This window comes from Pseudomonas sp. MWU15-20650, assembly GCF_023242475.1.
Lineage (GTDB): Bacteria > Pseudomonadota > Gammaproteobacteria > Pseudomonadales > Pseudomonadaceae > Aquipseudomonas.
Genome location: NZ_JALJFG010000004.1, coordinates 115,344 through 324,086, shown reverse-complemented (window position 1 = coordinate 324,086; position 208,743 = coordinate 115,344). Strand labels below are relative to the sequence as shown.

183 protein-coding genes, 9 tRNA genes, 2 pseudogenes and 1 riboswitch (1 of these 195 cut by a window edge) are annotated in these 208,743 nt (G+C 59.6%); of the genes and pseudogenes, 125 read left to right on the top strand and 69 right to left on the bottom strand.

The window, feature by feature from the left end:
- Positions 1 to 136: 136 nt before the first annotated feature.
- Positions 137 to 289: a DUF3309 family protein gene (locus M5B43_RS06660; protein WP_015885095.1), complete on the bottom strand. Its 153-nt coding sequence runs from the start codon at positions 287 to 289 to the stop codon at positions 137 to 139.
- Positions 290 to 633: 344 nt separating this feature from the next.
- Here M5B43_RS06660 and M5B43_RS06655 point away from each other — a divergent pair, with 344 nt between their 5' ends.
- Positions 634 to 1,449 carry an SDR family oxidoreductase gene (locus M5B43_RS06655; RefSeq protein WP_248749339.1) on the top strand — a complete coding sequence of 272 codons (816 nt, stop codon included), beginning with the start codon at positions 634 to 636 and terminating at the stop codon, positions 1,447 to 1,449.
- Between the two features lie 127 nt (positions 1,450 to 1,576).
- Positions 1,577 to 1,780: a carbon storage regulator CsrA gene (gene csrA / locus M5B43_RS06650; RefSeq protein WP_248749338.1), complete on the top strand. Its 204-nt coding sequence runs from the start codon at positions 1,577 to 1,579 to the stop codon at positions 1,778 to 1,780.
- Between the two features lie 9 nt (positions 1,781 to 1,789).
- Here the strand turns inward: csrA (M5B43_RS06650) and M5B43_RS06645 are convergent, their stop codons facing one another.
- The 5 genes from M5B43_RS06645 to mnmC all read right to left on the bottom strand — a co-directional run bounded on the left by M5B43_RS06645 (position 1,790) and on the right by mnmC (position 9,000).
- Positions 1,790 to 2,017, bottom strand: a complete 228-nt coding sequence (locus M5B43_RS06645) for a YheU family protein (RefSeq protein ID WP_003192759.1) — start codon at positions 2,015 to 2,017, stop codon at positions 1,790 to 1,792.
- Between the two features lie 75 nt (positions 2,018 to 2,092).
- The gene (locus M5B43_RS06640) at positions 2,093 to 3,277 is read right to left on the bottom strand and encodes an osmoprotectant NAGGN system M42 family peptidase (protein WP_248749337.1); all 1,185 of its coding nucleotides are present in this window, start codon (positions 3,275 to 3,277) and stop codon (positions 2,093 to 2,095) included.
- Between the two features lie 62 nt (positions 3,278 to 3,339).
- A complete protein-coding gene (ngg, locus tag M5B43_RS06635; protein ID WP_248749336.1) occupies positions 3,340 to 5,088 on the bottom strand; it encodes an N-acetylglutaminylglutamine synthetase in 1,749 nt (582 codons plus the stop codon).
- A gap of 3 nt (positions 5,089 to 5,091) precedes the next feature.
- The gene (locus tag M5B43_RS06630) at positions 5,092 to 6,864 is read right to left on the bottom strand and encodes an N-acetylglutaminylglutamine amidotransferase (RefSeq protein ID WP_248749335.1); all 1,773 of its coding nucleotides are present in this window, start codon (positions 6,862 to 6,864) and stop codon (positions 5,092 to 5,094) included.
- Between the two features lie 135 nt (positions 6,865 to 6,999).
- The gene (gene mnmC, locus M5B43_RS06625; protein ID WP_248749334.1) at positions 7,000 to 9,000 is read right to left on the bottom strand and encodes a bifunctional tRNA (5-methylaminomethyl-2-thiouridine)(34)-methyltransferase MnmD/FAD-dependent 5-carboxymethylaminomethyl-2-thiouridine(34) oxidoreductase MnmC; all 2,001 of its coding nucleotides are present in this window, start codon (positions 8,998 to 9,000) and stop codon (positions 7,000 to 7,002) included.
- 198 nt (positions 9,001 to 9,198) lie between these two features.
- Between mnmC and M5B43_RS06620 the strand changes: the two genes are divergently transcribed.
- From M5B43_RS06620 to M5B43_RS06560, 13 genes are all read left to right on the top strand, one after another.
- Entirely contained in the window at positions 9,199 to 14,034 is a 4,836-nt protein-coding gene (locus tag M5B43_RS06620; RefSeq protein WP_248749333.1) for an NEL-type E3 ubiquitin ligase domain-containing protein, read from the top strand.
- A gap of 102 nt (positions 14,035 to 14,136) precedes the next feature.
- A complete protein-coding gene (gene pap, locus M5B43_RS06615) occupies positions 14,137 to 15,651 on the top strand; it encodes a polyphosphate:AMP phosphotransferase (protein ID WP_248749332.1) in 1,515 nt (504 codons plus the stop codon).
- 228 nt (positions 15,652 to 15,879) lie between these two features.
- On the top strand, positions 15,880 to 17,064 hold the full coding sequence (locus M5B43_RS06610) for a thiolase family protein (protein WP_248749331.1): 1,185 nt from the start codon (positions 15,880 to 15,882) through the stop codon (positions 17,062 to 17,064).
- Between the two features lie 610 nt (positions 17,065 to 17,674).
- Positions 17,675 to 18,184: a fimbrial protein gene (locus tag M5B43_RS06605; RefSeq protein ID WP_248749330.1), complete on the top strand. Its 510-nt coding sequence runs from the start codon at positions 17,675 to 17,677 to the stop codon at positions 18,182 to 18,184.
- Positions 18,185 to 18,234: 50 nt separating this feature from the next.
- Complete coding sequence (locus M5B43_RS06600) at positions 18,235 to 18,795, top strand: fimbrial protein (protein ID WP_248749329.1); 561 nt, start codon at positions 18,235 to 18,237, stop codon at positions 18,793 to 18,795.
- 20 nt (positions 18,796 to 18,815) lie between these two features.
- Positions 18,816 to 21,419 carry an outer membrane usher protein gene (locus M5B43_RS06595; RefSeq protein ID WP_248749328.1) on the top strand — a complete coding sequence of 868 codons (2,604 nt, stop codon included), beginning with the start codon at positions 18,816 to 18,818 and terminating at the stop codon, positions 21,417 to 21,419.
- A complete protein-coding gene (locus tag M5B43_RS06590; RefSeq protein ID WP_248749327.1) occupies positions 21,416 to 22,177 on the top strand; it encodes a fimbria/pilus periplasmic chaperone in 762 nt (253 codons plus the stop codon). Before M5B43_RS06595 ends, M5B43_RS06590 begins: the two co-directional genes overlap by 4 nt.
- A gap of 17 nt (positions 22,178 to 22,194) precedes the next feature.
- On the top strand, positions 22,195 to 22,776 hold the full coding sequence (locus M5B43_RS06585) for a fimbrial protein (RefSeq protein ID WP_248749326.1): 582 nt from the start codon (positions 22,195 to 22,197) through the stop codon (positions 22,774 to 22,776).
- A 10-nt stretch (positions 22,777 to 22,786) separates the two neighbouring features.
- Complete coding sequence (locus M5B43_RS06580) at positions 22,787 to 23,269, top strand: fimbrial protein (RefSeq protein WP_248749325.1); 483 nt, start codon at positions 22,787 to 22,789, stop codon at positions 23,267 to 23,269.
- A 28-nt stretch (positions 23,270 to 23,297) separates the two neighbouring features.
- On the top strand, positions 23,298 to 23,777 hold the full coding sequence (locus tag M5B43_RS06575) for a fimbrial protein (protein ID WP_248749324.1): 480 nt from the start codon (positions 23,298 to 23,300) through the stop codon (positions 23,775 to 23,777).
- 11 nt (positions 23,778 to 23,788) lie between these two features.
- Positions 23,789 to 24,325, top strand: a complete 537-nt coding sequence (locus M5B43_RS06570; protein WP_248749323.1) for a fimbrial protein — start codon at positions 23,789 to 23,791, stop codon at positions 24,323 to 24,325.
- A gap of 37 nt (positions 24,326 to 24,362) precedes the next feature.
- Entirely contained in the window at positions 24,363 to 25,319 is a 957-nt protein-coding gene (locus M5B43_RS06565) for a fimbrial protein (protein ID WP_248749322.1), read from the top strand.
- A 75-nt stretch (positions 25,320 to 25,394) separates the two neighbouring features.
- On the top strand, positions 25,395 to 26,348 hold the full coding sequence (locus M5B43_RS06560; protein ID WP_248749321.1) for a DMT family transporter: 954 nt from the start codon (positions 25,395 to 25,397) through the stop codon (positions 26,346 to 26,348).
- 301 nt (positions 26,349 to 26,649) lie between these two features.
- Here the strand turns inward: M5B43_RS06560 and M5B43_RS06555 are convergent, their stop codons facing one another.
- Positions 26,650 to 28,038, bottom strand: a complete 1,389-nt coding sequence (locus M5B43_RS06555) for a class II fumarate hydratase (protein WP_248749320.1) — start codon at positions 28,036 to 28,038, stop codon at positions 26,650 to 26,652.
- Between the two features lie 196 nt (positions 28,039 to 28,234).
- Here M5B43_RS06555 and M5B43_RS06550 point away from each other — a divergent pair, with 196 nt between their 5' ends.
- From M5B43_RS06550 to M5B43_RS06535, 4 genes are all read left to right on the top strand, one after another.
- Complete coding sequence (locus tag M5B43_RS06550) at positions 28,235 to 28,753, top strand: DUF2059 domain-containing protein (RefSeq protein ID WP_058424992.1); 519 nt, start codon at positions 28,235 to 28,237, stop codon at positions 28,751 to 28,753.
- 6 nt (positions 28,754 to 28,759) lie between these two features.
- Positions 28,760 to 29,053 carry a BolA family protein gene (locus tag M5B43_RS06545; protein WP_248749319.1) on the top strand — a complete coding sequence of 98 codons (294 nt, stop codon included), beginning with the start codon at positions 28,760 to 28,762 and terminating at the stop codon, positions 29,051 to 29,053.
- 147 nt (positions 29,054 to 29,200) lie between these two features.
- Positions 29,201 to 31,951, top strand: coding sequence for an RHS repeat-associated core domain-containing protein (locus tag M5B43_RS06540; RefSeq protein WP_248749318.1), 2,751 nt, complete (start codon positions 29,201 to 29,203; stop codon positions 31,949 to 31,951).
- A 134-nt stretch (positions 31,952 to 32,085) separates the two neighbouring features.
- Entirely contained in the window at positions 32,086 to 35,073 is a 2,988-nt protein-coding gene (locus M5B43_RS06535) for an RHS repeat-associated core domain-containing protein (RefSeq protein ID WP_248749317.1), read from the top strand.
- Positions 35,074 to 35,112: 39 nt separating this feature from the next.
- Here the strand turns inward: M5B43_RS06535 and M5B43_RS06530 are convergent, their stop codons facing one another.
- From M5B43_RS06530 to M5B43_RS06520, 3 genes are read right to left on the bottom strand one after another with little or no spacing between them, the layout of a single operon-like run.
- Complete coding sequence (locus M5B43_RS06530; RefSeq protein WP_248749316.1) at positions 35,113 to 39,687, bottom strand: SpvB/TcaC N-terminal domain-containing protein; 4,575 nt, start codon at positions 39,685 to 39,687, stop codon at positions 35,113 to 35,115.
- Complete coding sequence (locus tag M5B43_RS06525; protein ID WP_248749315.1) at positions 39,684 to 44,507, bottom strand: neuraminidase-like domain-containing protein; 4,824 nt, start codon at positions 44,505 to 44,507, stop codon at positions 39,684 to 39,686. Before M5B43_RS06525 ends, M5B43_RS06530 begins: the two co-directional genes overlap by 4 nt.
- A gap of 44 nt (positions 44,508 to 44,551) precedes the next feature.
- On the bottom strand, positions 44,552 to 47,329 hold the full coding sequence (locus M5B43_RS06520) for a Tc toxin subunit A (RefSeq protein WP_248749314.1): 2,778 nt from the start codon (positions 47,327 to 47,329) through the stop codon (positions 44,552 to 44,554).
- Positions 47,330 to 47,523: 194 nt separating this feature from the next.
- Between M5B43_RS06520 and M5B43_RS06515 the strand changes: the two genes are divergently transcribed.
- From M5B43_RS06515 to M5B43_RS06490, 6 genes are all read left to right on the top strand, one after another.
- Complete coding sequence (locus M5B43_RS06515) at positions 47,524 to 50,427, top strand: RHS repeat-associated core domain-containing protein (protein WP_248749313.1); 2,904 nt, start codon at positions 47,524 to 47,526, stop codon at positions 50,425 to 50,427.
- A gap of 133 nt (positions 50,428 to 50,560) precedes the next feature.
- Entirely contained in the window at positions 50,561 to 51,502 is a 942-nt protein-coding gene (locus M5B43_RS06510; protein ID WP_248749312.1) for a rhodanese-related sulfurtransferase, read from the top strand.
- A gap of 3 nt (positions 51,503 to 51,505) precedes the next feature.
- Positions 51,506 to 52,141 carry a DsbA family protein gene (locus M5B43_RS06505; RefSeq protein WP_248749311.1) on the top strand — a complete coding sequence of 212 codons (636 nt, stop codon included), beginning with the start codon at positions 51,506 to 51,508 and terminating at the stop codon, positions 52,139 to 52,141.
- A 10-nt stretch (positions 52,142 to 52,151) separates the two neighbouring features.
- Positions 52,152 to 53,954, top strand: a complete 1,803-nt coding sequence (locus M5B43_RS06500) for an ABC transporter ATP-binding protein (RefSeq protein WP_248749346.1) — start codon at positions 52,152 to 52,154, stop codon at positions 53,952 to 53,954.
- A 71-nt stretch (positions 53,955 to 54,025) separates the two neighbouring features.
- Complete coding sequence (locus M5B43_RS06495; protein WP_248749310.1) at positions 54,026 to 56,488, top strand: EAL domain-containing protein; 2,463 nt, start codon at positions 54,026 to 54,028, stop codon at positions 56,486 to 56,488.
- 45 nt (positions 56,489 to 56,533) lie between these two features.
- A complete protein-coding gene (locus M5B43_RS06490; protein WP_248749309.1) occupies positions 56,534 to 57,340 on the top strand; it encodes an iron-containing redox enzyme family protein in 807 nt (268 codons plus the stop codon).
- A 21-nt stretch (positions 57,341 to 57,361) separates the two neighbouring features.
- Here the strand turns inward: M5B43_RS06490 and M5B43_RS06485 are convergent, their stop codons facing one another.
- The 4 genes from M5B43_RS06485 to M5B43_RS06470 form a co-directional block, all read right to left on the bottom strand.
- The gene (locus M5B43_RS06485) at positions 57,362 to 58,288 is read right to left on the bottom strand and encodes a GGDEF domain-containing protein (protein WP_248749308.1); all 927 of its coding nucleotides are present in this window, start codon (positions 58,286 to 58,288) and stop codon (positions 57,362 to 57,364) included.
- Positions 58,289 to 58,616: 328 nt separating this feature from the next.
- A complete protein-coding gene (locus M5B43_RS06480; protein ID WP_248749307.1) occupies positions 58,617 to 59,891 on the bottom strand; it encodes an MFS transporter in 1,275 nt (424 codons plus the stop codon).
- 61 nt (positions 59,892 to 59,952) lie between these two features.
- Complete coding sequence (locus M5B43_RS06475; protein WP_248749306.1) at positions 59,953 to 61,107, bottom strand: acyl-CoA dehydrogenase family protein; 1,155 nt, start codon at positions 61,105 to 61,107, stop codon at positions 59,953 to 59,955.
- Positions 61,108 to 61,176: 69 nt separating this feature from the next.
- On the bottom strand, positions 61,177 to 62,046 hold the full coding sequence (locus M5B43_RS06470) for an IclR family transcriptional regulator (protein WP_248749305.1): 870 nt from the start codon (positions 62,044 to 62,046) through the stop codon (positions 61,177 to 61,179).
- A 250-nt stretch (positions 62,047 to 62,296) separates the two neighbouring features.
- Between M5B43_RS06470 and M5B43_RS06465 the strand changes: the two genes are divergently transcribed.
- Genes M5B43_RS06465 through M5B43_RS06455 form a run of 3 tightly spaced genes read left to right on the top strand, consistent with a single transcriptional unit; the run spans position 62,297 to position 65,873 of the window.
- Positions 62,297 to 63,082: an enoyl-CoA hydratase gene (locus M5B43_RS06465; RefSeq protein ID WP_248749304.1), complete on the top strand. Its 786-nt coding sequence runs from the start codon at positions 62,297 to 62,299 to the stop codon at positions 63,080 to 63,082.
- Between the two features lie 2 nt (positions 63,083 to 63,084).
- Positions 63,085 to 64,614 (top strand): 3-hydroxyacyl-CoA dehydrogenase, encoded by a 1,530-nt coding sequence (locus M5B43_RS06460; RefSeq protein WP_248749303.1) that lies wholly within the window; start codon positions 63,085 to 63,087, stop codon positions 64,612 to 64,614.
- 26 nt (positions 64,615 to 64,640) lie between these two features.
- Positions 64,641 to 65,873, top strand: coding sequence for a CaiB/BaiF CoA-transferase family protein (locus M5B43_RS06455; protein ID WP_248749302.1), 1,233 nt, complete (start codon positions 64,641 to 64,643; stop codon positions 65,871 to 65,873).
- Here M5B43_RS06455 and lldD read toward each other — a convergent pair.
- Positions 65,870 to 67,000 carry an FMN-dependent L-lactate dehydrogenase LldD gene (gene lldD / locus M5B43_RS06450; protein ID WP_248749301.1) on the bottom strand — a complete coding sequence of 377 codons (1,131 nt, stop codon included), beginning with the start codon at positions 66,998 to 67,000 and terminating at the stop codon, positions 65,870 to 65,872. The genes M5B43_RS06455 and lldD overlap by 4 nt on opposite strands.
- Before the next feature lie 100 nt (positions 67,001 to 67,100).
- Between lldD and M5B43_RS06445 the strand changes: the two genes are divergently transcribed.
- From M5B43_RS06445 to M5B43_RS06425, 5 genes are all read left to right on the top strand, one after another.
- Complete coding sequence (locus M5B43_RS06445) at positions 67,101 to 67,997, top strand: LysR family transcriptional regulator (protein ID WP_248749300.1); 897 nt, start codon at positions 67,101 to 67,103, stop codon at positions 67,995 to 67,997.
- Between the two features lie 60 nt (positions 67,998 to 68,057).
- Positions 68,058 to 68,133 (top strand) — tRNA-Asn (locus M5B43_RS06440).
- A gap of 1,004 nt (positions 68,134 to 69,137) precedes the next feature.
- Entirely contained in the window at positions 69,138 to 69,812 is a 675-nt protein-coding gene (locus tag M5B43_RS06435) for a response regulator transcription factor (protein WP_248749299.1), read from the top strand.
- On the top strand, positions 69,805 to 71,115 hold the full coding sequence (locus M5B43_RS06430; protein ID WP_248749298.1) for a HAMP domain-containing sensor histidine kinase: 1,311 nt from the start codon (positions 69,805 to 69,807) through the stop codon (positions 71,113 to 71,115). The genes M5B43_RS06435 and M5B43_RS06430 overlap by 8 nt, the downstream gene beginning before the upstream one ends.
- Positions 71,116 to 71,354: 239 nt before the next feature.
- Positions 71,355 to 72,776, top strand: a complete 1,422-nt coding sequence (locus M5B43_RS06425; RefSeq protein ID WP_248749297.1) for a tetratricopeptide repeat protein — start codon at positions 71,355 to 71,357, stop codon at positions 72,774 to 72,776.
- Positions 72,777 to 72,817: 41 nt separating this feature from the next.
- On the opposite strand, the gene M5B43_RS06420 is transcribed toward M5B43_RS06425, so the two are convergent.
- The 5 genes from M5B43_RS06420 to M5B43_RS06400 all read right to left on the bottom strand — a co-directional run bounded on the left by M5B43_RS06420 (position 72,818) and on the right by M5B43_RS06400 (position 79,982).
- A complete protein-coding gene (locus M5B43_RS06420; protein WP_248749296.1) occupies positions 72,818 to 73,588 on the bottom strand; it encodes a hypothetical protein in 771 nt (256 codons plus the stop codon).
- Between the two features lie 45 nt (positions 73,589 to 73,633).
- Positions 73,634 to 74,953, bottom strand: a complete 1,320-nt coding sequence (locus tag M5B43_RS06415; protein ID WP_248749295.1) for a hypothetical protein — start codon at positions 74,951 to 74,953, stop codon at positions 73,634 to 73,636.
- Between the two features lie 15 nt (positions 74,954 to 74,968).
- Positions 74,969 to 78,736, bottom strand: coding sequence for a hypothetical protein (locus M5B43_RS06410; protein WP_248749294.1), 3,768 nt, complete (start codon positions 78,734 to 78,736; stop codon positions 74,969 to 74,971).
- An 81-nt stretch (positions 78,737 to 78,817) separates the two neighbouring features.
- Positions 78,818 to 79,141 carry a hypothetical protein gene (locus M5B43_RS06405; RefSeq protein ID WP_248749293.1) on the bottom strand — a complete coding sequence of 108 codons (324 nt, stop codon included), beginning with the start codon at positions 79,139 to 79,141 and terminating at the stop codon, positions 78,818 to 78,820.
- 193 nt (positions 79,142 to 79,334) lie between these two features.
- Positions 79,335 to 79,982, bottom strand: a complete 648-nt coding sequence (locus M5B43_RS06400) for a lysozyme (RefSeq protein ID WP_248749292.1) — start codon at positions 79,980 to 79,982, stop codon at positions 79,335 to 79,337.
- A gap of 341 nt (positions 79,983 to 80,323) precedes the next feature.
- Here M5B43_RS06400 and M5B43_RS06395 point away from each other — a divergent pair, with 341 nt between their 5' ends.
- The gene (locus M5B43_RS06395; protein ID WP_248749291.1) at positions 80,324 to 81,379 is read left to right on the top strand and encodes an NAD(P)-dependent oxidoreductase; all 1,056 of its coding nucleotides are present in this window, start codon (positions 80,324 to 80,326) and stop codon (positions 81,377 to 81,379) included.
- An 11-nt stretch (positions 81,380 to 81,390) separates the two neighbouring features.
- Here the strand turns inward: M5B43_RS06395 and M5B43_RS06390 are convergent, their stop codons facing one another.
- Positions 81,391 to 82,035, bottom strand: a complete 645-nt coding sequence (locus M5B43_RS06390; RefSeq protein ID WP_248749290.1) for a TetR/AcrR family transcriptional regulator — start codon at positions 82,033 to 82,035, stop codon at positions 81,391 to 81,393.
- Between the two features lie 120 nt (positions 82,036 to 82,155).
- Here M5B43_RS06390 and M5B43_RS06385 point away from each other — a divergent pair, with 120 nt between their 5' ends.
- Entirely contained in the window at positions 82,156 to 83,373 is a 1,218-nt protein-coding gene (locus tag M5B43_RS06385; RefSeq protein ID WP_248749289.1) for an MFS transporter, read from the top strand.
- A 94-nt stretch (positions 83,374 to 83,467) separates the two neighbouring features.
- Positions 83,468 to 84,334, top strand: coding sequence for a DNA/RNA non-specific endonuclease (locus tag M5B43_RS06380; RefSeq protein ID WP_248749288.1), 867 nt, complete (start codon positions 83,468 to 83,470; stop codon positions 84,332 to 84,334).
- 146 nt (positions 84,335 to 84,480) lie between these two features.
- On the opposite strand, the gene M5B43_RS06375 is transcribed toward M5B43_RS06380, so the two are convergent.
- From M5B43_RS06375 to M5B43_RS06345, 7 genes are all read right to left on the bottom strand, one after another.
- Positions 84,481 to 84,660, bottom strand: a complete 180-nt coding sequence (locus tag M5B43_RS06375; RefSeq protein WP_248749287.1) for a DUF1289 domain-containing protein — start codon at positions 84,658 to 84,660, stop codon at positions 84,481 to 84,483.
- A 32-nt stretch (positions 84,661 to 84,692) separates the two neighbouring features.
- Positions 84,693 to 85,604 carry a CDF family Co(II)/Ni(II) efflux transporter DmeF gene (dmeF, locus tag M5B43_RS06370; protein WP_248749345.1) on the bottom strand — a complete coding sequence of 304 codons (912 nt, stop codon included), beginning with the start codon at positions 85,602 to 85,604 and terminating at the stop codon, positions 84,693 to 84,695.
- Positions 85,605 to 85,609: 5 nt separating this feature from the next.
- Positions 85,610 to 85,885, bottom strand: a complete 276-nt coding sequence (locus M5B43_RS06365) for a metal/formaldehyde-sensitive transcriptional repressor (protein ID WP_071486390.1) — start codon at positions 85,883 to 85,885, stop codon at positions 85,610 to 85,612.
- A 69-nt stretch (positions 85,886 to 85,954) separates the two neighbouring features.
- The gene (locus tag M5B43_RS06360; protein WP_248749286.1) at positions 85,955 to 87,172 is read right to left on the bottom strand and encodes an MFS transporter; all 1,218 of its coding nucleotides are present in this window, start codon (positions 87,170 to 87,172) and stop codon (positions 85,955 to 85,957) included.
- Positions 87,169 to 87,498, bottom strand: coding sequence for a hypothetical protein (locus M5B43_RS06355; protein WP_248749285.1), 330 nt, complete (start codon positions 87,496 to 87,498; stop codon positions 87,169 to 87,171). The genes M5B43_RS06360 and M5B43_RS06355 overlap by 4 nt, the downstream gene beginning before the upstream one ends.
- A gap of 2 nt (positions 87,499 to 87,500) precedes the next feature.
- Positions 87,501 to 88,064, bottom strand: coding sequence for an isochorismatase family protein (locus M5B43_RS06350; protein ID WP_248749284.1), 564 nt, complete (start codon positions 88,062 to 88,064; stop codon positions 87,501 to 87,503).
- A 22-nt stretch (positions 88,065 to 88,086) separates the two neighbouring features.
- On the bottom strand, positions 88,087 to 88,515 hold the full coding sequence (locus M5B43_RS06345; protein WP_248749283.1) for a MarR family transcriptional regulator: 429 nt from the start codon (positions 88,513 to 88,515) through the stop codon (positions 88,087 to 88,089).
- 229 nt (positions 88,516 to 88,744) lie between these two features.
- Between M5B43_RS06345 and M5B43_RS06340 the strand changes: the two genes are divergently transcribed.
- The 3 genes from M5B43_RS06340 (at position 88,745) to M5B43_RS06330 (ending at position 90,901) form a co-directional block, all read left to right on the top strand.
- Positions 88,745 to 89,281: a GNAT family N-acetyltransferase gene (locus M5B43_RS06340; RefSeq protein ID WP_248749282.1), complete on the top strand. Its 537-nt coding sequence runs from the start codon at positions 88,745 to 88,747 to the stop codon at positions 89,279 to 89,281.
- An 89-nt stretch (positions 89,282 to 89,370) separates the two neighbouring features.
- Entirely contained in the window at positions 89,371 to 89,913 is a 543-nt protein-coding gene (locus M5B43_RS06335; protein WP_248749281.1) for an isochorismatase family protein, read from the top strand.
- A gap of 4 nt (positions 89,914 to 89,917) precedes the next feature.
- On the top strand, positions 89,918 to 90,901 hold the full coding sequence (locus M5B43_RS06330; protein ID WP_248749280.1) for a helix-turn-helix domain-containing protein: 984 nt from the start codon (positions 89,918 to 89,920) through the stop codon (positions 90,899 to 90,901).
- Here M5B43_RS06330 and M5B43_RS06325 read toward each other — a convergent pair.
- The 6 genes from M5B43_RS06325 to M5B43_RS06300 are packed head-to-tail and all read right to left on the bottom strand — an operon-like array spanning position 90,872 to position 96,905.
- Positions 90,872 to 91,039 (bottom strand): DUF2986 domain-containing protein, encoded by a 168-nt coding sequence (locus tag M5B43_RS06325; RefSeq protein ID WP_248749279.1) that lies wholly within the window; start codon positions 91,037 to 91,039, stop codon positions 90,872 to 90,874. The two genes, M5B43_RS06330 and M5B43_RS06325, sit on opposite strands and share 30 nt — an antisense overlap.
- A gap of 34 nt (positions 91,040 to 91,073) precedes the next feature.
- The gene (locus tag M5B43_RS06320; protein WP_248749278.1) at positions 91,074 to 92,693 is read right to left on the bottom strand and encodes a GMC family oxidoreductase N-terminal domain-containing protein; all 1,620 of its coding nucleotides are present in this window, start codon (positions 92,691 to 92,693) and stop codon (positions 91,074 to 91,076) included.
- Between the two features lie 32 nt (positions 92,694 to 92,725).
- Positions 92,726 to 93,994 carry a carbohydrate porin gene (locus tag M5B43_RS06315; RefSeq protein ID WP_248749277.1) on the bottom strand — a complete coding sequence of 423 codons (1,269 nt, stop codon included), beginning with the start codon at positions 93,992 to 93,994 and terminating at the stop codon, positions 92,726 to 92,728.
- Positions 93,995 to 94,036: 42 nt separating this feature from the next.
- The gene (locus M5B43_RS06310) at positions 94,037 to 95,101 is read right to left on the bottom strand and encodes a 2,3-butanediol dehydrogenase (protein WP_248749276.1); all 1,065 of its coding nucleotides are present in this window, start codon (positions 95,099 to 95,101) and stop codon (positions 94,037 to 94,039) included.
- Positions 95,098 to 96,348 carry an MFS transporter gene (locus M5B43_RS06305; protein ID WP_248749275.1) on the bottom strand — a complete coding sequence of 417 codons (1,251 nt, stop codon included), beginning with the start codon at positions 96,346 to 96,348 and terminating at the stop codon, positions 95,098 to 95,100. The genes M5B43_RS06310 and M5B43_RS06305 overlap by 4 nt, the downstream gene beginning before the upstream one ends.
- A 23-nt stretch (positions 96,349 to 96,371) precedes the next feature.
- The gene (locus M5B43_RS06300) at positions 96,372 to 96,905 is read right to left on the bottom strand and encodes a 2,4'-dihydroxyacetophenone dioxygenase family protein (protein ID WP_248749274.1); all 534 of its coding nucleotides are present in this window, start codon (positions 96,903 to 96,905) and stop codon (positions 96,372 to 96,374) included.
- Positions 96,906 to 97,150: 245 nt separating this feature from the next.
- On the opposite strand from M5B43_RS06300, the gene M5B43_RS06295 reads away from it, so the two are divergent.
- Both M5B43_RS06295 and M5B43_RS06290 read left to right on the top strand, forming a co-directional pair.
- Positions 97,151 to 98,122 (top strand): helix-turn-helix domain-containing protein, encoded by a 972-nt coding sequence (locus M5B43_RS06295; protein WP_248749273.1) that lies wholly within the window; start codon positions 97,151 to 97,153, stop codon positions 98,120 to 98,122.
- A gap of 78 nt (positions 98,123 to 98,200) precedes the next feature.
- Positions 98,201 to 98,626, top strand: a complete 426-nt coding sequence (locus tag M5B43_RS06290; RefSeq protein ID WP_248749272.1) for a VOC family protein — start codon at positions 98,201 to 98,203, stop codon at positions 98,624 to 98,626.
- A gap of 12 nt (positions 98,627 to 98,638) precedes the next feature.
- Here M5B43_RS06290 and cynR read toward each other — a convergent pair whose 3' ends face one another.
- Positions 98,639 to 99,553 carry a transcriptional regulator CynR gene (cynR, locus tag M5B43_RS06285; protein WP_248749271.1) on the bottom strand — a complete coding sequence of 305 codons (915 nt, stop codon included), beginning with the start codon at positions 99,551 to 99,553 and terminating at the stop codon, positions 98,639 to 98,641.
- Between the two features lie 111 nt (positions 99,554 to 99,664).
- Between cynR and M5B43_RS06280 the strand changes: the two genes are divergently transcribed.
- The 4 genes from M5B43_RS06280 (at position 99,665) to M5B43_RS06265 (ending at position 102,415) form a co-directional block, all read left to right on the top strand.
- The gene (locus M5B43_RS06280; RefSeq protein WP_248749270.1) at positions 99,665 to 100,306 is read left to right on the top strand and encodes a carbonic anhydrase; all 642 of its coding nucleotides are present in this window, start codon (positions 99,665 to 99,667) and stop codon (positions 100,304 to 100,306) included.
- A gap of 36 nt (positions 100,307 to 100,342) precedes the next feature.
- Positions 100,343 to 100,813: a cyanase gene (gene cynS, locus M5B43_RS06275; RefSeq protein WP_248749269.1), complete on the top strand. Its 471-nt coding sequence runs from the start codon at positions 100,343 to 100,345 to the stop codon at positions 100,811 to 100,813.
- 69 nt (positions 100,814 to 100,882) lie between these two features.
- Positions 100,883 to 101,122, top strand: a complete 240-nt coding sequence (locus tag M5B43_RS06270) for a DUF2790 domain-containing protein (RefSeq protein WP_248749268.1) — start codon at positions 100,883 to 100,885, stop codon at positions 101,120 to 101,122.
- A gap of 69 nt (positions 101,123 to 101,191) precedes the next feature.
- Entirely contained in the window at positions 101,192 to 102,415 is a 1,224-nt protein-coding gene (locus M5B43_RS06265) for an amidohydrolase family protein (protein WP_248749267.1), read from the top strand.
- On the opposite strand, the gene M5B43_RS06260 is transcribed toward M5B43_RS06265, so the two are convergent.
- A complete protein-coding gene (locus M5B43_RS06260; RefSeq protein WP_248749266.1) occupies positions 102,394 to 103,455 on the bottom strand; it encodes an alpha/beta fold hydrolase in 1,062 nt (353 codons plus the stop codon). The two genes, M5B43_RS06265 and M5B43_RS06260, sit on opposite strands and share 22 nt — an antisense overlap.
- A 235-nt stretch (positions 103,456 to 103,690) precedes the next feature.
- Here M5B43_RS06260 and M5B43_RS06255 point away from each other — a divergent pair, with 235 nt between their 5' ends.
- A complete protein-coding gene (locus tag M5B43_RS06255; RefSeq protein ID WP_248749265.1) occupies positions 103,691 to 104,185 on the top strand; it encodes a hypothetical protein in 495 nt (164 codons plus the stop codon).
- A gap of 63 nt (positions 104,186 to 104,248) precedes the next feature.
- Complete coding sequence (locus tag M5B43_RS06250) at positions 104,249 to 105,607, top strand: hypothetical protein (protein ID WP_248749264.1); 1,359 nt, start codon at positions 104,249 to 104,251, stop codon at positions 105,605 to 105,607.
- Here M5B43_RS06250 and M5B43_RS06245 read toward each other — a convergent pair whose 3' ends face one another.
- Positions 105,608 to 106,012: a hypothetical protein gene (locus tag M5B43_RS06245; RefSeq protein ID WP_248749263.1), complete on the bottom strand. Its 405-nt coding sequence runs from the start codon at positions 106,010 to 106,012 to the stop codon at positions 105,608 to 105,610.
- Positions 106,013 to 106,295: 283 nt separating this feature from the next.
- On the opposite strand from M5B43_RS06245, the gene M5B43_RS06240 reads away from it, so the two are divergent.
- From M5B43_RS06240 to M5B43_RS06230, 3 genes and pseudogenes are all read left to right on the top strand, one after another.
- Positions 106,296 to 107,843, top strand: a complete 1,548-nt coding sequence (locus tag M5B43_RS06240; protein ID WP_248749262.1) for a sensor domain-containing diguanylate cyclase — start codon at positions 106,296 to 106,298, stop codon at positions 107,841 to 107,843.
- 570 nt (positions 107,844 to 108,413) lie between these two features.
- Positions 108,414 to 109,049: a lytic polysaccharide monooxygenase auxiliary activity family 9 protein gene (locus M5B43_RS06235; RefSeq protein ID WP_248749261.1), complete on the top strand. Its 636-nt coding sequence runs from the start codon at positions 108,414 to 108,416 to the stop codon at positions 109,047 to 109,049.
- Between the two features lie 40 nt (positions 109,050 to 109,089).
- A pseudogene (locus tag M5B43_RS06230) lies at positions 109,090 to 110,091 on the top strand (chitinase); the annotation flags it as partial.
- A 188-nt stretch (positions 110,092 to 110,279) separates the two neighbouring features.
- Here M5B43_RS06230 and gudD read toward each other — a convergent pair.
- Entirely contained in the window at positions 110,280 to 111,614 is a 1,335-nt protein-coding gene (gudD, locus tag M5B43_RS06225; protein WP_248749260.1) for a glucarate dehydratase, read from the bottom strand.
- 19 nt (positions 111,615 to 111,633) lie between these two features.
- Positions 111,634 to 112,998, bottom strand: coding sequence for an MFS transporter (locus M5B43_RS06220; RefSeq protein WP_248749259.1), 1,365 nt, complete (start codon positions 112,996 to 112,998; stop codon positions 111,634 to 111,636).
- Positions 112,999 to 113,334: 336 nt separating this feature from the next.
- Between M5B43_RS06220 and M5B43_RS06215 the strand changes: the two genes are divergently transcribed.
- The 6 genes from M5B43_RS06215 to M5B43_RS06190 all read left to right on the top strand — a co-directional run bounded on the left by M5B43_RS06215 (position 113,335) and on the right by M5B43_RS06190 (position 119,329).
- Complete coding sequence (locus M5B43_RS06215; protein WP_248749258.1) at positions 113,335 to 114,045, top strand: FadR/GntR family transcriptional regulator; 711 nt, start codon at positions 113,335 to 113,337, stop codon at positions 114,043 to 114,045.
- 55 nt (positions 114,046 to 114,100) lie between these two features.
- Positions 114,101 to 114,817 (top strand): tRNA (adenine(22)-N(1))-methyltransferase TrmK, encoded by a 717-nt coding sequence (locus M5B43_RS06210; protein WP_248749257.1) that lies wholly within the window; start codon positions 114,101 to 114,103, stop codon positions 114,815 to 114,817.
- Positions 114,818 to 114,935: 118 nt separating this feature from the next.
- Positions 114,936 to 115,238 (top strand): DUF3144 domain-containing protein, encoded by a 303-nt coding sequence (locus M5B43_RS06205; RefSeq protein WP_248749256.1) that lies wholly within the window; start codon positions 114,936 to 114,938, stop codon positions 115,236 to 115,238.
- Between the two features lie 194 nt (positions 115,239 to 115,432).
- Positions 115,433 to 117,490 (top strand): methyl-accepting chemotaxis protein, encoded by a 2,058-nt coding sequence (locus tag M5B43_RS06200; protein ID WP_248749255.1) that lies wholly within the window; start codon positions 115,433 to 115,435, stop codon positions 117,488 to 117,490.
- 105 nt (positions 117,491 to 117,595) lie between these two features.
- Positions 117,596 to 118,222: a glutathione S-transferase gene (locus tag M5B43_RS06195; protein WP_248749254.1), complete on the top strand. Its 627-nt coding sequence runs from the start codon at positions 117,596 to 117,598 to the stop codon at positions 118,220 to 118,222.
- 174 nt (positions 118,223 to 118,396) lie between these two features.
- Entirely contained in the window at positions 118,397 to 119,329 is a 933-nt protein-coding gene (locus tag M5B43_RS06190; RefSeq protein ID WP_248749253.1) for a DHH family phosphoesterase, read from the top strand.
- A gap of 98 nt (positions 119,330 to 119,427) precedes the next feature.
- Here the strand turns inward: M5B43_RS06190 and M5B43_RS06185 are convergent, their stop codons facing one another.
- Both M5B43_RS06185 and M5B43_RS06180 read right to left on the bottom strand, forming a co-directional pair.
- Positions 119,428 to 119,814, bottom strand: coding sequence for a hypothetical protein (locus M5B43_RS06185; protein WP_248749252.1), 387 nt, complete (start codon positions 119,812 to 119,814; stop codon positions 119,428 to 119,430).
- 40 nt (positions 119,815 to 119,854) lie between these two features.
- Entirely contained in the window at positions 119,855 to 120,481 is a 627-nt protein-coding gene (locus tag M5B43_RS06180; RefSeq protein ID WP_248749251.1) for a LysE family translocator, read from the bottom strand.
- A 221-nt stretch (positions 120,482 to 120,702) separates the two neighbouring features.
- Here M5B43_RS06180 and M5B43_RS06175 point away from each other — a divergent pair, with 221 nt between their 5' ends.
- A complete protein-coding gene (locus tag M5B43_RS06175) occupies positions 120,703 to 121,443 on the top strand; it encodes a BPL-N domain-containing protein (protein WP_248749250.1) in 741 nt (246 codons plus the stop codon).
- 175 nt (positions 121,444 to 121,618) lie between these two features.
- Entirely contained in the window at positions 121,619 to 122,833 is a 1,215-nt protein-coding gene (locus M5B43_RS06170; RefSeq protein ID WP_248749249.1) for an aldose 1-epimerase family protein, read from the top strand.
- Positions 122,834 to 123,056: 223 nt separating this feature from the next.
- Here M5B43_RS06170 and M5B43_RS06165 read toward each other — a convergent pair whose 3' ends face one another.
- The gene (locus M5B43_RS06165) at positions 123,057 to 123,980 is read right to left on the bottom strand and encodes a DMT family transporter (RefSeq protein ID WP_248749248.1); all 924 of its coding nucleotides are present in this window, start codon (positions 123,978 to 123,980) and stop codon (positions 123,057 to 123,059) included.
- Positions 123,981 to 124,118: 138 nt separating this feature from the next.
- Between M5B43_RS06165 and M5B43_RS06160 the strand changes: the two genes are divergently transcribed.
- Positions 124,119 to 125,039: a LysR family transcriptional regulator gene (locus tag M5B43_RS06160; protein ID WP_248749247.1), complete on the top strand. Its 921-nt coding sequence runs from the start codon at positions 124,119 to 124,121 to the stop codon at positions 125,037 to 125,039.
- A gap of 332 nt (positions 125,040 to 125,371) precedes the next feature.
- Positions 125,372 to 126,655 (top strand): hypothetical protein, encoded by a 1,284-nt coding sequence (locus M5B43_RS06155; RefSeq protein ID WP_248749246.1) that lies wholly within the window; start codon positions 125,372 to 125,374, stop codon positions 126,653 to 126,655.
- A gap of 449 nt (positions 126,656 to 127,104) precedes the next feature.
- On the opposite strand, the pseudogene M5B43_RS06150 reads toward M5B43_RS06155, so the two are convergent.
- Both M5B43_RS06150 and M5B43_RS06145 read right to left on the bottom strand, forming a co-directional pair.
- A pseudogene (locus M5B43_RS06150) lies at positions 127,105 to 127,327 on the bottom strand (hypothetical protein).
- A 263-nt stretch (positions 127,328 to 127,590) separates the two neighbouring features.
- Positions 127,591 to 128,109 carry a DUF2846 domain-containing protein gene (locus M5B43_RS06145; protein ID WP_248749245.1) on the bottom strand — a complete coding sequence of 173 codons (519 nt, stop codon included), beginning with the start codon at positions 128,107 to 128,109 and terminating at the stop codon, positions 127,591 to 127,593.
- Between the two features lie 784 nt (positions 128,110 to 128,893).
- On the opposite strand from M5B43_RS06145, the gene M5B43_RS06140 reads away from it, so the two are divergent.
- Entirely contained in the window at positions 128,894 to 129,127 is a 234-nt protein-coding gene (locus tag M5B43_RS06140; protein WP_248749244.1) for a hypothetical protein, read from the top strand.
- A gap of 118 nt (positions 129,128 to 129,245) precedes the next feature.
- A complete protein-coding gene (locus M5B43_RS06135) occupies positions 129,246 to 129,545 on the top strand; it encodes a hypothetical protein (protein WP_248749243.1) in 300 nt (99 codons plus the stop codon).
- 70 nt (positions 129,546 to 129,615) lie between these two features.
- On the opposite strand, the gene M5B43_RS06130 is transcribed toward M5B43_RS06135, so the two are convergent.
- The gene (locus tag M5B43_RS06130; RefSeq protein ID WP_248749242.1) at positions 129,616 to 129,855 is read right to left on the bottom strand and encodes a DUF6124 family protein; all 240 of its coding nucleotides are present in this window, start codon (positions 129,853 to 129,855) and stop codon (positions 129,616 to 129,618) included.
- Between the two features lie 435 nt (positions 129,856 to 130,290).
- Here M5B43_RS06130 and M5B43_RS06125 point away from each other — a divergent pair, with 435 nt between their 5' ends.
- Positions 130,291 to 130,863 (top strand): nucleotidyltransferase family protein, encoded by a 573-nt coding sequence (locus M5B43_RS06125; protein ID WP_248749241.1) that lies wholly within the window; start codon positions 130,291 to 130,293, stop codon positions 130,861 to 130,863.
- Here the strand turns inward: M5B43_RS06125 and chrA are convergent.
- Positions 130,852 to 132,051: a chromate efflux transporter gene (gene chrA / locus M5B43_RS06120; RefSeq protein WP_248749240.1), complete on the bottom strand. Its 1,200-nt coding sequence runs from the start codon at positions 132,049 to 132,051 to the stop codon at positions 130,852 to 130,854. The genes M5B43_RS06125 and chrA overlap by 12 nt on opposite strands.
- A gap of 195 nt (positions 132,052 to 132,246) precedes the next feature.
- Here chrA and M5B43_RS06115 point away from each other — a divergent pair, with 195 nt between their 5' ends.
- Together M5B43_RS06115 and M5B43_RS06110 are read left to right on the top strand one after the other, a co-directional pair.
- A complete protein-coding gene (locus tag M5B43_RS06115) occupies positions 132,247 to 132,687 on the top strand; it encodes a TspO/MBR family protein (RefSeq protein ID WP_248749239.1) in 441 nt (146 codons plus the stop codon).
- Positions 132,687 to 133,637: an alpha/beta hydrolase gene (locus M5B43_RS06110; RefSeq protein WP_248749238.1), complete on the top strand. Its 951-nt coding sequence runs from the start codon at positions 132,687 to 132,689 to the stop codon at positions 133,635 to 133,637. Before M5B43_RS06115 ends, M5B43_RS06110 begins: the two co-directional genes overlap by 1 nt.
- Positions 133,638 to 133,681: 44 nt before the next feature.
- On the opposite strand, the gene M5B43_RS06105 is transcribed toward M5B43_RS06110, so the two are convergent.
- The 6 genes from M5B43_RS06105 to M5B43_RS06080 form a co-directional block, all read right to left on the bottom strand.
- Positions 133,682 to 134,449 carry an ABC transporter ATP-binding protein gene (locus M5B43_RS06105; RefSeq protein ID WP_248749237.1) on the bottom strand — a complete coding sequence of 256 codons (768 nt, stop codon included), beginning with the start codon at positions 134,447 to 134,449 and terminating at the stop codon, positions 133,682 to 133,684.
- Positions 134,446 to 135,450 carry an iron ABC transporter permease gene (locus M5B43_RS06100; protein ID WP_248749236.1) on the bottom strand — a complete coding sequence of 335 codons (1,005 nt, stop codon included), beginning with the start codon at positions 135,448 to 135,450 and terminating at the stop codon, positions 134,446 to 134,448. The genes M5B43_RS06105 and M5B43_RS06100 overlap by 4 nt, the downstream gene beginning before the upstream one ends.
- Positions 135,447 to 136,457, bottom strand: coding sequence for an ABC transporter substrate-binding protein (locus M5B43_RS06095; protein ID WP_248749235.1), 1,011 nt, complete (start codon positions 136,455 to 136,457; stop codon positions 135,447 to 135,449). Before M5B43_RS06095 ends, M5B43_RS06100 begins: the two co-directional genes overlap by 4 nt.
- A 111-nt stretch (positions 136,458 to 136,568) precedes the next feature.
- Positions 136,569 to 136,762, bottom strand: a riboswitch (cobalamin riboswitch).
- 47 nt (positions 136,763 to 136,809) lie between these two features.
- Complete coding sequence (locus tag M5B43_RS06090) at positions 136,810 to 137,634, bottom strand: hypothetical protein (RefSeq protein WP_248749234.1); 825 nt, start codon at positions 137,632 to 137,634, stop codon at positions 136,810 to 136,812.
- A 129-nt stretch (positions 137,635 to 137,763) separates the two neighbouring features.
- The gene (locus M5B43_RS06085; RefSeq protein WP_248749233.1) at positions 137,764 to 138,507 is read right to left on the bottom strand and encodes a hypothetical protein; all 744 of its coding nucleotides are present in this window, start codon (positions 138,505 to 138,507) and stop codon (positions 137,764 to 137,766) included.
- Between the two features lie 190 nt (positions 138,508 to 138,697).
- Positions 138,698 to 140,089, bottom strand: coding sequence for an aldehyde dehydrogenase family protein (locus M5B43_RS06080; protein WP_248749232.1), 1,392 nt, complete (start codon positions 140,087 to 140,089; stop codon positions 138,698 to 138,700).
- Positions 140,090 to 140,192: 103 nt separating this feature from the next.
- Here M5B43_RS06080 and M5B43_RS06075 point away from each other — a divergent pair, with 103 nt between their 5' ends.
- Positions 140,193 to 141,080 carry a LysR family transcriptional regulator gene (locus M5B43_RS06075; RefSeq protein WP_248749231.1) on the top strand — a complete coding sequence of 296 codons (888 nt, stop codon included), beginning with the start codon at positions 140,193 to 140,195 and terminating at the stop codon, positions 141,078 to 141,080.
- A gap of 8 nt (positions 141,081 to 141,088) precedes the next feature.
- Here the strand turns inward: M5B43_RS06075 and M5B43_RS06070 are convergent, their stop codons facing one another.
- On the bottom strand, positions 141,089 to 141,298 hold the full coding sequence (locus M5B43_RS06070; protein WP_248749230.1) for a hypothetical protein: 210 nt from the start codon (positions 141,296 to 141,298) through the stop codon (positions 141,089 to 141,091).
- 101 nt (positions 141,299 to 141,399) lie between these two features.
- On the bottom strand, positions 141,400 to 142,596 hold the full coding sequence (locus tag M5B43_RS06065) for an amino acid aminotransferase (RefSeq protein ID WP_145165990.1): 1,197 nt from the start codon (positions 142,594 to 142,596) through the stop codon (positions 141,400 to 141,402).
- Between the two features lie 344 nt (positions 142,597 to 142,940).
- Here M5B43_RS06065 and uvrB point away from each other — a divergent pair, with 344 nt between their 5' ends.
- The 12 genes from uvrB to M5B43_RS06005 all read left to right on the top strand — a co-directional run bounded on the left by uvrB (position 142,941) and on the right by M5B43_RS06005 (position 152,394).
- On the top strand, positions 142,941 to 144,956 hold the full coding sequence (gene uvrB, locus M5B43_RS06060; RefSeq protein WP_248749229.1) for an excinuclease ABC subunit UvrB: 2,016 nt from the start codon (positions 142,941 to 142,943) through the stop codon (positions 144,954 to 144,956).
- 426 nt (positions 144,957 to 145,382) lie between these two features.
- Positions 145,383 to 146,864, top strand: a complete 1,482-nt coding sequence (gltX, locus tag M5B43_RS06055) for a glutamate--tRNA ligase (RefSeq protein ID WP_248749228.1) — start codon at positions 145,383 to 145,385, stop codon at positions 146,862 to 146,864.
- 147 nt (positions 146,865 to 147,011) lie between these two features.
- A tRNA-Ala gene (locus M5B43_RS06050) sits at positions 147,012 to 147,087 on the top strand.
- Between the two features lie 78 nt (positions 147,088 to 147,165).
- Positions 147,166 to 147,241 (top strand) — tRNA-Glu (locus M5B43_RS06045).
- 50 nt (positions 147,242 to 147,291) lie between these two features.
- Positions 147,292 to 147,367, top strand: a tRNA-Ala gene (locus tag M5B43_RS06040).
- A gap of 78 nt (positions 147,368 to 147,445) precedes the next feature.
- Positions 147,446 to 147,521 (top strand) — tRNA-Glu (locus M5B43_RS06035).
- Between the two features lie 181 nt (positions 147,522 to 147,702).
- Positions 147,703 to 148,242, top strand: coding sequence for a TetR/AcrR family transcriptional regulator (locus M5B43_RS06030; protein WP_248749227.1), 540 nt, complete (start codon positions 147,703 to 147,705; stop codon positions 148,240 to 148,242).
- Positions 148,243 to 148,257: 15 nt separating this feature from the next.
- Positions 148,258 to 149,091: an alpha/beta fold hydrolase gene (locus M5B43_RS06025; protein ID WP_248749226.1), complete on the top strand. Its 834-nt coding sequence runs from the start codon at positions 148,258 to 148,260 to the stop codon at positions 149,089 to 149,091.
- A gap of 38 nt (positions 149,092 to 149,129) precedes the next feature.
- Positions 149,130 to 149,564: a thioesterase family protein gene (locus M5B43_RS06020; protein ID WP_248749225.1), complete on the top strand. Its 435-nt coding sequence runs from the start codon at positions 149,130 to 149,132 to the stop codon at positions 149,562 to 149,564.
- Between the two features lie 55 nt (positions 149,565 to 149,619).
- Positions 149,620 to 150,579: a tRNA-dihydrouridine synthase gene (locus M5B43_RS06015; RefSeq protein ID WP_248749224.1), complete on the top strand. Its 960-nt coding sequence runs from the start codon at positions 149,620 to 149,622 to the stop codon at positions 150,577 to 150,579.
- A 364-nt stretch (positions 150,580 to 150,943) separates the two neighbouring features.
- A complete protein-coding gene (locus M5B43_RS06010) occupies positions 150,944 to 151,219 on the top strand; it encodes a hypothetical protein (RefSeq protein ID WP_248749223.1) in 276 nt (91 codons plus the stop codon).
- 218 nt (positions 151,220 to 151,437) lie between these two features.
- Positions 151,438 to 152,394 (top strand): hypothetical protein, encoded by a 957-nt coding sequence (locus tag M5B43_RS06005; RefSeq protein ID WP_248749222.1) that lies wholly within the window; start codon positions 151,438 to 151,440, stop codon positions 152,392 to 152,394.
- Positions 152,395 to 152,418: 24 nt separating this feature from the next.
- Here M5B43_RS06005 and M5B43_RS06000 read toward each other — a convergent pair whose 3' ends face one another.
- Both M5B43_RS06000 and M5B43_RS05995 read right to left on the bottom strand, forming a co-directional pair.
- The gene (locus tag M5B43_RS06000; RefSeq protein WP_248749221.1) at positions 152,419 to 155,697 is read right to left on the bottom strand and encodes an EAL domain-containing protein; all 3,279 of its coding nucleotides are present in this window, start codon (positions 155,695 to 155,697) and stop codon (positions 152,419 to 152,421) included.
- Between the two features lie 65 nt (positions 155,698 to 155,762).
- The gene (locus tag M5B43_RS05995; protein ID WP_248749220.1) at positions 155,763 to 156,653 is read right to left on the bottom strand and encodes a LysR family transcriptional regulator; all 891 of its coding nucleotides are present in this window, start codon (positions 156,651 to 156,653) and stop codon (positions 155,763 to 155,765) included.
- A gap of 147 nt (positions 156,654 to 156,800) precedes the next feature.
- Between M5B43_RS05995 and leuC the strand changes: the two genes are divergently transcribed.
- The 19 genes from leuC (at position 156,801) to M5B43_RS05900 (ending at position 175,736) form a co-directional block, all read left to right on the top strand.
- Positions 156,801 to 158,219 (top strand): 3-isopropylmalate dehydratase large subunit, encoded by a 1,419-nt coding sequence (leuC, locus tag M5B43_RS05990; RefSeq protein WP_248749219.1) that lies wholly within the window; start codon positions 156,801 to 156,803, stop codon positions 158,217 to 158,219.
- A 10-nt stretch (positions 158,220 to 158,229) separates the two neighbouring features.
- Positions 158,230 to 158,874 carry a 3-isopropylmalate dehydratase small subunit gene (gene leuD, locus M5B43_RS05985; protein ID WP_248749218.1) on the top strand — a complete coding sequence of 215 codons (645 nt, stop codon included), beginning with the start codon at positions 158,230 to 158,232 and terminating at the stop codon, positions 158,872 to 158,874.
- A 145-nt stretch (positions 158,875 to 159,019) separates the two neighbouring features.
- Complete coding sequence (locus M5B43_RS05980) at positions 159,020 to 159,784, top strand: class I SAM-dependent methyltransferase (RefSeq protein ID WP_248749217.1); 765 nt, start codon at positions 159,020 to 159,022, stop codon at positions 159,782 to 159,784.
- A 53-nt stretch (positions 159,785 to 159,837) separates the two neighbouring features.
- A complete protein-coding gene (leuB, locus tag M5B43_RS05975; protein ID WP_248749216.1) occupies positions 159,838 to 160,920 on the top strand; it encodes a 3-isopropylmalate dehydrogenase in 1,083 nt (360 codons plus the stop codon).
- A gap of 64 nt (positions 160,921 to 160,984) precedes the next feature.
- Complete coding sequence (gene asd / locus M5B43_RS05970) at positions 160,985 to 162,097, top strand: aspartate-semialdehyde dehydrogenase (RefSeq protein ID WP_248749215.1); 1,113 nt, start codon at positions 160,985 to 160,987, stop codon at positions 162,095 to 162,097.
- 238 nt (positions 162,098 to 162,335) lie between these two features.
- Entirely contained in the window at positions 162,336 to 163,346 is a 1,011-nt protein-coding gene (locus M5B43_RS05965) for an aspartate-semialdehyde dehydrogenase (RefSeq protein ID WP_248749214.1), read from the top strand.
- 161 nt (positions 163,347 to 163,507) lie between these two features.
- Complete coding sequence (locus M5B43_RS05960) at positions 163,508 to 166,039, top strand: FimV/HubP family polar landmark protein (protein ID WP_248749213.1); 2,532 nt, start codon at positions 163,508 to 163,510, stop codon at positions 166,037 to 166,039.
- A gap of 158 nt (positions 166,040 to 166,197) precedes the next feature.
- Complete coding sequence (gene truA / locus M5B43_RS05955; protein ID WP_248749344.1) at positions 166,198 to 167,022, top strand: tRNA pseudouridine(38-40) synthase TruA; 825 nt, start codon at positions 166,198 to 166,200, stop codon at positions 167,020 to 167,022.
- 64 nt (positions 167,023 to 167,086) lie between these two features.
- A complete protein-coding gene (locus tag M5B43_RS05950; RefSeq protein ID WP_248749212.1) occupies positions 167,087 to 167,719 on the top strand; it encodes a phosphoribosylanthranilate isomerase in 633 nt (210 codons plus the stop codon).
- A gap of 245 nt (positions 167,720 to 167,964) precedes the next feature.
- Complete coding sequence (gene accD / locus M5B43_RS05945) at positions 167,965 to 168,885, top strand: acetyl-CoA carboxylase, carboxyltransferase subunit beta (protein ID WP_248749211.1); 921 nt, start codon at positions 167,965 to 167,967, stop codon at positions 168,883 to 168,885.
- Entirely contained in the window at positions 168,882 to 170,189 is a 1,308-nt protein-coding gene (gene folC / locus M5B43_RS05940) for a bifunctional tetrahydrofolate synthase/dihydrofolate synthase (protein WP_248749210.1), read from the top strand. Before accD ends, folC begins: the two co-directional genes overlap by 4 nt.
- Complete coding sequence (locus M5B43_RS05935) at positions 170,173 to 170,835, top strand: SPOR domain-containing protein (RefSeq protein ID WP_248749209.1); 663 nt, start codon at positions 170,173 to 170,175, stop codon at positions 170,833 to 170,835. The genes folC and M5B43_RS05935 overlap by 17 nt, the downstream gene beginning before the upstream one ends.
- Positions 170,836 to 171,080: 245 nt before the next feature.
- Positions 171,081 to 171,638, top strand: coding sequence for a CvpA family protein (locus M5B43_RS05930; protein ID WP_003192538.1), 558 nt, complete (start codon positions 171,081 to 171,083; stop codon positions 171,636 to 171,638).
- Positions 171,639 to 171,679: 41 nt separating this feature from the next.
- The gene (gene purF / locus M5B43_RS05925; protein WP_017737850.1) at positions 171,680 to 173,185 is read left to right on the top strand and encodes an amidophosphoribosyltransferase; all 1,506 of its coding nucleotides are present in this window, start codon (positions 171,680 to 171,682) and stop codon (positions 173,183 to 173,185) included.
- Between the two features lie 64 nt (positions 173,186 to 173,249).
- Complete coding sequence (locus M5B43_RS05920; protein ID WP_248749208.1) at positions 173,250 to 174,461, top strand: O-succinylhomoserine sulfhydrylase; 1,212 nt, start codon at positions 173,250 to 173,252, stop codon at positions 174,459 to 174,461.
- An 11-nt stretch (positions 174,462 to 174,472) separates the two neighbouring features.
- Positions 174,473 to 175,237, top strand: a complete 765-nt coding sequence (locus tag M5B43_RS05915; protein WP_248749207.1) for an SDR family oxidoreductase — start codon at positions 174,473 to 174,475, stop codon at positions 175,235 to 175,237.
- A 107-nt stretch (positions 175,238 to 175,344) separates the two neighbouring features.
- Positions 175,345 to 175,420, top strand: a tRNA-Val gene (locus M5B43_RS05910).
- A 55-nt stretch (positions 175,421 to 175,475) separates the two neighbouring features.
- Positions 175,476 to 175,552: transfer RNA gene (locus M5B43_RS05905), tRNA-Asp, on the top strand.
- A 107-nt stretch (positions 175,553 to 175,659) separates the two neighbouring features.
- Positions 175,660 to 175,736 (top strand) — tRNA-Asp (locus tag M5B43_RS05900).
- 158 nt (positions 175,737 to 175,894) lie between these two features.
- Here M5B43_RS05900 and M5B43_RS05895 read toward each other — a convergent pair.
- Positions 175,895 to 177,178 carry an FAD-binding oxidoreductase gene (locus tag M5B43_RS05895; RefSeq protein ID WP_248749206.1) on the bottom strand — a complete coding sequence of 428 codons (1,284 nt, stop codon included), beginning with the start codon at positions 177,176 to 177,178 and terminating at the stop codon, positions 175,895 to 175,897.
- Between the two features lie 184 nt (positions 177,179 to 177,362).
- On the opposite strand from M5B43_RS05895, the gene M5B43_RS05890 reads away from it, so the two are divergent.
- The 5 genes from M5B43_RS05890 to M5B43_RS05870 all read left to right on the top strand — a co-directional run bounded on the left by M5B43_RS05890 (position 177,363) and on the right by M5B43_RS05870 (position 181,289).
- Positions 177,363 to 177,439 (top strand) — tRNA-Val (locus tag M5B43_RS05890).
- A gap of 705 nt (positions 177,440 to 178,144) precedes the next feature.
- Positions 178,145 to 178,861, top strand: coding sequence for a DUF969 domain-containing protein (locus M5B43_RS05885; RefSeq protein ID WP_248749205.1), 717 nt, complete (start codon positions 178,145 to 178,147; stop codon positions 178,859 to 178,861).
- A complete protein-coding gene (locus M5B43_RS05880) occupies positions 178,858 to 179,808 on the top strand; it encodes a DUF979 domain-containing protein (RefSeq protein WP_248749204.1) in 951 nt (316 codons plus the stop codon). The genes M5B43_RS05885 and M5B43_RS05880 overlap by 4 nt, the downstream gene beginning before the upstream one ends.
- A 7-nt stretch (positions 179,809 to 179,815) precedes the next feature.
- Entirely contained in the window at positions 179,816 to 180,457 is a 642-nt protein-coding gene (gene pcp / locus M5B43_RS05875) for a pyroglutamyl-peptidase I (RefSeq protein WP_248749203.1), read from the top strand.
- A 154-nt stretch (positions 180,458 to 180,611) separates the two neighbouring features.
- Positions 180,612 to 181,289 carry an HAD-IA family hydrolase gene (locus M5B43_RS05870; RefSeq protein WP_248749202.1) on the top strand — a complete coding sequence of 226 codons (678 nt, stop codon included), beginning with the start codon at positions 180,612 to 180,614 and terminating at the stop codon, positions 181,287 to 181,289.
- Between the two features lie 20 nt (positions 181,290 to 181,309).
- On the opposite strand, the gene M5B43_RS05865 is transcribed toward M5B43_RS05870, so the two are convergent.
- From M5B43_RS05865 to csrA (M5B43_RS05855), 3 genes are all read right to left on the bottom strand, one after another.
- Positions 181,310 to 181,606, bottom strand: coding sequence for a hypothetical protein (locus tag M5B43_RS05865; protein WP_248749201.1), 297 nt, complete (start codon positions 181,604 to 181,606; stop codon positions 181,310 to 181,312).
- Between the two features lie 93 nt (positions 181,607 to 181,699).
- Positions 181,700 to 181,963: a hypothetical protein gene (locus tag M5B43_RS05860; protein ID WP_248749200.1), complete on the bottom strand. Its 264-nt coding sequence runs from the start codon at positions 181,961 to 181,963 to the stop codon at positions 181,700 to 181,702.
- A 211-nt stretch (positions 181,964 to 182,174) separates the two neighbouring features.
- Positions 182,175 to 182,369, bottom strand: a complete 195-nt coding sequence (csrA, locus tag M5B43_RS05855; RefSeq protein ID WP_248749199.1) for a carbon storage regulator CsrA — start codon at positions 182,367 to 182,369, stop codon at positions 182,175 to 182,177.
- 261 nt (positions 182,370 to 182,630) lie between these two features.
- Here csrA (M5B43_RS05855) and M5B43_RS05850 point away from each other — a divergent pair, with 261 nt between their 5' ends.
- Entirely contained in the window at positions 182,631 to 182,996 is a 366-nt protein-coding gene (locus M5B43_RS05850) for an SPOR domain-containing protein (protein WP_248749343.1), read from the top strand.
- A 31-nt stretch (positions 182,997 to 183,027) separates the two neighbouring features.
- On the opposite strand, the gene M5B43_RS05845 is transcribed toward M5B43_RS05850, so the two are convergent.
- Positions 183,028 to 183,717 (bottom strand): endonuclease I family protein, encoded by a 690-nt coding sequence (locus tag M5B43_RS05845; protein ID WP_248749198.1) that lies wholly within the window; start codon positions 183,715 to 183,717, stop codon positions 183,028 to 183,030.
- 4 nt (positions 183,718 to 183,721) lie between these two features.
- Positions 183,722 to 183,973, bottom strand: a complete 252-nt coding sequence (locus M5B43_RS05840; RefSeq protein WP_248749197.1) for a DUF1654 domain-containing protein — start codon at positions 183,971 to 183,973, stop codon at positions 183,722 to 183,724.
- 450 nt (positions 183,974 to 184,423) lie between these two features.
- Here M5B43_RS05840 and M5B43_RS05835 point away from each other — a divergent pair, with 450 nt between their 5' ends.
- The 3 genes from M5B43_RS05835 to M5B43_RS05825 all read left to right on the top strand — a co-directional run bounded on the left by M5B43_RS05835 (position 184,424) and on the right by M5B43_RS05825 (position 188,465).
- Positions 184,424 to 185,785, top strand: coding sequence for a HAMP domain-containing sensor histidine kinase (locus M5B43_RS05835; protein ID WP_248749196.1), 1,362 nt, complete (start codon positions 184,424 to 184,426; stop codon positions 185,783 to 185,785).
- Positions 185,786 to 186,526: 741 nt separating this feature from the next.
- Positions 186,527 to 187,468: a nuclear transport factor 2 family protein gene (locus M5B43_RS05830; RefSeq protein WP_248749195.1), complete on the top strand. Its 942-nt coding sequence runs from the start codon at positions 186,527 to 186,529 to the stop codon at positions 187,466 to 187,468.
- 235 nt (positions 187,469 to 187,703) lie between these two features.
- The gene (locus M5B43_RS05825; protein ID WP_248749194.1) at positions 187,704 to 188,465 is read left to right on the top strand and encodes a GNAT family N-acetyltransferase; all 762 of its coding nucleotides are present in this window, start codon (positions 187,704 to 187,706) and stop codon (positions 188,463 to 188,465) included.
- 78 nt (positions 188,466 to 188,543) lie between these two features.
- Here the strand turns inward: M5B43_RS05825 and M5B43_RS05820 are convergent, their stop codons facing one another.
- Positions 188,544 to 189,206 (bottom strand): metalloregulator ArsR/SmtB family transcription factor, encoded by a 663-nt coding sequence (locus tag M5B43_RS05820; protein ID WP_248749193.1) that lies wholly within the window; start codon positions 189,204 to 189,206, stop codon positions 188,544 to 188,546.
- A 331-nt stretch (positions 189,207 to 189,537) separates the two neighbouring features.
- Here M5B43_RS05820 and M5B43_RS05815 point away from each other — a divergent pair, with 331 nt between their 5' ends.
- The gene (locus M5B43_RS05815; protein WP_248749192.1) at positions 189,538 to 190,107 is read left to right on the top strand and encodes a DUF2975 domain-containing protein; all 570 of its coding nucleotides are present in this window, start codon (positions 189,538 to 189,540) and stop codon (positions 190,105 to 190,107) included.
- A gap of 7 nt (positions 190,108 to 190,114) precedes the next feature.
- On the top strand, positions 190,115 to 190,327 hold the full coding sequence (locus M5B43_RS05810) for a helix-turn-helix transcriptional regulator (protein WP_248749342.1): 213 nt from the start codon (positions 190,115 to 190,117) through the stop codon (positions 190,325 to 190,327).
- Between the two features lie 214 nt (positions 190,328 to 190,541).
- Here M5B43_RS05810 and M5B43_RS05805 read toward each other — a convergent pair whose 3' ends face one another.
- Both M5B43_RS05805 and M5B43_RS05800 read right to left on the bottom strand, forming a co-directional pair.
- The gene (locus M5B43_RS05805) at positions 190,542 to 190,778 is read right to left on the bottom strand and encodes a hypothetical protein (protein ID WP_248749191.1); all 237 of its coding nucleotides are present in this window, start codon (positions 190,776 to 190,778) and stop codon (positions 190,542 to 190,544) included.
- Between the two features lie 45 nt (positions 190,779 to 190,823).
- On the bottom strand, positions 190,824 to 191,960 hold the full coding sequence (locus M5B43_RS05800) for a multidrug effflux MFS transporter (RefSeq protein WP_248749190.1): 1,137 nt from the start codon (positions 191,958 to 191,960) through the stop codon (positions 190,824 to 190,826).
- 98 nt (positions 191,961 to 192,058) lie between these two features.
- Between M5B43_RS05800 and M5B43_RS05795 the strand changes: the two genes are divergently transcribed.
- The 3 genes from M5B43_RS05795 (at position 192,059) to M5B43_RS05785 (ending at position 194,073) form a co-directional block, all read left to right on the top strand.
- Complete coding sequence (locus M5B43_RS05795; RefSeq protein WP_248749189.1) at positions 192,059 to 192,838, top strand: helix-turn-helix transcriptional regulator; 780 nt, start codon at positions 192,059 to 192,061, stop codon at positions 192,836 to 192,838.
- Positions 192,839 to 193,380: 542 nt separating this feature from the next.
- Entirely contained in the window at positions 193,381 to 193,536 is a 156-nt protein-coding gene (locus M5B43_RS05790; protein ID WP_248749188.1) for a DUF5993 family protein, read from the top strand.
- Between the two features lie 18 nt (positions 193,537 to 193,554).
- Positions 193,555 to 194,073, top strand: coding sequence for a disulfide bond formation protein B (locus M5B43_RS05785; protein ID WP_248749187.1), 519 nt, complete (start codon positions 193,555 to 193,557; stop codon positions 194,071 to 194,073).
- Between the two features lie 145 nt (positions 194,074 to 194,218).
- Here the strand turns inward: M5B43_RS05785 and M5B43_RS05780 are convergent, their stop codons facing one another.
- Complete coding sequence (locus M5B43_RS05780) at positions 194,219 to 195,307, bottom strand: asparaginase (protein WP_248749186.1); 1,089 nt, start codon at positions 195,305 to 195,307, stop codon at positions 194,219 to 194,221.
- Positions 195,308 to 195,878: 571 nt separating this feature from the next.
- On the opposite strand from M5B43_RS05780, the gene M5B43_RS05775 reads away from it, so the two are divergent.
- From M5B43_RS05775 to M5B43_RS05745, 7 genes are read left to right on the top strand one after another with little or no spacing between them, the layout of a single operon-like run.
- A complete protein-coding gene (locus tag M5B43_RS05775) occupies positions 195,879 to 196,838 on the top strand; it encodes a sugar ABC transporter substrate-binding protein (protein WP_248749185.1) in 960 nt (319 codons plus the stop codon).
- 57 nt (positions 196,839 to 196,895) lie between these two features.
- Positions 196,896 to 198,449 carry a sugar ABC transporter ATP-binding protein gene (locus tag M5B43_RS05770; protein ID WP_248749184.1) on the top strand — a complete coding sequence of 518 codons (1,554 nt, stop codon included), beginning with the start codon at positions 196,896 to 196,898 and terminating at the stop codon, positions 198,447 to 198,449.
- Positions 198,446 to 199,423 carry an ABC transporter permease gene (locus tag M5B43_RS05765; protein WP_248749183.1) on the top strand — a complete coding sequence of 326 codons (978 nt, stop codon included), beginning with the start codon at positions 198,446 to 198,448 and terminating at the stop codon, positions 199,421 to 199,423. The genes M5B43_RS05770 and M5B43_RS05765 overlap by 4 nt, the downstream gene beginning before the upstream one ends.
- 3 nt (positions 199,424 to 199,426) lie before the next feature.
- On the top strand, positions 199,427 to 200,449 hold the full coding sequence (locus M5B43_RS05760) for a LacI family DNA-binding transcriptional regulator (RefSeq protein WP_248749182.1): 1,023 nt from the start codon (positions 199,427 to 199,429) through the stop codon (positions 200,447 to 200,449).
- A gap of 23 nt (positions 200,450 to 200,472) precedes the next feature.
- Positions 200,473 to 201,390, top strand: coding sequence for a ribokinase (gene rbsK / locus M5B43_RS05755; RefSeq protein WP_248749181.1), 918 nt, complete (start codon positions 200,473 to 200,475; stop codon positions 201,388 to 201,390).
- Positions 201,387 to 201,791: a D-ribose pyranase gene (gene rbsD, locus M5B43_RS05750; protein ID WP_248749180.1), complete on the top strand. Its 405-nt coding sequence runs from the start codon at positions 201,387 to 201,389 to the stop codon at positions 201,789 to 201,791. The genes rbsK and rbsD overlap by 4 nt, the downstream gene beginning before the upstream one ends.
- A 26-nt stretch (positions 201,792 to 201,817) precedes the next feature.
- Positions 201,818 to 202,846, top strand: coding sequence for a nucleoside hydrolase (locus M5B43_RS05745; RefSeq protein WP_248749179.1), 1,029 nt, complete (start codon positions 201,818 to 201,820; stop codon positions 202,844 to 202,846).
- 33 nt (positions 202,847 to 202,879) lie between these two features.
- On the opposite strand, the gene M5B43_RS05740 is transcribed toward M5B43_RS05745, so the two are convergent.
- A complete protein-coding gene (locus tag M5B43_RS05740; protein WP_248749178.1) occupies positions 202,880 to 203,092 on the bottom strand; it encodes a hypothetical protein in 213 nt (70 codons plus the stop codon).
- Positions 203,093 to 203,250: 158 nt separating this feature from the next.
- Here M5B43_RS05740 and M5B43_RS05735 point away from each other — a divergent pair, with 158 nt between their 5' ends.
- The gene (locus tag M5B43_RS05735; protein WP_248749177.1) at positions 203,251 to 203,556 is read left to right on the top strand and encodes a hypothetical protein; all 306 of its coding nucleotides are present in this window, start codon (positions 203,251 to 203,253) and stop codon (positions 203,554 to 203,556) included.
- Positions 203,557 to 203,700: 144 nt separating this feature from the next.
- A complete protein-coding gene (locus M5B43_RS05730) occupies positions 203,701 to 204,021 on the top strand; it encodes an I78 family peptidase inhibitor (RefSeq protein ID WP_248749176.1) in 321 nt (106 codons plus the stop codon).
- A gap of 72 nt (positions 204,022 to 204,093) precedes the next feature.
- Here M5B43_RS05730 and M5B43_RS05725 read toward each other — a convergent pair whose 3' ends face one another.
- Positions 204,094 to 204,306 (bottom strand): cold-shock protein, encoded by a 213-nt coding sequence (locus M5B43_RS05725; protein WP_003234260.1) that lies wholly within the window; start codon positions 204,304 to 204,306, stop codon positions 204,094 to 204,096.
- 289 nt (positions 204,307 to 204,595) lie between these two features.
- On the bottom strand, positions 204,596 to 204,913 hold the full coding sequence (locus M5B43_RS05720) for a hypothetical protein (protein ID WP_248749175.1): 318 nt from the start codon (positions 204,911 to 204,913) through the stop codon (positions 204,596 to 204,598).
- 365 nt (positions 204,914 to 205,278) lie between these two features.
- On the opposite strand from M5B43_RS05720, the gene thrS reads away from it, so the two are divergent.
- From thrS to pheS, 5 genes are all read left to right on the top strand, one after another.
- Positions 205,279 to 207,201 carry a threonine--tRNA ligase gene (thrS, locus tag M5B43_RS05715; protein ID WP_003174977.1) on the top strand — a complete coding sequence of 641 codons (1,923 nt, stop codon included), beginning with the start codon at positions 205,279 to 205,281 and terminating at the stop codon, positions 207,199 to 207,201.
- Positions 207,201 to 207,752: a translation initiation factor IF-3 gene (gene infC, locus M5B43_RS05710; protein ID WP_169850653.1), complete on the top strand. Its 552-nt coding sequence runs from the start codon at positions 207,201 to 207,203 to the stop codon at positions 207,750 to 207,752. The genes thrS and infC overlap by 1 nt, the downstream gene beginning before the upstream one ends.
- A 60-nt stretch (positions 207,753 to 207,812) precedes the next feature.
- Positions 207,813 to 208,007 carry a 50S ribosomal protein L35 gene (gene rpmI, locus M5B43_RS05705; RefSeq protein WP_002553160.1) on the top strand — a complete coding sequence of 65 codons (195 nt, stop codon included), beginning with the start codon at positions 207,813 to 207,815 and terminating at the stop codon, positions 208,005 to 208,007.
- Between the two features lie 30 nt (positions 208,008 to 208,037).
- Positions 208,038 to 208,394, top strand: coding sequence for a 50S ribosomal protein L20 (rplT, locus tag M5B43_RS05700; protein WP_003174975.1), 357 nt, complete (start codon positions 208,038 to 208,040; stop codon positions 208,392 to 208,394).
- Between the two features lie 109 nt (positions 208,395 to 208,503).
- On the top strand, positions 208,504 to 208,743 hold the beginning of the coding sequence (gene pheS / locus M5B43_RS05695; protein ID WP_034099107.1) for a phenylalanine--tRNA ligase subunit alpha. It continues 777 nt past the right edge of the window; only the first 240 of its 1,017 coding nucleotides appear in the window; its start codon is at positions 208,504 to 208,506; its stop codon lies off the right edge, out of view.

Genomic DNA, 208,743 nt, shown 5'->3' with positions numbered 1-208,743 from the left:
GCGCCCCAACGCGGGCGGTGCGACGATTCGACAAGCCCGCTCGCCACCGGTTACCGGTTGCTCGTTCTAGCGCTTAACTGACTGGCATTGCTCTGGAGGGCCTCTTTTTTTGCTTTTTAAACGCTAGGAGCGGGTTCTATATACGACCCAGCAGCAACAGTACCAGCAGGACAACCAGCACAACACCGAGGATACCCGACGGGCCATAACCCCAGTTACGTGAATGCGGGAACACGGGCAGGCCGCCGACCAGCAGGAGGATCAAGATAATGATCAGAATGAGGCTCATGGTTTTTTTCCTTATAGATCTTTCGCCAAGACCGGTTGTTAAACGAGTGTCTCGTACCTATAAATCGTGTGCTTATACATACGGACGCCTTAATAACTCCGACTCATCCCCTGCCGAGAAAATTCAGTGTTTTTTTAAAGCGATTTGCTCGGTCTTTTATTTCTTTTAACGCGTGCGCAAATCGATCTTCTTAGTTGAAAAAGATTGAACTTAGGCGATAGACAGGTATCCGACCGAGCCCACGGTTTGCCTGGGGCATTCATCAATCTGATGGTGCGTGGGTGTAGGAAAAACCTTCGCTACACTGCCCGTTACTTCTTCTGTGAACCACAAGGCTACTTCCTATGCAAAACCGCATGATGATCACTGGCGCCGGGTCCGGCCTGGGTCGTGAAATCGCTCTGCGCTGGGCCCGTGAGGGTTGGCAGTTGGCCTTGTCGGACGTCAGCGAGCCTGGCTTGCAAGAAACCCTCAAGCGGGTTCGTGAGGCGGGCGGCGAAGGGTTTACCCAGCGTTGTGACGTGCGCGACTACAGCCAGCTCACGGCCTTTGCCCAGGCCTGTGAAGTGAAGCTGGGTGGCATCGATGTGATCGTCAACAACGCCGGCGTGGCGTCGGGTGGATTCTTCGCCGAACTGTCCCTGGAAGATTGGGACTGGCAAATCGCAATCAACCTGATGGGCGTGGTCAAGGGCTGCAAGGCGTTCCTGCCGCTGCTGGAAAAGAGCAAGGGTCGTATCATCAACATCGCGTCCATGGCTGCGTTGATGCAAGGCCCGGCCATGAGCAACTACAACGTGGCCAAGGCCGGCGTGGTGGCGCTCTCGGAGAGCCTGCTGGTGGAACTCAAGCAGCAGGAGGTCGGTGTGCATGTGGTATGCCCGTCGTTTTTCCAGACCAACCTCCTCGACTCTTTCCGTGGGCCGACCCCGGCGATGAAAGCGCAGGTGGGTAAGTTGCTCGAGAGTTCGCCCATCTCGGCGGCCGAGATCGCCGACTACATTTACCAGCGCGTGGCCGAAGGCCAATTCATGATCCTGCCCCATGAACAGGGGCGGATGGCGTGGGCCTTGAAACAGAAGAACCCGCAGTTGCTGTATGACGAGATGACGGTGATGGCCGACAAGATGCGCGCCAAGGCGCAGGCAATCAAGGGCTGATTCAGGGGTTGTCTGTCAGGAAATTTACCTATCTGCGTAGGTGTTTCCTGATTTTGTCGCCAGCCATTGTCGGTCTTGCGGCAATCGCGCATGGTCAAGGTCCTGTCACCGGAAAAGGACAACCGCCATGCTGGTTTTAAGCCGCACCATCGGCGAAATCATCTCCATCGGCGATGACATCGCTTTGCATATCCTTGAGCTGAACGGTACCCATGTAAAAATCGGCGTCGAGGCGCCCGTGGGCGTTAATGTGCACCGCGCCGAGGTGTACCAGAAGATACTCGAACGTCAGGGCGCCGGCATCCATCCAGTGCCGGTGCCTAATCTGTAGAGGTGCGACTCAGTCGAACAGATGCTTGGGCACGTCGTGCTTGAGCATCAACTGGCATTGCTCGCTTTCGGGGTCGAAGACGATCAGGGCCTGGCCCTTGGTCAGCGCCTGGCGTACGCGTAACACGCGGGTTTCCAGCGGTGTATCGTCACCATTGTCGGTACCGTCGCGGGTGACGAAGTCTTCGATGAGGCGGGTCAGGGTGTCGACTTCAAGTGCATCGTAGGGAATCAGCATACAAGCCTCAGGGGTCAGGTCCCGGCGATGCTACTGCGCCGGGACCTTTGTTTCCAGTACCAGGTGTGGCTGGCGTCAGGTCTTCTGGCCGACCAGGCTGTCCACCGACGGCACCCGGGTGTCGCTCTCCATTTGTGTCTCATGCTCCAACTGATGGCTGAACCGATCCAGGGAACCCTGGGCCGGTTGCGCGTCGCTGGCGAACACCGGTGGGCTGAGAATATACGCGCCCAACAGGCGGCTCAGTGCGGCCAGGCTGTCGATATGGGTACGCTCGTAGCCATGGGTTGCGTCACAGCCGAATGCCAGCAGCGCTGTGCGAATGTCGTGCCCGGCCGTGACCGCTGAGTGGGCATCGCTGAAGTAGTAGCGAAACAGATCGCGGCGTACCGGCAAGTCGTTATCCGCCGCCAGGCGCAGCAGGTGGCGAGACAGGTGATAGTCGTAAGGGCCACCGGAATCCTGCATCGCCACGCTCACCGCATGTTCGCTGGAGTGCTGGCCGGGCGCGACCGGGGCGATATCAATCCCGACAAACTCACTGACGTCCCAGGGCAGGGCGGCGGCGGCGCCACTGCCGGTTTCCTCGGTGATGGTGAACAAGGGGTGGCAGTCAATCAGCAGCGGTTCGCCGCTGTCGATGATGGCCTTGAGCGCGGCGAGCAGGGCGGCGACACCGGCCTTGTCATCCAAGTGACGAGCGCTGATATGCCCGCTCTCGGTGAATTCGGGCAGTGGGTCGAACGCCACATAATCGCCGATGCTGACACCCAGGGAGTCGCAGTCGGCGCGGGTCGCACAATAGGCGTCCAGGCGCAGTTCCACATGGTCCCAGCTCACCGGCATTTCATCCACGGCGGTGTTGAACGCATGCCCGGAAGCCATCAGCGGCAAGACGCTGCCGCGAATCACACCGTTATCGGTGAACAGGCTGACGCGGCTGCCTTCGGCAAAGCGGCTCGACCAGCAGCCTACGGGTGCGAGGGTCAGGCGACCGTTGTCCTTGATCGCACGCACGGCGGCGCCAATGGTGTCCAAGTGCGCGGAGACGGCGCGGTCAGGGCTGTTTTTCTGGCCCTTGAGGGTGGCGCGAATGGTACCGCGCCGGGTCATTTCAAAAGGAATGCCCAGTTCTTCCAGGCGTTCGGCGACGTAGCGCACGATGGTGTCGGTAAACCCGGTGGGGCTGGGAATGGCGAGCATTTCCAGCAGCACTTTTTGCAGGTAGTTGAGATCCGGTTCGGGGAGGGTTCGAGTCATGGAAACTCCTGATGAGGTGAGGGCACTCTTGTGGCGAGGGAGACCAGCTCCCTCGCCACACGTTATTGAGCCGTCGGCTGGCTATGGGGAAATAGCAAATCCACAAACTTCTCCGCTGTCGGTTGCGGTTCATGGTTGGCCAGCCCGGCCCGCTCATTGGCCTCGATAAACACGTACTCGGGTTGGTCGGCGGCGGCCACCATCAGGTCCAGGCCCACCATGGGAATGTCCAGGGCGCGGGCGGCGCGCACGGCGGCGTCGACCAGGGTGGGATGCAGGATTGCCGTGACGTCCTCCAGGCAACCGCCGGTGTGCAGGTTGGCGGTACGGCGCACCGCCAGTTGCACGCCACGGGGCAGGATGCTGCTGTAGTCATAACCTGCGCTTTTCAAGGTGCGTTCGGTTTCCGCATCCAGGGGGATTTTGCTCTCGCCATCGGTGGCGGCCTGGCGGCGTCGGCTCTGGGCTTCGATCAACGCGCCGATGGAATGCTGGCCGTCGCCGATGACTTCGGCCGGGCGGCGGATCGCGGCGGCGACCACTTCAAAACCGATCACCAGGATGCGCAAGTCCAGGCCCTCGTGGAAGCTTTCCAGCAGCACCCGGCTGTCGAACTGGCGCGCCGCTTCAATGGCGTGCTGCACCTGCTCGATGGTTTGCAGATCCACCGCCACGCCTTGGCCTTGCTCGCCGTCCAGCGGCTTGACCACGATGCGCTGGTGTTCGTCGAGGAATTCCAGGTTGTCATCGGCGCTACCGGCCAGTTGCTGTGACGGCAAGTTCAAGCCGGCCGCTTTGAGCGTCTTGTGGGTCAGGCTCTTGTCCTGGCACAGGGTCATGCTGATGGCGCTGGTCAGGTCGCTCAGGGATTCCCGGCAGCGCACGCGGCGCCCGCCGTGGCTGAGGGTGAACAGGCCGGCGTCGGCGTCGTCCACCTGCACATCAATGCCGCGCCGATGTGCCTCTTCGACAATGATCCGTGCGTAGGGATTGAACCCCGCCTGCGGCCCGGGGCCGAGGAACAGCGGCTGGTTGATGCCGTTCTTGCGCTTGATCGCAAAGGTGGTCAATGCCCGGAAGCCGAGCTTGGCGTAAAGGCTCTTGGCCTGACGGTTATCGTGCAGTACCGACAGGTCCAGGTAGCTCAAGCCGCGGCTCATGAAGTGCTCCACCAAGTGGCGCACCAGCACTTCACCCACGCCGGGGCGCGTGCAGTGCGGATCGACCGCCAGGCACCACAGGCTGCAACCATTTTCCGGGTCATGAAACGCTTTCGGGTGATTGAGGCCCATCACACTGCCGATCACCGCACCGCTGTCCTCGTCCTCGGCCAGCCAGTACACCGGGCCGCCTTGATGGCGGGGTGTCAGGCGCGCAGGGTCGACGGGCAACATGCCGCGGCCCTGATACAGCTGGTTGACGGCTTGCCAATCGGCGTCGGTCTGCACACGGCGAATGCGAAAGCCCCGAAACACCCGCGTGGCGGGGCGGTAGTCGCTGAACCACAGGCGCAAGGTATCGGACGGATCGAGGAACAACTGCTGTGGATCGATCCCCAGGATCTGTTGGGGGGCCGCCACGTAGAGTGCAATATCGCGCTCGCCAGGCTGCTCATTGAGCAGCTCCTGGGCCAGGCTCGCCGGGTCCGGGAAGGTATGGCCGATCAACAACCGGCCCCAGCCGCAATGCACGGCTATCGGCTCGGCGGCCAATGGGCTGCCATCTTCAGCCAGGCGGGCTTGCAGGCGCTCATAGGTTGGCGCCTGGCCCTTGAGCAAGCGTTGGCTGTAAGCCGCTGCGAGAGGTTTCATGGATCAGATTCCTTGTTCGCTGAGCCACAGGTTCAGCGCCGCCAATTGCCACAGCTTGGAGCCGCGCAATGGGGTCAACTGGCCTTGCGGGTCGGTGAGCAAGCGGTCGAGCATCGCCGGATTGAACAGGCCGCGATCCTGGCTCGGGTCCAGCAGCAGTTCGCGTACCCAGTTCAGGGTGTCGCCCTGCAAATGCTTGAGGCCCGGCACCGGGAAGTAGCCTTTCTTGCGGTCGATCACGGCGCTTGGGATCACGCGGCGCGCGGCTTCCTTGAGCACTTGCTTGCCGCCGTCGGGCAATTTGAATTTACCCGGCACGCGGGCCGACAATTCAACCAGGCGGTAGTCCAGAAAGGGCGTGCGCGCTTCCAGGCCCCAGGCCATGGTCATGTTGTCGACACGTTTGACCGGGTCGTCCACCAGCATCACCGTGCTGTCCAGGCGCAGGGCCTTGTCCACGGCGGCATCCGCGCCCGGCAGGGCGAAATGCTCGCGCACGAAGTCACCGGCAGCGTCGTGGGCGGTCAACCATTTCGGCGCGACAGTGGCCGCGTAGTCGTCGTAGCTGCGGTCGAAAAACGCCTCGCGATAGGCCGCATACGGATCGCTGGCGCCGTCCACCTGCGGGTACCAGTGGTACCCGGCGAACAGCTCATCGGCGCCCTGGCCGCTCTGCACCACTTTGCAGTGCTTGGCCACTTCCCGCGACAACAGGTAGAAGGCGATGCAATCGTGGCTGACCATCGGCTCGCTCATGGCGCGGAACGCCGCCGGCAATTGCTCGATAATCGCGCTTTCGGCAATGCGCAGTTGGTGGTGACGGGTGCCGTAGTGCGTGGCGATCAGGTCCGAGTACTGGAACTCGTCGCCGCGCTCGCCACCGGCGTCTTCAAAGCCGATGGAGAAGGTCGAGAGGTCCTGCACGCCGACGTCACGCAGCAGGCCGACGAGCAGGCTCGAATCGACGCCGCCAGAGAGCAGCACGCCGACATCCACGGCGGCACGTTGACGAATCGCCACAGCTTCGCGGGTGCTGTCGAGCACACGGTCGGTCCAGTCTTCCAGCGTGAGGTTTTGCTCATCCTCACGGGGACCGTAGGGCAAGGTCCACCAGGTTTTCTGCTCGGTGTTGCCATTGGCGTCGATGCGCATCCAGCTCGCCGGTGGCAGCTTTTCAATGCCTGCCAGCAAGGTACGCGGTGCAGGCACCACCGCGTGGAAGTTCAAGTAGTGGTTCAGGGCGATCGGATCGAGGATCGGGTTGATGTCGCCGCCCTTGAGCAGCGCCGGCAAGGCCGAGGCAAAGCGCAGGCGCTGGCCGATGCGCGACAGGTACAGCGGCTTGACGCCCAGACGGTCACGGGCGATGAGCAGGCGCTGGGCATCGCGTTCCCAGATGGCGAACGCGAACATGCCATTGAGCTTGGGCAGCAGTGCCTCGCCCCAGGCGTGATAACCCTTGAGCAGCACTTCGGTGTCACCACCGGAATAGAAGGCGTAGCCCAGGGCTTCGAGTTCTTCACGTAATTCGGGGAAGTTGTAGATCGCGCCATTGAACGCCAGGGACAGCCCCAGTTGGGCGTCGACCATCGGTTGGGCGGAGCCGTCCGACAGGTCCATGATTTTCAGGCGGCGGTGGCCCAGGGCAATCGGCCCTTGGGCGTGGAAGCCCCAGGCGTCGGGGCCTCGGGGGGCGAGGTGATGGGTGATGCGTTCTACGGCTGCCAGGTCGGCAGGTTGATGATCAAAGCGTAACTCGCCAGCTAATCCACACATAAGTTCCTTACCGGTTTTTCCGTTGGGGAGGGGGTCATTCTCAGTACGCCCAAAGGGCGCGTACCCAGAAACTGACCCAGTGCTATCCGTGGAGTTTTAGACCGATAAGTTATAAGGCAAATAGCCGTGATTGCTTCAATGCCGCTCTTTATTTGCCGTTGGCTTGCCTCTCACCAACGCGCGCAGGGCAAACCGATTCGGGTGGCAAGCCTCGGCTACACTGGCCGGAACCGGCAGCGGTTCGTCATTCAGCCAGGCGGCGAGTAACTCGCCACACAGTGGCGCGGTAATCAGCCCGCGAGAGCCGTGACCGCTGTTGATGTACACCCCCGGCAGCCACGGGCAGGGCGTGTCCGGTACTTGGCGGGCATCTTTACCCAGTACTGCATAAGTGCGTTGGAACGCCTCGATGTCGGCCAATGGCCCGACGATTGGCAGGTAATCAGGGCTGGTGCAACGAAACGCGGCACGGCCCTCCCGTTGTTCAGGTGCCAGTTGATCGGCTCCCAGGCGCTGCACCAGGTCTTCGGAAATCTCACACAGCATCGCCAGGTTACCGGCGTGTTCGGCAACCGTTGGCGTGAGGTCGTCGTTGTTGAAATCAAAACTGGCCCCCAAGGTGTGTTCGCCAAGCCGGGCCGGCGCCACATAGCCCTCGGCGCAAACCACAGTGGCCAGGGCTTCACTGGCCGTTGTTTGCGCCAGCCGAGTGATTTGCCCGCGAATACGCTTGAGCGGCAAGTCTGCGCTCAGCGCGAACCGCTTGATGTCGGCAGCCCCGGCGAGCACGACCACCGTGGCGCTGGCCAGCACGTTGTCGCCGTCGCGGGCTTGCCACTGGTCGTCGACACGCTGCAACTCAAGGGCCTCGTGATGAGTGAGGACCTCAATCAGCGGATGCGCCGCTTGCCATTGGCACAGCGCCGGTGGATGCACCCAGCCGCCTTCGGGGAAAAACAGACCGCCCTGGGCCAGCCCGATGCCTGCCTGTTGTTGAGCCTGATCGCGGTCCAGCAGGTGCAGCAGCTGCGGCGCAAAAGCCTCAGCCAGTTGCGCCTGGCGCTGTGCTTCTTTGGCGTCGAACGCCAGTTGCAGCACGCCACAACCCTCCCAGTCGACGCCTCGGTGCAAGTGCTCCAGCAGGCGTCGGGTGTGGCCGAAGCCGCTGAGTATCAGCTGTGAGAGTGCCGTGCCATGTGCCGACAACTTGAGGTACAGCACGCCCTGGGGGTTGCCTGATGCTTCCTGGGCCAGCTCGGCGTGCCGCTCCAGCAGGCTGACGCGCCAGCCTCGGGCAGCCAGGCTGGCGGCTGTCGCGCAACCGGCCAGGCCGCCACCGATGACCATGGCATGGCGCTCGCCGTTGATGGCGGCAGGGCGGGCGAACCAGGGTTTGGGCTTGGCGGGCGCAGGCGTGTCTTCGGGCCAACCGAGGAACTCACCGCGCAGGATCTCCCATTTGTGCCCAATGCCCGGGGTACGTTTCATCTTGAAGCCGGCGGCGTTGATCAAGCGTCGTACCCAACCGGTGCTGGTAAAGGTGCTGATGGTCGAGCCCGGCGCGGCCAGGCGCGCCAGTTCGGCAAACAGCTCGGCGGTCCACATGTCGGGGTTTTTCGCCGGGGCAAAACCGTCGAGAAACCACGCATCGATCTGTGCATCCAGTTGCGGCAGTTGCTCCAGGGCGTCACCGACCAACAGGGTCAAGGTCACGCGGCCGTTATCCAATACCAGGCGTTGGAACCCTTGATGGATCGCAAGGTACTGGGCCAGCAATTGCTCGGCAAAGGGCGCAAGCTCCGGCCACAGGGCGAGGGCGCGTTGCAGGTCGGTATGGCTGAGCGGGTATTTTTCCACGCTCACAAAGTGCAACCGCGCACTGGCCACCGCATGTTGCTCGAACAGTTGCCAGGCGCAGAGAAAGTTCAACCCGGTGCCGAACCCGGTCTCACCGATCACCAGGCGCCCGCCGTCTGGCAAGGCGGCAAAACGCTCCTGCAAACGGTTCTGTTCGAGAAATACATAGCGCGTTTCTTCAAGGCCCGACTGGTCGGAGAAATACACATCGTCGAACACCCGCGAATGCGGGCGGCCTTGGTCATCCCAGTCGAGCTGGGCGTGGGTGATGGGGTTCATGGGCGGCTCGGTAAAGGCAAGGCGGCCATTCTAGCCGATCACAGGTCGCAGGGCGGATTGCGGGTGGTAGCCCCATAGGTTTTGCATGGAAATAACTGCTGGGCTGCGCCTTCTATCCATCAATTATCAGCGTTAATCCTGTGCCGGTTGCTGCGGTATCGTCATGCCTTGATTGATGGGCAATAAAGGATATTGCTGATGCGACCCCAGGATGATTTGAACAGCAAGCTGAACCAATTGACCCAGAGGCAGCTGCAAGCCGCCTTACTGGACATGACGGGCGATCTGGACAAGGCCCAAGTGCTGCAAAAGGCGTTGCCGGGCTGGATGGTCAACGCCCCGCCTGGCGTGCTGGATGCGCTGACCAGAGATGCCGTCGCGGTTGTAAGTGCCCAGGCAACCGTTGCCGAGCGATTGAAGCCATTGCAGCCACTGGATGAGTTTTGCAATGAGCGACTCAAGGATTACTGCCAGACCCGATGGCAACTGAGCGTAGAACCCAAAAAAGATCTGTTTGTTCGTGCCGTCAACGAATACGAGAAAGAAGTCTTGCCATTGAAGTATGTGAAAACGGTGAGGCTGGTTCAGCACAGCCTGCTGCATGTGGCCATGCAGAATTTTTCAGAGGATGAGGTTCGAGCGCAGCACTATCCGGCCGGGTCGCTGTTGCAGTCGGGGGCCGCGACGCGTGAGGTCATCGGTATTACCCCACTCGAGTTTGCCCAGGGGTGCCGTGCCCTGGACCTTGGTCGCTTGTATCAGCAGCACATCAGTGACGTGTTCAAACTAGGGAGTGAGCAGCCCTACTTCAACGATGTCGCAGCCGATATTGGCTGGATGAAAACCCTGGATGTGAAAGTCGACGCCCACATCGCCCTGATGAGGGAGGACATTTCACCGGGCACCTACACGATGTTGTGCACATTGCTGGATCGCAAACTGACGCCCTCCCAGGCTCAGGCTGCGGGGGTACTGTTTCAAGAACGACCGGTCATTTGGCAAGGGCTCAACACACAGGGCGGTTGCCTGTGGAGCATCCTGGTGTTCTCTAACCGGTCGATTGCGCAATACCCGCAAGAACCCTGTCTGGTGTATATGGCCAGTGAGCCCGAGCGGCCATTGTTTGAGTATTCCTCGTTTGAGGATTTTCAGGTCTACCTCAAACGCAAGCTTGAAGTGGCCGCGTATCGTACCTTCTTTGCCCGGTACCTGAGTCAGGGCGACCGGGTCGGGTTCTTCAAACGTTTCGATCAAGACCGCAGCCTGGGCGTGCTGGAGGTCAATCCGATTACGACCAGCGTGGTGAGGCATTTTTTCGAGACGTACGTCGCCAAGCTGCAAGCCGATGCGCGAGGCCTGGCGGTACCGGTGGCCGATGTGGATGAGGAGGCCCGCGAGCAGCGCTTGCAGGTGTACCTGGATGCCGGGTTGACGGTGCTTAACCTCGCCGGGTTTGTTGTCCCGGAGTTGGGGTTATTGATGACAGGCGTCGCGGTGGGCCAGATGCTCGGCGAGCTCTATGAGGGGATCGAAGACTGGCGCCGTGGTGATAAGGAGGAGGCGTTCAAGCAATTGGCTGTGGTAGCGGAAAATATCACGTCGATGGTGTTGTTCGCAGCGGGGACCAAGGTTGTCGGATCGGCCATGAAACGCAGCGGGCTTAACCTGGAAAGCTTTTTTCGCAAGGTTGAGGTGGTGCGCCCTGCAGATGGCAACTTGCGGCTGTGGCGCCCGGATGTCACGCCGTACTTCCATGACCCGCGCCTTGTCGATGATGAGGTTGCGGACGCTTCGGGAATCTACACGGTGGGGGGGCATTCATACGTCATGGTCAATGATTGTGTGCATCGGGTTGCATTCGACGCGAAACGGGATCGATGGCGGGCCATCCACCCGCTGCGGCAGACGGCTTATCGCCCGGAGTTGCTGCATAACGGTGAAGGCCGTTGGCGTTTTGCGTTCGAAAAGCCTGACGAGTGGGAGGATCAGGATTATCTCTTTTCACGCCTGAAACCGACGGGCCCAGGTGTCTCGCTCCCTTCAAGGAAACTTGTGCAGATCAAGGCAATTATGGATAAAACCCATGATTGGGGCGTCTATCAGGCCGAGGAGTGCTTGCCCTTTCCCGCACGCTTTCGCGATCTGTACGAGCGTTTCAGGCTGGACCACTCCATTCGCGATTTGATCTGGCAGTTGGAAAGCGGTGCCTCTCCCAGCGTCGAAAACTCGACCTTGCAGATGCATGCCCTGCCTCAGTTACAGGGGTGGCCCGTGGGACGCTATTTTGAGGTGCTGGATGCACAGCGCAGCGTCAAGGCACGTTACCCGGCCAGCAGACCGGTTAACAATACGGGCCTGCGCTTGACGGTCACCGAGCAGATGCTCAGTCAAGGGAAAGTGTTTGATGTGCTGTTATCCGGGCTGGATGAGGCACAAAAGATCGGCTTGCTGGGGGAGGGCGTGGCGGCCGATCAGGAGCACACCGTACTGGCGCGCCAGTTGCTCGCGCACCTCAAGGCTGATCGCAAGCCGCTGTTCGAGCAGTTGTATCAGTCCTATGACGGACCCGTACCGCCCGAGTGGGCGTTGCTCAAGCGCACCTACCCGCAATTGCCCGCTACGTTGATGCGCGAATTGATGGCCGAGACATCAACCGTGCAGCGTGAGTCCCTGCGCGATCATCAACGTATTCCCATGGCATTGGCTGAGTCAGTACAGCGTGCCCTTGAGGCGCAACGCCTGGACCGTGCCCTGATGGGGTTTGAGCAGCCAGAGTTGGCCAGCTTGGATACCGCGCTTATCGCGGTTCGGTCAATGCCGCGCGTGGCAGGGTGGGGCCAGGCGTTGCGGCTCGAGTTGCGCCAGGACTCGCCACAGGGCGACTTATTGTCCGTGGGCGCGCTCAAGGGGGCTGGCGTGCGGCGAGTGGTGGTCAGATCGGACGCAGGATTTGAAGCGTTCGATGACAAGGGGCTGAGTCTCGGTGGACCTTATTCCGGGCCCGACAGCCTGTTCGAGGCGATTGATTCGGTGCTGACGGACACCCAGCGAGTGGCGATGGGCTTACCGCTTCAGGAGGCCAATAACCTCTGGCGCCTGCGATACATGAGCGCTTCGCTGGCTAAGGGGGAGCGGGAACTGGCCGCCGAGGCTTTTTCCAGCAGGGGCCGCGAGCCTGTGTTGGAGGCGGTTCCCTGTGAGCTGGCCGATTCGCCGACGGGGCCGTTGGCTCACCCGCCCGCGCTGGTGCGTAAGGTGAAGCGCTTGTACCCCTTGTTCAGCAATGCGCAAGTGTCTTCGCTGCTGATGGCGTTGGGTGCCGATCATTTTTCCCGGGCCAGGGCGGTCAAACGTTTGAAGGCAGAACTTGCTCGTCTGCGCGCCCTGCTCAAGCACTGGAAGAGCGATATCCAGGGCATGGATAAACAGCCGGGCCTGAGTGACATGCGTACTAGCCGTGAGCAAGTGGCAGAACGCATTGAAGCCTGTTGGCGGCATCAAAGCTTTGCTCTGGATGAGCACCAGGCGTCGGTTGCCAGTTTGAACCTGGACGGGATGCGCGTTGGGTCGCTGCCAGCGTTGCCTGCCGACGTTCGTTTCGACCATGTTCGTCAGGTGTCGCTCAAGAACATGCGGTTGGGCGACGACGTCGCTTATTTCCTCAAGTGCTTTAAAGGTGTGCGCTCTCTGAAACTGGATCGCAACCGCCTGACCCGCTTGCCGGAAATATTCTCGCGAATGCTCGATCTCGAACGGTTGTCGATGCCCCGCAACCGCCTTGCGCTGACCGAATACACCCGCCTGAAACTGGCTGATCTGAATACGTTGCGCCATCTGGACCTGAGCCATAACCCGCTGGATAAGCTGGTGGATGTCAGCAAGATGCGTGATTTGCACACGCTGTTATTACAGGACAGCAACATCGTCGATCTGCCGTTGGGCCTCGGACGGTTAGCCCACCTGGAACAGGTGGATCTACGTGACAACTTGATAACCGTGTTGCCGGAGTGGTTATTCACGGTGCCCCGTAGTTTCAGCCAGGCAATTGACCTGGGCGGCAACCCGCTATCCGACTCGACGGTAACGGCACTCGAGGGGTACCGCGCTGAAGTCGGTATTGGCATGGGGTATGTAGATGACGATCAGCCCCGCACGACCGAATTGAAGGCCAGGGCATTGTGGTTGCCGGAAGCGGTGGCTGCTCGAGATGCCCACAAGCGAACGGTGTGGGCCAACCTGCGGGATGACCCGGAATCGACAGCGTTGTTCCTCTTGCTGGCTGAGCTGTCCGGTACCGCCGACAACCGTCATGTACGCGAGGATTTGACCCAGCGGGTCTGGGACGTATTGCAGTCGACCCATGACAGTGTGGAGCTGCGCGAGCAAGTCTTTCAACTGGTGGCTCATCCGACGAACTGCGCAGATGGTGCCGCAGAGATTTTCAGCCAGATGGAGATCCTCAAAGAGATCCAGAAGGCAACATTGCAAGCCGGTCGTGCACAGGGCAACTCCGGGGCACTGTTGAACTTGAGTCGAGGTTTGTTTCGTCTCAGTGAGTTGGAAAAAATCGCGGCGACCTACGCTATCGAAAATGCGTCCGTAGACCCCCTGGAAGTCAGCCTGGCATTCCGGGTCGGGTTGGCCGAGGATCTGCAACTGCCAGGGCAGCCCAAGCAAATGCAATTTGGATCATTTGCCGGTGTGACCCGCGACGGTTTGGAAGTGGCGCGGTCCCAGGTGCGCACGGCAGAGCTATCCCCTGCGTTCTTGCACTTTATTACCCAATTGGCGTTCTGGAAAACCCATCTCAAACGGCAATTTCCCGCTGCATTCCTGTCGGCGACCGAGCCCTTTGATGCGCAGCAGCAGACACTCTTTGAGAGCCGCCAGGACCTGACCGACGGGGAGTACTTCAAACAAATGGAAGCCCTGCGCGCGCCGCGCCGACAGGCAATAACCGAAGTGGTGGAGCGCCTGACCCAGCAGATGTTGAGGCATCAGGACCAGGGCATTTGCCACGTCCCTGGGTATTAGCCATCGGGCCCGGTGATTGATCCACGGCAAGCCGATTGAAATTCCTTGCCTGCCGTGGTGCCCAATCCGCTAGTCTTGAGCCCTCTTGAAACGGAGCAGCCCATGTTCGAATCCGCCGAAATCGGTCACGCCATCGATAAAGACACCTACGACGCCGAAGTGCCGGCGCTGCGCGAAGCCTTGCTGGAAGTGCAGTACGAGCTGCAACAGCAGAAGCGCTTCCCGGTGATCATCCTGATCAACGGCATCGAAGGCGCCGGCAAGGGTGAAACCGTCAAGTTGCTCAACGAATGGATGGACCCGCGCCTGATCGAAGTGCGTACTTTCGACCAGCAGACCGACGAAGAACTGGCGCGCCCACCGGCCTGGCGTTACTGGCGGCAGCTGCCTGCCAAGGGGCGCATGGGCATCTTTTTCGGCAACTGGTACAGCCAGATGCTGCAAGGCCGTGTGCACGGCGAGATCAAGGACGCCCGCCTGGACCAGGCCATCGCCGGTGCCGAGCGCCTGGAAAAAATGCTCTGCGATGAAGGCGCACTGATCTTCAAGTTCTGGTTCCACCTGTCCAAGAAGCAGATGAAGGCGCGGCTCAAGGCCCTGGCCGACGACCCGTTGCATAGCTGGCGCATCAGCCCGCTGGACTGGCAGCAATCCGAGACCTACGACAAGTTTGTGCATTTCGGCGAGCGCATCCTGCGTCGCACCAGCCGCGACTATGCGCCGTGGCATGTCATTGAAGGTGTTGATGCCAATTACCGCAGCCTCACCGTGGGCAAGATCCTGCTCGAGAGCCTGCAAAACGCGTTGAAACTGCCCAAGGGCAAGGCCAGCGGCATGAACCCGGCGCCGCTGATTGCGTCGGTGGATCAAAAGAGTCTGCTCGACAGCCTCGACATGACCTTGCGCCTGGAAAAGGACGATTACGAAGAACAGTTGATCACTGAGCAGGCGCGTTTCTCCGGCTTGATGCGCGACAAGCGCATGCGCAAGCACGCGTTGGTGACGGTCTTCGAGGGCAATGACGCGGCGGGCAAGGGCGGGGCGATCCGGCGTGTTGCTGCCGCGCTGGACCCGCGCCAGTACCGTATCGTGCCGATTGCCGCGCCCAGTGAAGATGAGCGCGCCCAACCCTACCTCTGGCGGTTCTGGCAGAAGATCCCGGGGCGGGGCATGTTCACGGTGTTCGACCGCTCCTGGTATGGCCGTGTGCTGGTGGAGCGCGTCGAAGGTTTCTGCACCCCGGCAGACTGGATGCGCGCCTATGGCGAGATCAATGACTTTGAAGAACAACTGCGTGATGCGGGCGTGATCGTGGTCAAGTTCTGGCTGGCCATCGACAAGGACACCCAGTTGGAGCGTTTCCAGGCCCGCGAGGAAATCCCGTTCAAGCGCTTCAAGATCACCGAAGACGACTGGCGCAACCGTGACAAGTGGGACGACTACCGCGCCGCCGTGGGCGATATGGTCGACCGCACCAGCACCGAGGTGTCGCCGTGGACCCTGGTGGAAGCCAATGACAAGCGCTGGGCGCGGGTCAAGGTGTTGCGCACCCTCAACCTGGCGTTAGAAGCGGCATTCGACAAAACCGACAAGCACGACAAAAAGAAAAAGAAATAACCTGTGGCGAGCGGGCTTGCCCCGATAGCGGCGTGTCAGTCACCGCAAATGGTGACGGGACCACCTATATCGGGGCAAACCCCCTCCCACATTCTGTGCTCTATACACTCGATAGGCCGTGTGCCGGCCCCATGCTTTTGCATCCATGGGATGAATGATCATCGCAGCCGGCCAGACCTGGATCTATCCTCGATCCCTCTCCCAACAGCGACAAGATCGAGGTAGCCCATGCGTGAAGTAGTGATCGTCGACAGCGTGCGAACCGGCCTGGCCAAGTCCTTTCGTGGCAAGTTCAATCAGACCCGTCCCGATGACATGGCAGCCCATTGCGTCAACGCGCTGCTGAGCCGCAACGGCATCGACCCCGCGACGGTGGAGGATTGCATTGTCGGCGCCGGCTCCAACGAAGGCGCCCAAGGCTACAACATCGGGCGTAACGTGGCGGTGCTGTCGCAACTGGGCACTGGCACGGCGGGCATGACGCTTAACCGCTTCTGCTCGTCGGGCTTGCAGGCGATTGCGATTGCAGCCAACCAGATTGCGTCGGGCTGCAGCGACATCATCGTCGCCGGTGGCGTGGAGTCCATCAGCCTGACCATGAAAAGCGTCAACACCGACAACCTGATCAACCCGCTGCTTAAAGAGCAGGTGCCGGGTATCTATTTCCCCATGGGCCAGACCGCCGAAATCGTCGCGCGTCGTTATCACGTCAGCCGTGAAGACCAGGACCTCTACGCCCTGCAAAGCCAGCAGCGCACCGCCCAGGCCCAGGCCGACGGCTTGTTCAACGATGAAATCGTGCCGATGGCGGTCAAGTACAAGGTCGAAGACCAGCACACCGGCGAGGTGCAGGCGCTTGACGGCGTGGTCGACCGCGACGACTGCAACCGCCCGGACACCACCCTGGCCAGCCTCAGCGGCTTGAAGCCGGTGTTTGCCGAAGACGGTTCAGTGACGGCCGGCAACTCTTCACAGCTCTCCGACGGTGCCTCGATGACCCTGGTGATGAGCCTGGAAAAAGCCCTGGCGCTGGGGCTCACGCCCAAGGCGTTCTTCCGTGGTTTTACGGTGGCGGGTTGCGAGCCGGACGAAATGGGCATCGGCCCGGTGTTCTCGGTGCCCAAGCTGCTCAAGGCCAAGGGCTTGCAGGTGGCGGATATCGACCTGTGGGAACTCAATGAAGCCTTTGCTTCCCAGTGCCTGTATGCACGGAACCGCCTGGAGATTGATAACGCCAGGTACAACGTCAACGGTGGCTCGATCTCCATCGGGCATCCGTTCGGCATGACGGGGTCGCGGCAGGTAGGGCACCTTGTGCGGGAGCTGCAACGGCGCAATCTGCGTTATGGCATCGTCACCATGTGCGTGGGCGGCGGCATGGGCGCCAGCGGATTATTCGAAGCCGTGCGCTAGTGACCTTAAAGGGTGAGTTCATTGATCGATTGAAAGAGTTCGGGTCAGTGTTTGCGGGACCTTTGAATTGACGGGCGATCCGTTCAGGCCACTGGTCGAACCTGCGGGCGCACAGCGGGTGACCTGTACCCGATCCCTGCAGAAGGGGCGCTTGCTCTCCTTCTGCACATGACTGTTCAGTCATCATAACGCGCCACTTTTATTAAGTTGGCTAGTTGGCCTGGCCGTGTAAATACGGTTACTTTTTAGTGCCTGTAATCTTGTTCTTACAGATATATTCTGCGGGGAATTGTTCTCATTAATCTGTGCGTAGTCCAATTCCTTCGGCTCTTTTTAAAGTTTTGGCACATTGCCATAATCTTCCTGCGGGCCTTGATATACATAGGCTACGTCACTAAGGGAAGCGGCTGGCTTACTTATTCAAGTGTAGAAGTGGACACTTGCCCGGCGTTGAGCGTGCTTCTGAAAGCAATACAAAAAGTTGGAAAAACACGTCAGAAGAACTTCTCGATGCATGGGTCGTACCGCTCGTTTAATCAGCCCTGCGCCTGTCGGTAGCAGGGCTCCTTAATGACACTCGTTAAGTGGGAATCTGTAGATGAAAACCAAAATGAAAACTGTGCTGTTGTCTGTCGGTCTGCTGGCGGGTTCGATGTCGATGGCGCACGCCGCGGATGGAACGGTGACGTTTATAGGCTCGGTCCACTCAGGGGCCTGCTCTATCAAGCCTGACTCCGTCGACCAAACCGTTCGCCTGGGCGCGATCGCCAAGCATCAATTGCAAGCGGGTGGCAAATCGGAAGCCCGACGCGTGCTGATCGAACTGGAAGGTTGCGACCTGGCCGGTCTCACTGACAATACCGTCACCACCACCTTCACCGGCGCGCCCTCCACGGTGGTGCCCGGTGCCATCGGTACGGTCGGCGGCGCGGGCAACCTGGGCATTATGATGACCCATGGTGGTGACCTGGTTAAGTTGGGGGTTCCTACCGCCCCGCAAATCATCAGCACCGGTGATAACACGCTGGAGTTTGGTGCCTACGTACAAGGCGCCGCCACCGGGGACATCGTTCCTGGTGACTTCAGCGCGGTCACCAATTTCACCTTGGCTTATCAGTAAGTGTTGCCCCCGCCACCCGGCGTGGTGGGGGACGCTGACGGGAGATCCAGGTGAAAGCATTCCTACCTCTGGCTATTGCCTCTGCATTGACGACGTTCATCAGCCCTTGTGTGGTCGCCCAAGCGTCTGCGCAAGGCGAGGGGGTCGTGTTGCTGGGAGGCAAAGTGGTTGATTCCGCCTGCGGGCTGGAACTGGCCAGTATCGATCAAACCATCGAGATGCCGCCCGAGCCGGTGGGTCGGCTCTTGCGTAACACGCGGGGCGAAGATCATCCCTTTCAGTTGCGTCTGGTCAATTGCTCGCTGACCCGCCCGGACCCAGCGCGCCCAGGTGTAAATCTGCCCGATTGGGAACACATGCGTGTGACGTTCGAAGGCCCCACCGACAGGGCAGGACTCTCGTTCGCTGTGTTTGGCGACTCGCAGGGGGTGGCCCTGCACATCGTCGACGCCGCCGGCCAGGAAAGCCTGCCGGGGCAACGCATGGCCCCGGTCCCGCTGGCCGAAGGCGACATGACTCTCAACTACCGGTTTTTCCTGGTCGGCAACGGCTTGCCCTTGGTGGTCGGGGCTCACAGTGCCGCGGTGCGGTTCAAGTTGGAATACTTTTGAACAGTGATGGACAAGCTTGCATGTTGAATACGTCGAAGATCAAAAATACGCTCCGCCCCGGGCTGTTCGGCGGGTTGATATCACTGGCAGGCAGTGCAATGGGCGCTGGGGATATCGAGTTCAATACCGACGTTCTCGACCTGAGCGATCGCGCCAACATTGACTTGTCTCAATTTGCGCGCAGCGGATTCATTCTGCCAGGCACTTACTCGATGGCTGTGCACCTCAATGCCCAGCCTATTGCTGAACAATCGGTGGCGTTCTATCCCCCCGATAACGATCCCAAGGGCAGCCAGGCCTGTTTGTCGCGCAGTCTTGTCGAGCAACTGGGCCTGAAAGTGTCCGAAGCCGGCAGGCTTGCATGGTGGAAGGACGGGGAGTGCCTGGACATCCAAAGCTTGCTGGGTATGGAGGTCAGTGGTGATTTGGCCACTTCCACCTTGAGCATCAACGTGCCCCAGGCCTACCTTGAATACAACGCTATCAATTGGGACCCGCCTTCCCGATGGGATGAGGGGGTGCCGGGGCTGTTGGTGGACTACAGCCTGACGGCGCAGTCCAATTACCAGCGCAACGATGGCCAGCGCAAAAACCTCAGTGGTAATGGAACCGTGGGGGCCAATGCCGGTGCCTGGCGTCTCAGGGCGGATTGGCAGGGGCGCGTGGAGAGTGGTCGGCAGGAGGCGGCCGGCCCGCAAAAGCTGGAGTGGAGCCGCTACTACGCGTATCGCGCCATTCCGGCGCTGAAGGCGCGCCTGGTGGTGGGCGAAAGCTACCTGTATTCGGACCTGTTCGACAGCTTCCGCTTTACCGGCGCCGCGCTCAATTCGGATCAAAGCCAGCTGCCTCCCAACTTGCGGGGGTACGCGCCGGAAGTGGTCGGTGTGGCCAAGACCAACGCCAAAGTCATCATCAGCCAGCAGGGCCGTGTGCTCTACGAAACGCTGGTTGCGGCGGGTCCCTTTCGCATTCAGGACCTTAATGATGCGGTGACCGGCAAGCTGGATGTGCGGGTGGAAGAACAGGACGGTTCGGTCCATACCTTCCAACTCAATACGGCCGGTGTGCCTTACCTGACGCGCCCAGGCCAAGTCCGTTACAAGCTGGCAAGCGGGCGACCGTCCAACCTTCAGACGGGCTCCGATGGTGCCGTCTTCGGTACCGGAGAGTTTTCCTGGGGCGTGAGCAATGGCTGGTCGTTGTTCGGTGGTGGTATCACCGATAACAACTATCGGGCGTTATCCGTGGGCGCCGGTCGGGACTTGTTGGCGTTCGGCGCCGTCTCGCTGGATGTCACGCAGTCCCGCGCCACCGTGTGGAAGGAGGCGCTCTCGGGTAAATCCTACCGCCTTCAATACTCCAAGAACTTCGAAGAGTACGACAGCCAGGTGACCTTTGCCGGTTACCGCTTTTCCGAGAAGAACTTCCTGAGCATGAGTGAATACCTGGATGCCCGGCATTACGGGTTGAACGGTGAGCTCGGCGGGCGTGGGGGATACCGTGATCCCAGCGAAGGTTGGAAGCCTATCGGCGGCAGCAAGGCGCTGTACACGGTGACGGTCAACAAGCAGTTTCGTGACCTGGGCGCCACCGTCTACGCCAGTTACAACAAGCAAACCTACTGGGACCGGCCGGACACGCATCGCTGGAACCTGTCGCTGTCGCGCTACTTCAATGTGGGCACGGTCAAGAACATGAGCCTGTCCCTGAACATGTACCGCACTCAGGAATACAACTACAAGGACAACGGCATGGCGTTGACGGTCAGCCTGCCGTTGGGGCGTACCGGCACACTCTCGCTGGATGCCAATCGGGGCGCCGGCAAAAACAGCTTTGCCTCGCGCTACAGCGATCGCTTCGATGAGCGTAACAGCTACCAGCTCAGCGCCAGCGACACGTCCGCCAGCGGTTACCTGAGCCATATGGGCGACAACGTCGACATCGACGTGAGCGCCAGCCGGCAACAGGGCGGGACCGGCAGCCTGGGCATTTCCGCACGCGGCGGTGCCACGCTCACGGCCTACGGTGCGGCGCTTCACCGAACCACCAGCACAGGCGGCACCCGCCTGATGGTCGATACCGCCGGTGTGCCCGATGTGCCGGTGCGCGGTTATGGCACGCCGACCCGCAGCAATGCCTTCGGCAAGGCCGTGATTTCGGATATCAGCAGCTATCAGCGTACCGCTGCCAGCGTTGATCTGGAGCGCTTGCCGAGCAATGTCGAAGCCACTCAATCAGTCACGCAATTGACGCTCACCGAAGGGGCGATCGGTTATCGCTCGCTGGATGTGATCGCCGGTGAAAAGGCCATGGCTGTACTGCGCCTGGCGGATGGCAGCTCGCCGCCCTTCGGCGCGACGGTGCAGAACCTCAAGCAACAGGACACCGGCATTGTGAATGACGGCGGCGAGGTCTACCTCAGCGGCATCCAGGCCGGCGAGCAGATGACCGTCAGTTGGGGCGGCGACGCGCGGTGCCTGCTCACGCTGCCTGCCACGTTGCCTGCCGATGGTTTGACCGATGCCCTGCAATTGCGCTGCCAGGCGGTAGCCGCTGACCCATCCTTGCCCGAGCCCGCCGGGCTGTCCGGCACGCCTACTGATATGGAGAACACAGCCTCATGATGCCGAACACACGTCTCGTATTCCCGACCTTCGCGCTGTGGGTCCTGGCCCTGAGCCAGAGTGCCAACGCTGCTGTGGGCCTGGACCGTACCCGCGTGATTTTCGACGGTGGCAAAGAGGCCACCAGCGTGAACATCACCAACAACAATACCCAGTTGCCCTATCTGGCCCAAGGCTGGATCGAGGATGAAACCGGTAAAAAAATCACCACGCCGTTGATCGTGCTCCCACCGGTTCAACGCCTGGAGCCGGGTAAGCAAAGCCAGGTGAAGGTCCAGGCGTTGCCGGCGGCCAAGTTGCTGCCGCAGGATCGGGAAACGGTGTATTACTTCAACCTGAGGGAGATTCCGCCGCGCAGCGACAAGTCCAATACCCTGCAGATTGCACTGCAAACCCGCATCAAGCTGTTCTACCGCCCGCAAGCCATCGAGCCAAGCCAACAGGATTTGTCCAACCCGTGGCAGCAAAAACTGACCCTGACCCGTGAAGGCGATCAATACCGGGTGAATAACCCTACGCCGTATTACGTGACGCTGGTGGATGCGCGTAACCGCAAGGACGGCAAAACCGTGCCGGGTTTCGTGCCACTGATGGTTCCCCCCAAAGGCACCCTCGTCCTGGGGCCTACCGCCAAGGCGCTGGGTACGACCCCTTATCTGGCCTATGTGAACGATTATGGCGGCCGCCCGCTCCTGGCTTTCACCTGCGCGGGCGACACCTGCACAGTGAACTCGCAGGCCGCGCCGGCGAATGAGTAATGGTGCTGGAGAACGTCATGAAGTCGCAAAAAGTGAAGGTCCTGGGCGGCCTGTTATGGGCCCTGGCGATGAGCGCACAGGCCGCGGATGAGGATGATATCGAAGGCATGAGTGGCATGTTGAATGTGCTCGGGTCCATGCATGAGTCGCCTTGCAGCCTGGAAATGACGTCCCTGCACCAGACCGTCGACCTGGACGCCGTGTCGACCAGCCAGTTGCAACGTCCCGGTGACCAGGCGACCCCCAAGGCTTTTCAGCTGCGGTTCACCGATTGTCTGCGCACCGCCGGGCGTATACGCAATGAGCGTACGGGCAACCTGACCTGGAGCGCTTACCAACCGGTGCTGTCGGTCACGTTCGAGGCGCCGGCCGACGCCGACGATCCACGGCTGGTCAAAGTGCAGGGCATCACCGGCATGGGCCTGCAATTGACCGATGCCCTCGGCCGCGACGTGCAACTGGGCTCGAGGGGCCAGCCGCTGTTCTTGCCCGTGGGCCGCAATACCCAGACCTGGAATGTACGGCCTACGCGCACCGCTGCGCCGTTGACCAGCGGGGCATTCAGGGCCGTGGTGGATTTCAGGCTCACTTATGAGTAAGGGGGCAACGATGGCTAAATCATTCGGCGTGATTGCCGGCGGTGTGTGGCTGGCGGTCAGCCAGGGCCTGCAGGCCGAAACCAGTTTGACCATTCGCGCGGTGATCATTGCGCCCCCGCCGTGCGTCATCAACGCCGGCAGCACGCTTGATGTGCCGTTCGGCAATGACCTGCTGACGTCACGGGTCGATGGGGTCAATTACCGTCGCGGGGTGCCGTATACCGTCACCTGTAATTCCCCGTTCAGTAATGCGTTGACCCTGGAACTCAAGGGTACCGCGGCGTCGTTTGACGGCCGCGCGCTCGCTACCCGTAAGGCGGACCTCGGCGTCAGGCTGTTTGTGAATGGCGCTGACTGGCCGTTGAACACGGCGGTGAATTTTACCTATCCCAATTTGCCCGTGGTGCAGGCTGTGCCGGTCAAACGTGCGGGCAGCACGCTGACCGGCGGGGTTTTCGACGCGACCGCGACCCTGGTGGTCGATTACCAATGATGGTTACCGATAAAGAGAGGAACGCCCCATGACAGCTTGGCAGCCGCGAGCCTTGCTCGCTCTTTGCGTCATCGGCCTGTGCAGTGGAGCGTCGGCCAACTTGACGTTCAGCGGGACACTGAACGAGCCGCCTCCCTGCACGATCGATGCGGGCAATACCATTGAGGTCGATTTTGGCGATGTCGGGGTCAAGCGCGTCGACGGCGTGAGGTATCGCAGAGGCGTCGGCTACGCGATCAATTGCGGCACCGACACCCTGCCGTGGCAATTGAAACTGAGCGTCAACGGCACGCCCACGGCGTTTGACGGTTCAGCGGTGCAGACCAGCGTGCCTGCGCTGGGCATTCGGGTTTTTCAGAACAACCTGCCATTTGCACTCAACACACCCCTGGACATCAGCTTGTCGTCACCGCCGACCCTGGAGGTAGTGCCCGTGCAACAGCCCGGTGCAACGCTGCCTCCCGCCAGGTTCACGGCGGTGGCCACGTTGTTGGCCGAATACCAGTAGGAACTGAATCGATGCGATATCAAAGGGTTCAAAAGGCAGGCCTGGCCGTTCTGCTCGCCGTCGGCCTGATCCCCCTGGGGCAGGCGGCGGACAATCTGCGCTTCAAAGGCAACCTGGTTGAAGAGGCCTGCACCCTGCGCCCCGGCGACGAGGCCATCACACTCGAACTCTGGGACCTCACCAGCAAGTACCTCTATATCAACACGCGCTCGGTGGGTAAGCGTTTCAAGCTGCACCTGGAAGACTGCGATACCACGATCGGCAACTCGGTGACCATCACATTCGGCGGTGCCGAGAACAGAGAGCTTCCCGGCCTGCTCGCGCTGGACGGTGGCAGCGGCGCCTCGGGCATTGGCGTCGGCATGGAAACGCTGAGCGACAAACCCTTGCCCTTGAATACCGTCAGCGACAAGCAGGTGTTGAGCGACGGCAGCAATGCCATCGAACTCAAGGCTTACGTGCAGGGCGAGCCGGCCGCCATCAGGGATCAAACCATCGGGCACGGTGCGTACACGGTGACCTCCACTTTTACGCTGGACTATCCCTAGGCTTTGACTGGGTAGAGCAGAGCAACGAGAGATCAAAATGAAACGACTATTTGGAGCCCTGGTGCTTCTCGTTCTGGCGGCTATGACAACGACCGCGCACGCTGTCGATTGCCGTGTCAATGGAGGCCCCTGGCAGAATGGCAACCCAAACCTGCAGGTCCCGGTTACCGTCACCCTGAGTGCAGACCGCAGCAGGATCATGCTGGAAGGCGCAAGGCTGGAATGTCGATTCACCTACAGCGGCGGCCCAGGCTGGCACGCTGACTTTTGGGCAAGTGGGAGTGCGGCAGGCACCGCGTGGACGCCCGGTCCGAAATTTGTTCGTGAAGGCACCGGGTTGCGAATCAATGGGGCCTACTACAACACGCCGGTGCCGTCGGGTATCGGGATAGCCACCATCCCCAATAACGGAACCTTTTATCCGATCAATGTCACGCCCTATATTCTGCTACGCAACTATCCGTCCAATCCGTTCGATGTGCGAATCGGCGACAACCTCGGTCTGTTGCGCCTCACCAGTTCGAACAACTACGACGGCACGCGGCCGCAACTCACCGTCACGTATACCGCCGCCAACAACTTCACCGTCTCTCCGTCAACCTGCACGATCAATAACAACAATCCCATCGAGATCAACTTCGGTAACGTGCACCAGCGAGGGATAGGCACCGACCCGCTGACATCGCCCATCGTCAGCAACCGCAGGCTTACCTATTCATGCCCGGATGGCGGGATCAACACACCCATCACCATCACTTACAAAGGCACCCGCTCCGGGTTCGATTCGCGCCTGCTGCTGATGACCAATGCCGACGTGGGCACCGCCCTTGTGCGCAACGGGGCCGCCGTACCGGTCAACGGTTCGTTCCTGACCCGCATCACCAACAGCACGGGCGCCGACGACGTGACGTTTTCCCTGGTACGTCGAGCGGGCTCGCTGCCGGCCGCCGGCCCCATCAGCGGCAGCGGGGTACTGGTGATGGGCGTGCCATGAACACAGCGTTATACCCAAAGCGTACCGCATGCCCCTAGAATGCCGGTTCCACTTCCTCTGGCATCTGGGGCACTCATGCACATCTCTTCGGGCCGCTGGGTCTACGGTTTCTTCCTGACCCTGTTGACCGCGCTGCTCTGGGGCATTCTGCCTATCAAGCTCAAACAGGTATTGCAGGTGATGGACCCGATCACGGTGACCTGGTTTCGCCTGATCGTCGCGGGCAGTTGCCTGTTTATCTACCTGGCGTTCACCCGGCGCTTGCCCAGCCGCAAGGTACTTGGCCCCAAGGGCGGCTGGCTGGTGGCGATGGCCGTGTGCGGGCTGGTGGGCAACTACGTGTTGTATCTGGTGGGTTTGAAAATGCTGAGCCCCGGTACCGCGCAACTGGTGGTGCAGATGGGGCCGATCTTCCTGATGGTGGCCAGCGTGTTTGTGTTCAAGGAGCGATTCAGCCTCGGGCAGGGCCTTGGGCTGATGGTGTTGATCATTGGTTTCGGGTTGTTCTTCAATCAGCGCCTGGCTGAGTTGTTGACCTCCATGGGCACCTACACCGCCGGGGTGCTGACGATCCTGCTGGCGACCAGCATCTGGGTGTTCTATGCCTTGGGCCAGAAGCAGTTGCTGACGGTGTGGAATTCGCTGCAAGTGATGATGGTGATCTATCTCTCGTGTGCCGCACTGCTGACGCCCTGGGCGCACCCGCTGGAGGCGTTGCAATTGAGCCCGCTGCAAGGTGGGTTGCTGCTGGCGTGCTGCATGAATACCCTGGTGGCCTACGGCGCATTTGCCGAAGCCCTGGCCCACTGGGAAGCCTCGCGGGTCAGTGCGACCCTGGCGCTGACGCCGTTGGTGACGTTTGTGGCGGTGGCATTGGCGGCCTGGCTGTGGCCCGATTATGTGCGCGCTGAAGAGATCAATGGCCTGGGCTATTTCGGCGCATTTGTGGTGGTAATGGGTTCGGCGATGGTGGCGCTGGCGCCGTCGCTGATGGCGGGGCTCAGGGCCCGGCGTGCGCGGTTGGTCTAGGTGGATGAGGAGCCTGCCCCGGTACAAACCGGGGACAGCGCTGAACCTGTGGCAAGCGGGCTTGTTGTGGCGAGCGGGCTTGTCCCGCGTTGGGGCGCGCAGCGCCCCCCAACGAAGGAACCCGATACTCCGCACCGCCCGCTCGCCACAGGGGAATATGACGGCCTTCAACAGTGGTGTAGAGACCGATGCCCCAATGGCGGTGGGTCAGCTGCAAATGCTCTGACTGACCCTGCCACATTGGATCACCCCCCTTGGATGGATCTCATTGCTTCTTGAAAAAACAGCTGATCCCCGGCGCTCAGTGCCCGGCCTCCAGCATGTTTTCCGGGCGTACCCACTGGTCGAATTCGGCGTCGGTGAGGTAGCCCAGGTCCAGCGCGGCCTCCCGTAGCGTCAACCCTTCGGCGTAGGCCTTCTTGGCGATCTGTGCGGACTTGTCATAGCCGATATGCGGGTTCAGCGCGGTGACCAGCATCAGCCCGCGCTCCAGGTGCTCGGCCATTTGCTCGGCGTCGGGTTCAAGGCCGGCGAGGCAATGCTCCTGGAAGTTGTTGCAGCCATCGGCGAGCAAGCGGATCGACTCGAGCAGGTTGTGGATGATCACCGGCTTGTACACATTCAATTGCAGGTGCCCTTGGCTGGCGGCAATGCCGATGGTCACGTCATTGCCCAGTACCTGGCAGGCCAGCATCGACAGTGCTTCGCACTGGGTCGGGTTGACCTTGCCCGGCATGATCGAGCTGCCCGGCTCGTTGGCCGGCAACTTGACCTCGGCTAGCCCCGCGCGTGGGCCGGAGCCGAGCAGGCGCAGGTCGTTGGCGAGTTTCATCAGCGCCACCGCCAGGGTTTTCAGCGCGCCGTGCAGGGTCACCAGTGGCTCGTGGCCGGAGAGGGCGGCGAATTTGTTCGGTGCTGTCACGAACGGCAAGCCTGACAACGCCGCCAACTCGGAAGCAATCGCCTCGCCAAAACCGTGCGGTGAATTAAGCCCGGTGCCGACAGCGGTGCCGCCCTGGGCCAGCTCGCACACCGCGGGCAGGGCGCTGCGGATCGCGCGCTCGGCGTAATCGATCTGGGCGATAAAGGCCGAGAGTTCCTGGCCGAAGGTGATGGGCGTAGCGTCCATCATATGGGTGCGGCCGGTCTTCACCAGCTTCATATGCCGCGCCGACAGTTCGGCCAGCCCTGCGCTGAGGTGAGTGATGGCGGGCAGCAGTTGCTTGTTCACCGCCTGCACCGCCGCAATGCTCATGGCCGTGGGGAAGCAGTCGTTGGAGCTCTGGGAACGGTTCACATGGTCGTTGGGGTGCACCGGGCTCTTGCCGCCCCGGTGGTTGCCCGCCAGTTCGTTGGCGCGGCCGGCGATCACTTCGTTGGCGTTCATGTTGCTCTGGGTGCCGCTGCCGGTCTGCCAGACCACCAGTGGGAACTGGTCGTCGTGCTGGCCGTCGAGCACCTCGTCGGCGGCCTGCTCGATCAGCCGGGCGATATCGGCGGGGAGGTCGCCGTTGCGGTCATTGACCCGTGCGGCAGCCTTCTTGATCAGGGCCAGGGCATGCAGTACGGCCAGGGGCATGCGCTGCTCGCCAATCGCGAAATTGACCAACGAGCGTTGGGTTTGCGCGCCCCAATACGCGTCATCGGGGACCTGTACTTCTCCCAGGCTGTCGGTTTCGATACGGCTCATCGGGCACCCTCCTTATCCAGTCGTGATGGGTCAGTTTAGGCCCTGGCGGCCGCCATGGGTTCCCTAAACCACCATTTGTGCCATTGCGCCCCGCAAAACCAGGGCCTGTAAGGGGGTGGGGTTGAGCCGCGAGGTTTTTTAGGCGCAGAATGGGCGCCCTTGGGGTCTTACCTCGCCTGCTAGAAAAGGAAACTCGATGACTCGTCTTCGTGCCATCTGTACCGCGGTTGCTCTGGTTTGCGCCAGCGGCCAGGTGCTTGCCGATACCGCCAGCCACAACGCCAGTGCCGAAGCCTTCCTTACCCTGGCCCACGCTGACAAGCTGGGGACCCCGGTGTACATGCAAGTGCAGCAAATGTTCGCCCAGCGTTTCGAACAGACCAAGGCACCTGCCGCCAAGCAGTCCGTACTGGACAGCTACCAGGCCAAGGCCAACGCCGCCCTGGACCAGGCCATTGGCTGGCCAAAGCTGAAGCCGGACATGGTCAAGCTCTACACCACCAACTTCAGCGAATCGGAGCTCAAGGACCTGGTAGCGTTCTACCAGTCGCCACTGGGCAAGAAAGTCCTGGAAAAAATGCCGCAGCTGACCCAGCAGTCGGCCCAGATGACCCAGGCCAAGCTGGAAAGCGCCGTGCCGGTGGTGAACAAGCTGTTGGAAGACATGACCAACGAGCTGACGCCTAAAGCCGCTGCACCGGCCAAGAAGAAGTAAGCAGGAATGACCATGCAACAGCGTATCGAAACGGCGCTTGCCGCCCTGAACCCGCAACACTTGAGTGTGCTGGATGAAAGCCATATGCACAGCCGTGGGTTGCAGACCCACTTCAAGGCTGTGCTGGTCAGCCAGCAGTTCGAGGGGCTCAACCGCGTCAAGCGCCACCAGACGGTCTACGCCACCCTGGGTGACCTGATGAGCGAATTTCATGCGCTCGCGCTGCATACCTACACGCCGGAAGAATGGTCGAACATCGACGCAGCCCCGGCTTCGCCGACCTGCGCCGGCGGGCACTGAAAACCTTTGAGGCCAGCGGGTGCCAAGCCTGCTGGTCTCGATAGGTGCTGTCAGGATCTGGTTACACAAGGCTACTTTTTATACCCCTTTATCGAGGCCGGTACCTCTAGGATTTGTTGACCTTAGTGCAAAACAGGTCATGAATTCATGTCTAACGCCCTTCATCGAAATACGCCTACCTTGACGGCCATTGACCCTCGCGGGTTAGCCGTGCGCACTGTGCAGTATCATCGTGCAACGCTTGCGGATTCCCCTCAGCCGCGGGTCAAGCGCCAGGTGTTGAGTGCCAGTGGTTTTTTGCTTGAACAGTGGGACCCACGTCAGTTTGCCCTTGGCTCGACCGGGGTGGCGGCGCAATCGAACCTTTACAGCCTGTCCGGTGAAACCGTGCGAACCCAGAGTATGGATGCCGGTTGGCGCTTGGTCATGTACGGTGCAGCGCGGCAGCGGTTGCACAGCTGGGACTCGCGCGGCGCCCTCCAAGCGTTTAACTATGACAGTTTGCTGCGCCCTGTGGCGGTGTTCGAACAATCTGCAGAGGACCCGTCACCCCGTTGTGTCGAGCGTATGACGTACGCGCCCGCAATCTCGGCCGAGGTCGTCGGCAATCGCTGTGGACGGTTGATTCGCCATGCGGACCCGGCGGGTGTGCTGCTGGTGGAGGCGTACGCGATCGATCAACGCGTCATCAAGCAAACCAGACGGTTTCGCACCGATATCGCTCTGGTCGACTGGCCAAACCGCGATGAGGCACAGGATCTGCTAACGGAACGCCAGGCCTATACCACCACCTGGCGTTACGATGCGCTGGGTGCAATGCTGGAGCAGACCGATGCCAAGCACAACCGCCTGCAGTGGCGCTATGGGCAACAGGGCTGGCTGCTGGAAATGCTGCTGATCTTCAAGACCGGCGAGCGCCAAGTGCTGATGAATCAGCGGGTGTACAACGCCAGCGGCCAAGTCGTGTCCGAGCGGGCGGGCAATAACGTTACCAAAGTCGCCCGTTACGCCGAGCACGACGGTCGTTTGCAGCAACTTGAGGTGTACCGCCAAGGGCAGGCCGGCACGCCGCTGCAGCAGCTGGTATATGAGTACGATCCGGTCGGCAACATCCTCAGCCTCAGCGACCTGGCGCAACCGACTCGATGGCACAGCAACACCCGGATTGATGCGGTTAATCGCTACCAGTACGACACGCTTTATCAGTTGATCCAGGCCAGCGGTCGGGAAAATAGCGCCAATGCCGGGGGCCGGGCTTTGCCAACGCAGGTGCAGTTCGGGGCGACGGATCAGGGGCTCTGGCGCAATTACACCCAGCATTATGCCTATGATGGTGCGGGCAATCTGACGCGCCTTCGACACGTGCCCTCCAGCGGCACAGGTTATACCCGCGAAATGCAAGTGGCGGCGCTCACGAACCGCGCCGTGCCCGTAGTGCAAGGGCGGCAGGTTCAATGGGATGAAGCGTTCGATGCCAATGGCAATCAGTTGTCGCTCGACGGCGTACAGCAGGCAGCCTGGAATGTGCGCAACCAATTGACCTACACCACCCAGGTTCAGCGTGAGAACGGTGACCCTGACGTGGAGAGTTACCTGTATGACAGTCAAGGCCTGCGCGCACTCAAGGTTCGCAGCCGTGAGGCTCGTGCAAAACCCTACACCCAGGAAACCTATTACCTGCCAGGCCTGCAAGTACACAAGCAAAGAGCACAGCGCTTCAATGTGCTGGACATCGATACGGGCGGTGGACGAGTCACCGTGGTGCAATGGGAGTCGGGCCAGCCCAGCGAGATGAGTGCCCAACAAGTGCGATTCAGCATTCAGGATCACCTCAAGAGCTGTGCGCTGGAGCTGGACGAACAGGCTCGGTTGTTGAGCCAGGAGCATTACTATCCTTATGGCGCAACGGCGTGGTGGGCAACCCGCAATATCGTTCGGGGGCACCATAAGGTTCGCCGTTACTCCGACAAGGAGTGCGACGCCACGGGCCTGTACTACTACGGCGCCCGTTATTACGCACCGTGGCTGCAGCGTTGGATCAGCCCGGACCCGATGGGCGATGTGGACGGCTTGAACCTGTATGCGATGGCTCGAGGCAATCCCGTGGGGTTCAGGGATGCCGATGGCACGCAAACGACGTTTGGCGAGCAATTCCAACCCGGTCGAGGGGATATCATTTTCGGCTTGGCCGCGACGATTACGGCCTACAGGAGTTTCTGGTCGAAGCTGAGTGCACGCGGGGATGCGATGGTGGCCTATTTCTCAGGCGCGGAACTGCAGCGCTGGACTGCCGGACTGGCGCCTCCCGTTCGCGCCTTCGCTGCATTTCGCAACGCGAATGCGGAGCTATTCAGCGACTTGACGCAAGATCCACATGACCCAGCGAAAGCTAACGAACTCAAGGCCGAGCTCATTGAGCAGCTTTCGGTCGGTGTCCGGCCGTTTTACGAGGGCATTGTTTTGAAGTATTCAGGTTGTACGTCAACTGCTTGCAACCAGCAATTCGCGAGGAAGTTTGTCAGTGATCTTGCCGCAGGCAAGTATTCACTCGAGGCGACGGCTCGCCAATACATTGGCACAGACCTATTGGCCATCCAGCAAAAAATCGTCAATCGAAGCAGCAAATCCGCTTTGGAAACCTTGACTAGCCCGCAAAGTGCGGCGGTGGTCCATTTCGCTCTCGACAATTTGGACATAGGAGCCGTCATCAGTAAGCAGGGGTCATCTGCCACGGCCTCCGAGTTGCGCTGGCTCTATCGGCACAGGACGAAACTGGCCGGCCGCGTCACGTTCTATCAAAACCAACAACGGGTCGACGCGCCTTGGGAGTCAAACGCGTCCGCTTGGCGTCGCTACAAACCCAGCCGTCCGAGGGCGTCAGGGCGGGCGGCACGCTGACCAAACGGCTCGACCCGCGTGAGCGGGGCGATGCCAGTACCCGGACACACAAAAACATCCTCCAGCACCACCTTTTTCAACCCCCTGTCCCTAGGCTTTCAGGACTACTTATTCAGCAATAAGGTCTTGAGGTCATGTCTGATTCCATCCATCGAAACACGCCGTCCCTGGTCGCAGTCGACCCGCGTGGGTTAATTGTTCGTAACATCGGTTACCACCGCTCCAGAGCGGAGGTTGAACCGCAAGTGCGCATTCATCGTCAGGTATTTGGCAGTACAGGCTTGATGATTGAACAATGGGACCCACGTTTGTTCCAGTTGTCACGCTCACAGCCCGACACCGACCCCAATCAACGCACGGTCTATAGCCTTGGCGGACAAGCGTTACGCACCGACAGCGTGGATGCCGGCTGGCGGCTGACGCTGATGGGGGAGGCCGGGCATTTACTGGAAGAGTGGGATGGGCGGGGCGCTCACCAGGCTCATCACTACGACCACTATCTGCGGCCGGTCGCGGTCTTCGAGCAGGCGGCCAGTGACGGGCAAGCGCTGTGCGTCGAGCGTCTTGCCTATGCTTCATCCTCGGATGAAGAAGCTGCGCTCAACCGCTGTGGCCGGGTGGTTCGCCACGATGACGGCGGCGGCTCGTTGTTCCACGAGCGGTATGGGCTGCACGCAGAAGTTGCTCGGCAAACCCGACGTTTCCGACAGGCGGATGCCGCGCTGGATTGGCCGCAGCTCGATGCACAACGCGAGGTGCGCCTGGAGCCCGAAAGGTTCCAGACAACCATTGGGTTTAACGCGCTGGGTGAGCGCCTGCATCACACGGACGCCAAGGGCAATCGCTTCGACTACACCTACGGCATTGACGGCCAACCGGCGAGTATCTTTGTGACGCCCAGGGACGGCGTGCGTACGCAGGTGCTGGGCCAGCGGCACTACAACGCAGCGGGTCAGGTGCTCAGCGAACGCGCCGGCAACGGCGTTGTGCGTGCCATGCACTACCGTGAATTCGATGGTCGCTTGCGGCAAATGACTGCCCATCTGCCCGCGCAACCGGGCGCAGCGCTGCAAGACCTGCGCTACGAGTATGACGGCGTTGGCAACGTCGTGCGGATCGATGACCTTGCCCAGCCGACGCAATGGTCCAGCAACACCCGAATCAGTTCGACCAGCCTTTACGAGTACGACACGTTATCGCAACTGACCAAGGCCACCGGCCGCGAAACCGCCGGCAACACTGGAGGCCCGGCGTTACCAGCGAGTGTGACGTTCGGCTCGACTGACGACAGCGTATGGCGTCGCTACACCCAGCGGTTCAGCTATGACGCCGCCGGAAATATGCTTGAGTTGCAACATGTACCCAGCAGCGGCACGGGCTTCACGCGGCATATGAGCGTGGCCGCGGGCAGCAATCATTTTTTGCCGCAGGCCGATGGCAAGACTGCGCCGGGGTTGGGCCAGGGCTTTGACCGCAACGGCAATCTGCAAGCGTTGGCAGGCGATCACAAGATGGACTGGGATGTGCGCAATCAACTGGTGCGCCTCACGCAGGTGCGGCGCGAGGGCGGCAACGACGATGAAGAACGTTACGCCTACGATGCCACGGGCCAGCGCATCCTCAAGCGCAGGGTCTCCCAGGCCCGGGGCGTGCTGCATAGGGCCGAGGTGCGCTACTTGCCGGGGCTGGAAATTCGGCATGACAGCGCAACGGGTGAGCAACTGAATGTACTCAACCTTGATGCCGGTACGACCACGGTGCGCGTCCTGCTGTGGGATCGCCACCCTTCGGGGGGGCGCCAGGACGCGCAGATCCGTTACGGCTTGTCGGACCACTTGGGCAGCAGCAGCCTGGAACTGGGCGAGCAGGCGCAACTGCTCAGCCAGGAAAGTTATTACCCCTACGGCGGTACTGCCTGGTGGGCGGCGAAGAATGCCAGCGAGGCGAGTTACAGGTTCATCCGTTACTCGGGCAAGGAGCGCGATGCCAGCGGGTTGTCTTACTACGGCTTCAGGTATTACGCGCCGTGGTTATGCCGATGGATCAGCCCGGACCCGATCGGCGATGCCGATGGTTTGAATCTGTACGCCATGGTTGGCGGTAATCCGGTTAGCAAGGTCGATGCGCAAGGGCTGGCTGCCACACCGGCTTTGGAGGAGTCGCAGGATAAACAAATACGCAGGCTTTCCATCAGCCGCAGGCTCGCGAATATAGGCAGGGTTATGCGCCCGAGAATACAACCGGCCTCGGCGGCAGCGATTCGCGATGGTTTATCCACCTATATCGCCAATGCAATCGCGACGGGCGTCGATCTGGCGGTCTTCAGTACCGTCCAGCCCACGGCACAACGCAACCAAATCTTGCGCCTTACCGTTGCGGTGCTGGATGCAGTGTCCACGGCACATATGAGCACCGGTATCGCCGGTAACTGGACGCGATATGCGCCACAGGTCGGTGCTATTTTTGCAAGTGCCGCGGGTATGGGGTATGCCATGCATGGCGACTCGATAGGTGATCAAGCCGAGCACAGCTGGGACCCGGTGGCGGTCCAGCGGTTGGGCGGACATGTGCGCGCGCTCTCCAGAGAACTGGTGCAGCAGGTCCTTCGTGGGCACGGTACCGGCATCTCCTGGGGCAGCACGCCCCTGCGCGGCAGGGTCACGCGTACCGCCGGAGCGACGGCCGCCTATGCCCTTGCTACCGTGGCCAACGCTGTTTATGGCGGGGAAGTGCCTGCGCTGATGCAACCCAATGTCTCACCTGCAATAGAAGCCTACGATGGGGCGATGGGAACGATGATGCGTGGCAGTCACCGGACCGCCGTCCACGATCCCCATGGCCAAACCGTGCAGTTGCCGGACCCTGTCGCGACGGTGCACGGTGGGCTGAGCAGAATGTTCAATCAGGTGTGGACGCACTGGGCCGCGTCCGGTGTCGAGGCATTGGCCGTTGCGCTGACGGGCCTGCCACAGGCCGCTCAAGGCCGGACCACTCGAACAATTGTCATGGCGGCCCGCGGCGTGATTGCATCATTGACCGAATGGCGCGGCTTTTTCGTAACGTTTGCCAGGCGCGGGTATACAACCTTGGCGTCGCGCTGGGGCGCAGCCCGGCGATCCTGACGAGAAGATGAATGGGCCGGCGCCGCGGCCCATGGTTCGTCAGTCAGTAGTTTGGCTTGCGTTCAGCTCTTCATGGGTATCGTTTTCATCCTCATTGACGGTGTACCAGGCCCAATAGGTGGTACGCCGCATAAATCCTCCTGCGGTCAGTGTCTTTGTCGGGCGCCCGAGAGGGTCGTAGAACTGTCGGTCGCTGTGGCCCAGCTCGCGCATGGAGTGATCATTGACGTAGGCGTGGCTGTTGGCGAAGTAGGGGCGGTAGACACGAATGACCAGGCCCTTGTTGTTGTATTCGACACGCTCGCTGACGCGCCAGCGGGGATCGGCTTGCACTTGGCGCAGCTGTTTCTTCAAGGTGGTGTTCGCACCCGGTAGCTCGTCGACCAACAGGTTGCCCGTGTCGTCGACCGCATGGGCCGGGCCTGGTTCGGTCTTCTGTTTGGTCTGCAATGCGCGGCCGAAGCCATCCCAGCAGGTCAGGGTCATGCGAACCTGTTGGTCGGCATCGCCGGGGTAGCGGTCGGCTTGCAACATGAGCCCATGTACCGGCGTACGGCTGGCCTTATCGATCAGCGCCTTGAGTTGTTTTGCACTGTCACTGAGGGGCTGGTGACCACCCCTCAGGCGCGCTCGCGCGCTCATGCGGATATGCCCGCTGGGGAGCAGATAGTCCTTGGTGATCCATTCAGGCTTGACCAGGGCCAAGTCGATGCTGCCCATCCAACTGAACGGAGCGTAGCAGTGCGCGCTGGCCATGTCTTGCAACACGCTTTGCGCCTGTTCGATGGCCAATGCGGGCGTTACATTTTTGCGCGGGCGATAGCTTTCCAGGGCGGCGAAGCCCACTCTGAGGCCTTGTTCGTGGCCATAAAAGGTGTTGGCGAGCAACTGCCCAAAACCGTCATAAAGCGCTTCTTGAAGAGTGCCATTGGGGTCGACAATTTTTGTCGGCAGCAGCAATCGATAGTCGTATTCGGCCTTGGTCACACAACCGTCGGGCGTTTTTACGCGCACGGTTTGCAACGTGTAGGGGTCATAGGTGAGCGTTGTTTCGCCATGGGCCTCGGTGGCCCGCAGCGCCCTTATCCGATAAAACTGGGTGGCCTTGCCATAGCGGGGGAAGTGCCGGCGAATCGACCACAGGCGATTTTCCTTGGGCGGCACCTCGCCGTCGAATAGAAAAAACAGCTCCATGGTGTGATAGCCGCTGTCGGTGAGCTTTTGTACCAGGTCCACCTTGGGTTGGTTGGGCATGGCCGGAATGTCGTTGTAGACATTCAGGGCCTGGTCATCCAGCTCGGCGGTTTCCAGGTAATCGACCAATGCCTGGGCAGTGGCGACGCCGGGCTCCAGGGTTTTGCCGAGGCTACCGGCCAGCCGGTAGCGCTGCACCGACAAGCCGCTCAGTGTGCGCTTGGCCCCTGCGACCAATGGCCCGTCGCGGGTGTCGATGAACAACTCATAGGCGATACGCGCAGGGTCCAGCCCGCCAGACGCCGGCGCCTTGCCGAGCACCAGGGCGTTGTCTCGTTGGCGGTAGGGCAAGGCCAGGCACCACTGCTGTGCGTCGTCCAGATGAATGGGCTGTGCCAGCGTTTCGCTCAGGTAATAGAACTGTTGCGCGTTGTCATGGGTATCGCGCCACCAGCGCTGCTGGTGCTCGTCCACCAGCACGGTGGGCGGAGGGCTGTCGGCGGTGGTACGGCGGGCATAATGCAGGGTCACGCCATGCACCAGGTAACCATAGGCATCCCAGCGCAGATTGATCTGGTGCTGGCAGACGGGATCGTTTTCCACGCCTTCATATTGATAGCTGATCGACTCCAGGGCTAATGGCAGCAACCGGGTGTAGGGCGTATGGACACTGGCCGGCGCCAGTTCACGGACCAGATACCGCTGGTGTTGGACCGAGTAGGGCACGACGTCTTGCGCCGGGTCCGCCGCCAGCACTTCGACCCGCAGCACCCTGCCACTGAGTGCACGGGACACCTCGCGTGCCAGCGCCGGTGCGGGGTCGCTGATCAAGTCGTCATGATGATCCAGCGGTTGTGCCCCAGCTGTCCCCCTGTAGCGGCTGACCAGCGTGCGGCCGAGAGCCTTGGCGTTCGGGTCGTGAGTGCTCTGGCCGAGGCAGGGCATGTCAAGGGATCGCCCGGTATGAAACCAGGTTTTGCTGAGCACGGGTGCGCTGGAACCTGGCGCGTGGGGGGCGTCCTTGCGGCTGTCGGTGTCGGTTTGCAGCAACAGCCCAAAGCCATGAAACTTGCGGTCCACGCGGTCGTAATAAGCCTGACGATAGCTCACGCGCTGGGTCAACTGATTGCCGGTAATCTCGTCCCGTTGGGCTTGTTGGCTGACCAGCAGCAGCGCAAAGGGTAACTGGCTGATCGCAGGCTGGCCCTTGGCATGCAGCTCGCGTTTTTCGTCCAGCCACTCCTGAGCGCTGCTGCGATATTTGATCGCCGCCTGGGCGCCCATGTTGTTGTCGGTGCGCATGAGCAGCCAGGGCTTTTGGGTGAAAAAATCGTAACGCCAGTGTATGGGGGTCTGGTGGGCGGCGGTCAGGATCAGGCTAGGGCAGCCCAGGCCGCCCACATCGACGACGTTGACCTGACAGTGGTCGTCATACCGCACACCCTCTGGCCACGGGACTTTGATCGCATCCGCCTCGAAGCCATTGCCGCTTTTATTGAGGAAAATACACAGGTGAGCGGCGCTCAAATACAGCAAGTCCGTAGCGCCACCTCCATTCAGGTCGACGAGCAGTACATTGGATGCCTTGAACACTTCATAACGGAACGGCAACGTGGCCAACACAAACCCTTGGGCAAAGCGTCCTCGACCCAGGTTCGGCCAACATTTCACTTCGTTATGCCGGATACGCACCAGATGCTGTTGGCCCGTGGCGAGTACATCGCTGAATGCCACCAGTTCGTTGGGCGAGGCGGAAACGATCGGCAAGACGTCATCGAGCGTATGAGGCACCTCAATGGCGGGTTCGAAGCCTTTTTTTCGGCGATTGGCATACAGGCGCACGCTACGGGGGCCGATCATGGCAAGGTCAGGACGTCCCGTCCCCATCAAGTCGGCGAGTATTCCCTGGGGATGGAAAAATTCCGACGGGAGCGCATCGAACGGCGTGAAGGTTGACCAGTTGCGCTGTTCGTCCAGGCTGAAAAAGCCGCTCATTCCTGGGTGGGCAACCAGCCAGTCCAGACGGCCATCGTTGTCCACATCGGCCAGCGCCTGGTGGATGGGCCGGGTGCTGTCGGCGACCGGCACCCGCGCCAACTCCTGGGCCGCGCCGTAAATCACCTCGTCGCTGGTTTGCGTGTTTTGCGGCCTGAGCGGTTCGCGGTAGTACCAACTCTTGTCAGCGCGATACAACACGCCGGGTATGCCTTCGCCATACAGATCGACCAGTTGATAGCGATCGCTGTCATGCAGCCCGGGCAGCGAACTGAAGGGCTTATAGCCGCTCTTGTCCACCTTCAGCTGGCTCGATTGGTAAAAACACTCCAGCGGCGGGCGGCTCACGCTATTGCCCGAGCTGTCGAAGGCCTGCTCATGGACCCCAATCAACAGGCTGACATGGTTGGGCGCGCGGTATTCCAGCAGCAGACGGTTGACCAGCACCGGGTCGGCGCCCATCGGCACTTCCTTGGGGAAGTGGTGAAACATCAGAATCTGGTTGCAACAGCGCAGGGTGCGTAGCTCGAAGCCGAACGAAAAATCCGAGCGGGGATCGGGTCGTGTCGGCCACTCCCGGATTTTCTGATACGTCGGCCGCTTATCCAGCTCAAGGTCACGCTCGCCATAGTCAAAGAGCAACTGAAAGTGCCAGCCCATGCCCGGCTCATCGTCGGTCTGCCAGAGGTAGAGCTGTTCCTGCTCCTTGGCGGTGAAGTTGCCGTAGCAGACGCGCTCCAGGTAACGCTGGGCTCGACAGTCCCTCGGGTAGCGTGAGGGATCCGTTTCTTTTTTGTAGTGATAATAAATGTGTTCGCCGTGGGTATTCAGGCTTTCCTGCAACAACCATTGCGCCACATGGTGCGGGTGGTCCGGATCGGCGATTCGGGCCAATGGGGTCTTCCCGTAAAAGTGCTGACTGCCATCGGCACTTTGTATCAACCAGAAGCCTGCCGTATCGGTTGCCGAGTGCCAGTGCTCGATACGGTCGAAGTGGCTCTCGATCCTGGGAAAATACCGGGTGGCCGTGTAGGCGGTGGTCAGTGGCAAACCATTGAAAGAAGTCGTGGAACGGCTGACGAGCGCACCTTCGGCGTCGCGTTCGGGTAGCCATATTTGCGCGTCGGGACCCACCAGTACGTCGTGCTCCGTGTAGGCCGGCACGCCATGGGAGGTACGCCGGCTGACGGCCGGCAGGGGTACCCCCCAACCCAGTCCGAAGGGGCCGTTACCCGCGCCGCTGTGGTAGGCCAGCGACATGGCTGGCGCGTAGCCGCGCGCGGGAGAGATCGGCAAGGGAATTTCAAAGCTTGCCGTACCACTGGAGCCGATATCGCCCCAGCCCTTTCCGGTGCCTTGAATGGCACCGCCGCCTTTGGGCAGGGCCGGGGTGTTGACCTGGAGGTTGAGCGTATCGTCGTTCATGCCTTGCCCCCGCTGACAGTTGGGACCCTGGCGGTGTAACGCAGGTGAATGACGATATCGTTGATCGATTCGAGCATGGCTGTTTGCTGGGTATGATTGGGGAATTCCAAGGTCCAGTTGGAGATGGCCCCGGTGTATTCGAAGGGCAAGTAGCGATCGTTGCTCTCGAAGTTGAGGGTGAACAGGCCGTTGTCATCCAGCCCGGTGGACAGTGCGATTTGCTGATGGGCACGCATGTCACGGCGCCGCACGCCTTCAGGCAATACGATTTCGTTGTGGGTCTGGGTCAGTATCGCCTTAATGTCCTCATAGGGGCCTAGCGTCGCGGGCAACGACACGCTGATGCCTTTTATTCGCCGCAGGATGTGGTTGGGGTAGTCCTCTTCAAACAGCGCCTCGGATAACTTGAAGCACAGCGTGCCGTTATCGACCAGTTGTTGTTTGTGCTCGGCCCACGTGTTTTGCGTACTCGATGATTGAGTGCCGGTTGGGGGCGTGGTGACTTTGCAATCGACCATGCGATGACGCAGGGAGAGGGTCTTGACGATCTCCAGGTCCCGGACGTTACGGTTCAAATAGGCCGTATTCATCTTCAACAGCGACAGCTTCAGGGCCTCACCCGCCAGGTAACCGCGGTAGTTGTTGTTCCAGGCTCCGGGCTGGATAAACGTGGTTGCATAGTCTGCGACTTCGTACTGCCAGCACGCTTGTGCGGTGCGGCACAGGGAAAGGCTCAGTTCATACACTTGGTAGTAGAACTTGCTCAGTTGTACATTGAGCCAGTCATACAGTTGTGCCCTGGTAAAACGCTTGGCCAGCAATTGGTAGTTCGACCAGGCCTGGGCCAGGGAGGTCTCGGCCAGGCGTAATTGCAGGCGCGTGGCTTTTTCCTGCTCGGCATAGGCTTGTAACTGGGCATCGACCTGGGCCAGTTCGAGTCGGGCCTGATCCTGGGCATGCGCCCATTCTTGCTCCCGACGGTTGAATTGCTCGGAACGGTCCAGGTCTGCGGCAGTGCCGCGCAACGCCGTCGCGACGCCTTGGGCCAAGGCTTGGGCTGCATAAAACGGGCCTTCCCAGCGCGACCCGCCGGTACTCGTACCGAAGATGTTCGGCGCTATCATCGCGATGCCGGCCCCTGCGGCGGCGGCGGAACCTGCGGTCTCGAATCCGCTACTGATCAGGTAGAGTTGGCCTGCGTGCGCTTCTGCGGGGCTGATGCCTTCGGTGAGCAGGTGTTCGTAGTGGCGCATCCGGGATTCGATCATGCTCCGACTGGCACCGAGTGCCTGGCGGTTTTTCTCGTCGAGCAACAATGCCTGGTGTTGTTGGGTGACGACGATATTGGCCAAGTCCCAGGCTTGTTGTTGCTGCAACTCCAGGTATTCACCCTGTTCCTTGCGCTCGATCAGGCTCAGCATCGTGTTGCCGAATTGAATCACCGCCTCGGTTGCCGTGAGTGCGTGCCCCAGCATGATCTGGAAGCGATAATGACCGACTTGCGCCTCAATGAACGGCGTCGCGCCGCCTTCGCCGAAGGCTCCGCTGCTGCGGCTGGCCAACAGTTTGAGCGGTGAAAGCGGGGTTGCGTACAGCGACAGGCGCAAGGGTATGCCGGTGATGTCGAGATTGTGCCGCAGGTTATGCAGGCGACTTTCTAGCTTGTCCCAGCGCGTTACCAGCTCGGTATTGAAGGGCAGGCACAGATTATCGGTGTCTGTGAGCGAAGCCACTGCGGAGCCTTCGGTCGCAGTGTTGACATTGATTGGTGGGTTTTCTTGCTCCAGTTTTCCCAGGGTTTTAGAGTGCGTCGTCGTCAACTTTTCAAGGGTGATTTCATCCCACGGTTCAGTGGTGGTGACGCGGGGGCGTGGCCCGAGAAAGCGATTGGCTCGTGTGTACCAGAGTTTGGCTTGGGTCAGGCTGTCGGGGGTGAGCTGCCGATAGGCTGCATCGCCACGATTGAGCAGTATATCGAGATAAAACAGGTAGATTGCTTTGCGAAAATGCACCGGTGAGCGAATCGCCAGCTTGTGTGGGTCGTGGGTGACTGAACCGGGGAGCGGCCCCGTACGAACGAGCTCGTCGAACCCCCAAAATGCAGGGCGCTCGCTGGCCTTATCGGCCAACCGCCCTGGGTGGAAGAGGTGGTTGAGCCAGGCTTGGGCTTCGACATACTGTTGCTCCTGATTCAGGCGGTGGGCAACCAGCCAGGGCACGTACAGGAACAGCTCCCAGAAGTACTTGCCGTGAGCCCCGTTAAAGTCAATGTCCTCTGCTGCTCCACCTGGCGTGAGTGGAGGTTCTTGCCACGTTTTGGGGGTTAACGAGAACAAATGCTCAAGGCTGACATTGGCCTCCTTGACCAGCTTGCCGGCAAAACAGGTATTCATGCGAAGGCGGGGGAGCGTGTCGGCAGGCGGGGTGGAGGTGCTCGTTGGGAAATCAATAAATTCGGCAGTGCCGAGTGTTTCCGATGTCTGTCTTTTGATCATCGGCGCCAGTTGTTGATGGAGTGTTGTGCCTGAGGTGGAAGGGGCCAACGTCAAGGTGGTCGCTTTCAGGGCATAGCCGAGAATTGTCGAGTCGCCTTCTTTGGCGGGCTCAAGCGTCATCACCCCGTGTATCAGGGTGATACCCGACGTTATTTCCTCCGTGGTCACCGGAATACGCGCCGTGACCCGATGCCCGGCGGTTAATTCGGGATTTGATCCGGTGAGGCTTTCGTGGGCAGTGTCCTGATAGTTGATGATTTGATGGGAGTTGGCATTGATTTTTTCGGTGAATGGATAGTCTTTAAAGTTGGCTCTCATAATGACGTGCTTATAGGCACGTAAAGGAGAGGTGCTCACGTTGGGCTTTTTGATGGTCAACGTACTTTGTGCGTGCAACGACGTCTTTTTCTCCTCGCCTGGGTATTTGCTGTAGCGGTCAAGGGTGATCTGGATGGAGTTTGTTGTACTGGTGTATAAGCTGATGAACGCATTCTTGTCGATATAATGATTTGCCAGCGAGATGGTGTCTTTCTCCACTGCTTTGGGCTGAGCGTTAATGAGTAACCCGTTCTCGATATGGACAGCGTTGGGGAACTCGTCATGCGTGGCCGTGTTTTTAAAATAAAGAGCGTAAAAATCAGTTTTTAATGAGTCAGTTGGGCCGGTAATTTTAGAATCACTGGTCAGTTTAAGCTGAGTGGCTTTCGGATCATCCAGTGCGTCGTCTACGGTCAGTGTGATGCTAATATTCTTAGGCGCTACTTTTGTTAAGGTGACGCTGTACGATTGCCGGAAATGTTTATTGAGGGTGGAAGTAAATACGAGTTCATGGGTGCTTGAATCAAAAGAGACGTCACGGTCTACTGGTTTTTTTATGCTTTCTCGCTTGGCTTCAAAGTTCCAATGGGGGTTGTTTTCGGTAATCGTTTCTTCTGTGGGAGAAATCGAGTGCTTGTTTGGGGGCGTGACCTTGAACTGCAAGTTATCTTGGTTTTTATGAGCAAAGAACGTGAGGTATTGCCGAGCGGTGTCAGGCAGCAATTCACTGTAGTACCCACTCACGCTTTGATCTTCGCCTTGAACGACAGCCTGCACTTTTTTCTTCTGCGACGGATCGAAGTGTTCCAGCAGCCGGTTTATCTCTTCCTCCACCTGTGAGCCGGGCAGTACGCTGTAGCGCTCGGGGCTGCCGCCATCGGCGACGGTGGTGATATTGAAGGACTGATCGAGGTGGACAGCCTGGAAAAATTTGCCAATAAAACTCTCCTGCTGTTTGGGGTCTTTACGGCTGGTGGCAAGCACACTTAAGAACAGTACAGGGGGGCCGTTACTGTCGACGATAGCCACCGTCTGCGTAATGGTTTTCAGAAAGGCAGAGGTCAATGCGTTGACGTCTTCGGTGGCACAGTGCTCCTCAATGCAGGCTTTGGGTGCGCTCCAACTGCCATCGTGCTTTTTATAAGAAAAATTGAGGCGAAACTTGACGTAGCGGCTGTTGATCCATTCGGTCAGCTGTTTTTTTTCCTCTGAATGGGTTTGCGCCGGTGGGCCGGAACTGGTGGGGGCGGGTTTGATGCATTCGGCCCAGATGAAAAATAGCCGGTTATTGAAATACACCGGCCGGATACTTTGCTCGGCGGTGGCGTCGGAGACCGACAAGTTGATGCTCTCCCAGTCTGACCAGGCATCCTGGAAAAGTACCGCGCCTGTGCGCTTGGACAGGTCGAGGGAGCGCCAGTAATAGGTGTTTGCGGAGCTCGATTTACCGACGAAGTAATAGGTGCCGCTATACAGGTTGCTGGCGTCGGCGTCGATGTAACCGTTGATCGTGCGTATGTTGGCGGTTTCCTCGAACCTGGCCAGGTAATTGTTAACCGCCGTGCTGACGGTATCTGCTTGAATTCGGTACTGGCTCAGGTCGTTTTCCAACTGCTCAAAGCTGTCGGTTTTGTCGCGCCGTAATGTCGGGTCCAAGTAATTGGCGGGGTGATAGTGCAACTGCTGGTTGGCGTTCCAGAGTGCGTAGGTGTGTAATTGTTCGCGCCATAACGTGTCCTGTGGCGCGGTCATGCCCTGCTTTTCATAACCCGGTTCCAGGCCTAGCTGGATACGCGTGATGTACTGCTGCAGGCTGGAGATGGCACAGGCTACCGGGCTGGTCGGTACGGTTTGGCTGACTTGTACGTCGAGCAGCCAGTATTCGTAAAGGTCGTCGGCCTGGGTGATCTTTCCCTTTAAGTCGGTAGGTACCCTGTAGGTCAGGTAGTACGCGAGCATGGCGTCGCGCAGGCTTTCATTGAGCTGTTGATTAAGCGAGTGAGACATGATCAGTCCTTGAGCAGGTCGAATGTGAGTAGGGTGTGAATGGGTTATGGATACGCACTTGTGACCGCCTCACCGACGCTCTTCCAGTCAGCAAACGTGGAGTCGGTTTTCAGTTCGCTGGCTTTAATCAGCATGTTGGCAGGCAGGCCTGTGTCGATGCTGGCTTGGCGGCAGCGCAGCACCCAGTCCAGGCGGTTCATTGAGGTAATGCGTGGAGGTTTCAGTTGGCTGCTGAAGACATCGATTTCACTGGCACTCCAGCCTAAAAGTTGAGCGAGACGCTCATTGGTTTCTTCACTGGTGTTCTGCGCAGCGCCGTAGGGCAGGGCATTGGCGTGTTCGAAGTAGTTGAGCAGCTGCTCTTCCGTTAGGCCGCAGTGGTGGATGCAATGTTTGAACTGCTGCATGAGGTAGAGGTTGTACGGGGTCAGTTCAAGCAGCGAAGACACCTTGTACTGACTCGTGAGCCAGTGCGGATTGACCAGGAACTGGTGAAGTGCTTGTGGGCTGAGGGGCAGTTGCAGAATATCGGCGGCGTGAGGTAACTGCAGTATCAGATAACTGAGGGTTTGCAGCGGCGCAGCAGCGGGGGCATATAAACGCAGGAAATGCTGGTCATTGTCGTATTTTTGATAGCCGTTGGTACTGCTTGGCGCATGGAGGACGGTTTGGGTGATTGCTTTAAGGCGTAGATATAAAGCCCACAACTCATCACGCACCGTGCTCAACAGTTTGTTGAGCGCAAGCTTCGCTGGGTCGAGCAACGGTGGCGTACGCGCAGGCATAGTGCTGATTTGAACGGAAGAGAGCACTTGATCGAGCGCTGTCTCGATGCTGTTACTGGGACGCATCCGTTGCAGCGCCGTATAGGCCACAGCTTCCCAGTCAATGGTGGGCAAACGAACGGCTTCGTCAGTGGGTTGCTGGGGAAGATCAAGCAGTTGCAACGCTTTGGAAAGAGACGCTTGGTTATAGCTGGCGAACTCCTTCAGTAGCTGATTGATGATCGGGTCCTGGACCTGGCGATCCAGCAATAGCTGGCGTCTGAGCAGCGCCAGGCTGCTGCCGTTTTCTTTAAACCAACGGCTGGCCCACTCCAGATGCATGAGCATATCGAGAAAGTCAGCCGTGCCTTTCGGTTTGTTGCGTAGCGTTGGGTTGCGCAACTGCATGAGAAAGTTCGCATTCCCGAGCATTTGCACCAACTGTCGGCATTCCACGACCGATACGCCAAACAGGCGAGCGATTCTCGCTTGTCGATAGATCTCGCTGACCGTCTCGATCGTACGGGTTGCAGGCGTGTTGGGGTTGATCAGTAGTTGAAGCGAATCCTGGGTGTCTTGCAGGCCCAACCCAGCGCAGAGCTGTTGCCGGGTGGTATTGTCGAACGTAGCGCTGTCCAGATACAGGGGGGGCAGGGCGGAACCCGTGCGATTGAAGACCTGGTCGAACAATGACACGCGGTCGCCTGAGGCATGAACGGGTAACTGATGAAGCCAGGCAGCAAACTCTTCGGCTTGCAACGTGTAGCGTTTGCTCAAATAGCAAAAGACCCCCAGCGCCCGGAGGGTGTTATGGGTGATCAGCAGCGTGCTGTTGCGATGCCCTTCGCAGCGCATGGCGCTGACGATCAGGGTGTCCAATTGCGCGAAAGGCAGGCCGAGCCAGCGCTGTAGACGAATCATGCGTTGCAGCCTGTCGAAGCGCTCAAGGCTAACGTTGGTCAGCTGGGCGTTGTCCAGGCTGATAGCGGGTGTGGTTGTGCCGTTGACGTAGCACGCCCCGTAGGTGAGGCCGGTTATTTGCTTGCAGTTAGGCGATTGGCGTGGTGACTGAGTCTGTTGTGCAAGCAGTGCCTGCAACTGGTCGGCATCCAGTTGTGTCTGGCTCAGAAAGTCAGTGAGTTTTACCGGTCCGATCAGATCAGTCTTCCAGTTGTAATAGGTGTGATAGAACGCTTTCGCACCCGCTTCGGCTACCCAGCTACTTTTCAGCAGGGTCTGTTGTTGAGGGCTCAACCCCGATAGCTGAGGTTGAACCTCGTTGTTCTGTTCGCCGACCTGCCCGTAAGTGCTGGTTTCTCCCGTCAGAGGCAACTGGCGACTGATGCGATAGTTCAACTCACCCAGCGCCGGCTTGTCGCCCGACAGGCCCTGTTGGCATTGCTGATGGTGGAAGTGATAGGGCAGAGAAAACGGATACCAGGTTTCACTCAGCACCTTATAGGTATCGTCTTCTTTGGCCGGCGCGATATTTTTGAGCAAGATCTGGTTGACGATCGACAACATGGGAACCTGGCCCGAAACGCTATGTTGGTTGATCACCAGGTCTTTCAGTTCCGGGCGTCGCTGCGACAGCTTGAGCGCATTTGCGTCCTTGGTATTTTCTTCCAGCAGCAGGGCGAACAAATAGAGCGCCCGCAGGTAGGCCGTCGGCGAATCGACCGCTGCAATCGACGAACTGGAGCAGAACTGGTCCCATTTTTCCTGGAACAAGGCCTGGTAGGTTGCGCTGGTCTCGGGGGGGATACTGCGTTTATTGCGCGGTGAAGAAGGGGGGGACGAGACTTGCTGTTCGCGAAATAACGTTTCCAGTTGCGCGGCGGCGCTCTGGGCCTTGAGGTACACCGTGTGGGCATCGTCATCGTTGTACGTTGCCAGTTGCTCGGCAAAGGCCCGTTCGGACAAGCGCACGATGTCCAACACCGAGTTGAGGTTGAGGCGCCTCAGGGCGGTCTTGAAATCGTCCCGACCGGGGGCGGGAGGGCGTGAGTGATCAATCAGTTGAGCGAGCAAGGGGCTGCTGTCGGTTTGCATATTCATACGTTCCTTCACGCCCGCCGATGGGGCCGGCGGGCAATGAAAAACGCTATCACGCAGGTTGACGGGGTCAGGTATAGGTATTTACAGGCATCGTCGGCGCCCGCCGGTTGAGGCGTCCATACATCGATACCACCTCTGCCCGGGACATGAACCCTAGGCTTTTCTGATCATCGTGCAATTAAGGTCATGTGATCATGTCTGCTTCACTTCATCGCAATACGCCCTCGCTTGTGGCATTCGACCCCCGTGGGTTGACGGTCCGCAGCGTCGCTTATTTGCGCGTTACCCCCCAGGCTGCGCCGACGGCCCGTGTCAGGCGTCAAGTCTATGGGGCCAGCGGCCTGATGCTTGAGCAGTGGGACCCTCGCCTGCATACCCTTGAATCGCGCGAACCATTGACCGAGGCGAATCAGGTGTCGGTGTACAGCCTGTCCGGTACGCTGATCCGCAACCACGATGTGGACGCCGGCATGCGGCTGATGTTGACGGCGCCCTCCGGGCAACTGGAGCATGCCTGGGATGGGCGAGGGGCTTATCAGCGCCACGACTACGATGCTTTGCAGCGTCCGGTGGCGGTGTTCGAACAAGCGGCCAACGAAGAGCGACCCCGCTGTGTCGAACGTCTGGTATATGCCACGCCAACGCCTGAACACTGCGCCCTTAACCGCGGTGGCCGTCTGGTGTGCCATGCCGACCCGGCCGGCACCCAGGTGTTCGAAGCGTATGGGATGAGCGGGCAAGTGCTTCGTCAAACGCGGCGGTTTCGCGAGGCGCCGGGCGATGTTGACTGGCCGCTTGCCCAGGCCGATCAGGACCAGCAGTTGGACGGCGAGCGTTACACCACTCGCTGGACATTTGATGCCCTCGGCGGCACGTTGGAACAGGTCGATGCCAAGGGCAATGGTCGGCAGTTTGCCTATGGGCTGGACGGGCAGACGAAACATATTCACCTCGCCCTGAAAAGTGGCGCGCGCAAAACCGTGATAGAGCGCTACGTCTATAATGCCGCCGGTCAGGTGGAGACGGCCCGGTTGGGCAATGGCGTGAGCAGTCTGGCCGCCCATCGGGCCGAAGATGGTCGTATGAGCCGGTTGATGGCGTACCGCAAAAATGAGCCGGCGGTGCCGTTACAGGATCTGCATTACGACTATGATCCCGTGGGAAATGTTTCGAAGTTGCGGGATCAGGCGCAACCGACGCAATGGCACCACAACACGCAAGTGAATGCTTGCTATCGCTATCAATACGACTCGCTGTACCAACTGACCCAGGCGACCGGCCGGGAAAGTACCGCCGCCGCCATCACCCCAGCACTGCCCGCGCGTATTTCGTTCGGCTCGACCGATGCCGGCTTATGGCGCAACTACACCCAGCACTATGCCTATGACGAGGGGGGCAACCTGACCCGGTTGCGGCATGTGCCGTCCAGTGGCGTCGGTTACACGCGCGACATGCAGGTCGCCAGTGGCAGTAATCGCGCGTTGTCTAGCGAGCATCCGGTTGGCGAATTGGCGCAGGGTTTTGATGCCAATGGCAATCAGCAACGGCTGGGGCGTGGTGTAGCGATGGCGTGGAACGTACGTAATCAGTTGTCCAAGGTCACGTCGGTGGTGCGTGAGGGCGCTGACTCGGATGAAGAAACTTATGTGTATGCAGGCGACGGCCAGCGTGCGCTCAAGCTCACTCACCAGCAGGTTGCCGGCAGTCGACAAACGGCGCGTGTCTATTACCTGCCAGGCCTGGAAATTCGCCAGCGACCATTGCGTCGGTTGAATGTGTTGCGCCTTGACGTAGCGCGCTGCACGGTGGAGGTCTTGCAATGGGAGTTGGGACTTGATGACGGGGCTGACGATGAGACCCTGCGCTTTTGCCTGACCGATCAGCAGTCGAGTCAGGGGCTGGAGTTGGGCGAACAGGCCGAGTTATTGAGTCAGGAGAGTTATTTTCCGTATGGGGGGACGGCGTGGTGGGCATCGCGCAACGCGGTGGAGAGCAGCTACAAAACCCGCCGATATTCAGGCAAGGAGCGTGACGGCAGCGGTTTGTATTACTACGGTTACCGCTACTACGCCCCATGGTTGCAGCGCTGGATAAACCCCGACCCTGCAGGGGGCGCGCAGCTGAATCCTTATCTCATGGCGTTTAACAACCCGGTCACGTTCGTTGATTCAATGGGGTTGCAGCCTACCGACATGGAACATCCTCAGATACAGGACGATCTCATACTCATCCTGGTTCTGGCCTTGCTGGGCCTGGGGGCGGGAGCGCTGCTGGGCGATGCGAGGGCGGGGGCTGCCGTGGGGGCTCTGGTGGGCGGCGTACTGTTTGGTGCCCGCCGCTTCATTATCTATCAAGGCCAGCAGCCGCAGGCCCTGGCCAGCGCAGCGCAACAACAGGAAGAACACTTCGCCAGGGCCGTTTCGGAGACGGCGATCGCTGCGGCGGAAGAAGCGGGGCTGAGTCACGAAGAAACGGAGCGGCTGGTGAATTTTGCCTATGCGCGCCGTCATGGTGAAGAAGGCATTACCCTTATGGTCCATCGGCGTCAGGGGACCCTCCGTGGCTACGTGGGGCCTGTGGACGAGTCGGGAGACATCGAACGCGCCCTGGGGGCGAATCGTAACCCGATGCCTGAGTTGAAACGCATGGGCTATGGCGCGATAGTGCTGCGAAGCCCGGGACGTGAGTCCGCTGCCGCGAGCGGTCAGCAGGCGGGGCCAAGCGCGTTCGAGGTCGGGGTGACGACACAGGTGGCGGGTTCAAGTCGCGCACGCGGTGGTCGGCAAGCCCTGGCGCAGGTGCCGTTGGTGGCGCCGACGGCTGCGAGAGCCGCGGCCCCGCAGATGGAGTTCGATACCGCGAGGCTTGTAGATACCCAGCTATCGGGCCGCGAGCGCCGCAGTATTGCCCTTACCCTCAGCCACTTGCGTGAAGGGCGGTTCGGCGCGGTTCATTGGCATGCTCACAGAGACCAACTGTGGTCCGCTGATTTGCATGGCTACGCCTCTTCTCGCGGGCGTGGTGCCTATCGTTTGATGTTCAGCCATCTCGGCGGCCAGCGGTACCGAGTGGAAGGGGTACGTAACCCACACCGCTGAGGACCTATCAGCGGCTGCATGCCGATGCGGTGGCGGCGTGGTTTTGCTAGAATGCGCGCCGCGTCGCCTTGGTCGACGCCTTTTTTGCATCCGGTTCACCCCTTACGAGGGTAGCCACCTGGAGAGAACACCCATGACTCAACCGATTGTCGTGGCGGCACTGTATAAGTTCGTCACCCTCGAAGATTACGTCGCCCTGCGCGAGCCCCTGTTGCAGGCGATGGTCGACAACGGCATCAAAGGCACCTTGCTGATCGCCGAAGAAGGCATCAACGGCACCGTTTCCGGCAGCCGCGAAGGCATTGATGGCCTGATGGCCTGGCTGAAAAAAGACCCACGCATGGTCGATATCGACCATAAAGAGTCCTACTGCGACGACCAGCCGTTCTACCGCACCAAGGTCAAGCTCAAGAAAGAGATCGTGACCCTGGGCGTCGAAGGCGTCGACCCGAACAAAAAGGTCGGCACCTACGTCGACCCGCAGGACTGGAACGCGCTGATCAGTGACCCTGAAGTGCTGTTGATCGACACCCGTAACGACTACGAAGTGTCCATTGGTACCTTTGAAGGTGCGATCGACCCGAAAACCACCAGTTTTCGCGAATTTCCCGACTACATCAAAGCCAATTTCGATCCGGCCAAGCACAAGAAGGTCGCCATGTTCTGCACCGGCGGCATTCGGTGCGAGAAGGCCTCGAGCTACATGCTCAGCGAAGGTTTCGATGAGGTCTACCACCTCAAGGGCGGCATCCTGAAGTACCTCGAAGAGGTGCCCCAGGAAGAAACCAAATGGCAGGGTGACTGCTTTGTGTTCGACAACCGCGTGACCGTGCGCCACGACTTGAGCGAAGGCGACTACGATCAATGTCATGCCTGCCGCACACCGGTGAGCGTAGAAGACCGCGCGTCCGAGCACTATGTGGCCGGCATCAGTTGCCCCCATTGCTGGGATAAGCTGCCAGAGAAGACCCGTCGTAGCGCGATTGACCGGCAGAAACAGATCGAGCTGGCCAGGGCCCGCAATATGCCGCATCCGATTGGCTTCAACTACAAGCAAACTCCTTCCGAGGCCTGAACCATGTCTGCGCGCCTGCTCTATGTAATGGATCCGATGTGTTCCTGGTGCTGGGGCTTTGCCCCGGTGGCGCAGGCGCTGGTTGAGCAGGCCCAGGCGGCCGGCGTGGACGTGCACCTGGTGGTGGGCGGCTTGCGCACCGGTAGCGGCGCGGCGTTGGAGCCGACTACCCGGCGTTATATCCTTGAACACTGGCAGGCGGTTACCGACGCGACGGGCCAGCCGTTCAAGCGTGAAGGCGCATTGCCCGACGGTTTTGTCTATGACACCGAGCCCGCATGCCGCGCCATCGTCACGGCGCGCAGCTTGGCGCCGGATTGCGCATGGACGCTGCTGGGGCTGATCCAGCGCGCGTTTTATGTCGAGGGGCGCGATGTGACCCTTGCCAACGTGCTGGTGGAGTTGGCCGAAGAGGCGGGCATACCGCGTATCGAGTTTGCCGGTGCCTTCGACCGCGCCGAGCAGCACGCGGCGACGGCCGCCGATTTCACCTGGGTACAGGATCTGGGCATCGCCGGCTTTCCGACCTTGCTGGCCGAGCGCAAGGGCCAACTGGCGTTGCTGACCAACGGCTACCAGCCGCTGTCCGAGCTATCGCCGTTGCTCGCCCGCTGGCTGGAGCGAGCCGCCTGTGTATGACCCGCCAGACATCGCTGGGCCAACCAAGCGTCGCGACCGCCTGACCTGGGCAGAAGTCCGCCGCCTGGCCCTGCACCACAAGAAATCCCTGTGGATCGCCAATGGCGTCGCCGTGCTGGCGACCCTGTGCAGTGTGCCCATCCCGCTGTTATTGCCGTTGCTGGTCGATGAAGTGTTGCTGGGGCATGGCGATGCCGCGCTCAAGGTCATGAACCACGCGCTGCCCCTGGGTTGGCAGAAAGCCGCCGGCTACATCGGCCTGATGTTGCTGGTGACCCTGGCCCTGCGCTGCGGCGCGCTGCTGTTCAACGTGGTGCAGGCGCGCCTGTTTGCGCGGCTGGCCAAAGATATTGTCTATCGCATTCGCGTGCGCCTGATCGAACGACTCAAGCGTATTTCCCTGGGGGAATACGAAAGCCTGGGCAGCGGTACGGTGACCACGCACCTGGTCACCGACCTGGATACGCTGGACAAGTTTGTCGGCGAAACCCTCAGCCGCTTCCTCGTGGCCATGCTGACCCTGGTCGGCACCTCGGCGATCCTGGTGTGGATGCATTGGCAACTGGCGTTGCTGATCCTGTTGTTCAACCCGTTGGTGATCTATGCCACGGTGCAGTTGGGTAAGCGCGTCAAACACCTGAAAAAACTGGAAAACGACAGCACCTCGCGCTTTACCCAGGCGTTGACTGAAACCCTGGATGCCATCCAGGAAGTGCGCGCCGGGAATCGCCAGGGTTTTTTCCTCGGGCGCCTGGGCCAGCGTGCCCAGGAAGTGCGTGATTACGCCATTCACTCACAATGGAAAACCGACGCGTCCAGCCGTGCCAGTGGCCTGTTGTTCCAGTTCGGCATCGACATCTTCCGCGCCGCCGCCATGCTGACCGTGCTGTTTTCCGACCTGTCCATCGGCCAGATGCTCGCGGTGTTCAGCTACCTGTGGTTCATGATCGGCCCGGTGGAGCAACTGCTGAACCTGCAATACGCCTATTACGCGGCGGGCGGCGCGCTGACCCGGATCAACGAACTCTTGTCCCGGGCCGACGAACCGCAATACGCCGGGGGTGCAGATCCTTTTACCGGGCGTGACACGGTCGGCATTGAAGTCCGTGGCCTCAACTTCGGCTACGGCGAAGAGCTGGTACTCAACCAATTGAACCTGGTCATTGCACCGGGTGAGAAGGTGGCGATTGTCGGCGCCAGTGGCGGTGGCAAAAGTACCTTGGTGCAACTCCTGCTGGGCCTCTATACACCGCAGGCCGGCAGCATTCGTTTCGGCGGCGCGACCCAGCAGGAGATCGGCCTGGAGGCCATTCGCGAGCATGTCGCGGTGGTGCTGCAACACCCGGCGCTGTTCAACGACACGGTACGCGCCAACCTGACCATGGGCCGTACTCGCAGCGACCAGGCCTGCTGGCAGGCATTGGAAATCGCCCAGCTGGATGCTACCGTCAAGGCATTGCCCTTGGGCTTGGACAGTGTGGTGGGGCGCTCAGGCGTGCGCTTTTCCGGCGGCCAGCGCCAACGCCTGGCCATTGCCCGCATGGTGTTGGCCGAGCCTAAAGTGGTGATTCTTGACGAAGCCACCTCGGCGCTGGATGCGGCTACCGAGTACAACCTGCACCAGGCGTTGGCGCGGTTTCTCAGCGGGCGTACTACACTCATCATCGCCCACCGGCTTTCTGCGGTGAAACAAGCTGATCGGGTGTTGGTGTTTGATGGCGGGCATATCGCCGAGGATGGCGACCATCAGCAGTTGATTGCCGATGGCGGGCTGTACGCCAAGCTGTACGGACACTTGCAACAAGTACGTTAATTTAGTTTAGGCTGGGCTATCGGGAGCGGATTTTCGCGTGCGTATTCAGCTGTGCATGTGCAAGGGACTTCATGAAGCAAAAGCGGACTCTCGGAACGCCACGGCTGCTGGGTATTGTCTGGCCCTTTATCGCCGTCGTACTGTTCCAGGCATTGTTAGGCTGCGTCAGTCTGTACGTACTCTCTGCGGTGCGCGGTTATGTGGCCGGTGAAAGCTTGTGGTCCAAGGGCCAGAAAGACGCCATCTACTACCTGACCCTCTACGCCGATAACCGCGACGAAGCGACTTACCTCAAATACCAGCAAGCCATTGCCGTCCCTCAGGGCGGGCATGAACTGCGCGTCGCCCTGGACCGTCCAGTACCTGACCTCGCTGCCGCACGCCTGGGCATTCTCAAGGGCGGTAACCACCCGGACGATGCCTCCAGCCTGATCTGGCTGTACCTCAACTTTCGCCATTTCAGCTATCTGGAAAAAGCCATCGAACTGTGGACGGTGGGTGACGGTTATCTGGTGCAACTGGATGACCTTGCTCAGGAAATGCACCGCGCCATCAGTAACGATCACGTCAGTGGCGATGATGTACGCACCTGGAAGGCCCGCATCATTGCCATCAACGACGGTGTGACGCCGCCTGCCAAGGCGTTCAGCGATGCGTTGGGCGAAGGGTCGCGGATGATCCTGCGCCTGTTGTTGATCACGAACCTGGCGACCGCGCTGGGTTTGATCGCCCTGGCGTTGCTGCGGACCCATAAGTTGCTCGCCCAGCGCCATGCCTTCGCCAGTGCGCTGCAAGCGGAGAAGGAGCGGGCGCAAATCACGCTGGAGTCGATAGGTGACGGTGTGATTACCACCGACGTCGACGGCGCCATCGCCTACATGAACCCTGCGGCCGAGGCGCTGACTCACTGGAAGTCGGCCCAGGCCCAGGGCCTGCCCCTGGCGGCGCTGTTCAAACTGCTGGATGAAAACGCCGAGCCCGATGGATTTACATTGATTGAACACATCATCAAGGGCCAGCTCAGTGGCGGCAGCGAGCACTCCAAGTTGATCCAGCGCCTGGATGGCAGCACTGTTTCAGTCACCCTGGTGGGGGCGCCTATTTGCAGCGCCGGCAAGGTCAGCGGCGCGGTGCTGGTGCTGCACGACATGACCCAGGAGCGCCAGTACATTGCCAACCTCTCCTGGCAGGCGACCCACGATGCCTTGACCGGTTTGGCCAACCGCCGCGAATTCGAATACCGCCTGGAACAGGTGCTGCAACAGGTAGGGCGTCAGCAAAGCGGGCGGCATGCCCTGATGTTCCTCGACCTCGACCAGTTCAAACTGGTCAATGACACCTGTGGTCATGCGGCGGGGGACGAACTGCTGCGGCACATTTGTGCGCTGCTGCAATCGGACTTGCGCGAGGGCGATACGCTGGCGCGGCTGGGGGGCGATGAGTTTGGCATCCTGCTGGAGAATTGCCCGGCACCGGTGGCCGAGAAAATCGCCGAGAGCTTGCGCCACACCGTGCAGAGCCTGCACTTCGTGTGGAAGGGGCGGCCCTTCATGACCACTGTCAGTATTGGCCTGGTGCATATCTCGCAAACCCCGACCACGTTGGAAACATCACTGCGCGCTGCCGACATGGCCTGCTACATGGCCAAGGAAAAGGGGCGTAACCGCGTGCAGGTTTACCATGCCGATGACTCGGAACTGTCCCTGCGATTTGGCGAGATGGCATGGGTGCAGCGCTTGCACATGGCGTTGGAAGAAAACCGCTTCTGCCTCTATTCCCAGGAAATCTCACCCTTGGGTCATACCCTGGCGGGCAATGGGCACGTCGAAATTCTTCTGCGCCTGCACGACGAGGCGGGGCGAATCATACTGCCCGACAGTTTTATTCCCGCTGCCGAACGTTACGGCCTGATGACCTCTCTGGATCGTTGGGTAGTGGAGAACGTATTCAAGATTATCGCCCGTTGCATGAAGGAGCGCCCAGGCCGGCCTATGGCGATGTGTGCGATTAATCTGTCAGGTATAACGATTGGTGATGACGATTTTCTCGGTTTTTTACGTGAAAAATTCAACACTTACTGCATCCCTCCGGAAATGATTTGTTTTGAAATAACTGAAACCAGTGCTATAGCCAATTTAGGCAGTGCGATTCGATTTATTAATGAACTCAAAGCGTTAGGTTGCCATTTTTCACTCGATGACTTTTGCGCCGGAATGTCCTCATTCGCCTATCTCAAACATTTACCTGTAGACTTCTTGAAGATCGATGGAAGTTTCGTAAAGGATATGCTGGACGACCCGATTAACCGCGCTATGGTCGAAGTGATCAACCACATTGGTCACGTCATGGGTAAGCGCACAATTGCCGAGTTTGTTGAAACACCGCAGATCGAACAGGCGTTGCTTGAGATAGGTGTGGATTACGCTCAGGGTTACCTGATTGAACGCCCGCAATTGTTTACCTTTGATAGCTTGCAGTGTCGCCCTGTACGGCCGCAGCCGTTGTTATTCAAGGCGCCCGGCACATTCCGCTGAAACATTTGCTGGTCTGTACAATCACACTTAAAAAGGAGCCCTACAGTGATCGACGCATTCAACAGAACTGGCCCACTCATGGAAGCCTCGAGTTATCCCGCCTGGGCGCAACAATTGATCCAGGGGTGTAGCGAGAGCAAGCGTCGGGTTGTCGAACACGAACTGTACCAGCGCATGCGCGATAACACGCTGAGCGCCAAGACCATGCGTCATTACTTGATTGGTGGTTGGCCGGTGGTTGAACAGTTTGCCTTGTATATGGCACAGAACCTGACCAAGACCAAGTTTGCCCGCCATCCTGGGGAGGATATGGCGCGACGCTGGCTGATGCGCAATATTCGTGTGGAACTCAACCACGCTGACTATTGGGTGCACTGGGCGCGTGCCCACGGCGTCACACTCGAAGAACTGCAAGCGCAGAACGTGCCGCCGGAGTTGCATGCACTGAGCCACTGGTGCTGGCACACCAGCTCTGCGGATTCGTTGATCGTTGCGATTGCTGCGACCAACTATGCGATCGAAGGGGCGACGGGTGAGTGGTCAGCCGTGGTGTGCTCTACCGGCGTGTATGCCGCGGCCTTCCCTGAAGAAGACCGCAAGCGTGCGATGAAGTGGCTGAAGATGCACGCGCAGTACGACGACGCCCACCCGTGGGAAGCCCTGGAAATCATCTGCACCCTGGCAGGGACGAACCCGAGCAAGGCGTTGCAGGTGGAGTTGCGCCAGGCAGTGTGCAAGAGCTACGACTACATGTACCTGTTTTTGGAAAGCTGCATGCGGTTGGAGAAAGAGAAAGAGAAGGCGGCCACCGTTGTTCGTGAGCGCCCGGCCCGCGTCGCCAGCGAAGCGTGACGCAAGCGCAATGGCGGGGGCCTACCCCGCCATTGCCAGGCGGTTGCGGCCTTCGCGCTTGGCCACGTACAAGGCGTTGTCGGCCCGGCGCAACAGGCTCTCGGCTGACTCGGCGGCCAACAACGTCGAGCATCCAAGGCTCACCGTCAATTCGATCCGTGTTTCGCCCACCCAATAGTCCTGGGCTTGTGTCTTCTGGCGCAGGCGTTCACCGACCAACCCTGCCGCATCGCGGCCCGTGTTGGACAGCAATATCAGAAACTCGTCCCCGCCAAATCTAAACACCATGTCCACATTGCGCAGCTGGCTTTTGATCGCCGCCGCCACGGCGCGCAGTATGGTATCGCCGGTCGCATGGCCGTGGGTGTCGTTAATCGCCTTGAAATGATCGATGTCGAGCATGACCAGGGATAACGGGGTCAGGTGCCGCCGTGCCATGTCGATTTCCCGCTGCAAGGTCTGGTCCATGGCCACGCGATTGCCGGTTTCGGTCAGCGGGTCGCGCAGTGCGGTACGGGTTGCGGCGCGATAGAGCAGGGCGTTGCGCATCGGGAACAGCAAGGTCGCCAGCAGGGATTCGAGCTGGCTCAGTTCCTCTTCCAGGAACCGTTGGTTGCGGCGGAAGATCAACTCGCCCAGGTGTTCGCCTTCATGGCTCAAGGTGTAGCTTACGCAATGGTGGCCGCGATGGCCCAGCTCCAGGCGCAGGTCACTGGCTTGGTGGCGGTATTGCAGCGCATCCAGCGGTACCAGGCGCTGGGTTTCGCGCAAGAACAGCCCAAGGATGCGCTCCGGCTCCAGGCTGGTCTGCAATTGTTGGTTCAGTTGCTGGTGAAGTTGAGCGAGAGTGGTAGGGCTGTGTGGACGCAGAGATGGTTGACCAAACCCCAGGCGTTGCAATTTGGCACTGTCGAAGTCAATTGCGTTGGTCTGGGTGGGTGTTTTCATAAGCAGATGGCCTCTAAGCACTTAACTGTCTTACAGGCGGGATGAGAGTGGCAAGTGCCAAGCGTCTTACTGTTCCTTCAGTTCCGTAAAACATTGGGTACAGTTTAAACCGCTTTGCGCCGGGTTATAACCCCGGGGCACGTGCCACACGTCTTGTCATCGCTTTACCTGCTTGAAAAGAATTAGAGCGAGATTCGTGCCACTTCTTTCGACATATTAAAAACCCTTATAAATCAATCGACTGTTACGGCTGTAGGACGCAGTCAGTGTGTCGTGGCGCCAGTTATTTGGCTGGTTGAAGCCGGCGTTGCGGCCGGCTCATACGGTTCTACTGTTTTTGCGGGTCGAACTGTTTGTCGGCAATGAACAACGCAGGGATCACGCCACAAATAAAATACGCCGCGCCCATCACCAGGAAACCCATGCCGATTGAGCCATGGGAGGCCAGGAAACCGATAGCCGCTGGCGCCACCGCTGCTCCAATCCGGCCAATGTTGTAGGCGCCGCCCACCGCCGAGCCGCGAAACTTTGCCTCGAAGCTTTCGGTCATGTACGTGGCATTGACGCCGTAGGGGATGCCGTAGAGGAAGCCGAACACCACCAGCATCCACAAGATAGTGTCGGGGCTCTGGTACAGCACGATCACCGGCAGGAACACCGCCGTACCCAATGCGCCGAAGGCAAAGACCAGGCGTCGACCCAGCCGGTCCGCCGCGAGGCCAGCCAGGACTTTGCCGAAGATCATCGCCGCATAGGTGCCGACCATGTAGCTGGTCATCGACTTGAAGTTCATGCCCAGCTCACTTTCGAGGTAGGACGGCATCCAGTTGTTCACGCCGTAGTAGCCAAATTGCAGGAAGCCTGCAGTCAGGGCCCAGAGCAAAAACATCCGGCTGGCTTTCGGGTCGTTGAAGATCAGCTTGAACATGCCGTCGGGTTTTTTAGCCGTGGCTGGCTGGATACCACTGGCTTTCAGTTGGGCGCGATCGGCGCGAGCCCTGAGCCAGGCTTGCGGCTCGGGCACCAGGCGTTGCATCAGTACCGCAAGAATGACCGGAATGATCGCCACGTAGAACAGCCAGCGCCAGCCGTGTTCAGGCAGGATCCAGCCGGCCAGCAAAGTGGCGACGATGTAGCCCACCGACCAACCCGCCTGCAGAGTACCGAGCACGGTGGTGCGGTAGCGGGTCGGCACATATTCGGCCATCAGGGTGTTGCAGGCCACGTACAGTGCGCCCAGGCCGAGGGAGGCAAAAAAGCGCGTACTTGCGAACTGCCAATAGCTGTGGGTCATGCCCAGGATCGCAGTGCCGAGGGAGAACAGCACAATGCTCCACACCACAGTCTTGACCCGGCCGAAACGGTCACAGGCCCAGCCACCGTAGATCCCGCCGATGGCCATGCCGGCCAGGGTGAAGCTGCCCAGGCTGCCGGCTTCGACGCTGGTCAGGCCGAACTCGGCTTTCAGGCTGCTGAGGCTGTAGGACAACAACATCAAATCCGCCCCATCGATCAGCAGGCCGAGGAAGCAGAAGATGAAGACGATAATCCACAGGTTGTTTTTTGCAGGCGACAACGCACCCGCCGATGCGGCGACTTCCATAGCGATACCTTGTTGTAGTTGTTAGGGCATTGGGTATGGGTGTTGCTGTGAAGCGTCCGGCCTAGCGTTGCGCCTCGCGAATCATGTTGCGGGCGATCACCAGTTGCTGGATTTGCGTGGTGCCTTCATACAAGCGGAACAGGCGCACGTCGCGGTAGAAACGTTCGATGGCGTACTCGCTGATATAGCCCGCACCGCCATGAATCTGCACGCAACGATCGGCGACGCGGCCGCACATTTCCGTGGCGAACATCTTCGAGCATGACGCCTGCGTGCCAATATCCTGGCCCTCGTCGCGCCGGCGGGCAGCATCCAGCACCATGCAGCGCGCGGCGTAAATTTCGGCTTTGCTGTCGGCGAGCATGGCCTGGATCAATTGGAACTCGGCGATCGGTTGGCCGAATTGCTTGCGTTCGATGGCGTAGTTCAGGGCGTCGCCCAACATGCGCTCGGCTGCGCCAACGCTGACAGCCGCAATGTGCAGGCGGCCCTTGTCGAGCACCTTCATCGCGGTCTTGAAACCCACCCCTTCAACCCCGCCGATCAACTGGCCGGCGGGCACACGCACGGAGTCGAAGATCACGTCACAGGTATGGGCACCTTGCTGGCCCATCTTGTGGTCGCGTTTGCCCAGGGACAGGCCCGGCGTATCCCGTTCGACGATAAACGCGCTGATGCCGCCCGAGCCTTTGATGCCTGGGTTGGTGCGCGCCATCACGGTAAAGATCCCGGCGTGGGGCGCGTTGGTGATGAAGCGCTTGGTGCCGTTGATGAGGTAGTGGTCGCCATCACGCACAGCGGTGGTTTTCAGCGAGGCGGCGTCGGAACCGGAGTCCGGTTCGGTCAGGCAGAACGAACTGAGCAGTTGGCCGCTGGCCAGCAGTGGCAGGTAATGCGCCTTCTGTGCCTCGGTGCCGTCGAGCAGGATGCCGATGGAACCAATGCCGTTGTTAGTGCCGAAGTAGGAGCGGAAGGCGGGGGAGGTGCGCCCAAGCTCAAAGGCGATCGTCACCTCTTCTTCCATAGTCAGCCCCAGGCCGCCATAGGCTTCGGGAATGGTCAGGCCGAACAGGCCCATGTCCTGGAATTGGCCGACGATGTCCGCCGGGATTTCATCGGTCTCGGCGACTTCGTTTTCCCGCGGGATCAGCGCTTCATTGACGAACTGCGCAATAGCGTCCACCAGGATATGAAGCGTTTGTGGGTCTCGGATCATGTGCATTCCTCAGCGGCCCGTTCGGCGGGCCTGTTGTCGTCAATCTGCTGAGGCCGTGCACCGATCCAGCTAGCGGGTGGCGGCCTCGATATTGTTCACCATGTGCTTGAGGCGTGGCCCGATGTCGTCCTCGAGTTTCTCCCGGGAAAGGTGAAAGCTCGGCCCGCCACAGTTGAACGCCAGCAAACCATGTTGTGCATGCAGCAGCGGTACGGCGATGGCGTTGACATCGCGGTGCCACTCACCGATCGACATGCAATAGCCGAAGTCGGTGTAATCCCGGAAGGCGCGTTCCAGCCCCTTGCGGATACTCGGCCAGTCCTCCAGATGACGCTGGCGGATGTGGTCGAGCATGAATTCGCGCTCGTTTTCCGGCATGGCGGCCAGGCAGGCGCGGCCGGCGGAACTCAAGTGCAATGGCAAGCGCGTACCGACTTGGCGGCGCATTGTCATGTTCGCTTCACCCTGGACCACGTCCAGGTACACCATGTCCAAGCGGTCCCGGGTGGCCATCGCGACAGCGGCCTGGGCGTACTTGGCCATGGTCTCCATCAGTGGGTGGGCCACGGCCCGCACCGACAGGTTCGACAACATGGCGTAACCGAAGGCCATCACCCCCACATCCAACTGGTACCGGCCCGACTGCGGCAGGTGCTTGAGGTAACCCAGGCGTGTCAGCGTGTGGGTCATCCGCGTGATCGTCGGCTTCGGCAGCCCGGTCTTGCGCGCCAGTTCCTGATTGCCCAGTACGCTCTCGCTCGGGGTGAAACAACGCAGCAGTTCCAGGCCGCGTGCCAAGGCGGTGACGAACTGCCGGTCCTTGTCTTCCTCCTCGTTACTGCTCATCGGGTCAATCAACAAATGCTCGAAGGTGGTGTTGCCAGCAGGGGCTTCGGCGGTGTCCGGGTCCAGGTTTCGACGGCGCATGTTAATCCTCATTTTTTTATAAAATCAACAAAACAAAATTCTATTCCGCACAGCGAAACTAATCAACTTGTTGTGATTAGATTTAATAGTTTGATAAAGCCCTTTAAAACAGAGACTTAGTAGTCATTTTTGTCTGCGTTATGGTTTTTACGTTTACACCCGGTAGGTCGCTACTTATGATTATGGGTAAATACGGAATGTTATTTCGCATAGCGAAACTAATGATTGTCCAACTAACAAGAACGTAGAAGCAGGAGTCAACGTGACCAGTGCAGACCAACCCGTGGTGTACCTCGACGTCCAGGACAACGGCGTGGCAGTCGTGCGTATTCATCGGCCCGAGGTGAAAAACGCGCTCAATGCCCAGGTGCGCGAAGCACTGGCCGAGCATTTCCGTGCACTGGCCCGGCGTCGGGATGTCCGCGCGATTGTGTTGACCGGCGGCACGCAGTTTTTTGTGGCCGGTGCGGATATCAAGGAGTTCGCCAGTGCGAGCGCGATGGATATGTACCGGCGGCACACCGAATACCTGTGGGAAGCCATCAGCCGTTGCCCCAAACCGGTGATTGCCGCAGTCAATGGTTTTGCCCTGGGCGGTGGCTGCGAGTTGGCGATGCATTGCGATCTGATCGTGGCCGGCGAGTCGGCGCGGTTTGCCCAGCCCGAAGTCAAGCTCGGCCTGATGCCGGGTGCAGGCGGCACCCAGCGGTTGATCCGTGCGGTGGGGAAGTTCCAGGCGATGCGTATTGCGCTGACCGGATGCATGGTCACAGCGGCTGAGGCCCTGGCGATCGGCATGCTCAGCGAAGTGGTGAGTGACGACCAGACGTTGCCCCGTGCCCTTGAACTGGCCGCGCACATCGCCGCACTGCCGCCGCTGGCGGTGGAGCAGATCAAGGAAGTGATGCTCGCCGGTGCCGATCTGCCCCTGGACAGCGCGCTGATGCTGGAGCGCAAGGCGTTTCAATTGCTGTTCGATTCAAAGGACCAGAAGGAGGGCGCCGCCGCGTTCTTCGAAAAGCGCACACCGCAGTACCGAGGGGAATGAACATGACCGACTCCATCAACACCCTGGGCCTGGTTGGCACCGGCGTCATGGGTGCCGGCATCGCGCAAATTGCGGCCCAGGCCGGTGTGCGGGTGCGCTTGTTCGACGCCCGTGAAGGCGCTGCGCAAGCGGCCCATGGCACCCTGGCCGCGACCTTCACCCAGCTGGTGGGCAAAGGCAAAATCACCCAGCCGGCAATGGACGCGGCTCTCGCTAACCTGCAGGTCGCCGGCAGGATCGATGACCTGAAGGATTGCGACCTGATCGTCGAAGCCATCGTGGAAAACCTCGAGGCCAAGCGCAGCCTGTTGCAACAGCTTGAAGGCATCGTCAGTCCGACCTGCATCCTCGCCACCAACACCTCCTCACTGTCCGTGACGGCCATCGCCAACGGTTGCCGGCAACCTGAGCGCGTGGCCGGCCTGCATTTTTTCAACCCGGTGCCATTGATGCGGGTGGTGGAGGTGATCGATGGCCTGCTCACCGCACCGACAGTCGGTGATGCGTTGCTGGCGCTGGTGGCGCGTGTTGGCCATCGCGGTGTGCGCGCCAAGGACACCCCCGGTTTTATCGTCAACCACGCGGGGCGTGCCTATGGCACCGAAGCCTTGAAGATGCTCGATGAGGGCGTTGCCGAGCGGGGTGATATCGACCGCATCCTGCGCGACGGCGCGGGGTTTCGCATGGGGCCGTTGGAGTTGCTCGACCTGACCGGCCTGGATGTCTCCCATCCGGTGATGGAGTCGATCTACAACCAGTTTTATCAGGAACCGCGCTATCGACCGTCGCCCCTGACCCGGCAGATGCTGGTGGGCGGGCGCCTGGGGCGCAAGGCCGGCCACGGCTTCTACCAGTATCAGGACGGCCAGCTCATCAATGGCCCGCAACCCCAGCCCATCCCCACGGTGCACGCGGTGCCACCGGTGTGGATCGCCACCGAAGACAGCGCGGATTATGAGCGCCTCAGCGCCTTGGTGATCCGCCTGGGCGCCGACCTTGAGCGCACGGCACAACCCTCGCCGCATGCCTTGTGCCTGCTCGCGCCGTACGGGCGGGACGCTACCAGTGCGTGCCTGCGCTTTGACACGGACCCGGCGCATACCCTGTGTATAGACCTGCTGACAGACCTGTCGCGCCAGCGCACCTTGATGCAAAACCCCCTCACGGCGTCGGCCATGCGTGACGCGGCCCACGCGTTGCTCGCCGCGGACGGCGTGGGAGTGACGGTGATCGCTGACAGCGTTGGGTTTGTCGCCCAACGGACCCTGGCGATGGTGGTCAACCTGGCCTGTGATATCGCCCAGCAACGCATCGCCAGCGTTGCCGATATCGACCAGGCGGTGCAATTGGGCCTGGGCTATCCCTATGGCCCGCTGGCCTGGGGGGATGCCCTCGGCCCACGGCGGCTGCTCACGATTTTGCAGCGTATGAGCGAACTCACTCACGACCCGCGTTACCGCCCCAGCCCCTGGTTGCGGCGGCGGGCGATGCTGGGGATTTCCCTGCGTCATGACGAGCCGGCCATTGGCTGATTTCCCAACCTCACAGGATAAGAATAATGGGTGCATTGACAGGTTTGCGGGTGCTGGATTTAAGCCGAGTGTTGGCCGGCCCCTGGTGCGGGCAGGTGTTGGCTGACCTGGGGGCGGAAGTGATCAAGATCGAACGTCCGCAAAGTGGCGACGACACCCGGGGCTGGGGGCCGCCCTGGATGAAGACCGACACGGGCGAGTCATCCGGACAGGCGTCGTATTACCAGTCCACCAACCGTGGCAAATTGTCGGTGGCCATTGACCTCGCCAGCCCCGAAGGCCAGGAACTGGTGCGCGCGCTGGCGGCCAGTTCCGACGTGTTGATCGAGAACTATAAAGCCGGCTCCCTGGCGCGCTACGGGTTGGATTACGCAACCCTGGCCGAGATCAACCCGCGCTTGGTGTATTGCTCCATCACCGGCTTTGGCCAGACCGGCCCGCGCGCAGAAGAGCCCGGTTATGACTTCATTATCCAGGGCATTGGTGGGCTGATGAGCATCACCGGCGAGCGCGATGACTTGCCGGGTGGCGGGCCACAGAAGGTGGGCGTGGCGTTTTCCGACCTGATGACCGGGTTGTATTCCACCGTGGCCATTCAGGCGGCGCTGCTCAGTCGTGAGCGCACCGGCGTCGGCCAGCATATCGATATGGCATTGCTCGACGTGCAGGTCGCCACATTGGCCAACCAGAGCATGAACTACCTGGCCTCCGGCAAAGTGCCGCAGCGTTATGGCAATGCCCACGCCAATATCGTGCCCTACCAGGTGTTCCGCGCCGCCGACCGCGACTTCATCATCGCATGCGGCAACGACAGCCAGTTCGTTGCCCTGTGCCAGAGCATTGGGCTGCCGCACTTGCCGGACGATCCGCGTTTTCGCCGCAACGCCGACCGCGTGACCCATCGCGCCGAAATCGTCGAGCTGCTTTCAGCGCACTTCCTGCTGCGCAGCGCCGATGAGTGGGTGACGTGCATCCACGCCTCGAAAGTGCCGGTGGGGGCGATCAACTCTATCGCCCAATCCCTGGAAGAACCCCAGGTGATTGCCCGCAACCTGATGGTAAAAATTCCCCACCCGCAGAACCCGGATTTCGCCATGGTCGGCAGCCCGATCAAGATGTCCGGCACCCCCGTGGAGTATCTGCGGCCGGCGCCGATGCTGGGGCAGCACACTGACGACATCCTCGGGCAGCGGTTGGGCTTGTCGCCGCAGCAACTGGCCCAGCTCAAGGCCCGCGGTATTGTCGAGCAGCAGGGTTAGACCAAGGTGCTGCGGTCGATCTGTGCGATGGAAGTGACCCCGGTCAGGGTCATGGCCACGCGCATTTCCTTGGCGAAAATATCCAGCAGGTTCTCTACCCCGTGCTGGCCCTCGGCGGCCAGCGCATAGGCGGTGGCGCGTCCCAACAGGCATGCCTTGGCGCCGAGGGCGAGCATGCGCACCACGTCGAGCCCGGAACGAATGCCCGAGTCCACCAGTACGGTCAGGTCATCGCCCACCGCTTCGGCAATCGGCGGCAACGCCTTGGCCGTGGAGAGCACACCGTCAAGTTGGCGGCCGCCATGGTTGGAGACCACGATACCGTCGGCGCCGAAACTCAGTGCATCCTTGGCATCCTGCGGGTCGAGGATGCCCTTGATGATCATCGGGCCTTTCCAGAATTCGCGGATCCACTCCAAGTCCTTCCAACTGATCGACGGGTCGAAGTTGTTGGCCAGCCAGCCGATGTAGTCCTCCAGATGGGTGGGTTTGCCCAGGTACTTGGAGATATTGCCCAGGTCGTGGGGGCGGCCCATCAGCCCGACATCGAATGCCCATTGCGGTTTGGTCACGGCCTGCAACATCCGCCGCTGCGCCGCATATGGCCCGGACATGCCCGAGTGCGCATCGCGGTAACGGGCGCCGGGGGTCGGCATATCGACGGTGAACACCAATGTCGTCACGCCGGCCGCCTGCGCACGTTCCAGGGCATTGCGCATGAAGCCGCGATCCTTGAGCACATACAGCTGGAACCAGATCGCCTGCGGGCTTTGCGAGGCCACTTCTTCAATCGAACACACCGACACCGTCGACAGGCAAAAGGGAATGTTTTTGTTGGCCGCCGCCTTGGCCGCTTGCACTTCACCGCGCCGCGCATACATGCCGGTCAGGCCAACCGGGCTGAGGATCACCGGCATCGCCAGCTCCGTGCCGAACAGCTCGGTCTTCAAGCTCAGGTTGTCGACCTTGCGCAGGATGCGCTGGCGCAGGCTGATCTCGGCCAGGTCCGAACTGTTGGCACGCAGGGTGTGCTCGGCGTAGGCGCCGCCGTCGATGTAGTCGAACAGGAAGCGCGGCAACTTGCGCTTGGCCGCTGCGCGGTAGTCGGAGGCGGACGAGATGATCATGACGGGTGGCTCCACAGGGCTGGGGGACTCACGATAAACAAAAATCTGGCATGATAAAAACAACTTTTATCACTGCAATCCAGTCGCTAAAGGAATACTGATGAACCTGCGAACACTGCGCGCCTTTGTCGAAGTGGTGCGCCAGGGAGGGTTCTCCCAGGCGGCCGAAGTGGTGTCCTTGACCCAATCCACGGTGAGCAAGGCGGTCAAGACCCTGGAGGACGAACTGGGCATGCCGCTGCTCAATCGCCTGGGCCACAAGAGTGAACTCACCGCTGCCGGCGAAATTGCCTACCGTCGCGCCTTGGTGCTGCTCGCGGAGCACAACGATCTGGTGACCGAGATCAACGACCTGCGCGGCCTCAAGCGTGGCGTGTTGCGCATCGGCCTGCCGCCGGTGGGGTGCGGCGTGCTGTTTGCGGCGATGTTCACCAGCTACCGCAGCCGCTATCCGGACATCGATATCGAATTGACCGAGTACGGCAGTAAAAAACTGCGCGAATGCCTGGAAGCAGGGGAGGTCGACCTGGCCGCGCTCCTGTTGCCGGTTGACGAAGGTTTCGACTACCAACCCGTGCGTAACGAACCGCTGATGGCCGTGCTGCCCCTGAACCACCCACTGGCCCAGCGCAAACGCATCGACTTCACCGACCTGGCGGACTCTGCGTTCATTCTGTTCGAGGCCGGCTTCGCCCTGAACGCCAAGATCCTCGCTGCCTGTGAACGCAAAGGTGTGACACCCCGAGTAACCGCCCGCAGCGGGCAGATCGATTTCATCGTCGACCTGGTCGCGGCCGGGCTGGGCGTCGCCTTCCTGCCGCGCATGCTGGCGCACAAGCATCAACACGCCGGCATCGCCTTGATCCCCCTCGACGAACCCCATACCGACTGGCATATCGCCCTGGCCTGGCGTGCCGGCGCCCACTTGCCACCGGCGGCACGCGCCTGGTTGGATTTGGCCAAGGAGCCTGGGTTTTCAACCGGCCATCCGGTTTAAACACCACCGATGTCAGAGAAGGCTTGACTTCTTCTTTTTAATCAGTAACATACGGCGCATTCCGCGATAGCTCAGTTGGTAGAGCAAATGACTGTTAATCATTGGGTCCCTGGTTCGAGTCCAGGTCGTGGAGCCAGATCGTAAAAAGCCTGCAGCGATGCAGGCTTTTTTTTGCTCGGAATTTGACCCGGCACCCCAAACGCATAGCGCGATTCGCATCAAATCCTCCTGTCTTTTAAACCCTCGATAGCACTGCAAGTGCGGGCCGAGTGGGCGTGCGCCTTTTGTATCGGTTCTGTAACAAATCTGTACTGCTGTCCGCTTTTTTTGCCTGGGGGCAGCCGGATTAGCGCAAGCAGCCCCTGCGCAGAACACACCCGGTATCACCGATCTGATTCGTGACCGCCAGGACCGCCTGCTTGAAGATCAGCAGCGCCGCCTCGAAGAGCTCAAGGAGCTGCTAAGTAAATACCATTCAAATCTGTCCCCTTTTTCACAAGCTCCCAATCCACTTCGTCCAACAACACATTCTCCAGCAACGGCGAAGCCACCCATCACGGTGTGCACCCGATAGTTCCTGCGCCTCGTCGTCATCCGCCGATTCACCTTCGTCGACGCGGTAGCAGTTATCCCTGCTGCGTCTGCCATCGGGGTAGACAATAAAGCCCCCGCGGCCTTTGTGGCATTCGTGCAGATACACCGGTGACAGGTCTCGTTGCCTGTCAACGTGGGCATTCAAGCGAGCGATATAGATACCCATCGAGACCGACACGCACACAATCAGCACCACGCACGCTACCAACTGATTGGTATAGCTGGCGCCGATGTCGTCAGGACGGGCTGGCGACATAATACGACCCTGTTCGCTCGACGTTCTGGCCCACCAGAAACCAGCTATTGCCTCCTAGGCGTACCAACTGAGCGTTGGAGGGCAGGATGTCGACCATCAGGGTAAGGAAAATCAAGGCTAACAGGACGCCTGTGATCATCGAAGACAGGTTCATGGCTGCGACGAGCTCTGGATAAGAAGAGCCTTAGCTTAAGCAGCGATGGGTTAACGTCAGGTGAACATCCATAGAAAACAGCCCGGCTTGCGCTATCCTCCAAACCTCTGCGTAACACCTGCCCGAGGTTTTTTCCGTGCATATTCACCTGCTGCTGGTCGAGGACAACTTGGATCTGGCCACCACTGTCATCGAGTACCTGGAGATCAGCAGCATCGTCTGTGACCATGCCAGTAATGGCCAGACCGGACTTAACCTGGCGCTCAACCAACACTACGACGTTATTCTCCTGGACATCATGCTGCCGCGACTGGATGGCCAGCAGTTATGCGAACGGTTACGCCAGCAAGGTATCCAGACGCCCATCCTGATGCTGACCTCGCTGGACGCGTTATCGGACAAGCTCGCCAGTTTTGCGGCTGGCGCCGACGACTACCTGGTCAAGCCGTTCGAACTGGCCGAACTGGTGGCCAGGATCCGCGCACTGAGCCTGCGCCGCAGCGGTCAGACCAATCGCTTGCAGGTGGACGACTTGGTGATGGAACTGACCACCCGTACCGTCAGCCGGGCAGGGCAGGCACTGCATTTGTCACCCATCTGCTGGGCCTTGTTGGAGCATCTGATGCGCGCCAGTCCTGAACCCGTCCCCCGGGAGCGCCTGGAAACAAAAATCTGGGGCGATGAGCCGCCGGACAGTAATACGCTCAAAGTGCACATGCATCGCCTGCGCAAGACGGTAGACAAACCCTTTAGCCGGCCGTTGATCCACACCCTTCCCGGGGTTGGTATTCAGGTAAAACCCCATGCGTAATGGCTTGAGCCTGAGGTGGGTGATCAGCGGAAGTTTCCTGCTACTGATTGCGGTGGTGTTGCTGATCTACAGCCAACTGTTGCCTGCATTCACTGTGCGTGGCTTGTTCTACACCGCCAGCGCGATGATGGAAGAAGAAGCCCAATATTTCGTCCGGCACTACAAGAGGGATCCGGGCACGCCGCCTCCGCACAATTACTTCTACACCAGTGTCATTGGCAAGCAGGCGTTGCCGGACAGCGTCCGGCGGATGCTGGATGCACCGCCCAGCCTGTCCTTCGGCGCGGTGCATATCTACGGCGATCTGTACTCCGATAACGACGACGCGCCGTTCCAGATCATCCTCGAACAACCCCTGGGTGACGGCAAAACCCTCTATATGTATGACGTCGACCATGATCATGAAGTCGGTGGCGAGGTCGAGACCCCGCTGTCCGATGCCTACTTTGACCAGGTCCTGCAGAGCGTCGCGTTCATCAGCCTGGCGGTCTTCGTGCCGGCGCTGATCATCATTGCCCTGCTGGTCTGGTGGTTGGTGCGTCCATTGGGACGCCTGGTCCAATGGTCCGGCACATTGAAAAACCCTGACGCGTTGGCCATTCAGCGGCCTGGTTTCAGCTTCAAGGAGTTCAACGTGCTGGCCGACGCCTTGGCCAAAAGTGTTGAACAGGTGCAGGCCGCCAGCCAGCGTGAAGGCCGCTTGTTGCGCTACACCAGCCATGAGTTGCGCACGCCCCTGGCCGTACTCAAGGCCAATATCGAGCTGTTGGCACTGCAATCCGGCGGTGTCCTGCCATCCTCCCTGCAGCGTATCGAGCGCTCCGTGCTGAACATGCAGCTTATCGCCGAGACATTGCTGTGGATGAGTCGCGAGTGTCCCGAACCGTTGCCGGAGGAAGACGTTGACCTGAGCGAGTTGGTCGGCGAACTGATTGAGAAACATCGCTACCTGATCGGCAACCGGGAGATCGAGCTGATCGTCGATATCCACAACCAACCTTGCCGACTGCCCCCCACCGCGTGTCGCATCGTGATCGGCAACTTCTTGCGCAACGCGCTGCAATACGCCGAAGAGGGCCAGGTAGAAATCAACTTCAAATACCCCCAGCTGCTGATTGCCAATCACATCCGGGAGACCAGGCCGCAGCAGGAATCCAGCGACTTTGGCTACGGTCTCGGGCTGCAGTTGATGCAGCAGTTATGCGCAAAGCTGGGTTGGCATATTGAGGTGATCCGCGCGCAACAGCGTTTCACCGTCGTTCTCGACTTCACGACGGTGCGAGGCGTCGAGTCATCATGTTAAAGGCTGACGGTGACCCACGTTCGATTCGTTGATTTGATGTTAATCATGAAGCCCTGGTTTGAGTGCCGTTCGTGCTTGGAGCGGGGGCTGTCTGGGCGCAGTCGGCTAACGCAATAGCCACAACGTTGTGTTGGTGCAAGCCTCGACTATGCTCCTGTCTGTGCATTTCCTGCGAATTTTCACACGGACGTCACCATGAACGCAGCACAGGACAGCAGAGTTATATTCCGGGGGTTCGTTTGACGGCGCCCGCATCGGCCGCGCGTTACGGGACGGCACAAGCCACCCATGCCAGCGGCGTGTCGGCGCAGAACGATGAAGGGCATCGATTATGTCTACAAGGCTGTTTCGAGGCGGCTGAAGCCTGCTTTCGATACGCCGTGCAGCACCAGCCCGACTGGGCCGTTGCGCACAACAATTTGGGTTGGGTGTTGCAGGCCCAGGGCCACAACGAAGACGCCATCAGCAGTTACAAAACCGCCTTGCGCCTGGAGCCGGGTTGCGTGTTGGCTCGGGCCAATCTGGCCTATCTGCTTGCGCATCTGTATGTGCACCTGGGCCAGTACGATGCCGCACGGGGCATGTGGCGGGTACTGGTCGAGCTGTATCCGCACGACCCCGAAGTGTTGGATAACCTTACAAGCACGGCGCTGCGAGCCAATGACCTGGCTGACGCAGGGCAGTGGGCCATGCGCCATGCGGCGGTCACTCGCGGCAGTGCCTGGTACCCGCTGCCAGGCGCTATCCCTGAGGTTCCCACCCCTGCGCCCAAGCTCAGCCGGGGCAAGTTGAGCCATGACCTGGAACAGTTGCGCTACTTGCGTGATCGGCAATTAGTCAGTGCGCAATTCGATGCCGTCATTGACGGTTATGAGGCCGCGCGGCAACGCTTCAACGAGGGCGACAGTCTCTTGCAGCAGCAGTTGTTCGAGTCGTGGCCGCTGTCCTCCACCTACGGTCGAGTCGTCCACCATCTGCCGGCCGCACGTCAGGACGAAGGTGCGTTGAGCGATAGCGTGGCGCTGCGTCGAGCGGAGCAGGATTACCAGCAGAGTCCGCTGGGCGTAGTCGTGATCGATGATTTCCTGACACCGCAAGCGTTGCAGCAGCTGCACGCGTTCTGCCTGCAATCCACCGTCTGGCACACCAACCGTTACGCCCATGGCCGCCTGGGGGCATTCTTCAGGGAAGGCTTCAACTGCCCGTTGCTGCTGCAGGTCGCCGAGCAAATCCAGCAGTACTTTCCCCAGGTGATCGGCACCCGACACCCGCTGTTGCAACTGTGGGGGTTCAAGTACGGGCACGACCAACCGGCGACCTATCCGCATGCCGACTTCGCCGCGGTGAACGTGAATTTCTGGATCACGCCCGACGAAGCGAACCTGGATAAAAGCTCGGGTGGGCTGGTGATCTACGACGTCGAAGCACCGTTGGACTGGGACTTCGAAACGTACAACCGACAAGGTGATCGGATCGCCGCGTTCCTTCAGGCTTCAGGCGCGCAGCCGCTGGTGATTCCCTACCGCTGCAATCGTGCGGTCATCTTCAATTCGGACCTGTTTCATGCCACCGCGCCGCTTGCATTTCGCCCGGGCTACGCCAATCAGCGCATCAACATCACGCTGCTTTACGGAGAGCGCGAGTGCGCTGGGCAGGGGTAGTGCAGGAGTGCCCGGCACCTGTGGTGCCGGGCTGGCATGGCTCAACTGCTCTTAGTTTGCAGGTTCACTTGCAGCGTGCCGATGTTGTCGCGCAACCCGGCCCCATAGACCCCGTCCAAGTCATCGTTGATACACAACTGCAGTGGCCCTGACTGGCCTGTGGGTGCTTGCACAGCGACCCCTACCAGGAATGGCGCATTGTTGCCGATCTTGCCGATCAAGGCGGCTTCCGCCGCGCCAGGCAAGGTGTAGCGTGCGGGCGCTATGTAGGCGGGGTTGCCGGCGGGGCCAGACATGCCATTGGCGGGGTTGGCGGTCCACTGCCCTTGGGCGCTGATTCGGGTCACCTGGCGGCCGGTCACCGTCAGCCCGCTGGCCTGCCAAGCCTCATTGGCTTGTACGGTCAGGGTGATCGGGTACAGCACATTGACGGCATCGCTGGTGCTGGCGGCATCGAAACCGGCACCGGCCAGGGCACTGGCCATCTCAGGCGCTGGCGTACCGGGCAACACGTTGGGAGCAAGGATGGTGGTACCGATTTCGAGTGCGGTCAGACTTGGATAGGTTTCATGCAGGATGATCGCCAAGGCGGCTGCGGTGATGGGCGAGAAGACTTCGCGTACCGCTTCGGCGACCACGGCGCCGTTATGAACGAGCTCCTCGTGCGGCAGCACGAACGCCCTGGCGCCGAGGCCGGAGGACGCCGCTGCCGTGGTCGATGCCAGCGCAACGCGCACGGCTTCACGTGGCCCCAGGCCTTGCTCCTTGAGGGGTTGCAGGAGGTTGATCAAGGGTTGTACGTCGATTGTCATGGGGGGACTCCTCTTAAGGGACAGTGACTGGTTTTTCGCGGCCGATCAGCCCTGCGGTGGCGCGCTGGTGCGCGTCCAGCCCGACCAGTCGCCACCCGGTGAACCTTGGGCGATTTGCCAGAGCTGGTTATCGTTGTCGACAGCCCAAAGCAGCACGCAACCATTGTTTTGCAAGGCCGCTGCGATTTTCTTGATGGGCGTTGGCTGGCCCTTGAAGCCAGGGCCCTCCCAGTGGCTCCAGGCGCCGCCGGCAGTGGTCTGGTACAACGTCCATACCTGGCCGCTGGCACCGACACCCCATAGCTCCACCCCCCGGCTGCCTTGCTGTTCCGAGGCGGTGATAGTGATAAAGGGTTCGGGCTGGCCGACAAAGCCGGGGCCTTGCCAAGCGCCCCAGTCGCCACCGGGCGACTGCTGGCTGATGCCCCATAGCTGGCCGTCGCGGTCCAGCCCCCAGAACATCACGTTGCCATTGTTTTGTTGCGCGGCTGCCAGCTTGAACAGGGGAGTGGGTTGGCCTTTGAAACCGGGGCCTTCCCAATGGCTCCACGCGCCGCCTGCGGTGAGTTGGTACAAGGTCCAGACTTGTCCGTCAGCGCCGGCCGCCCACAGCTCGACGCCACGGCGACCACCCTGCTGCGAGGCCGCCAATTGCGTGAAGGCACAAGGCTGGGCCCCTACGTTGGGGCCGCTCCAGGTGTTCCAGTCGCCGCCGGGGCTGCCCTGGCCGCAGGTCCAGACGCTGCCTGCGCTGTCCAGCCCGGCAAACAATACGTTGCCATTGTTCTGTAGCGCCGCTGCCAGTTGCTTGAGCGGCGTCGGCTGGTTTTTGAAACCCGGTCCTTCCCAGGCGCTCCAGTTTGCACCGGCGGTTCGTTGGTACAAGGTCCATACCTGCCCCGAGGTACCGGCTACCCACAACTCGATGCCACGGTTGCCGCCTTGCATCGAGGTGGCGATTGTCGCGAAGGGCTCCTGAACGGGCGGCGCGGGATAGAGCACCTTGATGGCCTCGGCCACTGCCGCCGTTGAAAAGCCCGCTGAGACCAGTGCGCTCTGCATCTGCACGGCGGTGGCATCGGGGAACACGCCCGGCGCCAGCAGGATCTTGCCGACTTCGACCGGTCCAAGGTCTGGGTAGAGCTGGTGCAGGATGCTGGCCATTTCGCTGAGCGTGACAGGCGCATAGACCTGAACCAGCGCCTGGGCCAACGATGCGCGCTGTACGGACGCATCGGCTTGGCGCGTGCTGGCGGTGTCGCTGCCCAACTGTGCCAGTACGGTGTGCGCTGCTTGCACGGCGGTCATGCCTTGCTGGTGCAGGGGTTGCAGAAGCCTGATCAGGCTCGGGACGTCGGTTGTCATGAGTGGCTCCTTGCTTCAGTGATAAGCGCTGACCAGCGCGATGGACAGATCCAGGGGGGACAAGCCGGGGAAGGCTGCCTTGAGTCCCGCGCCGGTATCCTCGGCGGGGTATCCGGCCTGCGCCATGGCGGCAGCCAGGTCCTTGGCGACCAGTTCGGGGAATGCGCTGTGCAGGGCGGTTGCACAGGCCACGCCGGTCGCGCCTTGGGCACGTAGGGCACGAGCTGTTTGCACGGGGCCGGGGTAGGCCTGGATCAGCGCCTCTGCCAGGGCCTGCGGAGGCGTCTGTGGCCAAGCGGCGAGCAAGCCCTTGCTGGTCTCGGCCACGGCGTAACCGCCCTTGGCCATCGTACTGGCCAGGGTGTCGAGGGTGAGCGTCGGGAACGCGTGCACCAGTTGAGGCCCGCCGTCGACCCCCGGCACGCCTTGGGCAAACAGACGGCTGGCCATTTGCACCGGGTCTGGGTAAGCCTGTGCCAGCGCTGCCGCCAGGTCTTGTGGCGAGGTTTGCGGCCAAACCGCCATGAGGCCCTTGCTGGTGTCGGCCACGGCGTAACCGCCTTGGGCCATGGCGCTGGCCAGGGTATCGATGTTCAGGCTCGGGAAGGCGTCCAGCAACTGTTGGGCGCAACGGGCTCCGTCGACCTTCTGGCCGTTGAGAGCCGTCGCCATCTCCACGGCGTTGGCGTACAGCGTGATGGTGATTTCGACCGTGGTCGAAGGCACCCCGGCCACCACATCGTTTTGGCTCGCGGTAGGGATGGCCTGGACCAGCAGTTGGTAGAGCCGTGGCGAACCGGCGGTGCCGGAGAGTGTCAGCTTGGCAATCAGGTCGTCGCCCTGGGCGCTTGTTTGCAGCTCGGTCACTTGCAACGGGCTGTCGGCGCTGTGTATGACGGCCTGATAGCGCGTGGCATTGGCGACGGCCTGCCAGCGCAGGGTGGCGTTGCTACCGGCGCTGCTGGCTTGCAGGTTCAGCGGCTGCCCCAGGCGAACCAGGGTCAGTACGTCGCTGGCCGGGCTCGCCACGGTGGTATTACTGCCTTGTGTCACTAGGCTGAAGCCAAAGTCGCCGGCAGGTGTCGCCGCCTCAAAGGTGATGGCGCACTGTGTCGGCGGAGCTTGTTGCGGTTGAGTCGGTTCGATGATCCGGTCGGCGACCCAGATGCCTCCGGCATGCGTGCTGGAGAGGACATAGGATTGCGCTTCGGGCACGGCCGTCCAGCTCAGCATCACACCGCAGTCAGGTGCGGTGATGCTGCTTTCGCTGTGTGCCTGCAAGGCCGTCGGTGCGCCAAGGCGCTGGAACGCTGCGCCGACCCATTCGGTCTTGGCATCGCCATGAATGCCTTGTACCTGGGCCTTGTAAGGGCCGGCGGACCATTGGGCGTCGAAATCGAAATGAGTGTCGCGCAAGGCGACGCCCAGGCCAGGCTGGTCGAGCAGCACTTTTGCCGCACTGTCGAGCAGTTGGGCGTTATAGCCGGCGTTCCCCTGGCCACCGCCCCAGGTGAGGGTCACTACCCGGTTGGCGACGCTGACGCTGGGGTGGTCGGGCGGGCTTTGGGTGCCGGTTCCCGTGCCGGTACCGGTGCCGGTTCCGGTCCCCGTTCCAGTGCCTGTCCCGGTTCCAGTTCCCGTGCCAGTGCCCGTGCCGGTTCCGCCAACGATCGCGATGATAGCCGCAACCGCACCGGCTACCGCCGCCGCTGCGCCCGCAGCTCCTGATGCAGCTGCTTCGGCGGCGGCCAGTGCTGAGGCCGCGGTTGACGCCACGGCGTCGGCGGCGGCGCCGTCTATCAGTTGCTGGCATGCAAGCGTGGCGGCATAAGACGCAGCTGCCTTGCCTGCTGTCAGAGCGATCACTGACGCAATGGCCTCGCTGTTTCTGAGCAGGCCTTGCACGAACGATTGCGCAGCGCTGGCCAGCGCGCGGTCGATATAGTCACCGAATTCCGAAAACTTGACCGAGTTGGGCAGGGGGATCGAGACAATGCCCGGGAAGGGGATCGCCACGGCGGTCAGCGAAGTGTCTGCGATCGACAGGGTGTAGTTACCGTTCAGTTGCAGGCTGACGCCGTTGTCCTGCGTGCTGAACGACACGCTGACTTTGAACGTCGATTTGAGCAAGGTCTTGAACGCGAAATCTGCCAGCTTGCCGCAGACGGAGCTGCCCTGTTCGGACAGGTCTTGCAGGGTCTTGATGAAGTCGATTGCCTGGGTCAGGTAGTCGAAGGTCGGCCAGTTGGTGACCTTGAAACCGCCATCCTTGCTGTAGCTCACGCCCAGCGAGACGTTTTTCGGCAGGAACGGAGAGTAATCGGACAGTGAGGTGAGCGTGCCGTCGATTTGCAGGTTTTTCTTGCTGTTCTTAGTGGCCATCACACTGACGTCGACGCCGAACGATGCCTGCATGAACCACAAGCTGCCCGCGAACCCCATCGACTGCTTGCCCGCCACCGTGGAGATTGCGAGTGCCGGGCCACCGATGGGGCCGGTCGCTTTAGGCGCGGCGATAGTCAGGATGTAGATATCGATGGGGTTGCCCAGGGCGATGGAGGCGGTGACGCCGTCCTTGGCAATCTGGATGTTGCCCACCACCTCAAAGGTGGTGACCAGTGTCAGGTCGAACAGTGCCTGGATATTGAAACCCGGCTGGTAGGCGATGCTGCTGGCCGGTGGTGCGGCAGGCAACGTGCCTGGCGCGATGGGGCAGGCGAACGTATCCAGGCTCACGGGTTGGCTGCCCGTTGTGCTGCAATAGTAGAGCTGGCTGCCGGCCTTGAAGACGATGTCGATCAACGAGGTGGGCCATACCTCGCTGCCGATGCACTGGTTGAACACATCACCGATCGAGAGGGTCTTGTCGACTTTGACACTGGCGACCTGAGGGGTGGTGCCTTGCAGATAAATGTACCCGGTGAGCTGGGCCGAACCGACCTTGACGGTGCCCTGTACCTGGAAGTTTTTCTGCGCGGAGGGGCCGCCATAGCGAGCGAAGACGCCGAACATCAGGTTGCTGAACGAGATGCCGGTCATGGCCCCGCCGAACAGTTTGGGGATGCTGGCATCGGGTGTGGCGGTCTGCAGGCAGGCGGCGAAGGTCTTGTTGACGTCATCGGAAACCAGCGCACCGCTGAAGACGTAGTTGTTATCGAACACCGAGACGCTGAGGTTGCCGATAACGCTCAGTTGCCTGGCCGTGGTGAACTGATAGTTGATCTTGATGTTCTCGAAACCGAACAGGCCGAACAATTTGATGTTGGGAAGCGCCGCCGCGTAGGACGCCTGTTTGACTGCGGTGCCGGCCGCGGTACCGCTGGCGAGCAGGGCGGACAACGAGAGTGTGTCGCCGGCGCCTGCCGGGGTCTCGTAACCTATCTGCAGCAGGCTGCCGAACAGTTCGATGTCTTTCAGGCTGACCGTGAGCCAGAACCCGCAGGTGTTGTCCATGGTCAGGGTGGTGGTGGCGACGCTCATGGGGACTGGCGTCTGTGGGAAAATGCTGAACAGGTCAGTGCCGCTGGGCGGTGTACCGCTGCCGAAATGGCTGAAGGTGAAGAAGCCCGCATCCTGGACCAGTAATTGGCCGGTGGGCAGTTGTGTATTGAAGGCGTTGTTGATCAGCTCAAGAACATCCATCCCGCCTGCATTCGCGGCGGCCAAGTCTGCGTAGATCAGGCTGTATTGGCGTGACAGGTCCAGTTGGCACTTGCTCTGGGTGGCGAACTTGCCACCGAAAATCTCTGACCAGGCAAAATGTGCCGATACGCGGATATCCATGGGCGAGTGGCCCTCCCGCAGGCAAGGTATTTCGGAGTGGCGGGGCAACCACTATTGCCCCGCCACGTAGGCGAGCGTGGTTCAGCTGAAGGTATGGGTCGCGGGATTGTAGGTGCCTTCCGAGACGACTACGTTCAGGTTTTGGACCACATCGCTGCCGATGGCGCCCGAGATCACGTCCATAGGTGGCGACACTGCGACATACACCTGGTTGGTGGTGCCGACAGCGACGGCGAGCAGGGTTTCCGGTGGGGGCGTCTTGCCGCCAGCTTCGGGAGCCTGGGAGATGACACTGAACAGGAACGGTGCAGCCGCAGTGGGGGCGGAACTTGGGATGGCGAGTGAGGCGGTGTAGGTTTTGTTGTCGATGTTGAAGACGGCGTTTACGACAGCGCTGATAGCCATTAGTGAGAACTCCATTCTGCATTGACTGGCGATTGCGATGAGTGACCAGCTTCCTGGTGCACGGTGGTGGTGCGATGTGACTCTAGTTGGCAATGCAGGGTGGCGAATTGCCATCCGACGATCGGTAGAGGGCGCGAGAAGCCCGATGCATGGCACGTGCAGAAATGCAGTTTTTTCCCGCGCTTGGCCTCGCCTACTGCTCGCCCGCCCTGATATCAATGGCGTCACCCGGGCCTGAACTCAGCAGCACTTTAGGCACAGCCTGGCCGTCGAAAAACAAGGCAATCTCGCCTTTCCTGCGCTCTACCAACCCCGGCAAGATCTTGCCGTTGGCCATTTTCCAGCGACTGAACTGATAGGGCACTTGCTCAAACTGCTTCGCGTTGATGACTCGCAGCAGGCTTGAGCTTGCGAAGTTGCCCGCGCCGACATTAAAAACAAAGTCGGTAAGCGCGGCATATTGGAGATCTGTGAGCGGCACTTGGACGGCAGCCGTTACGGTGATTTGGGCGCGGCGCATGTCGGTGACCAGTAATGCGGTACCTTGGGCGTCAGAGATTTTCTGCAAAAACTGCGCAGGCTCGGTTCCATCGCACCGTGCCTTTTTGATCAGGTGGCCATAGCCGATGGTGCAATAGCCGGCGGCGTCGTTATAGCGCTGATCAATCCAGCCCTCCGAGCTTTTAGTCAGGGCGATACCTTGGGCAACCACCGGGCGCAGCGGTGTGGTGGGTTCGGCGCCCAACAAGGGGCCCTGCTCAATCAGCAATCCGGAAGGGAGGCGGTCTATGTCTTGGACGTCTGCATTTCTTGAGGTGCAAGCGTTCAGGAAGAACGGCATGCAGCCCAGCGCAACCCACATTTTCATTGAGCCCATCACTCACTCCCTGTTCAGAGCCAATTTGAACAACAGAACGTCCTAAAGGGAGAGTTGTGAAACGTAAAAACTCCCGCGCCGCATTGCATCACGCAATGCTCTGGACGTGCGCAAGCATAGTTGACGTTGCTGTGGGCGCTGCGCTTTCGGTGGTGACGGCGTTGGGCAGCGCTTCCAGCAGCGGGTTTTGCTGCGCAAAGTGTCGAGGCTGGCCGTGAGTTCCTTGGCCAGTTGGCTCATGATAGGGAGATGGGCGTGGGCCCGCCGTATTTCTTCCATGAGCCACTGTCAAAAGGATCAAGCGCATGGCATTTACCACCTTGATACTGGATGCCCCCGGCCCGCCGCTGCTCTTCGAGGAAGTCGACCGGTTCCTCGAGCTGGGCCTGGCCGTCACCCTCAACCTCCACTATTTCGTCGATAAAGACAGCATCAGGCAACACTACGGTGCGCGTATTCAATATGCCGAGATCAACGGCCACGACGAGTCCGCCTTGATCGCTGCGGTGGTTCAGGCCGGGGGTTACAGTGTGTTCAAGACACGCTTGAATATCCCTATCGGGGCGGCGTTGATCCGCGCCGCCAGCTCACCGGCCCTGGCCACTGCGCTTTGTGCCATCGCCCAGGCCGGTACGGGCGTTAACCATATTGACCGGCAAGCCTGCGAACGCAACGGCGTGACGATATTGAACACGCCCGGTTCCAATGCGGTGGCCGTCGCCGAATACGTCGTGGCCCAGGCATTGTTTCTGTCTCGGGACCTGGGTTATTACAACGTCGAAACGCACCGTGGCCATTGGTCCAAAGGCACCTTGGCGCCAAGCCTGGAATGCGCCGAACTCACACTCGGGCTGGTGGGTACCGGGAGCATTGCCCAGCAGGTGGCACGCAAGGCGGGAGCGCTGGGTATCAAGGTTATTGCCACCGGCTCGGAGCGCTTTACGGCGTCGGTGGCCCAGAGTCTCGGGCTGGAGCGAAGGCAAACCCTCGAGCAATTACTGGGCGAGGCCGACATCGTCTCGCTCCATGTGCCGCTCACACCGCTCACCCAAGGCTTATTCGGCAGTGCTGAATTCAGGCTGATGCGCCCAGGCTCAATCCTGATCAATACCGCGCGCGGTGGCATCGTTGACGAACGCCAGTTGGCAAGCTTCATGACCGAGTTTCCCAGGCATATCAAAGCGGTCGCCATCGATACCTTTGCCCAGGAAAAAGATCGCTTCAACTCACCCTTGGCAGGCATTCCCGGTGCGCAACTGACGCCGCATATCGCGGGTACGACCACCACGGCAATCAGAACCGCTTCGCGGCAGATCGTCGACAAAATCCATGCGTTCAGTACCACCGCAGATAGACGCTGATCCGCAGCGCATTACTTTCTGAGGGCTCGAACGGCAGGTGCCGCCGTAGTGGCGGCGATGTCCCATGTCAGCATGAGGTGGTTGATCGCAGCGTCGATCTGTTCGTGAGGGACGTTATCCCGTGCCAGGATCGACACGCCCTGCAAGAAGCTGTCAAACACCGTCGCCAGCACTGCCACATTCAGCGTGTCCGGCAACTGGCCTGCACGGACCGCCTGCTCCACGCACGCCATGATCCCTGCCCGTGTCCGCGCCCGCGACTGAGTCAAGGCACCCGCCACGCGCGCGTTCTCCGGGCTCGGCGCGCTCATCACGCCGAGGGCAACCATGCACCCCTTGGGGTGCCCGTCTTCACACTGCATGCGCGCCGATTGGCGCAATGCCGTTTCGACCGCCTGGCGCGGCGGCAGGCTTTCGTCCCACAGGCATTCGGTGACCTGGGCGTAGGTCGCCAGGTAGCGCTGCACGCACTCATCGAACAGCGCTTCCTTGGAGCCGAAGGCCGCGTAAAAACTCGGTGCGGAGATACCACCGCCCAGGCCGGCCTTGAGCTGGGCGAGGGAGGTGGCGTCGTAGCCGTGTTGCCAGAACAGGTGCAGGGCCTGTTCCACAGCGTGTTCGCGGTCGAAATTACGGGGGCGACCCATTTGTGCCATGTCGAGCGTCCTCTGGATAACGAGATAAATACTAGTCGATACATAAATCGTTGACAATGCGCCGGGCCGCTGTGCAACATTTATATCGATCAGTATTTAAGTCGTCCCAAGGAGTCTACCGTGACACCCTCACTCAGCTTATCCGCATCCCCCGAACGCCTGCCCATCGGCGCCTTGCTCGCCCTGGCCATGACCGGCTTCCTCTGCATTGTCACCGAAACCCTGCCCGCCGGGCTTTTGCCGTTGATCAGCGACGGCCTGGGGATTTCGCCGTCGATGGCCGGGCAGATGGTCACTGCATATGCGTTGGGTTCGGTATTGGCGGTGATTCCCATGACCATTGCCACCCGTGGCTGGCGCAGGCGCAATGTGCTGCTGCTGACCATCCTCGGCTTCCTGCTGTTCAACGCCATCACCGCGTTGTCGTCCCACTACGGCGTGACACTGGCGGCCCGTTTCTTTGCCGGCGCGGCGGCAGGCCTGGCCTGGAGCCTGCTGGCCGGTTATGCCCGGCGCATGGTCGCGCCCCATCAACAGGGCAGGGCGCTGGCGCTGGCGATGGTCGGTACGCCGATTGCGTTGTCGCTGGGCGTACCACTGGGCACCTGGCTGGGTGGGCTGCTGGGGTGGCGCACGACCTTCGGCCTCATGTCGGCGCTGACGTTGGGGTTGATCGTGTGGGTGCTGGTGAAAGTCCCCGACTACCCGCCGCAGCCGGCCCATCAACGCCTGTCGCTGGGTAAAGTGCTGACCACGCCGGGCGTGCGGCCGGTACTGGCGGTGGTGATCAGTTGGATGCTGGCGCACAACATTCTGTACACCTACATCGCCCCCTTCGTGGCATCGGCCGGTCTGGGCGATCGAGTGGATCTGGTGCTGCTGGTGTTCGGCATTGCCGCGTTGGTGGGCATCTGGCTGACGGCCAGGTTAGTCGAGCCGTTGTTACGCAAGACCGTGTTGCTCAGCCTGGCGACGTTCGCGGCGATCTGCGGAGTGTTCGGCGTGCTGGGCCACCTGCCCGAGGTGATCTACCTCGGCGTGGCGGTCTGGGGCCTGAGCTTTGGCGGTGCAGCCACCTTGCTGCAAACCGCGTTGGCCGATGCCGCAGGCGATGGCGCGGATGTGGCACTGTCGCTGAATGTGGTGGCGTGGAACAGCGCAATAGCCGGCAGTGGCGTGGTGGGCGGCGTGCTGCTGGACCGCTGGGGCGTCGCGGCGTTTCCGTGGGCGATGTTGGTGTTGATTGCCCTGTCGTTGGCGATTGCCTGGGGGGCGCGTGCCCATGGTTTCAAGCCTGGCGCACGCAGCATGGGAAAACCACTCGCCAGCGGGCACTAATGTGACTGGGGCCGGTCAATAAACCCTGTAAGATCATCCACTTGGCTCCGTCAGTCGGAGCCTGCCGCCTCACTTTCCTTCGAAGAATTAATGCATGTACCTGCGCAAAATTGCCGTTGGGCTGTCAGCCCTTGTTTTGCTCTCCTCTGGGGCACACGCCCGTGGGTTGCTGGACTTTCTCAAACCGCCCGCCCAGGAACACACTTCTCGCGCCGGCTCGATCAGTCAGCGCGCGGCCCTGGACCTGTATTCCAGCCAAGAAAAACAGCCTTCGTTCGACGGTTGTGCCGACCTGTTCCCCGCCACGACGCCGATCAACACCGCCACCGTGCCCGCCAGCATGAAGCCCCTGGCACTGTGTTCCGACAACTTCGCGGTGCTTTATTCGCAAACCAGCAAGACGCCGCTGGTGGTGGTCGAACGCTTGAGCGCCGCGCAGTTGAAAGCCGCAAAAGGCGAGGAACGCACGAACCAGTTCTACCCCGACCCACGCATCCCCAAGGCTGGGCGCGCGGAGTTGAGTGACTACCGCAGCCAGCATCCGGCTGTGGACCGTGGCCATCAATCCCCGGCCGCCGACGCACCGAGCGCCAATGCCATGGCTCAATCTTTCGCGCTGTCGAATATGGTGCCGCAAGACCCCACCAACAACCGCAAGATCTGGAGCAAAGTCGAGTCGGACGTGCGCAAGTTTGCCGCGCGCGCCGGTGGCAATGTCTATGTGTTCACTGGCCCGTTGTTTGACCCTGGCTACAGCACCGTCGGCGCGAACAACGTCTGGGTACCGACGCGATTGTTCAAGCTGGTGTACGACGCCTCGTCCAAGCGTGCGTGGGCCTATGTGCTGCCCAACGCTGAAACCCGTATCCAAAAGCCGATGGACTACGACACCTTTGTGAAGAGCACGGGGCTCAAGTTGCTGGGCAACTTGCCGGTGACGGGGTCGGTGGGGCGCACCTGATGTCCATTCGTTAAAGAGGTACGTCACTGTGGCGAGGGAAGCGGGCTCCCGCTGGGGCGCAAAGCGGCCCTGAAAAATGGGACTGCTGCGCAGTCCAACGGGAGCAAGCTCCCTCGCCACAGGTTACCGGTTGTCCGCTCAGCCTCTTATTTGCCCTTTTTCAATGCCTTCAACCGCAACGTCGCACGCTGAACGGCGGCCATTTTCTCTGGGCGCTTCATGCGCTTCCACTTGCGGATGTCGTCCTTGCTGCGCCCGCAGCTGACGCAAAGGTCGCCACTGAGCTGGCAGGTGGAGACACACGGGTTCTCGATATCTTTAGCCAAGGGTTCACCAGGGAAGGAAATAAAGGCAGCGGTTACGCCGCACGAAACTCAACGGTGAGATGGCTCACTTCATGCACCGGCTTGAGGCGCTCGCGAATGGTGTCGGCATCTGTGGTGGCGCCGCCGATCACGCTGACGATGGCGGCATGCGCCTCAGGGCCCACGCGCCAGACGTGCAGGTCGGTAATCCTGGCATCGCCGGGTTGCTCAACCAGCTCGCGGATCTCGGCGGCCACGTGTTCATCGGTCTGGTCCAGCAACACCGCAGCGGTCGTACCCATCAAGCTCCAGGACCAGCGCGCAATGACGATGGCGCCGACGATCCCCATCGCGGGGTCTAGCCACACCCAACCCAGATAACGCCCCGCCAGCAGCGCGCCGATGGCGAGCACGGAAGTCAGCGCATCGGCGAGCACATGCACGTAGGCCGAGCGCATGTTGTTATCGTGACCGTGCGCGTGATGCTCATGTTCGTGATCGTGCCCATGACTATGCCCGTGGCCAAGCAACAGCGCACTGGCGATATTGACTGCCAGCCCCACCACGGCAATCAAGGTGGCGGTACCGAACTGCACCGGCGCGGGCTCCAGCAGGCGCATGGCCGACTCGATCCCAATGCCCAGTGATACCAGCGCGAGGATCAGCGCCGAGGCGAAGCCACCCAGGTCGCCCACCTTGCCGGTGCCGAAGCTGTAGCGGGTGTTGGTCGCATGGCGCCTGGCATACGCGTAGGCTGCGGCGGCAATGCCCAAGGCGGCCGCGTGGGTTGCCATATGAAAACCGTCCGCCAGCAAGGCCATGGAGCCGGTCAGGGCTCCGGTGGCAATTTCCGCCACCATCATCACCACCGTCAGCATGACCACCCACAGGGTGCGCTTGGCGTTTTCTTCGTGGGCCGAGCCGAGGAACACATGCGTGTGTGCGGGGTTCTGGGTGGGGGGCATGAGCGTCATTTGGAGTACCGGCGGATGGCTTCAAGCAGCTCTTCGACGCCTCTGTTGCGCGCCTCCTCACTGAGTGACGGGTCGGCCACGTGGGCCCGGGCGTGCTCTTCGATGATCTCTTCCATCAAGCCGTTGATGGCGCCGCGCGTGGCGGCCACCAGGTGCAGCGTCTTGGCGCAGTCGAGGTCCGACTCCAGCGCTCTTTCAACGGCCTGGATCTGCCCGGCGATGCGTTTGACCCGTTTGATCAGGCTGTCTTTGTTCGCGGCTATATGGCCCACGGCATACCCCCCCTACCTATAAAAGGGCGGATCATGTCATACCCCGTCCCCCTATACAAGGCGACAGGTTTACTCAGGCCGATCCAGCTGGCGCCTCAAGGTGTAGATCGCCACACCCACGGCCAACAGGCCCGCGAGCGCGCCGACCATCAGCGCCCAGCGCGGGCCGAGGTGGTCGGCTACCCAGCCGACGATCGGCGCTCCGATCGGCGTGCCACCCAGCGCGACGCCGACGCGCAGGGCAATCACCCGCCCGCGCATGGCAGGCTCGGTACGCAATTGCATCAGGCTGTTGGTGGTGTTGCTGAACGTCATGGCGCCAACACCGATGATCACCAGGGCAATGGCGAACACCCCATAGTTCGGCGCCCACGCAGCCAAGGTGCAGCCACATCCGAACACGGCCGCGCCGGTCAGCAGTGACTTGAATTGCGGTCGCTCGCGGCCGGCGGCAATCAGCGCGCCGGCGATGGTGCCGATGGCCAGTGTCGAGGTCAGCAAGCCATAGCCACGGGCATCGGCATGGAACACGCTGACGGCCATGGTCGAGATGAAAATCGGAAAGTTCATGCCGAAGGTGCCGATCAGAAACAGCATCAGCAAGATCGCCTTCAGGTCCGGCCGCGTCCACACGTAGCGCAACCCGGCGCTGAGGCTGCCTTTGGTGCGTGGCGCCCGAACCTTAAGATGCTGATGGGAAACCCGCAGGAAAAACAGCGAAGCCAGCACCGCAAAAAAGCTCGAGCCATTGAGCAGGAACGCCCAGCCGGTGCCCACCGAGGCGATGGTCACGCCGGCCACCGCCGGGCCGATCATGCGGGCCATGTTGAACGAGGTGGAGTTGAGCGCAATGGCGTTCGACAAGTCCTTCTCGCCCACCAGCTCCGCCACGAAAATCTGCCGCACCGGTGCATCGAACGCCGACGCGCAGCCAGACAGGAACGCAAACATATACACGTGCCATAGCTGCACAAACCCGGTGAGGGTGAGCACCCCCAGCATCAGCGCCAGCACGCCCATGGTGGCCTGGGTGACGACCAGCAGCTTGCGCTGGTCGAAATGGTCGGCGGCAAAACCGGTCCACGGCAACAACAGCAGTTGCGGCCCGAACTGCAACGCCATGACGATGCCGACAGCCGAGGCGTTATGTGCAGTGAGTTGGGTCAGCACCAGCCAATCCTGGGCCGTGCGCTGCATCCAGGTGCCGATGTTCGACACCAGTGCACCGGCGGCCCAGATGCGGTAGTTGACGCTGCTCAGGGAACGGAAGGTGCCGAGCAGGCTCATGAGGACCGCTGCGTATTACCGCCGTGAAAGCGGCCAAAATGCCGCGCCAGGTACAGGCTGATCAGCAGCCCACCGAGCCCCAGCGCAACAACATCAGGGGGTTGCTTGAGGTTGAACTCACCGACGTGGCAGACCAACAGATAGCCGACCAGCAGGTTGAAAAAGCCCCACAGCACATTCACCGTCGAGGACGACAGCCCTTCGCCACGCGGCTGTGCAAACGGCGTCTGGAATGCCTGGCCCATCAGGCCGCTGACACAGTGGGGTAGGGCGTTGGCAAGAAAGACCCCGCCGAACAAGTATGACAACAGACTCAGCCACTGCATGGTCAGGCCCCTCTCTTGTCGAGCAACGCGATAATCTCGTCGGCTGTGCCCGATTCGCCCAGCTTGGGGAATACCTGCCGAAGGCTGTAGTCATGCGCCTCGGGGTTAGCGTCGGTCATGGCATCGACAGCGAGCGTTACGTTGAAGCCATGCTCATACGCCTGACGGGCTGTGGACTCGACGCCGGTGCCGGTGGCGACACCGCTGACCACCACCTGGGTGGCGCCGAGTGCCTTGAGTCGCGCGGCCAGTTCGGTGTTGGCGAATGCACCCCAGGTACGCTTGGTCACCAGGATATCGCTGGGCTGCTGATTGAGCTCTGGGATCAATTCAGCCCAGTCTGCGGGTAACGCATCGCTGCGTCGTGGTCGCTCGGTGCGTCCGGGGGCGAAGCCCGTGACGTTGACCAGCACCACCGGCAGGCCGCGCTCGCGGAACGCATCAAGCAGCCTGCGGGAGCGCTGCACAACGCCGCCAATCGGATGGATAAACGGGTAATCGACGATGCCTTTTTGTAGGTCCACGATAATCAGGGCGGTAGTTGCATCCAGCGTGGTGACAGCCATGGGGTGTCCTCAATCAGGTGATTCAAAAGTCGGCGAGACGCTCCAGCAGTTTCACCGCCGCGGCGAGCTCGTCTTGTTCCTGGGGCGACAATTGTTCTTGCAGTGCACGCAGCAGCCAGTCGTCTTTCGCGGCACGACTGTCGGTCAGGTACTGACGGAATGTGGGGGTCAGCTCGATCAGGGTTTGCCGCCCGTCGGTAGGGTCCGGCTGGCCGCTGACGGCCTGCATCGCTTCCAACCCCGCCACCGTGATACGCATGGACTGCGGCCGGACGCTTTCGGCGCGGGCGAGGGCGGACACGGTGGCGGGGCCGTCACGGTCCAGGCGCAGCAGGACGGACTTCTGGGCGCTGGTCAGGTCATTGGGATGGGTTTGTTCGCGCAGACGGCGGATCAGCTTGCCAAGCGAGATACGCAGTTCGGCGGCGAGTGTTGCAGTCGATTCAGTCATGCCTGGACGCTAGCAGAAAAAACGGAAAACTATACAGTCTTGCTGTATTAATTTTTTTTCATAAAGGGCAGGCGCACGCAATGGCCATTTGTACACGGCGCAACTCGGCCAGCGGTTTATACTCAAGCCCCTCGCGAGCCACCTCATTCAAATGACCTGAGAGCCCCCATGAGCACCATTGTCCCTATGAGCCCCACCCGCCAGCCTATTGCGCCCCAGGTGGCCTTGAATGGGTGTTGAGCAGACTGGCCGGATTCGTCTGGCGCGCGCGGACGATGCCGCGTTATTGCCCGGCATCGAGCGTTCCGCTGCCCAGGCATTTCGCAGGATCGTTGAGTTGAGTTGGCTGGCGGATGCCGCACCGATCAGTTTCGATCTTTATCGGCAGTGGATCGCGCTATCGACCAGTTGGGTCGTGGTCGACACGCACGCCCAGCCTCAAGGTTTCCTCACCGCAGAGCGTGTGGGGGACGACCTTCATCTCCATGAGCTGTCAGTGGCCCTGCCGCTGCAAGGCCAGGGGTGGGGGCGCAAATTGGTTGAGACGGCGATGGCGTATGCGCGCGCCCATCACCTGCAGGCGGTGACGCTGACCACCTTTGAGCACGTGCCGTGGAATGCGCCGTTCTATCGGCGCCTGGGCTTTGAAGCCTATCAGGACCCGCGGTTGGCCCAGATCCTGGCGCGGGAGTATGCCCAGGGCTTTGCACCGGGGAGTCGATGCGCAATGGCCTGGCATCCTGGGCTCTGTCCGAATCCGTCCTGAAGTGGTCCGCCTCGGGCCTGTTATGCACTCGGTGTTGTCCTTACCATAGCTTGCATCACCTACCCTGACACACGCCAGAAGGACAGCCCATGAACCGCAAAGCCCTCGTAGTGATCGACGTCCAACACTCGTTTCGTCATTCACCCTATTGGTCCGAAAATGACCTGCCGGCTTACCTGGAAAAACAACAGGCGCTCATTGACGGGTGTGTTCAGCAGGGCATCCCGGTGATACAAGTCTTCCATGTTGAAGACCAAGGGCACTTTGCGATGGCGTCGGGCAACGTTAGAACCTTGAGCGGGTTGTCGATCGACCCGCAGTTGATCATTCATAAGCGTTACCACAGTGCCTTCGCCGGTACCCCACTGACCGCGCGCCTCATAGAGATGGGCATCAGCACCCTGATCGTCAGTGGCATTCGTACCGAGCAATGCTGTGAAACCACCACACGGCAAGCGTCGGACAGCGGCTTTGGCGTGGACTTTGTCAGCGAGGCCACGTTGACCTTCGCCATGACCCACGCCCGCAGCGGCCGGGTGTACACCCCGGCAGAGATTCGCGAGCGTACGGAACTGGTGCTGGAGGATCGTTTTGCGCGCATCGTCACGGTCGCCCAGGCATTGGCGCAGTGAATCAATGAGCGTGCCGGTGCTGTTCGTGCTCTTGCCCAACGTGCTCATGCTCGACTTGGCAGGCCCCGCCGAGGTGCTGCGCCTGGCGGCGCAAGTCGACGACCCGGCGGCAATCGATTTCGACTTGCAGTACGTCAGCCCGGTGCCAGCCCTGCACACGTCCATCGGCCTGCCACTGACGGGCTTGGCGCCACTGCCGCCGACCTTGGCGCCGGGCACCCTGGTGGTGTTGGTGGGCTCCACCTCGAACGTCAGCACGGCCCGCCGGCAGGCTTTCGACTCGGCCAACGACCGGTTGACCCAGTGGTTGCAACGGGTGTTCGCGCCGTCGGCCGAGCGCTTGCTGTGCGTGTGTAGTGGTGCATTGAGTGCGGCCCGGGCCGGGCTGCTCGACGGTCGCCAGTGCACCACGCACCACGCCCTGTGCGCGACACTGCAGGCCATGGCGCCCAAGGCTCGGGTCCTGGAAAACCGGCTCTACGTCACGGATGGCAGGGTCAGTTGCAGCGCCGGTGTCACGGCAGGCATCGACCTGATGCTGCACCTGGTCGCCGAGCTGGCCGGGCCACGGCTGGCGTGCGCCGTCGCGCGGGATATGGTGGTGTACATGCGCCGCAGCGGTGCCGATCCGCAGCTGTCGCCTTGGATAACCGGCCGCAACCACCTGCATCCGGCGGTGCATCGGGTGCAGGACGCCGTCACCGCAGCGCCTGGTGACGCCTGGACCGTCACCCGCATGGCGGGCCTGGCCTGCACCAGCAGCCGGCACCTGGCGCGCCTGTTCCACGAGCATGTCGGCATCAGCCCGCTGGATTACTTGCACACGCTGCGTTTGGCCGTGGCCCGTGAACTGCTGGCCGAGTCCAGCCTGGGCATTGAAACCATCGCCGAGCGTGCAGGCTTTGGTTCGGCGCGGCATCTACGGCGTATCTGGCGCAAATATGAAACGGGAACGCCTTCAGCTGGGCGTGTCGTCGGTGTTGGCTGAGGTTGGATTAGCCTCAGCCTCCAGCTTCGCGCGGTCGGCTTTGCTGATGTATTTGTCTTTGCTTTTGGGCGCCAATTTGGCGCTGGCTTTTTTGGCTTTGGCCTTGAATAGCTGCTGTAGTTTTTTCTGGCGGTTCATGTCTTTTGCCTGACGGATAAAGGCTTGGATGATATCAGGTTAAAAACCGCACCAAGTCAGCTGCTTTCTCGCCGATCATGATCGCGGCGGCATTCGTGTTGCCGGTAATCAGCGTCGGCATGATCGACGCGTCGGCGACCCGCAAGCCTTGCAAGCCGTGGACGCGCAATTGATCGTCGACCACGGCCATGGGGTCGTTGCCCATTTTGCAGGTGCCCACCGGGTGAAACACCGTGCCCAGGTTTTCCCGGATCCACTGCTCGATCTGCGCCGTGCTGGCGACCTTCGGCCCTGGCACTAATTCACCCTGCAAGCGTTTGGCAAAGGCTGGAGTTGCGGCCAATCGGCGCACCAGGCGAAAACCTTCGACCAAGGTGTGCAAATCGTCCGGATGGCTGAGGAAATGGCCCTCGACCTGCGGCTTGTCCTGGGGGGCGGCCGAGCGCAGGCGCACGCGACCCCGGCTTTTGGGATGCATCACCGCGACATGCAAGCTGATGCCATGGCCTACGGGGATCAGGCGTTGGGGTTGGTTCTTCAAGGCCGGAGCAACGATCAAGCCCAACTGCGGGGCGATATCGGTAGGGTGGAGGCGTAAAAATGCACCGGATTCGACGGTGTTCGACGTCAAGGGGCCGCGACGCGCTGCCAGGTATTGAAACGGTGCGGCCGCCAACGGCAACACCCCACGCAGCGACAGCCCGTAGCCCAGGTCGCTGTCACTGCGGTACATCAAGACGATGTCTTGATGGTCTTGCAGGTTTTGTCCGACGCCCGGCAGCTCGTGGTGTTGGGTAATCCCGTGGCGCGCCAGTTCTTCGGCCGGCCCGATGCCGGACAGCAACAACAGTTGCGGTGAGTTGATGCTGCCGGCGCTGAGGATCACTTCACGCCGGGCCTTGAGGTTGAACGTGCGGTCGCCCTGGCTGACTTCGACACCCTCGGCGCGGGTGCCCCTGAGCAAGACGCGGTGGGTGAGGGTGTCGCTGAACACGGTCAGGTTCGTTCGCGGTAACGCCGGGTAGAGAAACGCCCGGGCGGCGCTGCAGCGCTCACCGTTGATCTGGGTGACGTGAAACGCGCCATAGCCTGCCTGTTCCTCGCCGTTGAAGTCGTCGTTGTAGTGCCAGCCCATCTGCGCAGCGGCCTCATGAAACACGGCGTTGACCGGTGCCAGGCTGCGTTGCTGGGCGACATTCAGTTCGCCGTTCTGCCCATGCCAGGGTGAAGGCCCGGGCTCGAAATGCTCGGAGCGCTGAAAATAGGGCAACAGCGCGTCGTAGCCCCAACCGTGGTTTCCGGCGGCTTCCCAGCGGTCGTAATCGCTGCGGTGTCCGCGTACATAGATCATGCCGTTGATGGCACTCGAGCCGCCCCAGACCCGACCGCGAGGGCAGGGGATCGGCTTGTCAGCGCTGTGCGGTTGGGGAGCGAACTGATGCATCCAGTTCCATTGGGGGTTGGCAATCAAGCGGATAATGCCCGCGGGTGTACGAATGTAGGCGCCCGGAAACAGCTTGCGATCACTGGGCCCGGCCTCCACCAGGCACACAGAAACCCCGGGTTGGGCGGACAGTCGGTTAGCCAGCACGCAACCGGCCGAACCTGCGCCGACTACGATGTAGTCGAACGTATGCGCAGGGGATTGAGTCATGACAATTACCTCGTTGACGATAAAAAATAACTTCAGAGCCCCAGCAGGGAGCCGACGTCCAGCATCACTTGCAGCCCGACCACGAAGCCGTTGCCGCTCAGCTCCCGAGCGCTCGGGTTGTAGAAATTGTCTGGGTTGATCAGGTACTGCACGCTCGGCTCGATGGACAGGTTGCGGCTCAGGGCAAAGTGGCCGTTGGCCTCCAGGGCATAGACATCCCGTTCGCCCAGGCGCGGGTCGCCGTTGTTGTCGGTGCGCAGCTGTTGCTGGAAGGCCAATTGGTGCGGGTTGACTCGCAGGTAGCTGGTCTTGACGTTGAGTTTGTCCTGAGGTCGGTCGAAGGGCGCGAGGTAAGTCAGCCCGGCTTCGGCAAAATGGCTGAAGGGCTGCTTGTCATCGGCTGCCGCCGACAGCGAGCCGAACACCTGCACGCCTTGCAGGTTGGCGCGCCACAGCGTCTGGCGGAATTTGAAGAAGGCACCGGCAGTGCCGTGGTCGCTGGCCCCGGTCAGCGGGTCGACCTGCTTGGACGTATTGAAGTAGGCGTTGAGCTCGTATTGCGTGGTGTCATCGCCTGGCTTGCTGCCGAGCCCCAGCAGGAAGCTGGTGCCGCTGGCGTCTTCGGTGCTGAAGTCCAGGCCGTTGCGCTTTTTCAGGTAGTCCATCGGGTTGGACTCGAACGCCCCCGCGTGCACGTACAGGCTGGGGCTCAGCTGGTATTTCAGGTAACCGCCCCAGGCGCCATAGGGCGGTGGCAGCACGCCGGTGGAGGCGTCGATGATCGGATCGTTGCAGGTGACGACGGTGTCGCAGTTGTAGATGTAGAAATAGCGCCGCGCGTTGGTGCGGCCCAGGTGCAGGTCGAGTCGGCCGTCGAGCCATTGGTGTTCGACGGTCAGCAGGCTCAACTGGTTGCGGGTGATGTCGTTGTGAATAGGCGCCCCGGCAAAGTAGCTGCCGGCAGCGCCCTGCCAGTTGCGTGAGGTGGGCTGCCCGGTGCCCTGGTCGAGAATGAACAGGGTTTCTTCGATATGAAAGGCCGAGCCGTCGAGACCGGCCAGGGTGCCGAGGTTGACGTCGGCACCGATAAACAGGTCGCCACTGTTGCCGAAGCTGTGGGGCCGCGGGCCGGTGTCGAGGTTCTTCATCGACAGGCTCCAGAATTGCACATGGGGCTGGATGCCGTAGCCGGCCAGTTGCTCACCCAGGTCAGCCAATGGGCCTTCACGGTTTTGCGCCCAGGCTTGGGGGTAAAGGGATACCGCGAGCAAAAAAGTGCACAAACGCAGTGGCGTGTTCATGGTCAGGGACTCTTTTTATTGTTGTTGTGATGAGCGGGTGTTTCATTGGTGCGCCAGTGACGGCGTGGGGTTGACCAGCACTTTGATCTGGCTCTTGTCGGCGGACAGGCCCTCGAAACCCTGTTCGATGGCGTGCTCCAGCGCCACGCTGCGAGTGACGAGGCGGGCCAGGTCCAGACGCCCGCTGGCCAGCAGCTCGATCAGTGCCGGGTAGGCATGGCGATAACCGACGCTGCCCAGCAGCCGCAGTTCGTGGTTGACCAGGTGGAAGGCATCGATCTGCACTTCACCCATCAACCCCACCAGCACGGCTTCGCCGCCTTTGCGCAGGCAGTGCAGGGCATGGGTCAAGGTCTGCTGGCTGCCGGCCGCTTCGAACGCAACGTCGATGCCGCCGTCGCTCAAGGCCTCCAGGCGCGATTGCAGGTCGGGGTCGCGACCATCGAGCACCTCCTTGGCGCCGAGTTCACGGGCCAGTTGCAAACGCTGGGGGCTGATGTCCACCGCGTAGACCCGCGCCACACCGCGCAGCCGGGCGAGCATGATCAACAGCAGGCCGATGGGCCCCAGGCCGAATACCACGCAACTGTCGCCGGCCTGCACACTGCTTTGATTCAACGCATGGAAGGCCACGGCGGCGGGCTCCAGGACGGCGGCTTGCTTGAAGCTCACCGTGTCCGGCAACGGATGGAGCATGTAGACCGGCACCACCACCCGCTCGGCAAAACCGCCGTGCCCCATCAGCCCGATGAAGCCCATGGACTGGCACAGGTTGTAGCTGCCCTGCAGGCAATACGTGCAACTGCCGCAGCGGTACTCGGGCTCGACTGCCACGCGGCTACCCAGGTGTACGTGGTGGACGCCTTCGCCGAGGCCGACCACCTGGCCGCAGAACTCGTGGCCCAGGGTCATCGGGGCACGGCAACCCGAGAGAGGGTGGGGCTCGTGTTGGGGAATCGAGTGCGGGCCGTCGTGGTATTCGTGCAGGTCGCTGCCGCAAATCCCGCAGTAGGCCACTTGCACCAGCACTTCGCCGAGGCCGGGGGAGGGCTCGGGTAAATCGGTCAAGCGCAGGTCTTTGGCAGCATGCCAACGCAATGCTTTCATGGTTGGTTTCCTTGCAGGAGGGAGGTGTCCGGCAACCGACGACGCAGCACGGCGGGGGCGGTTTCTTTGAGGAACAACGACGCCACGGCGGCCAGCAGCGCGCCGCCACACGACATCCACATCACGATGGACAGGCCGAAACGATCGGCGGCAAAACCGGCCACGGTCGGCGCGACAAAGCCACCCACCAGCTCACCAATCCCCATGATCATGCCCAGGGCGGTGGCCATCACTTCACGGGGGACGGTCTCGGCTGGAATGGTCGCCATAAACAGCGTGAAGCAGCCTAGCCCGGTGTAGGTCAGCACCATCAGCACGCCCAGTATCAGCGGCGACGGTGCAAACAGCAGGGCCATCGGGCAGCACGCAGCCACCAGTGAAAACAGCACCAGGGTCGGGCGGCGGCCGATACGGTCGGAAATCGCCGGCACGCCAAACCCCCACAGTACCCAGGCAGCCCCCAGGCAACTCATGATCGCGCCCATGCTCGGTGGGCTATAGCCACGAACGCTGACCAGGAACGTCGGGGTGAACGAGATCAGGATGATGAACCAGGTCAGGAACACGCAGCTGATCAGGGTGCAGAGCACGATGTTGCGGCTTTTCAGCAGGGCCAGGCGGTGGCCGCGTGGCGGGTCGCTGGCCCTCGGTGCCTGGCGCGGTGCGTCGTTGCGCACATAGCGCCAGATCAGCCAGGCAATCAGCAGCCCCGGCACCAACGACACAATGAATGCATGCCGCCAACCGTAGGCTTCAGCCAGGGCAATCAACACGGGCGGCCCGATCACGGCGCCCAAAAGACCGGCCGCCGAACCCTGCAACAAGCCCATGTTCAGGCCCCGTCGATGGGGCGACGAGGCTTCTACCATCAGCGACTGGGACAGCGGCAGAATCGGCCCTTCGGCCAGCCCCATGATCCCGCGAAACAGCAGCAGGCTGAGAAACCCGGTGACCAGCCCCGACAGCGCCGAGCACAGGGAAAACAGCATGACGGCGATGATCAGCAGCGGCTTGCGCACGCCACGGCGGTCCGACCAGGCCCCCACCAACGCGCCGGACAGCGCCCAGGCCAGAGCCAGCACCGAGGACAGCAGGCCCAGGTGGCTATTGCTCAGTTGCAGCTCCTTGGCCATGAACGGAAACAGAAAAGCGAGGGCCAAGCGGTCGAAGAACACGAAGCCAAAGGTCAGGAACAGTACGCACAGCAAGGTGTTTTCGTAACCGGCTTTATTATTGTTATCAGCCATAGTGGTTCTCCGAAACAACGGGTTTAGCGGAACAGGCGGTCCACCGTGTCGGCGCCCAGGCCGACCTTGGCGTAGTGCTTGCGGCACAGGTCGATGTAGGTGTGCACGTCGAAATAGCCGTCGGGTTCGCCCTGCTCGTCGAGCCAGATCAGCGGGCCCTTGACGATGAAAAACACCCGCATCGGTTCCGGATGGTCATAGGCCACCAGCGTGTGGCCTTCGCCCGGGGTCTCGTAGACAAAATCGCCAGCGGTGGCGGTCCAGTCGTGCTCCAGGTAGCCCCACTTGCCCGAGAGCGTGTAGGCGAACACTTCGTGAGGGTGGTAATGCCGATTGACCAGGCCCGCGTGGCTGGACATCAAGATGTCGCACCAGCGGTTTTCGCTGGGGGAAATCCACAGCGGGCGCGAAGACACGGTTTCGGTGAACGGCACATACAGGCGCAGGTCGTCACTGGCCGCGTTGGGCAGGTACACCTCGGGCTTGGCGTCGGGCTTGAAGCAGTTGGCGATCGGCTGCAGGTCTTTCCAAAATTCGGTACTGGCTAATTCGGGCATGTTCGGCCTCTGCTTGTAGGGAGTGCAGGGCCACTTTAGGGCGGTAACGCGTGGGCGGTTTGATCGCAACCGACGCGATAGTTGCCTGTATCGGACGCGGCTTTGACCGCGTGGCCGGCGGTCGATTACGCCGGGGCAATGAGTTGACAGCCAGGGTTGTTCAGATATTAATGAGTTCTCTGGAAGCCCCGAAATTGGCCGTGCCTGGGCCAGGGCAACCTCCCGCTGCCATGAGAAGAATAAAAATGACTCCATGCGCCATGCTCGACACTCGGCGAGCCAGTACCGACAGCATCCCTCTGGACCAGCGCCTGGCCTTTTGGGAGCAGTACAACGCGTCCACCCTGGTGGGCCTCAAATGTTCGTCGTACAGCGACGCCGGGTTTACCGCGACCCAGGACAACCTGAGCCTGGAAAGCATGCGCCTGGCGCATATCGTCGGGAATGAGCACGTGGTGGAGCGCGACGGCTCGATGATTCGAGCGGTGCCCAAGGCCTCGATATTCGTGTCGCTGGTCACGGGCAGCGGTTCGTTTTTCTTTCAGAATGGCCATTGCCAACTGCTGGAACCCGGCGAGTTGATGGTCTATCGCACCGACAAACCCTACCTGTTCGGGTTTTCCGGGCCGATGCGCCAGTTCATCTTCGATGTGCCCCAGGAAGTCTTCGCCAGCCGCTGTTTGAACCACTTCGACAATGCGCTGAAAATCAGCGCCCACACCGGCGTGCAGCGCTTGTTGCTGCGCACCCTCGGCGAACGCACCCGTTGCTTTTTCCAGCAACCCTTGAGCCAGGATGCGGGGAGCTATCAGGACGATGCGTTCGAGTTGTTGGGCAACATCATCGCCGGGCAGGTGGGGCAGCGCCGGATCAACGCCTTGAGCGCCTCCTACCTGTTGGCCGCCAAGCAATGCATTCGGGATCAGTTGGCCGACCCGACCTTGAGTTGCGAGCGGGTGGCGAGCCAGACCGGGATCTCCACCCGGCACCTGGCGCGCCTGTTTGCCCTGGAAGACACCCAGCCACGGCGTTTTATCCAGGAAAAACGCCTGCAATTGGCGTATGCACTGTTAAGCAGCCAACAGGTCCGGGGGCTGGATGTGGGGGAGGTGGCCTACCGTCACGGTTTTACCAGCCAGGCGCACTTTTCCCGCGCGTTCAAGGCGCGTTACGGGCAGACCCCCAGTGACGTGCGTGCGGCCGCGCTGGGCAATTAACGCCGTTGCGAAGGCTTTATGGCCGAGCCGTTCTGGTGAAGAATCAGCTTCCAATCAAAAAAACGCAGGTGAATCACCGTGAGCCTATCTCCCTTTCATCTCGCCATTCCCGTCTACGACCTTGCTGCCGCCCGGCATTTCTACGGCGAGGTGTTCGGGCTCAGCGAGGGCCGCTCCAGCGCCCAGTGGGTGGACTTCGATTTTTATGGCCACCAGTTGGTCATCCACGAGCACCCCAAGACCGAGTCCCAAGCGTCGGCGCACGCCAATTCAGTGGACGGTCATGATGTACCGGTGCCGCATTTCGGGATCGTTTTGCAGTGGGACCAATGGGAAGCCTTGGCGCAGCGTTTGAAAGCCCGCCAGACCCGGTTTGTCATCGAACCCCATATCCGCTTCAAGGGCCAAGTGGGTGAACAGGCCACCCTGTTTCTGTTTGATCCCTGTGGCAATGCCCTGGAGTTCAAGGCATTCAAGGACATGAGCCAGCTCTTCGCCAAGTAGTCTTTGGCCCTGTCACGCCTGCGAGGGAGAGGGGTTGTGGTGGGCGCCCAGGTCTGCGCCCACCGTCTTAGCCACCGCCATGAATGCTCGCGCTGCCGCCGACTGGTAAACCCCTTTGCGCTGCATCAGCACCGCAGTGCGTTGCAGCCGCTCTGGCCCCAACTCAATCGCCATCAATCCCGAATGCGCCCGCGCAATGGCCGCCGGCAACAGCGTCGCCAGTGTGGTTCGACGCACTACCTCGATTAACGCGCCAATCACGTTGGACTCCATCACCACGCGCGGGTGGATGCCGTGCTGGTTGCAGTAGCGATCAATCTGCTCGCGGGTGGCGAACTCCTTACTGAGCAGTATCAGTGACTCTGCATTCAGCGCCTCCAGCCCAATCGCACGCTCCCCAGCCAGCGGGTGCAGATTGCCGATTACCAGCGCGAGGGTTTCGACCAGCAGGGGAAAGGCGTCGATGTCCTGGGCGTGGGTTTGATCGAAAGCGATCCCCACATCCAGCTCATCGGCCAGCAGCTGGTTTTCCATCTGTTCCTGGGCGACCTCGCGCACGTTCAGCGTGATGTTCGGGTAGCGACCGTGAAAGGCTTCGACCAGCGGCCCGACCAGGTACGTGGTGAAGGTGGGCGTGACAGCAATTCGCAACGTTCCTCGGCTCAGGTCCCCCACGTCATGAATCGCCCGCTTGCCTTCTTGCAGTTCCTGCGCCGCCCGCAGCGCATAGCGTAGGTAAACCTCCCCGGCATCGGTCAGGCGCGTCTTGCGCCCTGAGCGGTCGAACAACGGTGCGCCGAGGCTTTCCTCCAGCTGGCGTACTTGCTGCGACAGCGCCGGCTGCGAGACATGCAGGGCCGCCGCGGCCTTGGTGAAACCCTGATGTTCCGCGACGGCAAGGAAGTAGTGGATGTGTCGTGCAAGCATGGATGAACCTATAAGATTATCTGATGTACTTGATCATATATGAGACTTTTACCTTATTTAGTGGCCTGCGTAACCTTTGATCCATCGAGTCACGGATCAACGGAGTCACCCATGCAAGACATCATCGACGGTTTCCTCAAGTTTCAACGCAACGCCTTTCCTGAACGCGCCGGCTTGTTTAAAGACCTGGCCAACCAACAGAGCCCACGGGCGCTGTTCATCTCCTGCTCCGACAGCCGGCTGGTGCCGGAGCTGGTAACGCAGCGCGAGCCGGGCGACCTGTTCGTCATCCGCAATGCCGGCAACATCGTACCGTCCTACGGCCCTGAGCCTGGCGGTGTGTCGGCGTCGGTGGAGTACGCCGTCTCGGCCTTGCAGGTCAGCGATATCGTGATCTGCGGGCATTCGGACTGCGGCGCGATGACCGCCATCGCCACCTGCAAATGCCTGGACCACATGCCCGCCGTGGCCGGCTGGTTGCGCTACGCCGATTCCGGTCGTGTGGTGAACGAGTCCCGCAATCACCTGGATGAGTCGGCCAAGGTCGCCTCCATGGTTCGTGAAAACGTGATTGCGCAGTTGGCCAATATCCAGACGCATCCCTCGGTGCGCCTCGCCCTCGAAGAGAAACGCGTGACGCTGCATGGCTGGGTCTACGACATCGAAAGCGGCTGCATTCAAGCCTTCGATGGCCACACCGGCCAGTTCGTTGCCCTGGCAGACAACCCCGCAGTGCGCGCTGTTTCCTACTAACCCGAACACACCCTTTTTACCCACGGAGATATCACCATGATTCAGTCGCAAATCAGCCAGAACGCTCGCCTTGCCCTCGCCGACGTGATCCTGTTGGCCAAGGCCCGCAAAGACCTGTCGTTCGCCCAGATCGCCGAGGGCACCGGCCTGCACGAAGCGTTTGTCACCGCCGCGTTGCTCGGTCAACACCCACTGCCCGCCAGCGCGGCGCAAGTCGTGGGCGACACCCTGGGCCTTGATGCGGATGCGGTGGCCTTGCTGCAGGCCATCCCGGTGCGCGGCAGCATCGGCAACGGTATCCCGACCGACCCGACGATCTACCGCTTCTACGAAATGATCCAGGTCTACGGCACCACGCTCAAGGCGCTGGTTCACGAGAAGTTTGGCGACGGCATCATCAGCGCCATCAACTTCAAGTTGGACATCCAGAAGGTCGATGACCCGGACGGCGGCTCCCGTGCCGTGATCACCCTGGATGGCAAGTACCTGCCGACCAAACCGTTCTGATCGCGTCATCAGCGGGCCCGGCGCTGCCGGGCCCCACTTTCCTCACGGTTTCGAAGAGGTTATTTGAAAATGAAAGCGTTATTTGTGCTGATGCTCGGCGTTTTTTGCAGCGCGGCGATGGCCGACGAGGCCATCGCGGTTGAGCATTACAGCTATTCACAATCCCTGGACATCGCCCACGTCATTTCCACCAGCGAAGTGGCGGACGTCTGTGCCGTGGTGCCCGTGCGCATGACCTACGAAGACTCCAAGGGCCAGCAGCACATTCTCGAATACCACGTGATGGGTAATGGCTGCTCCAACGGCTAAGCCGCCCACTGCTTGTTTTTTACCGTTGCCCCTGTGCGCTTGAGGGCAACCACCTTGAGGGCCGCATTCATGGACTTGATCTTTCGCAACGTACGCATCGACGACGCTCAACCGCTGATGGATGTGGCGGTGCACAACGGCAAAATCGTCGAGGTTGCACCGAACATTGCCGCCCAGGCCCGGGAGGAAATCCAGGGCCACGGCAAGGTGCTGATCCCGGGGTTTGTCGAAGGTCACCTGCACCTGGAAAAAGCCAATGTGATGCACCGCAAGGCCAATCGCTCCGGCACCCTGAAAGAAGCGATTGCCGTTACCGCCGAACTCAAACCTACCTTGACCCGGGACGACATTCTGCAGCGCTCCACCCAAGTGCTGCGTGCCCTGGTGCAGTCGGGCACTACCCACGTGCGCGCCCACGCCGAGTTCGACCCGGCACAAGGTTTTACCGGCTTTGATGTGGTGCTGGAACTGCGCGAAAAATTTCGCGACGTCATTGATATTCAGGTCGTCGCCTTCCCGCAGGAAGGCATCCTGAAACTACCGGGCATGCAGGCGATGATGGTCGAGGCCATGGAGAAGGGCGCCGATGTGGTGGGCGGTATTCCCTACAATGATGTCTCGGCGCATGAACACATCGACTACGTGTTCAGCCTGGCCAAGCGTTACGGCAAGGACATCGATTTCCATCAGGACTTTGCCGACAACGCCGAACACATGACCATTGAATACCTGGCGCACAAGACCATCGAGGAGGGCTACCAAGGGCGTGTGTGTGTCGGCCATTTGACCAGCCTGGGCGCGGTGGCACCGCACAAGCAGCGCGAGATCATTGCCTTGATCCGCGAGGCCGGAATCAGCGTCATGTGCCTGCCGGCCACCGACTTGCACCTCGGTGCTCGCGGCGACGGCCATAACGTGCGCCGCACGCTGACGCCGGTGCGAGCCCTGCGTGACGGTGGCGTGAATGTCAGCCTGGCCACCAACAATATCCGCAACGCGTTTACCCCGTTTGGCACCGGCGATTTGCTCAACATTGCGCAACTGGCCATTCCCGCGTGCCACTTGGGTGGGGCGGATGACCAAGCCACGGTGTTGTCGATGCTCACCACCCACCCGGCTAAAGCGCTGGGGCTCAAGCACTACGGGTTGGCGCCGGGTAAGGAGGCGGATCTGGTGCTGATGGATACGCAGTCGGTCAGTGATGTGATCCTCGATCTGCCGACGCGGCTGAGGGTACTTAAACGCGGGAAGGTGGTGGCGACGTCGGTGTGTCAGCGTTCGGTTGTGTTCTGATCCGGCGTCCTTGGGCTGTTCAGAAACTCGCTGATCAGCCCCACCACTTGCTGCTGAATCACCGCCCGTGGCCGAGCGCCTTCACCGTCCCGGCAAATCATGCCATCGCCCGGTGAGCTCTGCTCAATCAACACGACCGCGTTGGGTTTACAGCCCATCATAAAGCTGAAGTGTGTGGCGTCGCTGATCTCCACATAGCGTGTCGAGGCTGTGGGCAGACGCTTGACCAGGTCGGCGGACTCCACGTCCGCAGGCATATCCTCCGAGGGGGCGCCCCCCGCGATCACCAGTACGGGCACGGGCAGCGCCGCCAGGCTGGCATCGGTCATGCCGCGCGACAGGCCCAGGTCCAATGACACAACGGCGGTGACGCGCTTGTCGCTCAGGTCAGCGGCCAGTTGAGCCTTGCCAGCGGGCGTACCGGCGGGGTTCATCCGTTGGTAGACGATGCAACCGCCTAACTTGGGGTGTTCGGCGCAGTCCCGGTTGAACAGGTCGGGGTCGAAACGGGCGCCGGCGATTTCCATCACGGTCCAGCCGCCGAGGGAATGCCCCACTGCGGCAATCTGGTGGTTCGCGACGGCGCCATAGCGCGTAGGTTGAGCCAGCACCGCATCAATCGCGCGGCTCAAGTCGGCCGGCCGTTGCCATAACTGTGCGGCAGCGGCGGGGCGGCGGTCCTTGCTGGTAGTGCCCGGGTGGTTGACCGCCGCCACGATATAACCCTGATGCGCCAAGGCGCTGGCCAGCCACGCCTGATTACGCCAATTGCCCCCATAACCATGGGACACCACGACCAGAGGGTGCTCACCACCGGCCGGTGGCGCTCCGGGCACGGCCAGGGCGCCGGTGAAGACCTCGTCGTCGGCGATCAGCACAGGGCTGGCAGTGGTGGTGGCGGGATACCAGACCGCCAGTTGCAGCGGGCGGTTGTTGTTCGCGTCGAGCAGGGTGGTGGTTTTGAAGCCGATTGGGTTGTCGTCAGCCAGTGCAGAGGAGCCCAGGCAGGCCAGGAGCAGGAAGGTGAGGATGGTTTTCACGGTTTTATCGTCCTTGATGTATCGCCGCATCATGACGGGGAAGAGCCGATTTGGGTAGAGAGCAGGCGGGACTAGGACAGGGCTGACGAACGCCTACTGTTAAGTCTGACGGAGTGATCCTTAGTGTTTTTAGGACGTGGCTGGCTTACATCGGATAAGTATTCGTGCAGGGTTGGGGCGTGGATCTTACTGATTGCGAGCTAAGTGCTGGATTATTGACCCTAGGGTGATAACGATGAAAAAGCTATTGGCGGTTTTGGTCGATAGAGGTGGGCGTAAGGCATCCGTCGTTATATTGGCAATTGCGGCATGTTTCGCCAATAACGTGACCCGTGCGGAGACGGTCACTAAAGTTTTAAAACCCGATAATATCGTCGTGTTATCGAATGGCGGCGTTGGATTGGCCCAGTTTTACCTGCTGAGTACGGACTTTCAGCCAGGCACATTAACGCATCCTTGGAAGCTGCAAGGTATTGATTGGAATACGACCTCCTATCTGCAGAGTGTTGGCGAGAGGGTCCAGTTGTGCTTTTACCCTCCGTTTAATAGCGTGACACCCGTAGGCTGCGACGATATTCAACCCAACTCGTCGGGGACAGTAAGCACCTTTAATGACGAGCGCTTCGGTAACGGTACTAAAGTCATCATTCGGCACACGATAACGGGTAGTCGTGAGCCGGTAAGTCGTCCGGCAGGCAACGACACACTCATCTTTCGTTTTAATAAATAGCCGGTATTTATTGAGTGTTATTCAAGTGGCAGCGCCGCCACTACTCAGGCAAGGGGAATAGTCATGGTTGGTATCACTGCTTATCCACCGTTGCCTAGCAGCCTTTCGGCCGCGAGTGCCACAAACACCACCAGCCCGTCGTCGGCACTTTCGGCTGAGCACAACACTGATGCTTCCCTATTGGCGGGCAGCACCGGCTCCATTAACACTGTCTCGTCTCTCGCTCGTCAACTGAACGACGCGGCAACCCGGGCCGAAACCCGTCTTGATCGAGCTTCACCGGTCTCGATGGAGTCGATCAAGGGCAATGGATACTTCACCAACAGGGCGCAACACGACGCCGAAGTTCCCGATACTGATGATCCGCAATTGCGGGCGCGCGCCAGGCAGGCGACGGGTTTCCTCAACGGCTCTGACAGCAACCCGTTCAAGGGCCTCGCGCATGATCAACTCAGCCTGATTGCCCACGACGATGGCGGAACATTCACTATCAATGAGCGACGTGCCGCCTGGGAGGAGCTGAAAGCAACCGCTGTTCCGGGGCCTACCCACACGGTATCTGCAACCGGTATGGGGCGTGAACTTATGAACGCTCGCCTGTTCGCAGGCGTAGAGCCTGGCGTGGCCAATGGTGCTGAGGGCATGAGCGTCGCCAACATCGGTCGACTTCCTTTCGAGTTCCTTACTCACGATGATCGAAACCTATTGTCGCAGATGTACGTTTATGCCCAAGAACAAGGTGCTGATTTGGCCTATGTCGATAGTTTGGCGCGTGAGTTGGGTAACTATCGCCAGCACGATGATGGCCGTCTACGTGGCAACTTCAACAACGGTCATCACTACGACGCTGAGGGGCGCCAGCTCACGGTCAATTTCAACGACCGGGACGCGGCCACCGCCTCACGCCTATTGAGCAGTGCTGCTATCAACAGCACCCTTGTGGACAGGGGCTTTTTGTACCACATTCTCGACCCAGGTTTTGGGGCTCTCAGCAACACCAGCAACTTAGAATTTCTCGAACAGATGGTGACGAAATTCTCTAATGAAGCGGCAACACAAACCCCGCTTGATAGCCAGTTCGACACCTATGTGCCGGTCATCAACCTGAGCGATAACATCGTGATGACCCGGTCCCCGGACATAAAGATCCATCGAGACGATCCGCTCGTCATCAACAACAATGGCGTCTGGAGCATCACCGAAAAAGGCAAGGCGGCCGGCTATACGCTGGTCAATGGTATTGCGCAACGGCCCCCGGCCTCGGTAGCCGGCTCAACCCCTGCCGACTCAACAGCACAACGTGACATCTGGGAAGCCCTGGCGAGCACCAGCGATCAACCCGCTGAGCGAACGAATACGTTGAGCGGCCTATTCAAGTTGTTGTGGGATTCCGGCAGGCCCTGGAAGGCGCGGAAGGAGTGACTAGGGGGCTTCGAAACCCTCGTAATCCAGCGAGATTTCGTCGTCTTTCGGGTAGCTGACATACACCACCACCGCATCGCTACTGTCGACCAACGCATAAGGCCATTTACCGTTGGCCTTGCGCATCTGCTCATACAGCGGCAGGAAAAAATCCTTGGTCTGACCGCGTGGGTCGTAGGGGGCTTGTACCTGGAAAACCGGGTAGTGGCCGCCATTGCACAGTTGGATGCGCTCGAGCTGGAAGTTGTTCCTCTCCAGCAGCGCACGGGTGGGGTGCTGCCAGGTGGCGAGGTCGACGTCGTGGCAGTCCTGAGCGGTGTGGGTGTAGAGCGTGGTGTCTTTCAAGGCCGGGAGTGCGTAAGCCAGGCCGGGGAGCAACAGTAGCAGGGGCAGAAGACGCGTCATGGTGAGGGTCCAGGGAATAGGGGGCTGTGATTGTAGAAGTGCAGGTTAGCGTCGGGTTGAGTTTTTGGTAGATAGGTTATGGACGTCAAAGGTTGTGGGGGGAGGGCGTGCTTTGCGCTGTCGGTGGTTCGTGATGATCGGTCATAAGCAGCCGCTCACCCGTCTGATTTCTTCGCGGAACACAACCGCGCAGACCGCCAAACGATTGAGTCGGCACGTTCAATAGCCAGGCCAAGATCAACTATGCTTATCGCCACTATACGAGCCACATGGAAGAGGTTTTATGTTGACCAAAATCGCTTCTGTTTTTGACGTCGAATGGGCGGGTGCCAAGCTCAAAATCGGTCATGTCGTCCTCTTCGTCGCGGCCGTGTGTATCTCATTGATAGCAATAAGTATCTGGGGAGTCTTTAGCTCTCTGGAGTACCACTTGCACGAAAAAAAGATAGAGATGTCAAATCTTTCCAAGACCTTGTCATCTAGTATATCGGCCACGCTCACTCAAGCAGATACCGTGATTTTAGGGGTTAAGGAGCGACTGGAAGCTGAAGGAACCGGTGCGGAGAATTTAAAAAAACTAGGGGATATTCTAAAAATACAACAAAAGCGCCTACCTCACATTCACGGTTTCTTTATTTATGATGAGCAGGGGCGCTGGCTGTTTAACTCAAACGGCATAATCCCCGCTGGCGCAAACAACTCCGATCGTGACTACTTCATTTACCACCGCGACCACGCCGACCCGGCCACGTTTATTGGTCCATCGATATTGAGTCGCTCAACAAACGAATGGATCATAACCGTATCAAAGCGAATCAATCATCCTGATGGTAGCTTTGCAGGTGTCACGATAGCCACCCTGTATCTTAACTATTTTCTCAGCCTGTATGATGACGTAGACTTGGGAAACAATGGCATTATCAACCTTGTATCTTCAACGGGGCGAATTGTAGTACGCAAACCCTTTCGTGACGCTGATGTGGGTACCGATATTTCGAGCGGACAAGCATTTTCCCTATTAACGCCAGCGGTTAATTCGGGTACTGCAACAATAAAATCATTTGTTGATGGTGTAGAGCGGATCATCAGCTTCCGGCGTATTGATGGATACCCCCTTGTCATTATCACTGCCTTTGATAGAAGTGAAATACTTGCTGACTGGCGTAATGAATCACTCGCCAGTTTGCTTGTGTCATCCATATTACTCGTGATACTGAGCCTTCTTGGGTACCGACTCATAAAGCTGATGAGTCGGCAAATGCAGGCACAAAAAGAACTGCAGATTTCTCAGGCCATCTATATCGAAGCCAATAAAACCCTCGGCGCACTGGCTCTCAAAGATGGATTGACGGGCCTATTCAATCGCCGGCAATTTGATTTTTTCATTAGTGCTGAAGTCAGTAGAACACGAAGAAAATTAGATGACACGGCATTAATCATGATAGATGTCGATTATTTTAAAAAGTACAATGACCATTACGGTCACGTACAAGGGGATGAATGCCTGAGGGTCGTGAGTGCCATCATCAAAAAGCATGTGACCCGAACAGATGATCTTGCTGCACGGTACGGAGGCGAAGAATTCGCCATCGTTCTTCCAGGCACAGATTATGTTGGCGCTTTCCCGATCGCCGAAAAAATCCGTATCGAATTAGAGCAACGTGCAATTAAACACAATGAGTCTCCTATTGGAGTAGTGACTATCAGCGTGGGCATCGGTGCATTATCCGCCTCAACGACCGGGACGACTGAAAACCTGGTAGACATTGCTGATAAAGCGCTCTATATCGCCAAATCTAGCGGAAGAAACCGGACGGTTATTTCCAATTAACGATCCAACAGAAAACGTCCACTCATCGTCTTGCACCCAGGGCCGCTGCAGCCTCCGCCGTTAAAAAACGGCCGTCACCGGCAAACCCTGATCTAGATAGCGTCACGTCGCAGCGACCAGCCCGCTCTTGGTTTACAAAGCCTGGGACGGCTACGCAGTCCAACGGGAGCAAGCACCCTCGCCATGGTTTACCGGTTGCTGACTGGCAATACGGCTTGCCAGGTACCTTCACGTAGCCGCCTTCGATTTTCAGCGGCTCTTTGATCGAAAAGAGATACGCCCCCTTTTGCCCTGCCTCACCACATCCAGAGCGCCATTCCTTACGAACGGGATAAGGCCATTTACGCGAGAAACCGTGGTCGTTTGCGTCGGGGCCTGTAGGAAATTTACCTCTAGTGACGTAGGCTATTTCCAGAATACTGGTTTTATATCCAGTATTTTCAGGTTTTTGCACTCATGAGAAGGCAATGAGTGAAAAACGGGCCTGTGGAAAAAAAAAGCGACTCCGTTAGTTTGAAGTCCTCTCCGTCAAGAAAGGAGAGTTCTTAATCAATATCAATGGAGTTACAAATGAACAAACCACAAACCCAGACACCTCTTCGCCATGGTCGTGTCACGTCCCCTGCCAGCCGTGGCTCGGTCGCCGTGGATCTCGGCCTTTTGGCTACCTGGCAGGTCAATGAAATGGAAGGCGGCAAGAACTTCCCGGCACTGATTGCCGGTCCGTTCCCAGCGCCTTATCAAACCGACAGTGACAGCGTCACCCCACCAGCCGACGGCTTCATCCTCAGTGGCGGCAAGGCCGATGCCCGTGACTGCGTCAACTTCACCCACGAAGAAATGGCCAAGAAACTCAACCGCGCCTTCACCTGGCCGCTGCTCAATGTCGACCCGGGCCAGACCTTCAAGGTCACCTGGGAATACACCGCGGCGCACACGACCCGTGGCTACCGTTGGCTGATCACCAAGGATGGCTGGGATCCGAAACAGCGCATCACCCGTGCACAGCTGGAAACCCAGCCGTTCGCCGAAGACTTCTATACCCAGGTGCCGTACTACAGCCATGCAGGCGAACTGAAGGCCAAGGTCAATCATGAAGTGAAACTGCCGGCCAACAAAAAGGGCCAGCATGTGATCGTATTGATGTGGATCGTCGCCAACACCGGCAACGCCTTCTACCAAGCCTTCGACGTGGACTTCAAATAAGCCCGCGCCGTCAAACCCACACGTTCTGAAGGATTAGAACATGTCAAAGATTGACTTTACCTTACTCAAATCGCCGCTGAGCGATGCCGCTTCGCTGATGCCGAGCATTGCCGGCAAAAAGATCCTCATGGGCTTCTGGCACAACTGGCCTGCCGGCCCGAGCGACGGCTACCAGCGTGGCCAGTTCGCCAACATGAGCCTGGAGGACGTACCCAGGGATTACAACGTGGTGGCCGTGGCCTTCATGAAAGGCAACGGTATCCCGACCTTCAAGCCATATAACCTCTCCGACGCCGAGTTCCGTCGCCAAGTGGGCGTGCTGAACAGCCAGGGCAGGGCGGTGCTGATTTCCCTTGGCGGCGCCGATGCGCACATCGAACTGCATAAGGGCAACGAACAGCCACTGGCCAACGAGATCATCCGCCTGGTGGAAACCTATGGCTTTGATGGCCTGGACATCGATCTTGAACAGAGCGCGATTGATTTCGCCGACAACAAGACTGTCCTGCCCGCCGCGTTGAAGCGGGTCAAGGACCACTACGCCGGTCAAGGCAAACACTTCATCATCAGCATGGCGCCGGAGTTTCCGTACCTGACCACTGCCGGCAAATACATCGGTTACATCCAGGCGCTGGAGGGCTATTACGACTTCATCGCCCCGCAGTATTACAACCAGGGAGGCGACGGGATCTGGGTGCAGGAGGTCAACAACGGCAACGGCGCCTGGATTGCCCAGAACAACGACGCGATGAAAGAGGATTTTCTGTTTTACCTGACCGAAAGTCTGGTGAGCGGGACACGCGGGTTTACCAAAATCCCGGCAGACAAGTTCGTCATTGGCCTACCCGCCAACGTCGACGCGGCCGCCACCGGTTATGTGATCAACCCCACCGCCGTGACCCATGCATTCAAGCGTTTGTACGACAAAGGATTGTCGATCAAGGGCCTGATGACCTGGTCGGTGAATTGGGACAACGGGATCAACAAAGACCATGTGCCCTACAACTGGGAATTCAGCCGCCGTTATGGGCCGATGATCAACGGCACTCATCTCTCTGGTCTGGCGCAGGATGAGGCGGATCTCGAAGCCGCCAATCGGCAGTAGCGCCAAGAGGCATCTGGCAGACGTGTCTGATGTCAAACCGCTAGGCTTATGATCTGACTGTTGGCTTTATGAAATAAAATCCGATGCCTGTCTGGGCATCGGATTTTCTGCGTCAGACGCAAATTTTACCGCACCAGGCAAGGCCGTTTGTTATCAAAGCGCCAACCCGGAATCAAAAACTGCATCGCCACACTGTCATCCCGCGCGCCCAGCCCCATGCCTTTGTACAGCTCATGGGCGTTGGCCACGGCGTCCATATCGATCTCCACACCCAGGCCAGGCTTGGCCGGTACCTTCACATAACCGCCTTCGATTTTCAGCGGCTCCTGGGTCAGGCGCTGGCCGTCCTGCCAGATCCAGTGGGTATCGATAGCGGTGATGTCGCCCGGTGCGGCGGCGGCCACTTGGGTGAACATCGCCAGGGAAATGTCGAAGTGGTTGTTGGAGTGAGAACCCCAGGTCAGGCCCCAGTCGTTGCACATCTGCGCCACCCGTACCGAGCCCTGCATCGTCCAGAAGTGCGGGTCGGCGAGGGGGATGTCGACCGATTGCAGTTGGATCGCGTGGCCCATTTCGCGCCAGTCGGTGGCGATCATGTTAGTGGCCGTCTTGAGGCCGGTGGCGCGGCGGAATTCGGCCATGACTTCGCGGCCCGAGTAGCCGTTTTCTGCCCCGCAAGGGTCTTCGGCGTAGGCGAGTACGTGGTGTTGGTCACGGCACAGGCGGATGGCTTCTTTCAGTGACCACGCGCCATTCGGGTCGAGGGTGATGCGCGCCTGAGGAAAGCGTTCGGCCAGCGCGGTGACCGCTTCGATTTCTGCGTCGCCACTCAATACGCCGCCCTTGAGCTTGAAGTCGTTGAAGCCGTATTTGGCCTGGGCGGCTTCGGCCAGGCGGACGATGGCCTCGGGGGTCATGGCCTGTTCGTGACGCAGGCGAAACCACTCATCATTGCTGTCGGCTTCGTGGCGGTAGGCCAGGTCGGTGGCGGAGCGGTCTCCCACGTAGAACAGGTAACCGAGCATTTTCACGGCGTCACGTTGTTGGCCTTCGCCGAGCAATGCCGCCACCGGTACGTCGAGGAATTGGCCCAGCAGGTCGAGCAGGGCCGCTTCCACGGCGGTGACGGCATGAATGGCGATACGCAGGTCGAAGGTTTGCAGGCCGCGCCCGCCGGCGTCGCGCGAGGCAAAGGTGGTGCGCATTTGGTTGAGGGTGCGCTGGTACTGGCCAATCGGTTGGCCGATCACCAGGCTGCGCGCGTCTTCCAGGGTTTCACGGATGCGCTCGCCGCCGGGTACTTCACCCACGCCGGTATTGCCCGAGCTGTCCTTGAGTATCACGATATTGCGCGTAAAGAACGGCCCGTGGGCGCCGCTCAGGTTCATCAGCATGCTGTCGTGGCCGGCCACGGGGATGACGTGAAAGTGGGTGACCACAGGGGAGGTGGAAGTCTTCATGGCACGTTCCTAAAGAGTCTCAAAGAGGTTTGCTGATGGCCGTGCCCGTGGGCACCACGCTGGGCGAGGTCAGCGCGGCTGAGGGCGAGGTCTTGGCGAAGAACACCAGGATCGCCGCCAGCACCGACGTGCCCGCCAGGCCATAGAGGCCGCCCTGGATCGAGCCGGTGGTTTGCTCCAGGAAGCCAAACGTAGTCGGCGCCACAAAGCCACCCAGGTTGCCGATGGAGTTGATCAGCGCGATCACGGCGGCGGCGATGCGCACGTCCAGGTAGCCCTGGGGAATCGGCCAGAACAGCGATGAAGCGGATTTGAAACCGATGGCCGCAAAGCAGATGGCCACAAAGGCGAAGATCGGCCCACCCGTGGTGGACATGAACATCCCGACGGCGGCAATCAACAGGGCGGCGGCGACCCAGGCTTGCTGGAACTTGAACTTGCCTGACAGCGAAGCGAAGGCGTACATGGCGATGATCGAAATCAGCCAAGGGATGGAGTTGAAAAAGCCGACCTGTACATCACTCAGGTCGCCCATCTTCTTGATGATGCTCGGCAGCCAGAACGTCGCGGCGTAGATCGTCAGTTGGATGCAGAAATACAGGGCGCAAAACAGCAGGATCTGACGGTCTTTGAGCAGCTTGCCGAGCGTCGGCTTGACCGTGGTCAGGGCTTCACGCGCGCGCTGTTCCTCATCGATGGCGCCCACCAGCGCGTCCTGTTCTTCGCGGGTCATCCACTGGGCGTCATGGGGCTTGGAGTCCAGCCAGAACCACACAAAGAACCCCAGGGCGACGGAAGCCAAGCCTTCGAGGGCAAACATCCATTGCCAGCCATGGAAGCCAAACCCTTCGATCTGCAACAGCGCACCCGACAACGGGCCGGAGATCAGTGACGCCACCGCCGAACCACTGAGGAAGATCGCGATGGCTTTGCCGCGCTCCACGCCAGGCAGCCAGCGGGTGAAATAGTAGATCACCCCGGGGAAAAAGCCTGCTTCGGCCACACCCAGCAAAAAACGCAGGATGTAGAACTGGGTTTCGTTCTGGATGAACGCCATCAGGGTGGCAACGATGCCCCAGGTGAACATGATGCGGGTCAGCCAGATACGCGCGCCGACTTTTTGCAGCAGCAGGTTGGAAGGCACCTCGAAGAGGGCGTAGCCGATGAAGAACAACCCGGCACCCAGGCCGTAGGCCGCCGCGCCGATGCCCAGGTCATGCTCCATGTGCGTGCGCACGAAGCCGATATTGACCCGGTCGATGTAGTTGAGGATGAACATGATCACGAACAGTGGGAGCACATGGCTCTTCACTTTGCTCACGGCGCGCGTGAGGACTGAATCAACCTCTGGCGCGGCAGAGACCTGGCTTGAAGGCTTCAGCATTGAAAAACTCCCCCTGATTATTTTTATGCGGGTTTGTGTGTTTTGTTGCCAGACATCATACAAGTTGAATTCTGAGATCCGCAATGCAGTGCGGGGTGTATTTGTTCTTATAAGGGTGACGGGTGAGGCAGTGTTTTGGTTATTTATCCTATGTATGTTGGGGTTTGTAGTGGTTTTTGAAGCCCGTGGTGTAGCGCCCACGCGGTAGGGATACGTTCAGGTGAAAGTTGGCCTTGATTACTTGTCATACAAGTTGAGGGTTTTTCGTATCAACCCGGCATCACCTGCGGGCAGGGTGTTAAGCTCCGCTCAGCCCAACCCCGTGGACCCGTAGCGATGCCTATTGAAAGCGCCAACCCTGTGCGTAAACGCTCCACTAACCTGGCCCAAGGTGTGGTCGAAGCGCTGAGCCAACGCATCCTGCTGGGGCAACTCAAGCCGGGTGAAAAACTGCCCTCCGAATCCACCATCGTGCTTGAGCACGGGGTCAGCCGTACGGTGGTGCGTGAAGCGTTGTCCAAGCTGCAGGCGTCGGGGCTGGTAGAGACGCGTCACGGTATCGGCACGTTTGTGCTGGCGCAGCACGCCCAGCCTGGCTTGCGCCTGCATGTCGACACGGTTGCCAGCGTGCGCAACATGCTCGAGCTGCGCCTGGGCCTGGAAGTGCAAGCCGTGGCCCTGGCCGCGCAGCGCAGGACTGACGCGCAGTTGGCCGGGATGCGCCAAGCGCTGGACGACTATCAGGCTTCGCTGGCCAACAACGACAGCTGCGTGGAGGAGGACAAGCGCTTTCACCAACTGATCGCCGAAGCCACCGGCAATACATTTTTCACTGAGATCATGCTGCACCTGGGCAATGCGATGATCCCGCGCACCCAGGTCAAGGGCGCCGAGCGTGGCGGTGCGGACTTTGCCCAACTGGGGCAACTGGCGAACCTGGAACATGAGGCGATCCTTAACGCGATCAAACGCCAGGACCCGGACGCCGCACGCGCGGCCATGGTGCTGCACCTGACCAACAGCCGCGATCGATTTTCCGGGGCATGACACGGTGCGCCGCCCTGCGGCGGCGCTGACTTTTTGTGGTGATAAGGAACAACCGTTGAACGAACACACTTTGTCCATGCGCCTGGAGCGCGTGGCCGCGCATGTGCCGGCCGGCGCACGCCTGGCAGACATCGGCTCGGACCACGGCTACCTGCCGGTGGCGTTGATGCGCCGTGGCGTGATCGCATCGGCGGTGGCGGGTGAGGTGGCGACTACGCCGTTTCACGCAGCCAGCCGCACCGTGCGCGAAAACGGCCTGGAGCCGCACATCAGCGTGCGCCTGGCCGATGGGTTGGCGGCCATCGAGGCGGCTGACGCGATTACCGCTGTCAGCCTGTGCGGCATGGGCGGCGAGACGATCCGCGACATCCTCGACCGCGGCAAGGCGTGCCTGAGCGGGCGTGAACGCTTGATCCTGCAACCCAACGGCGGCGAGCAGCCGTTGCGCCAATGGCTGATGGACAACGGTTACCGGATCGTGTGTGAAGAGCTGCTGCGGGAAAACCGTTTCTATTACGAAATCATTGTCGCCGAGCGCGCCGAGGCCGTGACCTACAGCGCCGAGCAACTGTACTTTGGCCCACTGCAAATGCAGGCCCGCAGCCCGGAGTTCCTGGCCAAGTGGCAGCGCCTGTTGCGCCAGAAGCACAAGACGCTGGCCAGCTTCGAACTGGCCCGGCAGGCGGTGCCGCAAGACAAGGTGCAGGAGATCGCGCAGCAGGCAAAGTGGATTACCGCGTTGCTGGCTGTCTCGAAACTACCACAGGCCTAGTGTGGGCGATGTCGAGCTTCAGCGAGGCTTCGATGACGGTGGTACTGGCGACCTTGATTTTGCGGCTGCCGGATATGCTTCAATAGCAGCCATCATTTATTCACCCGGGAACCCTGCCATGGCCGACACCACCGACCAAGCTTTTTACGACCGTGCTGATGCACATATCGAACTGTCGAACGAGCAGCTCAAGGCGTGCGAAAACCTCGGCGAGGTCAGCGCCTCCATGATGTTCGGCACTACGCGCTTCAATGCCTGGGCCAGCGCGCGCAACTTCAAGTCCGGTGCAGAAATGGCCGATGCGCGGGAGGCGATGTTGAAGTATTTCTGCGACCAGTACCGAATGATGCTCGAGGATAATCTGGACGATCACATCAATCATTTCAGCCGGTACATGTTGGCCAATGCCCCCACTGAGTGAGCCACTGTCCCCGGCGGTGACAGGTCCGTTTCCAACCTGAGTGCTTTCGCCCCATTTTCGCGCACACCACCCTGCCGAGCCTTTGCCAAGCCGCCTGTTCCGGGCCTGTGACCCACGGCCCGTATCTTGCTTGGCCCTGTTTAATCAAAGACATGGCATTTTGCTTCTAGGGTTGTTCAGGGGAGTTGTGGGGCATGCAAAGACTTTTATCACCCGGTATCCGCCTGCTCGGACGTTTCGGTTTTGCGCGCAAGTTCCAGGTGCTGTTCCTGCTGTTCATGCTGCCCCTGGTCGGTAGCCTATGGATGATCGGGCAGGACTATCGCGACAAGCTGGCGGTGATTTCCAGTGAGCAGTCCGGCGTGCGCCAACTGTTGGCCCTGGACCTGCTCGACAGCCAATTGACTGCCCAACGCAACCTGGCCGCACGCTGGAAAGCCCTGGACATCCAGCACACGCCCACGCCCGCTGCCCAGGCCGCGATGGACAAGGTCGATGCCGGTAACCCGCTGCTCCTGCAAAGCCTGCAAGCCTTGGGCGAGGCACTCAAGGCCCAGAACGCCAGCGCCGACACCCTGGCGCGCTTCGACGCACTGCAGGCGACGGTCAAGGGCATGGACACCCAGTCCTTGCGCAGCGTGGGCTGGTGGCCAGACGGCTACGACCGCTTCACCACTGCCCTGACCGCGATGCAAACCCTGCGTGAGCAGATCACCCTCGACGCCGGCCTGATCCTCGACCCCTGGCTGGAAACCTACCTGCTGATGCAGATTGCCAGCCAGCACACACCGGACCTGATCGAGCGTATCGGCCGCACGGCCAGTGTCGGTGAGTCTTCCATCGCCTCCGGGCAGCTCACCTTGCAGAGCCGTTTGCAGATGCGCGACCTGCGCAGCCGTATCGGCGATGCGCGGGACCAACTGGTCAAGGCCGCCGCCTCGCTCAAGGCCAAGTCCTACCCGGACCTTGAACCGTGGGCAACACGCTATGACGGCAGCCTGCAACGGTTGGATAACGAACTCAAAGTGCTGGATGACGGCGTGTTCGGCGGCACCATCAAACTCGACACCACAGCGTTCGATCAAAGTGTCGACACCATCCTCGGCGCGTTGGGTGCGTTGCGCAGCCAGTCGCTGAGCGCGCTGGATGCACGCCTGGGCTACTACCGTGAGCGTTCGCTGCAGCACTTCCTGCCAGTGGCGGCGACGTTCAGCCTGCTGGCGCTGGCGGCGTTGTACTTGTTCATATGCCTGCAAGCCTCGATCCGTCGCAGCGCCAGCGGCATCACCACCCTGGCCGAGTCGTTGCGCGACGGCAACCTGTGCGTCGAAGTGGCGGTGCAAGGGCGCGACGAACTGGCGGTGATCAGCACCGCGCTCAACGTCGCCGTGGTGCAACTGCGCACCAGCTTGCTCGGCGTTAATCACGAAACCCAGCAACTCGGGTCCACCGTGCTGACCCTCAATACACAATCGAGCAGCACCCTCACCGAGGTCGAAGACCAGCAACAACAGATCAGCCAGATCGCCGCTGCCGCGACCCAATTGGCCGCCACGTCCATGGGCGTCGCCAGGAGTTGTGAGCAGGCTTCCGACAGCGCCCAGCACACCCGGCGTATCGCCGAAGACAGCAGCCGTGACAGCCAGCGCACCACGGCGAGTATCCAGCAGCTCAACCTGCGCCTGACCGACACCGCCAACGCCCTGGAACAGGTCAGCCAACAGGGGCAACAGATTCAATCGGTGGTCGACACCATTCGTGGGATCGCCGAACAGACCAACTTGCTGGCGCTCAATGCCGCTATCGAAGCCGCCCGTGCAGGCGAGCAAGGCCGTGGTTTTGCCGTGGTGGCCGATGAAGTGCGCAGCCTGTCGCAACGCACCCAGGCGTCGACCGCGCAAATTGCCGGCACGGTGGACAGCCTGCGCGCGACGGTCAGCCAGGCGGTCACGCTGATGAGCGCCGCGTGCGACCAGGCGCTGACCGATGCCGAGTCCGTCACGGGCTTGGGCACGCGGCTCGGCGAGATCGCCGGTGCGGTGCAAAACGTCACCGACACGCTGGCACAGATTGCGGCGGCGGTGGAAGAGCAAGCGGCGACGGCGGATGAGGTCAGCGGCAACATCCAGCAGGTAGACCAGGCGGCAGGGCGCTTGCTCGATGGCGCACGTGCGGTGAACCAGGCGGCGGACACCTTGAGCCAAGGCAGCCGGGCATTGAGTGACAATACGGCGCGGTTTCGCTTGGGGTGAGCTGCGCCCGGCTCAAACGCTCGACAGCCTATATTCATGGCACTCCACGCCAGTCGCGTAGTCTGCTCTTACACACCTCAACGTTTCGCCCATCGGAGCACCCACATGATCACCGTCCACCACCTCAACAACTCACGCTCGCAACGCATCCTCTGGTTGCTCGAAGAACTCGGCCTGCCTTACGAAATCAAGCGCTACCAGCGCGACCCGAAAACCAACCTCGCCCCGCCTGAACTCAAAGCCATCAACCCACTGGGCAAGTCCCCGGTCATCGAAGATGGCAGCCAGGTGTTGATCGAGTCCGCAGCGATCATTGACTACCTGATCCGCCGCCATGGCAAAGGCCGCCTGCAACCCGATCCCGCCACGGCCACCTATGACAAATACGTGCAATGGCTGCACTTCGCCGAAGGCTCGGCCATGTTGCCGTTGATGCTCAACCTCTACGTCGGCCGCCTGGGTGAAGCGGGCGCGCCGTTGCATCCGCGTATCGAGTCGGAAGTGGCCAACTACCTGGGCTATCTGAATGACGTGCTGGCAGACACGCCGTACCTGGTGGGTGATGAGTTGAGCGGTGCCGATATCCAGATGAGCTTTATCGGCGAGATCGCCAAGGCGCAGGGCAAGTTGCAGGCTTACCCGAACCTGGCGGCGTGGGTACAGCGCTTTCAGGCGCGCCCGGCTTATCGCAAGGCGGTGGAGCAGGGTGGGGAATACGCGTTCGCGAAATAATCGGGTTGAGGGGGGCCGGCGTGCCCCCCCCAAGCTGCATTCTTCGCACATGCCGTCGCCCGCCACGGGCTGTCATCTGTTCTTCATAAAGGCGTGCGAGTGTGGTTCGGCACTAACCTGTGCCACTGAATTAACTCACTGTTTTATTCCATAAAATGGATTTAAAGGAAGGTCATGTCTGCTTGCTCACGGGTCGTCACCTCGGGGGCTGCCTACCTCGACATCGATGCCTACGCCTGCTGCATCGCCTACGCCGAGCTGTTGAATCACCAAGGCATACAGGCTCGCGCCGTCAGCAGTGCACCGCTCAATTTCAGCATCCCCCGCACCGTGCTGGGCTGGCCGTGCGCATTGGACGACTACCGGCCCGGTGCCGGGGATGAGTTTGTGCTGGTGGATGTCTCTGATCACCACCATGTCGACCCGGTTGTGGCGCTCGACCGCGTGGTGGAGGTGATCGATCACCATCCCGGTTTCGAAACCTACTGGGCACAGCGACTCGGCCCCACCGCCGAGATTCGCCCGATAGGGGCGGCGGCGACCCTGGTGTTTCTGCGCTGGGAAGCTGCTGGCCTGCTGCCACGGATCAGCGAGCACAGCGCCGCCCTACTGGCCACCGCAATCCTGGACAACACCCTCAACTTCCGCGGGCAAATGACCACCCCAGCCGACCGGCGAGCCTACGACGTGCTCGCCCGCCGAGCGACATTGGCGGCCAATTGGCCCGCGCAGTACTTCACCGAGTGCCAGGCGGCCATCGAGTCTGATTTGACCGCCGCCCTGGCAGCCGACATGAAGCGCATGGCGGCCACCGACAACCTGCCCCAGGTGTTCGCACAAATGACTGTGTGGGATGCCGCAGCGCTGATTCACCGGCACCACCCCATGATCGGCCGCTGGCTGTCGGGGCAGGGCGACGACTGGGTGTTGAACGCGATCAGCATCTGCGATGGCAAGAGCTACCTGCTCGCGCAAGCCCCGGGCAGCCAGGGCAAGATCAGCCGTTTGCAGCCGGTCCGGTGGCAAGCGGGTGTGGCGGTGCTGGAGCCTTCGTTGCAGCGTAAGGAGTGGGTGGGGTTGGCGTTGCAGGTGGGGTTGCCAGGGTAGGTGTGGCAAGCCAGTCAGTTAAGAAGGAACACTATCACTGTGGGGGATAGGGTTGCCTTCAAAAGGGGTGTAGAGACCTATGCCGCGATGGGCATTGGTCAGCGAGGTTTTTTGCCTGCCTGAGCGGCGCTTACGCCGGCCAGGCGTCGGCGCCAATCGCCACCATGCTGGGCGTTGCATGCTTCTTCCGAGTCGAAGCGTATGCAGCGCTCCATGTTCACCGGGGCTACATCCGCGTCGCACAGTGCAGCTGCTGTCAGTTCTTCCATGCGTTGGCCGGCGCCGCTGGCCAGGGCGTGGTCTTTATTGGCGCGTGTGTCGAACACCCAGGTCACCCGCAGGCTTTGCGCGAAGGCGGCGTAGTCCACGGTGTGGGTCAGCCAGTCGAAGCCCGGTATTTCGGCTTTGGCGGTTTCGCAGGCGTCGGTAAGCGTGGTGATCAGGCGGCGTTCGAGGCGGGCGTTGTCACGTTGGGTTGAAGACATTAAAGGGCGCAACTCCATTAGAACGGTATGTGACATCAGCCTATCGCTGTTGGAAGGCTATTTTAAGCCCCAGCCCCATAAACAGCGTGCCGATGATTTTCCCTTCCCACCGACGCCACTTGGAAAGCCCCTTGAACCCCCGACTTAATGGGCGAATCGCGACCGCCAGCAGGCTGGTGTAAACCGCACTGAGGCCGGAAAAGATCAAACCCAACACCGCGAACTGCACCAACGACGAACCCGATTCCGGGTGGACGAATTGCGGCAGGAACGCGAGGAAAAAAATCGCCGTCTTCGGGTTCAGCACCTCAGCACCCACCGCCTGGAAAAACGCCTGGCGCGGCGTGACCGCGGGCAACTCCAGCCGCCCGTGGGTGCCGGATTTAGCCATGAATGCGCGCACGCCCAAGTAGATCAAATAAGCTGCGCCTACCCACTTCACCACATTAAACGCCGCCGCCGACGTCATCAGAATCGCCGACAAACCCAAGGCCGCGCACAGCGTATGGACCAGATCGCCTGAGGCGACACCCAGCCCGGTGGCGATCCCGACCTTGCGACCACCTTGAAGGGTGCGGGTGAGCACCAGCAGTACCGAAGGGCCCGGGATCAGAAAAAGGCCGATCACAACGGCAATGTAGGTGACGAGGGCGGTGAGTTCGAACATGGCGGGCGGTCTCGAGGTGAGGCGTGGCCTACAGTAATCCTCAAGCGAACCTTCAATGCAATGTTATTGATTAGCTGCGCCGCCTTGATGGCTAAGCGCCGATACGCGGACGCGACCACCGGGGATTTACAACTATTAACGGGTTCAAACCGTCATTCGGGATAGGCTTTGAACGGCAAGTCTGGATCAGCCCCCACTCCCCGTGCGATGAGCCTGCAACCATGAACCGTCCCACCCTCACGGCTACATTTTTTGCGCTGGCCACACTGCAAGCCGCCTCGGTGCAAGCCGCAACGCCCATCACCCATGTCGCCATCTACCGTGGCCCGGCGGGTTGCGACGACTGTTCTGAAAGCGTCAAACGGGCATTGCAGCACGTGAGCCCGACCTACCAGATCGACTTTGTCGGCGTGGATGAGTCGATCGACATCACCCCGCAAACCCTCGCGCGCTACGACCTCTACGTTCAGCCCGGCGGCGGCCAAGACATCCCCGCCGCCCTCGCGAGCCTGGGCGATGCACGCGCGCAAGCCATTCGTGAATACGTCGCCAAAGGCGGGCGCTACCTGGGGTTGTGCATGGGCGCTTACCTGGCAGATCACAGCAACCTTGGGTTGATCCCCCACGACCTCGACACCGAAGCGGGCCGGCCCGGGTTTGAAGTGCCAGGTATTGCCGACGCGGCCGTGCGGGTGACGTGGGAGGGGAAACCGGACACCGTGTTTTACCAGGACGGCCCGTACTTTCCCAAGGCGGACGCCGCTTCGCCCTACAACGTGCTCGCGACATACCAGAACGGCGACGTGGCGGCGGCGCGGTATAGGTATAAACAGGGCGTGGTGGTACTGAGCGGACCGCACCCGGAGGCGGGGCGGGAGTGGTTTGAGGGGGCGGGGATTGCGGTAAGTATGATGCCGAAGGGGGAGTTGTTTGAGGGGTTGGTGCGCAGGGTCGGGGAGTAGAGGGGTATTGCAGGGAAGTGGTTTGCTGCAAAGGGCTGGTATCGGCCATCAGCGACATTACCGTGTTTGTCCAGCGTTCGTTGTCAGCCTCGTCGGCGTTGGGTCGATTTTTTAGCTTGCTGAAACGTTTCATCAAGTTTATAAAAATGGCAAAACTCCAAGAAAGGCTGCCGCCATGACCCCGCTCAAACTCTTTGTTGCCCTCAGCGCACTGTCCGCTGCTTCTCACGCCATGGCCTGGGATTACGTTCTGCTCGACACCGACAAAGCCGCGCAGAGCTGGCAGATCACCAGCCAGCAACTCGGAATAAAAACCGACAAACCCTTCAGCGTTGCCCTGCGCACTCTGCACGGCGGTCGGCAGGAGGGCGTCAGCATCGTCGACATCGATAACGGCACGATGAAACTCTCGGTAGTGCCGACTCGCGGAATGAACGTCTTGCAGGCCTCGGTCGGCAATGTGCGCATGGGCTGGGATTCTCCGGTCAAGGAAGTGGTCAATCCGTCCTTCATCGAACTCAATAGCCGCGGTGGTCTGGGCTGGTTGGAAGGTTTCAATGAGCTGGTCACCCGCTGCGGATACGAATGGGTCGGTCACCCCGGCATCGACAACGGCGAACTGCTGACCCTGCACGGTCGGGCCGCCAACATTCCTGCGAACAAAGTCACCCTGCATATCGATGAAAAACCACCGTACGCCATCACCCTACGCGGCGAACTGAAAGAGCAGGCGTTCAAGAAGGTCGACTTCTCGGTCGCGACCGAACTGGCCACCGAACCTGGCAGCGTCGTGTTCACCCTCAACGACACCCTGACCAACAACGGCGACTATCCGAAGGAATACCAGGCGCTGTATCACAGCAACTTCAGCACCCCGTTCCTGGAGCAGGGCGCTCGTTTCGCCGCGCCGGTAAAACAGGTGTCGCCGTTCAACGACAAGGCCAAGGGCGAACTGGCCGACTGGCAAACCTACCGCGCACCGACCAAGGACTACGACGAAACGGTTTACAACGTGGTGCCGTATGCCGATGCCAAGGGCGATACCTTGACCGTGTTGCATAACAAGGCCGGCAGCCTGGGCGTTTCGGTCGGCTTCAATACCCAGACACTGCCCGTGTTTTCCCTGTGGAAAAACACCGATACCCCAGGCCAGGGCTATGTCACGGGGCTGGAGCCGGGCACAAGTTTTTCCTACAACCGCCGTTATCAGCGGCCACTGAACCTGGTACCGACAATTGGCTCCAAGGAACACAAGCAGTTCCGCATCAGCTACAGCTTGTTGACGGATAAGGCGGCGGTGGATAAGGCCTTGAAGCAGGTGAGCGAGATTCAGGATGGGCGGGAGACTGAGGTGCGGCAGACGCCGTTGGTTGATCTGACCCAGGGGTGAAACCGGCTGGAGCATTGTCGGCCGATATTGCAGCCCCTCGGCCACGTGTTCGCGTCTGATCCCGTCGGCTTGTTCAAGGTCCGCCAGCGCGCGCGACCTTGAGCACTCGATGGGCTGCTCGCAATGATTCGGTCATTGTCCGCGCTTGGCCCGGAGAATGTAAAAACGCTTCACCAGAATTGAAGTATGCGCATCTACGTTAAACCTGAAGTTTATCGGCTCGTCAGCCGAATTTCTTCTTTCGCAACCCCACCGCCACGCCCATCAAGGTTAGTGCACCGCCTATAGCGTGGTAGGCGTGCATGCGCTCTCCCAACAGTATGCAGGCCACCGCGGCCACCATTACTGGAACCAGGTTCAAGTACAGCGAAGCCTTTGGCGCGCCCAAGTGCTGTACCCCCTTCATCCAGAAAAACGGCGCGCCGATCGACGCGGCGATGCCCGCGTAAAGAATCAGGGGTGCATTGCTGACGGTTACCTGGGAGATAGGACTCGCCAGCCAGACCGGCAACGTCACCAGCACGCCAAACCCTACTTGCACGTGCAGTTGCTGCCAGGTTGAAAGTGGCAGAGTCCAGCGTTTGAGCAGCAGGCCGTACAACGAATTGGCGAAGATGGCGATCAGCATAAGGCCGTCGCCCGGTCGAAGGTTTTGCTGGAGCAGGCTCATGGGCTGCCCTCGGCTTGTCAGCCAGATCAGTCCCGTCAGGGATACCAGGGCGCCAGTGAGCGTGCGTACCGGCACGGCCTCACGCGCGATGGCGCAGGCCAGCAGCGCGGACATCAGCGGTGCCAGCGACACCAGCACGCCCATGTTGATAGCGGATGTGGTCAATGCCGCCTGATAGGCCAGCCCTTGATACACCGCCATGCCCAGCACGCCCAACACCATCAGTTTGGGCCAGTGCTGCACCACCACGTGGCGGTTGTGCCACACGCCCTTGCCGGCAAACAGGCTCAGCAGTGCAAAAGCCAGCAGCCACCGGTAGAACACAATCGAGGCTGGCTGGATGGCGACGGCGGCGGCTTTGGTGACGATGGTATTGCCGGCCCAGATGACGACGGCGCACAGCGGTGCCAGCGAGGCGGTAAAAGTGCCCGTGATGGACGCTCGGCGGGTGACGGGGAGGCTGGACGAGTCTGGCATGTTCGAAACCTTGATAAGAACGAGTCCGGTGGATTTTTGCCAAACCTATTGATTAAATAAATTGCAACGATAGCAACCTATGCGTGCGTTATTTGCAGTGGTTGACTGGCGGCGCTCATTTGCTCAGGTGCAATCATCATGAAAAATCTCGACCTCAACCATTTGATCGACCTGGACGCATTGCTCAGCGAGGGCAGCGTTGCTGGCGCTGCCAGGCGCCTGAACCTGAGTGCCCCCGCGATGAGCCGTCGCCTCGCGCATTTGCGGCACGCCTTGGGTGATCCGTTATTTGTACAGGCAGGGCGAGGGCTGGTGCCTACCCAGCGGGCGCTGGATCTGCGTGAGCGGGTGCGTACTCTGATTGAAGAAGTGCGGAGCATTCTCGCGCCGCCGGACATCGAACTTGCCCACGTCGAGCGTACTTTTACCTTGCGTACCAGCGATGGCGTGATCGGGACATGGGCTGCGGCGCTGTGTGCTCGGCTGCTTGAGCTGGCACCGGGGATTACCCTGCGGTTCGTATTGCGCCCCAAGAAAAGCATGGAAGCGTTGCGCAGTGGCGAGGTGGACCTGGACTTGGGTGTGCTCGATGGCGACGCGCCGGAAATCAAGACTCAGACACTGCTGAGGGCACAGTTCATGGGCGTGGTAAGGGCAGATCACCCTTTGGCCAGGCTTGAGAACATCAATGTAGAACGGTTCATTGCCTGGCCCCATGTCAATGCGTCGCGGCGCGGAGTGGCCGATGGCCCGATTGATCATGCCTTGGCAGCGGTAAACGCCAAGCGTCGCGTGGCCCTGGTGGTTCCATCGTTCCAGGCGGCCATGGCCATGGCCATGAGTTCAGATTTCATCGCTGCCATACCCGAGCCATTCGCGCGTTGGAGCGCTCACTCCAGCCAGTTGCATATCTTCGCGTTGCCGGTCGTTACGCCGCAGGTCAGCATCGCCATGAGCTGGCATCCCCGGCACGATACCGAGCCTGTTCACCGATGGCTGCGAGAGCAGATCAGGCAAACCACCGCCAGCGTCTTCAAGCCCACCGGTGGCGCTGGGTAGAGCATAGAGGGCACGGGAGGAAGGACTGCTTTTGGCCAATTCTGTTGAAAAAGTCGGCCATAGGTTCCAGCACAAAAAAGTAAGCGTATGAGATTGAAATCCAGAATGTTGTCAGACGCACTTCGACTGAAATTTCACGTAGCGGCGTGCTAAGAGGCGCTTTCACCGATAGTTTTTTTGGCAGCTTGAGAAAACCGACTTTTTCAACAGAATTGGTCAAAGACGGCCTTTCGATCAGGTTAGAGTTGGGTATTTGCCCACAAATTAAATTAATTATCGCTCCACTTTATCAATATATACTTCTACTGCCACCAATACATAAGCAGGCAAAAATGGATAATTTGTTTGAATCAGTCAGCACTGCAGATAGGATCAGATCTGAAAGCGAATTATTTGACGGTATAATAAAGGTATTATTCATCACAGGAAATCCTCTCCTTATTGATGAGATATTCTTTGCTCTTAGAGTAAAACTCACCCTGCCAGATTTTCAAAGTAATTACATGGAGACGTTTAGAGCGATTGCCAGCGCTGAGCGCGACTCAATTCTGGCTGAAATTAAAATATGCGAACATGCATGCAAACCTTCGTACTTTTACGAGTCTCAACTTCCTTGTCTCGAAGAAATGCTCTCAATAAAAGATATCGATGAATATATTAATTGGCTGGACTCAAACCCAAGATTTGAAGACACCAAGCTCCATCTAGCCACAAGAGTTATGCAAGAGCAAGAAATTGGCCTTGCAGAGGCAACTCACTATGTAAACAAGCTTTATAGCTTGTACAGCGTTACAGCTTTTCTGTACGAGCGCTATAAGTCCCGCATCATGAATGAAAATTTCATCTTCGATTTATTCGACAGTAAGGAAACCCAGCAGCTACTGCTGGACACATATAGAACTTTAGGCGTTAATCTTCTTGAGCAGGATGCTCAGTTTTTAAAATACGACCTGATTTCACTAGACGAAAACCTTATTATTTGCAACCAAAAAGACAGCCAGACGCTGATAGAGAAACGAACGGGAATTCATTTCACCATTCATGTACCGCGCGATGTGTTGCTCGCTCTTGAGAGCTTAATAGATAAAGGTTATGTCCGCGAAATTTCCTTCAGGATAGGAACGATTGCAAAAGCCGTACCGTCATTAGAAAATCTCGAGTACGGATCTTTTTTCAGCTTCAGAGCACTAGAACTACCTAAATTCTCTAAATTTTATAACTCGAAATGCTTTGATGATAGTCTGTGGATTCATGTGGATCACAAAAAATCAAGCATCACTTTTGAGGAGCTTTATCGCGATTTCCCAGAGAGGGATGGCTGTGTAGTAACTCAAGTAATTCATTTGGAGCTAACTAAAGGAGAGAGTGATTTTTTTATAAGTCACTTGGATCATGAGTATATTATTTATACTCTAGATGAATATATAAATAGACAAACCAACCCGAAACAGAAAGGCCATAAAAAATGCAAAACATTCAAGATTGACAATGCAAGAATTCCATTTGATTACAAATACTCAGATCGCCACTTCATATTTCAAATTCTAGATTCGCATTTCAACAACAAAGAACTTATCCGAGAATACTTTTCCCTTGCTTGCCTTCCACAAGAGTAGACTAAATTTATAATTTCTTATCATTTTCGACATGCTTAGTTTCTAAAAGGTAGGTCCTCGGTCCTGCCCGATATAGGCAAGCCTTAACTATAAGGCTTTGTCGTTAAATTCTAAGGGCTGGGGCGAGCGTCAATTGTTACGGCTCACTGCTGGGACTTCGCCTTGAGTCGAAAACGGCATGTCGCGAACTGCTGATTTCGACCGATTCTGTTGAAAAAGTCGGTTTGCCCAAACTGCTCGAATACTGATGGGTGAAACTCCCATTTTTTCACGCTGCTACGTGAAATCCGAGTCCCGCAGCCTCTGCTGAAGGTAAGGATTTCAATCTCAGACGCATACTTTTCAGCCATGGAAGCCAGGCCGGACTTTTTCAACAGAATCGGCCGATTGCTGCCTGCCAGCACCTTACGCTGCCCGCGTTGGGATGACCGCCTGCAAACCTGGGATGGCTAGGCTTGGCCGGAACTCGAGCCTTTGAGCTTGGCTAAACCCTGTTTGATGTAGCCGGCGTTTTCACTAATCGTGTCAAGCGCACCACGAACGTTATTCCCAATCTCTGACGAGCCTTGTTGTTCCAGGTGCAGTGTCAGACTCCATTAAGTCTGCCTCCACGAATAGTTGGTTGGTGTACATCCTCTCAAGTGCATCGGAAAGCGAATAATCACCAAGCATGGCGGCGGCTCCTTCTGAGAAAAAGTACAAGCATAGTACCGGTAGTGCCCTTGTCAGGCAGTGATTTTAACTTGCTTAGAAATTGCTACAACGCAAAAGGGTTGTAACAGCTAAACCCGTGAGACCGGGGTGTTGGGGGAGGGCTACGCCCGATCAATCATTGGCGTGCTTGAGGGGCGAATCCCTATCCGCGTTAGGGGAAGGGATTCTTACATGGGGTCTGTTTATTGATACCGTTCCACGCTAGCAATTCCGATAGAGCTCTAAATTGGCATAGGAGGCACAAGACGGCAAAAACTCATCCTCTTCTCAGCCATTTCTTGCGGGACCATGGCCCAGCGGAAAAAAAGCCGCCGTCCACCAAAGAGATCATCCTTAACAATACCAAGCGTCTGATCGTCAGAAGGGGGCGTTTCACGGATTTCGCCGGCAATGAAATATACGTTGCCTTTTTTGACGGTGAGATTGAAACGGTCTCCGATATAGGAACCACCTAACGGCGGAGTGTTAGCCTCAAAGAGGTGGGTGCCCTCTGGCAGTTTGAGCTGCAGATATCCACCAGAAGGTAACTCTGCCACTTGCTGCTCATCAAGTTTTATATACAGGGTTATGCGGCGAGCAGCACTGTGTACCGGACGAAAAACGTAGACAGTTGCGCTATCCGTATTTGCTTCTGCCGGCCCCCGATAATAAGGCTGATGGTCTAATGATGGACCGCTAGAGCAACCTTGCAGCAAGCTTAACATGCCCATCAGGCAAACAGACAAAAATATACGGAACATCAGAGGTTCTCCCTTGACTTTCTTATGCTTAGAAAAATGTTAGGTGGCATAGGGGGCTAACTAATTGCGGTCCCCTATCCCTCCGAGATCATTTATGCGATGTTGCGCTAGCCGGACAGTGTCACGCTAGCAATAATCAACCAACTCAATGACAAAAAGCGGTGGACGGAAACCTACACAAGAACACTGCCAGCCCACAACCAATCAGAGCGTCCCCTTTATTCACTCAGATATTAGAACCCCTAGTTTCGGTTGGTCTACACCCAACACTGTGTCGGAATGTACTGGCTGCAATGGGGCAAAAATGGGGCAAACCATACGCCATTCTATGCCAACTAATGCCCATTATGCATTTATGCAACCTGCCGTGGACGTGTGTCAGAGCCAGTAATCACAGGAATATCTCCCCAAGTCCAGCACATACTCCTACACAATCGGGGTGTGAGCGATGCGACGTAGCGAGAGGCTGCTTACGACCGATTCTGTTGAAAAAGTCCGGCCTGGCTTCCATGGCTGAAAAGTATGCGTCTGAGATTGAAATCCTTACCTTCAGCAGAGGCTGCGGGACTCGGATTTCACGTAGCAGCGTGAAAAAATGGGAGTTTCACCCATCAGTATTCGAGCAGTTTGGGCAAACCGACTTTTTCAACAGAATCGGCCAATTGCAGCCCTTCCTGAAAAACACTATCGACCAAGAGCCCCCCTTTCCCTGCCAACCGGTCTACCATGCCTCCCCCGGCAGTGGTTCCACGCGCTACCGATCTCCACCCTTGAAGGTATCGCCATGTCCATCGACCAAATCTCTCTCCCCAAAGGCGTAGGTCCTCACGCCGCCAAACTCCTCGACGCCATCACCGGCGCGTCCACCCATGAAGAACTCAACCGCGCTGGCGGCAAGGCTGAAGGGTTTGTTTTGGGACTGGAGTCTACTAAAGCCATCAAAAGCCAAATCGCCGAGTCGTTGTATGTGGCTTACGACGATGCGGCGAGCCATCGGGCGGGGGAGTTGAAAGGCTGATCATCGGGGGGGGGGCGGTTTGAGCTTCGGCGGGGCCGCCAGTGCGTTTTGTTTCTTGAGACAGTTTGCGCGGGGGGCTTTAGACTGCGGGCTTTACCTTTCTCAGGATGAGGCTGTCATGTTTAAAGTTGTCGTTGCGTCACTGCTGTTGGGCTGCACTGTCTGTGCTTTTGCCGATACGAAGGTTGATGTTTCGAAGATCTACGGCAAGATCCAGTTCGTTAATAGCTACCCCGACTACAAGGTCAAAGTGGTGAACCAGTACCCCGATCTCAAAGTGCAGAAGGTCGAGAGCTACCCTGATTCAGTTGGCAAATGGAAAACAGTCGATAGCTACCCCGACTACAAGCTCCAGATTGTCGATTCCTATCCTGACTTCACCATTCAATACGTGGAAAGCTACCCCGGGGTGAATTGACACAGGCTCATCGCCGCGTCGTTGTAGGTCGCTTACAACGACGCGGCGAGTGATGCGGCGGTTCTACTGGTCAGCCAGGGCAGGGCGCTTCTCGGTCGAGGAGTTTGGCCGTCAGCAGGACGCCCAGTTCGCTCAGTTGGTGAATAGCCAGCGCGATGTCGCGGTGTTTGCCGCTCAGGTCTTCGGACAGGTCGAGCAGCAGGGTACTGACGCTGGTGAAGGTTTCGTAGCTGTTGGTGATGAGGGTTTCGTTGCTGGCGTCGGGAGCGACGGTGAAGAGGGTGGTTGAATCGGATTTTGCTTGAGGCATAACGATATCCTGGTTTTGGCTGCCACCCTGTCGCTACTAAACAAAAAGGTGGCAGCTGTACGCAGGTTAGTAGACCGGTGGATATCAAAGCCGGCGCACCCGAAGGCGCCCTACGCACAGCCACCATCAAGCGCAGACACGATGTCTGATCGATGACGCTTAAGCACTTTCAATACCCAACTCAGGCTACTAAACCCGATCACTGAGAGATTCAGCGACCGAGCCACCTTAGAGACGGCCACCCCAGCGCACAAGCCGGCGGATTCTGACGCAGGCGTAGGCAATGGAGCAAGGTGCTGACGCCATATTGCGCGCTTAACGGAAAACGCCTACATCCCTGTCCCGCTCGTATAAAAAACAGCCCTTAACGAAACTGTCCGACAACCTGTTGTACAGTCAGCTTCCCAGGAAAGCACCGACGTCGAAGGACAGCCCATGACATTGACCGTCGACACCTTGCGCCAACTGGCCATGGCCAACCCCACCAACGCTGAAATCACCGCGCGCCTGCCGGCCCTCGGTGTGGAGCAGTGCCTGTTGACGGCGGGTTGTCTGTTCCAGGCGGTGTGGAACCATCAAGCGAATCTGCCTGCCGCTCAGGGCGTGAAGGACTATGACGTTTTCTACTTCGACGAAGACGTGTCCTACGAGGCCGAAGACGAGGTGATCCGTAGGGCGCAGGCGCTGTTCCAGGACCTGGGCGTCAATGTCGAGGTCAAGAACCAGGCGCGTGTCCACCTGTGGTACCCGCAGCGCTTTGGTCGGCCGTACCCGCAGTTGCACTCGGCCAGGCAAGGGGTCGACCGTTACCTGGTGGCGGGCACCTGCATTGCGCTGGAGATTGCCTCGGGTGAGGTGTACGCGCCCTACGGCCTGGAGGATGTGGAACAGGGCGTGCTGCGCATCAATCCGCTGCATGCGGAACCGGCGTTGTTTTACCCCAAGGCCAAGAGTTATCAGGCACGCTGGCCTTGGCTCAAGATCGTGGAGCCGGGTTCAGCCCCATAATCCGCCCAGCACGCCGCAGCCGATGACCACCAGCCATGGCGGCAGCTTCCAGAACATCAGTGCGATCAGGGCCACCAGCGCCAGGGCGAAGTCGTAGCCGGTGAACATCGCGTGGGTCCATACCGGCTGGTACAGCGCCGCCAACAATAGCCCCACGACTGCCGCGTTGACGCCGGCCAGTGCGGCTTGCGCGCGCGGGCTTTGGCGCAGGCTGGCCCAGAAGGGCAGCGCGCCGAAGATCAGCAGGAACGAAGGGGCGAAGATCGCCAGCAGGGCCATCACGCCGCCCAGTACGCCGGTCGGGGCCTGGTTCATCGAGGCACCGAGGAACGCGGCGAAGGTGAAGAGTGGGCCGGGTACGGCTTGTGCCGCGCCGTAGCCGGCAAGGAATACGTCATTGCTCACCCACTGCGTGGGCACGACTTCGGCTTGCAGCAACGGCAGCACCACATGGCCACCGCCAAACACCAGCGAGCCGGAGCGGTAGAAGGCGTCCACCAAGGCCACGCTGTGCAGGGCCGTCGATTGTGCCAGGAGCGGCAACCCCACCAATAACACCCCGAACAGCCCCAGCCACATCGCGCCCGCACGCCGGCGGATGGGGATGTGCAGCGGGGCTGGCGCGCCCGTGGGCTCGGGTTTGAACAGCAGCAGGCCGGCTAGTGCGGCCGTGGCGATCACGCCGACTTGGCCCCAGGCAGATGACATGAGCAGCGCCGCACACGCCGCGCTCAACATCAGGGCCACGCGGGCCGTGCCACGGCACAGGTTGCGCGCCATGCCCCAGACGGCTTGGGCCACCACGGCCACCGCGACCACCTTGAGGCCCTGCAGCGCGCCATTGGGCAGGCCGTTAGCGTAGTGGGAAAGGCCCAGCGCAAACAGGATCAGGGCCATCGCCGAAGGCAGCGTGAAGCCCGCCCACGCGGCGGCGGCACCGCGGTAACCGGCGCGGGACATACCCAGCGCGATGCCCACCTGGCTGCTGGCCGGACCGGGTAAAAATTGGCACAGCGCCACCAGGTCTGCATAGCTGCGCTCGTCCAGCCAGCGCCGTCGGGTGACGAACTCGTCGCGAAAGTAACCCAGGTGGGCCACTGGGCCGCCGAAAGAGGTGAGGCCCAGGCGCAGGAAGATCAGGAACACCGCCCAGGGGCCGGCGCGGTGATCAGGGGGTAGGGTGGTCAAGTCGGGAGGTCTCGATCAAGGTAAAACGCGCTAAGGTGTAGTGGCACCCTAGCGGGTTTTGATGACGTGCAGAAGAGGCGGCTATGTGCGCCGGTAGCCATGAGGATTGAATTTATACGGGTGTATTTGAGTCATTGAAAGGGCAGCGAAAAGGCCCTCCCATTCATCACAGCTGATCGCAGCCAAGGACAGACCATGATCTTTCTTATTTTCCTCATTGCCTGCGGCGCCGCGGCCAGTACGGGCATTATTTTCAAACCCGGCGCGTGGTACGAATCCCTCGTCAAACCCCGCTTCACACCGCCCAACTGGCTGTTCCCGGTGGCCTGGACGCTGATCTATCTGCTGCTCGCCTGGGCCGGCTACCGCCTCACCCTGATTCCCGGTAGCCAACTGGCGCTGGGGTTGTGGGCGGCGCAGATCGCGTTGAACACGCTGTGGACGCCGGTGTTCTTCGGTGCCCATCAGGTTTTTGCCGGGATGGTGGTCATCGTGCTGTTGTGGCTGGTGGTGGCGGCGATGGTGCTGTTGGCGTTGCGGCTGGACGTGATCACCGGGTTGATCCTGTTTCCGTACCTGGCGTGGTTGAGTGTGGCGGCGGCGTTGAATTTCTCGATTTTGCGTAATAACCGCTGATGGCTCACACACGTTGGCCTGCCAGCGAGCCCGAGCTGGTCCAGATGCGCCGCTTCAATAAAAAGCTCGCCTGGCTGCCGCGTTTCAAGATCCGTAATCGCATCACACCGCGTTTGATCCAGGCGCTGTTGTTGGCCAGTCAACGGTTGAAAAAGGCGCCTGCCGCCGAAAACCGGCGAGTGGGGGGTGTGCCCGTGCGCATCCTGCGGCCGGAAGGCAAGGCCAAAGGCGTGGTGCTGGATATCCACGGCGGCGGCTGGGTGATCGGCAATGCGCAGATGGATGACGACCTGAACCTGGGCATGGTCCGGGCGTGCGGTGTGGCGGTGGTGTCGGTGGATTATCGGCTGGCGGTCAACACGCCGGTCGCGGGGCTGATGGACGATTGTTTGGCGGCCGCGCGTTGGCTGTTGGGTGATTGTCCGGAGTTTGCCGACCTGCCGGTGATCTTTGTCGGGGAGTCGGCCGGCGGGCACCTGGCGGCGGCGACGCTGCTGGCGCTCAAGCAATGGCCGGATTTGCTCAAGCGAGTGAGTGGGGCGGTGCTGTATTACGGGGTTTACGATTTGACCGGCACGCCGAGCGTGCGTGAGGCTGGGCCGCAGACATTGCTATTGGATGGGCCGGGAATGGTCGAGGCGTTGCGCATGCTGACGCCAGGGCTGAGCGATGACGCGCGTCGACGGCCGCCGTTATCACCGTTGTATGGCGACGTTGAAGGGTTGCCGCCGGCGTTGATGTTCGTGGGGGACTTGGACCCGCTGAAAGACGACACGCTGTTGATGGCCGAGCGCTGGGCAGCGGTAGCGGAGGTTGAGGCGCACCTGCTGCCGGAATCCGCTCATGGGTTTATCCATTTTCCGGTGGCGATGGCCGATAACGTGTTGGCCTATAGCCGCCGCTGGATATCGGCGCGCACGTTTCAGTCACGGCTAATGCCGAGCAGTTAAAGAGGTACACCTCCCCACAGCTCTGCGGTTGCCCGCTCGAGCGCTTAACTGAGCGGGAGCAGCCGCAAGATTTGCGCGCCATCAAACGGGTCCGTCAGGTAATGCGCCTGCACACCGAAGGTAACTTGTAACCGCTGTGGCGTGAGTACGTCCAGCGGTTTGCCCAGGGCCACTAGCTGCCCGCGTTCCAGTACGGCCAAGCGATCACAGGTCAGCGCTTGATTCAGGTCATGCAGGGCAATCAACGTGGTCACCGGCAACGCCTGCACGCCCTTCAATATTGCTAACTGATGCTGGATATCCAGGTGATTGGTCGGTTCATCCAGCAACAGAATCTGCGGCCGTTGCGCCAGGGCGCGGGCGATGTGTACGCGTTGGCGTTCACCGCCGGAGAGGCTGCGCCAGGCACGCTTACTCAGGTGGCTAGCGTCCACGTCATGCAGTGCCTGATGCACGATGGTGTCGTCCTCGCCGGACCACGGGCTCAGCGCCGACAACCATGGCGTGCGTCCCAACGCCACGGCGTCGAAGACACGGATGGCATCATCGGTGTCGGCCTGTTGCTCTACCACCGCCACCTGTTGCGCGATCGCGCGGCGGGACAGAGCACCGAGGCGTTCGCTACCCAAGCGCACTTCGCCGCTGGCCGGTGTGCGCACGCCGGCGAGCAGTTTGAGCAGGGTGGATTTGCCGGAACCGTTCGGCCCGACGATGCCCAGTGTTTCTCCCCGCTGAACCTCAAGGTGAATATCACGCAGCAACTCGGCGTCGCGCACCTTGAAGCCCAGGCCGCTGCAACTCAATACCGTCACCGTGCATTCCTCCGGCCGATCAAGATCAGCGCAAATACCGGTGCGCCCACCAAGGCGGTGACCACGCCCACGGGAATGACCTGGCCCTTGATCAAGGTGCGTGACAGCACATCGGCGGCAATCAGGAACAACGCGCCGCCCAAGGCGCTGGCCGGCAGCAAGCGTGAATGCCCGGTGCCAACCAGCAGGCGTACGGCATGGGGAATCACCAGGCCCACAAAGCCGATCGAGCCGACAATCGAGACCATCACCGCCGTCACCAATGCAGCACACCCCACCAGCACAAACTGGACGCGGCGCACCGGGATGCCGAGGGAAGCTGCCGAGTCGCTGCCGAACGTGAACGCATCCAGCGCGCGGCGGTACCACAGGCAGACCGCCAGGCCCGCAACCGCCACGGGCACCGCCAGCCACACGGAGGGCCAGCGCACGCCGCTGAGGTTGCCCAGCAGCCAGAACAGGATGCCGCGCGCCTGTTCGGAGCTGGCCGATTTGGTGATGAGGAAGGCGGTGAGGGCATTGAACAACTGCGAGCCGGCGATGCCGGCGAGGATGATCTGACCGGTGCCACTGGATGAGCCGCTGGCCCGAGCGAGCAGCATCACCAGCGCAAACGCGGCCATGGCCCCGACAAATGCGCCCGCCGACAGTGACACCAGCCCGCCGCCCACCCCGACCAAGGCCACGAGTACCGCGCCGGTTGACGCCCCGGCGCTGATGCCCAGCAAGTAAGGATCGGCCAATGGGTTGCGCAACAGCGACTGCAGGATCACCCCGCACGTCGCCAGGCCCGCACCGCAGGCGGCGGCCACCAGGGCGCGGGTCAGACGGTAGCTCCACACCACGCCTTCGTCGATGGGGTCGACCACGTAGCCGGCCGCCCAGAGTTTGTTGGCGAGCACCTGCACGACCACCTGCGGTTCGATGGTGGTTTCACCGATGGCAACACCCGCGAGGAGGGCGATCAGCAGCAGTGCCAGGGCGAATAGGGTGCGCATCATTGAGCCAGGTCGTAGCCGTCGATGGCTTTGGCCAGTTGTTCCAGGCCATCGAATGTGCGCAGGCTCGCCTGCAGCGCCAGGGCGTCGAGGATGATGATGCGGTTGTTTTTCACCGCGTCCATGTTGCGGGTCACTGGGTCGCTGCGCAGGAAGGCGAGTTTCTTTTCATGGTCGTCGGCGGGGTAGCGACGGCGGTCCATGCGCGCAATCACCAGGAAGGTCGGGTTGGCCTTGGCGAGGGTTTCCCAGCCGACGGCGGGCCATTCTTCATCGGACTGCACCACGTTGCGCAGGCCGAGGGTTTGCAGCATGAATTCGGGAATGCCCTTGTGGCCGGCCACGTACGGGTCGCTGGCCAGTTCGGCGCTGGAGAACCACACCAGTGCGCTCGCTTGCTTCAAGCCTTTGCCCTGCGCGGTGGCGACGGACTGGGCCAAGCGCGCCTTGAGTTCATCATTGAGCTGTTGGCCGCGATCCTGCACATCAAAAATTTGCGCCAGTTGGCTGATGCTCTTGTAGAGCGTTTCGATGCGGAACGGTTCCAGCCGCGTGCCGTCGGCGCCGACCAGGTTGTCCTTGCCTTCGCAGTCGGAGGGCAGCAGGTAAGTGGGGATCTTCAGTTCATGGAACTGTTCGCGGGTGCCCACCACGCCTTGCGGGCCTACCACCCATTCCAGCTCGGCCGCCACCAGTTGCGGGCGCTTGGCAACCACCGCTTCAAAGCTCGGCTCGTTGTTGGCCAGGCGTTCGATGTGGTCGTTCTGCGCCTTGAACTGTGGCAGAACGCTGTTGAACCACAGCGAGGTGCCGACCACGTTATTGGCCACGCCCAAGGCGTACAGCATTTCAGTGGCGGCCTGACCGATAGTCACGCTACGCGCGGGCGCCTGCTGGAACGTGAGGGTGCTGCCGCAGTTCTGTAGCGTCAGCGGGTAGTGAGTCGGCATCGCTTGGGCCAGGGCACAGCAACCCAGGCCGGTCATCAGGGCGGTAAGGCGTGGCAGCATGGGGCGATCTCCGTGTGAACCCTACGTGTAGCGGGGGAGGTACGGTTCGGAAATACGCCCTTGAACGCTGCCGGTGCAGGGCCAGGATGTCCTTCCCGGACACCCCGCCGGTCGTGATTGTGCTGGGCCGGCAGGTCTCCTGACTGATGCGTCGTCGCCTCGCTCCCGCCTTCCCGGGCAAGGCCCAGTGGCAGTGTGGAGCAGGCTCAGCACCTACAGTTGCGGGGGCAGTTTCGATTAACGCGGGTACCGCGCTTCGAATTCCCTATTAGTCCCGTTTGGGAACCGGCGCGGTATGGTAGTCGATTGCGGGACGTAGGGGGGAGTTCCAGTGGTGTGTGAGGCGCATCCGTCAGCGAATCGGCGATGTGTTCGCGGATTTTGCTAAATGTGACATCAGGTCCGAGAGTATTTTCGTCGGTGCCATCGCGAACAGCATTGCCTCAATGATATGACGGCCGCTGAGGTTGAGTTTTGGGTTGGATGGCATCTCATTCGCGAGGTTCAGGGCCGTTTCATCGAGCAGTTTTATATAGGCGCTATAGGTTTTATCTGCGGCAATGTGAAATATTTTCTTGCTGCGGGCAGAAAAGTGCGGATGTTGCAGGTGCTGCTCGTTGATGCGCCCTTTGGTAACCAGTGGCAGGACAAATAAGGTCTCTATGTCAATGAGGTTGAGTCGTGGGCTGCGGCCCGCCGGCATTGCGTAGAATTGACTTGTGTTGCCTGCCATGAAGTTAATGACGTTAATCGAATAGCTGACGCGAGAATCGTAGATGGGGGCCCAGTCATGCAGGAGTGTCAAATATTTTGACCAACTACTAATACCATCCATCGAGATGTCATCAAAGTAAGCTTTTCCCTTTTCCGCGCGTAGACGAGTCGTCTCTACGATGCGCTCTAACTGCTTGTTGCCTGCGACACCGCCCCATTCAGAGATGAAGTATTTTGCCACCTTGAGGTGAAGGGTGGGGTCTTCACTGTTGCGAAGTTGCTCGCTTAAGGCAGACTTTAAAATACTCAACTTATAGAGCCAGCTGTCCCCCTCGGAAAAGCTGACTCCGGAGACTTCCTCGGCGCGTGCTAGGTTAAACGGCCAGTCGTAGTAAACCTCTGCATCTTTCAACAGAGGGCGAAGGTACTCAGTAAGCGGTTGGGCGTTTATCATCGAGGGCATTTACGGGGATCCTTCTAGGGCGGTTGTCAGTCAAGGTGCTGTCAGGGCGCCACTCTGCTGGGGTTTCAGGCAAAGGATCCACCGGAAGATTTGTCGTCGCCCCATTTTCGTTGACCGTCAATGACGGTGCTAAATATTTTTTCCAAAGTTACATGTTTTTGGCATGAACCGACGGCCATCAGGATTTTTCGGGAAGTAAGCCAGTACTCGGTTGCCGCCTAGAAATACTACACTTTCCGCTGTGCTGGCCCAGTCATCGCTGCATAAGTGGTGTGCGTTGAAGTCGGCCCAGAGCGCGAACTTCTCAACGAGCATCTGTTTGTGGGCGGACAAGTTGGCGGTGATGCCAATAAAAACAGATGAAAAAAACGCAACCGCAAAAACTAACAGTGTGAATTTAGCCAGTTTCTTGAAGGCAACCGGCAAAATCAACAGGATGGGTATTATGCCCGCCATACACACCGAAACGATGATGAACGCACTCCATAGGCTCGCCAGGAAACTTTCTTGATAGAGCAGGCCGAAGGGCGCAAAGAGCGCGGCTAACAAGGTATAAGTTATGCCCAGGCTGTTGGCATCAATATGAAAGATCTCATTGATGAGTGCCGCCGCCCATTGTTTTGCGAAAATCGAGTAAATAAAAATAAGCCAGGTTAACAGTATGCCTGTGTGCCATTTCGAAAAATAGCTGCGTACACTTATCCCTGTGTTTGATACGGCGAGCCATAACCAAATGAATATAAAGGGCAGAAGTCCGGTAAAGAAGATGGTGGCAGCGGCCACCAGTCCATTTGACGACAGATAGGTTAGCGCAATGGCGCTCAGCCACAACACTAAAACCACGAGATAGGGGTTTTTTAACCAGCGCAACATTAACATCCTTGTTGGGTTTTCAGGTGACGCGTGGGGCGTAAGTTCAGGGCTGAGTGCGAGTGCGTCGCCCGACATTTCGAGAAGTCACAGAGCCAGGGTGAATGATATCAATGTGGCATCACTGTGTCGACACGCTTGTCTTGCGTGCTGGGCGCCACACCTGTCGCCGTGGCGCCCATGACTGTTCGCCTTACTTGCGATCCAGCCACACCGTCTGCGCATTGCAGAATTCGCGCACGCCAAAGTGCGACAACTCGCGCCCAAAGCCGCTTTTCTTCACGCCCCCGAACGCCACCCTAGGGTCGGACACGCTAAACGAATTGACGAACACCCCGCCGGTTTCCAGTTGGTTGGCGATATCCCGCGCTTTCGCCGGGTCGTTGGTGAAGAGACTGGCGGTCAGACCGAATTCGCTGTCGTTGGCCAGGGCCACGGCGTGCTCGGCGTCGCGGGCGGTGATGATGGAGGCTACGGGGCCGAACAGTTCCTGTTTGAACGAGGTCATCTGGTCGGTGACGTTGGCCAGTACGGTGGGTTCGTAGTAGTTGCCGGCACCGCTGACGGTGTTGCCGCCCAGCAGCAGAGTGGCGCCTTCTACCAGAGTAGCCTGGACCTGGCCGTGCAGTTCGTCGCGCAGGTCGAAACGGGCCATGGGGCCGATGTAGGTGGCGGTTGAGGTGGGGTCGCCCATGACCAGCGCGCGGCTGGCTTCGAGGAATTTGGCGGTGAACGCTTCCACCACACCTGCTTCGATGATCAGGCGCTTGGCGGCGGCGCAGACCTGGCCGCTGTTCTGGAAGCGGCCGATCACCGCCGCCTGCACAGCGGCGTCGAGGTCGGCGTCGTTGAGCACGATAAACGGGTCGGAGCCCCCCAGTTCCAGCACGCACTTTTTCAGCGCCGCCCCCGCCTGGGAGCCGATGGCGATACCGGCGCGCACGCTGCCGGTCAGGGTCACGGCGGCGATGCGTGGGTCGGCGATAGCGTTGGAGACGCCGTCCTGGGTCACGTTGATCACTTCGAACACGCCATCGGCAAAGCCGGCTTTGCGCAATGCCTGTTGGATCAGGTAGGCGCTGCCCATGACGTTCGGTGCGTGTTTAAGCACGTAGGTGTTGCCGGCAAGGAGCGTCGGCACGGCGCCGCGCAGCACTTGCCACACCGGGAAGTTCCACGGCATCACGGCGAGGATCGGGCCCAGGGGGCGGTATTCGATCTGGGCGCTGCCGTTGTCCACCAGGGTGGGCTCCGGGGCGAGCATGGCGGGGCCGTGGGCGGCGTACCACTCGCTCAGTTGCGCGCACTTTTCGACTTCGGCGCGGGCCTGGGCGATGGGTTTGCCCATTTCCAGGGTGATCATTTGCGCCATGTCTTCGGCTTGTTCACGCAGGGCGCTGGCCAGGGCCAAGAGCCGTTCGGCGCGTTGCCCGACCGGCTGGCGCCGCCAGGTGCGGAAGGCGGTGGTGGAACGGTCGAGGGCTGCATCCAGTTGGGACGCGCTTTCGTAGGGGTAGCTGCCGACTGTTTCGCCCGTGGCGGGGTTGATCGACAGGGCGTGGGTCAGGTGGGAAATAGCGTTCATGGCACCGTCCGGCTGAAGGCGTGGAATGAGGCCAGCGTACGGAGCTGTATCTTTTCTGGAAACTGAATAATATTAAGCAACACATTCACGATTGGAGAATGACTTGGATCTGGTGCAGCTGGAAATCTTCAAGGCCGTTGCCGAGCAAGGCAGCATCAGCGCCGCTGCGCAGTTGATTCATCGGGTGCCGTCGAACCTGACCACCCGTATCAAGCAACTGGAGCAGGATTTGGGCGTGGCGTTGTTTATTCGCGAGAAGAGCCGTTTGCGTTTGTCACCGGCGGGGTGGAATTTTCTCGGCTATGCGCGGCGCATTCTCGACCTGGTCCAAGAGGCTCGCGCGACCGTGGCGGGGGAGGAGCCCCAGGGCGCATTTGCTCTCGGTTCGTTGGAGAGCACGGCGGCCGTGCGCATTCCCGCGTTGCTCGCGGCGTATAACCAGAAGCACACCAAGGTCGAGCTGGACCTGAGCACGGGGCCGTCGGGCACCATGATCGAGGGGGTGCTGGCCGGGCGCCTGACGGCGGCCTTTGTCGATGGGCCGGTGCTGCATTCCACGCTAGAGGGTGTGGCGGTGTTTGAGGAGGAGATGGTGGTGATTGCGCCGCTGCACCATGCGCCGATCACCCGGGGGCGGGAGGTGAATGGCGAGAACATCTATACGTTTCGCTCCAACTGTTCGTACCGGCACCATTTTGAACGTTGGTTCGCTCAGGATGGCGCGGTACCGGGCAAGATCTTCGAGATCGAGTCTTACCACGGCATGCTCGCCTGTGTCAGCGCCGGTGCCGGCCTGGCGCTGATGCCGCGTAGCATGCTGGAGAGCATGCCGGGGTTTGCGGCGGTGAGTGTGTGGCCGTTGACGGATAACTTCCGGATCTTGCACACCTGGCTGATTTGGCGCCGGGGTACGGTGTCGCAGAGTTTGAACAGTTTTGTGAAGTTGCTGGAAGAGCGAGGTTTGACGCTGGCATCCGCCAACGCGCAATGACCGGGGAGCTAGCCGCCGAATTGGAAGGTGCCCATCGCCAGTTTCGCCAGCAACGCTGTCGCGCCCAACTGCACCAGCCACAGGGCCAGGCCGCCGAGGAAGACACCGAGTGCCACTTGCAGCACCAGGCTCTTCTGGCGCTTGGCGTGTGGTGTGCGCGGGGTGTAGTCATGCAGTTCGTCGCGGTCGGCGCGCAGGTCCAGGTCGTCGTTTCTCATAGGGCTCTCACAGCAAAGGGGCAGTTGGGGTTCAGTCTAGTGTGTTCGCCAATAAAAAGGGGGAAGCCATTGGCTTCCCCCTTCGTATGACGCTTGCAGGCTTACAGCACCTGAACAATCGCCTGGGTCACCGCGCCAATGTTCGACTGGTTCAGCGCCGCCACACAGATGCGGCCGGTGTCCAGTGCGTAGATCCCGAACTCGGTGCGCAGGCGGGTGACTTGCTCAACGGTCAGGCCGGAATAGGAGAACATCCCACGCTGGCGGCCGACGAAGCTGAAGTCGTGGCCTGGAGCCGCCTTGGCCAGTTCGGCCACCATCTGCTCACGCATGCCACGGATGCGCAGGCGCATTTCGGCCAGCTCGGCCTCCCACTGGGCGCGCAGTTCAGGGTTGTTCAGCACTGCAGCCACAATCGCCGCGCCGTGGGTCGGCGGGTTGGAGTAGTTGGTGCGGATCACACGCTTGACCTGGGACAGGATGCGCGCGCTTTCTTCCTTGGATTCGCTGACGATCGACAGCGCGCCCACACGTTCGCCATACAGGGAGAACGACTTGGAGAACGAGCTGGAAACGAAGAAGGTCAGGCCAGACTCAGCGAACAGGCGCACGGCAGCGGCGTCTTCGTGGATGCCATCGCCAAAGCCTTGGTAGGCCATGTCGAGGAACGGCACCAGGTTCTTGGCCTTGACCACATCCAGCACGTTTTGCCAGTCGGCCGGGCTCAGGTCCACGCCGGTCGGGTTGTGGCAGCAGGCGTGCAGCACCACGATCGATTGTGGCGGCAGGGCGTTGAGGTCTTCGAGCAGGCCGGCACGGTTGACGTCGTGGGTGGCGGCGTCGTAGTAGCGGTAGGTCTGCACCGGGAAACCGGCTTTTTCGAACAGCGCCTGGTGGTTTTCCCAGCTTGGGTCGCTGATGGCAACCACGGCATTGGGCAGCAGTTGCTTGAGGAAGTCGGCACCGATTTTCAGGGCGCCGGTGCCACCGACGGCTTGTGCGGTGATGACACGGCCAGCACTCAGCAGCGGGGAATCTGCGCCGAACAGCAGTTTTTGCACCGCCTGGTCATAGGCAACGATACCGTCAATCGGCAGGTAGCCACGGGCGGCGTGTTGGGCCACGCGAATGGCTTCCGCTTCGGCAACGGCACGCAAGAGTGGAATCTTCCCCTCTTCGTTGCAGTAAACGCCCACGCCAAGGTTGACCTTGGTGGTTCGTGTATCGGCGTTGAATGCTTCGTTGAGGCCCAGGATAGGATCGCGTGGTGCCATTTCGACAGCGGAGAACAGGCTCATTTTTGCGGCAGCTCTATGGGGGAAGGGAGGGACGTGTCGCGCTCCAGCCGAATGCACTAGAGCGGTGCACAAACGGGGAGCTAGTATAGAGGCCATCACGGCTGAGAGCGACAACCGAAACGGCTTTTCGGCCAAGTTTTTCGGTTTATTTGCTGACCGTTAGTCTTATTGCAATATTGATCCCTGAGCGCCGGGTAGGACGATTGCCTTGAAACCCGTCACATTCGCCACCACTTCTACAGCTATCATGGTTTTTTCCTGCAACCTGCGATGATTATTCGCGGGTTGCTGAGCTATTTCGTCCCTGGCGGTGTCAAGTCTGGGGTGACTTCACGAGGTACGTTATGTCGGATTTCCAGCTCGTCACCCGCTTCGAACCCGCCGGCGATCAACCGGAAGCCATTCGCCAGATGGTCGAAGGCATCGAAGCCGGCCTGGCGCACCAGACGCTCCTGGGGGTGACCGGTTCAGGCAAGACCTTCAGCATCGCCAACGTGATCGCGCAGATCAACCGACCCACCCTGGTGCTGGCGCCGAACAAGACCCTGGCGGCGCAGTTGTATGGCGAGTTCAAGGCGTTCTTCCCGAACAACGCGGTGGAATACTTCGTTTCTTACTACGACTACTACCAGCCCGAAGCCTATGTGCCGTCCTCCGATACCTTTATCGAGAAGGATGCGTCGATCAACGACCACATCGAGCAGATGCGGCTGTCGGCGACCAAGGCGTTGCTGGAGCGCAAGGACGCGATCATCGTCACCACGGTGTCGTGCATCTACGGCCTGGGCAGCCCGGAAACCTATTTGAAGATGGTGCTGCACGTTGACCGCGGCGACAAGCTCGACCAGCGCGAACTGCTGCGTCGCCTGACGAGTTTGCAGTACACCCGTAACGACATGGATTTCGCCCGTGCGACGTTCCGTGTGCGCGGTGATGTGATCGACATCTACCCGGCGGAATCCGACCTGGAGGCGATCCGCATCGAGCTGTTCGACGACGAAGTCGAAAGCCTTTCGGCCTTCGACCCGTTGACCGGCGAGGTCATTCGCAAACTGCCGCGCTTCACGTTCTACCCGAAAAGCCATTACGTGACACCGCGTGAAACCCTGATGGGCGCTGTCGAGGGTATCAAGGTCGAGCTGGCCGAGCGCCTGGAATACCTGCGTTCCAACAACAAACTGGTGGAGGCCCAGCGCCTGGAGCAGCGCACCCGTTTCGACCTGGAGATGATCCTGGAACTGGGTTACTGCAACGGCATCGAAAACTACTCGCGCTACCTCTCGGGCCGTGAGTCCGGGGCGCCGCCGCCGACCCTCTACGATTACCTGCCGCCGGATGCCTTGCTGGTGATCGACGAATCCCACGTCAGTGTGCCGCAGGTGGGTGCGATGTATAAGGGCGACCGTTCCCGTAAAGAGACGCTGGTGGAGTATGGCTTTCGCCTGCCGTCGGCGCTGGACAACCGGCCGATGCGGTTTGATGAGTGGGAAGCCATCAGCCCGCAGACGATCTTCGTGTCTGCCACGCCAGGCAACTATGAGGCCGAGCATGCCGGGCGCGTGATCGAGCAGTTGGTGCGTCCGACGGGGCTGGTAGACCCGCAAATCGAAATTCGCCCGGCACTGACCCAGGTCGATGACCTGCTCTCGGAAATCACCAAGCGCGTAGCCCTGGAAGAGCGAGTGCTGGTCACCACGCTGACCAAGCGCATGTCCGAAGACTTGACCGACTACTTGGCCGACCACGGCGTTCGTGTGCGGTACTTGCACTCGGATATCGACACCGTGGAACGCGTGGAGATTATTCGCGACTTGCGCCTGGGCACCTTCGATGTGCTGGTGGGGATCAACCTGCTGCGCGAAGGCCTGGACATGCCGGAGGTGTCGCTGGTGGCGATTCTGGATGCGGACAAGGAGGGCTTCCTGCGCTCCGAGCGCTCGCTGATCCAGACCATTGGCCGTGCGGCGCGTAACCTCAATGGCCGGGCGATCCTGTATGCAGACCGCATCACCGGCTCCATGGAGCGCGCGATCGGCGAGACCGAGCGCCGGCGCGACAAGCAGATCGCGTTCAACCTGGCCAATGGCATCACGCCCAAGGGCGTGTTCAAGGACGTCGCCGACATCATGGAAGGCGCCACCGTGCCCGGTTCGCGCAGCAAGAAGCGCAAGGGCATGGCCAAGGCCGCCGAGGAAAGCGCCAAGTACGAAAACGAATTGCGTTCGCCGAGTGAGATCACCAAGCGTATCCGGCAGTTGGAAGAGAAGATGTACCAGCTGGCGCGGGACCTGGAGTTCGAAGCGGCAGCGCAGACCCGGGATGAGATTGGCAAGTTGCGTGAGCGCCTGCTGGCGGTTTGATCTGCGGTGACTCCAGCGGTCTCGTCGGGGGCAAGCTTCTCCCACACTTTGATTTGTGAACACGGCCAAATGTGGGAGGGGGCTTGCCCCAATGCCAGTCAGTTAAGCGCTAGAACGAGCAACCGGTAACCTGTGGCGAGCGGGCTTGTCCCGCGTTGGGCGCGTAGCGCCCCCAAAGAAGGACGAATGCGGTGTACCCGATACCCCGCAGAGACAGCTTTTGGGGCCGCTACGCAGCCCAACGCGGGACAAGCCCGCTCGCCACAATAAGCCCGCTCGCCACAGTGATAGTGTTCCTTCTTAACTGACAGGCATTAGCAGGGCTTGCCCCCGATGGCCGCGCCTCGGTTTTCCAGAAATCACCCAGGCTGTTACCATTCGCCCCTTGTTTCAATTTTCAGTTTTATCGCCCATTCGAGACCTGCCATGACCACCGTCCGCACGCGCATCGCGCCATCGCCTACTGGGGATCCCCACGTCGGTACTGCTTACATTGCCTTGTTCAACTACTGCTTTGCCAAGCAGCATGGCGGTGAATTCATCCTGCGGATCGAGGACACCGATCAACTGCGTTCGACCCGTGAGTCGGAACAGCAGATTTTCGATGCCTTGCGCTGGTTGGGGATTACCTGGGCCGAAGGCCCGGACGTGGGTGGCCCGCACGGCCCGTATCGTCAGAGCGAGCGCAGCGACATCTACAAGCAGTACACCCAGCAGTTGGTCGACATGGGCCATGCCTTCCCCTGCTTCTGCACCGCTGAAGAGCTGGACCAGATGCGTGCTGAACAGCAAGCACGGGGCGAAACCCCGCGTTACGATGGCCGCGCGCTGCTGTTGTCCAAGGAAGAAGTGGCCCGACGTCTGGCCGCAGGCGAACCCCATGTCATCCGCATGAAGGTGCCGAGCGAAGGCGTGTGCGTGGTGCCGGACATGCTGCGCGGTGACGTCGAGATCCCGTGGGACCGCATGGACATGCAAGTGCTGATGAAGACCGACGGCCTGCCGACGTACTTCCTGGCCAACGTGGTGGACGATCACCTGATGGGCATCACCCACGTGTTGCGGGGTGAAGAATGGCTGCCGTCGGCGCCGAAGCTGATCCTGCTTTATGAGTACTTCGGTTGGGAGCAGCCGCAGTTGTGCTATATGCCGCTGCTGCGTAACCCCGACAAGAGCAAGCTGTCCAAGCGCAAGAACCCGACTTCGGTGACCTTCTACGAGCGCATGGGCTTCATGCCCGAGGCGATGCTCAACTACCTGGGCCGCATGGGCTGGTCGATGCCGGATGAGCGCGAGAAGTTCTCCCTGCAGGAAATGGTCGACAACTTCGACCTGTCCCGCGTCTCCCTCGGTGGGCCGATCTTCGACATCGAAAAACTGTCGTGGCTCAACGGCCAGTGGTTGCGTGACTTGCCGGTGCAAGAGTTCGCCAGCCGTGTGCAGCAGTGGGCGTTGAACCCGGAATACATGATGAAGATTGCACCATTGGTGCAGGGCAGGGTGGAGACGTTCAGCCAGGTCGCTCCGCTGGCCAGCTTCTTCTTTGCCGGTGGCGTGAATCCGGATGCCAAGTTGTTTGAATCCAAGAAGCTCTCGGGCGATCAGGTTCGTCAACTGATGCAGTTGATTCTGTGGAAGCTCGAAAGCCTGCGCCAGTGGGAGAAGGATGCCATCACTGCGACGATCCAGGCGGTAGTCGAGTCCCTCGAGCTGAAACTGCGCGATGCCATGCCGCTGATGTTTGCCGCGATCACCGGGCATGCCAGTTCGGTGTCGGTACTCGATGCGATGGAAATTCTGGGGCCGGACCTGACACGTTTCCGTTTGCGCCAAGCCCTTGATTTGCTTGGTGGTGTTTCGAAGAAAGAAAACAAAGAGTGGGAAAAGCTGCTGGGTGCTATCGCCTGAGTAAGCTGTTGTTACGTTAAAACCCCGGCTTTCCGGGGTTTTAACGGTAAGTGATTGTTATCCCGGCAAAAAATTTTGAAAATTGTTGAAAATAAATTTGACAGCCTTTCAAACCGCCATTAAGATTCGCCCCGTCCTCACCGATGAGGGGCTATAGCTCAGCTGGGAGAGCGCTTGCATGGCATGCAAGAGGTCAACGGTTCGATCCCGTTTAGCTCCACCAATTTACAGGTTCAAGGTCTGGCCACACCGTCCTTGAATTGATCAGGTCTCAGCTCTGATCCGTTGTATAGAAGGTTTTGTCCCCTTCGTCTAGTGGCCTAGGACACCGCCCTTTCACGGCGGTAACAGGGGTTCGAGTCCCCTAGGGGACGCCAGTTTCAACAAGCAGTTCGAAAGGTCTGCTGCGTCGCGAGACGAAAAATCTGGGGCTATAGCTCAGCTGGGAGAGCGCTTGCATGGCATGCAAGAGGTCAACGGTTCGATCCCGTTTAGCTCCACCAATTTACAGGTTCAAGGTTTTGGCCACTCCATCCTTGAATCAGATCAGTCTCAGCCTGATCAGTGTATAGAAGGTTTGTGTCCCCTTCGTCTAGTGGCCTAGGACACCGCCCTTTCACGGCGGTAACAGGGGTTCGAGTCCCCTAGGGGACGCCACGATTACCCGCTCTGCGGGATTTTTAAGGGTCATTCAATTATTGAATGGCCCTTTTGTTTGTCTGGCGTTTGGCCAATCTCTCCTTGATTCCCTTCTGTTGTTCTGACCAGTGGTCATGCCTGTCGCTTGCGAAATATTATTATGATAATAATATTCACCTCATGAGAGACGGAGGCAACGATGAGCGATAAAAAAGCGCAAACCCGCGAACGCATTTTGCAGGCCGCCAGTGCGGCGCTGATCCAGCGTGGGCCGGCTGAGCCCAGCGTTGGGGAAGTCATGGGCGCGGCGGGGCTGACCGTTGGTGGGTTCTATGCGCATTTTGAAAGCAAGGACGCGCTGATGTTGGAGGCCTTCACCCAATTGCTGGCCAAGCGTCGTGCGTCCATTGATGACATGGACCCGCAACTGACAGGTGAAGAGCGCAGAGGTCTGGTGGCGGCGTTTTATTTGTCGCGCAAACACCGCGACTCAACCGTCCAAGCCTGTCCAATCCCTGCGACGGTTGGCGAAATGAGCCGCTTGCCGGATGAGTTTCGTCAGGCGCTCAACGAGCATATCGAGTTGATGGCTGCCCAGTTGGCTGCCTGCCCCGAGGACGCCGACAAGGTCCTGGCTGACATGGCTTTGATGATCGGTGGCCTGGCATTGTCGCGTGCCCTTGGGCCGGGCGAATTGTCGGACCGTGTGTTACGCGCAGCCAAGTCGGCGGTGCGCTGAGAGGGAGATTGCAGGATGGGCGCATTAACCTGGATTCGTGGTTTCAATGGCACCGTTGGCCGTCTGGCGCCGCAAGCAGTGGCGAACAAGATGCGTCGTACCTTCATGACGCCCCGAGACCTGCCGCCGCGTGATTGGGAGCTGCCGCTGTTGGCGCAATCGGAGCGCATCACCTTGCGTTTCGGCTTGTCGGCGCTGCGCTGGGGGCAGGGGCCGGCAGTGCTGCTGATGCACGGCTGGGAAGGGCGCCCCACGCAGTTTGCCAGCCTGATTACGGCGTTGGTGCGCGAGGGTTACTCGGTCATCGCCCTCGACGGGCCGGCTCACGGGCATTCGCCGGGGCGTGAGGCGCATGTGTTGTTGTTCGCCCGCGCGATGCTCGAAGCGGCCGCCGAGTTGCCGCCGTTGCACGCGGTGGTGGGCCATTCCATGGGCGGTGCCAGTGCGATGTTGGCGGTACAACTGGGGTTACGTACCGAGGCCTTGGTGAGCATTGCTGCGCCTTCACGTTTTCTGGATGTGCTGCGCGGTTTTGCCGGCATGGTCGGTTTGCCTGCGCGTGCGCGGGCGGCGTTTATCCAGGAGGTCGAACTGACCCTCGGGATGCCCCTCAAGCATATGGACGTTGCTCATTACCAGATGAACATTCCAGGGCTGATCGTGCACGCCGAAGACGACACCTTCGTCCCGGTCAAAGCTTCCCAGGCGATCCACGACGCCTGGTTCGACAGCCGCCTGCTGCGCCTGGAGCAAGGTGGTCACCAGAAAGTGTTAGCCGATCCACGGGTGATCGAAGGTGTACTCAGCCTGTTGGCCGGCCGTCATTTACAGGAGCGGCAAACCGCCTGATACACTGCCCCGCCGACATTAATCGACTGGAGCTAGGCATGGGCTGGGATTTGGCAACGCCGTTTATCATTGATCTGCAGGTCGCTCCTGATGATATCGACGGCCTGGGGCACGCCAATAACGCGGTGTACGTGTCCTGGCTGGAACGATGCGCCTGGCGTCACTCCCAGCGCCTGGGGTTGGACCTCACCGAGTATCGTCGCCTCGACCGTGCCATGGCTGTGGTGCGCCATGAGATCGACTACCTGGCGGCAGGTTATGAGGGTGACGAGTTGCAACTGGCCACCTGGATCGTTGATTGGGACCAGCGCCTGAGAATGACCCGTCGTTTTCAATTGGTACGCCCTCGCGACGGTGCAACCCTGCTGCGCGCGCAGACCACCTTTGTGTGCATCGAGCTGTCCACCGGCAAGCCCAAGCGTATGCCCGCCGAGTTTATTGAAGGTTATGGCCCCGCCCTGACAGGGGGTTAACGGTTGCGGCAGGAAACCCAGTAAACTGCGCCACGATTTTTGTTGAGTGTTTTCCATGCAAATTGCTTTGGCGCCCATGGAGGGGTTGGTCGACAACATCCTGCGGGACGTGTTGACCCGCGTGGGCGGTATTGACTGGTGCGTGACCGAGTTCATCCGCGTCAACGACCGCCTGCTCACCCCTGCTTATTTCCACAAGCTCGCTCCGGAATTGCTGCACGGTGCCCACACCGCAGCGGGTGTGCCATTGCGTGTGCAACTGCTGGGCTCCGACCCGGTGTGCCTGGCGGAGAACGCCGCCTTGGCCTGCGAGCTGGGTTCGCAAGTGATTGACCTCAACTTTGGTTGCCCGGCCAAAACCGTTAATAAGTCCCGTGGCGGTGCGGTATTGCTCAAGGAGCCGGAGCTGCTCAACCAGATCGTCGAGCACGTGCGCCGTGCCGTGCCTGCCCATATCCCGGTGACCGCCAAGATGCGCCTGGGCTTCGACAGTCCGGATGGCGCGTTGGTGTGTGCCACGGCGCTGGCAGAAGGGGGCGCGGCGCATATCGTGGTGCATGCGCGTACCAAGGCTGACGGCTATAAGCCACCGGCCCACTGGGAGTGGATCCCGCGGGTGCAGGACGTGGTCAAGGTGCCGGTGTTTGCCAATGGCGATATCTGGAGTGTTGACGACTGGAAGCGGTGCCGCGAAGTCAGCGGCGCCGAAGACATCATGCTGGGGCGCGGTCTGGTGGCGCGGCCCGACCTGGCGCGACAGATTGCGGCGGCGAAGGCCGGGGAGGAGGTCGTGGAAATGACGTGGGCGCAGATGCAGCCCATGCTCCACGAATTCTGGCGCCAATCGGTGGCGCAACTGACGGAGAAGCAGGCGCCTGGCCGCTTGAAGCAGTGGCTGGCGATGTTGACGCGCAATTATCCTGAAGCGGTAGAGCTGTTCACCGCGATGCGTCGTGAAACCGACCTGGAGCAGGTCAGTCGCCTGCTGGGAATGACTCATCCGGTTGCTGCTTGAAATCAATCTATTGAAATACATGTTTTTATGTTTCACCTGAAAGGGCGCCCATTGCAGGCGCCCTTTTTTACGCGCGCGGATTAGCACAAATACACGGCAAGCAGGTCTGTGAATATTATCTGTGAGTGACATTCCCATAGTTTATTAACGCGTATGACCACCCGCGAGTACCAAACAAGGCTTGAATCAAGGCGTTTACGAAAATATCCATAAGGCAACGTCTGATAATGCACCTTGGTTTCCTTATGTGAGCGGTGATATCGGGAACTCAATAGGTTAACTCTCCACGAAGGTAAGGGCTGTGAAGCAACGCTGTTGTTTCCGGCGAATTACACTATCGCTGTATTGAGTAAGGAACTTGAGTATGTCCCTGTCGATTAATCATCCGCGCCTGTTAAAAAATGAGGCTGCCGGTTTGGATCAGCGTACTGTTTCTCCCGCGACAACCCGCTTGAACTCGAACGTCCCGCCCTTTGGGACAACTATCCCCAAGGTACCCAATGCACCGGGCTTGGATAATAAGATGCTGACTGCAGATACTGCGCTCAGCCAAGTGTTTGGCAGGCTTGAGTTGATCTTCAACGCCATACGTGAACGTTTATCCGGCCAACCCCTGCGCGTCACATCAAGCCTCAGCTAGACCCATTAAAAGTACCGCCAGATGCGCGCGAGCAAACGGTGGTGCCGGATGAAAGCAAACCAGTCCTGCCGCCGGCGCCCAAGCCGGGCGCCGATGTCAGCGTCAAGCATCGGCCAACTTTGCGGTCTTGAATCTTCTGCGGTGTCTCAGTGGTTTATTACAGTATTCATTTCTTCGGTTGGCATCAGCTGAAGAGTTACCTGCACACGGGGTGATATATGTCGGATTTTAAAATTAATAATATTGCACGCATCATTGATGTCAGGCCGGTGATAGCCGGTGATGCCACACGTGCAAGTAATGATCGCGGCTTTTCCTCGGAGCCGGTTTCCGAAGATGTTAAAAAGGTGTCCTATGCACTGCCCTATGCGGGGGAGGGGGAACGTGCAGGCGTGAGTGAACACACGGAAAGTCTCAACGCGTTGCTGGCGATGTTGACGTCCTTTTTTACCAAGCTTCTCAATCTTGTATCTGATCATAAAGAAAAGTTTGTGCCGGAGACTGTTCCGACGCCACCGCCGGTTATTCCGCAGGTCGTGCCCGAGCCGTTGCCACCGACGCCAGATGTCGCTACGAATATCCCTGGCCTTTCGAATAAGCGAAACGGTGCAAGACCGGACAATATCTGGAGTGGATTTCGCCAGGGCCCCGATGGCAATTGTGTGACGGTGTCGGCTATCAAGGCTGCGATGTATCGCTTTGGCCAAAGCCCTACGGATATTTTCAAGAGCGTAACCAAAGTCAACGGCGGCTATAAGGTTGTGATGCGTGATGATTTTCAGCTCTCCCTGACGGATCGCGAACTGAGCGAAGGTGCGCGCGGCGCGCAATTTTTTGGACCGGACAAGGGCATGCTCAAGGATGCGCAATTTCTCTTTGCTGTCAGTGCCAAGCGTGCACAGATGGAAAATAACGATCGTACGGCGGGTCGAAGTTTTCAGGCCGCGATACGTAGCTTGAACGATGGGGAAGATGAGCGTGGGCCCGGGGAGGGGTTCCTGCGGTTGGGGTTGAAGCGTCATATGAAGACGGTTTCTGTACGCGACCTCGCCCGTGGGCAAGTGGGCATGTGCAATCGCACGGGGCATTCGGTGGCGGTCATTAACGGTCGTGAAGAGTTGTGGGGGCGCCGGGGCGCGGTACCTACCAGAGGTCAGGCCGTAGCGCTGATCTGACCCGCCTTGAAACCAGCGTGGCGCCTATAGCAGCAAGCGTCTGAACCCCTCGATCGGCAGTGGCCGGCTGTGCAAATAACCCTGGAACAAATGGCAGCCCAGCTTTTGCAGGAACGCCAGTTGCTCCGGGGTTTCCACGCCTTCGGCGATCACTTCCAGGTTCAAGCTGCGCGCCATGGCCACAATGGCGCGGATGATCTCTGCATCGTTAGGGTCGTGAGTTGCATCACGTACGAAGGACTGGTCGATTTTCAGCGCATCCACCGGCAGGCGCTTGAGGTAGGTCAGGGAGGAGTAACCGGTGCCGAAGTCATCCATCGCGAAGCTCACGCCGAGTTTTTTCAGGCGACGCATCTTCACCACGGTGTCGTCCAGGTTCTGGATCACGATGCCTTCGGTGATTTCGAGTTTCAACAGGCTGTAGGGCAACTGGTGCTGCTTGAGGCTGTGCTCCACCCGTTCAACAAAGTCGTTTTGGCGAAACTGGCGAGGGCTGATATTGACGCACAGGCTGAAATTGAGGGGGTCTACCAGACCTTCGGCAATCAACTTCGCAAATGCGCCGCAGGCTTCATCGAGAATCCAGGTGCCGACTTCCAGGATCAGGCCGCTGTCTTCCAACACCTTGATAAATTCAGCCGGCGACTGCGCACCCAACTGGGGATGTTGCCAGCGCACCAGTGCCTCGGCCCCGACAATCTTATTGCCGCGCGCGTCGACCTGGGGTTGGTAATGCACGCTGAACTCGCCGCGTGACAAGGCCAGGCGCAGATCGGTTTCCATCCGTAGCCGCTCGCTGGCGGTCTTCTGCATGCTGTTGTGGAACATTTGCGTTGTGTTGCGCCCCGAATCCTTGGCGCGGTACAGGGCGATGTCGGCGCGCTTGAGCAGGTCGGCCGGCGTGGTGCCGTGGTCGGGAATCAGCGCCACGCCGATGCTGGGCGTGACCTGCAAGCGGTGGCCGTCGAGGAACATCGGTTCCGAGAGCAACTCGCGCAGCGTATCGGCCAGCTCCTGCACCTGGTGGCTGACGTCCTGGCGCGTGCCCTCCAGGCCGCTGAGCAGCACCACAAATTCATCCCCGCCCAGGCGTGCCACGGTGTCCTCCATGCGCACGCTGGCTTCCAGGCGTGCCGTGACGATTTTCAGCACGGTGTCGCCCACTGGGTGACCGAGGGAGTCGTTAATGTGCTTGAAGTGGTCAAGGTCGAGGAACAGCAGGGCACCGCGCAGGTTGTGGCGCTTGAGCAGGGCGATCTGCTGGCTCAGGCGGTCCATCAGCAGCGCTCGGTTGGGCAGGTTGGTGAGGGGGTCGTGATAGGCCAGGTGGCGGATCTGCGCCTGGGCGTTTTTCAGCAGGCTGACGTCCCGCGCGGTCAGTAACAGGCAAGGGGTTTCATTCAGGGTGATGGGCTCGACCGAGACCTCCACTGCCAACAGGACGCCATTTTTATTGTGCCAGAGCATTTCAAGGTGATGAATGCGGCCCTTGATCTGCAGTTCAGCCAACAGGGCGGCCCGCTGGTTCTCATCGGCCCATATGCCGATCTGGTACAGGGTGAGGCCAATGGCTTCTTCGGCTCGATAACCGGTCAGGCGGCAAAATCCGTCATTGACCTCGACATAGCGACCGGTGTCGCGTTCGGTGATGGAAATGGCGTCGGGGCTGGAATGGAACGCCTTGGCGAACTTCTCTTCACTGGCTTTGAGCGCGGCTTCCGAGCGCTGTTGCTGGGTGATATCCCTGAGTGTGGTGACGATGCATGGCTGCTCACTGACTTTGATCAACCGGCTGGAAATCATGCAGGTCAGGCTCTGGCCGTCCTTGTGATGCACCACGATGGCCACATTGCTCAGCGACTGTTCGCGGATGACCCGCTCGATACGTTGCAGGCGCTTGCTGGAGTCGTCCCACAGGCCGATCTGCTCGGCACTTCTGTCGAGCACCTCGGCGGCTGTCCAGCCAAAGGTCTGGGTGAACGCCGGGTTGATCTCGATAAATACGCCACTGTCCAGGCACGTGACGCAGATAGGGTCGGGGCTGGCCTGGAACAGGCTGGCGAATTTTTCTTCGGACGCGCTCAGGCGTTGCTCGCGCTCAACCTGGTCGGTGATATCAAGCAAGGTGCCCGCCATGCGCAAGGGTTTGCCTGCTTCGTCGCGATAGAGGCGTGCACGGCTTTCCAGGTAGCGTGGGCTGCCGTCCTCCAGCAGTACGCGGTAGGTCAGCTGATAGTTACCGTCCGGACCTTCGCGCAGGCTGCGGTAGGCGTTGCGCATGCCCTCGCGATCCTCATCGGACATGCCTTCAAAAAATGCATCGAACGACTCATGGAACGGTAAGGGTTCCAGCCCGTGCAGTTGAGCGGCACGCGCTGAACCGTAGAGCATGCCGCTGGGGATGTGCCAGTCCCAAGTGCCCAATTGCGCCGAATCCAGAGCCAGATCCAGGCGCTCCTGGCTGTCCTTGAGCGCTTGCTCTGCGTTTTTGCGTTCGGTGGTGTCGAGGAAGGTGCTGATCAAATAAGCCTCGCCTTCCAGCTCAACCTTCTGGGCGCTGAGCGTGCCGTCGTGGATCTGCCCGTTGCTGGCGCAGAACTCTACTTCCATGGTGATGGGTTCGCCTTGACGCTGAGTGGCCTTGACCAGCAGCGCCCGCTGCTCCGGGTAGCGCCACAGGCCCAGTTCCAGGGTGGTGCGACCAATCACATCGGTCACTGGCCAGCCGAACAGCATCTCGAAATGCCGGTTGGCTTCGCTGATCCGACCATCGGCCTGGCGCGTCAGCAACACCATGTTCGGGCACAAGTGGAAGAGCGTGGCGAAGCGCTTTTCCGAGTGACTGAGGGCGTGTTCGCGCTCGCGCTGGTGGGTGATCTCGCGGATGACCCCGATCATTCGGCGGCGGCCGTTTTTGTCTGGGGCCAGGCTGCCGCTGATTTCCAGCCAGTGCAGGCTGCCATCGGGCCACTGGATGCGGTGATGCATGGCCTGCTCGAGTGGGGCGCCGGCCAGGACGGCATGAAAAGCCCGCACAACGCGGGCGCTGTCCTGCGGTGCCAGCAGGTCAAGGTAATCGAGGTCCTTGGGCATCGGGTGGTGAGGGTCAAAGCCAAAGAGTGCTTGGGTGCCCCGTGACCAACTTATCCGCCCGGTGTCGATTTCCCAGCACCAGGCGCCCAGGCGGGCGGCATTGAGTGCCGCCAGCAGTTGCGGGGCGCTTTCCCAGCTTTGTTCCGCCTCTTGAGGGTCCAGGGCGTAAATGCGGGGCAGGGGTGGCACGGAGTCAACGGGGTTGCGCATTATCAAAGGGCCTTGGCTCGATGGGAAACAGCGCGGTTTTGCTTACAACCTGAGGACGCACAGTGTCATGCCGGTATCCGTGGCAGATCGACCTGTGCATCCAATAGGCTCATGAAAGCCCGCGCAGCGTTCGACAGCGTCCTTTCGGTGTGCACGATATAGCCTAGCTGGCGACTGAGCTGTATGCCCGGCAAAGCGATACTTGCGACCTGATCATCGAGCATGGTGCGTGGCAGCACGCTCCAGGCCAGGCCGATGGAGACCATCATCTTGATGGTTTCCAGATAGTTAGTGCTCATCGCGATATTCGGCGTCAGGCCCTGGGCCTCGAACAGTCGGCTGACGATGTGGTGGGTAAAGGTGTTACCGCCGGGAAATACCGCCGGGTGCCCGGCGATGTCAGCCAGGCTGACGGAGCCGTTATTGATCAGGTTGTGCTCCGGCGCCACCACGAAATCCAGCGGGTCATCCCAGACCGGTGTGGCGCGCACCAGGTTGTGGGGTTCCGGCGCCAGGGTTATCACTGCCACTTCAGCGCGGCCGTGGAGGATTTCTTCGTAGGCCACTTCCGAATCCAGAAACTGAATATCCAACGCTACGTTCGGGTATTTGCGTGTAAAGGCGCGCAGGATCGGTGGCAGGCGGTGCAAGCCGATGTGGTGGCTGGTGGCCAGTGTCAGGCGCCCGCTGACTTCACCGGTCAGGTTCGTGAGGGCGCGGCGAGTGTCATCCAGCACGTTGAGTATCTGATAAGCGCGCGGCAGCAGGGCGCGCCCGGCTTCGGTCAGGCCCACTTCACGGCCCAGGCGATCAAACAGGCGCACCTTCAGTTGTTGCTCCAGGCCGGCGATACGCTTGCTGATGGCCGGTTGCGTCAGGTGCAGGCGTTCACCGGCGCCGGAGAAGCTGCCGGTCTCGGCGATGGCGATAAAGGCGTTGAGGTTGGCCAAGTCCATTGTTGTATTCCAGTTGGTAATCCAAAGCATAAAAAATATGAATTTGAGTTATTTAATGTAGCGCCATACCATCAGCCTCACAAGCCAAAGGGTTATTGAATGTCTCAAGGCCCGGGGCATAGAAAGATCGATGATGAGGACCGACTGATGGCCGGCAAAACGCTTTACGACAAGCTTTGGGATTCCCATGAAGTGAAACGGCGCGATGATGGCTCGTCGCTGATCTATATCGACCGTCACATCATCCATGAAGTGACCTCGCCCCAAGCGTTCGAAGGCCTGCGGCTGGCCGGGCGCAAACCTTGGCGCGTCGACTCCATCATTGCCACCCCGGACCACAACGTGCCGACCACCCCGGAGCGCAAGGGCGGTATCGAAGCCATTGTCGACCAGGTCTCACGTTTGCAAGTGCAAACCCTCGACGACTATTGCGACGAATATGGCATCACTGAATTCAAGATGAATGACGTGCGTCAAGGCATCGTCCACGTGATCGGCCCGGAGCAGGGCGCGACCTTGCCGGGCATGACCGTGGTCTGTGGCGACTCCCATACCTCCACCCACGGTGCTTTCGGTGCCCTGGCCCACGGTATTGGCACCTCCGAGGTGGAACATGTGTTCGCCACCCAGTGCCTGGTTGCCAAGAAAATGAAGAACATGCTGGTGCGGGTTGAAGGCCAGTTGCCGTTTGGCGTGACCGCCAAGGACATCGTGCTCGCCGTGATCGGCAAGATCGGCACCGCCGGCGGTAACGGCCATGCCATCGAGTTCGCCGGCAGCGCGATTCGCGACCTGTCCATCGAAGGCCGCATGACCATCTGCAACATGTCCATCGAGGCTGGCGCCCGTGTAGGCATGGTGGCGGCAGACGAAAAAACCGTTGAATACGTCAAGGGGCGCCCGTTCGCTCCGCAAGGCGCCGATTGGGATGCGGCGGTTGAAGCCTGGAAAGACCTGGTTTCCGACGCCGACGCGGTGTTCGATACCGTCGTCGAGCTCGACGCGAGCCAGATCAAGCCGCAAGTCAGCTGGGGCACCTCGCCGGAAATGGTCCTGGCTGTCGATCAGAACGTACCGGACCCGGCTCAGGAAGCCGACCTGGTCAAGCGTGGCTCCATCGAACGGGCTTTGAAATACATGGGCTTGAAGGCTAACCAGGCGATCACCGACATTCAGCTGGATCGCGTGTTCATTGGTTCGTGCACCAACTCGCGGATCGAGGACCTGCGCGCTGCGGCGGTGATCGCCAAGGGCCGTAAAGTTGCCTCCACCATCAAGCAGGCCATCGTGGTGCCGGGCTCTGGTCTGGTCAAAGCCCAGGCCGAGGCCGAGGGCCTGGATAAGATCTTCCTCGAAGCCGGTTTTGAATGGCGTGAGCCGGGCTGCTCCATGTGCCTGGCGATGAACCCGGACCGCTTGGAGTCGGGCGAGCATTGCGCGTCGACCTCCAACCGTAACTTCGAAGGGCGCCAGGGTGCCGGTGGCCGTACCCACCTGGTCAGCCCGGCCATGGCCGCCGCTGCTGCCGTCAACGGTCGTTTCATCGACGTTCGCGAATTGATCTGAGGAAGACCCGATGAGAGCTTTTACCCAACACACAGGTTTAGTCGCGCCGTTGGACCGTGCCAACGTGGACACCGACCAGATCATCCCCAAGCAGTTCTTGAAGTCGATCAAGCGCACCGGTTTCGGCCCGAACCTGTTCGACGAGTGGCGCTACCTGGACGTGGGCTATGCCTACCAGGACAACTCCAAGCGCCCGCTGAACAAAGACTTTGTGCTCAACGCCGAGCGCTACCAAGGTGCCAGCGTGTTGCTGGCCCGGGAAAACTTCGGTTGTGGCTCCAGCCGTGAGCACGCGCCATGGGCCCTGGAAGAATATGGCTTTCGCAGCATCATTGCGCCGAGCTATGCCGACATCTTCTTCAATAACAGTTTCAAGAATGGCTTGCTGCCGATCATCCTGAGCGACGCCGAAGTGGATGAGTTGTTCCAGCAGGTGGAAGCCCATCCGGGCTACCAGCTGACCGTCGACCTGGCCGCGCAAACCGTGACCCGTCCGGATGGCAAGGTGTACCACTTTGAAGTGGACGCCTTCCGTAAGCACTGCCTGATCAACGGCCTGGACGATATCGGCCTGACCTTGCAGGACGGTGATGCGATTGCCGCGTTTGAAACCAAGCACCGGGCGAGCCAGCCCTGGCTGTTTCGCGATGCCTGATTTGCGGTAACCGTGCCGGCCCCATCGCGGGCAAGCCCGACTCCCACATTGATCGGTGTTCTCATGAAGAACTCGGTCAACTGTGGGAGCTGGCTTGCCTGCGATAGCGCCAGTACAACCACCCCAAAACCCTAGGAAAACCACCATGACCAGCACCGCCCACACCCAAGTCGTGCAAAAACAATTCGGCGAGCAAGCCTCGGCCTACCTGAGCAGTGCCGTGCACGCCCAAGGCAGCGAATTCGCGCTGCTCCAGGCCGAACTGGCCGGGCAGGGCGCAGCGCGACTGCTGGACCTGGGTTGCGGTGCTGGTCATGTCAGCTTTCACGTGGCAGCGCTGGTCAAGGAGGTGGTCGCCTACGACCTGTCCCAGCAGATGCTCGACGTGGTCGCCGGCGCTGCCGTGGAGCGTGGTCTGGACAACATTCGCACCGTACACGGCGCCGCCGAACGGTTGCCATTTGCCGACGGCGAATTCGACTTCGTGTTCAGCCGCTATTCGGCCCATCACTGGAGCGACCTGGGCCTGGCCCTGCGCGAAGTGCGCCGCGTGCTCAAGCCGGGTGGCGTGGCGGCGTTCGTGGATGTGTTGTCACCGGGTAGCCCGCTGTTGGACACTTACCTGCAAACCGTCGAAGTGCTGCGTGACACCAGTCACGTGCGTGATTACTCCGCCGCCGAGTGGATGCAGCAACTCAGCGAGTCCGGTCTGCATGTGCGCAGCAGCCTGCGTCAGCGCCTGCGCCTGGAGTACACCTCGTGGGTCGAGCGCATGCGCACGCCAGAGGTATTGCGCGCGGCAGTCCTGGCGCTGCAAAAGGCGATGGGCCAGGAAGTGCGAGATTACTACGACATTCAGGCCGACGGCACCTTCAGCGCCGATGTGCTGGTGGTCTTTGCCGAACGCTGATTGATTTTTCCCGACCTGCCCATGGGCAGGTCGCTTGATGAAATGAGGAACGCATGAGCAAGCAGATTCTGATTCTCCCTGGCGACGGTATTGGTCCGGAAATCATGGCCGAAGCGGTCAAGGTCCTGACATTGGCCAACAGCAAGTACCGCCTGGGCTTCGAACTGAGCCACGACGTGATCGGCGGCGCGGCCATCGACAAGCACGGCGTGCCCCTGGCCGACGAGACCCTGGAGCGCGCCCGCGCGGCCGACGCTGTGCTGCTCGGCGCCGTGGGTGGCCCTAAATGGGACAAGATCGAGCGCGACATCCGCCCTGAGCGCGGCCTGCTGAAAATCCGCGCGCAACTGGGCCTGTTCGGCAACCTGCGTCCGGCAATCCTCTACCCGCAACTGGCCGACGCTTCCAGCCTCAAGCCGGAAGTGGTGGCGGGCCTGGATATCCTGATCGTGCGTGAGCTGACCGGCGGTATCTACTTTGGCTCGCCACGTGGCGTGCGCGAGCTGCCGAACGGCGAGCGTCAGGCTTATGACACCCTGCCGTACAGCGAGAGCGAAATCCGCCGTATTGCCCGCGTCGGTTTCGACATGGCCCGCGTGCGCGGCAAGAAGGTTTGCTCAGTCGATAAGGCCAACGTACTGGCGTCCAGCCAACTGTGGCGTGAAATCGTCGAAGAAGTGGCCAAGGACTACCCGGACGTCGAGCTGAGCCACATGTACGTCGACAACGCCGCCATGCAACTGGTGCGGGCGCCCAAGCAGTTCGACGTGATTGTCACCGACAACCTGTTCGGCGACATCCTGTCCGACCAGGCGTCGATGCTCACCGGTTCCATCGGCATGCTGCCGTCGGCGTCCCTGGACACCCACAACAAGGGCATGTACGAGCCGTGCCACGGTTCGGCGCCGGACATCGCGGGCCAGGGCATTGCCAACCCGTTGGCGACCATCCTGTCGGTCTCGATGATGCTGCGTTACAGCTTCAACTTGAGTGAGGCGGCGGACGCCATCGAGAAGGCCGTCAGCCTGGTACTGGATCAAGGTTTGCGCACCGGCGACATCTGGTCGCAGGGTTGCACCAAGGTTGGGACGCAAGAAATGGGCGACGCAGTAGTCGCCGCGCTGCGGAATCTGTAATCTCTCGGGCCCGCTTGCAGTTGTCGCTGCAAGGCGGCCCACTTTTTAACAAGGTGTAGTTGCGATGAAACGTGTAGGTCTGATCGGTTGGCGCGGTATGGTCGGTTCCGTGCTCATGCAGCGGATGCTGGAAGAGCAGGATTTCGATCTTATTGAGCCGGTGTTTTTCACCACTTCGAACGTAGGTGGCCAAGGGCCGTCCGTGGGCAAGGACATTGCCCCGCTCAAGGACGCCTACAGCATTGAAGAGCTGAAAACCCTCGACGTGATTCTGACTTGCCAGGGTGGCGACTACACCAGCGAAGTCTTCCCCAAGCTGCGCGAAGCCGGCTGGCAGGGTTACTGGATCGACGCCGCCTCGAGCCTGCGCATGCAGGACGATGCCGTGATCATCCTCGACCCGGTCAACCGCAAGGTCATCGACCAGCAATTGGATGCCGGCACCAAGAACTACGTCGGCGGCAACTGCACGGTCAGCTTGATGCTGATGGGCCTGGGTGGCTTGTTCGAAGCCGGCCTGGTCGAGTGGATGAGCGCCATGACCTATCAGGCGGCCTCCGGCGCCGGTGCGCAAAACATGCGTGAACTGATCAAGCAGATGGGCGCGACCCATGCCGCCGTCGCCGATCAACTGGCCGACCCGGCCAGTGCGATCCTTGATATCGACCGCCGCGTGGCCGAAGCCATGCGCAGCGATGCGTACCCGACCGAGAACTTCGGTGTGCCATTGGCGGGCAGCCTGATCCCATGGATCGACAAGGAACTGCCGAACGGCCAGAGCCGTGAAGAGTGGAAGGCGCAGGCCGAGACCAACAAGATCCTGGGTCGTTTCAAGAACCCGATCCCGGTGGACGGTATCTGCGTACGCATCGGCGCCATGCGCTGCCACAGCCAGGCGCTGACCATCAAGCTGAACAAGGACGTGCCGATCGCCGATATCGAGTCGTTGATCAGCCAGCACAATCCCTGGGTCAAGCTGGTGCCGAACAACCGCGACATCAGCATGCAGGAGCTGAGCCCGACCAAGGTCACCGGCACCCTGAATGTGCCGGTTGGCCGTTTGCGCAAGCTGAACATGGGCACCCAATACCTGGGCGCGTTCACCGTTGGCGACCAACTGCTGTGGGGCGCGGCTGAGCCGTTGCGTCGTATGCTGCGGATCTTGCTTGAGCGTTGATCGCTTGAGGCAATAAGAGAAACCCGCGCTCTGGTGACAGGCGCGGGTTTTTGTTGTGCTTTCGGACCTTATCAGGAGCAAGCCCCTTCCCACATTTGAATGCGTTCAGGCATCAACCTGTGGGAGGGGGCTTGCTCCCGATAAGGCCATCAGCCACACCACAAACCCAAGGTTAATTGCCTCACCCCCAACCACCCGGTAAAGTGCCGCTCCCCCCGCAATGCCCGAGGCAGCCTCCATGACCCAGACCTTTGAAATCGCCGTGATCGGCGCCACCGGCACCGTTGGCGAAACCCTGGTGCAGATTCTCGAAGAGCTGGATTTCCCGGTGGGCACCCTGTATCTGCTGGCGGGCAGCAATTCGGCCGGTGCATCGGTGCCGTTTCGCGGCAAGAACGTACGGGTCAGGGAGGTCGATGAGTTCGACTTCAGCAAGGCGCAGCTTGCGTTCTTCGCAGCCGGCCCGGCGGTAACCCTGAGTTTCGCCCCGCGTGCCACGGCCGCCGGGTGTTCGGTGATCGACCTGTCCGGTGCGCTGCCGGCTGAGCAGGCGCCTCAAGTCGTACCGGAGGCCAATGCGCACATTCTCAAGGGGCTGAAAAAGCCCTTCCAGCTCAGCAGCCCAAGCCCGTCCGCCACCAACCTGGCGGTGGTGTTGGCGCCGTTGCGGGGTTTGCTCGACATCCAGCGCGTCAGCGTCACTGCCAGCCTGGCCGTCTCCGCGCAGGGGCGTGAAGCCGTGAGCGAGTTGGCCCGACAGACAGCAGAGCTGTTGAATGTGCGGCCGCTGGAGCCCAAGTTCTTCGATCGGCAGATGGCCTTCAACCTGCTGGCACAGGTCGGTACACCAGACGCCCAAGGTCATACAGCCCTGGAGAAACGTCTCGTACACGAGCTGCGCGCGGTGCTGGAAATTCCTTTGCTGAAGATTTCCGCCACCTGCGTTCAAGCCCCGGTGTTTTTTGGCGATAGCCTGACTGTGTCTTTGCAATTGGGGGCGCCGGTTGACCTGGCGGCTGTCAATCGCATTCTCGACGCCGCGCCGGGCATCGAGTTGGTCGAGGAGGGGGATTATCCTACGGCCGTAGGCGACGCGGTGGGCCAGGACGTGGTTTACGTCGGGCGGGTTCGCGCAGGCATCGACGACCCGGCGGAACTAAATCTGTGGCTGACGTCAGATAACGTACGCAAAGGCGCCGCCCTCAACGCCGTGCAACTGGCGCAGTTGTTGATAAAAGGTCTTGTGTAAAAGATACTTGGCGGCAATTTGTAGATTGATTCTAGCCAGGCGCTATGCTTGGCCCAAAGCAGAACAGAAGCGCGTCGGTGACCTATCGGCTCGCCATGCCTTATGGCAGCGGTTACCAACCTTCTCGCAGGCCGGGGAGTGTTCAGACAAAGGATGAGGCTATGGTTCAAGTTCGCAAACTGGTGTTAGCAATAGCGGCCGCCTCGGCGCTGGCCTCCGGTATGGCGCAGGCGCTGCAACTTGGGGAGATGACTCTCAAGTCGACGTTGAACCAGCCGCTGTCGGTTGAGATCGAGTTGCTCGATGTCGGTGGCCTTACAGCATCAGAGATCACGCCGAGCCTGGCTTCGTCCCAGGCATTTGTGGATGCCGGTGTCGATCGCCAGGCGTTTCTCAATGACCTGACGTTCACCCCGGTGATCAACCCCAACGGTCGTAGCGTGGTGCGCGTGACCTCCAGCAAGCCGCTGCCCGACTCCTACGTGCGCTTCCTGCTGCAGGTGCAATGGCCCAATGGCCGTTTGATGCGTGACTACAGCGTGCTGCTCGACCCCGCCAAGTTCGATCAGCCGGCACCGACGGCCAGTGCGCCGGCCTCGCGCTTGAGCGCGCCGGCCAGCACCGCCCCGGCCGCCAGCAAGCCTGCCCAGCACACGACCACATCCCATGACACCTTATGGGAAATTGCCGAGAAGAATCGCAATGGCGCTTCGGTCCAGCAGACCATGCTGGCCATCCAGGCGCTCAACCCCGATGCCTTCGTCGACGGCAATATCAACCGTCTGAAAACCGGGCAGGTCCTGCGTCTTCCTGACCGTGTGCAAGCGACCAGCCTGCCGCAGCCCCGGGCGATCGCCGAGGTGGCCGCGCAAAACACGGCCTGGCGCCAGGGCCGCCGTACCACGCCGAATCCAGTGGTAGGCAAGCCGCAGCTGGATGCCACCAAGCGCACTCAAGCCGGCGATGCACCATCGAGTACTCATGCCAAGGACAACCTGAGCCTGGTCTCGGCCGAGTCGGCCAAGAAGGGGGCGAAGGGCAAGGCTGGTGACAGTCGCGCCCTGAACGACAAACTGGCGATGACCCAGGAAGAGCTGGACACCACGCGCCGTGATAATGCCGAACTGAAAAGTCGCGCGGCAGACCTGCAAAGCCAATTGGACAAGCTGCAAAAACTGATTCAACTGAAGAACGATCAACTGGCCCGCTTGCAGGCGGAAAAGGGTGATCCCGCTGCGCCAGCGACTGCGGTGATACCGGCCCAGTTGCCAGGCGAGCCGGCTGCGGCCACTGCGACGCAGCCGGCTGCCGCTGTGCCGGCACCTGAGCCCGTCAAGCCAGATGCGGCGCCAGCCAGCACCGACGGCAAGTTCAATGAGCTGCTGACCAACCCGATTGTCCTTGGCGTCATTGGTGGTGCCGCGGGCCTGGTGGTGCTGCTGCTTCTGCTGCTATGGGCGCGTCATCGCAATGCCCGTCGTGAAGAAGAAAAGCACCTGCGCATGGCGCGGGCCCTGGCTGAAGAGCCGGCGTTCGCCTCCAACATTGACCACGACCTGCCGCCTGACAGCTTCGAAGGGCTTGAAGTGCCGCCGCCCAGTGTCAAGCTGGCGGCCGCGCCTGCACCGGCACCGGTCGTTGAGCCTGTGGTGGCGCCGACTGTTGCCTCCGTGCTCGCGCCGCTGGCCGTTGCCGTGGCCCCGGAAAACTCCAGCGATGCACTGGCCCAGGCCCAGTCCCATATCGACCGTGGCCACCTGAACCAGGCCGCTGACGTCCTTGAACAAGCCATCAAGCACGAGCCCAAGCGCAGCGACCTGCGCTTGAAGCTGATGGAAGTCTATGGCCTGCAAAACGACAAGGAGGGTTTTGTCACCCAGGAGCGCCAACTGGTGGCCAACGGTGAAAACCATGCCCAGGTCGAGCAGCTCAAGGGACGCTTCCCGGCCATGGCCGTGTTGGCGGCGGGCGTCAGTGCCGCCGTTGCCGCAGCGGCGCTGGATGCCCAATACGTCAAGAACTTGTTGGAAGACAAGCCGACGCCGCCAGCAGAGGCGTTCGACACCGATTTCGACCTGAGCCTGGATGATCTGGAGGCCGCCTCACCGGCCGTGGTTGCGCAAGACCAGCAGACCTTTGAGGCGCTGTTGCAGCAACAGACTGACGCCAAGGCCAGTGAAGAAGACCTGTCGGACTTTGACCTGGACCTGCAATTGGATCCGCCGGCCTCACAGTCCGATGACGACTTCCTCTCGGGGTTGGAAGACTCGATGAAGGACGTGCCGCCGGTTGAACCACCCACCTTGACGCCTGCGGCCCTGGACGATTTCGACCTGCCGGAAGATTTCGACCTGTCCCTTGCTGACGAACCCAGTGCCCCGGCTGCCAAGCCTGATGCCTTCGCGTCGGACCTGGATGACGTCAATGCCGAGCTGGATCGCTTGTCCCAGAGCCTGGAACATCCTTCGATCGAGCCTTCCTTCACCGCAGAGGACGCCGCGCTGGGCGCTGATGAGCCGGAGTTTGACTTCCTCTCCGGTACGAATGAGGTCGCCACCAAGCTGGACCTGGCCCAGGCTTATATTGATATGGGCGATGCAGACGGCGCGCGGGATATCCTTTCCGAAGTGTTGACCGAAGGCGATGAGGCGCAGCGCATCGAGGCCAAGGAAATGCTCGGGCGCTTGGCGTGATTGCCAGCCATTGATACTGCGGCGACCCTTGGGTCGCCGTTTTGCTTTGTAACCTACCAAACCCATGGCGTCTGGGGCGCACCGCCTTATAATGGCCGCCTTTGCGCAACTCTTCAGGCTCTCAGTTCTTGGCAAATATAGATAACGCGGCCGCCGAAATGGCGGCCGCAGGCTTTTACCGCATCGCCTTGGGCGTGGAATACAAAGGCTCGCGCTATCGTGGCTGGCAGCGTCAGGCGTCAGGCGTGCTGACGGTGCAGGAAACGCTGGAGAATGCACTGTCCAAGGTCGCCGACTCGCCGGTGTCGCTGATGTGTGCCGGGCGTACTGACGCAGGGGTACACGCCTGTGGCCAGGTGGTGCATTTCGATACCCAGGCCGAGCGCTCGATGAAGGCGTGGGTGATGGGGGCTAATATCAATTTGCCCCATGACGTCAGCGTGAGTTGGGCCAAGGTCATGCCGGCGCATTTTCATGCGCGGTTCAAGGCCATTGCCCGTCGTTATCGCTATGTGATCTACAACGACCAGATCCGTCCGGCGCACCTTAACGAAGAAATTACCTGGAACCACCGCCCGCTGGATGCCGAACGCATGGCCGAGGCCGCGCAGCATCTGGTGGGTGTGCATGACTTCAGTGCCTTTCGTGCCGGCCAGTGCCAGGCCAAGTCGCCGATCAAGGAGGTCCATCACCTGCGCGTGACTCGTCACGGCAAGATGATTGTGTTGGATATCCGCGCCGGGGCGTTCCTGCACCACATGGTGCGTAACATCGCTGGCGTGCTGATGACCATCGGTACTGGCGAGCGCCCGGTGGAATGGGCCAAGGAAGTGCTGGAGAGCAGGATTCGTCGCACCGGCGGAGTCACGGCGCATCCGTTTGGCCTGTACTTGGTGGATGTGGAGTACCGTGACGAGTTCGAGTTGCCGGAACGTTTTATCGGGCCACACTTCCTCACAGGTTTCAGCGAACTTGGCGGCTGACGCCTGGAAAAGCTTTTGTTACCATCCGGGACTTTCTCGGTCCAATCCCTGAGGTTTCTACGATATGTCAGCCGTTCGCAGCAAGATTTGCGGGATTACCCGCATAGAAGACGCGCTGGCGGCAGTCGAGGCAGGGGCGGATGCCATCGGTTTTGTGTTTTATGCCAGGAGCCCGCGGGCGGTAAATGTGTTGCAGGCGCGGGCGATCATTGCCGCGCTGCCGCCGTTCGTGACCACCGTGGGCCTGTTCGTCAACGCCAGCCGTTGTGAGCTCAACGAAACCCTGGATGCCGTGCCGCTGGACCTGTTGCAATTCCATGGCGACGAGACCCCGGATGAATGCGAAAGCTACCAACGCCCGTACATCAAGGCATTGCGGGTCAAGGCGGGGGACGATATTGCCGCGGCGTGCGCCGCGTACACCGGCGCACGTGGGATCCTGTTGGACACCTACGTCGAAGGGGTGCCGGGGGGCACGGGCGAGGCGTTCGATTGGTCACTGATTCCGGAGGGCTTGAGCAAGCCGATCATTCTGGCCGGTGGGCTTAATGCCGCTAATGTCGGGGCGGCCATCGAGCAGGTCCGACCATTCGCCGTGGACGTCAGCGGTGGGGTAGAGCAGGGCAAGGGCATCAAGGATCACAGCAAGATTCGCGCATTCATGCAGGTCGTGCGCAACAGCAGTGTCGGGATGTGACGGCTGGCAGTCTGCCGCCGTCCATAACTACCACTGTGTAAAACAGCACCGGCGCCGCCTGCGGGAGGCCCGGAAATGAAGTGGCAACCCTGCGCTGGCAGGTTGTCTGGAAGGCTGAGGATACTGGCGGGAAATGGCAGGTCGAACGTCTGACCCCGTCCCCCCTGTATCATCGCCACATATGAATTTAGCTCAAGGGCATACGCGGGGCTGTGTTCAAGCCACCGGTACTGGAGAAAGAAAGCATGAGCAACTGGTTAGTAGACAAACTGATCCCTTCGATCATGCGTTCCGAGGTGAAGAAAAGCTCGGTTCCTGAAGGTCTGTGGCACAAGTGCCCGTCCTGCGACGCGGTGCTGTACCGCCCGGAGCTGGAAAAGACCCTGGATGTTTGCCCCAAGTGCAACCACCACATGCGTATCGGCGCCCGCGCCCGCATCGATATCTTCCTGGATGCCGACGGCCGCAATGAGCTGGGCGCAGACCTGGAGCCGGTCGACCGTCTCAAGTTCCGCGACGGCAAGAAGTACAAGGACCGCCTGACCGCCGCGCAGAAGCAGACTGGCGAGAAAGATGCGCTGATCTCTGTCAGCGGTAAGCTGCTGGGCATGCCGGTCGTGGTCTCGGCGTTCGAATTCTCCTTCATGGGCGGCTCCATGGGCGCCATTGTCGGTGAGCGCTTTGTGCGTGCCGCCAACTACGCCTTGGAAAACCGCTGCCCGATGATCTGCTTTGCAGCCTCCGGCGGTGCGCGCATGCAGGAAGCCCTGATCTCGCTGATGCAGATGGCCAAGACCTCGGCGGTACTGGCGCGCCTGCGCGAAGAAGGCATTCCGTTCATCTCCGTGTTGACCGACCCGGTCTACGGCGGTGTTTCGGCCAGCCTGGCCATGCTGGGTGACGTGATTGTCGGCGAGCCCAAGGCACTGATCGGCTTTGCCGGCCCGCGCGTGATCGAGCAAACCGTTCGCGAAAAACTGCCGGAAGGTTTCCAGCGCAGTGAGTTCCTGCTGGAGCATGGTGCGATCGACCTGATCATTGCGCGCGGTGAGTTGCGTCCGCGCCTGGGCAACCTGCTGGCGCAGATGATGGGGCTGCCGACGCCTGTGTACGTCGCGCCTAAAGTTGAACCTATCGTTGTGCCGCCGGTGCCTGCAAACCTATGACCCAGCGCACCCTGGGCGAATGGCTCGCCTACCTTGAGCAGTTGCATCCGTCAGCCATCGACATGGGCCTGGAGCGCTCGCAACAGGTAGCGGCCCGCCTTGGGTTGGGCCGCCCGGCACCGCGAGTGATCACGGTGACCGGCACCAACGGCAAAGGCTCGACCTGCGCCTTTGTCGCGGCGCTGCTGCGAGCCCAAGGGCTGAAAGTCGGCGTGTACAGTTCGCCGCACCTGCTGCGCTACAACGAGCGGGTGCAACTCAATGGCGTTGAAGCCACTGACGAGCAACTGTGCGAAGCCTTCGCTGCGCTGGATGCCGGGCGTGGCGAAATTTCCCTGACCTATTTCGAGATGGGTACCCTCGCGGCGTTCTGGTTGTTCGAGCGTGCGCAACTGGATGTGGTCGTATTGGAAGTCGGCCTGGGCGGACGCCTGGATACGGTTAATGTCGTGGATGCCGACCTGGCGCTGGTCACCAGCATTGGTGTCGACCATGCTGACTACCTGGGTGATACTCGCGAGTCTGTGTCCTACGAAAAAGCCGGGATCTTCCGTCAGGGCAAACCCGCGCTGTGTGGTGACTTGGACCCACCGCAACCCTTGCTGGACAAGGTGCGTGAGCTAGGTTGCCCGTTCTACCTGCGTGGTCGCGAATTTGATCTCGAGATCGGTGCGACGCATTGGCAATGGCGTGGGCGCGATGGGCATGGCCAAATTGTTGCGTTGCACGACCTGCCCTTGCTGACCCTGCCGATGGAAAACGCTGCGCTCGCGCTGCAAGCGTATTTGTTGCTGGGCTTGCCTTGGAATGCCGAGCAGATAGCCGCGACGTTGCTGGCCACGAGCGTGGTCGGGCGCCTGGATCGCCGAGTATTCGAATGGGAAGGCAAGCGGCTGAACCTGCTGCTGGATGTGGGGCATAACCCCCACGCTGCCCAATACCTGGCCCAGCGCCTGTCGCGCACGCCACCGGCTGGTCGTCGCCTGGCGGTGTTCGGGTTGTTGGCCGACAAGGACCTGGAGGGTGTGGTTGCGCCGTTGCTGGGGGGCGTTCAGTCTTGGGCTGTTGCACCGTTGGATACGCCGCGTAGTCGTCCGGCGGCTGAGTTGGAAGTTGCCTTGCAGAACCTTGGTGCGCCTGTGGCGTCGTATGCAAGCGTCACCGCGGCCCTTGAGGCGCAGTGTGCGGTAGCAACGGCCGAGGACGAAATCCTGTTGTTCGGATCATTTTATTGTGTTGCCGAGGCGCTCGAATGGTTGGCCCGGCGCTCCACGGAGGAAGCTGCACATGGCATTACTGGATAGCGCATATAAGCAGCGAATGGTTGGAGCCCTGGTGTTGGTGGCGCTGGCAGTGATTTTTCTGCCCATGCTGTTTTCCCGCCAGGACGAACAGCGCCAAGTGATCGTTGAGGCGCCAGCTGCACCCCAGGCGCCGGTGGTCCCTCAGGTTCAGGTTGAGCCGGTGGTGGTGCCCGAGCCGCAAGCATTGCCGCAAGAGCCGGTTCCGACGGATGAGGAGGTTGCCGCGCAACAAGCGCCTTCGATGCCGGTTCAGCCGAGTGTGCCGGTGGTCAAGCCGACGCCGGCACCCGCCCCGGCTGTTGCCGCCAAGCCGGCCGTGCCCGCGCCTGCACCTAAACCGGTAGCGCCGCAGCCCGCTGCGCCAGGTAAGCCGGATGTGGGTCAGAGTCGTATCGATCCCAATGGCTTGCCGATCAGTTGGTCGATCCAGCTCGCGAGCCTGGCCAACCGCGAAAGCGCCGACGCCTTGCAGAAAAAGCTGCGTGCTCAGGGCTATAACGCTTATATCCGTAGTGCCGATGGCAAGAATCGCGTGTTTATCGGGCCGCTGATCGAGCGCGCCGAAGCTGACCGCCTGCGGGACTTGTTGGGGCGCCAGCAGAACCTCAATGGTTTTGTGGTGCGTTTCCAGCCTGAGCGCGGCTGATTCAAGCCAGCAAATCGGTCTAAGTGTGGGAGGGGGCTTGCTCCCGATGGCAGTGGTTCAGTTCAAATGTATTGACTGACCCGCCGCCATCGGGAGCAAGCCCCCTCCCACATTGGTTTTGTGGTGGGTTAAAAGGGCGTTGGCTCGCCACAAACCATTGATTTGCAAAGCACCCGCAATCACAGCTTACCGATAGCCCGGCGCTCTGCTAAAATGCGCCGCCTTATCCGTACGTAGGCTGCACTGTGCCATTTACCTGGGTTGATTGGGCGATCGTTGCAATCGTCGCCATCTCCGCTTTGATCAGTCTAAGCCGCGGCTTCGTAAAAGAAGCATTGTCGTTGCTGACATGGATCATCGCAGGAGTCGTAGCCTGGATGTTCGGTGGCTCACTGTCGGTCTACCTGGCCGGATACATCGAGACACCTTCGGCTCGCGTCATCGCGGGCTGCGCCATCATGTTCATCGCCACGCTGCTGGTGGGGGCAATGGTCAATTATCTTATTGGCGAGTTGATACGTGTCACCGGCCTCTCCGGGACCGATCGATTTCTCGGCATGGCCTTCGGCGCTGCGCGTGGCGCGTTGCTGGTGGTTGTGGCGGTCGGGCTGTTGAGCCTGGGGCCGGTACAGCAGGATTCGTGGTGGCAGGAGTCGGTACTCGTGCCAAAATTTCTATTGGTTGCAGATTGGTCCAAGAACCTCATATTGGGGTGGAGCAGTCAGTGGCTGGCCAGCGGAATCAGCGTACCCGCTGATCTTCCGTTCAAGGAACACCTCTTGCCGGCCAAAACGCCTCAGTAAGTTGTGTTCAGTCAAGATTCATTAAGTAGGGGTTGCGTCGCATGTGTGGCATCGTCGGTATCGTCGGTAAGTCGAACGTCAATCAGGCGCTGTATGACGCGCTAACCGTCCTCCAGCACCGCGGCCAGGATGCTGCCGGTATTGTGACCAGCCACGACGGCCGGTTATTTCTGCGCAAGGACAATGGCCTGGTGCGTGACGTGTTCCATCAGCGTCACATGCAGCGCCTCGTCGGGCACATGGGTATTGGCCATGTGCGTTACCCGACCGCCGGTAGCTCGACCTCGGCCGAAGCTCAACCGTTCTACGTCAACTCGCCTTACGGCATTACCTTGGCGCACAACGGTAACCTGACCAACGTTGAGCAGCTGGCCAAGGAGATTTACGAATCTGACCTGCGCCACGTCAACACCAGCTCCGATTCGGAGGTGTTGCTCAACGTGTTCGCCCACGAACTGGCCCAGCGTGGCAAGTTGCAGCCGACCGAAGAGGACGTGTTTGCGGCCGTCACTGACGTGCACAACCGTTGCGTCGGTGGTTACGCGGTCGTGGCGATGGTCACCGGTTATGGCATTGTCGGTTTCCGTGACCCGCACGGCATTCGTCCGATCGTGTTCGGCCAGCGTCATACCGACGAAGGGGTCGAGTACATGATCGCCTCCGAAAGCGTGTCCCTGGACGTGCTGGGCTTCACCCTGATCCGTGACCTGGCACCGGGCGAAGCGGTCTACATCACCGAAGATGGCAAGTTGCACACCCGCCAATGTGCGGTCGCCCCGAAACTCACACCGTGCATCTTCGAGCACGTTTACCTGGCGCGTCCGGATTCGATCATCGATGGCGTTTCGGTCTACAAGGCGCGTCTGCGCATGGGTGAGAAGCTGGCCGAGAAGATCCTGCGCGAGCGTCCCGAGCACGACATCGACGTGGTGATCCCAATTCCGGATACCAGCCGTACTGCTGCACTGGAGCTGGCGAACCACTTGGGCGTCAAGTTCCGCGAAGGTTTCGTCAAGAACCGTTACATCGGCCGTACCTTCATCATGCCCGGCCAGGCCGCCCGCAAAAAGTCGGTACGCCAGAAGCTTAATGCTATCGAGCTGGAGTTCCGCGGCAAAAACGTCATGCTGGTGGACGACTCCATCGTGCGCGGTACCACCTGCAAGCAGATCATCCAGATGGCTCGCGAGGCCGGTGCGAAGAACGTGTACTTCTGTTCGGCAGCGCCCGCCGTGCGTTACCCGAACGTGTACGGTATCGATATGCCAAGCGCTCACGAACTGATCGCCCACAACCGTACGACGCAGGACGTAGCCGATCTGATTGGCGCTGACTGGCTGATCTACCAGGACCTGCCGGACCTGATCGAAGCGGTCGGCGGTGGCAAGATCAAGATCGAGCAGTTCGACTGCGCGGTCTTCGACGGCAAGTACGTGACAGGCGACGTCGACGAGGCGTACCTGAACAAGATCGAGCAGGCGCGTAACGACTCGTCGAAGATCAAGACCCAGGCGGTCAGTGCGATCATCGACCTGTACAACAACTGAGTAGACACCGGCCCTGAGGGGCCGGTTTTGTATCTTAAATAAAGCATAGAGAAGGAGTCGCAGCATGAGTCAGGAATGGGATGCCGGTCGGTTGGACAGCGACCTCGATGGCGTAGCGTTCGATACCCTGGCTGTGCGCGCTGGCCAGCACCGCACTCCGGAAGGTGAGCACGGTGATCCGATGTTCTTCACCTCCAGCTATGTATTCCGCACGGCGGCCGACGCCGCTGCACGCTTTGCGGGCGAAGTGCCTGGCAACGTTTATTCGCGCTATACCAACCCGACCGTACGGGCGTTCGAAGAGCGCATCGCGGCCCTGGAAGGTGCTGAGCAGGCGGTGGCCACGGCCACGGGCATGGCGGCCATCCTGGCCGTGGTGATGAGCTTGTGCAGTGCAGGCGACCATGTGCTGGTATCGCGCAGCGTGTTTGGTTCGACCATCAGCCTGTTCGAGAAATATTTCAAGCGTTTCGGTATCGAAGTGGACTACGTGCCCCTGGCGGATCTTTCCGGTTGGGATGCGGCCATCAAGGCCAATACCAAGTTGCTGTTCGTCGAGTCGCCGTCCAACCCGTTGGCCGAGTTGGTCGACATTGCGGCATTGTCCGAAGTGGCTCATGCCAAGGGCGCGATGCTGGTGGTCGACAACTGTTTCTGCACCCCCGCGTTGCAGCAGCCATTGAAGCTGGGTGCAGACATCGTCGTGCATTCCGCCACCAAGTTCATTGACGGGCAGGGCCGTTGCATGGGCGGTGTAGTGGCGGGTCGCAGTGAGCAGATGAAGGAGGTGGTGGGCTTCCTGCGCACCGCAGGCCCGACCCTGAGCCCCTTCAACGCGTGGATCTTCCTCAAGGGCCTGGAAACCCTCAGCCTGCGGATGAAGGCCCATTGTGCCAACGCCCAGGCCCTGGCCGAATGGCTGGAGCAACAGGACGGTATCGAGAAGGCCCATTACGCCGGCCTCAAGAGCCATCCGCAGCACGCGTTGGCCCAGCGCCAGCAGCGTGGTTTCGGCGCTGTGGTGAGTTTCGAAGTGAAGGGTGGCAAAGAGGGGGCCTGGCGTTTTATCGACGCGACGCGCTTGATTTCCATCACCGCCAACCTGGGCGACAGCAAGACCACCATTACGCACCCAAGCACCACGTCCCACGGTCGGTTGGCGCCGCAGGAGCGTGAAGCGGCCGGTATTCGTGACAGCCTGATCCGCATTGCGGTTGGCCTGGAAGATGTCACCGACTTGCAGGCAGACCTGGCCCGCGGGTTGGCTGCCTTGTGATCGAGTGGTCCATGGAAGCTGCAGCAGCCGGTAACGGGCGTGTTGCGCTGGTGACGGGCGCGGCCCGGGGTATCGGCCTCGGTATTGCCGCATGGCTGATCAGCGAAGGCTGGCAGGTCGTGTTGACCGACCTGGATCGCGAGCGTGGTTCCAAGGTGTCCAAGGTGCTGGGCGAGAATGCCTGGTTTATTACCATGGATGTCGCCGATGAGAAGCAGGTGGCCCAAGGTGTCGCCGAGGTGCTGGGGCAGTTTGGGCGCCTGGACGCGTTGGTGTGCAATGCGGCGGTGGCCGACCCGCGCAATATCACCCTGGAAAGCCTCGACTTGGCCTACTGGAATCGTGTGCTGGCGGTAAACCTCAGTGGGCCGATGTTATTGGCCAAGCACTGTGCGCCTTACCTGCGCGCCCATGGCGGTGCGATCGTCAACCTGGCGTCTACCCGAGCCCGTCAATCGGAGCCGGACACCGAGGCCTACGCGGCGAGCAAAGGTGGCCTGCTGGCCCTGACTCATGCCTTGGCGATGAGCCTGGGGCCGGAAGTGAGGGTGAATGCGGTCAGCCCTGGTTGGATCGATGCGCGCGATCCTGCTGCACGGCGTGCAGAGCCTCTCACCGATGCCGATCATGCCCAGCACCCGGCGGGCAGGGTGGGCACGGTGGAGGACGTGGCAGCGATGGTGGCCTGGCTGCTGTCGCGCCAGGCCGGGTTTGTCACCGGCCAGGAGTTTGTCGTGGACGGCGGGATGAGCAAGAAGATGATTTACAGCGAGTAGGGCTGCTGGCCGTCTTGAAGTGATTTTGTCTTTTTCAGAAAAACTTCAAGCAGGCTATTGACTTAGGTCCGTTACCTGCGTAAATTTCGCGGCCTCAACGAAGCAAAGGGTGATTAGCTCAGCTGGGAGAGCATCTGCCTTACAAGCAGAGGGTCGGCGGTTCGATCCCGTCATCACCCACCACTTCTTGAGAGTTTTGCCCCAGGGCAAGACGCAACGTTAAAGGTTGCACCGACGCGCAGCGGTAGTTCAGTCGGTTAGAATACCGGCCTGTCACGCCGGGGGTCGCGGGTTCGAGTCCCGTCCGCTGCGCCATATTTTCCAGGTTCGATTCGTCGGGCTTGAGATTGAACAGCCAGGGCTGATCGATCAGACATTTAAATGACGGTTGAGCGTTTGTTGCTCGGCCGGTCAAGCGATACGCAGCGGTAGTTCAGTCGGTTAGAATACCGGCCTGTCACGCCGGGGGTCGCGGGTTCGAGTCCCGTCCGCTGCGCCATATCTGCTTCAAGGCCCACTGAACGCCTTGAAGCACAAAGAAAGCCGCTGGCTATCTTTGATCCGATAGCAAAGACCCTGGTCGAAAGACCGGGGTTTTTTGTTTGTGCGATTTGGTCAGCCCATCAAGGAGCCGGTGAACCGGCTCCCGCTGTAGGATCAGACCCCCAGCTTATCCCGCAGCCCGTAATACCAGGCCCCCAATGCTGCGAACGGCGTGCGCAATAGCTGGCCGCCCGGGAATGGGTAGTGTGGCAAGTCGGCGAACGCATCAAAACGCTCTGCCTGGCCCCGCAGCGCCTCCGCCAGCACCTTGCCCGCCAGGTGCGTGTACGTCACGCCATGGCCGCTACAGCCCTGCGAATAATAGATGTTGTCGCCGAGACGGCCGACCTGTGGCAGGCGCGACAGGGTCAGCAGGAAGTTACCGGTCCAGGCGTAATCGATCTTCACGTCTTTGAGTTGTGGGAAGGCTTTGAGCATTTTCGGCCGAATGATCGCTTCGATATCGGCAGGGTCGCGCGCGCCATACACGACGCCGCCACCGAAGATCAGGCGCTTGTCGCTGGTAAGGCGATAGTAGTCGAGCAGATAGTTACAGTCCTCGACACAGTAGTCTTGTGGCAACAGCGTCTTGGCCAGTTCATCGCCCAAGGGGGCGGTGGTGATCACTTGTGTGCCGCACGGCATCGACTTGGCTGCCAGCTCCGGCACCAGGTTCCCCAGGTAAGCATTGCCCGCGACGATGATGAATTTTGCCCTGACCTTGCCCTCGGCGGTATGCACGACGGGGTTGGCGCCGCGCTCGATGCGCACGGCCGCCGATTGTTCATAGATCGTACCGCCCAGGGACTCCACGGCTGCCGCTTCGCCCAGTGCCAGGTTGAGTGGGTGAATATGCCCGCCGCTCATGTCCAGCAAGCCACCGACATAGTTCTCACAGGCCACCACCTCGCGAATACGACGTTCGTCCAGCAGTTCCAGTTGCGTATGGCCATAACGCTCCCAGAGGCGCTTCTGCGACTCCAGATGGCCCATATGCTTGCTGTTGAGTGCAGCGAATACGCCGCCGTCCTTCAGGTCGCACTGGATCTGATACTTGGCCACTCGTTCACGAATGATCTTGCCGCCTTCAAACGCCATCTGCCCAAGCAGTTGTGCCTGTTTGGGCCCGACACTGCGTTCGATGACGTCGATATCGCGGCTGTAGCTGTTGACGATCTGCCCGCCATTACGGCCCGATGCGCCAAAACCCACCTTGGCGGCTTCCAGTACCGTCACGCGAAAGCCGTTCTCCAGCAAAAACAGTGCACTGGAAAGTCCGGTATAACCGGCGCCAATCACGCAGACATCGGTTTCGACGTCACCTTGCAGCGTGGGGCGGGGCGCAACTGCATTCGCGGACGCGGCGTAATACGACTGGGGGTAGGGGGTGTTCGCCATCCTGGAACCTCTGTTTTATATTTTTTACGAGTGCGCCGATCCTACCTGAGTTGAAAAATGGCTGCCAGCCACCCGAAAATCACGGGCGTGCCCATCGCAAATAAAAAATTCGCATATTCATAGGGTTAGCTGCAAAAAAGATGTTGACACCCCTCCGGAATTCCGTAGAATGCCGCCTCACAGCAGGCACGTAGCTCAGTTGGTTAGAGCACCACCTTGACATGGTGGGGGTCGTTGGTTCGAGTCCAATCGCGCCTACCAAACAAAATCCGCTCTGCTGGGCGGTCTGGAAGGGCCCACCGAAAGGTGGGCCCTTTTTTGTTGCCTGGAATTTGGGTGATGGGTTTTCGACGACGCCTTGCGGCGTGCGTAGATGGTTGAGGGATCAATCAGCAGAAAAGGGAAGCCACCGACAGCAGGCAGATAATTTGGACGACCATCTGGCAGCGTATCTCACCATTTGTTGTCGGCAGGCGACTCATTTGTCCGGCATACATGGCTGGAACCTCATTGTCGGCAATAGCGCCGTGCGTGATGCGTAGGGGCACACAACTGCATAATTGAGTATAGGCCCTGATTGGGAATCTTCCCGACTGAACGGGCTCAGGTTAAAGCGTTGGAGCGGTGATGAGGCGTCACTCAAGTGGGTTTCAGTGAGTTTGGGCCCGCTTGTAGATGATCCACCTGGCCATCAACGGTACGTTTTCCAAACGAGCCTGGCCTGAGTTTCCTTCTGGCGCCGGATCATCTGGTGCCCACCGCCAACAAAATTTATTGGTGTGCAGCAACAATTTTTCTTGTTGGACACCCCCCGCCCGCAGGCAGCAAAGTTGCCGCCACTGACGCTCGACCTTCCAGGTCAACAATAAAAAACCGAGCCGACTGCACGCCACTTTCATGTTGTGAGCCCTTTGTTCACATCCTGCCGTAATGGCGCCGCAGCGCGCATAAAAGGACCTCCCTGCCATGCAAACTGTTGTTAACTTATGGCCGCTGATCGGCGTACTTGTCATCGTGGTCGGCTTTGTATTGCGCTTCAATCCGCTGTTGGTGGTTACCGCCGCCGCCATCGCCACCGGGCTCGCCGCCCAGTTCCCGTTGGAGAAAATTCTCGCAACCATGGGGGATGGTTTCCTTCAAACCCGTGCCCTGCAATTGATTCTGCTATTGCCCCTGGCTGTCATTGGCTTGTTGGAGCGCCATGGTTTGCGCCTGCATGCGCAGAACTGGATTGCCCGTTTCGAGCGCGCCACGGTCGGGCGCTTGTTGATCATCTATCTGTTTGTGCGCGAATCCACAGCCGCTATGGGGCTGACCAGCCTGGGCGGGCACCCACAAATGGTACGGCCGCTGCTGGCGCCAATGGCCGAGGGCGCGGCGGAAAAGCGCTACGGCAAGCTGCCGGACACGTTGCGCCACAAAGTGTTGGCCATGTGCGCCGCCACCGACAACGTCGGGCTGTTTTTTGGCGAGGATATCTTTGTCGCCTTCGGTGCGATTGCGTTGATGCACACTTTCCTGCTGGGCTCGGGGATCGACGTAGAGCCGCTGCACATCGCGGTGTGGGGCATTCCGACGGCGATCTGCGCTTTTATCATCCATGCCATTCGCCTGCATCGGTTTGATCGAAGGCTCACCCGCGACATGGCGCCCGCTGCCGCCTCAGTGGAGCCTGCGCAATGATCATCTCCATTGAGTACTTGTACTGGCTAGCCGGTGTTTTATTGTTGATTACCGCCGGCATGATCCTGTGGGATCGCACCCACCCCAAGCGTTGGTCCAGTGCGTTGTTCTGGTTGCTGTTTGCCATGCCATTTCTGGTCGGGGAGCGCTTGCCGTCGGTAGCCATCGGTGTGGGCGTGGTGGTCATGGCGTTGATTGCCGGGTTGGGTGGCGTTGGCCGGGGTACGCATGCGCAATTGCACGATAAGGCTTCCCGGGCCAGCGCCGGGCGCCTGGGCCACGCGTTGTTTATCCCGGCACTGGCCATCCCGTTGACCACCGTGATTGGCTCGGTATTGCTCAAGCACACCGAAATCGGCGGTGTGCCGCTGCTGGACCCGAAGAACACCACTTTCGTCTCCCTCGGCATCGGCTGCCTGATCGCCCTTGGCCTGGCCTGCTGGTTGACCCGTGATACGCCGGTGCAAGCCTTGCGCGAGTCCCGTCGCCTGACTGAAGCCCTCGGCTGGGCGATGGTGCTTCCGCAGATGCTGGCGATGCTCGGGTTGCTGTTCAATGAAGCTGGGGTAGGCACCGCTGTCGCCCACATCACCACTACGTACATCAACTTGGATTTCAAGTTAGTGGCAGTGATGGTTTACGTGTTGGGCATGGCCTTGTTTACGGTGATCATGGGGAACGGCTTCGCGGCTTTCCCGGTGATGACCGGCGGCGTCGGCGTGCCGGTATTGGTGGGTATCTATGGTGGTAACCCGGCGGTAATGGCGGCGATCGGTATGTTTTCCGGCTACTGCGGCACGCTGATGACGCCGATGGCGGCCAACTTCAATATAGTGCCGGCTGCGTTACTGGAGTTGCCAGACAAAAATGCGGTGATCAAGGCTCAGATGCCGACTGCGTTGATGATGCTGGTGGTCAATATTGTGCTGCTTTACCTGTTGATGTGAGGCCAGGATGCAAACTGTACTGCTGACGGGCTTCGAGCCTTTTGATCAAGAACGGGTAAACCCCTCCTGGGAGGCTGTGCGTCAGTTGGAGGGCGTGAAGCTGGGTGATGACGTGCAAATCGTCGCTCGCCGATTGCCCTGTGCATTTTCCACGGCCGGTGAGGTCTTGAGCCAGCTGATCGCCGAGTTGCGCCCGGCAATGGTTATCGCCACTGGCCTGGGGCCCGGGCGTAGTGACCTTTCCATCGAACGGGTGGCGATCAACATCAACGACGCACGCATTCCCGACAACCTGGGTGAGCAACCTATCGATACGCCGGTCGTCGCTGGTGGGCCGGCCGCTTACTTCAGCACATTGCCGATTAAGGCTGTGGTCAAAGCGTTGAGCGAAGCGGGGATTGCGGCGTCAGTTTCGCAGACGGCAGGTACGTTTGTGTGCAACCAGGTGTTTTACCGGTTGCAGCATGTGTTGGCCGGCAATGGGGTGCGCAGTGGGTTTATCCATGTGCCTTATCTGCCGGAGCAGGTCGCTGCGAGTGGGCAGGCGTGTATGCCGTTGGTGACTCTGGTTGAGGGATTGAAGGTGGCAGTGAAAGCGGCATGGTGCACCCAGGTGGATGTGGTGCAGACCGGTGGGCAGGTCAGCTGATCTATCGGGCTTGCCTTAACCTGTCAGCCGCCGGGTCAGTCTTGTCATTACACACCTGTAAATGCAGTGGCGAGGGAGGGCGTTTACAAGCGCCAAGGCGATCCGTAGATTGCAGGGGCTCAATAGAGGTTACTGCTCATGAGGAAGCCCCGTAGTGTCCATTCGAGGTTCAGCCATATTGGCTAAGCGTTACCGCGCCTTTCTGTTCGATATGGACGGAACCCTGCTCAACTCCATTGCCGCTGCCGAGCGGGTATGGGGCATTTGGGCTGAGCGCCACGGCCTGGAGGTGGAGGCTTTCCTGGCCACCATTCATGGCGCCCGTGCGATTGATACAATCACTCGCCAAGCGTTGCCGGGGGTTGATCCAGCGGCAGAAGCACAGTGGATTACCGAGGCTGAATTGAACGATGTCGAGGGCGTCGTGGCGATTTCCGGTGCGGTTGAGTTTTTGAACCGTTTGCCCGGCGATCAATGGGCACTGGTCACGTCTGCTCCAAAGGCGTTGGCATTGCGGCGGCTGCACGCGGCAGGTATTGCCGTGCCTGCGGTGCTGGTGACCGCCGAAGATGTCGCGACGGGCAAGCCCGATCCGGCCTGCTATCTGCTGGGTGCCCAGCGTTTGGGTGTGCCGGTACAAGACTGCCTGGTGTTCGAGGACGCTGTTGTGGGCATTCGAGCGGGGGAGTCGGCGGGGGCGGATATCGTGGTTGTGACCTCGACGCACCTGGCCCCCATGGTGACTGCACATGCTTGCATCGAGGGGTATGAGGCGTTGCAAGCCCAGCGTGACGCTGATGGTTTGCTGTACTTGCAGATGCTGGCTCCGTGATGCGAATCAGGCCGAACCGGTTACCGGTCTCGGCCTGATTCGCAAGCGGTCGGGTCTGATGAGGCCTGCAGCCGGCTACTTCTCATGCCCTGACGCGAGAGCACCATTTCCCTGAGTATCTCGTTGGCGAGTCGGGCAATGGCCTCGGGGCCTCGATAGTGTGCGCGCACGATTCCGGTAATCGCGAAATGGTCGGTTTCCGGGCCGCTGAGAATCGCCGACAGCGTGCCATCGGCGTGCAGTGTGCAAGTCACCTTGTAGCTGGGCAGACGTGCGGCCAGTGCCATTTCGATTTGGGATTTGCTGAGGGTGTCCATTTGAGTGAGTACCTTTCGCTGCCTATGCAGGCCCAAGCATAGGTCTTGCTACGGGACTGTACATGCCGGCGATCAGATAGGGAGCAGAGGCGGTCAGCGTGCTATTTTCTGGTGCACGCGATGAGCCGCACGCTGGCATAACTTACGCAAAATGGCCTTTTGGATCGGCTTGAGGCAGAACACCAGCAGGTAGCCGCACAGGAGCAGCGTCAAGTCCAGCCCAGAGTGGGCGCCGGGGTCGTCGGCGCCTTCAATCTCTAACCTCAGACCATACCCAAACGCTAAAAAGACCAGCCCTATCAATAGGGCGATCGTCCAGGACTTGGAGATCAGGGGGCGCGTGGCGGTGGGCCTCATCGGCGTGCTCCTGAATGCACTCGGATGGCAGGATAAAGTGTCAGAAGCTTCGGCTGCGAATCGTGCAACAAGTTCCAGGCATCATGACAGTTTCATCTTGCGGCGTAGGGGGATGTACAGGGCGCGCTGGCCACGCCAAAAGGCGCGAAACAGGCCGGATAGGTTTTCGCCAGCCGTTACAGTGAACGAAAAGGCTGGCTACTGGGGCGTTTCAAGGCGTCTGGTTTTTGTCCGGTGCAGTCAGGCCAGCCTGGATACGCTGATAAATTTCCTCGCGATGCACGGCAACGTCCTTCGGTGCGCTGATGCCGATTCGTACTTGCTGGCCGCTAACGCCCAGGATGGTGATCGTAATGTCATCACCGATGTTTATGCTTTCACCGACTTTGCGGGTGAGTATAAGCATGGACTTCTCCTTGATTACTTTAAAGGACACATGTTTCAGACAGGGCTGGTGTCGGATGTGTGTAGCTTACTGCTAAGCGCTTCCCTGTGACTGCCTCTTTTAGGACGCGTAGAGGCAACATTAATTCCCATGGCGGCATCATACAGGTCGCGATACATCATTCGCATTGTTTAAGCCTACGTTTATGACGGCCAGAATAGACAGTGAATGGTAAAGTTGCCTCTTTATTCTTAAAGGAGCAGGGCAGTGCGTAAAGTAGCGATGGCAATTGCGGTGTTGGCATTGGCCGGTTGCGGAGAAGGCAGCAGTGTCGAAACGCCCAAGGCCAAGCCTGCCGTGACCGAAAGCCAGCCGCAGGCCGGTGCGATTGCCGCTCAGGAATGGGATGTGTGGGTCGGCCCGCCAGATCACAAGCTGCAGGCGATCACTGACCTGACCGCTTGGTTGCTCGAGCATGGTTTCAATTTTTATATCGTGAAGGTCGACGGTAAGGACGAAGTACTGCTGGGGCCGTTTGCCAGTAAGGCCGAAGCCGAAGCCAAGCAGGTACAACTGACCGAAAAACTGGCACGTGCCAAGAAAAACGACACCGAGTCTCAGGTTATCGAGCACAAGGCTGCACAGTAGCTGGCAAGTCGGGCGGGAATCCCGCCCAGGTTCAACCGCAGGCTTTCAGGTTCACTGGGCCGACAAATTCATTGCCGCGGCCCATCACACACGCCACGGTCTGGTTGCGCTGGCGCTCCCAGGTTTGCACCGGGTAAGTCTTGTTCCAGGCTTCATACAGTTGGCGGTCTTGTTTCGACAGGCGCAGCCCGTATTGCTTGCTCATGTAAAAGTAGGTCCGGGCGATCATTCCGCGAATGGAAGGGCGTGGCATGACTTTCTTGGCCTTGAAGTCCACCTGGGTCAGGCACGAGCCATACTGACCGCTTTGCACCGGCAGCCAGCCAAAGCTGAAGTTGTTACGGTCGCCATTCACCTCGCCGATGCTGGGCACCAGATTGTGCAGGTCCGCCTCGGCGCGCTTGAACACATCATCATGACGTGTGCAGTTTTTACGACCGCCATTTTGCCAGCATTGACGTTGATGTCCGATTTGCCAGGCAGGAACGATGTGTTCCCACTCGATACGCGCAGCGCGGTTGGCGTTTTTGCGTGGGATGTAACCACAGGCTTTCAGGTCCACACGGTTGCCGGTGTACTTGCAGCCGCAATAGAACTCCGTGGACTGCGGAGCGTAGAGCTTCCAGGCGATTTTCTTGGCTTCAGTGAAGGTCCGAGGGGCTTGGGCGTTGGCGGTGACAGCAAAAAACAGGCAGCACACAGCAATAAAACGGGCACTCATTGAATCAGTCTTCCTTTGGTACAACCCAGAAAATCTGTACGCCACCGTCATCCCGATAGGCGAGGGTGACGTTGTCGTTTTCCGCAATTTCTTCCAGTAAACGTTGCCACTCGTCCTCCGGCTCATCGGGTAAGCGGAAGATCAAGGCCGCCTTGGCTTTTTGTGCGTTGGTCGAGTTGATGATTTTTTGTACGCGAATGGCCAGGCGCTGATAGGCGTCAGGCGATGTGGGGACTGTGGAAGAGGGCTTTGCCACGGAGCTTTCCTTATTTGGCTGTACGCACATACAGTATTTAACTATAGGGGATTTCGCAACTGCTTAAATTTCAAGAAGTTCGTCTGGCAGCCAATTGAGTGCTTTCGTATAAGCCAGGAGGACTTTTCCGCAGAGAGGGTCGCTCCTTGTCAGCGACGTTTGGCGTCGACTGTTATCGAGGTCAACAAGACTGAACGTATCGAAGTCGGTCAGGATCTGTCCGATTTCGATGATTAATTGTCGAGTCTCAGGTAATGCATGGAACCGGCTGCTTTTAGAATGCCCTGCATTCCTGCCTCGAGTACGTGGTCATGAAAACTCGAAGTTTTTTAGTACTGAAGGTCACGGTGTTGATTATCCGTTCTTGGACCCCGACTCGCTGTAGAGGGGCATTGGTGGGTATCGGACAGGTATTCACGTCATTGATTCGGATTGTACGAGGCTCTGGCCATGTTATTGCCGAACCCTGCTAAGGGCTGGCGCTTCTGCGGCAATCGACTACTGGCGCTGTATAGTTTTCTGTTCGTGGTTTGGGGTTGCATCCTTATAGGATGGCTCTATTACGACCTGCTCAGCAGCCTTGAAGGCTTTGCCAATCAGTCGCTGATGCAGCGCCAGCAGCTATTCGCGCAACTTGAGGGCGATCATTTGATGGAGGCCCTGAGCGCCGATATCAAGTTCGGCGCGAGCGACGCAGATACCTACGGGGTGTTCGATGATCAGAAGAGGCCACTGAGCGGCCCGATCCGGCAGATCCCTGCGCTGCTGCCCCTGGACGGTCAGATTCATGAGTTGAGTAACTGTAACGACTCTGTCTTGCCGCGCACCCGTTGCGATGCCGTGGCAATACGGACATGGGAGGGCGGTTGGTTGGTCCTTGCTCAAAACCATGGATTGATAGCTGGGGTTCTGAGAATCATGTGGCAGGCGCTGGCCTGGGGTGTGTGCCTGGTCCTGGTGTGCGGAGCCGGTGTTTGGTACTTGTTGCGTGGTTGCCCGTTGCGCCGTATTCAAACAATTCAAGCCCGTGTTGAGTTAATCGTCGCCGGTTATTTGAACTATCGCCTGCCCCTGTCGGCCCGACGTGACGAACTCGATATGTTGGCTGCCATTGCCAATACCATGCTGGATCGCATCGAACGATTGGCTAACGAAGTCAAGGGTGTGTGCGACAACATAGCCCATGATTTACGCATTCCGCTCACGCGTATCCAGCTGCAGCTTCACCGTATGCAACAGGAGACCGCACAGCGTTCACCCGAAGCGGTGCAAGTCGACCAAGTGATTGCCGAAACCGATGTACTGATGGCTCGTTTTAGCGGTCTCCTGCGGATTGCTCAACTCAAGGATCATCAGCGCCGCGCATGCTTTGTCAAGTTCGACCCGCGACAGTTGCTGCAGGAGCTTTATGACTTTTACTTGCCGCTAGCCGAGGAAGGGGGTGTGACGTCGTATTTGCAGGTGTCGGAGTCGCTGCCCCCGTTGATCGGCGACCAAGCATTGTTATTTGAAGCGTTGGCTAACCTGATGAGTAACGCGATCAAATTCACGCCCAAGGGGGGGGAAGTCGTGCTCAGGGCGATCATCCATGGGGGCAGCACCCGAATCGAGGTGTTGGACTCCGGCCCTGGTATTCCACCCGTGGAGCGGTCTGCGGTATTCCGGCGGTTTTATCGTGTGGGCAGTCACCCGCAGCACAGTGGTTTGGGGTTGGGACTTTCGATTGTTGCTGCAATAGTTAATTTGCATGGATTCAAGCTTGAGATCGGCACCTGCGAATATGGCGGCGCTCGACTGACGCTTGACTGTTGAAGTGATTGACTCATGAACGGTCATGCGAATTGGGGCGTTGCCAAGTTACCGTGAGGCGTCATGCTTATCTGTTCGCTGGCGCGCTTCAAGCAGGTGCACTCCCCAGACCGCAAGTATGCCTGTTGCCTTGACGACAACGCCACGTTCGGCGGCTTGCGCCGCGCAGGTCGATCACTCCCCGATAAACGCCGTTTTCATACTTCGTCCTCGTGTGTATCCAGTTACTCAAGTTCGGGATCTGCTATGTGCACTTGCTCAAAACTGAGGCATGGACCGTGCCAATTCGGTTTGGCCCGAGTATGCCAACCCTGGCGGTCGTTGCGGTCTGGGCCGCTACAATTTTTGTAGGGCACTACAAACTACATGAGTGTTTGCGCCAGGGCGGGGATTTGGGGCTGCCACCTGTGCGTTTTGTCCATGCCTACATCCGAAACGCGCTGCAGCCGTCAGTAGCTGCCCTGTCTCGCTGACCAGCGGGCACACGGGCAAGGTTCAAAAAATACTCGTATTGGGGGCGGCTTTTTGGCATTATGCAAGCCAATGCTTTGATAATTGGGTGCGCGTCATTTTGTTCCGCTTCGGCTTCATTGCCGCCGAATCGACAGAGGCGCGACGTTATCAAGCCAGGCGGGGGCACCCGACTCGCAACTGAGACAGGTGAATACAGCGCAACGACTTGATCCACTGTCAGCGCCTGCCTGATTTCAGAATGTTCGTGTTTCCATTCTTTAAGGAGTTTCAATGAAATCGATTATGGCTTTTAGCTTCGCGGCTCTTGTGGGGTCACTTCCCGTTGTCGCTCACGCCCAGGACGTAACACCCTACCCGGATGTAGCGGACATTTCCCATGCAGAACCGGAGACAGCTGCACTTTTCAGATCATTCTTTTCTGTCAAGACGCAGAAAAATATCGATGCAACCATGACTTATTTTTCTCCGCACTTACTGACCTACACAGATGCCACATTGGGGTGGAACCAAGACAGCCCGGAAGCGATAAGAAAGGTCATTCCTCACTCCGGTAAGGGCCTTTCCTATCCCACACGGATACTGGGTGGTTCCATCAATGGCGCAGGCAGCGCGATTGTCGAGTTCACGGACACGCCGGAGTTGTTTGGTGGTGAGTTGCGAATCGTGGGCGCTGTAGATTTTAAAGATGGAAAAATTATCCGGTGGACCGATTACTGGGACAGCAGTAGTTACGATGACAAGCGCTATCATCAATTTCGCAAGCCGGAAGATAAGTTTCCCACTGACTTCAAAGAGTCAGCGATAGCACAGAATGCCAGCGATAAAATAACCACGGTTGCACGCCGATTGCACACAGCGCTGGACAGCGGTGATGCACGGGCCGCCTCCGAACTGTTTACTTATGATGCCGTGTTCGAAGACCTGGCGATACGCACACAAATACGTGGTCAAGCGGCCATTGGACGTTACTTTGATCGTGTTCGATCTGCGGCGCCTTATATGACCGGGTCTAAACTGCGTCATGTGGTGGGCAGTGATCTGGGGGGTGGCTTTGAATGGTATGGTTCTGCATTAACCCCGGTGAAAACTGGGATTATGGAACTTACACTGGATTCGGACGGCAAAATCAGCAGGGCGGCGACGCTGTATGATGGAAGGCTGCTTGGCAAATCCAAAGCCACTGATCTCAGGTCGTTATCCGGAGAGCCGTGAGTGATGGCGCGACCTTAAGCCACTCGGCTTTACCTCGCTAGCCATAGTTCTTCATGTGCCATGGCCAGCGTGCTTAAGTAGTTTCGAGTTTTGTTGTGGGGGCACGGTACAAAGGTTGATGCCGCAATGACAAGTCAGCCGCTACTTAGGAATGTGCCTTTACAGGTATTGCACCACGTTGTTATAAGTGTCCTTCTGTATGCCGGCAGTATTCAACACACCTAGGAATTGCTTGATGAAAAAGATGTCATCTTTTCATTATGAACGCGTGCGAACACTATTTACTGATAATTATCCTAATATTCCATTTGTGCATGGCATTATCGAGGAGCGACTGCCGGGTGAGGTCTTTGTCGATAATGTCGTTGAGCCTGGCAGTTGCATGCTGGTCACTGCGGGCGCTTATGTGTTCACTGCTGGTATATCCAGTCCGCGAAAACTACAACCTTGCCTTGATTTATTGAGGGATAAGGCGGACATAAAACTTGTGCTACCCGAGTTAAGTCCACAGCAGGTCAAGCCGTTTGGTTTGGCACCAACGCCTCGACGGCAATATGCTTATTCCACTGCCCAATCCAGTGATGTCAGCAATACGTCGGGTTACCAAATTCGACCTCTGGTCAGTGAAGCTTTATTTAAAGAATGTATATGGTTTGACTTCATGAGCGGCATTTTCGGCGGTACTGAACATTTCCTCAGCCGCGGTTTTGGTTGGGTTTTCTGGGACGCCGCGGCAGGTGTCATCGCCAGTGAGGCCTACGGGATTGCGTCAAAGCAGTTTGTTGAGATTGGTACCGTGACTCACCCGGCTTATCGAGGTAAAGGTTTGTCGACGCTGCTTTGCAATCACCTCATGCGTCATCTCTGTGAGCTTGGGCTTCAGCCCATCTGGTCTTGCGATGAAAGTAATCCCGCGTCATGGAGTGTCGCTGAAAAGCTGGGGATGGACAGCCTACTTCACTATAACTTTTACAAACGTGCCATGGCTCAAGCCTAATCGCCCGGGCACTTGTGATACGAGCACTGACGGGGATGCCTGTTGGTCGCAGGGCGAGGCATTTGAGGCTTTTGGGGGTTATTGTCCGGTCACTTTACCGATACGGTAGACGCAGCGGCGACCGCCCCGCAGCAAATGTTCTTCGCGCTCGACCTGCCCCCATCCTTGCATCAGCATTTGGAATTGTGACAGTTCCGATTTGCAGAACCCTTGGCATTTGGTTGCGGCCGCGCAAATCGGACAATGGTCCTCGATCAGCAAAAAATCATCTCCATCGCTTTCAACCCGCGCCATATAACCTTCCGCGTTACGCGCATCGGCCAGCCGCCTGACGCGTTCGGCCAGTGAGCTTGCCGATGCCAATTGCGCCTGGTACTCGGCCAATTGCTGTGAGCTACGTAATTCGATGACCTGATCTATGGCTTCCTGGCCAAACAATTGTGTTACCGAGTCGATAATGTGCACGGTGAGTTGCGCGTGCGTATCGGGAAATCGTGCGTGACCGGAATCAGTCAATTGCCAGAGCTGCTTGGGTCGACCAACGCCGCAGCGTGAGACCACGCTATCGACCAGGCTTTGTTCGACCAATTTAGCCATTTGTTGTCGCACCGCTTCGGACGTCACCATGAGTACCTTTGCCAACTGCGCCGTACTGCAAGCGCCGTGGGTTTTAAGGTGCCTCAAGAGGTGTTCGGATGAGCGTGATGTCGAGTTATCAAGGTTTTTGATCGTGTTGGTCATTGTGAGACTCGATAATATTCAAATCGTTAGCTTGCTTATTAAGGCATCTCCCACGACGTGCTTCAAGTCCGTCGCTCGTGATAGCGGAAGAAATGATGCATGGGGGCTTAGCGCTCACGGAGATATAGCGGAGCTATTTCGGGTGACAGTGGTGTGGGAGCACCCTTGAATGCGGGATGTTCACCGGCAGGAAATAGGCGTCATCCAGAGATTTTTCTTGGAGGGTAATTATTCACTTGCATTAATTAATTGTGATTTTGCATAAAAATATTATTGTTTTACGATAATTTTATTGCTAGTGTTTTGTTACCTCAACGTTATGGAGCTTCACATGACTTCCAATCACCTCGCTCAAATCAGCCAGCGCATGGCGACCGCTACCCTGGCGCTTATCATCAGCATGTTGTTGCTCAATACTGCCGTATGGCTTTATCCCAACCTGGGCACAACGTATGGCTTGGGGTTTGGGCTCACCGAGCGGCTGTTGGTTGATCGGCTGCTGGCGGCCACCGGCGAGCAAACGGTGTCGCTCCCGTGGTGGCAGACACTGGGGGGGATTTTGCTGTCGAGCGTGCCGTTGCTGGCGCTGGCATGTGGTTTGAATCATTTACGCCGGTTGTTTCAGAGCTATGCACGTGGTGAGTATTTTTCCAGTGACGCGGCTTCACGCCTGGGTAAGGTGGGCTGGGCAGTGGCGATCTGGGTCGTGTTGGATTTCTTGTGCGAGCCCATGCTCAGTGCGTGGGTGACGATGAACGCTCCGGTCGGCGAGCGCCTGATCACGCTTAGCGTTACTGCGCCAAGTTTCGTTGCCCTGTTCCTCGCAGCCTGCATCTCGGTCATTGCGCGTATACTTCATGAAGCCAGTGATCTGGACTCAGAAAGTCGTTCGTTTGTTTGAGATCAATATGCCAATTGTCATTCAACTTGACGTGATGCTTGCATTACGCAAAGTCAAATCCAAAGACCTCGCCGCCGCCATCGGAATCACTGAAGCCAACCTTTCCTTGCTCAAGCAGGGGAAGGTCAAGGGCATACGCCTGGCTACCCTTGATGCGATCTGTGACCATCTGGATTGTCAGCCTGGCGATCTGTTGGTTCGTGAGTTTCAAAGCGCGTAAACCCTGGCGCCATCGGGTGGGGCCCGCCATGGGCAGCCATAACAGTCGATCCCTTCATTTCAGAGGGGGCAGTGGCGGTTATTCTCCCCGGCCCGGTTGTGCGCAAGGATAGGTTTTGCTCGGTCGGTCTGTGCGGTGGCTGTTTTCGCCTGTTGATGGCGGAACAAGCCGAAGAGGGCAGTTGTGGCTACCAGCCACGGACCTGGTTTGAGGATCAAGGACAGGGGCACCAGGGCATCACCGTTGCGCCCGCCGCCCGAAAGACGGCAAGCAAGTCTTCAATCGGGTGTTCGGGCTGGCCGTAACCGGTGCCCGGAAGACTGGCCCACAGGTTCGAGCACTTTGAAACAGCCTGTTCGAACCTGCCCGGATCGATGCATTGCAGCTCGCCGCATGCGTGCAGTTGCCGCAGCGCATAACGGTCCTGCGACATTGGCGAGACGTCGAGCAAACACATCCGTGCCTTGTAGATCTCTCACCTGATACAGGCGCTTGATCAGCTGGCGTGTGCTTTATTTCTCTCGCCATTTGAAAGAAATGCCACCAGGCTACAGATCATGATGGTCCAGCCCAGTTCCTGCGCCCATGCCACCGCCGTCATTGCGCCGCCGATCATCAAGTAATACAAGAAACCAAACAATGCCCCTGCGGTGCCAAGGCGGTCCTGATACTTCACCAGTGCCGATCCCAATATATTGGGGATCGCCATTCCGAACGCCAGGACCACCAGTAGCATCGGCAATACGAACAGCCGGCTGCCTTGCAGTAACAACATAAGAAATGCGCCGAGGAACATCAAGCCAATGGCTATTTCTACCAGGCTAGAGCTGCCTATGCCGCGCTTGAGCAACCGTCGGTTCAACCACGCTCCCAAGGCTGACCCCAGCGCCAGCAGCACGCCGCTGTAGCCAAAGGATTCGGCGGACATTCCCAGGTCATCAAAGAGGAAAGGCCCCACGCTGTAGTAGCTGAACAGTGCAACGTTGAATACCGCGACCAATGCGGCAGATCGCCATATTTCGAGGTCCTTAAGCATTTGACGCAATGTGGCCCATAGTGACGCTGGACGCGTTGTCTGCGGACGAGTTTCCGGCAGTTGCACAAGGCACCAGGCGAATAACGCCAACGACAATACCAACAAACAGATCAGCACACCCCGATAGCCCTGAAGTTGCACCAGGCTGGATCCAGTAAACAGACCAATTGCCGGGCTCGTCGCCAGGGCGATACCCGCGATGGAATAGACATGCGCCAATTCGGTGCCACGGTAGCGGTCGCGCAGCAGTGTTTGAGTCACTACCGAGCCGACTGCTGCACCAAACGCCGCCAACGCTTGAGCGGCGATCAGCGCCTCAAAGCTTTTAGCAAACAACGCAAGCATGGCGCCGAGTATATAAAACGCTAAGCCCGCGAGCATGGCGGTCCGTCGCCCCAGGCAGTCGCTGATCCGGCCCCAGACCACGACGCCAAAGGCAAAGCCGATAAAAAACACTGAGAGCAATTGGGATGCGGCTTGCGACCCGATACTGAATACCTGCTCGATATCCGCCAGCGCAGGGCTATAGAGCGTCTGGGCGATTTGAGGGAACATCATCAACGTGATGGTCAGCACAAGAAAGCTTCGGGAATTCATCTACATGCACTCGATCGAAAAACGTGGCGCATTCTAAATGCGCTGACGTTGGCGTATTATCTGGTAATCGACAGATAACCCTCGAAATCGGACAAGTCATGGCTCAAGTCAAACCTAATAGTGGTTTCGATCCCGACAGCTTCGATGATGCGCCCGTCATTGGCCTTAGCATCACGCATCGTTACCACGACTCCGGCATGCATCAACATCACCGGGGACAGCTGATGTTCACCCAGCAAGGCAGCGCCCGAATTACGATGCAAAACCAGCTGTGTCTGCTGCCACCCATGCGCGCTGCGTGGATACCCGCAGGGGTTAGGCACCGTGCTGTCATACAAACAGCAGAATATCGCTCGGTGTATTTTAACCATGCACTGTCTGTACCTCTGGGTAATGAAGTGCGAGTGATCGAGGTCAGCCCGTTATTGCGCGCGGTGCTGGAAAGCATGACTGAGGCACCGTATGACACCGACTGGAGCCAGGGTAAATATGCCTATTTGTTGGCGTTATGCCTGCTTGAGGTTGCCGATGCGCCGAAGCAGCCTATTGTTTTACCCCTGCCTCAAGATAAACGCCTTGCGCCTTTGTTGACGCAACTTGAACACTTACCCCCCAATTTGCAGACATTGGTAACTCGAGTGGGGGCAAGCGGGAAGACCATCAGCCGTATCTTCTTGCGTGAGACGGGGATGGGGTATCAGCAATGGCGGCAGCAATGGCGACTGCTGCGTTGCATTGAGCTGCTTGCCACCGGTCATAGCCTTGATTACTGCGCGTTTGAGTTGGGCTTCTGTAACGACAGCGTATTGATCGCGTTCTTCAAGAGCCTGACCGGCACCACGCCACGCAACTACCTCAAGAGAGGTGGGGGATTTTGACCGGTTGCCGCTGACGCTCCGGTTCAGGTAGGTCTTTTGATTGAAGTTCGCGCAGTGTCCCTCCAGGGCATGAAGATATTGTTAATATTAAAACTGTAGGTATTCGCCATTGACTGGGGCGAATGGCAATTCTGGACATGTCATTTATTTCATGAATATTCTCTTGCCTGGGTCATCGACGGCCAAATAATATCGAAAGAGATAACTTGTTTATCAGGGTTGCAGTGGTGGTTCCTTCAGGAAACCATAGGGGCGCGCAATAGTGCGGCTGCAGTCGTAATTAAGGCAATCATGATTTGTTCTGGGCTTTGCTCGTGCGCTCTGGTGATATCGATACACTGAGCGGGACGGGTGTGAGTTGAAATGCTAACCCGCGTGAATCGCGACAGCCCGTCACCGGCCAAACTTATAAAACATCGAGTACTTGTCTCTGTAAGACGCAGACCTCTGGCAGTGATCTTGAGTTGGCGTGAGGCCGGTGTTTGATCGAAGATTAAAAACAGTACCTGTGCACAAACGGGTACACCCGTTGAGGAAATAACATGCTATTTACCCCTTTCTTTATAGCGCTTGGTGCAGCCCTGGCTGCGATGTTTGGACGTGAAAAGCTCAGCTATAGCCTGTTCGTCGTACTTGTCATTGTCATGCTGGTGCTCTTTGTGCACAACGCAACTGATGTGATGAATGCGTCATTCTAATAATGATGAGGTGCAATAATGAGTAGGCATTTGAATGCGTTGGGTTTGCTGGGGGTATGTGGTGTCCTGCTGGTTGCGTTTTTCTACCAGTTTGCGCTCCATAGTCTGCCGTGCACGTTGTGCAACTTGATTCGCGCAGGCCTGATTACTCTGGGCCTGGGTTTTCTGTTTAATGTGCAGTTGGGTGTCAAGAATGTACATTATAGTTGCGCTATTATTGGCGCGCTGCTCGCAGGTGGTGTCTCACTTCGGCATATGTTGTTGCATATCGTACCTGGAGACCCGGGTTATGCAGAAACGGTGTTCGGTATTCACATGTATACCTGGAGTGCGATTGCCTCAGTGGCATTCATTGTGTATATCGCGGGGTTGATGCTGTTGCCGGAAGGCCGCTCAGCCTCGCGGACACCGGCTGTTAGTAAAGGCATTGCGGTGTTGTTTGTAGCAATTATCGCGGTGAATCTGGTGTCCATCGTGATCGAGGGTGGATTCAACCAGGATCTGACTGACCCTAAAGACTACTACTTGCTTCACTAGCCGGTGTGGCTGGCGCCGCTCTTTCAATCCTGATGCGTCTAGCAGTGGTTTTGGTTGGGCGGCGGCTTTTATTACGAGCGCTACGAGCGCTACGAGTGAGTAGAGGCAGACGAGTCTGCCTCTACTACCGCGGTGTTATCAGGAATCAGTATTCCCAGAACATCCGTTGCAGCTCCTTGCTGTCCTGGGTCTTGGTCAGGGCGACCATGGCCAGGATGCGAGCTTTCTGTGGGTTCAGGTCATGGGCGGCAACCCAGTCATATTTGTCGTCAGGCTGTTCAGCGTTACGCAGAACAAAACCGCCAGCATTCACGTGGGAGGAACGAATGATCTGCACGCCTTGTTTGCGCAGTTCCTGCAGGGCCGGGACCACCTTGGACGATACCGAACCATTGCCGGTACCTGCATGGATGATGGCCTTGGCACCGGCCTGGGCCAGGGCCTTGACAGCGGTGTCGCTCACGTTGCCGTAGCCGTAGGCAATTTCAACGTCGGGCAGGCTCTTGATGGTCTTGATGTCGAATTCCGAATCCATGGTGTGGCGCTTGGCTGGCAGGCGGAACCAGTAGGATTTGCCTTCAACGATCATGCCCAGCGGGCCCCATGGGCTCTTGAACGCCTCGGTCTTGATGTTGATCATCTTGCTCACATCGCGACCCGACTGGATTTCGTCGTTCATGGTGACCAGCACGCCTTTACCCCGTGCATCCTTGCTGCCTGCGACGGCAACCGCGTTGTACAGGTTGAGCATGCCATCTGCCGACATCGCGGTGCCTGGGCGCATGGAGCCGACCACTACGATTGGCTTGTCGGTCTTTTCCACCAGGTTCAGGAAGTAGGCGGTTTCTTCAAGCGTGTCGGTACCGTGGGTGATCACGATGCCATCCACGTCCTTGCTGTCGGCCAGTTCGGCCACACGGCGACCCAGTTGCAGCAGGTTTTCGTTGTTGATGCTTTCTGAAGCAATTTGCATCACTTGTTCGCCGCGCACATTGGCGATCTGGCTAAGCTCAGGAACGCCGGCGATCAGTTGCTCGATGCCGACTTTGGCCGCTTGGTAGGTGGCACTGTTCGCCGCACTGGCGCCGGCGCCAGCAATGGTGCCACCGGTGGCGAGGATGACCACGTTGGACAGTTTTGCCTTGGTTTCAGCTTCTTTTGCCTGGGCAGCAACGGGGAACAACAGCAGAAGGGCTAGGGCGCCTGGAACAAAGGTCTTCAATGCAGATTTCATTATTTTTCTCTCTTGTTTTTGTTGAGTGCTGTAGCAGGTTTATCCAGAACACTCGGGCAGGTCTTAACGCCTCGAGGTGCTGAGAAAGAGCAGGATTTGTACCAGGCTGATTGTTGCTGTCGATATAAAATAACCTATTGATTTAAAACAACTTATTTTGATTTGTTGGAGGGGTGGTGCGAGCGGCTGTCCGGCTTTCCGAACGGTAAGGTGTTATCGCGTTCGGTTGTCCGAAAAACATGACGGAATCTTCCAGGGTCAATGTGCGGCATGGGGTATGGATGCCGCAGCCTGTCGTTTTATAGAACGTGCGGGCGAGGGCGATGTTTAATCCCATCAGCGGCAATGGCGTGAGCGCTAAGGCCAGAGGGCTTGGATGAAAGGCTGTTTTCTCTCGTTGACAAATCTCGACAAGGTTCTCATAGTTTGATCAACGCAAACGTTTGCGAGATGTTTCACGGGCGCTCCTGGCGTATCGTGACACTCGCATCAGCCACCCGGTTGGGAGGGCCGCCGAAGTATTCTTCGGTGTAAGCGTTGCTCACAATAATCATAAGATCGGAGTGAACCCATGAAGCTGCCATTTGCTGGACGTCTTCTTGCTGTCGCTGTGCTTGCTGCCGCATCCGCCGCTTTGCCTCTCTCTTCTGCATTTGCCGATGACACCGCCGCCAAACCCAAGGTCGGCCTGGTGATGAAATCCCTCGCCAATGAATTCTTCGTCACCATGCAGGACGGCGCCAAGCAGTACCAGAAAGACCACGCCGCCGACTTCGACATGATCACCAACGGGATCAAGAACGAAACCGATACCAGCGCGCAGATTGATATCGTCAAGCAGATGATCCTGTCCAAGGTGAATGCCATTGTTATCGCGCCCGCTGACTCCAAGGCCCTGGTAAAAGTGCTGGAGGATGCCTCTAAAGCCGGTATCAAGATCGTCAACATCGACAATCGCCTGGACCCAGGTGTTCTGAAAAGCAAAAACCTCGATATCCCTTTCGTAGGCCCGGACAACCGCAAAGGCGCCAAGCTCGTGGGCGACTACCTGGCCAAGCAACTCGCCTCGGGTGACAAGGTCGGCATCATTGAAGGTGTACCGACCACGACCAATGCCCAGCAGCGCACGGCTGGCTTCAAGGATGCGATGGACGCTGCCGGCCTGAAGATCGTCTCCACTCAGTCGGGCAACTGGGAAATTGACGAAGGCCGCAAAGTGGCTTCCGCCATGCTGAGCGAATACCCAGACCTCAAGGCTCTGTTGGCGGGTAACGACAACATGGCCCTGGGCGCCGTCTCTGCCGTGCGTGCAGCGGGCAAGGCCGGCAAGGTGCTGGTCGTAGGCTACGACAACATCGAAGCCATCAAGCCGATGCTGCAGGACGGGCGCGTCCTCGCGACTGCCGACCAGGCGGCCGCCCAGCAAGCCGTGTTCGGCATCCAGAATGCGCTCAAGCTGGTCAAGGGTGAGAAAGTCGATGCCAAAGATGGTGTGATCGAAACCCCGGTCGAACTCGTCCTCAAGCAGTAATCCTGGTAGCACCCAACAGCGCCCGCTTGTCCTGAGCGGGCGCCTGGAGATTTTCCTATGTCATCTTCCGCCCCGAACGCTGTCCTCTCGGTCAGCGGTATCGGCAAGACCTATGCCCAACCGGTTCTGTCCGACATCACCCTGACGCTCAATCGCGGGGAAGTGCTGGCGCTGACCGGTGAGAACGGCGCAGGCAAAAGTACCTTGTCGAAGATCATCGGCGGGCTGGTCACGCCGACCACCGGGCACATGCAATTCAATGGTCAGGATTACCGTCCCGGCAGTCGCACCCAGGCTGAAACATTGGGCGTGCGCATGGTCATGCAGGAACTCAACCTGTTGCCGACATTGACGGTGGCTGAAAACCTGTTCCTGGATAACCTGCCCAGCCACTGCGGCTGGATCAGCCGTAAACAGCTGCGTAAAGCCGCGATTGAAGCCATGGCCCAAGTCGGCCTTGACGCGATCGATCCGGATACGCTCGTCGGCAGCCTGGGCATCGGTCACCAGCAAATGGTCGAGATCGCCCGTAACCTGATCGGCGACTGCCATGTACTGATCCTCGACGAGCCCACGGCCATGCTCACCGCCCGTGAAGTCGAGATGCTGTTTGAGCAAATCACCCGCCTGCAGGCCAGGGGCGTGGCGATCATTTATATTTCTCATCGCTTGGAAGAGCTGGCCCGTGTTGCCCAGCGCATTGCGGTATTGCGCGACGGCAAGCTGGTGTGCGTCGAGCCGATGGCCAATTACAACAGTGAGCAACTGGTCACCTTGATGGTGGGCCGCGAGTTGGGCGAGCACATCGACCTGGGCCCGCGCACGATCGGTGGTCCGGCCTTGACGGTGAAGGGCCTGAGCCGCTCGGACAAAGTCCGCGACGTGTCCTTTGAGGTGCGTGCCGGCGAGATCTATGGCATTTCCGGCCTGATCGGTGCCGGGCGCACCGAATTGCTCCGCCTGATCTTCGGTGCCGACCTGGCCGACAGCGGTACCGTGGCCCTGGGGGAGCAGGCAGAGGTGGTCAGTATTCGCTCGCCCGTGGACGCCGTGGGTCATGGCATCGCCCTGATCACCGAAGACCGCAAGGGTGAGGGCCTGCTGTTGACCCAGTCCATCAGCGCCAATATCGCCCTGGGCAACATGCCGGAAATTTCCGGTGGTGGCGTCGTCAACAGCCGTGATGAAACCGCTTTGGCCAAGCGCCAGATCGATGCCATGCGTATCCGCAGTTCCAGTCCGGCGCAATTGGTGTCGCAATTGTCGGGCGGTAATCAGCAGAAAGTGGTGATTGGCCGCTGGCTGGAGCGCGATTGCTCGGTAATGCTGTTCGATGAGCCGACCCGAGGCATTGACGTCGGTGCCAAGTTCGACATTTATGCCTTGCTCGGCGAGTTGACCCGCCAGGGCAAAGCGCTGGTAGTGGTGTCCAGTGACCTGCGTGAACTGATGCTGATCTGTGACCGGATCGGTGTGTTGTCTGCCGGGCGCTTGATCGAGACCTTTGAGCGCGACAGCTGGACCCAGGACGAATTGCTCGCCGCCGCATTTGCCGGCTATCAGAAACGTGATGCGCTGCTCAACGAGGCAGCGCCTAGGAATACCCCATGAAAACAACCACTTCCCCCAGCAAAGCTGGCGGCAACTTCTACGGCCTGGGCACTTACCTGGGGCTGGCGGGTGCCTTGTTGGCGATGATTGCGCTGTTCTCGGTGCTCAGCGACCACTTTCTGTCCTATGACACCTTCAGCACCTTGGCCAACCAGATTCCGGACCTGATGGTGCTGGCGGTGGGCATGACCTTCATCCTGATCATCGGCGGTATCGACCTGTCAGTGGGCTCGGTGCTGGCCTTGGCGGCGTCGGCTGTCAGCGTGGCGATCCTGAGCTGGGGCTGGAGCGTGTTGCCGGCCGCCGTGCTGGGCATGGGCTGCGCCGCGCTGGCGGGTACCATCACGGGCTCGATCACTGTGGCCTGGCGGATTCCGTCATTCATCGTGTCCCTTGGCGTGCTGGAGATGGCCCGAGGTGTGGCGTACCAGATGACCGGCTCGCGCACGGCTTACATCGGTGACTCGTTCGCCTGGCTGTCCAACCCGGTGGCCTTCGGTATTTCGCCCTCATTCATCATCGCACTGCTGGTGATCATTGCGGCGCAATTGGTGCTGACGCGTACCGTATTTGGTCGTTACCTGATCGGTATCGGCACCAACGAAGAGGCGGTGCGCCTGGCCGGTATCAATCCAAAGCCTTACAAGATCCTGGTGTTCAGCCTGATGGGGTTGCTGGCCGGCGTGGCTGCGCTGTTCCAGATCTCGCGCCTGGAAGCGGCGGACCCGAATGCCGGTTCGGGCCTGGAACTGCAAGTGATCGCCGCAGTGGTCATCGGGGGGACGAGCCTGATGGGCGGGCGCGGCTCGGTCATCAGTACGTTCTTCGGTGTGTTGATTATCTCGGTATTGGCAGCGGGCCTGGCGCAGATTGGTGCTACGGAACCCACGAAGCGCATCATTACCGGTGCCGTGATCGTGATCGCCGTCGTCCTTGATACTTACCGCAGCCAGCGCGCCAGTCGGCGGGGCTGAACCATGGCAACGATCAAGGATGTAGCAGCGCTTGCGGGGATTTCCTACACCACGGTGTCCCATGTGGTGAACAAGACGCGCCCGGTCAGTGAGCCGGTACGCATCAAGGTCGAGGCTGCGATCAAGCAGTTGGACTATGTACCAAGTGCCGTAGCGCGCTCGCTCAAGGCCAAGACAACGGCGACTATCGGCCTGCTGGTGCCTAACAGCCTCAACCCGTATTTTGCCGAACTGGCCCGCGGCATCGAGGATTATTGTGAGCGCAACGGCTACTGCGTCATCCTCTGTAACTCCGATGACAACGCCGAAAAGCAGCGCAGCTATTTGCGAGTGTTGCTGGAGAAACGCGTCGACGGCTTGATCGTGACATCGGTCGGTGGCGACGACAGCGGCCTTGCCGCTGGCTTGAGTGCGGTGCGAACGCCCATGGTGATTGTCGACCGGGCGCTGGATGGCATCGATGTCGACCTGGTACGTATCGATCACGAAGAAGGGGCCTACCTGGCGACCCGGCACTTGGTCGAGCTGGGGCATCGGGACATCGCCTGCATCGGCGGTCCGGGGCATACCCGCGTGGCGCAGATGCGTCTGGCGGGCTACCAGCGTGCGTTGCGCGAGGCGGGCGTCGAGGTGTTGGCCAGCCGTATCCTGGAAAGCGACTTCACCAGCACCGGAGGTTATGCCGCTGCGGTGCAGTTGTTATCGGAAAACCCGCCCAGCGCGATTTTCGCCAGCAACGATATGATCGGTTTTGGTGTGCTGCGCGCCGCCGCAGAGCGCAATATCCGCGTGCCGGGCGAGCTGTCGGTGATCGGGTTCGATGATATTCAGATGGGGCGTTACGTCTACCCGGCACTGACGACTGTTGGGCAGTCGATCTTGCAACTGGGCGAGACGGCGGCCGAATTATTACTGCAACGTATAGCGACACCCCAACTGCCGATTGATCAACGCATTGTGACCCCGAGCATTGTTTTACGTGAGTCGACGGCGCCATTCGCCGGTGTGTTTGCCCAATACCGCTGAACCGAATTGATGAGTATTGATGTATGCCAGCAAAAGTAGTGGTAGTAGGCAGCTTGAACATGGACCTGGTCACCCGCGCCAGTCGCTTGCCGCGTGCCGGTGAAACCCTGATCGGCCAAACCTTTTCCACCGTTCCTGGTGGCAAGGGCGCCAATCAGGCTGTGGCGGCGGCGCGGCTGGGTGCTGAGGTTGCGATGATTGGTTGTGTCGGCACTGACGCCTATGGCACCCAGTTGCGCGATGCGCTGTTGGTGGAGGGTATCGATTGCCAGGCTGTCAGCACCGTGGAGGGTTCCAGTGGTGTGGCATTGATCGTGGTGGATGACAGCAGCCAGAACGCAATTGTCATCGTGGCTGGCAGTAACGCAGAGCTGACCCCCGCGTCTCTGGGGGCCTGTGACGCGGTCTTGCAGGCCGCTGAGGTGATTATCTGCCAACTGGAAGTGCCGATAGACACCGTCGGGCATACGCTCAACCGCGCACGCGCGCTGGGCAAGACGGTCATCCTCAACCCGGCCCCGGCCAGCGGGCCGCTGCCTGAGGCGTGGTACGCCTCGATCGATTATCTGATTCCTAATGAAAGTGAAGCCAGTGCCTTGAGCGGTGTGACGGTCGATTCTCTCGACAGCGCCAAGGTCGCCGCAGCGGCGCTGATCAAGGCAGGGGCGGGTAAAGTCATCATCACCCTCGGCGCCCAGGGGGCGCTGTTTGCCGATGGTAAAAGCTTCGAGCATCTGGCCGCGCCCAAGGTCAGGGCTGTGGACACCACGGCCGCTGGGGATACCTTTGTGGGCGGCTTTGCCGCTGCGCTGGCCGCTGGCAAAAGCGAAGCCCAGGCCATCCGTTTTGGCCAGGCGGCGGCGGCGCTGTCGGTAACCCGTGCCGGCGCGCAACCTTCCATTCCCACGCTTCACGACGTACAAGGTTTTGTGCCCTCATGAAAAAAACTCCGCTGCTCAATATTGCCCTGTCGCGCGTGATTGCGTCCCTGGGGCATGGTGACATCCTGGTCATCGGTGACGCCGGCCTGCCGGTGCCCCCAGGTGTCGAGTTGATTGACCTGGCGTTGACCCAGGGCATCCCGGATTTCATCAGTACCTTGCGCATAGTGCTCAGTGAAATGCAGGTAGAAAGCCACGTACTGGCGGAAGAAATCCTGCTCAAACAGCCACCGGCATTGAGCGAGCTCGATGCGCTCGTGGCGCAGGCAGCGCTCGGCGAGCGGCGCCTGCTCAGCCATGAAGCGTTCAAGCAACTGAGCCGCAACGCGCGCGCCGTTGTCCGTACCGGCGAATGCCAACCTTACTGCAATATCGCGCTGGTGTCCGGCGTAACGTTCTAAAGTCCCCTTACGACAAGGAGTGTTTCATGCAACGTGGTCTTCCAACCCTGAAAAACCTGTTCCGGAGTGTTCTGCTTTTGTCCGCGCTCACTGCTGCAAGCGCCCACGCGGCGGAAAAAATCGATCTGATCATCGACACTGACCCGGGGGCCGATGATGTGGTGGCGTTGTTGTTTGCCATGGCCTCGCCGGAGGAGTTGAACATTCGTGCGTTGACTACCGTGGCTGGCAACGTGCGCCTGGACAAGACTTCTCGCAATGCACGCCTGGCGCGCGAGTGGGCAGGGCGCGAGGACATCCCGGTGTACGCAGGGGCGCCAAAGCCGCTGCTGCGCACGCCGATCTACGCGGAGAATATTCATGGTAAGGAAGGGATTTCCGGCGTTACCGTGCACGAGCCTAAAAAAGGCCTGGCCGAAGGCAACGCCGTTGATTATCTGATCAAGACCCTAAGCACAGCCAAACCTCACAGTATCACCATCGCTATGCTCGGCCCGCAGACCAACCTGGCGCTGGCGCTGACCCAAGCTCCCGAAATCACCCAAGGCATCAAGGAAGTGGTGGTGATGGGCGGCGCGCACTTCAATGGCGGCAATATCACCCCGGTGGCCGAGTTCAACCTGTTTGCCGACCCGGCAGCGGCTGAGATCGTGCTCAAAAGTGGTGTGAAATTGACCTATCTACCGCTGGATGTGACCCATAAGGTCCTCACCAGTGAGACCCGCCTTAAAAAGATTGCGGACCTGAACAACAACGCGAGCAAGGTTGTCAGCAGTATTCTGAATGAGTACGTCAAGGGCGATATGGAGCACTACGGCATCCCGGGTGGCCCGGTCCACGACGCTACCGTCATTGCCTATCTGCTCAAGCCCTCGCTGTTCAGCGGTCGTCAGGCCAATATGGTCATCGACAGCCGTGAAGGTCCGACTTTCGGTCAGACCATCGTCGATTGGTACGATGGCTTGAAGCAGGAAAAGAATGTGTTCTGGGTTGAGAACGGCGACGCCCAGGGCTTCTTCGATCTGCTGACCGAGCGCCTGGCGCGCCTGAAGTAAGCTGTTTGCCGGTTGGCGTTCGCCGGCCGGTTCTTATTCGCGCTCGGGGCTGTGCGCCCCCATGTGATCGGCCGGGTATTTCTCGAATATCTGGCCGATGAACGCTTGCGCGGCCTGGGTGCCGAGTTCCTTGACCAGCAAATCGATACCAATAATGGCCAACTCCTCCGGGCTTCCGGGGCTGTAGGAGCTTTGCCCTTGGGGCCATTTGGCTTTGATGTCGGCGTGGAGCGTTACGGTGGTCATGGGTGTCTCGCGAGCAGGAAATACGGGGGGGGCATGCGTCAGGACGCAGTACTTGCACGGGCAGTTAACCATTTTGTCGTGGGATTGGCACTGCTACTTAGGCACAAGGCAAGGGCTGTGCGACACTGACGGTCCGTTTAATGGCCGGGAAACACCGCGTGCAGATCGATCTGAACAACCCTGAGAACCTTACGCTGGAGGCCGTGCGCCAATTGATTGCCGGCGCCAGCGACGATCAGCATACCCAACTGCGGGTAAGCAAGGCCGGCATTGCCTATATCTCTTCGGGGGTCGTAGGGGGGACTGATATCGGCGGCCTGCTGTTTCGCCTTGAGACCTGGGCCAAGGGCTCCGGTTACGTCGGCAGGGTGGCGGCCAGCGATGAGGTCTGGGTGATGCAGATTTTCAACGCGCTGAAGCAGAACTGGCCAACGCCGTCGTTTGACTACATCGATGTCTACTGAGTGCGTTCATATTTGGTGACGATTGGCCGGGCGATTGCCTGCCTTGAGTCAGGCAGACTTGCCCACAGGCGGTTAACGTCTTGAAACCAATCGCCCCGACTGCTGTCGCACGATCTCTGTCCATTTTTTATCATAGGAGGCTTCATGCCTTGGAAGCTCGCATCATTCGGTACTTTGTTGGCAGCACTCGCGTTGGCGGGTTGCAGCACCCCGGGTACCTCTGAGCCAGCCAAAGATGCCGCCGTGGCCGATGCCGGCCATAGCCGCTGTGAGGCGAAGGCCGCCGAATTCGCGATTGGCCAGAAAGCTTCGCCCCAATTGCTTGAGCAGGCCCGTGCCCGCGCCGGTGCGCAAAACGCACGGATTCTCAAGCCCAACGATATGATCACCCTGGAATACCGCTCCGACCGCCTGAACCTGAATGCCGACGACAACCTGGTGATCACGCGAGTCAACTGCGGCTGATAGCCTCACGGCTTTTGCAGCGCCCATAAAAAACCCCGTCACATGGACGGGGTTTTTTAGCTCAGCGGAGAATTACTCGCCGCGAACTTGTGCAGCTTGCATACCCTTTTGGCCTTTCTCAGCCACGAAGGAAACGGTTTGGCCTTCTTTCAGGCTTTTGAAACCGTCGCTTTCGATAGCTTTGAAGTGTACGAACAGGTCGTCACCGCCACCTTGAGGAGTGATGAAGCCGAAGCCTTTTTCATCGTTGAACCATTTAACGGTGCCGGTTTGGCGATTAGACATGGTGTATCTCCAAGAAACATATATTTTCAGTAGTGCTGTGCTGCTCAGGCCAACTGGGCACACAGGGCTATCATAGTCGAAATGTTCGGCTTGGGAGCCCCCCCAAGGCATTGTTTGCTATTCAATAGCACGGTCTTCGGTGCTTTTTTTGGCTGAGAGCCCCGATCTACGGGGCTTTCGCACGAAATATCAGCTGGTAAAAAAAGCCGTAAAAGCTGCGTAATTTGTGAGAAATGGCAGTTTTCAGGCTGTTTTTTCAGTGAAATGGCCGTCTGATTGCGGCTGGAAATTACGTTTTCTTCACAACTTTGCAGGACGAAATAGCCGTAACTGCTTTTGTTTTAAGCTCCTGCTTGGCGTTCTGATTGGTCATGAGCTCCTTGATTTCAGCGGTGCTCAGTTCAGCGTTGATCTTGTCGGCGCCACATTCGCAATGGTCTTTGGCGGTTTTGGCGTCAACGCTCTGGCTGGCCGCGGAGGTGCAGTCCTTTACGAAGTTCTCCCGATCACCAGCCGAAGGCCAGTTCGACGGAGCAGCGGCTTGCGCACCGAGAGAAAGTAGGGTCAGGGAAGCGGCGAGAGCGAGGGTCGAGGTAAAACGCATCATTGGATGCTCCTTTGGGTCGAGGACGAACGGCGATTCTCGATGGGTTTGAGGCGTGACGTACAGCTCAAGTTCATTTTTGCCGTTATAAAGCCTTGAAAATGTCTTTACGTGAGGCTCCTTCGGCGCGATGACCGTTCATCTGTGCTAGCATCCTGGCCTTGGCTATTTCCAGGCGCGCCCTTTGCCGCCTTGCCAGGTTCTTTTTGTTCACTCCAGTCACTCTGGTTCGATTATCGGTTGGCCGAAAGGCTCCTGCCGCTGTAAGGCAGGCGTTCAGTATTGAACGGCCTGGTGTTGGATCTTGTACTGGCTCATCCCAACCCACGTGACCTTTGGTAGGGGTCACCACTAGGAGAGGAGGCGCCATGCCAACTATTACTCTACCCGACGGCAGTCAACGTTCATTCGATCATGCGGTTTCCGTAGCCGAGGTCGCGGCATCCATTGGTGCCGGCCTGGCCAAGGCCACCGTGGCCGGCAAGGTTGACGGCAAACTGGTGGACGCCAGTGACCTCATCACCAGCGATGCCAGCCTGCAAATCATTACGCCCAAGGATCAAGAGGGGCTGGAGATCATTCGCCACTCTTGCGCGCATTTGATTGGCCATGCGGTCAAGCAGCTGTATCCGACTGCAAAGATGGTGATCGGTCCGGTCATTGATGAAGGTTTCTACTACGACATCGCTTACGAGCGTCCTTTTACTCCGGACGACCTGGCGGCCATCGAGCAGCGCATGCACGCGCTGATCGAGAAAGATTACGACGTCATCAAGAAAGTCACCCCGCGTGCCGAAGTGATCGACGTGTTTACCGCCCGTGGCGAAGACTACAAGCTGCGCCTGGTGGAAGACATGCCGGACGAGCAGGCCATGGGCCTGTACTACCACGAAGAATACGTCGACATGTGCCGCGGCCCGCACGTGCCAAACACGCGTTTCCTCAAATCGTTCAAGCTGACCAAGCTGTCCGGTGCCTACTGGCGCGGCGATGCCAAGAACGAGCAACTGCAGCGGATTTACGGCACTGCCTGGGCTGACAAGAAGCAGCTGGCCGCCTACATCCAGCGCATCGAGGAAGCGGAAAAACGCGACCATCGCAAGATCGGCAAGCGCCTGAACCTGTTCCACCTTCAGGAAGAAGCGCCGGGTATGGTGTTCTGGCACCCGAACGGCTGGACCCTGTACCAGGTGCTCGAGCAGTACATGCGCAAGGTTCAGCGTGAGAACGGTTACCTGGAGATCAAGACCCCTCAGGTCGTGGATCGCAGCCTGTGGGAGAAATCCGGGCACTGGGCCAACTACGCCGACAATATGTTCACTACCCAGTCGGAAAACCGCGACTACGCCATCAAGCCGATGAACTGCCCATGCCACGTGCAGGTGTTCAATCAGGGTTTGAAGAGCTACCGCGAGTTGCCGATGCGCCTGGCTGAATTCGGTGCCTGCCACCGTAACGAGCCATCGGGTGCACTGCACGGCATCATGCGAGTGCGCGGCTTCACTCAGGATGACGCCCACATCTTCTGCACCGAAGAGCAGATGCAGGCTGAATCCGCTGCGTTCATCAAGCTGACCATGGACGTTTACCGCGATTTCGGTTTCACCGAAGTCGAAATGAAGCTGTCCACTCGTCCGGAAAAACGCGTTGGTTCCGACGAATTGTGGGATCGCGCCGAAGCTGCACTGGCCGCTGCGCTTGATAGTGCGGGCCTTGCGTACGACCTGCAGCCAGGCGAGGGCGCTTTCTACGGGCCGAAAATCGAGTTCTCGCTGAAAGATTGCCTTGGTCGTGTCTGGCAATGTGGTACCTTGCAGCTCGATTTTAACCTGCCGATCCGTCTGGGAGCCGAATACGTCTCCGAAGACAACAGCCGTAAACACCCGGTTATGTTGCACCGGGCGATCCTCGGTTCGTTCGAGCGGTTCGTCGGGATCCTGATCGAGCACTACGAGGGTGCATTCCCTGCGTGGCTGGCTCCGACCCAGGCAGTGATCATGAATATCACTGATAAACAGGCAGATTTTGCCGCTGAAGTTGAAAAAACTCTCAACGAAAGCGGATTTCGTGCCAAGTCCGACTTGAGAAATGAAAAGATCGGCTTTAAAATCCGCGAGCATACTTTGCTCAAGGTTCCCTATCTTTTGGTTATCGGAGATCGGGAAGTCGAGATGCAGACTGTCGCTGTGCGTACTCGTGAAGGTGCTGACCTGGGCTCGATGCCCGTCGCCCAGTTCGCTGAGTTCCTCGCGCAAGCGGTTTCCCGGCGTGGTCGCCCAGATTCGGAGTAATTATTATTAAGCGTGAAATGAGACAAGATAAACGAGCTGCACCGAAAGCCCCGATCAACGAGAATATCTCGGCACGCGAGGTTCGGTTAATTGGCGCTGACGGCGAGCAGATTGGCATCGTCTCGATTGATGAAGCGCTTCGTATCGCTGAAGAGTCCAAATTGGACCTGGTGGAAATCTCCGCCGACGCAGTCCCGCCTGTTTGCCGGGTGATGGACTACGGCAAGTCGATCTTCGAAAAGAAGAAGCAGATTGCTGCGGCGAAGAAGAACCAGAAGCAGATTCAAGTAAAAGAAATCAAGTTTCGTCCAGGGACGGAGGAAGGGGATTACCAGGTAAAACTGCGCAACCTGGTACGTTTCCTGAGTGATGGGGACAGGGCCAAGGTATCCTTGCGATTCCGCGGCCGTGAGATGGCCCACCAGGAGCTGGGGATGGAACTCCTCAAGCGGGTTGAAGCTGACCTGCTCGAGTACGGTTCGGTCGAACAGCATCCTAAGATGGAAGGACGCCAGCTGATCATGGTCATCGCCCCGAAAAAGAAGAAGTAATCAACAGGGCACGGCAGGCCTTCTGATTATGTTTATCAACTGAATGCGGAGTATCCGAACATGCCAAAGATGAAGACTAAAAGTGGTGCTGCTAAGCGGTTTCTGAAAACTGCTAACGGTATCAAGCACAAGCACGCTTTCAAGAGCCACATCCTGACCAAAATGTCGACCAAGCGTAAGCGTCAACTGCGCGGTAGCAGCTTGCTGCATCCGTCTGACGTGGCAAAAGTCGAGCGCATGCTGCGCCTTCGTTAATTTTTGGATCAAGAATAGAGGAAGTAACTCATGGCTCGTGTAAAGCGTGGCGTCATTGCCCGTAAACGTCACAAAAAAATTCTGAAACTTGCTAAAGGCTACTACGGCGCGCGTTCACGCGTATTCCGTGTTGCCAAGCAAGCGGTAATCAAGGCAGGCCAATACGCCTACCGCGACCGTCGTCAGAAAAAACGTCAGTTCCGCGCTCTGTGGATCGCTCGTATCAACGCTGGTGCACGTGTTAACGGTCTGTCCTACAGCCGTTTCATCGCTGGCCTGAAAAAAGCGTCCATCGAAATCGACCGTAAGGTTCTGGCTGAACTGGCCGTGAACGAAAAAGCGGTGTTTGCTGCGATTGTCGAGAAAGCTAAAGCCACCTTGGCTTAAGTACCCCCGACAGTCACCCTGGGCTGCTCCTGTAGCCCAAGGTGGTAAACGTCATAAATAGGGGAAGAGCCTTCAAGCTCTTCCCCTATTTTGTATCTGGAGTCTGTACATGGAAAACCTGGACGCGCTCGTCGCTCAAGCTCTTGAGGCTGTGCAAAGCGCTGAAGATATCAATGCCCTGGAACAAATCCGGGTTCACTACCTTGGCAAAAAGGGCGAATTGACTCAGGTGATGAAGACCCTGGGGAATTTGCCGGCTGAAGAGCGTCCGCAAGTCGGTGCGCTGATCAACGTTGCCAAGGAGCGCGTCACAGAGGTTCTCAATGCGCGCAAGGCGTCGCTCGAGGAG

Bases quoted from the DNA above. Each gene is read 5' to 3' on its own strand.
- M5B43_RS06660 (WP_015885095.1), bottom strand. From the start codon at position 289: ATGAGCCTCATTCTGATCATTATCTTGATCCTCCTGCTGGTCGGCGGC.
- M5B43_RS06655 (WP_248749339.1), top strand. From the start codon at position 634: ATGCAAAACCGCATGATGATCACTGGCGCCGGGTCCGGCCTGGGTCGT.
- csrA (WP_248749338.1), top strand. From the start codon at position 1,577: ATGCTGGTTTTAAGCCGCACCATCGGCGAAATCATCTCCATCGGCGAT.
- M5B43_RS06645 (WP_003192759.1), bottom strand. From the start codon at position 2,017: ATGCTGATTCCCTACGATGCACTTGAAGTCGACACCCTGACCCGCCTC.
- M5B43_RS06640 (WP_248749337.1), bottom strand. From the start codon at position 3,277: ATGACTCGAACCCTCCCCGAACCGGATCTCAACTACCTGCAAAAAGTG.
- ngg (WP_248749336.1), bottom strand. From the start codon at position 5,088: ATGAAACCTCTCGCAGCGGCTTACAGCCAACGCTTGCTCAAGGGCCAG.
- M5B43_RS06630 (WP_248749335.1), bottom strand. From the start codon at position 6,864: ATGTGTGGATTAGCTGGCGAGTTACGCTTTGATCATCAACCTGCCGAC.
- mnmC (WP_248749334.1), bottom strand. From the start codon at position 9,000: ATGAACCCCATCACCCACGCCCAGCTCGACTGGGATGACCAAGGCCGC.
- M5B43_RS06620 (WP_248749333.1), top strand. From the start codon at position 9,199: ATGCGACCCCAGGATGATTTGAACAGCAAGCTGAACCAATTGACCCAG.
- pap (WP_248749332.1), top strand. From the start codon at position 14,137: ATGTTCGAATCCGCCGAAATCGGTCACGCCATCGATAAAGACACCTAC.
- M5B43_RS06610 (WP_248749331.1), top strand. From the start codon at position 15,880: ATGCGTGAAGTAGTGATCGTCGACAGCGTGCGAACCGGCCTGGCCAAG.
- M5B43_RS06605 (WP_248749330.1), top strand. From the start codon at position 17,675: ATGAAAACTGTGCTGTTGTCTGTCGGTCTGCTGGCGGGTTCGATGTCG.
- M5B43_RS06595 (WP_248749328.1), top strand. From the start codon at position 18,816: ATGTTGAATACGTCGAAGATCAAAAATACGCTCCGCCCCGGGCTGTTC.
- M5B43_RS06590 (WP_248749327.1), top strand. From the start codon at position 21,416: ATGATGCCGAACACACGTCTCGTATTCCCGACCTTCGCGCTGTGGGTC.
- M5B43_RS06585 (WP_248749326.1), top strand. From the start codon at position 22,195: ATGAAGTCGCAAAAAGTGAAGGTCCTGGGCGGCCTGTTATGGGCCCTG.
- M5B43_RS06580 (WP_248749325.1), top strand. From the start codon at position 22,787: ATGGCTAAATCATTCGGCGTGATTGCCGGCGGTGTGTGGCTGGCGGTC.
- M5B43_RS06575 (WP_248749324.1), top strand. From the start codon at position 23,298: ATGACAGCTTGGCAGCCGCGAGCCTTGCTCGCTCTTTGCGTCATCGGC.
- M5B43_RS06570 (WP_248749323.1), top strand. From the start codon at position 23,789: ATGCGATATCAAAGGGTTCAAAAGGCAGGCCTGGCCGTTCTGCTCGCC.
- M5B43_RS06565 (WP_248749322.1), top strand. From the start codon at position 24,363: ATGAAACGACTATTTGGAGCCCTGGTGCTTCTCGTTCTGGCGGCTATG.
- M5B43_RS06560 (WP_248749321.1), top strand. From the start codon at position 25,395: ATGCACATCTCTTCGGGCCGCTGGGTCTACGGTTTCTTCCTGACCCTG.
- M5B43_RS06555 (WP_248749320.1), bottom strand. From the start codon at position 28,038: ATGAGCCGTATCGAAACCGACAGCCTGGGAGAAGTACAGGTCCCCGAT.
- M5B43_RS06550 (WP_058424992.1), top strand. From the start codon at position 28,235: ATGACTCGTCTTCGTGCCATCTGTACCGCGGTTGCTCTGGTTTGCGCC.
- M5B43_RS06545 (WP_248749319.1), top strand. From the start codon at position 28,760: ATGACCATGCAACAGCGTATCGAAACGGCGCTTGCCGCCCTGAACCCG.
- M5B43_RS06540 (WP_248749318.1), top strand. From the start codon at position 29,201: ATGTCTAACGCCCTTCATCGAAATACGCCTACCTTGACGGCCATTGAC.
- M5B43_RS06535 (WP_248749317.1), top strand. From the start codon at position 32,086: ATGTCTGATTCCATCCATCGAAACACGCCGTCCCTGGTCGCAGTCGAC.
- M5B43_RS06530 (WP_248749316.1), bottom strand. From the start codon at position 39,687: ATGAACGACGATACGCTCAACCTCCAGGTCAACACCCCGGCCCTGCCC.
- M5B43_RS06525 (WP_248749315.1), bottom strand. From the start codon at position 44,507: ATGTCTCACTCGCTTAATCAACAGCTCAATGAAAGCCTGCGCGACGCC.
- M5B43_RS06520 (WP_248749314.1), bottom strand. From the start codon at position 47,329: ATGAATATGCAAACCGACAGCAGCCCCTTGCTCGCTCAACTGATTGAT.
- M5B43_RS06515 (WP_248749313.1), top strand. From the start codon at position 47,524: ATGTCTGCTTCACTTCATCGCAATACGCCCTCGCTTGTGGCATTCGAC.
- M5B43_RS06510 (WP_248749312.1), top strand. From the start codon at position 50,561: ATGACTCAACCGATTGTCGTGGCGGCACTGTATAAGTTCGTCACCCTC.
- M5B43_RS06505 (WP_248749311.1), top strand. From the start codon at position 51,506: ATGTCTGCGCGCCTGCTCTATGTAATGGATCCGATGTGTTCCTGGTGC.
- M5B43_RS06495 (WP_248749310.1), top strand. From the start codon at position 54,026: ATGAAGCAAAAGCGGACTCTCGGAACGCCACGGCTGCTGGGTATTGTC.
- M5B43_RS06485 (WP_248749308.1), bottom strand. From the start codon at position 58,288: ATGAAAACACCCACCCAGACCAACGCAATTGACTTCGACAGTGCCAAA.
- M5B43_RS06480 (WP_248749307.1), bottom strand. From the start codon at position 59,891: ATGGAAGTCGCCGCATCGGCGGGTGCGTTGTCGCCTGCAAAAAACAAC.
- M5B43_RS06475 (WP_248749306.1), bottom strand. From the start codon at position 61,107: ATGATCCGAGACCCACAAACGCTTCATATCCTGGTGGACGCTATTGCG.
- M5B43_RS06470 (WP_248749305.1), bottom strand. From the start codon at position 62,046: ATGAGGATTAACATGCGCCGTCGAAACCTGGACCCGGACACCGCCGAA.
- M5B43_RS06460 (WP_248749303.1), top strand. From the start codon at position 63,085: ATGACCGACTCCATCAACACCCTGGGCCTGGTTGGCACCGGCGTCATG.
- M5B43_RS06455 (WP_248749302.1), top strand. From the start codon at position 64,641: ATGGGTGCATTGACAGGTTTGCGGGTGCTGGATTTAAGCCGAGTGTTG.
- lldD (WP_248749301.1), bottom strand. From the start codon at position 67,000: ATGATCATCTCGTCCGCCTCCGACTACCGCGCAGCGGCCAAGCGCAAG.
- M5B43_RS06445 (WP_248749300.1), top strand. From the start codon at position 67,101: ATGAACCTGCGAACACTGCGCGCCTTTGTCGAAGTGGTGCGCCAGGGA.
- M5B43_RS06430 (WP_248749298.1), top strand. From the start codon at position 69,805: ATGCGTAATGGCTTGAGCCTGAGGTGGGTGATCAGCGGAAGTTTCCTG.
- M5B43_RS06420 (WP_248749296.1), bottom strand. From the start codon at position 73,588: ATGACAATCGACGTACAACCCTTGATCAACCTCCTGCAACCCCTCAAG.
- M5B43_RS06415 (WP_248749295.1), bottom strand. From the start codon at position 74,953: ATGACAACCGACGTCCCGAGCCTGATCAGGCTTCTGCAACCCCTGCAC.
- M5B43_RS06410 (WP_248749294.1), bottom strand. From the start codon at position 78,736: ATGGATATCCGCGTATCGGCACATTTTGCCTGGTCAGAGATTTTCGGT.
- M5B43_RS06405 (WP_248749293.1), bottom strand. From the start codon at position 79,141: ATGGCTATCAGCGCTGTCGTAAACGCCGTCTTCAACATCGACAACAAA.
- M5B43_RS06400 (WP_248749292.1), bottom strand. From the start codon at position 79,982: ATGCCGTTCTTCCTGAACGCTTGCACCTCAAGAAATGCAGACGTCCAA.
- M5B43_RS06395 (WP_248749291.1), top strand. From the start codon at position 80,324: ATGGCATTTACCACCTTGATACTGGATGCCCCCGGCCCGCCGCTGCTC.
- M5B43_RS06390 (WP_248749290.1), bottom strand. From the start codon at position 82,035: ATGGCACAAATGGGTCGCCCCCGTAATTTCGACCGCGAACACGCTGTG.
- M5B43_RS06380 (WP_248749288.1), top strand. From the start codon at position 83,468: ATGTACCTGCGCAAAATTGCCGTTGGGCTGTCAGCCCTTGTTTTGCTC.
- dmeF (WP_248749345.1), bottom strand. From the start codon at position 85,604: ATGCCCCCCACCCAGAACCCCGCACACACGCATGTGTTCCTCGGCTCG.
- M5B43_RS06360 (WP_248749286.1), bottom strand. From the start codon at position 87,172: ATGAGCCTGCTCGGCACCTTCCGTTCCCTGAGCAGCGTCAACTACCGC.
- M5B43_RS06355 (WP_248749285.1), bottom strand. From the start codon at position 87,498: ATGCAGTGGCTGAGTCTGTTGTCATACTTGTTCGGCGGGGTCTTTCTT.
- M5B43_RS06350 (WP_248749284.1), bottom strand. From the start codon at position 88,064: ATGGCTGTCACCACGCTGGATGCAACTACCGCCCTGATTATCGTGGAC.
- M5B43_RS06345 (WP_248749283.1), bottom strand. From the start codon at position 88,515: ATGACTGAATCGACTGCAACACTCGCCGCCGAACTGCGTATCTCGCTT.
- M5B43_RS06340 (WP_248749282.1), top strand. From the start codon at position 88,745: ATGGGTGTTGAGCAGACTGGCCGGATTCGTCTGGCGCGCGCGGACGAT.
- M5B43_RS06335 (WP_248749281.1), top strand. From the start codon at position 89,371: ATGAACCGCAAAGCCCTCGTAGTGATCGACGTCCAACACTCGTTTCGT.
- M5B43_RS06330 (WP_248749280.1), top strand. From the start codon at position 89,918: ATGAGCGTGCCGGTGCTGTTCGTGCTCTTGCCCAACGTGCTCATGCTC.
- M5B43_RS06325 (WP_248749279.1), bottom strand. From the start codon at position 91,039: ATGAACCGCCAGAAAAAACTACAGCAGCTATTCAAGGCCAAAGCCAAA.
- M5B43_RS06320 (WP_248749278.1), bottom strand. From the start codon at position 92,693: ATGACTCAATCCCCTGCGCATACGTTCGACTACATCGTAGTCGGCGCA.
- M5B43_RS06315 (WP_248749277.1), bottom strand. From the start codon at position 93,994: ATGAACACGCCACTGCGTTTGTGCACTTTTTTGCTCGCGGTATCCCTT.
- M5B43_RS06310 (WP_248749276.1), bottom strand. From the start codon at position 95,101: ATGAAAGCATTGCGTTGGCATGCTGCCAAAGACCTGCGCTTGACCGAT.
- M5B43_RS06305 (WP_248749275.1), bottom strand. From the start codon at position 96,348: ATGGCTGATAACAATAATAAAGCCGGTTACGAAAACACCTTGCTGTGC.
- M5B43_RS06300 (WP_248749274.1), bottom strand. From the start codon at position 96,905: ATGCCCGAATTAGCCAGTACCGAATTTTGGAAAGACCTGCAGCCGATC.
- M5B43_RS06295 (WP_248749273.1), top strand. From the start codon at position 97,151: ATGACTCCATGCGCCATGCTCGACACTCGGCGAGCCAGTACCGACAGC.
- cynR (WP_248749271.1), bottom strand. From the start codon at position 99,553: ATGCTTGCACGACACATCCACTACTTCCTTGCCGTCGCGGAACATCAG.
- M5B43_RS06280 (WP_248749270.1), top strand. From the start codon at position 99,665: ATGCAAGACATCATCGACGGTTTCCTCAAGTTTCAACGCAACGCCTTT.
- cynS (WP_248749269.1), top strand. From the start codon at position 100,343: ATGATTCAGTCGCAAATCAGCCAGAACGCTCGCCTTGCCCTCGCCGAC.
- M5B43_RS06270 (WP_248749268.1), top strand. From the start codon at position 100,883: ATGAAAGCGTTATTTGTGCTGATGCTCGGCGTTTTTTGCAGCGCGGCG.
- M5B43_RS06265 (WP_248749267.1), top strand. From the start codon at position 101,192: ATGGACTTGATCTTTCGCAACGTACGCATCGACGACGCTCAACCGCTG.
- M5B43_RS06255 (WP_248749265.1), top strand. From the start codon at position 103,691: ATGAAAAAGCTATTGGCGGTTTTGGTCGATAGAGGTGGGCGTAAGGCA.
- M5B43_RS06250 (WP_248749264.1), top strand. From the start codon at position 104,249: ATGGTTGGTATCACTGCTTATCCACCGTTGCCTAGCAGCCTTTCGGCC.
- M5B43_RS06245 (WP_248749263.1), bottom strand. From the start codon at position 106,012: ATGACGCGTCTTCTGCCCCTGCTACTGTTGCTCCCCGGCCTGGCTTAC.
- M5B43_RS06240 (WP_248749262.1), top strand. From the start codon at position 106,296: ATGTTGACCAAAATCGCTTCTGTTTTTGACGTCGAATGGGCGGGTGCC.
- M5B43_RS06235 (WP_248749261.1), top strand. From the start codon at position 108,414: ATGAACAAACCACAAACCCAGACACCTCTTCGCCATGGTCGTGTCACG.
- gudD (WP_248749260.1), bottom strand. From the start codon at position 111,614: ATGAAGACTTCCACCTCCCCTGTGGTCACCCACTTTCACGTCATCCCC.
- M5B43_RS06220 (WP_248749259.1), bottom strand. From the start codon at position 112,998: ATGCTGAAGCCTTCAAGCCAGGTCTCTGCCGCGCCAGAGGTTGATTCA.
- M5B43_RS06215 (WP_248749258.1), top strand. From the start codon at position 113,335: ATGCCTATTGAAAGCGCCAACCCTGTGCGTAAACGCTCCACTAACCTG.
- M5B43_RS06205 (WP_248749256.1), top strand. From the start codon at position 114,936: ATGGCCGACACCACCGACCAAGCTTTTTACGACCGTGCTGATGCACAT.
- M5B43_RS06200 (WP_248749255.1), top strand. From the start codon at position 115,433: ATGCAAAGACTTTTATCACCCGGTATCCGCCTGCTCGGACGTTTCGGT.
- M5B43_RS06195 (WP_248749254.1), top strand. From the start codon at position 117,596: ATGATCACCGTCCACCACCTCAACAACTCACGCTCGCAACGCATCCTC.
- M5B43_RS06190 (WP_248749253.1), top strand. From the start codon at position 118,397: ATGTCTGCTTGCTCACGGGTCGTCACCTCGGGGGCTGCCTACCTCGAC.
- M5B43_RS06185 (WP_248749252.1), bottom strand. From the start codon at position 119,814: ATGTCTTCAACCCAACGTGACAACGCCCGCCTCGAACGCCGCCTGATC.
- M5B43_RS06180 (WP_248749251.1), bottom strand. From the start codon at position 120,481: ATGTTCGAACTCACCGCCCTCGTCACCTACATTGCCGTTGTGATCGGC.
- M5B43_RS06175 (WP_248749250.1), top strand. From the start codon at position 120,703: ATGAACCGTCCCACCCTCACGGCTACATTTTTTGCGCTGGCCACACTG.
- M5B43_RS06170 (WP_248749249.1), top strand. From the start codon at position 121,619: ATGACCCCGCTCAAACTCTTTGTTGCCCTCAGCGCACTGTCCGCTGCT.
- M5B43_RS06165 (WP_248749248.1), bottom strand. From the start codon at position 123,980: ATGCCAGACTCGTCCAGCCTCCCCGTCACCCGCCGAGCGTCCATCACG.
- M5B43_RS06160 (WP_248749247.1), top strand. From the start codon at position 124,119: ATGAAAAATCTCGACCTCAACCATTTGATCGACCTGGACGCATTGCTC.
- M5B43_RS06155 (WP_248749246.1), top strand. From the start codon at position 125,372: ATGGATAATTTGTTTGAATCAGTCAGCACTGCAGATAGGATCAGATCT.
- M5B43_RS06145 (WP_248749245.1), bottom strand. From the start codon at position 128,109: ATGTTCCGTATATTTTTGTCTGTTTGCCTGATGGGCATGTTAAGCTTG.
- M5B43_RS06140 (WP_248749244.1), top strand. From the start codon at position 128,894: ATGTCCATCGACCAAATCTCTCTCCCCAAAGGCGTAGGTCCTCACGCC.
- M5B43_RS06135 (WP_248749243.1), top strand. From the start codon at position 129,246: ATGTTTAAAGTTGTCGTTGCGTCACTGCTGTTGGGCTGCACTGTCTGT.
- M5B43_RS06130 (WP_248749242.1), bottom strand. From the start codon at position 129,855: ATGCCTCAAGCAAAATCCGATTCAACCACCCTCTTCACCGTCGCTCCC.
- M5B43_RS06125 (WP_248749241.1), top strand. From the start codon at position 130,291: ATGACATTGACCGTCGACACCTTGCGCCAACTGGCCATGGCCAACCCC.
- M5B43_RS06115 (WP_248749239.1), top strand. From the start codon at position 132,247: ATGATCTTTCTTATTTTCCTCATTGCCTGCGGCGCCGCGGCCAGTACG.
- M5B43_RS06110 (WP_248749238.1), top strand. From the start codon at position 132,687: ATGGCTCACACACGTTGGCCTGCCAGCGAGCCCGAGCTGGTCCAGATG.
- M5B43_RS06100 (WP_248749236.1), bottom strand. From the start codon at position 135,450: ATGATGCGCACCCTATTCGCCCTGGCACTGCTGCTGATCGCCCTCCTC.
- M5B43_RS06095 (WP_248749235.1), bottom strand. From the start codon at position 136,457: ATGCTGCCACGCCTTACCGCCCTGATGACCGGCCTGGGTTGCTGTGCC.
- M5B43_RS06090 (WP_248749234.1), bottom strand. From the start codon at position 137,634: ATGCCCTCGATGATAAACGCCCAACCGCTTACTGAGTACCTTCGCCCT.
- M5B43_RS06085 (WP_248749233.1), bottom strand. From the start codon at position 138,507: ATGTTGCGCTGGTTAAAAAACCCCTATCTCGTGGTTTTAGTGTTGTGG.
- M5B43_RS06080 (WP_248749232.1), bottom strand. From the start codon at position 140,089: ATGAACGCTATTTCCCACCTGACCCACGCCCTGTCGATCAACCCCGCC.
- M5B43_RS06070 (WP_248749230.1), bottom strand. From the start codon at position 141,298: ATGAGAAACGACGACCTGGACCTGCGCGCCGACCGCGACGAACTGCAT.
- M5B43_RS06065 (WP_145165990.1), bottom strand. From the start codon at position 142,596: ATGAGCCTGTTCTCCGCTGTCGAAATGGCACCACGCGATCCTATCCTG.
- uvrB (WP_248749229.1), top strand. From the start codon at position 142,941: ATGTCGGATTTCCAGCTCGTCACCCGCTTCGAACCCGCCGGCGATCAA.
- gltX (WP_248749228.1), top strand. From the start codon at position 145,383: ATGACCACCGTCCGCACGCGCATCGCGCCATCGCCTACTGGGGATCCC.
- M5B43_RS06030 (WP_248749227.1), top strand. From the start codon at position 147,703: ATGAGCGATAAAAAAGCGCAAACCCGCGAACGCATTTTGCAGGCCGCC.
- M5B43_RS06025 (WP_248749226.1), top strand. From the start codon at position 148,258: ATGGGCGCATTAACCTGGATTCGTGGTTTCAATGGCACCGTTGGCCGT.
- M5B43_RS06020 (WP_248749225.1), top strand. From the start codon at position 149,130: ATGGGCTGGGATTTGGCAACGCCGTTTATCATTGATCTGCAGGTCGCT.
- M5B43_RS06015 (WP_248749224.1), top strand. From the start codon at position 149,620: ATGCAAATTGCTTTGGCGCCCATGGAGGGGTTGGTCGACAACATCCTG.
- M5B43_RS06010 (WP_248749223.1), top strand. From the start codon at position 150,944: ATGTCCCTGTCGATTAATCATCCGCGCCTGTTAAAAAATGAGGCTGCC.
- M5B43_RS06005 (WP_248749222.1), top strand. From the start codon at position 151,438: ATGTCGGATTTTAAAATTAATAATATTGCACGCATCATTGATGTCAGG.
- M5B43_RS06000 (WP_248749221.1), bottom strand. From the start codon at position 155,697: ATGCGCAACCCCGTTGACTCCGTGCCACCCCTGCCCCGCATTTACGCC.
- M5B43_RS05995 (WP_248749220.1), bottom strand. From the start codon at position 156,653: ATGGACTTGGCCAACCTCAACGCCTTTATCGCCATCGCCGAGACCGGC.
- leuC (WP_248749219.1), top strand. From the start codon at position 156,801: ATGGCCGGCAAAACGCTTTACGACAAGCTTTGGGATTCCCATGAAGTG.
- leuD (WP_248749218.1), top strand. From the start codon at position 158,230: ATGAGAGCTTTTACCCAACACACAGGTTTAGTCGCGCCGTTGGACCGT.
- M5B43_RS05980 (WP_248749217.1), top strand. From the start codon at position 159,020: ATGACCAGCACCGCCCACACCCAAGTCGTGCAAAAACAATTCGGCGAG.
- leuB (WP_248749216.1), top strand. From the start codon at position 159,838: ATGAGCAAGCAGATTCTGATTCTCCCTGGCGACGGTATTGGTCCGGAA.
- asd (WP_248749215.1), top strand. From the start codon at position 160,985: ATGAAACGTGTAGGTCTGATCGGTTGGCGCGGTATGGTCGGTTCCGTG.
- M5B43_RS05965 (WP_248749214.1), top strand. From the start codon at position 162,336: ATGACCCAGACCTTTGAAATCGCCGTGATCGGCGCCACCGGCACCGTT.
- M5B43_RS05960 (WP_248749213.1), top strand. From the start codon at position 163,508: ATGGTTCAAGTTCGCAAACTGGTGTTAGCAATAGCGGCCGCCTCGGCG.
- truA (WP_248749344.1), top strand. From the start codon at position 166,198: ATGGCGGCCGCAGGCTTTTACCGCATCGCCTTGGGCGTGGAATACAAA.
- M5B43_RS05950 (WP_248749212.1), top strand. From the start codon at position 167,087: ATGTCAGCCGTTCGCAGCAAGATTTGCGGGATTACCCGCATAGAAGAC.
- accD (WP_248749211.1), top strand. From the start codon at position 167,965: ATGAGCAACTGGTTAGTAGACAAACTGATCCCTTCGATCATGCGTTCC.
- folC (WP_248749210.1), top strand. From the start codon at position 168,882: ATGACCCAGCGCACCCTGGGCGAATGGCTCGCCTACCTTGAGCAGTTG.
- M5B43_RS05935 (WP_248749209.1), top strand. From the start codon at position 170,173: ATGGCATTACTGGATAGCGCATATAAGCAGCGAATGGTTGGAGCCCTG.
- purF (WP_017737850.1), top strand. From the start codon at position 171,680: ATGTGTGGCATCGTCGGTATCGTCGGTAAGTCGAACGTCAATCAGGCG.
- M5B43_RS05920 (WP_248749208.1), top strand. From the start codon at position 173,250: ATGAGTCAGGAATGGGATGCCGGTCGGTTGGACAGCGACCTCGATGGC.
- M5B43_RS05915 (WP_248749207.1), top strand. From the start codon at position 174,473: ATGGAAGCTGCAGCAGCCGGTAACGGGCGTGTTGCGCTGGTGACGGGC.
- M5B43_RS05895 (WP_248749206.1), bottom strand. From the start codon at position 177,178: ATGGCGAACACCCCCTACCCCCAGTCGTATTACGCCGCGTCCGCGAAT.
- M5B43_RS05885 (WP_248749205.1), top strand. From the start codon at position 178,145: ATGCAAACTGTTGTTAACTTATGGCCGCTGATCGGCGTACTTGTCATC.
- M5B43_RS05880 (WP_248749204.1), top strand. From the start codon at position 178,858: ATGATCATCTCCATTGAGTACTTGTACTGGCTAGCCGGTGTTTTATTG.
- pcp (WP_248749203.1), top strand. From the start codon at position 179,816: ATGCAAACTGTACTGCTGACGGGCTTCGAGCCTTTTGATCAAGAACGG.
- M5B43_RS05865 (WP_248749201.1), bottom strand. From the start codon at position 181,606: ATGGACACCCTCAGCAAATCCCAAATCGAAATGGCACTGGCCGCACGT.
- M5B43_RS05860 (WP_248749200.1), bottom strand. From the start codon at position 181,963: ATGAGGCCCACCGCCACGCGCCCCCTGATCTCCAAGTCCTGGACGATC.
- csrA (WP_248749199.1), bottom strand. From the start codon at position 182,369: ATGCTTATACTCACCCGCAAAGTCGGTGAAAGCATAAACATCGGTGAT.
- M5B43_RS05850 (WP_248749343.1), top strand. From the start codon at position 182,631: ATGGCAATTGCGGTGTTGGCATTGGCCGGTTGCGGAGAAGGCAGCAGT.
- M5B43_RS05845 (WP_248749198.1), bottom strand. From the start codon at position 183,717: ATGAGTGCCCGTTTTATTGCTGTGTGCTGCCTGTTTTTTGCTGTCACC.
- M5B43_RS05835 (WP_248749196.1), top strand. From the start codon at position 184,424: ATGTTATTGCCGAACCCTGCTAAGGGCTGGCGCTTCTGCGGCAATCGA.
- M5B43_RS05830 (WP_248749195.1), top strand. From the start codon at position 186,527: ATGAAATCGATTATGGCTTTTAGCTTCGCGGCTCTTGTGGGGTCACTT.
- M5B43_RS05825 (WP_248749194.1), top strand. From the start codon at position 187,704: ATGAAAAAGATGTCATCTTTTCATTATGAACGCGTGCGAACACTATTT.
- M5B43_RS05820 (WP_248749193.1), bottom strand. From the start codon at position 189,206: ATGACCAACACGATCAAAAACCTTGATAACTCGACATCACGCTCATCC.
- M5B43_RS05815 (WP_248749192.1), top strand. From the start codon at position 189,538: ATGACTTCCAATCACCTCGCTCAAATCAGCCAGCGCATGGCGACCGCT.
- M5B43_RS05810 (WP_248749342.1), top strand. From the start codon at position 190,115: ATGCCAATTGTCATTCAACTTGACGTGATGCTTGCATTACGCAAAGTC.
- M5B43_RS05800 (WP_248749190.1), bottom strand. From the start codon at position 191,960: ATGAATTCCCGAAGCTTTCTTGTGCTGACCATCACGTTGATGATGTTC.
- M5B43_RS05795 (WP_248749189.1), top strand. From the start codon at position 192,059: ATGGCTCAAGTCAAACCTAATAGTGGTTTCGATCCCGACAGCTTCGAT.
- M5B43_RS05790 (WP_248749188.1), top strand. From the start codon at position 193,381: ATGCTATTTACCCCTTTCTTTATAGCGCTTGGTGCAGCCCTGGCTGCG.
- M5B43_RS05785 (WP_248749187.1), top strand. From the start codon at position 193,555: ATGAGTAGGCATTTGAATGCGTTGGGTTTGCTGGGGGTATGTGGTGTC.
- M5B43_RS05780 (WP_248749186.1), bottom strand. From the start codon at position 195,307: ATGAAATCTGCATTGAAGACCTTTGTTCCAGGCGCCCTAGCCCTTCTG.
- M5B43_RS05775 (WP_248749185.1), top strand. From the start codon at position 195,879: ATGAAGCTGCCATTTGCTGGACGTCTTCTTGCTGTCGCTGTGCTTGCT.
- M5B43_RS05770 (WP_248749184.1), top strand. From the start codon at position 196,896: ATGTCATCTTCCGCCCCGAACGCTGTCCTCTCGGTCAGCGGTATCGGC.
- M5B43_RS05765 (WP_248749183.1), top strand. From the start codon at position 198,446: ATGAAAACAACCACTTCCCCCAGCAAAGCTGGCGGCAACTTCTACGGC.
- M5B43_RS05760 (WP_248749182.1), top strand. From the start codon at position 199,427: ATGGCAACGATCAAGGATGTAGCAGCGCTTGCGGGGATTTCCTACACC.
- rbsK (WP_248749181.1), top strand. From the start codon at position 200,473: ATGCCAGCAAAAGTAGTGGTAGTAGGCAGCTTGAACATGGACCTGGTC.
- rbsD (WP_248749180.1), top strand. From the start codon at position 201,387: ATGAAAAAAACTCCGCTGCTCAATATTGCCCTGTCGCGCGTGATTGCG.
- M5B43_RS05745 (WP_248749179.1), top strand. From the start codon at position 201,818: ATGCAACGTGGTCTTCCAACCCTGAAAAACCTGTTCCGGAGTGTTCTG.
- M5B43_RS05740 (WP_248749178.1), bottom strand. From the start codon at position 203,092: ATGACCACCGTAACGCTCCACGCCGACATCAAAGCCAAATGGCCCCAA.
- M5B43_RS05730 (WP_248749176.1), top strand. From the start codon at position 203,701: ATGCCTTGGAAGCTCGCATCATTCGGTACTTTGTTGGCAGCACTCGCG.
- M5B43_RS05725 (WP_003234260.1), bottom strand. From the start codon at position 204,306: ATGTCTAATCGCCAAACCGGCACCGTTAAATGGTTCAACGATGAAAAA.
- M5B43_RS05720 (WP_248749175.1), bottom strand. From the start codon at position 204,913: ATGATGCGTTTTACCTCGACCCTCGCTCTCGCCGCTTCCCTGACCCTA.
- thrS (WP_003174977.1), top strand. From the start codon at position 205,279: ATGCCAACTATTACTCTACCCGACGGCAGTCAACGTTCATTCGATCAT.
- rpmI (WP_002553160.1), top strand. From the start codon at position 207,813: ATGCCAAAGATGAAGACTAAAAGTGGTGCTGCTAAGCGGTTTCTGAAA.
- rplT (WP_003174975.1), top strand. From the start codon at position 208,038: ATGGCTCGTGTAAAGCGTGGCGTCATTGCCCGTAAACGTCACAAAAAA.